The sequence below is a fragment of the Streptomyces sp. NPDC001137 genome (assembly GCF_040298885.1).
Taxonomy (GTDB): Bacteria; Actinomycetota; Actinomycetes; order Streptomycetales; family Streptomycetaceae; genus Streptomyces.
Window position 1 is genome coordinate 56778 of record NZ_JBEPBA010000007.1, and the last position, 226174, is coordinate 282951.

The window sequence follows — 226174 nt, forward strand, 5'->3', positions numbered from 1 at the left end:
TCGTCATCGGCCTGATCGCCGTCCTGGCCCTCATCGGGCTCGTCGAACTGCTCACCGCGATCGGCGGCACCGTCCGCGAGGGTGAACGCGATCTGCTCGCCCTCAAGGCCATCGGCCTGTCCCCGCGCCAGATCACCGCCATCACCGTCACGGCCACCGGCTGCACCGCCCTGGCCGCCGTCCTCGCCGGTACGGCCCTGGGCACCCCGCTCGCGCACTGGCTGATCAACTCCCAGGGCAGATCCAGCGGCATCGGCGCGGGCATCGCCCAGAGCCCGTCGCCGGTCCTGCTCCTGCTCCTCGGCGCCGCCGCGGTGCTCGGAGCGGCCGCACTCGCCGCCCTCCCGGCGGCCCGCGCGGCAAGACGACGGCTCGCGGACACCCTCAGCGCGGTGGCCTGACGGGGAAGGCTGCCGGGCGCGTCAACTGCCATAGAGGTGCCGCCAGTTGTACGGCGACGGGAAGCGGACGGTCACGCACCGCTCGCTTCCCCAGCCGCACCAGCGGTGTTACGCCCGGCCCCGCAGCTCCCGGTACTTGGCGACCAGCGCCTTGCTGGACTCGTCCAGGCCCGCCACCTCGGCCCCCTCGGTCAGTGCGGGCTCGACCCGCTTGGCCAGCACCTTGCCGAGCTCGACGCCCCACTGGTCGAAGGAGTCGATGTTCCACACCGCCCCCTGCACGAACACCTTGTGCTCGTACAGCGCGACCAACTGGCCCAGCACGGACGGCGTCAGCTCGCGCGCCAGGATCGTCGTCGTCGGGTGGTTGCCCTTGAACGTCTTGTGGGCCACCAGCTCCTCCGGCACCCCCTCGGCCCGCACCTCGTCCGGTGTCTTGCCGAAGGCGAGGGCCTGCGTCTGGGCGAAGAAGTTCGCCATCAGGAGGTCGTGCTGCGCCTTGAGCCCGTCACTCAGCTCGGCCACCGGCTCGGCGAACCCGATGAAGTCCGCCGGGATCAGCTTCGTGCCCTGATGGATCAGCTGGTAGTAGGCGTGCTGTCCGTTGGTGCCCGGCGTGCCCCACACCACCGGCCCGGTCTGCCAGTCCACCTCCTGCCCGTCCCGGCCCACGTACTTGCCGTTGGACTCCATGTCCAGCTGCTGCAGATAGGCGGTGAACTTGGAGAGGTAGTGGCTGTACGGCAGCACCGCATGCGACTGGGCGTCATGGAAGTTGCCGTACCAGATGCCCAACAGGCCCAGCAGCAACGGCACGTTGGACTCGGCGGGCGCCGACCTGAAGTGCTCGTCCACCAGCCGGAACCCGTCGAGCATCTCCCGGAAACGATCCGGTCCGATGGCGATCATCAGCGCCAGCCCGATCGCCGAGTCGTACGAGTACCGGCCGCCGACCCAGTCCCAGAACTCGAACATGTTGGCCGTGTCGATGCCGAACTCCGACACCTTCTGGGCGTTCGTCGACAGCGCCACGAAGTGCCGGGCGACGGCCTCCTGACCCGCCTTCAGCTCGCCGAGCAGCCACTCGCGCGCCGAGGTCGCGTTCGTGATCGTCTCGATGGTGGTGAAGGTCTTGGAGGCGATGACGAACAGCGTCTCCGCCGCGTCCAGGTCACGGGTCGCCTCGTGCAGGTCGGCGCCGTCGACGTTCGACACGAAGCGGACCGTGAGGTCGCGGTCGGTGTAGCTGCGCAGCACCTCGTACGCCATCGCCGGGCCCAGGTCGGAGCCGCCGATACCGATGTTGACGACGTTCTTGATGCGCTTGCCGGTGTGGCCCGTCCAGGCACCGGAGCGGACCCGTTCGGCGAACTCGGCCATCCTGTCGAGCACCGCGTGCACACCCGGGACGACGTTCTCCCCGTCGACCTCGATCACCGCCTCGCGCGGGGCGCGCAGCGCGGTGTGCAGTACGGCGCGGTTCTCGGTGGTGTTGATCTTCTCGCCGCGGAACATGGCGTCCCGCAGGCCGAAGACGTCGGTGGCGGCGGCCAGCTCGCGCAGCAGCCGCAGGGTCTCGTCGGTGACGAGGTGCTTGGAGTAGTCGATGTACAGGTCGCCGACCTGGAGCGTGTACCCGGCGCCGCGTCCCGGGTCGGCGGCGAACAGGTCCCGCAGCCGCACTTCGCCGAGCTCCTCACGGTGCTTGGCCAGCGCGGTCCACTCGGGCGTCTGGTTGAGCCTGTTACGGACGTCTGCGTTCATTTCGGACTTCAGCCTTCTTTCCTGCCTTGCCCCGCTGCCGGTCCCAACCTAGTTGATCAGCGCGTGACATGAGCTCTCGTGGCGTCGCCGTGCGGCGCAACAACAGGTACGTCCCGCTTGCGGGCAGGTATCAGGGCGAGGACCGACAGGACGAAGAAGGCGGCGGTGAGCAGGGCCGGTGTGTTCAGGCCCCAGGCGGTGGCGACCGCGCCGCCGAGCAGGGCGCCCAGCGGAGCCCCGGCGACGGCCAGGGTGCGGAAGGCGGAGCTGATCCGGCCGAGCAGCTCCGCGGGGGTGCGCTGCTGCATCAGCGTGGTCGTGTTGACGTTCCACACCATTCCCATGAAGCCGAACACGGCGAGTGCCGCCGCCGTCGCGGTCAGGCTGCGCACGCTGCCCATGACGACGAGAGCGCCTGTCTGCACGAGGCCGGCGAGCAGTACGGCCCGCATGGGCCCGAGCCGAGCGGTGACCCGCCGGTTCGCGGCTCCCCCGGCGAGACCGCCGACGGCGTAGGTGGTGGTCGCCGCCGCGTATCCGGCCGTGCCTGCGTCCAGCCAGCCGGTCACCAGTACGACCAGGGTGGCGATGAGAGCGCCCATGCCGATGTTGCACAGCGCGGTCGCGGCACACAGTCCGCGCAGGGCCCGGTCGCGCCACAACGCGCGCAGTCCCTCCGCGATCTCCCGGCGCAGGGTGCTGCCCGCCGGCTTCGGCCCGCGCTCCGGTGCGACGGTGCGCAGCGAGGCGACAAGCGCGGCCGCCACCAGGAAGGTTCCCGCGTCGGCCACGAAGGGGACGGCGACCCCGGCGGCGAGCAGCAGCGGCACCGCCGGTGCCCCCAGCAGGCCGCCGGCGATCTGCTGTCCCGTCATCAGCCGGGCGTTGGCACTGCCGAGCGCCTCCTGGTCCACGAGAACGGGCAGCAGGGCCGTGGAAGCGTTGTCGAAGAGCGTCTGGAGGGTGGTCAGCACGAAGGCGAGCGCGATGAGCAGCGCGATCGAGGCGTGGTCGAAAGCGACGGCCACGGCGAAGGCGGCGACGAGGAGCCCTCGTAGCGCATCCACCGTCCACATGGCGCGCCGCTGGTCCACCCGGTCCGCGATCGCGCCGCCGAGCAGACCGAAGACGAGCCAGGGCAGATAGCCGCAGGCGGTCACGGACGCGATGAGCAGGGGGCGGTCGGTCAGGGAGACGGCGAGCAAGGGCAGCGCCGCGCCTCGCAGGGCGTCTCCGAAGCGGGACACCACCGCGGCCGTCCACAGCCGCCCGAAACCCCCACGCCACGCGGGCGCAGGACTGCCCGCCTCCTCGACCGTCGCCACAACTCCCCCTCACGATCTGCCGATGCACAAACCGTAGAGGGCGCCACTGACAATCGGCCCCGAGGCGGCCGGGGCCGGGTACGAAACAGCTCCGGCCAGACACCCCTCGGTGCCCGGCCGGCTCTCAACTCCTAGATCTCGCCCCGCAGTTTGGCGAGCGCCTCGGCGAGAATCGCCTCGCCGTCCGCGTCACTGCGCCGTTCCCGTACGTACGCGAGGTGCGTCTTGTAGGGCTCGGTGCGCGGCGGGTCCGGCGGGTTGTCCCGGTCCTGTCCGGCGGGGAAGCCGCAGCGCGGGCAGTCCCAGGTCTCGGGAACCTGCGCGTCGCTTGCGAAGCTGGGCTGCGTCTCGTGCCCGTTCGAGCACCAGAAGGAGATGCGCAGACGCGGCGCGGACTCGCCGCGCTCGGCCTCGCCCATCGGCCCCGCCCCGACCCGGCTTCCTCGGATCGCGTTGCCACTTGCCACGGTCGTAACTCCCTGCGTGATGGTGCCGCGAAGCGAGTCGGCGTTTCGCTTCGTTGCGAGCGCCTCAGTCTACGTAAGGCCCAACGCGCGTCCAGTGATTGGAGTTACACCCCCCACACCTAGACGCAAGCCCCATGATAGGCCGCGCTCAGCTGCGCGTACCGAACATGGGGCCTTACGTGCGGAATGTGCGTGCTGTGTGCGTCGCTGCTCAGCTGTTCGTCTTCATGATGATGCCGAGTACGACAATGCACGCGAACCAGAGCAGACCGACCACCACGGTGATGCGGTCGAGGTTGCGCTCGGCGACCGAGGAGCCGCCGACGGACGACTGCATGCCGCCACCGAACATGTCGGAGAGGCCGCCGCCCTTCCCCTTGTGCATCAGCACCAGCAGCATCAGCAGCAGGCTGAAGATGATCAGGGCGATCGAGAACCCCAAAACCACGGCTGGACCAACTTCCTCGGATTCGGATGAACGACGGGGGCACAGCAACCAGGCTGTGCCCCCGCAAGGGTACGACGTATCGCCGCTAGCGCATACTCCCAGCTCGTGTCACTGGTCGCGGAAGCGCACGATCTTGACGAATTCGTCCGCGTCCAGCGAGGCGCCGCCGACGAGGGCGCCGTCGATGTCGGCCTGCGCCATGATCTCGGCGACGTTGCCGGCCTTGACGGAGCCGCCGTACTGGATGCGGACCTGGTCGGCCAGCTCCTGGGTGTAGAGCTCGGCGATCTTGCCGCGGATGGCGGCGCAGACCTCCTGGGCGTCCTCGGCGCCGCAGACCTTGCCGGTACCGATGGCCCAGACGGGCTCGTAGGCGATCACGATCGACTCGGCCTGCTCGGCCGGGAGGCCCTTCAGACCGCCCTCGACCTGGGCGAGCGTGTGCGTGACGTGGTTGCCCGCCTCGCGGACCTCCAGCTCCTCGCCGACGCACAGGATCGGGGTCAGGCCGTGCTTGTAGGCGGCCTTGACCTTGGCGTTGACCAGCTCGTCGGTCTCGTTGTGGTACTGGCGGCGCTCGGAGTGGCCGATCGCCACGTAGGTGCACTTCAGCTTGGCCAGCATCGAGCCGGAGATCTCGCCGGTGTAGGCGCCGGAGTCGTGCGCCGAGAGGTCCTGGGCACCGTACTTGATCTTGAGCTTGTCGCCGTCGACCAGGGTCTGCACGGAGCGCAGGTCGGTGAAGGGCGGCAGGACGGCGACCTCCACGGCCTCGTAGTCCTTGTCCGCGAGGGCGAAGGCGAGCTTCTGGACGTGGGCGATGGCCTCGAGGTGGTTGAGGTTCATCTTCCAGTTGCCCGCCATCAGCGGCGTGCGCGCGGTCATGTGGGTCAGTCCTCCAGTGCGGCGAGGCCGGGGAGCGTCTTGCCCTCGAGGTATTCGAGGGAGGCGCCGCCGCCGGTCGAGATGTGGCCGAATGCGTTCTCGTCGAAGCCCAGGAGGCGCACGGCCGCGGCGGAGTCGCCGCCGCCGACGACCGTGAAGGCCGGGGAGTCGAGGAGGGCCTGGGCGACCGCCTTGGTGCCCTCGGCGAAATCGGGGTGCTCGAAGACGCCCATCGGGCCGTTCCAGAAGACGGTGGCGGCGTCGGCGATCTTCGAGGCGTACAGCTTGCGGGTCTCCGGACCGATGTCCAGACCCTCCTGGTCGGCCGGGATGGCGTCCGCGGCGACAATGGTGGGGTTGGCCGGGGCCTTGGTCTTCAGGTCCGGGAAGTCCGTGGAGACCAGGGTGTCGACGGGCAGCACCAGCTCGACACCGGTCTTCTCGGCGCGCTCGATGTACTCGAGGACCGCCGGGATCTGGTCCTCCTGGAGGAGCGACTTGCCGATCTCGTAGCCCTTGGCCTTGAGGAAGGTGTACGCCATGCCGCCGCCGATGAGCAGGCGGTCGGCCTTGCCGAGCAGCTGGTCGATGACGGCGAGCTTGTCGGAGACCTTGGCGCCGCCGAGGGCGACGACGTACGGCCGCTGCACGTCCTCGGTGAGCTTCTTCAGTACGGCGACCTCGTTCGCGATGAGGTAGCCGGCGGCGTGCGGCAGGCGCGCCGGGAGGTCGAGGACCGAGGCGTGCCCCCGGTGCACCGCGCCGAAGCCGTCGCCGACGTAGACGTCCGCGAGGGCGGCCAGCTGATCCGCGAACTCGCCGCGCTCGGCGTCGTCCTTGGAGGTCTCGCCGGCGTTGAAGCGCAGGTTCTCGATGACCGCGACCTGGCCCGGCTCGAGGCCGTCGACGGCCGCGTGGGCGGCGGGGCCGACGGTGTCCTGGGCGAAGGCCACGGGGGCGCCCAGGAGTTCACCGAGCCGCTCGGCGGCCGGGAGGAGGGAGAAGGCCGGGTCCGGCGCGCCCTTGGGGCGGCCGAGGTGCGAGGCCACGACCACCTTGGCGCCCGCGTCCGCGAGGGCCTTGACGGTGGGCAGGACGGCACGGATGCGGCCGTCGTCGGTGATGAGGCCGTCGGCGAGCGGCACGTTGAGGTCGGCGCGGACGAAGACCCGCTTGCCGTCCACGCCGTCGGCGAGAAGTTCGTCGATCGTCTTCATGTGAGGACTCCTGGTGAGGGCTGCTCTGATCCTACGAGGGCTGATCCGTACGTGAGTCAGGGCCCGGGCGGCGCGTCCCTGCGCTGCCCGAGCCCTGCGTTCACATCGAGTTGCCTGCTCTGTGGATCAGATCAGAGCTGGTTGCCGACGAAGACCGTGAGGTCGACGAGGCGGTTGGAGTAGCCCCACTCGTTGTCGTACCAGCCGAGGATCTTCACCGAGTTGCCCTCCTGGACCATGGTCAGGGAGGAGTCGAAGGTGCAGGAGGCCGGGTCGCTGACGATGTCCGAGGAGACGATCGGGTCCTCGGTGTACGACAGGTAGCCCTTGAGGTCGCCGTCCTCGGAGGCCTTCTTGAACGCGGCGTTGACCTCGTCCTTGGTGACCTCGCGCTGCAGCGTCACGACCAGGTCGGTGGCCGAGCCGGTGGGGACCGGGACGCGCATGGCGATGCCGTCCAGCTTGCCCTTGAGCTGCGGCAGGACCAGGGCGGTGGCCTTGGCGGCACCGGTGGTGGTCGGGATGATGTTCTCGGCGGCGGCGCGGGCGCGGCGCAGGTCCGAGTGCGGGAAGTCCAGGATGCGCTGGTCGTTGGTGTACGCGTGGACCGTCGTCATCAGGCCCTTGACGATGCCGAAGTTCTCGTCGAGGACCTTGGCCATCGGCGCCACACAGTTGGTGGTGCAGGAGGCGTTGGAGATGACGTGGTGGTTGGCCGCGTCGTACTTGTCCTGGTTGACGCCCATCACGATGGTGATGTCCTCGTCCTTGGCCGGAGCCGAGATGAGGACCTTCTTGGCGCCGCCGGCGAGGTGCTTCTCGGCGTCGGCCTTCTTCGTGAAGATGCCCGTCGACTCGATGACGATGTCGACGCCCAGCTCGCCCCACGGGATGTCGGCGGGGTTGCGCTCGGAAAGGACCTTGATGGTGTGCCCGTCGACGGTGATCGTGTCGGCGGTGTGCGACACCTCGGCCTTGAGGCGGCCCAGGATGGTGTCGTACTTCAGCAGGTGGGCGGTGGTCGCGGTGTCACCCAGGTCGTTGACAGCCACGATCTCGATGTCTGCACCCTGCTCCAGCAGCGCGCGGAAGTAGTTGCGACCGATACGACCGAAGCCGTTGATGCCTACGCGGATCGTCACGAACCGATCTCCTCGTTGGTACGCCGGCCATGCGGTGCCGGCGAGCTCTGTTTGGGATGTCCCCGACCACCCCCGACCCTACCTCCCTGAGGGCGCCGTAGTGACATCGAGACGCCCCATACATGGGCAGGCGGTCCGTACCCGCCAGTAGGGGTACGGACCGCCCGGGACGAAAGATCTGGTCACTCTTTTTGACTACGGGGAGCTAGTCATCGTTGACCAGGGTGTTCACCCTTCCAGGGACGCGAGGGCCTTCTTGATGAGGATGTTGCGGTCGGCCGCCGCGCTGACGTGTTCCAGGCCGAAGCCCAGCAGCACGGTCCGGTCGGTGGTGATCGCTCCGTACGTCCTGAACAGGGCTCCGGTGCGCGTCCAGTCCTTGAGGACGGCCGGGCTGCCCGCGGGCGGTCCGGACACGCTCCAGGCACCGAGCGATGTCTCGAAACCCTCGGTCTGGGTCGGCGTGCCGCCCACGACGAGCGAGGCGTCGTCGGCGAGGACCCCGTGGCCGCCGGTGCCCGGGTCGGTGACGTAGCTGATGGAGACCTCGACGGACTTGCCGGCGTATGCGCTCAGGTCGAAGTTGACCTGCTCCCAGCCGTTGGAGGCGCCGGTGAGGCTGTTCCAGGCACCGCTCGTGCCGGACGCGGTGCAGTCGTTGTTGGCGAGGGTCAGGTAGTGCTTGAGCCACGGGTGCTCGTTCACCAGGAAGCCCGCCCCGCACTCGCTCGGCACGGTCTGCCTGGTCGCGCCGCCCTTCTCCGGGAGGGTCGTCCAGTCCTCGGCGCCGGTGGTGTGGGCCTCGACGATCACATGGTCGTAGCCGGGCTCGGTGTCCCAGAGCAACTGGCTGCGCAGGGTGGGCTGCTGGGCCGCGGTGACACTGGTGAGGTCGATGGTGCGGGTGAGGCGCTTGTATGCGTCGTCGGTGTGGACGGCGGCCGCCATGAAGGAGCCGGAGTACGGCCCGTACGGGTTGACGGTCCCGGCGAACTGGCCCGCGCCCGCGCTCGCGAACTGCGGGTACTTGTCGGCAGGCAGCGAGTCGGAGGTGACGCCGTAGGTGCCCGCCTTGTCGAGCGGGTTGCCGGTGGCGGCACCGAGCGCCCCGCTGAAGCCGTCCAGCTTGCCGGAGCCGGTGAAGCCGGTGGCCCCGGGGGTCGACGTACGTGAGTAGGCACCCAGGTAGTACTGGCTGAAGTCGTTCGACAGGGTGCCGCCGCCGAGGTCGACGCTGCCGCCGGCCTGCTCGCCCGCCTCGATCAGCTTGCCGCCCTCGTTGAGGTAGGCGCGCAGTTGGAGCTGGGTGGCGTTGCCGGGGACGCTCGCCCCGGTGTAGTGGACGACGGTCCTGAAGTGCTTCAGCACGCCGAGCGCGTCAGGAGCACCCTGCGTGGCGACGTCCCACACGAGCGCCTTGCGGCCGTTCGCCTTCAGCGCGTCCACATAGGTCTGCGCCTGCGTGGCGGTCGCGCCCTCCTCGGCGACGACGAGGGTGTCGGCCTTGGGCCGCTGGGCGACGGTGTAGGTGAAGTGCCCGCTGGAGACCTTCTTGCCGCTCCTGGACTTTCCGGTGAACCACACCTCGACCTTGTCCCCCGGCTCGCCGTCCCTGACCTTGGCCCGGTACTCGTCGAAGTGCAGGTTGTCGTCCCCGCCGTAGGTCTCGCCGCCCTTCCAGGCCTTGAGCCCCTCGTCCTGCGTACGGCCGCCGTTGACGCGGTACTTGAGCTCCTTGTCGAGCACGGCCTTGCGTACGACGACGGAGACCTCCTGGTCCGCGCCGCGCGAGTAGGACGTGGCGAAGGTGGCCGGGGTGAAGTCGGCGGCGGTCAGGCCGAGCGAGGAGGACGGCGTGTCGGGGTGCGGGGCGGTCTCGGCGACCGAGAGCGCGAAGGGGATGTTCTTCTCGAACTCCTGCTGGATCAGCTTCTCGTCGTCCGGGAAGTTGAAGACGGACTGGCAGTCGGCCGCCTTCCACTGGTCGTCGGGGTCGATGTTCGACGCGGTCTGACACGTCGACATCTCGGGGGTGAACATCGAGATGCCGTTGACGTTCCCCGCGTGGCCGTCCGCCTCGCCGTTGGTGGTGTACAGCTCTGAGGAGACCTGCGGGCGGTAGCCGGGGATCGCGGAGTTGTCAGGCGACCCGGCGAGGGCCTTGTAGGCCACGTCGTCGGGCGTGGGGGTGGCCACCTGCCAGCCGACGCCGTAGAGGAGGAGTTCGGCGGCGGAGTGGTAGTTAATGGCGTAACTGAAGCCGATGCGCTTCTCGAAGGCGTCCAGCGCCCTGGTCTCGGGCTCGGAGGCGGGGCTCGCGCCGCGGTAGGTCTCGCTGGTGGGGTTGGGGGACGAACCCTCGTCGTCGTAGCCCCACTTGTAGGCGAAGTTGCGGTTGAGGTCGACGCCGTCACCGGTGGATATGACGCCGTCGCCGTTGACGTCCCGCAGGTTCTTGCGCCACAGGCGGGTCTCGGAGTTCTTGAAGGTGTAGTCGTAGCCGTCGGGGTTGGCCGAGATCACGAACCACAGCTCGGTGGAGTCCACGATCTTCTTGATGCGCTTGTCGGTCCTGTAGTGGTCCAGGTAGTAGTGCATCAGCCGGCGGGTCATCTCCGGCGTGATCCACTCGCGCGCGTGCTGGTTGGACATGTAGAGGACGGACGGCTTCGAGCCGTCCTTGGACTTCTTCGCGCCCTTGGTCAGTTTGAGGGCGAGGATGTCCTGTCCGTTGACGGTCTTGCCGATGGAGACGACCTTGGTGAGGCCGGGGTTCTCCTGCCCGGTCCGGACGATCTCCTCCTTGAGGCCGCCGCTTCCGCTGTACGGGCGGAACACGCCCTGGGCGGCGGCGTCCACGCGCTTGACGGCCCTGGCCGAAAGCGTGTGCTCGGTCAGGGCGACGCCCTGCTTGCCCAGCTTCTTGGCCTGCCGGCCGGTGAGGTAGACCTCGACCGAGGCGGTGCCCTTCTCCGGGACCTGCTCGCCGAGTTCCTGGCCGTCCTGTCCGGCCGCCAGCAGCAGGGGTACCTGCTTGGCGGTGACATCGGCGCGGTAGACCCTGACCTCGTTGGGGTCGGATCCCTGCGAACTTCCGTTCTGCGCCTGGGCGATGGGTGCGAGGCTCGCTCCGCCGAGCAGGAGCGCGCCGACAGCGAGGATCGATCTCGCTCTGTGTCTCATGAACCCCCCTAGCAATGGTCCGCCACAGCAGCGAACTGTTGCCAGGCTCATGACACTTCATGATCGAGTCAAGGGCGCCTCATGGACAGACAAATGCCGGTGCCGACGTCCAAGTGGGCGTCGGCACCGGCATGTTGAGCGATCTTCAGGTGCTCTCCCGCAGGGTCAGCCGACCAGGTTGTCGGCCATCTCCTCGGTGATGCTGGACTCCGTGCCCGGGATGCCGAGGTCGGAGGCGCGCTTGTCGGCCATCGCAAGAAGCCGGCGGATACGGCCGGCGACGGCGTCCTTGGTCAGCGGCGGATCGGCGAGCGCGCCCAGCTCCTCCAGCGAGGCCTGCTTGTGCTCCATGCGCAGGCGCCCGGCGGCCGCGAGGTGCTCGGGCACCTCCTCGCCGAGGATCTCCAGCGCGCGCTGCACACGGGCACCGGCGGCTACGGCCGCGCGTGCGGAGCGGCGCAGGTTGGCGTCGTCGAAGTTGGCGAGACGGTTCGCCGTGGCCCGCACCTCGCGGCGCATCCGGCGCTCCTCCCAGGCCAGCACCGACTCGTGCGCGCCGAGGCGGGTGAGCAGGGCGCCGATCGCGTCGCCGTCGCGGACGACCACGCGGTCCACGCCGCGCACCTCGCGCGCCTTCGCGGCGATCGACAGCCGGCGGGCGGCCCCGACCAGGGCGAGCGCGGCCTCCGGGCCGGGGCAGGTCACCTCGAGGGAGGAGGAGCGGCCGGGCTCGGTCAGCGAGCCGTGTGCCAGGAAGGCGCCGCGCCAGGCGGCCTCCGCGTCGCAGGTGGCCCCCGAGACCACCTGCGGGGGCAGACCGCGGATCGGGCGGCCGCGGCCGTCGACCAGGCCGGTCTGCCGGGCCAGCTGGTCACCACCGGCGACGACCCGTACGACATAGCGCGAACCGCGGCGCAGTCCGCCCGGCGCCATCACGATCAGCTCGGAGCTGTGACCGAAGATCTCCAGGATGTCCCGCTTCAGGCGCCGCGCCGCCATCGCGGTGTCCAGCTCCGCTTCGATCACGATGCGCCCGCTGACCAGGTGGAGGCCGCCGGCGAACCGCAGAATGGCGGAGACCTCCGCCTTTCTGCAGCAGGTCCGGGTGACGGGGAGCCGGGAGATCTCATCCTTCACCGCTGCCGTCATCGCCATGGGCCGATCCTTCCATGCATCCGAAAAATACGGTCGTACGCGGCGGCCAGCAGCTCCGGGTCGTGCCGCGGAGTTCCGTCCCTCCGGGCCACCGGCGCCAGCTCGACCGCGGCACCGAGCCGCTTGGCGGCCTCGGTGAGCACGTCACGGTCGGGCACGGCGGCCTCGTCGGCCAGCACCACGTCCAGGGCGAGTTTAGGGGCGTGTCGTCCCAAAACCTCCAAATGACGCTGCGGGGAGAAGCCTTCGGTTTCTCCGGGCTGCGGGGCGAGGTTCAGCGAGAGTACCCGGCGCGCCTTGGTCTCGGTGAGGGCGTCCAGGAGTTCGGGAACGAGCAGGTGCGGGATGACCGAGGAGAACCAGGAGCCGGGGCCGAGGACGACCCAGTCGGCGTCCAGGACCGCCTCGACGGCTTCCGGGACGGCCGGCGGGTCGTGCGGCACGAGGTGCACGGACTGCACCTCGCCCGGCGTGAGCGCCACGGTCGCCTGTCCCCGCACGGTGTCGACGTCCTCGGGCCGCTCCGGGTCGTGCCCCTTGACCAGCGCCTGCAGCTCCAGGGGTACGGCGGACATGGGCAGTACGCGCCCGTGCGCGCCGAGCAGCTTGCCGACCAGGTCGAGGGCCTGGACGTGGTCGCCCAACTGTTCCCACAGGGCGACGATCAGGAGATTGCCGACCGCGTGTTCGTGCAGGTCGCCCTTGGACTGGAAGCGGTGCTGGATGACGCGGGCCCAGGTCTGTCCCCAGTCGTCGTCACCGCACAGCGCGGCCAGCGCCTTGCGCAGGTCGCCGGGCGGCAGCACGCCCAGCTCGTCGCGCAGGCGCCCGCTGGAGCCTCCGTCGTCGGCCACGGTGACGACGGCGGTGAGGTCACCGGTGATCCGGCGCAGGGCAGCGAGCGAGGCGGACAGGCCCATGCCGCCGCCGAGGGCGACCACCTTGGGCTGGGCGCCCCGGCGGCGCGGCCGGGCGCCGCGGGCCTCGACGGGCCGGCCCGAGCGGGACTCGGGCACGACCCGGCGCAGCCTGCTCAGCCGCGGAGAACGTTCCGTCATTCGCGTCCCATGTCCCGGTGCACGACCACCGTCTCCACGCCCTCGGCCGCAAGACGCGCGGCGAGCTTCTCCGACATGGCCACCGAGCGGTGCTTGCCGCCCGTGCAGCCGATGGCGATGGTCACGTACCGCTTGCCCTCGCGGCGGTAGCCGGCCGCGATGAGCCGGAGCAGCTCGGCGTAGCGGTCGAGGAACTCCTTGGCGCCGGGCTGGTTGAAGACGTAGGCGGCCACCTCTTCGTTCAGGCCGGTGAAGGGGCGCAGCTCGGGGACCCAGTGCGGGTTGGGCAGAAAGCGCATGTCCGCGACCAGGTCGGCGTCGACCGGGAGGCCGTACTTGAAGCCGAAGGACATGACGGTGGCCCGCAGCTCGGGCTCCTCCTCGCCGGCGAACTGGGCGTCCATCTTGGCGCGCAGCTCGTGCACGTTCAGGCTGGAGGTGTCGATCACCAGGTCGGCGTCGCCGCGCAGCTCGCGCAGCAGCTCGCGCTCTGCGGCGATGCCGTCGACGATCCGGCCGTCGCCCTGGAGGGGGTGCGGGCGGCGCACCGACTCGAAGCGGCGCACCAGGGCGTCGTCGGAGGACTCCAGGAACACGATCCGCCGGGTGACGTGCTTGGCCTCCAGGTCGGCGAGGGACTCGCGGAGGTTGTCGAAGAAGCGGCGGCCGCGGACGTCGACGACGACCGCGATCCTGGCGACGTTGCCCTGCGAGCGGGCGCCGAGCTCCACCATGGTGGGGATCAGCGCGGGTGGCAGGTTGTCGACGACGAACCAGCCGAGGTCCTCCAGACACTTGGCGGCGGTCGACCTGCCCGCTCCGGACATGCCCGAGATGATCACCAGCTCCGGGATGGCCGCCTCGGGGACCGCTCCGGGGGTGTCGCTGCCCGTACTCACCTGTGCTCCGTCTCCGGTCTGGCTTTCTTGCCCGTCGTGCTCGTTCACATTCATGTCTCCTGCCCCCGTCGTTCGTCCGGGGCGCCCGTGGCCACGGGCGGCCCGCTGGAACCCATGGTGGAGGGTTCCTCTTCCATGATCTCTCCAGTGGCCGTGTTCACGGCGGGCGCGGCCGGGGCCGCCTGGGCGAGGGCCACGGCGATCGTCTCGGCCGTCTTGCGGCCTATGCCGGGGACCTCGCAGATCTGGTCGATGGTGGCGGATCGTAGTTTCTTCAGCGAACCGAAATGTTTCAGGAGTGCCTGCTTGCGTGTGTCCCCGAGTCCCGGCACGTCGTCCAGGGGGCTCGACCTGAAGCGCTTGGCCCGCTTGGTGCGCTGGTAGGTGATCGCGAAGCGGTGGGCCTCGTCGCGGACGCGCTGCAGCAGGTAGAGGCCTTCACTGGTGCGGGGCAGGACGACCGGGTCGTCCTCGTCCGGCAGCCAGACCTCCTCCAGGCGCTTGGCGAGGCCGCACACGGCGACGTCGTCGACACCGAGCTCGTCGAGGGCCTTCTTGGCCGCGGCGACCTGGGGCTGTCCGCCGTCCACGACGACGAGCTGGGGCGGGTAGGCGAACTTCTTGGGGCGGCCGTCCTCCTCGGTGAGCGTGTTCTCGCCGTCGGCCCACTCCCCCGTCTTCTCCTTCTCCGCGAGGTAGCGCCGGAAGCGGCGGTTGATCACCTCGTGCATGGAGCGGACGTCGTCCTGACCCTCGAAGCCCTTGATCTGGAAGCGGCGGTACTCGCTCTTGCGCTGCAGGCCGTCCTCGAAGACGACCATGGAGGCCACGACGTCGTCGCCCTGGAGGTGCGAGATGTCGTAGCACTCGATGCGGAGGGGGGCGCTGTCCAGGTCGAGGGCCTCGGCGATCTCCTCCAGGGCACGCGAGCGCGTGGTCAGGTCGGAGGCGCGCTTGGTCTTGTGCAGCACGAGCGCCTGCTGGGCGTTGCGCTCCACCGTGTCCATCAGGGCCTTCTTGTCGCCGCGCTGCGGGATGCGCAGCGAGACCGCGGAGCCGCGGCGCTCGGTGAGCCACTCCTGCACGGGCTCCACCGGGTCGGGCAGGGCGGGGACGAGGACCTCCTTGGGGACGGAGTCGCCGGTCTCCTCGCCGTACAGCTGCTGAAGGGCGTGTTCGACGAGGGCGCCGGTGGTGATCTCCTCGACCTTGTCGGTGACCCAGCCGCGCTGGCCACGCACGCGTCCGCCGCGTACGTGGAAGATCTGGACGGCTGCCTCCAGCTCGTCCTCGGCGACCGCGATCAGGTCGGCGTCGGTCGCGTCGGCGAGCACGACCGCGTTCTTCTCCATGGCCTTCTTCAGGGCCTCGATGTCGTCGCGCAGCCGGGCCGCCCGCTCGTACTCCATCTCCTCGGCCGCCTGGGTCATCTGCTTCTCTAGGCGGCGCAGGTACGTCCCCGTGCGGCCGGCCATGAAGTCGCAGAACTCCTCGGCCAGTTCGCGGTGTTCCTCGGCGGAGACCCGCTCGACGCAGGGGGCGGAGCACTTGCCGATGTAGCCGAGCAGACAGGGGCGGCCGGTGCGGGCGGCGTTCTTGAAGACACCCGCCGAGCAGGTGCGCACCGGGAAGACGCGCAGCAGGAGGTCCACGGTGTCGCGGATCGCCCACGCGTGCCCGTACGGCCCGAAGTAGCGCACGCCCTTGCGTTTGTGGCCGCGCATCACCTGGACGCGGGGGAACTCCTCGTTCATCGTCACCGCGAGGTACGGGTAGCTCTTGTCGTCGCGGTACTTGACGTTGAACCTAGGGTCGAACTCCTTGATCCAGGAGTACTCCAGCTGCAGGGCCTCGACCTCCGTGGACACCACGGTCCACTCCACGGACGCGGCCGTGGTGACCATGGTGCGGGTGCGGGGGTGCAGTCCGGCCAGGTCCTGGAAGTAGTTCGCCAGGCGCTGGCGCAGGCTCTTCGCCTTTCCGACGTAGATCACCCGGCGGTGCTCGTCACGGAACCTGTACACCCCTGGCGAGTCCGGGATCTGTCCCGGCTTGGGGCGGTAGCTGGAGGGATCGGCCATGTCTCACACCCTACTGGCGAGCGCTGACAGCGCGGCGGGCCTGTGGATCGGGTCTCGGCCAGGAGTGCACCGCTGTTGGGTCTCAGGTGTTGTCGGGACTAGGTCAACACGCTTCAATGCGGGGGAACTCGGGACCGGGAACGACGGCGTACGGATGTGAAGACTCCACGGCGCCGACGGGGTGGCCCCGAAACACGCACGAACCCGGCCCGACCAGCCGTAGCGAGCATTCACAGAAAGGCCCCTGCATGCCGCACGCCACACAGCACGCGGACGTCGCCGCCGTCGCGACCGCGGAACTGGACTCGGCCCTGCGGGGCGGCCCCTTCCACGTCGCACTGCGTGCCGCGATCGCCGCGCGCGGACTGCCGCTGCAGCGCGTGCAGCACCATCTGTCGCGCTACGGGGTCAAGGTCGGTGTGACGAGCCTGAGTTACTGGCAGCAGGGTGCCCGGCGCCCGCAGCGCCCCGAGTCCCTGCGGGCCGTACGCGCGCTGGAGGAGATACTCCAGCTGCCGGAGGAGTCCCTGATCCGGCTGCTCGCCGAGACCGACGAACCCTCGTGCGCGGAGCGCTCCGCGGGCCGCTCCTACCGTTCCCTGGTGGAGGCGTCCGGCGTCCTGGAGCGGCTGCTGGCCGAGCTGGGCTCGCCCCTGGACGGCGGTCTGCACACCCTGGGCCACCACGAGCGGGTCCGCATCGGCGCCCACCGCGAGCTGGCGGGGCGCGAGTCCCAGCACATAGTGCGCGCCCACAAGGACGGGGTCGACCGCTTCGTGGCCGTCCATCACGGCGACCCGGGATGCGCCCCGGAACGCATGCGGGTGCAGGCACTGGAGAACTGCCGCACGGGACGCGTGCGCGTGCACCACGACACCGGCGTGCTCGTGGCCGAGTTCCTCTTCGACACCCGCCTGCGGGCCGGGGACACCTTCCTCTTCCGCTACGGCATCGAGGACGGCACCGCCGGCGTGTCCCGCGAGTACATCCGCGGCTTCGGGCCGGCCGGCGGGCAGTACGCGCTCCAGGTGCGCTTCCACGAGCAGGCCCTGCCCTCCCGCTGCCACCGCTTCGCCCAGCACTCGCCCGCCGCCCCGCGCAGCGGCCGCCAGGAACTGCCCCTCAGCGGTCGCCACCGCTCGGTCCACCTCGTCGAGCCCCGGGTGCGCACGGGTGTCGTGGGCATCGGGTGGGAGTGGGAGTGAGCCCCGCCTGACGGGGCGACCGGATCGGCGCACTTTTCCCTCCTCAGAGGACGTAAACGTTTGCGCAAGCGTTTACGTCGGCCGCCGGATGGGATACCGTCCCCGCCGGAAGGCACACCGTGCCGTCGAAGGAACGGGCCCGGAAGGGGGACGCGATGGCGACCATGGCAGACGTCGCTCGAAGCGCCGGGGTCTCCGTGGCGACCGTCTCGCACGTCCTGAACGACACCCGGCCCGTCCTCCCCCACACCCGCCAGGCCGTCCTGGACGCCGTCGACCGGCTCGGCTACACCCCCAACACCCTCGCCCGCTCCCTGGTGACCTCGCGCACCCGCTCCATCGGGCTCGCGGTGTCGGCGATCAGCAACCCGTACTTCACGGAGATCCTCCAGGGCGTCGAGGCGGGCGCCCTGGAGCACGGCTACAGCCTGCTCATCGCCGATCCGCACGACGACCCGGAGCACGAGCGCAAGGTCGTCCAGCTGCTGCACGAACGCCGGGTCGACGGCATGATCGTCGCCCCTTCGGCGAACCCGGGCGGCCTCCTCGCCTACCTCGGCCGCCACGGTGTGCCGGCCGTCTTCCTCGACCGGATCGTCGCCGGCCCGGCCGACGGCGCACCCGTCCACGACCAGGTCTGCGCCGAGAGCGTCGAACCGACCACCCGGCTGGTCACCCATCTCGCCGAGCTCGGCCACCGCCGGATCGCCCTGGTCGCCGGCCGGCCCGGGCTCAGCACCACCCGCGAACGCGTCGCCGGGTACCGCCACGGCCTCGCCGCCTCCGGGCTCCCCCACGACGAACGTCTCCTGGTGCACGGCAACTCCGAGTCCGCCGACGCGGAGCGCGCCACCACGGCTCTTCTCTCCCTTGCCGCGCCCCCCACCGCACTGGTCACCGCCAACAACGCGATGACCATCGGTGCTCTGCGCGCCCTGCGCGACCGCGGTCTGTCCGTGCCCGAGGACATGGCCCTGTGCTGCTTCGACGACTTCGCCTGGGCGGACCTGTTCTCGCCGCGGCTGACCGCCGTCGCCCAGCCCAGCCGGGAGATCGGCGCCCAGGCGGTCCAGGTGCTCCTGGAACGCCTCGCCTCCCCGGACCGCCCCGCCCGCACGCTGCGTCTGCCCTGCACCTTCGTCCACCGGACCTCGTGCGGCTGCCCGGAGGGGACACCGCGGTCCGAACAACCCGAACAGCCCGAGAGATCCGAGAAGCCCGAGCAGTCCCGCAAGCCCGAGAAAGGAAACGCCTCGTGATCGTCGTAGCCGGTGAGGCTCTGATCGACCTGGTACCGCAGGGCGCGGGTGCTCTCGCGGGCCTGAAGCCGGCGCTCGGCGGCGGTCCCTACAACACCGCCGTGGCCCTCGGCCGTCTCGGCTCCCCCACGGCGTTCTGCTCCCGCACCTCGCGCGACGCCTTCGGCGAGGCGCTGCTCGACGGACTGCGTGCGGCGGGCGTGGACGTCTCGGGCGTGCAGCGTGGTGCGGAGCCGACCACCCTCGCGGTCGCCACGATCGACGGGGACGGATCCGCCGCCTACTCGTTCTACGTCGAGGGCACCGCCGACCGGCTGTTCGTGGCGCCCGAGGCGCTCCCCGCCGGGACGCGGGCCGTGTCCTTCGGCACCTGCTCGCTGGTCCTGGAGCCCGGGGCGACGGCCTACGAGACCCTGCTGCGGACCGCGGCCGCGCAGGGCGTGTTCACCGCGCTCGACCCCAATGTCCGGGCGGGCCTGATTCCCGACGCCGACGCCTACCGGGCGCGTTTTCGGAGCTGGCTGCCCTCGGTGTCGCTGCTCAAGCTCTCCGAGGAGGACGCCCTGTGGCTGGGCGGCTCCCCGAAGGAGTGGCTGGCCGCCGGGCCCGCGGCCGTCGTGATCACTCATGGCGGTGACGGGCTCAGCGCCTTCACCCGGGACGGCGCCGTGTACCCCGTGCCCGGCGAGAAGGTCGACGTCGTCGACACCATCGGCGCCGGCGACACGGTGAACGCGGCTCTGCTGCACGGTCTGGCCGCCCAGGACGCCCTGTCTACCGAGGCGCTCCTGGGACTGGGTTCCGACGGCTGGACCAGGCTGCTGCGCTTCGCGGCGCGGGCCGCCGCGATCACCTGCTCCCGGGCCGGCGCGGAACCGCCGTACGCGTCCGAGGTGGAGGAGGTCTAGCGGCGCGTTCCTCCTCCGGCGGGCCCTGCAGCCCGGCTTCAACGGGCGGCGCCCCGCGGGGAGTTCTCCCGCGGGGCGCCGCACTGTTCCGGATCTGTTCAGGCCTTGCGTGCCCGCGTCGTCTTCTTCGCGGGCGTCGCCTTCTTGGTGGCGCCGGCCGCCTTCTTCGTGGCCGTGTTGTTGGCGGTCCTGGCCGTCGTGGTCTTCTTCGCCGTCGATCCGGCCGCGACCGTCTTCCTGGCCGCGGTCTTGCGCGGGGCCGGTACCGAGCTGGCGTCGCTGATCCGGTCGGCGCCGAGGATCTCCCGCAGGAACTTGCCCGTGTGGCTGGCCGGGATCCCGGCGACCTCCTCGGGCGTACCTTCGGCGACGACGAGCCCGCCGCCGGCGCCGCCCTCGGGGCCCATGTCGACGATCCAGTCGGCGGTCTTGATCACGTCGAGGTTGTGCTCGATGACGATGACCGTGTTGCCCTTGTCGACCAGGCCGGCCAACACCGTCAGCAGCTTGCTGATGTCCTCGAAGTGCAGACCGGTGGTCGGCTCGTCCAGGACGTAGACCGTGCGCCCGGTGGAGCGCTTCTGCAGCTCGCTGGCGAGCTTCACACGCTGCGCCTCACCGCCGGACAGGGTGGTGGCGGACTGGCCGAGCCGGACATAGCCGAGACCGACGTCGTTCAGCGTCTTGAGGTGGCGGTTGATCGCCGGAACCGCCTCGAAGAAGTTCATGGCTTCCTCGATGGGCATGTTCAGGACCTCGGCGATGGACTTGCCCTTGTAGTGGACCTCCAGGGTCTCCCGGTTGTACCGGGCGCCGTGGCAGACCTCGCACGGGACGTACACGTCCGGGAGGAAGTTCATCTCGATCTTGATGGTGCCGTCGCCCGCGCAGTTCTCGCAGCGGCCGCCCTTAACGTTGAAGGAGAAGCGGCCCGGCATGTAGCCGCGGACCTTCGCCTCGGTGGTCTCGGCGAACAGCTTGCGGATGTGGTCGAAGACACCGGTGTACGTCGCCGGGTTGGAGCGCGGGGTGCGGCCGATGGGCGACTGGTCGACGTGCACGACCTTGTCGACGAGGTCGTCGCCGTCCACGCGCGTGTGCCGACCGGGAACGCTCCTCGCGCCGTTCAGCTCACGGGCCAGGTGCGTGTACAGGATGTCGTTGACCAGCGTCGACTTGCCGGATCCGGACACTCCCGTGACGGCCGTGAACACGCCCAGCGGGAAGGAGACGTCGATGTCCTGGAGGTTGTTCTCGCGGGCGCCGTGCACCGTGAGCCTGCGGGAGGGGTCCTGCGGGCGGCGGATGTCGGGCAGCGGGATCGCCTTCTTGCCGGCCAGGTACTGGCCGGTCATGGACTCGGCGTTGGTGAGCAGCTCCTTCAGGGAGCCGCTGTGCACGACCTTGCCGCCGTGCTCGCCCGCGCCGGGGCCGATGTCGACGACCCAGTCGGCGACCTTGATGGTGTCCTCGTCGTGCTCGACGACGATGAGCGTGTTGCCCATGTCGCGCAGTCTGACCAGGGTCTCGATCAGCCGGTGGTTGTCGCGCTGGTGGAGGCCGATGGACGGCTCGTCCAGGACGTACAGGACGCCGACGAGGCCGGAGCCGATCTGGGTGGCCAGGCGGATGCGCTGGGCCTCGCCGCCGGAGAGGGTGCCGGCCGCGCGGTTCAGCGAGAGGTAGTCCAGGCCGACGTCGACCAGGAACCGCAGCCGCTCGTTGACCTCCTTCAGGACCCGCTCGGCGATCTTCTTGTCGCGGGCGTTGAGCTTCAGCTCGCCCAGGAAGTCGGCGCAGTCGCTGATGGACATGCCGGAGACCTCGGCGATCGACTTCCCCATGATCGTGACCGCGAGGACGATCGGCTTCAGGCGGGTGCCCTCACAGGTGGGGCAGGGCACCTCGCGCATATAGCCCTCGAAGCGCTCGCGGCTGGCGTCGCTCTCGGACTCGCTGTGCCGGCGCTTGACGAAGGGGACGGCGCCTTCGAAGGGCGTGGTGTAGACGCGCTCGCGCCCGTACCGGTTGCGGTAGCGGACCTCGATCTGCGTCTTGTGGCCGTACAGCAGGGCCTTCTTGGCGCGCTGCGGCAGGCCCGCGAAGGGGATGTCGGTCCTGAATCCCAGGGCGTCCGCCAGGGCGCCGATCAGGCGGCCGAAGTAGTCCTTGGTGTGGCCGTGCGACCAGGGGTGGATGGCGCCCTCGTCGAGGGACTTGTCCTCGTCCGGGACGATCAGCTCGGGGTCGACCTCCATGCGCGTACCGATGCCGGTGCACTCGGGGCAGGCGCCGAAGGGCGAGTTGAAGGAGAAGGAGCGGGGCTCCAGCTCTTCGAAGGACAAGTCGTCGTACGCGCAGTACAGGTGCTCCGAGTACATGCGCTCGCGCTCGGGGTCGTCCTCAGGGAGGTCGACGAAGTCGAGCACGACCATGCCACCGGACAGGCCGAGGGCGGTCTCCACGGAGTCGGTGAGGCGGCGCTTGGCGGAGTCCTTGACCGTGAGGCGGTCGACGACCACCTCGATGGTGTGCTTCTCCTGCTTCTTCAGCGTGGGAGGGCTGGAGAGCTGGATGGTCTCGCCGTCCACACGCGCGCGGGAGTAGCCCTTCGTCTGGAGATCGGCGAAGAGATCGACGAACTCTCCCTTGCGCTCGCGCACCAGCGGCGACAGCACCTGGAAGCGGCTCCCCTCCGGCAGCTCCAGGACCTTGTCGACGATGGCCTGCGGCGACTGGCGCGAGATCGGGCGGCCGCACTCGGGACAGTGCGGCTTGCCGATGCGCGCGAAGAGCAGACGCAGGTAGTCGTAGACCTCGGTGATGGTGCCGACCGTCGAGCGCGGGTTGCGCGAGGTCGACTTCTGGTCGATGGAGACGGCCGGGGACAGCCCCTCGATGAAGTCGACGTCCGGCTTGTCCATCTGCCCGAGGAACTGACGGGCGTACGAGGAGAGCGACTCCACGTAGCGCCGCTGCCCCTCGGCGAAGATGGTGTCGAAGGCCAGCGAGGACTTGCCCGACCCCGACAGGCCCGTGAAGACGATGAGCGAGTCGCGCGGCAGGTCGAGCGAGACATTCTTGAGGTTGTGCTCGCGCGCGCCACGGACGATGAGACGGTCGGCCACGCCGGTCCGCACCTTTCTTGGCTTGAGAGGAGTGACAGGGGCGAGGCCCCCGTGCTTTCTCAGACTAGGGGGAGCCACTGACAACGCCGGTCGGATTCCCGGGTTGCATAACAATCCCCGGCTCTCCAGCATGCCCGACGCCACGCTCGACCATATAGCACGCGCATTCGATTTACGGCACGGCTTCACCACCTTCACCCAAAGGTGTGGCGAGGCTAGGGTCAGCACCATGATTGATCACGGTCATGACCTGGCGTCTGTACGTGACGCAACGGACCGGCTGCTCACCGCAGCCGCCAAGCTGGACAACGCATCGGTGGCCGAGCCGTCACGGCTCCCCGGCTGGAGCCGCGGCCACGTCCTCGCCCACCTCGCCCGCAACGCGGACGCCCTCGTGAACGTCCTCGAGGGCCGTCCCATGTATCCGTCCGGGGAGGCCCGCGACGCCGACATCGAGCGCGACGCCCCACGCCCTCTCGACGTCCAGCTCACCGACCTGCGCGACAGCGCGGCCCGCTTCCAGGAGACGGGAGCGGTGCCGGCGGACTGGTCGCGCACGGTGGAGCTGCGCAACGGGGTCACCGACTCGGCGTCCAGGGTGCCGTTCCGCCGGTGGGCCGAGGTGGAGCTGCACCATGTGGACCTCGGCATCGGGTACGAGCTGGAGGATCTGCCGGCCGAGTTCTCGGAGCGGGAGATCGATTTCCTGACCGCACGCTTCTCTGGGCACCCCGAGGTGCCCCCCACCCGGCTGACGGACGGCACGCACGCGTGGCGGACGGGCCGGGAGGCGACGGAGCCGGAGGTCACCGTCTCGGGCCCGGCGCCGGATCTGCTCGGCTGGCTGGCCGGGCGCCGCGACGGCTCCGGACTCACCGTGCAGGGCGGCCCGCTGCCGGCGCTCCCCCCGTTGTGACCGCGCGGCCCATGGCGGGGGCTCCCGCAGCGCTCCCCGCTATAGGCTGCCGCCATGACGTACAGCGGACAGGTGACGGTCGGCGGCCCGGCGGATGTGCACGAGCTGAAGGACCTGATGATCACCAAGATCGCGGTCGGCCCGATGGACAACAACGCCTATCTGCTGCGCTGCCGGGCCACCGATGAGCAGTTGCTGATCGACGCGGCCAACGACGCGGACACCCTGCTCGGCATGATCGGTGACGACGGCATCGCCTCCGTCGTCACCACCCATCAGCACGGCGACCACTGGCAGGCGCTCGCCCAGGTCGTCGCGGCCACGGGCGCCCGTACGTACGCGGGCCGGGAGGACGCCGGCGGCATCGCGGTGCCGACCGACGTCCTCGTCGACGACGGCGACACGATCCGGGTGGGGCGCGTGGAGCTCACCGCGCGTCATCTGGTCGGGCACACGCCGGGCTCGATCGCCCTCGTCTACGACGACCCGCACGGACATCCCCATGTCTTCACCGGGGACTGCCTCTTCCCCGGGGGTGTCGGCAACACCCGTAAGGATCCCAAGGCCTTCGCCAGTCTCATCCACGACGTCGAGACGAAGATCTTCGAGGTGCTGCCGGACGAGACCTGGGTCTACCCCGGGCACGGCAACGACACGACGCTGGGCGCGGAGCGGCCGCATCTGCCGGAGTGGCACGCGCGCGGGTGGTGAGAACGCCGAACGGCACAGGGGCGGTCAGGTGCCAGACCTGGCCGCCCCTGTACGCTCGGCCCGCTTGCCGCCTCGAGAGGACGGGCCCTGACCCATGGGAGTCATGCCCTACAGCGCGCCGAGCGCCAGTTGTGTCACATCCCGGCGGCGCACACGGCGTGAAGTGCAGGGTCCGCGCCCCGCGCCCTCGGCCTTCGCTCCGGTGTGAACTCCCCCTACGCCCGCGCCGACTTGGCTCACGTGCCCCGTGTGAAGCATTCACACGAGCCGAAGTCCTGCGCGCGCTCCCCGCGCACCTTGTTGCGCAGTCAACTGGAAGCAGCCCCGCACAGGATGACGGCTCCTGCGCGGTATGGGCCGCCGGTCTTTCGATCCCCGCCCTCGACCGGCGGCCCCGGCGTTTCCTCGGGAAGTGTTCACAAGACCGCAACACACGTTCCCACTATGCGGACAATTCCCGTCGTGACCTCGACAAACGGGACGTCGGGCTGCCAATCTCCCGCCATGCACCTCGCCCCTCGCGCACTGCGCCGCGCCGTCGCCGCGGCAACCATAGGCCTGCTCGCCACCGCTGTCGGCTGCGCTCCGCAGCCGGAGGACAAGGCGGCTGCCACACCGTCCGGTTCGGCCTCGAAGACCTGCGCCAAGGGCAAACTGGCCACCAAGACCTCCGGCAAGCTGACCATCGCCACGGACGAGCCGGCCTACGAGCCGTGGTTCAAGGACGACAAGCCCGCGAGCGGCAAGGGCTTCGAGTCGGCCGTCGCCTATGCGGTGGCGCAGCAGCTCGGCTACGGCAAGAGTGCCGTCGTCTGGCAGCGGGTTCCCTTCAACAAGGCCTTCGCGCCCGGCGTGAAGACCTTCGACTTCGACATCAACCAGGTGTCCATCAGCGACGAGCGCAAGAAGGCCGTGGACTTCTCCTCCGGCTACTACGACGTGCGCCAGGCCGTCATCGCGCTGAAGGGCTCGAAGGCCGCGAAGGCGACCAGCGTCGCTGATCTCAAGGGCCTCAAGTTGGGCGCCCAGGTGGGCACGACCAGCCTGAACTACATCAGCGACGTGGTGAAGCCCTCGCAGGAGGCGGCCGCGTACTCCAAGAACGACCAGGCCATCTCCGCGCTCAAGAACGGCCAGGTGGACGCGATCGTCACCGACCTGCCGACTGCCTTCTACGTCACCGCCGCCCAGGTGCCCGACGCCAAGATCGTCGGGCAGTTCGAGAACCAGGGCGGTACGCCCGAGCAGTTCGGGCTCGTCCTCGACAAGGGCAGTGCCCTCACCTCGTGCGTGTCGTCGGCCGTGGACGCCCTCCGCAAGGACGGCACGCTGGCGAAGCTGGAGAAGCAGTGGCTGTCCGACGCCGTCGACGCCCCGGTGCTCAAGTGACGGTCACGAAGGAGGAGTCCGGGGAGGACGCGGGCAAAGGAGACATGCCCGGCGGGTACACCCCGTCCGAGCGGCGACTGGAACGCGAGCGCTACAAGCGCGCGCGTGCCCGTCGCGCGACGGCCATCGCCGCCGTCTCGACCCTCGTCACCGCCGTCGTCCTCTACCTGGTCGTCGTCAGCGCTCCCGGCTGGGAGCGCACCAAGGAGACCTTCTTCGACGCGGGCTACGCGCGCGAGGCGTTCCCCAAGGTCCTCGAAGGGCTCTGGCTCAACATCCGGCTGCTGCTGATCTGCGGTGTGCTGGTGCTCGCCCTGGGCATGCTGATCGCCGTCGCACGGACCCTGCCGGGGCCGGTGTTCTTCCCCCTGCGGGCGCTCGCCGCCGCGTACACGGACTTCTTCCGCGGTCTGCCGCTGATCATCAACCTGATGATCGTCGTCTTCGGCGTGCCCGCACTGCGTCTCCAGGGCGTGACCGTTGATCCCGTATGGCTGGGCGGTACGGCGCTGACCCTGACGTACTCGGCGTACGTCGCCGAGGTGTTCCGCGCCGGCATCGAGTCGGTGCATCCGTCGCAGCGCGCCGCAGCCCGCTCGCTGGGCCTGACCAACCGGCAGGCGCTGCGGCACGTGGTGCTGCCCCAGGCGGTACGCCGTCAGGTGCCGCCCCTTCTCAACGACCTGGTGTCGCTCCAGAAGGACACCGGACTGGTCTCGATCGGCGGTGCGATCGACGCCGTCCGGGCATCCGACATCATCGCCCAGCGCAGCCTGAACTACACGCCGTACATCGTGGCGGGCCTGGTGTTCGTGGCGCTGACCATCCCGATGACCCGCTTCACGGACTGGGTGACGGCGCGGATGGACCGCCGGCGGGCCCAGGGAGGATCGATATGAGCGACGCGCCCGTGCTGCGCATGGAGTCCGTGCGCAAGACCTTCGGCGACACGGTCGTCCTCAGGGATGTCGACCTGGAGGTCGCGCCGCACACGGTGACCGCGCTGATCGGCGCCTCCGGCTCGGGCAAGTCGACGCTGCTGCGGTGTGCGAACCTCCTGGAGGAGATCGACGACGGGGCGATCTGGCTGGACGGCGAGGAGATCACCGATCCGCGCGCCGACCAGGACGCGGTGCGCCGCCGTATCGGTGTGGTCTTCCAGGCCTACAACCTGTTCCCGCACATGACGGTCCTGGACAACATCACCCTCGCCCCGCGGCGGGTGCACGGCGCCTCCCGTGCGGAGGCCGAGGAGCGCGCCCGGGAGCTGCTGGAGCGGCTCGGGCTCGGCGGCAAGGCGGGCGAGTACCCGGACCGGCTGAGCGGCGGTCAGCAGCAGCGTGTGGCGATCGTGCGCGCCCTGGCCGTACGGCCGCGCCTGCTGCTGCTCGACGAGATCACCGCCGCGCTCGACCCCGAGCTCGTCGGCGAGGTCCTCACCGTCGTGCGGGACCTGAAGGACGACGGCATGACCATGGTGCTGGCCACGCACGAGATGGGCTTCGCCCGGGACGTCGCCGACCAGGTCTGTTTTCTGGACTCGGGGGTGGTTCTGGAGCGCGGAACCGCCGAGCAGGTCTTCGGCGACCCGCAGCAGGAACGCACGCGGCGGTTCCTGCGGCGGATCGTGGAGGCGGGCCGGCTGTAAGAGCCGCGCGCCTGGTGACCGGGGCTTACGCGTCGGCCTGAGCCGCCCCCGCCAGCGCCGCGACGCGCTCCACCGCGAACACGTACCCCTGCACTCCGCACCCGGCGATGACGCCGTCGGCGCGCAGGGAGACGTACGAGTGGTGCCGGAACGACTCGCGCCGGTGGATGTTGGAGATGTGCACCTCCAACACGGGCAGTCCGTCGCAGGTGTTGAGTGCGTCCAGAATCGCGACCGACGTGTGGGAGTAGGCCCCGGGGTTGATGACGATCCCGCAGTGGTTCAGCCGCGCCTCGTGGATCCAGTCGACCAGTTCGCCCTCGTGGTTGGACTGCCGGAAGTCCACCGTGCCGCCGTGCGCGGCGGCCGCCTTGGCGCACAGGGTCTCGACGTCGGCGAGGGTGTCCTTGCCGTAGATCTCCGGCTGGCGCTGGCCGAGCAGGTTCAGGTTGGGCCCGTTGAGGATCATGATCGGGGCGTTGGCCAGGGTGCGGGGCACGGTTCCTCCGGTCCGGTGGTGTGCGGCGATCCGTCCAGGACCGCTGTTCGCACCCGGTTTATCACGGTGCCTTCACGCCCGTGCGCCCCCGTAACCCGCTGTCACGGTGGGTAGTTGACGCTGCATGCACGACGTACGCACCGTAATGAGACCCTCCATGCTGCGGCTCGCGGCCGCCTCGCTCGCCGGGACGGCCATCGAGTTCTACGACTTCTTCGTCTACGGGACCGCCGCGGCACTGGTCCTGGGGCCGCTGTTCTTCCCGGCGTTCTCACCGGTGGCGGGGACACTGGCCGCCTTCGTCACGTTCGGTGTGGGGTTCGTGGCGCGCCCGCTGGGCTCGGTGCTGTTCGGGCACATCGGGGACCGGCGCGGACGTCGGCCGGTCCTGGTCGGCTCGTTGCTGATGACCGGCGCCGCCACGGTCGCGGTCGGGTGTGTGCCGACGTACGACTCGATCGGTGTGGCCGCCCCCGTGCTGCTCCTGGTGCTGCGTTTTCTGCAGGGGCTGGGGCTCGGCGGGGAGTGGGGCGGGGCCGTGCTGCTCACCGCCGAGCACGCGCCCGCCGAACGGCGTGCCCTGTGGTCCAGCTTCCCGCAGGTCGGGCCCGCCCTGGGCTTTCTGCTCGCCAATGGTGTGGTGCTGGCGCTGTCGGCGACGCTGTCCGACGCGCAGTTCGCCCAGTGGGGATGGCGGGTGCCGTTCTGGGCGGCGGGTGTGCTGGCCGCGGTGGGGCTGTGGCTGCGGTCGTCGCTCGCCGAGAGCCCCAGCTTCCTCGAGATCGACGACCACGCGCGCGTGCCGCTCGCGGAGGTCGTGCGCGGCCACTGGCGGCTCGTCCTGCTGACGGCCGGGGCGCTCTCGGTCGGGTATGCGATCTTCTACACGGTGACGACCTGGTCCCTCGCGTACGCGACGGAGCGGCTCGGGGTCAGCCGTATCGTCATGTTGACCTGCATCATGGCCGCGGTGGTGGTGAAGGGCGCGCTCACCCCGCTGGCCGCGCTGCTCGGGGACCGCTACGGACGGCGGCCGATGTGCCTGGCCGGGTGCGCGGCCGCCGCCGCGTGGATGTTTCCGACGGTCTACCTCCTGGCGACCGGGGAACCGCTGCTGATGTTCGCCGGCTTCCTGGGGGCGCTGCTCGCGTTCGTCACGATGTTCGGGGTGATCGCCGCGTATCTGCCCGAGCTGTACGAACCGCGCGTGCGCTGCACGGGAGCGGCCGTGGGCTACAACCTCGGCGGGGTGCTCGGGGGCGCGCTCACGCCGATCGCGGCGACGGCGCTGGCCGAGCACGGGGGCCGGGTCCCGTGGGGCGTGGGCGCCTATCTGACGGGGATCGCGCTGCTGAGCCTGGGGTGCTTCGCGCTGCTGCCGGAGACCCGGCCGGGAGCGGTGGTCGTCGCGGAGCCGGTCATGGATTGACCGCGAGCTCCAAGTACGCCGCGAACAGCACCAGATGGACCCCGCCCTGCAGCGGTGTGGCCCGGCCCGGCACCACCGTCAGCGAGCTCACCACCACGGTCAGGGCGAGCAGCACCATGTGGGTGGAGCCGAGGCCGAGAACGAGCGGGCCGGAGAGCCAGACGGACGCCAGGGCGACCGCGGGGATGGTCAGGCCGATGCTGGCCATGGCGGAGCCGAGGGCGAGGTTCAGACTGGTCTGCACCCGGTCGCGGCGGGCGGAACGCAGGGCCGCGATGGTCTCCGGAAGCAGTACCAGCAGAGCGATGATCACGCCGACGACCGCGTGGTGCAGTCCGGCGGCCTCCACCGCGGACTCGATCGTGGGCGACACCCCCTTGGCCAGTCCGACCACGCCGATCAGCGCGACACCGAGCAGGCCCAGGCTGATCCACGCGGTGCGGACGGCCGGGGTGTCCGCGTGGTCGTCCGCGGCGATCACCCCGCCCTGGCGGCTGATGGGCAGGAAGTAGTCGCGGTGCCGTACGGTCTGGGTCGCGACGAACAGGCCGTAGAGGATCAGCGAGGAGATCGCGGCGAAGGTGAGCTGTACGCCGGAGAACTCCGGGCCCGGCTTGCTGGTGGTGAACGTCGGCAGTACCAGGCTGAGCGTGGCCAGGGTGGCGACGGTGGCGAGCGCGGCACCGGTTCCTTCGGCGTTGAAGACCGCGGTGCCGTGGCGCACGGAGGCGACGAGCAGACAGAGACCGACGATGCCGTTGCAGGTGATCATCACCGCCGCGAAGACCGTGTCCCTGGCCAGGGTCGAGCTCTTGCCGCCGCCGTCTGCCATCAGGGTGACGATCAGGGCGACCTCGATGACCGTGACGGCGACGGCGAGGACGAGCGAGCCGAACGGTTCGCCGACCCGGTGCGCCACGACCTCGGCATGGTGCACGGCGGCGAGGACGGCGCCCGCGAGGACGAGGCTGACCACGGCGACGACCCCGGCGGGCAGATCACGCCCCCAGGTGAAGGCGAGCAGGACGATCGCGAGCACCGGCACGACGGACGTCCACCGCGTCGTGAACGACCTGAGCCGAGCGATCATGCAGCGATCGTTGCAGAGGCGTACGGGCCCCGCACTCCGGCGGTGCGGGGCCCCTTCGGGGGGTGCACGGCTATTTGAGCTCGGTCGTCTCCAGCAGGTCGCAGTTGGTGAACGTACGCTCCCCGATGCTCAGTGCGCCCATCTGCTCCGCCATCTTGGTCGTCTCGGGGTCGTTGCTGTTCCGCATCGCGTCCTCGTACGACTCGAACTCGATCAGTGCCAGATAGCGGCGGGGGTTGTCCCGGTCCTTGAGGAGCATGCTGTGCGTGGGGCCGCCCGCCCGGCCGGCGCTGCGCTCCCTCGCCTCCTGGACCAGCTGCTGCATCTCCTCCAGACGCTCGGTCTCAAAGGTGATGATCTGCACGAACTTCATGGGTACCTCCACCCGGCCAGGGCGCTCCCAGCCGGGGAACGCGCTCAGGAAACAAGCAAGCACCAGGAGGGGTGGTCGGCAATTCGCCGCGCACCCCTCCCGGGGGTGGTTGTTTCTACGTCCGTCTCAGTCAGGCCTGGATGCTGTCCTTCGCAGCGCCTTCGCTCTCGCCGTGCGCCGCCTCGGCCGCCGCCTGCTTCTTCGACGCTCGCAGGCTGGTGATGGTGGTGACGACGAGGACCGAGCAGATCACGCCGAGGGAGACCGGTATGGAGATCTCCGGGACGTGGACACCGGACTCGTGCAGTGCGTGCAGCACCAGCTTGACGCCGATGAAGCCGAGGATGATCGACAGGCCGTAGCTGAGGTGGACCAGCTTCTTCAGCAGTCCGCCGATGAGGAAGTACAGCTGCCTGAGGCCCATCAGCGCGAAGGCGTTGGCGGTGAAGACGATGTACGGATCCTGGGTCAGGCCGAAGATCGCGGGGATCGAGTCGAGCGCGAACAGGACGTCGGTGGTGCCGATCGCCAGCATCACGACCAGCATCGGCGTCATCACCCGCTTGCCGTTCTGCTGGATCCACAGCTTGGTGCCGTGGTAGCGGTCGGCGACACCGAAGCGGCGCTCGGCAGCCTTGAGCAGCTTGTTCTCCTCGAACTCCTCGTCCTCCTCATCGGCGCGGGCCTCCTGGATGAGCTTCCAGGCGGTCCAGATGAGGAAGGCGCCGAAGAGGTAGAAGACCCACGCGAAGCTGGCGAGGATCGCCGCACCGGCCGCGATGAAGATCGCCCGCAGCACCAGGGCTATGAGGACGCCGACGAGCAGCACCCGCTGCTGGTACTGGGAGGGCACCGCGAACTTCGCCATGATCAGCACGAAGACGAAGAGGTTGTCGACGCTCAGGGACTTCTCGGTGATGAAGCCCGCGAAGAACTCGCCGCCGGCCCGGCCGCCGCCGAAGAGGAGCAGACCGAGCCCGAAGAGCCCGGCCAGGGCGATCCAGACGACCGTCCAGATCCCGGCTTCCTTGATCGAGACGTCGTGCGGCTTGCGGCCGATGAAGAAGTCGACCGCGATGAGGGCGGCAAGGCCCACGATGGTCAGGACCCACAGGGTCGGGGAAACATCCACTGTGCCTCCGGCAATACGTAACGGCAGATACAGCGTCGTCGCGCTGCCGGAGGTCTCTTCCACCCAGGGTGGGCCGACGCCCCGGGATCAGCTCTGATCCGTATTGACGGGTACGCCGCAGTCGACAGGGAGTACTCCCCTCCGTGCGGACTACAGTACCCCAATCGCCAAGGGAAGGTAAAGCAATTAGTAAAGGAAAGGCCAAAGTGCCAGTTCAGGGTGCCTTTACCGATACTTGGTGCGTGCTGATGCCACCTGGGTGAGCACTTGCTGGAGCACCTGGCTGCCCGGCGGAACGAGGGCCGGCTCGTAGGTCCAGGCATGGCCGACCCACGGGTCGGCGAGATGGTCGTCGGGCAGCGGGGTCAGGCGCAGCAGCGAACGCCACAGGGGGTCGAGCAGAGGCCCGTAGCCGGCGGCCTCCTCGCGGTCCGCGACCATCATCAGATGGACGCCCACGGCCGGTCCCTCGTCCGCGAGGTAGCGCAGCTGGGTCACTGCCCGGTCGTCGAAGCCGTGCGGGAAGTCGTTGACGATCAGGAGCTGATGGGCCGTGTCCAGGCCGGGCGGGAGCGAGTCGGCCGCACCGCCGCGCACCGCCATCTGCACCAGGTCGACACGCTGGGTGAGCCGGGTCAGGGCGTCCGCCACGCCCGCCGCGCCCAGGGCGGGCGGGGCCGCGAGCACGCCGGCGTGCACCAGGGGTGCGAGCGCCTGCGCCGCGGAGCCGGCCGGGTCGATGACGTGTACGGCGAACTCGCCCGCCGGATAGACCGCGAGCAGCCGTGCCGCGAGCGCCACCGCGGTGTCCATCGCGAGGCGCCCCACCTCATGGGCGTTCGCGGACGGGTCGTCGACCGATGCGGGGCGTCCGCTGTCGATCCACAGGCCGCGTTCGAGCGGCAGGCGGACCAGCATCGGGATGCGCAGCAGCTCGCTCTCGGGCAGCGAGAGGTCGCCCAGGCGCACGGCCATCGGGATCTCCATCGGCACCCGGTAGCCGTGCCAGACGGGGTTGTCCCAGCGCGCGTACGCGGGCGGCAGCGCGGGCTCCACGACCTCGGCCTCGGCGGTGAGCTGGGCGAGGTCCCGGTCGAGCGCCGCCCTGGCCTGGTCGACGAGCTGTGCGTGCTTGGCGCGGGCCGCCTCGCGCGCGGCGTCGCCCTGTCCGCCGATTCTGCTGCGCGGGTCGGACAGCGCCTGGTCGAGCTCCTTCTCCATGCGTGAATCCGCGAAGTCCACGGCGCTGCGGTAGGCGGCCGTGGTGCGGGCCAGGTCCTCGAACATGCCCCAGACCTGGTTGTACAGCCGCTCGTCCATGGACCAGCCGGTCGCGTCGCCCGCGATGGGCGGCGCCGGCTGTCCGGGCGGGGCCGGGGGCGCGGTCGGCGGGGGCGGTGGCGGAGCGGCGGCCTGTCGGCCCGGGTGGCTGTAGTCGACCGGGCCGCCCGCGGCGGGCGAGGACGGCTGTGTGACCGCGGAAGGATCCACCGGGTGTCCGGGCTGGGCGCCCGGATCATACGGAGACGTGGGCTGCGGCGGTACGGGACCGGGCGCGCCCTGGGGTGCCGCGGGACCACCCTGATCGGGTCCGTGCGCCGACGCGGCGGCCTGGCGGGTGCGATCCCCCTCCGCGGTGCGCTGCGGGGGCGCCGGAACCGAGCGGGCCAGGCCCTGGGCCACGGCCTCGTTGATGGTGCCCGCCAGGCGATGCGCCTCGGGCAGGCCTTGATCGGCGAAGAGCTCGGCCAGGCCGCCCGCATATCCCTGGCCGACGGCGCGCACCTTCCAGGCACCCTGCCGGCGGTAGAGCTCAAGGGCGACGACGGCGCACTCGGCGTCCAGGCCGGTGATCGTGTAGCTGGCGACCTCGGTGCCGTCCAGGCCCGTGACCGCGACGAAGGGGGCGGCGACCGTACCGAAGCGGACCGGGCCCTGCCCTCCCGCCGGGGGCAGGGCGAGCAGCACATTGACCCGGTGCACGGCCTCCGGCATGGCGTCCAGGTCCACCGCGAGACGGTGGTCGGCGGCCGCCTGCTTGGAGACCTCGAGCCCGGGCAGGGTGGGGGCGCCCGGGTGGGCCACCCACTCGACACCGCGTGCCCTGCCGTTCTCGTCGCTGAGCGTGGCCGAGGCCACGATCGGCGTGCCGGCCGCGACCCGGATCTCCAGACGGGACTGGGAGAGCGGGTGGTTCTGCCCCCGCACCAGCTCGGCCGTCATCGCCCTCGTCCCCCTGTGTCGCTGGTGTGTCGTGTCGTGTGCCGTCAGGGCCTGTCTTCTCGGCAGGCCCTGACGGGGTGGGTTCTACAGGTGCGGCAGGATCGCCGGCATCAGGTCCTGGAAGGTGCGGCCGTTGGCAGGGGTGCCGAGGGCCGTCATCGTCCAGCCCGGGCCCGAGCGGTGCACCTTCGCCATGATCTGGGCCGTGTAGGCGCCGCCGCCCGCCAGCGTGTAGCGGGCGAGCTCCTGGCCGTTGGTCTCGTCGACCAGGCGGCAGAACGCGTTCTGCACCTCCTGGAACGTCTGGCCGGTGAACGAGTTCACGGTGAAGACGATCTGGTCGATGTGGACCGGGATGCGCGCCAGGTCCACCAGGATCGCCTCGTCGTCGCCGCCCTGGCCCACGCCGCCGACCAGGTTGTCACCGGTGTGGCGCACGGAGCCGTCGTCGCTCACCAGGTGGCGGAAGAAGACGACGTCGACCGGCTGCTTGTCGGCGAACAGGACGGCGGAGGCGTCCAGGTCGATCTCCCGGGTGCGCGAGCCGAACAGGCCGCGCCGGGGAGCCGCCTGCCAGCCGAGACCCATGCGGACCGCGGTCAGGCTGCCCCCGTCGTTCTTCTGCAGACTGATGGCCTGACCCTTGGTCATGTTGACGGTCACGCGCTGATTCCCCTCTCGAACTGTCCCCTGTTGCCGCAAAGTCCGCGGTTGCCCAAAACCCTACGCAGGGCCGCCGGGACTGCCTCACCCCGACCCGTACTTTGTGTCGGTCTTGCAACACAGGGCACACGGGCCGAGATCCGGCAGCGGCAGCGGGCGGTCAGGCCAGGCCCGCCTCCCGCATCTGCCGCAGTTCCTTCTTCATCTCGGAGACCTCGTCACGCAGCCGGGCCGCGATCTCGAACTGGAGGTCGGCGGCGGCAGCGCGCATGCGCGCCGTCATCTCCTCGATCTGCTCGGCGAGTTCGGCGGCGGGACGGTCGGTCGGGACCGTCGCCTTCGCCTTGCCCTTGGCGGCCTTGGCCCCTCCGGCCGCTTTGGAGCCGAGGGCGGGCACGGGTGCCTTGGCGCCCTTGCCGTCCTTCAGCTTGCGGTAGCCCGAGCCGAGCAGCTGCTCCGTGTCGACGTCCTCGCGGGCGATCTGGGCGACGATGTCGTTGATCTTCTTGCGGAGCGGCTGGGGGTCGATTCCGTTGGCCGTGTTGTAAGCGACCTGCTTCTCCCGGCGGCGGTTGGTCTCCTCGATGGCCTTCTCCATCGCCGGGGTGATCTTGTCGGCGTACATGTGGACCTGGCCGGAGACGTTGCGGGCGGCGCGGCCGATGGTCTGGATCAGCGACGTACCGGAGCGCAGGAAGCCTTCCTTGTCGGCGTCGAGGATGGCCACCAGGGACACCTCGGGCAGGTCGAGGCCCTCGCGCAGCAGGTTGATGCCGACCAGGACGTCGAACTCGCCGGAGCGCAGTTCGCGCAGCAGCTCGACGCGGCGCAGGGTGTCGACGTCGCTGTGCAGATAGCGGACCTGGATGCCCAGTTCCAGGAAGTAGTCCGTGAGGTCCTCGGCCATCTTCTTGGTGAGCGTGGTGACCAGGACGCGCTCGTCCTTCTCGGTGCGGGTGCGGATCTCGTGCACCAGGTCGTCGATCTGGCCCTCGGTGGGCTTGACCACGACCTCCGGGTCGATCAGACCGGTGGGGCGGATGATCTGCTCGACGGCGCCGTCCGCGCGCGAGAGCTCGTACTTGCCCGGGGTCGCCGACAGATAGACCGTCTGCCCGATGCGCTCCTGGAACTCCTCCCACTTCAGCGGGCGGTTGTCGAGGGCGGAGGGCAGGCGGAAGCCGTGGTCGACGAGGGTGCGCTTGCGGGAGGCGTCGCCCTCGTACATCGCGCCGATCTGCGGGACGGTGTTGTGGGACTCGTCGATGACCAGCAGGAAGTCGTCCGGGAAGTAGTCCAGCAGGGTGTTGGGCGGGGAGCCGGGCTGCCGGCCGTCGAAGTGCATCGAGTAGTTCTCCACGCCGGAGCAGGAGCCGATCTGGCGGAGCATCTCGAGGTCGTACGTCGTCCGCATCCGCAGGCGCTGGGCCTCCAGGAGCTTGCCCTGCTTCTCCAGTTCGGCCAGCCGCTCGCCGAGCTCCTTCTCGATGTCGTTGATGGCCCGCTCCATGCGTTCGGGCCCTGCGACGTAGTGGGACGCCGGGAAGACGTACAGCTGCTGGTCGTCGCTGATGATCTCGCCGGTGATCGGGTGGAGCGTGGACAGCGCCTCGATCTCGTCGCCGAACATCTCGATGCGGACGGCGAGTTCCTCGTAGACCGGGAAGATCTCGATGGTGTCGCCGCGGACGCGGAAGGTGCCCCGGGTGAAGGCCAGGTCGTTGCGCGTGTACTGGATGTCGACGAAGCGGCGCAGCAGCTGGTCGCGGTCGATCTCGTCGCCGACCCTGAGGGGGACCATGCGGTCCACGTACTCCTGCGGCGTGCCGAGGCCGTAGATGCAGGACACCGAGGCGACCACGACGACGTCTCGGCGGGTGAGCAGCGAGTTCGTCGCCGAGTGACGCAGGCGCTCGACCTCCTCGTTGATCGAGGAGTCCTTCTCGATGTAGGTGTCCGACTGCGGGACGTATGCCTCGGGCTGGTAGTAGTCGTAGTACGAGACGAAGTACTCGACCGCGTTGTTCGGCAGCAGCTCGCGGAACTCGTTCGCCAGCTGGGCGGCCAGGGTCTTGTTCGGCGCCATCACCAGGGTGGGGCGCTGGAGCTTCTCGATCATCCACGCCGTGGTGGCGGACTTGCCGGTGCCGGTCGCGCCGAGCAGAACGACGTCCTTCTCGCCTGCCTCGATGCGCCGGGCGAGCTCGGCGATGGCCTGCGGCTGGTCGCCGCTGGGCTGGTAGGGGCTGACGACCTCGAAGGGCGCCACCGTGCGTTCGATGTTGGAAACGGGCCGCATGGAATCAACCGTACGACCCGGCACTGACAACGCGGGCCGATCAGCGGTTCTGCGGGGTACGGGAGGTGCTTCGGCCGGGCTGCCGGGCCGGGCGGGGCGGGAGGTGGTGGGCCGGGTGGTGGACGGCCGGGTGGGCCGGGACGCCCGGCTTGCTCTCGACGGGGGTGACGGCGGGCTTGCCCATGACCATCAGCGGGTCGAACATCACGACCACGGCGGCCAGCAGGAGAAAGGCGAGCGGGCCGACCAGCATGGGCCACAGCAGTGCGGCGGGCGAGTCCCCGGAGGCCGGAGCGGCCGTGTTGTGGAGATGGACGCTGAGTGCCGCCATGCCCGTGTAGTGCATGCCGCTGACGGCGAGTCCCATGACGAGGCTCGCGCCCACGCTCCACAGGAAGCCCCTGACCTGTCCGGCCGCCCACAGGGCGGCGGTCGCGGCCACCATCGCGATGACGACGGAGGCGGAGACGGTCACCGTGTCGTATCCCAGCTTTCCGTTCAGGCGCATTCCCGCCATGCCCAGATAGTGCATCGAGGCGATTCCCAGGCCGGTGATCGTGCCCCCGGTGAACAGGGCCGTTCCCTTCGCGCCCTTGTAACCGACGATGAAGATCCCGACACCGACCATGACAATGGCGACGCCGAGGCTGGCGAACGTGGTCGGCTGGTCGTAGTGGATCGGCGCCTGTTTGACCGTGAACCCCATCATCGCGACGAAGTGCATGGTCCATATGCCGGAGCCGATGGCCGCCGCCCCGAGGGCCAGCCAGCCGGGCCGCCAGGAGTGGGCGACGAGCATGGATCTGGTCGTGCAGCGCAGCCCCAGGGCACCACCGAGGGAGGCCATGAGATAGGCCACCACCGGTGTGACGAGTCCGTAGCTGAATCCGTCGACCGTGCCTTGCATGCGCGGCTGCCCTTCCCGCCCTCTTACGTCCCGGAATTCTCTGAAATGCGCCCCCTCCCAGGACCGCCCGAGCGGTCAGGGTTGAGGCAGAGAGTATGACTCCCACCAGAATGGTCGAACGATTTTCCGGCAAAGAAACACGTCGTTGCCCCAGTTGTGCGGCCGGAGTGAGCGGACTTGGGCGACTGCGTTCAATGTGTGGTCGTTCTGTACTCCCCCGTCGTTGACGCTCTGCTGTCACAGTTGAGCTGTCCGTGTTCATACGACACGAGGAGTACGCATGTACGCGCGCGCAGTCGCCGCCTTCGCCACCGCGCTCCTGGGGACCGCCGGCCTCCTGCTGCCCGGCTCCGCCGCGCGGGCCGGCGACGTCGACGAACGACCGCTGGTCATCGGGCACCGGGGGGCGTCCGCCTACGCGCCCGAGAACACCCTGGCCTCCATCGACAAGGCGGCCCGGCTGGGCATCCCCTGGGTGGAGAACGACGTCCAGCGCACCAAGGACGGCGAGCTCGTCGTCATCCACGACGACAGCCTGCAGCGCACGACCGACGTCGAGGAGGTCTTCCCCTGCCGGACGTCCTGGGAGGTGAAGGACTTCACCGCGGCCGAGATCGCACGCCTCGATGCGGGGAGCTGGTTCGGCCGCCGGTATGCGGGGGCGCGCGTGCCGACGCTGGACGAGTACATGCGCCGGGTCGAGCACAACCACCAGAAGCTGCTGCTGGAGATCAAGAATCCCGAGCTGTATCCGGGCATCGAACAGCAGACCCTCAAGGTGCTCGGCAACGACGGCTGGCTCGACCGGCAGCACCTGGCCGACCGGCTCGTCGTGCAGAGCTTCAGCGCGGACAGCCTGCGGATCGTCCACGACCTGAGACCGGCCGTCAGGACGAGCTTCCTCGGCACCCCGCACGTCTCGGACCTGCCCGCCTACGCGCGCTTCACCGACGGGATCAATCCCTCGTTCGGCTCCATCTCCATGGCTTACGTCGCCGCCGTGCACGCCTTCACGGGGCCGCACGGCAAGCCGCTCGACGTCTTCACATGGACCGTGAACGACGCGGACACCGCCCGGCAGGTCACCCGGTACGGCGTGGACGGCATCATCACCAACGAGCCCGACGTGGTCCGGGCCGCGCTGCAGGCGCCCTGAGGCCCGTTCCCCGGGCGTTGTCAGTGGCGGGTCGTACGGTGGGCGCATGGACAGCGATGGGCAGTACGAACAGCAGGTCGTGTGGGCGGTGGTCGGTACCGGGATCGGTCCGCTGCTGCTGGCCGCGACCCGCGAGGGCCTGGTCAACGTCGTGTTCCACGCCACGGACGCGGTGCGCGACAGGGCGCTCGAGCGGCTGGCGTCCCGGCTGGGCAGCGAGCCCGTCGAGGCACCCGACTCGCCCCTGCTGGCCGAGGCGATACGCCAGGTCGAGGCGTACTTCGCGGGCGAGCGGCGCGACTTCGAGCTGCCGCTGGACTGGTCGCTGATCTCGGGCTTCAACCGGCAGGTCCTGCGCGAGCTGGCCTCGGGGGTGCCGTACGGCGCGGTCGTGGGCTACGGCGACCTGGCCGGGCGGGTGGGGCAGCCGGGCGCGGCCCAGGCGGTGGGGGTGGCGATGGGGTCCAATCCGCTGCCGGTCGTCGTGCCCTGTCACCGGGTGGTGGAGAGCGACGGGGGCATCGGCGGGTTCGGGGGCGGCCTTGAGACGAAGCGCAAGCTGCTCGCACTGGAGGGGGTACTGCCCGAGCCCCTGTTCTGAGCCCCGGGCTCCATGCCCACAGCCGCAGCTGGTCCGCCGGGGCGCACGGCTAGTCGTAGTGCCGGGCCTCGAAGACGTTTCCGTCCGGGTCACGGAAGTAGAAGCTGCGCCTGGCCTTCCCGCGGGCGCCGTAGGAGTCGTAGGAGAACTCCGAGACGGGGACGGCGCGTTCCTCGAGGCGGCTGTGCAGGGCGTCGAAGTCGTCGCCCGGCAGGGCCAGGCAGACGTGGTTGACGGGATGGCCCGCGCTGTCGGCGGCGCCGGGGAGCATCTTCATGCGCTCCGCCATGGACTGGGGCATGAGGTCGAGGATGGTCTCGTCGTTGAGCCGTACCGAGGGGAACGACGCCTTCCCCGCGGAGAACTCGGTGATCCTCAGGGGGCGCAGTCCGACCGCCTTCTCATAGAAGTCGGCCGCGGCGACGGGGTCGTGCACCCACAGGACGACATGGTCGAGACGTGTCGTGTTGTCCGTCATGTTCTTCAGGCTGGTACCGCCTCCCCCGGGGCCGCAAGGGTGTGACCGGAGCTCAGCGCCGCGGGACTATGCCTTGCTCCCCCACGCCGAGATCATCGGGGCCGTGGCCAGGTCCATGCCGCCGGCCTCGATGTTCGCCAGGTGGCGGTCGATGTCCTCGTTCGTGGCGAGGTCCGCGGCGACGAGGCTGTCGCGGATCTGGCGGATCGTGGCCGATTCGAGGGCGGCGCAGGCCGGGGAGGCGAGGGGGAAGTACGCCTCGGCCTCGACGCCGTGCAGGCCGGCCTCGCGGAGCAGGCGCGGCAGGCGGCGGCCGTAGGAGAGGTCGGCGCCACGCTCGGCGAGCAGCCGGCGGAATCCGTGCCGCAGACGGTTGGCGAGTTGCTGCTCAGCGCCGTGCTCGTCGGGACAGACCAGGGGTTGCAGGGCGGGGTCGGCATCCTCGATCAGGAGCCGGCCGCCGGGCCGCAGGGCCTTGATCATCGAACGCAACGCCCGTTCGCGGTCCGGCACATGGACGAGGACCAGCCGGGCGTGCACCAGGTCGAAGCCCTCGCCCGGCGGTTCCTCGGCGCCCACGTCGTGGACGCGCACGTCCACCGGCGGGCGGGCCACCGAGGCGAGCAGCGAGGTGTCGATGTCGGTGGCGACGACCTGGCCGGCAGGGCCGACCTTCTCGGCCAGCCAGGACACCACGGAGGTGCCGCCCGCTCCGACCTCCCAGCAGCGCCATCCGGAGCCGATGCCGAGCGTTTCGAGGTGCCGGAAGGTGGTGGGATCGAAGAGGCCTGCGAAGGCGTCGAAGCGCTCTGCTGCCTCGGTCTGCCGGTTGTCGAGGAGATAGCCGTCGGATCGCTTCATGAGGCGATCATCCCAGTTGCCCTGCTTGCCGGATGCGGTCGACGAGTCACCAGCGGCGAGCTGGGCAGACGTTCTGTCGGCAAGCCCTTCGTCCACAGGCGGGAACCAACCGGAATGCCCTGCTCCCACAGGCTCACCCGCCCCTTACGCAGACCTGGCACACTGGCGCGCCAAGGCACTGACAGGCGGCTCACCACGGGGGCGGACCGCGAACCGCGCATCGAGCCCGGAGATCCACGCAAGGAGATCCAGATGTCCATGGCAGGGAATCTGCGCAAGGTCACCCACCTCAGTGGGGTCGGCGGCCTGCGCAAGGTGGCACGGCTGGCCAGGCGGCGGCCACGCGTCGACCTGAGTCACCCGGCCCGGTCCCCGCTGGGTTCCTCGGTGGTGAACTGCGTGACGTATCGCGAGGGTGCGCGGGTGCCCGGGGGCAGTGATCTGGTCGACGCCGTGGAGCGGGTGCGCAAACACGGCGACGGGTTCGTGTGGCTGGGTCTGCACGAGCCGACGGACCAGGAGTTCGCGGGCATCGCCGAGCTCTTCGATCTGCATCCGCTGGCGGTCGAGGACGCCGTCGAGGCCCATCAGCGCCCGAAGCTGGAGCGGTACGGCGAGACGCTGTTCGCCGTGTTCAAGACGGTCTGCTACGTCGAGCACGAGGAGTTGACGGCGACCAGCGAGGTGGTGAACACCGGCGAGATCATGGTGTTCGTCGGCGGGGACTTCGTGATCACGGTCCGGCACGGGATGCATGGTTCGCTGGGCCCGCTGCGCGAGGAGCTGGAGGCCGACCCGCAGCAGCTGGCGAAGGGGCCGGCCGCGGTGCTGCATGCGATCGCGGACCATGTGGTCGACGACTATCTGCTCGTCACCGACTCGGTGCAGGCGGACATCGACCAGGTGGAGATGGACGTCTTCGCGGAGAACGGCGCGCGGGCCGACCCGGGCAGGATCTACCAGCTCAAGCGTGAACTCCTCGAGCTGAAGCGGGCGGTGGTCCCTCTCGGCCGCCCCGTCGAGGACCTGGCCACCCGGCCGATCCGGGTGGTCGACCCGGAGATACAGGCCTACTTCAGGGACGTCCTCGACCATCTCATGCGGGCGAAGGAGCAGATCGCCTCCTTCGACGAACTGCTCAACTCGATCCTGCAGGCCCATCTCGCGCAGGTCACGGTCGCACAGAACGAGGACATGCGGAAGATCACGGCCTGGGCCGCGGTGATCGCCGTACCGACGATGGTCTGCGGTGTGTACGGCATGAACTTCGATCACATGCCGGAGCTGCACTGGAGGTTGGGATACCCCCTGGTCATAGGTGTGATGGCGGTCGCGTGCCTGGCGCTGTACCGCGGCTTCAGGCGCAGCGGCTGGCTGTGAGGCGCTCCGTCGGGCGGGTCAGCGCGTGGTGCTCCGCGCGTACACGCTGTGGGCGAAGTCGGCGATCTGCTCCTCCGTCAGGTGCCGGGCCACGTCGGCCTCGCTGATCATGCCGACCAGCCGCTTGTTCTCGATGACGGGGAGCCGGCGGATCTGGTGGTCCTGCATCTCGCGGAGCACGTCGCTCACGTCGGCGTTCGCGTCGATCCAGCGGGGGGTGCCGTGGGCCATCTCGCCGGCGGTGACCTTGGCCGGGTCGTGGCCCATGGCCACGCAGCCGACGACGATGTCGCGGTCGGTGAGGATGCCGCAGAGCCGCTCGTTCTGGTCGCTGATGGGCAAGGCGCCGACGTTCAGTTCGCGCATCAGCTGGGCCGCGCGGTCCAGTGTCTCGTGGGCGGGGATCCACTGGGCGCCGCGGTGCATGATGTCTCCGGCGGTGGTCATTGGAGTACCTCCCGGTGCCGGACGGCCGGCGCGGTGCGGGGACGCACCGCTAGTCCCGGCGCCCTACATTCTCGCCGCGCGGCCCGGCACCTGCACCCGGAACTCCGCGGTGGCGGACGGCCGTGCAGCGCCGTCCCGGGGACCTCAGGCCGAGAAACCCACGATCTTCCGCGGGACGATACGGATGATCACGCGGACCTCGTCGTCCTTCTCACCGGGCGGGTCGATGCCGAGGTACTTGTGCGAGAGCTCGTACGGGAGCCGCTTGCCCTCGTCGGGGAGGATCTCGGCGGTGCCGCGGATCTCGACCGAGGTGTAGGGGTCGGCGAGGTCGAAGACCGAGAGGCTGATGCGGGGGTCGCGGCGGAGGTTGCGCACCTTCTGGCGTCCGTCGGTGGAGGAGAAGAGCACGGTGTCGCCCTCGCGCTTGATCCAGACCACCGAGTTCTGCGGGGCGCCGTCGGGGCCGAGGGTGGCGACGCTGGCGAAGTTCTTGCCGTCGAGGAGGGCGCGGACGGAGTCGGCGAAGGGGACGGGATCGTTCGAGAAGGTCGTCATGGGACCACAGTAACTATATGCGCGTGCATATAAAAGGGGTTTGTCGATCAGCCCCGCCACGCGGGATGGCGCGGGTCGTCGGCCCGCACCAGGACGTCGGCCGTGCCGGCCGGGTCGGTCTCGTGCGCATAGCGCTCGAAGGCGGGGAGGGTCCAGTGGTCGGCCTCGGGGGTGCGGCGACGGAGGGCGCCGGGCGAGAGGAGGACATGGACGGTGAGGTCGAAGGGGAACCAGTGGCGCAGCAGGAGGGGGCCGTGCAGCAACAGGAAGCCGCCGGGCGGGAGTTGGGTGTAGGGAGTGCGGGTGGCGCGGTCGGTGACCGGGTCCCACAGGTCGGGCAGGACGCGGCCGTCGCTGCCGGGTTCGAGGGGGCCGAACACCTCGCGCCACAGGGCGCCGGTGTCCAGCCAGCCGTCGTAATAGGCGTCGACGTCGTGGTGGCCGTACTCGAGGCGGACGGAGGCGGGCCGCAGAAAGCCCTCCGCGCCGACGGTCAGCGAGGGGCGGCCGCGTACCCGCAGGGCCTCGGCGACGCGTTCGGCGAGGTCTCCCGGGCGGGCCGCCGGGGCTCCGTCGAAGGCGATGCGGGGCCAGGGGCTGCCGTCCGCGGGCTTGAGGTCGAGCAGGCGCTCGGCCAGGAGGTCGCCGAGCCGGTCCCAGGTGATCGCTTCGAGTCGCACACGGCCCATGATGCGTCAGTCGTCGACCCGGATGCGTCTCGGGCCGACGAGAGGGGTCGGTGGGCGCGATTTCGCGGTAGTCCGCGGTGCCCCGGAGGGGAAGGAAACACGTATGGCACGTCTTGCAACTCCTGCGCCCCACACCGGGATTGTCGTCTTCCAGCCGATCAAGAGACGGCACTGCGGGGAGTGCCATGCGGGGCCGTTGCCGCTGCTCGTGCTGGAGGAGGGGGCCCCGCGCTGTCTCGACTGTGCCGACCTCGGGCATCTGGTGTTCCTGCCGCGCGGCGACACCGCGCTGACCCGGCGGTCTCGGGAGGAGAGTGCGCTGTCGGCGGTCGTGGTGCGCTTCAACCGGCGCAAGTCGCGGTACGAGCGGCAGGGCGTCCTGGTCGAGGAGGCGGGGCTCGCCCGTGCCGAGGAGCGGTGCCTGGCGGACGCGGAGGCGCGGCGGCGGCGCCGGGTGCGGGACGCCCGGCGGCGGATCGCGGAGGACCAGCGCTTCACGGAGGCGTTCGCGGCGGAGATACGACGGCTGTTTCCCGGGTGCCCCGCGGAGCGGGCCCGGGCGATCGCGGCGCATGCGTCGGTGCGGGGCAGCGGGCGGGTGGGCCGCAGCGCGGCGGGACGGGCGCTGTCCGAGGGGGCGGTGGTCTCGGCGGTCGCGGCGTCCGTACGGCACACGGACACGCCGTACGACCAGCTGCTGATGAGCGGAGTACCGCGGCACGAGGCTCGGCGGCGGATCAGGGCGGCGGTGGAGACGGTGCTGCGGGGGTGGCGCACGGAAGAGGCGGTGGCCGGTTGACGCCCGGCCGGGTGCCGCCGGCGAAGGGCGGGATCGGTCGGCGAGAGCGCGGGGCGCTGGACGCATGCGTATGTGACCGCGTTCTTCGGCCATGGTCACTGTGCTCGTACGGGAATTCACTTGTGGTGACGGGGGGTGCCGGGGAAGATCTCGGCTCTACGCGGGAGTTGACGACATGATCGATGGACCGTATTTCTGGCTGACGGTGCTGGGGGTGCTCGGGACCGGTCTGGTGGCCGGGGTTTTCTGCGGCTTCTCGACGTTCGTGATGAGGGGGCTCGCCGCGCTGCCGCCCGCGCAGGGTGTGGCCGCGATGAACGCGATCAACGTGACCGCGGTGATGCCGGCGTTCATGCTGGTGTTCGTGGGGTCGGCGGTGCTGTGCGCCGTGCTCGCCGTGGTGACGTTCGTGCTGTGGCCGGACGACGGGAGGGTGGAGCTGCTGCTGGGCAGCGCGCTGTATCTGTTCGGCTCGTTCGGGGTGACCATGGTCGCGAACGTGCCCCGCAACGACGCGCTGGCCAGGCTGGACCCGGGCACCCCCGAAGCCGCCGCGTACTGGCCGTCGTACATACGCGAGTGGACGTTCTGGAATCACGTGAGGATGGTCGCCTCGGCAGGTTCGGCGGTGGCGTATGTGCTGGCGCTGACCTGAGAGTGCGGAGGGTGCTCAGGAATTCCGGGCGGATCTCGGGGGAGCTCTGGGAAAGACGGGCGGAAAGCGCTGTCCGTCCCCTCTGCGCACGGGGCCGGGGAGTCGTATCGTGGCCGAAAGAGTGCCGCCCGATGACGCACGGCTCGTCGCATGCGTAGGCAAGGAAGACGGCCATGGCCGATCCCAAGGGATTCATGACCACGCCTCGCCAGGACTGGCCCCGCCGCCCGGTCGCGGAACGGGTCCAGGACTGGGACGAGGTCTACGTCCCCGGGGCGCTGCTGCCCATCATCAACAAACAGGCCGACCGGTGCATGGACTGCGGCATACCGTTCTGCCACGACGCCTGCCCGCTCGGCAATCTGATACCGGAGTGGAACGACCTGGTCAGCCGGGACGACTGGCGGCAGGCGGCCGACCGGCTGCATGCCACCAACAACTTCCCCGAGTTCACCGGGCGGTTGTGTCCCGCGCCGTGCGAGGCGGGGTGTGTACTGGCCATCAACCAGCCCGCGGTCACGATCAAGAACGTCGAAGTCGCCATCGCGGACCGGGCCTGGGAGCTGGGGTTCGCGCCCCCGCGGCCGCCGGACCGGCTCTCCGGGCGGACCGTCGCGGTGATCGGGTCCGGGCCGACCGGGCTGGCCGCGGCCCAGCAGCTGACACGGGCCGGGCACACGGTCGCCGTGTACGAGAAGGACGACCGGCTCGGCGGGCTGATGCGGTACGGCATTCCCGAGTTCAAGATGGAGAAGCACCATCTGGACCGTCGGCTGGAGCAGATGCGCGCCGAGGGGACCAAGTTCCGTACGTCGACGGCGGTCGGGCGGGACGTCGGAGCGGCGGAGTTGCGGGCCCGGTACGACGCCGTGGTGATCGCGACAGGGGCGACCGCCTGGCGTGAACTGCCCATTCCCGGACGGGAGTTGGCCGGGATACAGCAGGCGATGGAGTATCTGCCGCTGGCCAACCGGGTGTGCGCAGGGGACCTGGAGAGCTCCCCGATGTCCGCCGCCGGGAAGCACGTCGTCATCGTCGGCGGCGGTGACACCGGCGCGGACTGTCTGGGGACCGCGGTGCGTGAAGGGGCCGCGTCCGTCACGCAGTTGGACATCTACGCCCAGCCCGGCGCCGCGCGCGACGAGGACACCGAGCCCTGGCCGACGTACCCGAAGCTCTACCGGCTGTCGGCCGCCCACGAGGAGGCCCGGGATCTGGAGACGGCGCCGGCGGCGGACGCGGACGCGCGGCTGTTCGCGGCGTCCACGCTCCGCTTCACCGGCGACGAGAGCGGGCATGTGCGGTCGCTGCACCTGGTCGAGGTGGATGCGGCCCGGCGTCCACGGCCCGGCACCGGGCGGACGCTCCCCGCCGACCTCGTGCTGCTCGCGCTCGGCTTCTCGGGACCCGACCGGGGGGACGGGCTCGTCGACCAGCTCGGGCTGGCGATGGAGCCCCGCGGGACGATCACCCGCGACGCGGGGTTCGCGACGAACGTGTCCGGCGTGTTCGCGGCCGGGGACGCCGCACGGGGGCAGTCGCTGATCGTGTGGGCGATCGCGGAGGGGCGGGCGGTGGCGGCGGCCGTCGACCGTTATCTGACGGGGAGTTCGCGGCTGCCGGCGCCCATCGGGCCGTACGACCGTCCGATGACGGTGTAGCAACCGTCGATCCCTCTAGCGGCGCCGCTCGTCCGTCCCCGCCACCTTGGCCGTCGAAAGCGCCACCCGGTTCCAGGTGTTGATCGTGAGGATCAGGGCGAGGACGTGGGCCAGTTCGTCCTCGTCGAACTGGGCCGCGGCCTGCGCGTAGACCTCGTCCGGGACGCCGCCGTCGGCCACCAGCGTCACCGCCTCGGTCAGGGCGAGAGCGGCCTGTTCCCGCTCGGTGAAGAAGTGGCGGGCCTCGCGCCAGACGGCGACCATGTGCAGCCGGTCCTCGCTCTCGCCGGCCTTGCGGGCGTCGCCCGTGTGCATGTGCAGACAGTACGCGCAGCGGTTGAGGTGCGAGGCGCGGATCTGGATCAGTTCGACGAGGGCCGGGTCGAGTCCCTCGCGGGCGGCGGCGTCGAAGCCGATGAGCGCGCGGAAGACCTTCGGGGCGGACTTCGCGAAGTCGAGGCGACCCGTGGTGATGTGTGTCGTGTTCGTCGTCATGTGCTTCAACCTACGCGGTGGAAAGACCCACGCTATGGTGCATTTTTATGGCGAAAGCATGGGTCAATTCCGCGGAGCGGATCGGGGCCGACCTGCATCTGGAGCTGGCGGGGGCGGGTGGGCGGCGGGCCGCGCTGATCGGGGCGCTGCGCGAGGCCGTGCGGCAGGGGCGGCTCGCTCCCGGAACCCGGCTGCCGCCCTACCGCTCGCTCGCCGCCGACCTCGGCGTCGCCCGCAACACGGTGGCCGACGCGTACGCGGAGCTGGTGGCGGAGGGCTGGCTGAGCGCCCGGCAGGGCTCCGGCACCCGGGTCGCACACCGTGCCGCACCTCTGCGGCCTGCCGGGCGGTCGCCGGGAAAGACGCCGCCACGCGCGCGTGCCCCTCGCCACGATCTGCGCCAGGGCACCCCGGACGCGTCCACGTTCCCGCGCGCGGCCTGGCTGGCGTCCTACCGGCGGGCCCTGCAGCAGGCGCCCAACGAGGTGTTCGGCCCCGGTGATCCCGCCGGGCGGATCGAGCTCAGGGAGGCGCTCACGGAGTATCTGGCACGCGCGCGTGGAGTGCGCACCGAGCCGGACAGGATCGTGATCTGCTCCGGTTTCGCGCACGGGCTGCGGCTGCTCTTCGGCGGCCGGGACCGGGTCCTCGCCGGACCGCTGGCCGTGGAGGCGTACGGGCTGCCGTTCCACCGTGAGCTGCTGGCGGCCGAGGGCGTGCGGACCGTACCGCTCCCCCTGGACGAACAGGGCGCACGCGTGGACCGGCTGGCGCGGGAGCGGGCCGTTCTGCTCACGCCCGCGCACCAGTTCCCCACCGGAGGGCCGTTGCACGCGGAGCGCAGAGCCGCGGTGGTGGACTGGGCACGCGCGCGTGGCGGTGTGGTGGTGGAGGACGACTACGACGGGGACTTCCGTTACGACCGCAGGCCCGTCGGGGCGGTCCAGGGGCTCGACCCCGAGCGGGTGATCCTCCTCGGCTCGGTCAGCAAGAGTCTGTCGCCGGCCGTGCGGCTGGGCTGGATGGTGCTGCCCGGGCGGTACGTGGACGGGGTGCTCGCGGCCAAGGGCGAGCGCGAGGCCTGGGCGAGCGTCCTCGACCAGCTGAGCCTCGCCGACTTCATCGCCTGCGGCTCGTACGACCGTCATGTACGGCGCATGCGGCAGCGGTACCGCAGCCGCCGTGACCGCCTCGTCGCGGCACTCGCCACGCACGCACCGCACATCGAGGTCACCGGGGTCGCGGCGGGCCTGCACGCGGTTCTGCGACTGCCGCCCGGCACCGAACGGTCCGTCCTCAAGGCCGCCGCCTGGCAGGGCGTCGCCCTGGACGGACTGGCCGAATTTCGCCACCCGGCCGCGGACATGACGACCCAGGACGGTCTGGTCGTGGGCTATGCGACGCCCTCCGAGCATGCCTACGGGGCGGCGTTGGAGGCACTGTGCGGGGTGCTGCCGCCGGAGGCGGACAAGCCGCGTCCCGCGTCCGGATGAGCCGCCGACCCCGCGGGGATCAGGGCTCGCGTCCCACCGCCCCGTACCCCGGGATCACCCCGTCGTCCTGACCCGGAACCGGCTCCCCCAGCTCGGGGTGCCGCAGCTGCGGCACCTCGACACCGGGTCCGATGAGGTCCAGGCGGGTGCCGCCTGCGGCCTTGAGCTGCTCCGCTCGCGGCCTTCGACTCCTCGGGGGGTCGTTGTCGCAGTGGAGGACCCGGGCCTCGGGTGCGATCTCCTGGGCGACCTGGTGCAGATTGGGCTCGGTGGGAATGCCGGTACCGATGTCGAGGATCTGCCGTACGCCGTTTCGGGTCGGCGATACATCCGGGCGGGATGCGGCTTGCTGGTGTCGATCTCAACCATTAATTGATGATCCATCAGTTCACAATCGGAGCTTTGTCCCTCTTCAAGGCCGGAAGTTGATCAAGTGTCCGAGCGGGTGCCGGACCAACGCGTCACGACAGCAGGAAGTCCGCCTCCCCCGCCTTGGCGCCCTCGATGAACGCCGTCATCTCGTCGGTGGTGTAGATCAGCGCCGGCCCGTCCGGGTCGGTGGACTGGCGGACGGCGATCCGGCCGTCCGCCAGCTTCATCGCCTCCAGGCAGTTGCCGCCGTTGCCGCCGCTCCACGGCTTGAGCCAGCCCTCGCTGCCCAACTCCCGCGCGGGCATGCCGTTGTAGACGCGCCCCCGCGCCTTGATGCGATCCATTCACAGCTCCTTGCGGAGATCCTCGAGGATCTCCTTCGTGCGATGTGCCGTAGCGGCCTGCGCCGCCATGCGGTCCATGACCTCGAGGTGGGTCGCCACCTCGGCGCGCGCGTCGAGATAGACGGCGCCGGTCAGGTACTCGCTGTAGACCATGTCCGGCAGTTCTGACATGGCAAATCGGAACAGCACGAAGGGCCCGTACGTACCGGGGTGCGGGCCGCCCGCGAAGGGCGCGACCTGCACGGTCACGTTGGGCAGCTTCGTGGCCTCGAGCAGTCTGTCGATCTGGGCACGCATCACCTCCGGGCCACCCACCGGGCGGCGCAGCGCGGTCTCGTCCAGGACGGCCCAGAAGCGGGGCGCGTCCTGACGGGTGAGCAGTTCCTGGCGTTGTACGCGCAGGGCGACATGGCGCTCGATGTCCTCGGGGCTGGTCTGGCCGATCGCACCCGAGCGCAGGACTCCGCGGGCGTAGTCCTCGGTCTGCAGCAGACCGGGGACGAAGTGGGGGTCGTAGGAGCGGATGAGGCTCGCGGCACCCTCGAGGCTGACGTACATGGAGAACCAGCCGGGCAGGATGTCGTGGAACCGCTGCCACCAGCCGGGCCGGTTGGCCTCCTCGGCCAGCCGTACGAACTCCTCGGCCTCCTCGTCCGAGACGCCGTAGGACTTCAGGAGCAGCTGGAGGTAGGGGATTTTGAGGGCGACCTCGGCCATCTCCATGCGGCGGACGGTGGCGGGGGCGACCCGGAGGATGCGGGCGGCCTCCTCGCGCTTGAGGCCGGCGTACTCCCGCAGCTCCAACAGGCGGCGACCGAGGACGACTTGACCGACCGTCGGCGCGGACCGCGGTTCGCTCACCCTCCACCTCCCGTGGCCGCTGAGAGTCCAAAAAAAGCGTGCTGACAGCCATACGGCGCCATTCGAAGACCTATTCGAAGATCTGTACGGTTTCGTACGGATCTCCGTCGATCCCAACTGGCGCCGTCCGACGTGCTGTTGCGAGCAGTGTGCCATGGCCTTCCACACCGTCACAGTCACTCTGCAATTTTCAGAGTGACACTTGCCAAGTGTTCACGCCGGGGCGATAGTGGCAAGCGTGATTCCGTCCGCGCCCTTAGGAACAGACGCCGCCGAAGGCCGCCCCCACAGCCTCGGTGCACGCCAAGAGGGGGCCCCTGCCGAACGCCGGTTCCGCTTCGAGCTGGCCGCGCATCCGGCTTCTCCCGCGCAGGCCAGACGCCTGACGAGGGCCCGGCTGAACGTCTGGACGGTGTGCGAGGACATCTGCGACACCGCGGCTCTGGTCGTCTCCGAGCTGGTCACCAACGCCCTCGTGCACACGGCGAGCAGCCGCATCGTCTGCGAGCTGCACGACGGCGACGAGCTGGTGCGCATAGCCGTGCGGGACGAGGGCTGCTCCCCGGACGCGCCCCGTGCGTCGCGGGCGCGGCCCGAGGAGGAGCACGGGAGGGGGTTGCTCCTCATCGACGCGCTGTGCGACGCATGGGGCGCCCATGAGCACGGTCCGGGGCTGCTCGTGTGGGCGGAGCTGCCGCGCCGGGCCGCCACCGCACGCCATGACTGCGGGCCCTGCACCCAGGTGAAGGGGCCGTACAACGACCTGGGCTGGGGAGCCCGCCCCAAGCCGGGGCCGGCCGGTGGTTCGGGTGACGAGGACGAGGTGGCCGCACCGCGTGGTGGGGACGCACACCACGGCCGGCACGGGACGGGGGCCGGGCGGTGAGCGCTGCGTCCGGCGGCCGGGTGCTGAGCCTGGACACGCTGGTCCGCCTCGGGCGCGGAGTACGCACGCCGGGCAGGCCCCGGCGACTGCCCGTGCCGGACGGCATGACGGCCCCGATGGGCTGCGACGCGGTGGAGGTGCCCGCCCGCTTCGGCCCCCTGGTGCTGTCCCGGCTGCCACGCGTGGGGTGCGTGTACGCCGACGCGGCGCACTGGTGGTGGCTCGTCCCCTCCGACTCCGACTACGCACTTCAGTGGCCGACGCCCGCGCAGTACGCCGCCGGGGCGCTAGTTCCGGACGCCCCGGCGGTCCCCGACCTCATCCACCGGCCGGTCGGCACACTCCCCTACACCCCGCCGATCCCTCTGTATCTGGCGCTGTGCCGGGTGACGGGGACGACTCCGACGTGGTCACGGCCGGCCGTCGCATGACCCTCGTGGTTGCGTAAACATCGCCACCATGCAGGGCGTACGCCCGCGCGCTCGGCCCGCTGTGCCACACGCTCTCCCCCGGCGGGTCCGGTCCCGCGATAGTGGCCGTTCGTCGACATGGATCGGGGGAGGCCGGCGGTGGCGGAATCACAGGGGTCGGGCAGGCGGGCGAAGAAGCGCGACGAGGGCCCGCCCGAGGTCTCCGAGTCGGAACAGCTGCTCTTCGGCGGGCCGTTGCGCTACGACCTGGGCTGGAACCAGCACCGGGACGCGTTCCTGGAGCTGAACTTCCGGGCGATGGTGACACGGCTGCCGGCCCTGCTGGGCTCCAGCTTCCGGCTCGCCTGGCAGGCCGACCGGCAGGCGGCGCGGATCGTGCTGGCGGCCGAGGCGGGCCGGGGCGTGGCCCAGGCGGTGGGCCTGCTCGCCATGAACAGCGTCCTGGGGCGGCTGATCACCGGCGGGGCGATCGGGGACCGGCTGCGCGACGCCGTGCCGGTGCTGGCCGCGATGGCCTCCGTGGCCCTGCTCGGGGCGCTGCTGCGGGGAGCGTCGACGTATGCGACCGGACGCCTGGAGCCCAAGGTGGAGCGGGTGGCGACCGAGTTGTACCTGGAGCGGGCGGCGGCCGTGGAGCTGGCCGCGATCGAGGACCACGCCTTCCACAAGCTGCTGGACACCGCGCAGTACGGCGCCGGTTCGGCGCGGCGGATGATCTCGTACTCCACGCGCGTGGTGAGCGCGCTGATCTCGCTGATCGCGGCGGCCGGCGTGCTGACCGTGCTGCACCCCGTCCTGCTCCCGCTGCTGGCGACGATGACGTTGCCGACGGCGTGGAGCGCGCTGACGAACGCCCGGCGGCGCTACGAGTCCTGGCACACCTGGGTGCAGCATGCCCGGGCCGGCTATCTGCTCAGCGGCCTGCTCACCGAACCGGCCGCGGCGCCCGAGATCCGGGTGCACGGGGTGGGCCCCTTCCTGCTGCGGCACTACCGCGCCATGGCGGAGACGGCGGAGGCCGAGCAGGCGCGGCTGGCCCGGCTTGCGGCGCGCACCGGGGTGATCGCGTCGGCCTGGACGGGCCTCGCGAGCGTGGCGACGTACGCGACGCTCGCCGGGCTTCTGCTCGCCGGTGCGATGGCGCTGTCCGTGGCGGGTACGGCGGTGATCGCGATCCGCACGGGCTCGTCGAGCCTGGACAACCTGGTGGTGGCGGTCAACTCGCTCCACGAGGACGCCCTGTTCGTGGGCGATCTGCAGAAGCTGTACGTCGAGGCGGCCGAGCGGGCGATCCCGGTCGGCGGCGACCCGCTGCCCGAGGACCCGCGGGAGATCCGCTTCGAGAACGTCACGTTCAGCTACCCGGGCGAGTCCGCCCGCCCCGCCCTCGACGACGTCACGCTCAGCCTCCCGCTGGGCCGGATCGTGGCGCTGGTCGGGGAGAACGGCTCCGGCAAGACGACGCTGGTCAAGCTGCTCGCGGGCCTGTACAAGCCGGACGGCGGACGGATCCTGTGGGACGGCGTCGACGCGGCGACCGCCGACCGGCACCAGCTCGCCGAGCGGGTCGCGATGGTGGCCCAGGACTTCAAGCGCTGGCCGTTCACGGCCCGCGTGAACGTGGCCATCGGCCGCTCCTCCGTGCCCCTGACCGAGGAACGCATGACCACGTCCCTCGCGCAGGCCGGCGCGGAGGACGTGGTGGCCGATCTGCCGCGCGGCCTGGACACACTGCTGGCCCGCCAGTTCAACGGGGGCCACGAGCTGTCCGGCGGCCAGTGGCAGCGGCTCGGCGTGGCACGGGCCGCCTATCGACGCGGCCGGATCCTGGTCGTGGACGAACCGACGGCCGCCCTGGACGCGCGGGCCGAGCTGGAGGTCTTCGAGAAGATCCGCGCCCTGGCCTCGGCCGGGCAGACCGTCGTGCTGATCACCCACCGGCTGGCGTCGGTGCGCCATGCGGACCTGGTGCACGTCCTCGACCAGGGCCGGGTGGCGGAGTCCGGAACCCCGGACGAGCTGCTGGCGAGCGGCGGTATCTACGCGGAGCTGTACTCGCTTCAGGCCGAGCAGTACTCGGCGCCGGTACCGAAGGCCGGTTGAGCCGGCGCCGCTGCGGAGCGGTCAGGCGACCGCGTCGGCGGTCGCCTCGCCGCGGACGACTACGAGAAACGTGTCCGTAGCCAGGTCCATGACGACCTCGGCGGCCAGCCCCTCCAGGCGCCGCGCATGCGCGAACTCCTCGGCCGGCCACGATCCCCGCGGCCCGCCCGCGGGAAAGCGTTCGAGCACTGTTCGCCCGTTCACCATCCTGCACCTCCAGAAAGCGTTGTACTTGTAGGAGTTAACGCCTTCCAGGGGCTGAACGCCTCGCTCAGTTGCCGGACTGAGACGTAGTTGACACTCGTTCACCGCGGAGTGTGAGGATCCGGTCACTTAGTGAAGATCCTCGCCATGCATCGACTACTTTCTGTTTCATTCCTCGTACTTGTCGTAACGCCTGATTGCATACGACACGGGGAGCTCGACCAGGCCGCGGGCGCGCAGGGAGCGGCGCCACCGCGGGTTCTCGTCCGCGAGGGTGAGGTCCGGGAAACGCTCCAGGAGAGCGGCGACGGCGATCTCCGTCTCGGCGCGGGCGAGCGGTGCGCCCAGGCAGTAGTGGATGCCGTGGCCGAGGGCGAGGTGACCGGAGGTGTCGCGGGCCAGGTCGAGTCGGTCGGGGTCGGGGAAGCGGGCGGGGTCGCGGTCGGCGGCGGACGGGGACACCCAGACCGTCTCGCCGGCGGGGATCGTGACCCCGCCGATGGTCATGTCCGCCACGGGGAAGCGCCGGATGGCGAGCAGTGCGGGGCCCTCGTAGCGCAGGAACTCCTGCACTGCGGCGGGGAGGCGGGTCAGGCCCTCGCGCAGGGCGGTCAGTTGGTCGGGGTGCCGCAGCAGGGCGAGGACGGCGTTGCCGATGAGCTGCACCGTGTTCTCGTAGCCGGCGAAGAGGATGAGGAAGGCGAGGGACATCAGCTCGTCCTCGCTGAGCCGGTCGCCCTCGTCGCGCACGGCGATCAGATCGGAGAGCAGGTCGTCGGCGGGCTCGTCGCGCTTGTCCGCCAGGAGCCGGGTGAAGTAGCCGAGCATCGCCACCACCGCCTCCTTCGCGGCCTCGGGCCCTGCGTCCGGAGCCGGGGCGACGAGGGTGTCGGTCCAGACCCGGAAGTCGAGGCGGTGCTGCTCCGGGATGCCGAGCAGATCGCAGATGACGGTGATCGGCAGCGGCGCGGCATAGGCGGCGATCAGGTCTGCGGTGCCCTGCGGGCCGAGCGCGTCGAGGAGCCGGTCGGCGGTGCGGCGGATCGGCGTACGGAGCTGCTCGACGCGCCGCGCGGTGAAGGCGCGGCCGACCAGGCGACGGACGCGGGTGTGGTCGGGCGGGTCCATGTTGAGCAGGTTGGCGTCGAGCGCCGGCGGCAGCGAGAACCCCTTGTAGGTCCCGGCGGTGGCGTGCCGTTTGTCCAGCGAGAGCCGCGGGTCGGCGAGGGCGGCGCGCACGTCGTCGTAGCGGGTGACGAGCCAGGCGGGGGTGCCGTCCGGCCCGGCGATGCGGTGCACGGGCGCGGTCTCGCGCAGCCGCCGGTAGACGTCGTAGGGATGGTCGAGGAGGCCGTCGGCGGGGTCCATGGGAGCAGCGTAGGGCGCGGCCGGCTCACGGATTGGGGGCCGACTGCGTTATCCCCTGGGCGAGCTGACCGACGACGTGGAAGACGCCCTGGCCGAAGGTGGTCGGGGCGATCAGCACGCCGAAGGTCAGGGCGAGAAACACGGTCAGCCATGCGTCGGAACGGGTGCGGGCCAGCGGCTTGCGCCGTGCCCGCAGGAAGATGACGACAGCGAGCAGCACCGCCACATCGATCGTGAGCTCCACCGGCCGGCCTCCCGTGAGATGAGTGTCCCGTACGTCCCGGCCTTCCTGTGTAGCGTGAAACCACTTGGCGTGACTGTTCGATCACCCCTGGTTGGCGGCAAAGCGCTTCTCCTGGGCCGATTTTCAGGTCTTGTAATCCTGGATCCGGCGGCCATGGCCGCGGTCGAGCAGTGCGGGCAGCCGCTCCCCCAACTCCCGTACGACCGCCGGGACATCGAGGGTGAGCAGCTCCCGGTCACGCATCAGTACCCGCCCGTCGACGATGGTCGTCCGCACGTCGGAGGAGCGGGCGCTGTGCACGAGGGTGGCGGCGAGGTCGTGGACCGGCTGGGTGTGCGGGCCGGTGAGGTCGACGAGGACGATGTCCGCGCGCCGGCCGGGGGCGAGGGTGCCGAGGGTGTGACCGAGGCCGACCGCCCGGGCGCTCTGCAGGGTTGCGTGATGGAGGGCCTGACGGGCTGTCAGCCAGCGTGGGTCGCCGGTGGTCTGCTTCTGGATGAGGGCGGTGAGCGCCATCGACTCCCACACGTCGAGGGAGTTGTTGGAGGCGGCGCCGTCCGTGGCCAGGCCGACGGGGACCCCGAGGTCGTACAGGGCGCGGATCGGGGTGGTGGTGGGCCAGGCGAACTTGAGGTAGCCGCGGGGCGCGGTGGCGACGGCCACGCGGCCGGTGGCGCCTTGGAGCACGGGCAGGTCGCGCTCGGTGATGCCGGTTCCGTGGGCGATGAGGACGTCGGTGTCGAGGATGCCGGTGCGCTCGAGGACCTCGATGGGGGTGACGCCGTGGCGTTCGAGGCTGACGTCGGTCTGGTCGCGGTTCTCGGCGGCGTGGATGTGGACCGGCAGGCCGTGTGCGCGGGCGAGTTCGGCGGTGGCGGTGAGATCCGCGTCGTCCACGGTGTACGGCGCGTGCGGGGCGAGCGCGGTGGTGATGCGGCCGCCGGCGCCACCCCGGTGCCGTAGCGCGAACTCCAGGGATTTCTCCCGGCCTTGGGGACCCTGGGAGGAGAAGTACGCCTCCCCCAGATGGGCCCGGATCCCGCACTCCTCGACCACGGCGGCGACCGCGTCCATGGCGAAGTAGTGGTCCGCGAAGCAGGTGCCGCCGCCGCGGATCATCTCGGCGCAGGCGAGCCGCGCCCCCAGCTCCACGTCCTTCTCGGTGAGGTTGGACTCGACGGGCCAGACGACGTCGTTGAACCACTCCTCGGTGGGCAGGTCCTCGGCGACACCGCGCAGCGCGACCATCGGCGCGTGGGTGTGGCAGTTGATCAGGCCGGGCATGGCCACCTGGCCGCGCCCGTCGATGCGCTCGGCCGCGGCGAGGTGCTCGACCGCGGAGGCGGCCGTCACCGCCTCGACGACCCCGTCCCGTACGACGACGGCGGCGTCCTCCTCGAACCCGACCCGCTCCTGGTCGTCGTGCACGAGGACGGTGCAGCCGGTGATGACGAGGTCGGCGGGAGAATCGGTCATCCCGCCAACGTACGACGCCGTCGTCGGCCGGCGTGAGCCGATCCGCGCATCCGGTCCCGCCCGGTCGCGGAATCGGCCGGTCTCGGGGACCCTGTCCTCACCACAGCTCGCCGCACGGCTTCTGGAAGGGGCCCGGCATGCTCCTCGGCACCTGGAACCTGGAGAACCTCTACCGGCCCGGCGGCCCCTTCGGGCCCAAGGACAAGGCCGCCTACGAGACGAAGCTCGCCTCGCTCGCCGCCGTGATCACGGAGCTCGACCCCGCGCTGCTCGGCGTGCAGGAGGTCGGCGAGCCGGAGGCCCTTGACGACCTGGTCGGCATGCTGGACGGCGACTGGCATGTCGCGCTGTCCGGGCATCCCGACGGCCGGGGCATCCGGGTCGGCTTCCTCAGCCGTACGGCGGTGGAGGTGGTCGCCGACACGAACGCCTTCCCGGCCAAGCTGCGGCCCGTGCAGGAGGACGACTCCGGTGCGCAGGTGTCGGCGGCGGGGCGCGGCTTCCTGGCCGTCGAGGTCGCGACGGACTTCGGCCCGCTGCGGGTGGCCGTGGCCCACCTCAAGTCGAAGCTGCTCACCTATCCGGGGAACCGTTTCTTCCCCCATGACGAGGGCGAGCGGGCCCGCTACGGCGCCTATGCCCTCTACCGGCGCGCCGCCGAGGCGGCGACGCTGCGGGCGCTGGCCGACACCCTCCTGGCCGGGGACGGACGCGAGCGGGACGTCGCCGTGCTGGGCGACCTGAACGACGAGGTGCAGGCCGCGACCACGCAGATCCTGCTCGGCCCGCCCGGCTCCGAGATCGGCACACCGGGCTACGACCATCCCGACCAGGGCGATGCGCAACGGCTGTGGGACGTGGCCCCGCTGATCCCCGCCGAGCAGCGCTACTCCCGCATCAACTCCGGGCGCCGCGAACTGATCGACCACATCCTGGTCAGCCACCGCCTGGTCCTGCGGGTGACGGCGGCGGGAACGGGCCTGCCGGGCGACGGGACGCTGCGGCTGCCGTCGGTCGGGCCGGATCCTGCGGACCGAAGGGGAAGGCCCGGGTCGGACCATGCGCCGGTGTGGGTGCGGGTGGGGCAGTGATCCGTGAGGGAGATGCGCGGCAGCGTGTTCACCCCGCACTCACCCGGATCTTCGACTGCCCGTGCGGAAGTTCCTCCCAGTCGTCCATGAACCGCGCCCGCAGCCCGTGCTTCTCGGCCAGGGCGAGGAGCGTTTCGGTGCGGTAGTAGAAGTCCTCCCGCAGCACCTGGTGCTCCTCCCCCTCCGTGCGGTCGAAGGTGAAGTCGAACCAACCGCCCGGTGCGAGCACCCGCCCGACGTGGGCCAGGCACTCCTCGATGACGGGAAGCGGGGAGTGCGAGAAGACGCTGTGCGCGTGTACGACGTCGAAGTGGGCGTCGGGCAGGAAACGCAGCGTCAGATCACGTACCGGGGTGAGGGTGGGCAGCCGCTTCTCCAGTCCCATCTCCACGACCGTGTCCTGCGCGGCGACGAGGATGTCCGGCGAGATGTCGATGCCGTAGTAGTGCCCTGGCTCCAGATGGCGGATGAACCGCCAGCCGCCGCGCAGATTGCCGCAGCCGATCTCCAGCATGCGGTGCTCGGGCCGCAGTCCGTGGCCGAGGAGATAGTCGAACTGCATCGCGCCGAGCGCCAGCCAGCGCTCGCGGCTGCGGCTGCCGACGGCCGCGTCCGGGGCGGCCCGGGTGTCGGAGCGCATCACGGCGCGGTAGTAGGAGATGTGGTCGGGGTGGCGGTGGCTGAGCCACAGGTCCCGGGCGGCGCGGGCGAGATGGCGGGGCACGCGGCCCGGGTGGCGCAGGGCGTAGGTGATGCGGTGGGTGAGGGCGGCGCGGTTGGCGGTGAGGTTCCTGGCGGGCATGGGCCGTTGCCTTTCCGAGGTGATGGTGCGGGGCTGATGCAAGCCTCGGGGCGGTGGCGCGGCGTCCGGCTCGGTCGAGAGGCGCTGCTCGGCGGGCGGTTCGGGCGATCGCGATGTCAGCCGATCGGTTGATGCGATCCACGGTCGGCCGCGTTAGACACGGAGCATGGAGAACACCACCGAAGCGGACGAGCGGCGGCTGAACGCGGTCGTGCATGCCGCGTTCTTTCTGCTGCTGTGCTCGTCGTTCGTCCGCCATCTCTCCCGCGACCAGGGCGGTGCGGGGGCCGGATGGGTGGTGACGGCGCTGTTCGCGGCCTTCGGGATGCTCTACGTGTTCGGCCGCTTGGTCGCCCCGCCCCCGCGCGCCGGAACCCCGCCCGCCACTCGCCACCTCACTTGGCTGGCTTCGGTGTCCGCGGTCTGGGTCGCGCTGCTGGCTCTCGCCCCGAGTGCCACGTGGTGTGCGATGCCGCTGCTGTTCGCCGGCCTGTACGCGCTGCCGCCACGGATCGCCGTGCCGCTGGCCGCCGTACTCACCACGCTGGTCGTGATCTCCGAAGTGCGTGTGGCGCAGGGCCCGTTGAACCCCAACATGGTGGTGGCGCCGGTCGCCGTGGCCGCGGTCGCGACCGCCCTCTTCGTCCATCTGCAGCGCCAGGCGAACCGGCAGCGCGTCCTGATCGACGACCTGGTCCGGACCCGCCGAGAGCTGGCGGCGACCGAACGCCGGGCGGGCGTGCTGGCGGAACGGCAACGCCTGTCGACGGAGATCCACGACACCCTGGCGCAGGGCCTGTCCAGCCAGCAGATGCTGTTGCAGGCCGCGGAGCGCGTGTGGGAAACGGACCCGGACGCGGCCGGCGCACACCTCCGCAAGGCGGCCGGAATCACCTCCCGCAGCCTCGCCGAGGCCCGCCGTTTCGTCCACGACCTCGCCCCGGCCGACCTCATGGAGCCGTCGCTGCCCGCGGCGCTGAGCGCGCTCGCCGAGCGGGAGAGCGGCCCCGGCCTGACGGTCGAGTTCCGGCTCGACGGCGCCCCGGGCCGGCTCCCCGAGCGGGTGGAGGCCGCCCTTCTGCGCATCGCCCAGGGCGCCCTGGCCAACGTGCGGGAACACGCGGCAGCGACCCGGGCCGCGCTGACGCTGACCTGCCTGGACGATCAGATCTCGCTGGATGTGGCGGACAACGGGCGCGGGTTCGACACGACCGCGTCCCCCGCGGCGCCGGACCGGACACGCGGCCACGGTCTGCCGGCCATGCGCATCCGGGCCCGCCAGTCGGGCGGCACCCTCACCGTGGAGTCGACGCCGGGCGAGGGCACGGTCGTGTCGGCCGCCGTCCCGTTGGCCGTGACGGAGGCGGTCTCTTGAGCGCCCCCGTCAGCGTCCTCCTCTGCGACGACCACGTGGTGGTACGGGCCGGTCTGCGCGCGCTGCTGTCGAGCGCCGACGGCATCGAGGTGGTCGGCGAGGCGGGCAGTGGGGAGGAGGCACTCGCCATGGCGGCACGCCTGCACCCCGATGTCGTCCTGATGGACCTCCAGCTCGGCGCGGGCATGGACGGAGTGACGGCCACCAGGCTGCTGACCGCTGAAGGGGCCACACGGGTGCTGGTGTTGACCATGTTCGACACCGACGTCGACATCACCCGCGCCATCGAGGCGGGCGCCACGGGGTACCTGCTGAAGGCGGAACGCCCGGAGGAGCTCTTCGCGGCGATCCGCAGCGCCGCCTTTGGCCGTACGACTCTGTCGGCGCCGGTGGCCGACCGTCTCCTGGCCCAGATGCGCAGCCCGCGCCCCACCCTCTCGGCCCGCGAACAGGACATCCTCGGCCAGCTGGCCCGCGGCCTGGGCAACCGGGAGATCGCCCGGGCCCTGTTCATCAGCGAGGCGACGGTGAAGACCCATCTGGGCCGGATCTACGGCAAGTTGGGGGTGGATACGCGGGCGGGGGCGGTGGCGGTGGCGCAGGAGCGGCGGCTGCTGCCGTGAAGGCCGGGGGCGGCGCGGGTGCTATACGGCGAGGGGCAGCTCGGGCAGGCGCAGGCCCGTCCGTTCGCGTCTTTTTTCGAACTGCCCGAGCAGCTCGGAGAGTTGCTCGCGGTGGCGGGCGGACAGACGTCCCGAGTCGTCGAGCTGCACGGCACAGGCGGTGGTCGTGTCGACGAGCCGTTCGAGGACGGCGACGACCTCGTCCGCGCCCTCCGAATGCCGGGCGAGTGCGGGGAGTTCGGCGGCGGCGAGGGCGATGGTGGTGTGGGCCTCGGAGAGTGTGCGGTAGGCCTCGCGGCGGAGGGTCCAGCGGGTGGCCCGGGAGTCGGGGCCGGCCATCGGGTCGCGGGCCTCACGCAGAACGTGGGCGAGGTAGGCGTGCGCGGCGCTGCCCGCCGCGACGAGCCGGGCCCGCACCGTCCCGCCCCGCTGCCCCGGCATCGGCAGATGCCCGACGATGAGGACGATCGCGCAGGCCAGCAGGGTCTCACCGATCCGGCCGGCGGAGGCCTGCGGCTCCCCGCCGACCATCACCAGGGCGAGCACGAGCACGGTGACGACGGCGGTCTGTGCGGCGAAGTGCCGGGTGGCGACCGGGATGAGGGCCCCGCTGACGGCCACGAGCGCGATGAGCCCTTCGGGCCGCGGCAGTACGGCGGCGAACCCGGCGAAGACCAGAGCCCCGAGCACCGTCCCGGCCGCCCGGCACAGCACCCGCGAGACGAGCGGCCCGAGGTCGGGCTTGACGAGGAAGACGGCGGTGGCGGGCAGCCAGTACCAGTGCGTGTGCTGCCCGTACCAGCGGGCGTGGTGCAGGGCCTGCGCCACGGCCGCGCCGGCCCCGAAGCACAGGGCGACCCGCAGCCCGTACTCCCGCCCACCGGCCCCGAAGGCGATACGGAAGAGGTCCTTGGCGGTACGCCGCCGGGTGTGCAGGTCGCCCCCTTCCCCCTGGTCGAAGGCGTCGGCGGCATGGAGCAGGGCGTCGTCGAGGGCGCGCAGGGCGGGAGCCGAGCGGTGGGGTGCGGGCAGCGGCCCGGTGTGCGTGTTCTCCCGTACGGCGGCCGCGAGCCGCCGTGGCCCTTCGGACGCCCGTCCGGGGACGGCCTCCCCGGCCCACGCGAGGGCGGTCGCGGCCTCGGCGAGCGGGAGGGCCGCGGCGTACTGCGCGTGCAGCCGCCGCTCCGCGGAGGAGGAGGCGTAACGCCGCAGCCGAGGGCCGGTGAGGGCGTCCTGCGCATGGTCGAGGGCCGCGGTCAGCGCGGCCCGGCGCGCGATGCCGTTCTCGGTCCCGGCCGCCTCGAGCAGATCGGCGACGGCGTCGTACACGGCCGCCACGGCATCCCGCTCCCCGTCGAACCGGAAGTCACCGGCGGTGGCACCGGGGGTGGGGAGCAGCAGTCGCAGGGCGAGCAGCCATCCGGCGCCCGCGAGAAAGGCCAGGGCGCGCAGCCACCCGGCCTCCGGGACCGGCATCCCGGCCCCGATGGCGGAGGCGACGAGCACCTGCGTCCCGGCACCGGAGGCGACGGGCCCGATGGCGCTGATGCCTCCGGCGAGCAGCCCGACGCCGGTGAGCAGGAGGGTGAGCGCGACCGCTCCGGCACGCTCGCCTGCGTACGTCCCGACGAGCATCCCACCGGCCCCCGCGAGCGCGGGCACCCCGAGCCGCTTGACGGAGACGCGCCGGCTGCCGGGCCGGTCGTTGATCCCGGCGAGCATGGCGGCGATGGCGGCGACGACACCGAGGGAGGTGCGGCCGAGGAGGACGGCGGCGAGGAGGAGCGGCCCGGCGGCGAGAGCACCGCGCACGACGGCGCTCCAGGGGATGGGCCCGCGCTGGGCGCGGAGGGCGTGGGCGAGCCACGGCGGCAGCGCGGGGTGACGGGTTTCAGAGCCGGTGCGGGACACGGGGGCTGGGCTCCTGTACGGACGAGGGCGGGGTGTGCCTTCGGGCGACGGTGGCCGAGTTGCGGGGTGTGGTGCCCACGGTAGATCGCGTTCCTGGAGCGAACGGGACCATTGTGTTTCCGGGGTGTGACGGTTGGTCGGGAGGGCGCGTTCTTTATGAACGCAATTCCCTGACGGACGCAGGCGGACCGGCGGGTGCCGACCGGTCTCACGCGAAGGCGGACGAGAAGAGGGTCTCCGCGTCATCGATCACCCGCACCAACGCCTCGGGATCCGAGGCCAGTTGCCCGAGTACCGCGTCGATTTCCCGCAGCCCGGCCCGCTCCAGCAACCGCTTCTCATTCGTCACCCACTCCCCTCGCGCCGCCAGCACCGCGTGTCCGGCCTGTACGGCGGCCGTGGCGACGGCTCCGGCGACCTCGGTGAGGCGGCCCTTGGGGGCGTGGTTGGCCTTCGCATAGGCGAGCGTGACGTGGGCGGAGCCGCGCCAGCGCTCGGCGGCGGAGACCCGCAGTTTCTCCGGATACCCGGCCGGCCGGGGCGCCTCGCCCCGGAGCACCCGATTGACCGCCAGTTCGGCGACGACCAGATAACTCGGAATCCCGGCGAGATGGAACATCAACGACTCCACCCGGAACCGCCCTTCCCCGGCCTCCGCCAACTCGTGCTCGACGACGTCGAGATCGCGGTAGTGGACGTCCACGCGCCGCCCGTCGATCGTCAGCCAGGCACCTCCGTTGAAGACACCGCCACCCCATCCCCCGACTTCGGAGATCTCACCCTCCCAGCCGACGGCGCGCAGGTCGGCGGGGTCGAAACGCCCCCGGTAGTAGACGGCCAGGTCCCAGTCGCTGTCGGGCCGGTGCGTGCCCTGAGCGCGGGAACCGCCGAGGGCGACGGCCCGGACAGCGGGGAGGACGGCGAGGCGGTCGGCGACGGTGTCGAGGAATTCCTGGTCGTCTCTGCTCATCTCCACCATGTCGGCCATCCTGCCAGGCGTGACCGACACCACCTCATCGACGAAGGCAGCGCTCGCAGCGCCTACGGCACGCTCACCCTGTACGACGACGACCGCCCTCGAGGGGAACAGCATGCACACCGAAGACGGACAGGCACTGGCGCAGTTGGAGCAGGCTCTGGAGCCCTCCGCGCCCATCCCGCCGGGTGACAACTGGGCCGCGGCCCCCGATCTGCTGCTGTACCTCGTGGAACAGATACGGGCGCGGCGCCCCGCACTCGTCGTCGAACTGGGCAGCGGCACCTCGACGTTGTGGCTTGCGACGGCCCTGCGCACCTTCGGCATACCGGGCCGTGTGGTGAGCCTCGAACACGATCCCGGCTATCACGAACAGACCACGCAGGGACTCGACCGCCTGGATCTCGGTGACTTCGCCGAGGTGCGGCTCGCTCCGCTGGAGCGGTTCACCATCCAGGGTGAGACCTGGTCCTGGTACGCCGAAGCGGCCTGGCGCGACCTGAAGGGCTGCGGCCTGCTGTTCGTGGACGGCCCACCCGGATGGTCCGCGCCGCTCGCCCGCTACCCGGCCGTCCCCCTGCTCGCCGGCGCCCTCACCCCCGGAGCCGCAGTCCTGCTCGACGACCACGATCGCGCCGACGAGCAGGCCATAGCCGCCCGCTGGCACCGGCAGCACCCCACCTGGTCCCTCGAACACCTCCCGCACCGGAAGGGCACGGCGGTACTGCACGTCCCGGACACGGAACCGAGTTGAGAGCTCGAAGAAATGGTTTGAGCGAGGCCGAGCCCCGCTGTTACTTTCCTGGCGGACCGTGAAGTCGTCGTATGGAGGTGAGACCCGTGAACACAGTTACCCATGGGTGCTCCCTCAACCCGTCACGGTCCGGCGGCTGACGTTCGGTGTCGCCAGGAGCGCCTGAGATCGAGGCACTCCTGGAGGGAGACTCCGATGAACACGAAGCCTTGCACATCCGGCCTGGACGGGAGCGCGGTGGTGATCACGCGCGTCGCGGACAGCCAATGGCATGCACTGGATGACGACCTGGTGGTCGGCCGCGGGCATGCGCAGCACCGTCCCGACGGACGTCTGTTCGTCAGCATCGACGCCTGGCACGAGGCCACCTTCGACCGGCTCGCCGAGGCGATGCTCGCGGAACTTCCGGCGCCGCTGTACACGGTGGTCGACGAGGCCGACGTGGAGCAGACGGCCGGCTGGCGGCGGGCCGGTTTCACGGTCCATCGTCGCGAGTGGGAGTACGTTGTACCGACCGACCCGCAGGTCACAGGGCTCGAAGCGGTCGTGCCGCCCTCGGGCGTGACGATCGTGCCCGCCGGTCGGGCGGACGAGGGCCTGCTGCGGGCGGTGGACCGCGCGATCCGTGCCGAGGTCGAGGCGACCGTCGGATGGCAGTCGATGCCCGCCGAGGTCGTGCCCCGCCCGGTTGACGACACCATCGTCGACCCGTCGAAGTACGCGGTGGCCGCGGCGCCGGACCGCTACCTGGGTCTGGTCCGGGTGGTGACGGTGATCCGGCCGCGCATCGGGCTGGTCGCGGTCCGGGCCGGCGAACAGCGCCGCGGCATCGCAAGGGCGTTGCTGGCCCACGCGCTGGGGGCGCTGCACCGCTCCGGGTTCGCCACGGCCTGGACCGAGGTCCAGGAGTCCAACCGAGCGGCCACGGCGCTGTTCGAGGGCATCGGCGCCCGGCCGGCGAGCAGCAACCTGGAGCTGGTGCGATGACGAGGAACAAGAACGTCATCGAAGTCGAGGGCAAGGTCGTCGAGTGTCTGCGCAGCGCCATGTTCACCGTGGAGCTCGAGAACGGCCACCAGGTGCTCGCGCACATCAGCGGGAAGATCCGCAAGAACTACATCAAGATCATGCTGGAGGACCGGGTGCTGGTGGAACTCCCCCCGTACGACCTGACGCGGGGCCGGATCGTGTTCCGGTACCGGAACTAGCGGCGGCCGGCGCCTTCCGCGCCGGCTGATCCCGGGCCCCGGTCACGGCGTTTCCCTGTGACGGGGGCCCGAGCTACGCCCGGAGGGAAATTCGGATGCGCTCCCGGCGGCCGGACCGGACCATCGGTGAGTTGTTTCTCGCCCACTCCGGGAGCCGCCCCATGGTCCGCCGTGTCACCGTGCCGTCCCTCTTCCCGCCGCCCCTCTACTCCCACGCCTCCGTCGTCGAGGCCGGCGCCAGGCTGGCCTTCCTCGCCGGCTCCGTTCCCCTCGACGCCGAGGGGAGGCTGGTCGGCGAGGGCGACCCGGTACGGCAGGCCGGACAGGTGCTGGCGAATCTGGAGGAGCAACTGCACGCCGTCGGCAGCGATTTCGCGCATGTCGTGGCCACGGACGTGTATGTCGTCAGCAGTGAGACCGCCGTGCTCTCGGCCGTCTGGGACGTCGTCGAAGCGTCCGGGCTCAGTGCCGGGCCGCACTCATCCACCCTGATCGGCGTGGCGTGTCTGGGGTACACGGGGCAGCTGGTGGAGATTACAGCCACCGCCGTGGTTCCCGAGGTTTCCCACGTTTCGTAAGGGGTCGCATGTTGATCGAGCATCGCGGGCGGCGTCCCGTCGTCCCCGATTCCGCGTACGTCGCCCCGACGGCCGTCCTGTGCGGTGCCGTGACCCTCGGGGAGCGGGCCAGGGTGCTGCACGGTGCCGTGCTCACCGCCGAGGACGGGGAGGTCCGCGTCGGCTCGGACGTCGTCGTCATGGAGAACGCGCTGGTGCGCGGCCGGGCCGGGCACCCCGCCTTCATCGGTGACGCCGTGCTCCTCGGACCGCACGCCCATGTCAACGGCGCGACCATCGAGGACGAGGTGTTCGTCGCCACCGGGGCCTCCGTCTTCCCGGGTGCCGTGGCGGGCACCGGCTCCGAGTTGCGGATCAACAGCGTGCTGCACGTCAACTCGGTGCTGCCGCCCGGCACCGTCGTGCCCATCGGCTGGATCGCGGCCGGGACGCCCACCGCTCGGCTCTTCGCGCCCGGCGAGCACGACGAGCTATGGGCCGTGCAGCAGGAGCTGGACTTCCCCGGCACGCTCTACGGCGTCCCGCGCGGCACCTCCCTGCGGGACATCATGGCGCGCCAGGTCGACTACTACGGCGCCCATCACCACGACCTCACCCTCGACGACTGACGGGATCCGCGCTTGTCTTTCGAACCCTCTGCCATCACCCTCCGCCGAGCCGCCCCGGGCCCCGATGCCGCCGCCGCGGCCGATGTCTGGCTGACCTCCTTCGCCGCGGCCCTGCCCACGGTCGTCAGCCCCCGCTCCGCCGACGACGTGCGCAACTACTTCCGGGACGTCGTCGTGCCCCTGCGCGAGACCTGGGTCGCGGACGCCGGGGCCGGGGGCGGCGTCGTCGGCGTGATGGTGCTGCACGACGACGAGGTCTCCCAGCTGTATCTGCGTCCCGACTGGCGCGGGTGCGGCATCGGTGACCGTTTCGTCGCGCTCGCCAAGGAGCGCAGTCCCGGCGGGCTCAGCCTGTGGACCTTCCAGGTCAACAAGCCGGCCCACCGGTTCTACGAGCGGCACGGCTTCGTCGCCGTCGAGTACACGGACGGCAGCGGGAACGAGGAGCAGGAGCCGGACGTGCGGTACGTGTGGCGCCCCTGAACGTCCCTGGAGGCCACGGCGACGGTTTCAGGGCTTGCCGGGCCCGTGGTCCCGGTAGGCCCAGGCCGCCGCCTGTGCGGCCAGCCCCACCACGTCCACTTCCCCGGTGTCACCGTCCAGGTGCCGGTACTCCACCGCCGTGAGGATCACGATCCGTTCCCGCAGGCCCAGGTGGTCGTGGAAGCCGGAGGCGAGGATGTCGGCGGCGGCCTCGCCCGCGGGGACGCCGGCCGCGTGCCGGGCGTGGACGAGGGCTTCCAGCTCCCGCAGGTAGGTGACGTGGCCGCGGACGTCCTCGACGCTCATCACCGGCCCGTGTCCGGGAATCACCACCTCCGGCCCCAGGGCCAGGATCGTCTCGCAGGCCGTGGCGACCCGGGCGAGCGGGCCGTCCCAGTGGACGGGGTGGTCGCCGGCGAACAGGACGTCCCCCGCACACACGACCCGCTGTCCGGGCAGGTGGACTATGAGGTCACCGGCCGAGTGCGCGGGGCCCACCTCGATGAGTTCGGCCTCGATCTCTCCCACGGTCAGGGCGTACCGGCCGGAGAAGGTGGTGGTGGGCGCGACGGCCTCCACGCCCTCGTACGCATAGCGGCCGAAGTGCTCGCGCGCGTACCAGCCCAGCGGCTGGTCGGCGGGGGTCTGACGGGTGAGGAAGTGCATCTGCTGCGGGGAGGGTTCGCGGCAGAGGTGCTCCGCGCTCGCCTTCGTGGCGATGATCTCGGCGCCCGGGAAGCAGCCGTTGCCGAAGGTGTGGTCGCCATTGACGTGCGTGTTGACGATCGTCGTCACGGCTGCCGCGCCCGCGGGCAGGACCGGGCGGGCGGCGGCGAGCAGGGCCTCGGTCATCGGCCGGTCGTAGGGGGTGTCGACCAGGGCCGCCTGCTCGCCGGAGGTGATGAGCAGGCAGTTCGCGAAGCCCCAGGTGCCCGCGTGGCCCGGGGACCACAGGTGGAGTCCGTCGGCCACCCGGGGGAGTTCGTCAGGAAGGTTCATGGCGCTCATTGTCGGGGACGGTGATCGCGAGCCGGGTCGGCGGGCGCGCCCCACGTCCGCCTCTTCGGCACCGGCTTCGCGTAACTCCCCGCCCGGCTGGTCGTCAGGTCCAACGCCACCAGCGACTCCGCCAGTTTGACGGCCGCCCCGACCCCGTCCACCACCGGCAGTCCGAGCTTCTCCCCCACCAGCCGCTGCAGTCCGGTCATCCCGGCGCACCCGAGCACCAGGACCTCGGCCCCGGCCTCCCGCGCCCGTTCGGCAGCCGTCAGGAAAGCGGCCTCCGTGCGGTCCGCGTCGCCCAGGTCGAGGACTCCGAGGCCGGTCCCGACGACGGCGGCGCAGTTGCGCCCGACCCCCGCCAACTCCAGGCTGTCCTCGATCTGGCCGCACGACCGCTCCAACGTCGTCACGACCCCGTACCGGCGCCCGAGCAGGCAGGCCAGATGGGCCGCGGCCTCCGTGATGTCGACGACCGGTACGTCCACCAACTCCCGTACACCTTCCCGCCCGTGCTCCCCGAAGCCGGCCATCACCACGGCGTCGTACGGGCCCTCGTACCTGCGCAGCAGATCGATGACGGCGGTGGCCGACAGGTAGCTGTCGAGCCAGCCCTCCGCCGACTCCGGGCCCCACGCGGGGGTCAGACCGAGCACGGTGGTGCCCGGGCCTGCGGCGGCCCGGGCACCTCGTACGATCTCCTCGGTCATCTCCTGCGTGGTGTTGCAGTTGGTGACGACGATCCGCACGCTCGTCAGACCTCCACGGCAGCCGGTTCGCCGGCACGCTCGGACCGGCAGATCACCAGGTACAGGCCGGCGCCCAGGGCCGTACCGATGAACCAGGAGTACGGGGCGACGTCGCTGAAGGTCTTCACCAGGGCGAGCACCGCCGCGACCGCCGCCGAGGGCAGGAACGCCCACAGGGCCTTGGGGTTGATGCCCTTGCGGTAGTAGTAGCGGGAGCCGGGGCGGGCGTCGAAGAGCTCGTCCACGTTCACGCGCCCGCGCTTGACCAGGTAGTAGTCGACCATGATCACGCCGAACAGCGGGCCGAGGAAGGCACCGAGGCCGCCGAGGAAGTAGTTGACGACCGTGGGGTTGGAGAAGAGGTTCCACGGGGTCACGACCAGGGCCGCCACCGTGCTGATCATGCCGCCGAGCTTGAAGGTGATCTTCTGCGGCCAGACATTGGCCAGGTCGTACGCCGGTGAGACGAAGTTGGCGACGATGTTGACGCCCATGGTGGCGACGGCGAAGGTGAACGCGGCGACGACCAGCACCCAGGTGTTGCCCACCTTCGCCACCAGCTCCGCGGGGTCCGTGATGGCCTGGCCGAACACCTTCAGCGAGCCGGCCGTGACGATCACCGAGACGACCACGAAGGCCGTCGAGTTGATGGGCAGGCCCCAGAAGTTGCCGCGGCGGACCGTCCTGTAGTCCGGTGCGAAGCGGGAGAAGTCGCAGAAGTTGAGCATCAGGGTGCCGTAGGTGGCGAGGATCAGGCCGATCGCGCCGAACCACTGCCGCCACTGCTCACCGGCCGAGACCGGGTGCGGGGTGGAGGTGAGCGAGATGCTCCAGTCCGCCTTCGACAGGACCCAGACCGCCAGCGCGATCATGACGAGCCAGATCGCCGGGCCGCAGAAGTCCTGGAACTTGCGCACGGACTCCATGCCCTGACTGATGATCAGCGCCTGGATCAGCCACAGCGACAGGAACGACACCCAGCCGAGCGCGTTGAGCCCCAGGAAGGAGTGGTGCGTCCAGGACTCCAGACCCGGCCAGGCGGCCAGCAGCATCACATTGACGGCGACGGAGGCGAGGTAGGTCTGGATGCCGTACCACATGATGGCGATCACGGCCCGGATGAGGGCCGGGATGTTGGCGCCCCAGACACCGAAGCTGATGCGGCTGACGACCGGGAAGGGCACGCCGTGGCGCTGGCCGATCCTCCCCATCCAGTTCATGCCGACGTAGATGAGGACGAAGCCGACGAGCAGGGACGTGAAGACCTGCCACACGTTCATTCCGAGGACCAGCAGTCCGGCGGCGAAGGTGTAGTTGCCGAGGTTGTGGACGTCGGACATCCACATGGCGAAGAGGTCGAAGACCTTCCAGTTCCGCTTCTCGGCGGGTGCGAGGTCTTCGTTGGTGAGCCGGGGATCGGGGACGAACGCTGGTGCGCCGGTGGCTTCGGCGCGGTCGGCGAGGGACACGGGGCCTCCATGGGACGGGAGCGGAGGGCGAAGACGGCAGCCGTTTGGTATACCAAACTGCCGACATCGTCCCGCCGTCAAGCATTCCGTCCGATGTCGCCATTGTTAACGCTCGGTAAAACAGCCCCGGTGTCGGAGAAGATGACTTCATGAGCTCCACGACGACGAAGATCGAACCCCTGGGCGCGGTCCGCGAGCGGGTCCTGGCGAGCCTGCGGCAGGAGATCATCGCGGGCAGCCTCCGCCCCGGTGACCGGCTGGTCGAGCGGGAGCTGGCCGACCGTTTCGGGGTCTCCCGGGTGCCGGTCCGCGAGGCGATCCGCGCGCTGGTCGCCGAGGGGTTCGTGCACTTCGAGACGCCGCGCCGCACGGTCGTACGCCGTCTCGCCCCGCACGACGTGCAGGAGCTGTTCGAACTGCGCGAGGCCCTGGAGGTCTACGCCGCCGGGCTCGCCGCGGCCCGCGCGACACCGCAGGACCTGGCCGAGGTCCAGGAGCTGCTCGAACTCGCGGCCACCGCGACCGAGGCGGAGGACGCGGAAGCGATCACGGACGTCAACAGCCGTCTGCACGACCGCATCGTGGCGATGGCCGGCAACAGCCTGCTGACCGAGGCCCTGGAGCCGGTCGCCGGGCGACTGCGGTGGATGACCCGGCGGAACGAGGAGTGGCCCCAACTCCTCGTGGAACACCGCGAGTTGTACGAGGCGATCGCCTCCGGCGACCCCGACCGCGCCCGCGCGCACGCCCTCGCCCACGTACGGACCAACTACCGCTCCACGGTGCGGCATCTGTTCGGCGAGGCCGAGGTGCCCGACTGACCTCGCCCTGAAAAACGGGCGGCACCTCCATGGCCGTACTCATGGCCTTCGGCCTGCCGGCCGCATGTGGATCCGGGCCGCGTACTTGTCCGTCGCCGCCACCAGCGCCTCGGCCACTCCCGGCGACCGTGTGTCGTGCCCGACCTCGTCGACGACGATCAGCTCGCTGCCGGGCCAGGCGTGGTGCAGGCGCCAGACGGTGCCGAGGAGGTTGCCGAAGTCGAGGCTGCCCTGGACGAGGGTGCCGGGAATGTCCTTGAGCAGGGGCGCGTCCCGCAGGACCACGCCTTCGTCGTTGCCCTCGCCGAAGAAGCAGTCGTTGCCCCAGTAGTGCGTGACCGTCCGGGCGAAGCCCATGCGGAACTCCGGGTCCTCGAAACGCGGGACCGAGCGCGGCGGCGCGGGAATGATCGCCGTCTCCCAGTCGGTCCAGGCGCGCGCCGCCCGCTCCCTCACGGAGGGGTCGGGGGATTCGAGGAGGCGGTTGTACGCGGCGGCGAGATTGCCGTCCCGCTCGTCGGCGGGCAGTTCGGCCAGGAACCGCTCGAAGGCTTCCGGGAAGATCTTTCCCAGTCCCCTGGTCAGCAGCGCGTGCTCCGCGTCGGCGCCGGTGGCGACGAGGGTCAGGACCAGCTCGGACACCGCCGCCGGATGTGTCTGCGCGTACCGCAGCCCGAGCACCGAGCCCCACGACGCGCCCCACACCAGCCAGCGCTCGATCCGCAGATGAGCACGGAGCAGCTCCAGGTCGGCGATGAGATGAGCCGTCGTGTTGACCCTCATGTCGGTGTCGTACGCGCTCGCCCGCGGCGTCGAGCGTCCGCAGCCGCGCTGGTCCAGCTGCACGATCCGGTAGGCGGCGGGGTCGAAATGGCGCCGTGAGTAGGGGCTGCTGCCGGAGCCCGGGCCGCCGTGCAGCACGACCGCGGGCTTGCCGTGCGGGTTCCCGCTGGTCTCCCAGTACACGCGGTTGCCGTCGCCGACGTCGAGCATGCCGTGGTCGTAGGGCTCGATGTCCGGGTGGAGGGGCATCCGGGCACCGTAACCCTCCTACGGCCGGCCTCGCCCCTCATTTCACGGGCAGTCCCGCCGCCTCCCCCGCCCTGCGCAGCACGTCCCGCAGCATCTCGGGGGTCAGCTTGCCGGTGAAGGTGTTGCGCTGGCTGACGTGGAAGCAGCCGAAGAGGTCGAGGCCGTCGAGCGGCACGCGGGCGCCATGGGCGAAGACGGGCCGCGGCCGGGGCACCGTCCAGCCCGCCCCGGCGAACGCGGGCAGCGCGGCCTGCCAGCCGAAGGCGCCGAGCACGACGACCGCGCGCAGCGTCGGCCGCAGCAGCGTGAGCTCCTGGACCAGCCAGGGGCGGCAGGTGTCGCGCTCCCCGGGGGTGGGTTTGTTCTCGGGCGGGGCGCAGTGCACGGGCGCGGTGACGCGGACGCCGTGCAGCTCCAGGCCGTCGTCCGCGGCCACCGAGGTGGGCTGCGAGGCGAGGCCGACGTCGTACATCGCCCGGTACAGCACGTCCCCGGAGCGGTCGCCGGTGAACATACGGCCGGTGCGGTTGCCGCCGTGGGCGGCCGGCGCGAGGCCGATGACCAGGAGCGAGGCGTCGGCGGGACCGAAGCCGGGCACCGGGCGCGCCCAGTACGTCCAGTCCTGGAAGGCCGCGCGCTTCGTCCGCCCGACCTCCTCCCGCCACTCCACGAGCCGGGGACACGCGGAGCAGCCCGCGATACGGGTGTCGAGCTCGGCCAGGCTGTCCATGCCCCCACGGTATGACCACCGGATGGGCGGGCGCCGAGCGGCGGGTCCGCCGATCCCGGCCCATGCTGGAGTCATGGACGTGCAACCCCCTGTCGTCCCTCCTGTCGTCGTGCTTGCGCCGCAGACGGACGGCGGACGGCGCGTGACGATCCGCGGCAAGCGCGTCGGCACCGCCTACACCCTCTTCGACGTGCTGGACTTCCTGCACAGCGCGGGCCTGCCCGCCGACGAGGACCGGGCCGTCGACGACCCCGAGCTGATCGAATGGCGTGGCGGCGGACCGTACGTGTGGAACGGCACGACATAGCCACCGGCCGGCCCCAAGGGCCGGCCCCGCGCCATGAGCCGAACCTGGAGGTGGGCCATGAGCACCCTCGAAGAACACGTCGACGTCGGAGTTCCGATCGACCAGGCCTGGGACAGCCTCCACCGGGTGGAGAACTACTCACGCTTCGTGGAGGGAGTGCGCGACGCCCATGCCGAGCCGCAGGGACGGGCGCATCTGGACGTCGAGGCCGGCGGCCGGGGCCGGGAACTCGACGCCGAGGTCTCCGACCGCTACGGGGAACGCGTGATGGAGTGGCACACCATGGGCACCCCCGAGCTGACGGGCTCCTTCTCCCTGCAGCCGATCGACCGCAACCGCACCCGGGTCCAGGCACGCCTCGAGTACGACCCCGACGCGCTCAGGGCGGCCTTCGGCGGCCCGAGGGGATTCGCCCAGGCGAGCACGATCGAACGGATCGTCCGTACGGATCTCCAGCACTTCAAGAAGTACGTGGAACGCGGGCGGTGATCCGCGGCTGCCGCCGAGCACCGTTAAGGTCGGGAGCATGGCTTCCGAAGCTGACGAGGAGAAGGGCGGGCCGGACCCCGCCGAGCAGGCGACACCCGAGGCCGTCGATCCCAAGATCGCCGCCGCCATCGCCGCCGCGGAGGCCGCGGGCCCCGCGGACGGTGCGACCGTGCGGATCGACAGCTGGATCTGGGCCGTACGTCTGGCCAAGACCCGCTCGGTCGGCGCGGCCGCCTGCAAGGGCGGGCATGTGCAGGTGAACGGGGTGCGTGTGAAGCCCGCGCACACCGTGCGGATCGGCGACGAGGTGCGCGTCCGGCAGGAGGGCTGGGAGCGGATCGTCGTCGTCAAGCGACTGATCCGCAAGCGGGTGGGTGCCCCTGTGGCCGCCCAGTGCTACATCGACAACTCCCCGCCCCCGCCGCCCCGCCGGCCCTTCGCCGCCCCGGCCGGCATCCGCGACCGCGGCACGGGCCGCCCGACCAAGCGGGACCGCCGCGACATGGAACGCCTGCGAGGGCTCATGGAGGGCGGCAAACCGAGGCCGAGCGGACGCTGACACACGCGGGTGGCGCCCGGCTCGCGCCGGACGCCGCCCGCGTCTTCGCGTCTCACACCCGTCGTCGTACCAGCTTCAGCAGTTCCCCGGTGGAACCGCGCCGGGCCCAGGCGATGAGAGCCAGCGGCACGATCAGGATCAGCGGGGTCGCCGCGTTCTGGCCGTCGAACACGGTGGTCTGGACGACGAACGCACCCACCATGAGCCCGCTCAGCGCGATCGCCGCGACCGACTGCAGCACCGGGATCAACAGGGCCACCGCACCGGCCAGTTCGAGGGCGCCGATGGTGTACATGCCGGTGCTGCCCCAGCCGATCTTGTCGAAGGCGTCGACGGCGTAGTGGTTCCCGATCAGCTTGGGCAGGGCGCTCGCGATGCCGTAGAAGAGGGCGAGCAGCACCTGCAGGGTGCGCAGGGCGATCCGGGCGCGGCGGCCGCGGGCGGTCGCGGACTCGGCGACGACGGGGGCGGGAGCGACGCGGGCGGTGGTCTCGGACATGGGGTTCTCCTGTGATGAGCGGTTCGTCGTGCTGTCACAGGGGTAGACCGGCCGCCGCCCGGGAACTCATCGCCGCCGGGCGGACTTTCGTGCGCCGGCCTACAACGGGAACCAGCCGTGCCCGATGTACCAGTGGCGGCCCGCCCTCAGGTGGTCGCCGACCGCGCGCTCCACCGCCGTACGCCGCGGCAGGCTCTCGACGGGCAACTCCGGGTCGCCGAACACGAACTGGACGGGTTCCTTGTCGGCCGGCTCCCGGTCCTCGCGGGCGACCCGGAAGCGGTCCTGGAACCGCACGATGTTGGAGTCCGCCGGCAGATACTCCTTCAACTGCGCGTCCAGCAGCCAGGAGTGGCACAGCGCGGCCCGGTACTTCTCCTCGGGGTAGTGCAGCGCGAAGAACTCCGACGCCAGCGCGAGCGAGCGCTCGCAGGCCGCCGGTGACAGCGGGCCGAGGTAGTCCGGGATGTGGACGTTCAGACAGGGCGTGCCCGGCGCCACGTCCAGGCCGGCCGCCGCCAGCACCCGCGCGGTGCGCTGCCCGTGCCGCGCCCGCTCGAACTGCAGCCGGCCCAGCTGGTAGAGCTCGCCCCGGAAGTGGTGGGTGAGCCACCACGGCGCCTGCACACCCGCCCGGTGGTGCCGCCTGCGGTGCACGGCCATGTTCCGTCCGAGGTCGGCGAGGGTACGCCGGGAGACGTCGTCCGGGACACCCCGGGCACGGTGGTACGCACGCGTGTACGGCAGCGCGGCCACGAACACGTACACGGGGAAGCAGCGCTGCAGCGGCCCCGACGCCCAGTCCAGCTGGGGCAGGTCGACGGCGGTGCCGACCTCCCCCATCCCCCGGACGAGTTCCTCCACCGACGCCTCCAGGGCGCGCAGCAGCTCCGGGTCGTCCGTCACCCGTCGGCCCATCCGTACGAGCTGGTTGATGTCCTCGTGCGGTACGGCGAGGTCCAGCAGCACCTCGGCGAGCTCATCGGCATCCGGCAGCACGCGGTGACCCCCTAGTCCCGTTCCCCTTGGTGAACGTCCGTCCCGAAGAGTACGTTGCCAGCAGGAGTGAAGTGGTCCCGATGCGTACGGGCAGTGAGCCGACGACCGCGCGCAGTGCACTGCGGGCGCGCTTGTGGCTGAGTGTGTGGGGGCTGGTCTGGGCGGTCTTCGGCACGGCCGCGTTCGCCCTGGTGGGGCGCCCCGGGTGGGCCGCCGCGTGCGGTGTGCTGTGGCTGGTGGTCACCGTCGACATGACCGTCATCCTCAAACACATGCGCGAGGGCCCGCACTACCAGCCGGGCCGGGACATACCCCCGTACCGGCCGCCGGAGAACCGGTCCCGCTAGCGGATGCTCATGAGTCGAACCGTGCCGCCTTCAGGTACTCCGGGTTGGGGTCGAGGGCGGCCGCCAGCCGGAAATGGCGCTTGGCCTGCTCGGTCTCGCCGCGGCGCTCATAGGTCCGGGCGAGGGCGAAGTGCGCGAACGCGTTGTCCGGCTCGCGCTCCAGGACGATCGTGAACTCCAGCTCGGCGGGCCGCAGTTGCGCGGCGGCGAAGAAGGCACGCGCGCGCAGCAGCCGGGCCGCGGTGTTCTCCGGGTGGGCGGCGATGACGGAGTCGAGCAGCTTCACCGCGCCCCGCGGGTCCCGTGCGTTGAGCAGCTGCTCGGCGGCACGGAAGTCGATGACATGCGTCTCCGGAGTACGTCCGGTGGAACCGCTGGTCTCGGGCACGGCAGAGTCCTTCCCTCACTCGAAGGGTTCAACGCCCCTGTCCGGGGGCCCTATTCCTGGGGCGTTCGAGGCGCACGGGACGCCCCGGACGCGGCCTGCGCCCTGCGCACCAGGTCCGCCCAGACGTCCTTCACCCGGGCCTGCAGCTCTTCCAGCGGTACGTCGTTGTCGATCACGACGTCCGCGATCTCCCGGCGCTTGTCGCGGGGCGCCTGGGCGGCCATGCGCGCGCGTGCGTCCTCCTCGGTCATGCCGCGCAGCCGTACGAGCCGGTCGAGCTGGGTCTCGGGGCTCGCGTCGACGACGATCACGAGGTCGTACAGCGGGGCGAGGCCGTTCTCCGTGAGCAGCGGCACGTCGTGGACGACGACCGCGTCCGCGGCGGCCGCGGCCTCGAGTTCCCGGGAGCGCGCGCCCACCAGGGGATGCACGATCGAGTTCAGGACGGCCAGCTTCTCCGGGTCGGCGAAGACGATGGAGCCCAGCTTGGGCCGGTCGAGACTGCCGTCGGCGGCGAGCACCTCCTCGCCGAAGGCCTCCACGACCGCCGCCAGCCCGGGTGTCCCCGGCGCGACGACCTCGCGCGCGATCCGGTCGGCGTCGATCAGCACGGCACCGCACTCGACGAGCAGCCGCGACACCTCGCTCTTGCCGGCACCGATCCCGCCGGTCAGCCCCACTGTCAGCATGAGCGGCAGCTTAGGGCCTGCCACTGACAGCGGGACCACCGGAGGTCAGTTGTCGCCCTCTCGTTCCGCCAGGAAGCGTTCGAACTCGAGGCCGATCTCGTCCGCCGAGGGGATGTCGACGGGCTCGGCGAGCATGTTGCCCCGGCTCTCGGCGCCCGCGACCGCGTCGTACTGGTTCTCCAGGCCGGAGACGAGGGTGGTGAGTTCCTCGTCGCCCTCCTGGATCTGCCGGTCGATCTCGGTCTGGGTGCGGTGCGCGTCCGTGCGCAGCGAGTGCGCGATACCCGGGAGCACCAGGCCGGTGGCCGCGGTGATGGCCTCCAGGACGGTCAGGGCGGCGTCCGGGTACGGGGACCTGGCGATGTAGTGCGGGACGTGCGCGGCGACACCGAGGACGTCGAAGCCGGCCTCCATGAGGCGGTACTCGACCAGGGACTCGGCGCTGCCGGGGACCTGCGCCTCGTCGAAGGGGCTGCGGTGGCCCGGGACGAGGTCGGTGCGGTTGCCGTGCGGGGTCAGGCCCACGGGGCGGGTGTGCGGAACGCCCATCGGAATGCCGTGGAAGTTCACGGACAGGCGCACGCCCAGCCGCTCCACGATCTGCTGGACGGCCGCGGCGAAGCGCTCCCACTCCACGTCCGGCTCCGGGCCGGACAGCAGCAGGAAGGGCGCTCCGGTGGTGTCCTGGACGAGCCGCACGTCGATGGTGGGCTCCTCGTACTCGGTCCACCGGTCGCGCTTGAAGGTCAGCAGCGGACGGCGGGCACGGTAGTCCACGAGCCGGTCGTGGTCGAAGCGGGCGACGACCTGGTGGGGCTGCGAGTCGAGGATCCGGTCGACGATCTGGTCGCCGGTCTCGCCCGCGTCGATGTATCCGTCGAAGTGGTAGAGCATGACAAGACCGGCCGACTCCTGGGCAAGCGCCATGTCTACGACAGCCAGCCCCTTCGGCTCCCATGCGTACAAACCCTGCGGATCAAGCACAGTGACCGCTCCTCCTCGTGTTCGTACGTTCCAACGCCCCCTGGAGCAAGGGCATTCCCGCCGGTACCCCTGATCAGCCATCTCTTACGGCGTTTTCATGGCAAGGGATGGGCAACGGCCATGGCAGGGGGGAGGGCAGCGGCTTTTTCAGGGGCGCGGGGCTGTATCGATTTGCGGCTCCGCCGCGTGGGCGCGGGAAACCCCCACCGGCCGGCAGCCGAACAACAAGCCCTGGGGGCAGCACTGAGGGGCCGCACCTCGAAAGGTACGGCCCCTCAGTCAGGAGCTACTGCTCAGAGAGCGTTCAGCTCTGGCCACCCGCGAGCTTCTCGCGAAGCGCGGCCAGCGCCTCGTCCGAGGCCAGCGCACCGGAGGTGTCCGCACCCTCGGAGGAGTACGAGCCACCGCCCGCGGCCGGAGCCGCACCCGCAGCCTCGCCGCCCTCGGCGGCAGCGGCGGCGTCGGCCTCGCGGCTCTTGATGACCTGCTGCTGGTGCTGCTCGAAGCGGGTCTGCGCCTCGGCGTACTGGCGCTCCCACTCCTCGCGCTGCTTCTCGTAGCCCTCGAGCCAGTCGTTGGTCTCGGGGTCGAAGCCCTCGGGGTAGATGTAGTTGCCCTGGTCGTCGTAGGACGCGGCCATGCCGTACAGGGTCGGGTCGAACTCGACCGAGGCCGGGTCGGCACCGAAGGACTCGTTGGCCTGCTTCAGCGAGAGGCTGATGCGACGACGCTCGAGGTCGATGTCGATGACCTTGACGAAGATCTCGTCGTTGACCTGGACGACCTGCTCCGGGATCTCCACGTGGCGCTCGGCCAGCTCGGAGATGTGGACCAGACCCTCGATGCCCTCGTCCACGCGGACGAACGCACCGAACGGAACCAGCTTCGTGACCTTGCCGGGCACGACCTGACCGATCTGGTGCGTGCGGGCGAACTGCTGCCACGGGTCTTCCTGGGTCGCCTTCAGCGACAGGGAGACACGCTCGCGGTCCATGTCGACGTCGAGGACCTCGACCGTGACCTCCTGGCCGACCTCGACAACCTCGGAGGGGTGGTCGATGTGCTTCCAGGACAGCTCGGAGACGTGGACCAGACCGTCGACGCCACCCAGGTCCACGAAGGCACCGAAGTTGACGATCGAGGAGACCACACCGGAGCGGACCTGACCCTTCTGGAGGGTCGTGAGGAACGTCTGGCGGACCTCGGACTGGGTCTGCTCCAGCCAGGCACGGCGGGACAGGACCACGTTGTTGCGGTTCTTGTCCAGCTCGATGATCTTCGCCTCGAGCTCCTTGCCCACGTAGGGCTGGAGGTCGCGGACACGGCGCATCTCGACGAGAGAAGCCGGCAGGAAGCCACGGAGGCCGATGTCGAGGATGAGACCACCCTTGACGACCTCGATGACGGTACCGGTGACGATGCCGTCCTCTTCCTTGATCTTCTCGATGGTGCCCCAGGCACGCTCGTACTGGGCGCGCTTCTTCGAGAGGATCAGGCGGCCTTCCTTGTCCTCCTTCTGGAGAACGAGGGCCTCGATCTCGTCACCGACGGCGACGACCTCGTTCGGGTCGACGTCGTGCTTGATCGAGAGCTCGCGGCTCGGGATGACACCTTCGGTCTTGTAACCGATGTCGAGCAGGACCTCGTCCCGGTCGACCTTCACGATGACGCCGTCGACGATGTCGCCGTCGTTGAAGTACTTGATCGTCTCGTCGATCGCGGCGAGGAAAGCTTCCTCGTTACCGATGTCGTTGACCGCAACCTGCGGGGTGGTGGCGGTGGTCTCGGTGCTGCTCGTCATGTGGGAAAGGGCTCCGGTACGGACATTGAAGTCGTAGGTACTGCTACGCCGGGAGCCCGTATCGCTCTGAAGAAGCCGGACAGCCAAGGAAGCGCCCCAACAGTCAACTGGAAACCCAGATACTGGTGATGGCGCCTCGACAACCGAGGGGACATACAACAGATGCGAGCGCAGCCTGCTACGTCTGAGGTGCGCAGGCCCGCAGCGCAACTTGTAGCATACGGGGGCAGCCGGACAGGGTCAATGCGCGAACGCGCACACCCGGGGCGGATCGCCGCATACCCGGCACAAGAACTGTCTCCGGAGGCCACGCAGGCCTGAGAGACCTCTTCCGTGACACCGTCGGCAGGCCGACTGCGCCATCTGGGTGACGGAAGAGTACGACGAGGGAGCCGATCATCCAAGAGCCCGTATCTTCCGATTCCGCGTTCGAGCCGGAGGCCACCCGCCGCGCGTCCGACGTCACGGAGAGCGCCCGCGCCAACAGGGGCTGGTGGGACCGGAACGCGGACGAGTACCAGGTCGAGCACGGCACGTTCCTCGGCGACGACCGTTTCGTCTGGGGTCCCGAGGGCCTCGACGAGGTGGAGGCGGAGCTGCTCGGCCCGCCGGAGGACCTCAAGGGCAGGGACGTCCTGGAGATCGGCGCCGGTGCCGCCCAGTGCGCGCGCTGGCTGGCCGCCCAGGGCGCCCGCCCGGTCGCCCTGGACATCTCCCACCGCCAGCTGCAGCACGCGCTGCGCATCGGTGGAACGTTCCCTCTGGTGTGCGCCGACGCGGGTGCGCTGCCGTTCGCGGACGGCTCCTTCGACCTGGCGTGCTCGGCGTACGGTGCGCTGCCGTTCGTCGCCGACCCGGTGCGGGTCCTCACGGAGGTGCGGCGGGTGCTGCGCCCGGGAGGGCGTTTCGTCTTCTCGGTGACCCACCCGATCCGCTGGGCGTTCCCGGACGAGCCGGGCCCCGAGGGGCTGTCGGTCTCCGCCTCCTACTTCGACCGCACGCCCTACGTCGAGCAGGACGAGGAGGGCCGCGCGGTCTACGTCGAGCACCACAGGACGCTCGGCGACCGCGTCCGGGACGTCGTCGCGTCGGGTTTCCGGCTGGTGGACCTGGTCGAGCCGGAGTGGCCTGCCTGGAACACCTCCGAGTGGGGCGGCTGGTCGCCGCTCCGCGGGAACCTGATCCCGGGGACCGCGATCTTCGTGTGCGTACGAGACTGAGTGCGTGATCCGTTACGACGCCCTGGACGCACTGCCGGTACGTGGTGCGCTGCCCGCCCTGAGCGATGCGCTGGAGGGGCACGGCACCGCCGTTCTGGTGGCGCCGCCCGGTACCGGCAAGACGACGCTGGTGCCGTTGGCGCTGGCGGGGCTGCTCGGGGACGGGCCCGCGCGGCGCGTGGTCGTGGCCGAGCCGCGCCGTATCGCGGCTCGTGCCGCTGCCCGGCGCATGGCGTGGCTGCTGGGCGAGAAGGCCGGCGGGAGCGTCGGGTACACCGTGAGGGGCGAGCGGGTAGTCGGGCCACGCGCGCGCGTGGAGGTCGTGACGACCGGGGTGCTGCTGCAGCGGCTGCAGCGCGACCAGGAGCTGGCCGGCGTGGACGTGGTGGTGCTCGACGAGTGCCACGAGCGGCATCTGGACGCGGACACCGCGGCGGCCTTCCTGTGGGACGTACGGGAGACGCTGCGGCCGGAGCTTCGGCTGGTGGCCGCGTCGGCGACGACCGACGCACAGGGGTGGGCGCGACTGCTGGGCGACGCGCCGGTGGTCGAGGCGGAGGGCGTCTCCCACCCCGTGGAGGTGATCTGGTCCCCGCCGGCCCGTCCCGTACGGCCACCGCACGGCATGCGCGTCGACCCGGCGCTGCTCGCGCACGTGGCGTCGACGGTCCGGCGGGCGCTGGCCGAGCGGTACGGGGACGTGCTGTGCTTCCTGCCGGGCGTGGGCGAGATCGCGCGCGTGGCGGGGCAGTTGGGGGACCTGGGCGGCGTCGAGGTGGTGCAGGTGCACGGTCGGGCGCCCGCCGCCGTGCAGGACGCGGTGCTGGCGCCGGGCGAACGGCGCCGGGTCGTGCTCGCCACCTCGGTGGCCGAGTCGTCGCTGACGGTGCCGGGGGTGCGGGTGGTCGTCGACTCGGGGCTGGCGCGCGAGCCGCGGGTCGACCATGCGCGCGGGCTGAGCGCGCTGACGACCGTGCGGGCCTCGCAGGCGGCCGGGCGGCAGCGGGCGGGGCGGGCCGGGCGTGAGGCCCCGGGGGTGGTGTACCGGTGCTGGACGGAGGCCGAGGACGCCCGCCTGCCGCGTTTCCCGGCGCCGGAGATCAAGCTGGCCGACCTGACGGCGTTCGCCCTGCAGACGGCGTGCTGGGGCGATCCGGAGGCGTCCGGGCTGGCGCTGCTGGACCCGCCGCCGGGCGGGGCGATGGCGGCGGCGCGGGCCGTGCTGACGGCGATCGGCGCGGTGGACGCCGCCGGGCGCGCCACGGAGCGGGGCGCCGCGCTGGCCCGGCTCGGGGTGCATCCGCGGCTGGGGCGTGCCTTGCTGGACACGGCCGGCGAGGGCGCCGAAGCAGTGGCCCTGCTCTCGGAGGAGCCGCCACGCGAGTACGGCGACGACCTGACCACCGCTCTGCGCACCGCCCGCCGCGGCGGCGACACCTACGCAACGCGCTGGCGCACGGAAGTACAGCGCCTGCGGGCGGTCGGAAAGGACTTCACACGACCGCCGACCGGAGACCCCGTTCCCCCAACAGACACCGACGCCTCACCCGGAACGACCGGAAGCGGCGCGGTCGGCGTGCCTGCTCGGCCCGGTCAGGCCGGTGCCGTCGGTGCTTCGTTCGTGCTCGGCCCGTCGAGGGCGGGGGGTGGCGATGACCGTCTCGTCGGCGTCGTGGCGGCCCTCGCCTTTCCCGAGCGGGTCGCCAAGGCCGACGGTGGATCGTTTCTCATGGCCTCCGGGACACGCGCCGAACTCCGTGACGGCAGTCCTCTGCGCGGCGCTCCCTGGATCGCGGTGGCCGTCGCGGACCGTCCCGTGGGCAAGGGGCACGCGCGCGTGCAGCTCGCCGCCGAGGTGGACGAGGACATGGCCCGGTCGGCGGCGGCCTCTCTGTACTCCGAGGGCCAGGAGGTCCACTGGGCCGACGGGGACGTCGTGGCGCGGCGGGTGGAGCGGCTGGGGGCGATCGAGCTGGCGGTGCGGCCCCTGGCGGACGCCGACCCCGTACTCGTACGCGAGGCGCTCCTCGAAGGGCTGCGGCAGGAAGGGTTCGGGCCGCTCAGGTGGTCGCCCGACGCGCTCGTGCTGCGGCAGCGGCTGGCATTTCTGCGTCTGCACCTCGGGGAGCCGTGGCCCGACGTGTCCGATGATGCGCTGCACGCGCGCGTGGACGAGTGGCTGGAGCCCGAGCTGGGCCGGGCCCGGCGGCGGGCCGACCTCGCGCGGATCGACGCGGGCCAGGCGCTCACCCGGCTGCTGCCGTGGGCCTCGGGGGAGGCGGGGCGGCTCGACGAGCTCGCCCCGGAGCGGATCACCGTCCCCAGTGGGTCCAGGATCCGGATCGACTACGGCGATCCCGAACAGCCGGTGCTCGCGGTGAAGTTGCAGGAGATGTTCGGGCTGCACGAGTCGCCCGCCGTCGCGGGGGTGCCGCTGCTGGTGCATCTGCTCTCCCCCGCCGGCCGCCCGGCCGCCGTCACGGCCGACCTCGCCTCTTTCTGGAGGGACGGCTACAAGGGGGTACGGGCGGAGCTGCGCGGCCGGTATCCGAAGCATCCGTGGCCCGAGGACCCCGCCGGCGCGGAACCGACCCGGCACACCAACGCGCGGCTCAGGCGGTGACCGGTTCCGCCGTGGCGGGTTCGGCAGGTTCCGGTTCGCCGGGGCGGCGGCTGCGGGCCTCAAGCCACAGCGACAGGGCGAGCAGCAGGACGCCGAGGGTGAGGAAGCCCCAGGGCAGGTAGGACGTCATCAGCAGGACCAGGGTGCGGTTGGACTTGACCAGGGCGACGGTGTGTTTGATGTAGTCCTCGCGCATCTTGACGTGGCCCGCGAAGGCCGTGACCTTCTCCCGGCCCCCCAGGAGCGTGCCGCCGCGGAGTTCCTCCTTGTGGATCTCCTCGCCGTACACGGGGGCGCCGGTGACGGGCTCGACCCAGAACTTGCGGACCGTCGTGTACCAGCGGGTGGTGCCGGTCTTGGCGACCGACTCGGGGGTGATGCCCTGGACGGGCATGGTCCTGGGGAACTTGACCTTGGTCCAGGGGATGGTCTGCTCGAAGTAGTAGACCTCCAGACCGCGGAAGTCCTGGGTGCCCTTGTAGTGGATGGGGTTGGTGGTGCGGGTCTGGGCGTCGAAGTACTCGTAGTCCCGTTTCTGGGTCAGGAACGGCCACTTGAACTCGATGCCCATCCGCTTCACCGGGTCGCCGTCGACCATCTCGCCGGTGGCGTGGACCGGCGCCTGGCTGTGGGCGTCGAAGATGTAGCGCTCGGGGATCCGGGAGACCATCTTGCCGTCGGGGCCCTGGACGTAGGAGAGGCCGTCCCAGACCACGACGTCCCGGCCGGCCGTCTTCTCGATCTTCTTGGCGGCCTCCACATTGCCCTTGAGGGTCTGCACGATGGTGACCTCGGGAACCGTGCGGGCCTTCATCGTGCCGTAGTCGAGGAGGGTCGCGTTCTTCGCCTCCAGGACCATGTCCTGGTACTGATTGGCCGGGATCTTGGCCAGGCGCGGGAAGGCGTACCAGCGCAGCAGCGGGGACAGCGCCGCGAAGAACACGGCGAAGGCGAGCAGGACCAGACTGGCCTTGCGGCGCATCTCGGCCTCCCTCCCGGGCGGTTACGGGTGTGCGGGCACCGTCGTCAGCAGCGGTTTCGGGGACGTCTTACCCGTGGGACTGCCCATGGCCGTGATGGTGAGGACCAGCGCGAGGGCAAGGGCGAGACCGGTCGCGGCGGCGATCAGGGCGCGCATGCCTGCCTCCCCGGGGACGGGAACACGGACGAGAACTGATACATCGTCAGGTCCGGCACCGTAGCAACGGGCGGACGAGATGAGAACACGTTGCACACACAACGACGGCGGCGGCGCCCTCTGGTCGAGGAGCGCCGCCGCCGTCGCAGGGACGATACGGAGGATTACGCGGAGGGGCTGGGTGACGGGCTGGGGCTCGCCGAGGAGCCGGCCGCCGCGACCGTCAGCTGGATGTTGAGGGTCGCACCGCCCGCGGTCGTGATGCGCAGGACGAAGTCGCCGGTGTTGTCGTCGGCGTACAGCTTCGGCAGCGTCAGAAGGCCCTTGGCGTCCGTCGTGAGGCCCGTCAGGGTGCGCACGGTCTTGCCGTCGGCGTCCTTGAAGTAGGGGCCCTTGTCGTTCTCGGTCGGGTCGAGCACCGACTTGATCAGCGTCGCGGTGACCGCGACCTTGTCGGCGGCGGCGCCCTTGTAGGTGGCCTTCACCTCGGCCTGGTCGGCGAACTCGCCGCCCGGGGTGCAGGTCAGCGCGGTGTCACTGGTGCGTACGACGCTGTCGGCGACGCGCTCGGTGACGGTGGCGGTGTAGTCGAGTCCGGTGACCGCCCGGCCCACGACGGTGGCGCGGACGGTGAAGTCGCCGGTCTTCTCACCCGCCTGAAGGGCGGGGGCGACGGCCACGCCGGAGCTGTTGGTGACGGCCGTGGCGACGGTTTCACCACCGGTGAAGGTGGCGTCGGTGTCGCCGACGACGGTGAAGCGGACCCTGACCTTGCCGACCGCCTTGCCGGTCTTGGTCACCGCCTTGGTGCTGATCTTCTTGGTGAACGCGTCACCGGCCATCGCGGTGAGCTTCGCGGTGCCCGCGTCCGCCAGGCGGTCCACGGTGTCGGTGGGGGTGGGCGACGGGCTGCTCGGCGTGCTCGGAGTGCCGGGCGTGTTCGACGGCGGTGCACTGGGGCTCGGCGAGCCGCTGCTCGGCGGCGTCGGCTTCGCGGGCGGCGTGGGCGACGGCTTGGGGTTGGCCTTCTGGCCGTCGTCGCTGCGGCCCGAGGGGACGCTGCCGCTGCCGTCCGGGATCTCGTGGGTGCCCTTGCGGTAGTACTCCAGCCACGACAGCACGGTGTGCAGGTAGTCCTGCGAGTTGTTGTAGCTGAGGATCGCCTGGTTGAGGTTGGCCGGGACGGACAGGTCCCAGCCGTTGCGGCACAGGTAGTGGCCGGCGGCCAGGGCGGCGTCGTAGACGTTGTTGGGGTCCTTGACCCCGTCGCCGTTGCCGTCGCGGCCCGCCCACGCCCAGGTCGACGGGATGAACTGCATGGGGCCGACGGCCTGGTCGTAGGAGCTGTTGCCGTCGTACTTGCCGCCGTCGGTGTCCTTGATCAGCGCGAAGCCGTTGCCGTCGAGCTGCGGGCCGAGGATCGGGGTGATGGTGGTGCCGTCCGCGTTGACCCGGCCGCCGCGGGCCTGGCCCGACTCCACCTTGCCGATCGCGGCGAGCAGTTGCCAGGGCAGGTTACAGCCGGGCTTGGACTCGCGCAGCTCGGCCTCGGCCTTCTTGTAGGCGTCGAGGACGGTGGCGGGGATACCCGCCTCGGCCGCGCCCTGCGCCACGGGGGTGCCGGTGGCACCCGGGGTCGGCGAGGGGTTCGGGCTGTTGAGCGGCGGAAGATCGGTGTAGTACGGCGAGTTGCCGGTCGCGGCGCCGTCGCCTGCGGTCGCATCGGGTGAGGGCTGGGCCTTGGAGGCGGTCTGTCTGCCGTGGTCGTCGACCGTGACCCCCGGAGCCTGGGACGCGGACAGGGCAGCGACCGCGGCCGCTGCCACGGCTGTGGTTGCCGCTCCTTTGCGCAGCCTCATGCCGAATTGCGCCGCCATAGAGTGAACCCCTCCCGTGGACGCGTCAGCGTCCGTCTTCGTCTGCCCGGCGCACAGTGCGCCCGCCCTGTTGTGACGATCGACCCGGCGTGCGGGTTGCCCTCGTATCGCTCTCTTGTTTTCTGTCGAGTTCCTGTCGACTTGCCGTGTTCACGTGTTCGACCGTGCCGCCCGGCACGGTGACCCAGGCGACCCTACGACAACTTCCTTTCCATGGGGACCCGTTCGTGCCCGATATTCACCAGTTGGTCATGTGCGAACGGCGCGGAATCGCGGCACGCATACTGGACCGGAGCGATCACCCGGGCCGTCCGCTCGGGCAATGTCCGGCCCGAGGAGCCCAGTTGCCGTTCACCCTGAGCCATGCGGCCGCCGTCCTGCCCGCCGTGCGCGGCGACGGATCGGGCCAAGGACGGCTGATTCCGGCCGCCCTCGTGGCCGGTTCCTTCGCGCCCGACATGACCTATTACGCGGCAAGCGCGGTGCCCGGTGCGATGGAGTTCGGCACGGTCACGCATTCCTTCCCAGGCGTCTTCACGGTCGACGTGGTGGTGGCCTGGGCGCTGGTCGGGCTGTGGCTGCTGGTCCGGGAGCCGCTGGTGGCGCTGCTGCCGGGGACCTGGCAGCCGCGGCCGGCCGCCCTGCTGCGCTGCGGGGCGCCACGCGCGCGCTTACGGCCGCCCCTGGCCGCGTGGTGGTATGCGTCCGCGGCGCTCGGCGCGCTGACCCATGTGGTGTGGGACGCCTTCACGCATCACGACCGGTGGGGAGTGCGGCTGTTTCCCGTGCTGGGCCGGGGGCTGTGGGGTTCTCCTCTGTACTGGTACCTGCAGTACGGGAGTTCGCTGGTGGCCGCGGTGGTGATCGCGCTGTGGGTGACGCGGGCGCTGCGGAGGGCGCCGGCGCACCCGGTTTCGCGCGCGGTCCCCGTGTTGTCACTGCGGGACCGGTGGTGGGCCTGTGCGGTGATCTGCGGGTGTGCGGGGATCTGGGCCGTGGAGCGGGCAGCCCGGTGGTGGGCGTACTGGGGGGCGGTGGCCAAGCCCTGGGAGCTGATTCCGGCCGTGTGCTTCGGCGCGGGCGCGGGGCTGCTGCTCGGGCTGCTGCTGTACGTGGTGGGGGTGCGGGTGTGGCGGCCGGTGCCGTCTGCCGGGGAGCCGGAGCGGGTCAGCGTGGAGCAGGGCCGTCCGGCCGGTCGGTGAGGGTGCCCGCGGTCACGATGAACACCCTGACGGTGCGGGCGTGGCGGCTGCGGCGGACGCGGACGAGCAGTCCGGTGACGTAACTGCGGCCCAGTCCCGCCCACAGCCGCCAGACCGGCGGCTCCGCGGGTCCCCTCCCGGGCCGGGGCAGCCGGCGCCGGAGGTCCGCCGCCGTGCGGCGCAGCACGACGACGAGGTCGGTGGGGATGCGGGCGGTGCTCGCACGAGCGGCGAAGGCCGGCACCGGTGCGGATGGCACGGCGGACGCCGCCTCGGCACTCGCCTGCGCTCTCGCCGGCCGGCGGTTGAGCATGCGTATACCCATGCCCGCATCCTTACGGTGCGAGGGCGGTGGGGGCCTTTCCGCGGGGGCCACCTGAGTGACGGTTCCCTGCGGGGCTTGACGGGTTGGGGAGCCGCGCACGCCGGGTTCGGCCGCGCCCCAAAGGGACGCGGGGCTGTGCCCATATGCGGCTCCGCCCCGCGGGCGCGACCAGCCACGACGCGCCCGTGGACGCCCGACGGCCCACCGCGCGGAGGTCCACCGCGCCCCAAAGGGGCGCGGGGAACTGCGCGACCAGCCACGACGCGCCCGCAGACACTCGATAACCCCTGCGCGAAGAACTCACCCCTGGCCGGAGGGCCGACGTGCCGCCCGGCAAGGCAGCACCGAACCCCCGCCCACCGCCGGAGGCTAGTGCGCAGCCGACTCCCAGTCGGGCCCCACCCCCACCGAGACGCCGAGCGGCACCCTCAGATGAACGGCGTCAGCCATCTCGCGGCGGACGATCTCCTCCGCGGCGGCGCGCTCGCCGGGAGCGATCTCCAGGACGACTTCGTCGTGGACCTGAAGGAGCATGCGGGACGTGAGGCCCGCCGCCCGCAGCGCGTCATCCACCTTCAGCATGGCGATCTTGACGATGTCCGCGGCGGTGCCCTGGATCGGCGCGTTCAGAGCCATCCGCTCGGCCGCCTCGCGGCGCTGGCGGTTGTCGCTGTTGAGGTCGGGCAGATAGCGGCGGCGGCCGAAGAGGGTCGCGGTGTAGCCCGTGGCCCGCGCCTCGTCGACGGCCCGGCGCAGATAGTCCCGGACGCCGCCGAACCGCTCGAAGTACGTGTCCATCAGGACCCGGGCCTCGCCCGCGTCGATGTTCAGCTGCTGGGACAGGCCGAAGGCCGACAGCCCGTACGCCAGGCCGTACGACATGGCCTTGATCTTGCGGCGCATCTCCGCGTCGACGTGCTCCCGGTCGACCGAGAAGACCTGCGCGGCGACCGTGTTGTGCAGGTCCTCGCCGGAGGTGAACGCCTCGATCAGGCCTTCGTCCTCGGAGAGGTGGGCCATCACGCGCAGTTCGATCTGGCTGTAGTCCGCCGTCATCAGGGACTCGAAGCCCTCGCCGACGACGAAGCCGCGGCGGATGGCGCGGCCCTCGTCGGTGCGGACGGGGATGTTCTGCAGGTTGGGGTCCGTGGACGACAGGCGGCCGGTCGCGGCGACCGTCTGGTTGAAGGTGGTGTGGATGCGGCCGTCGGTGGCGATCGTCTTGATCAGGCCCTCGACGGTGACGCGCAGCTTGGCCTGCTCGCGGTGGCGGAGCATGACCACCGGCAGTTCGTTGTCCGTCTGAGTGGCGAGCCAGGCCAGGGCGTCGGCGTCCGTGGTGTAGCCGGTCTTGGTCTTCTTCGTCTTGGGCAGGCCCAGCTCGCCGAAGAGGACCTCCTGGAGCTGCTTGGGCGAGCCCAGGTTGAACTCGTGGCCCGCTGCCGCGTGCGCCTCCTTCACCGCCTGCTGGACGGCGCCCGCGAACATCTGCTCCATGGCCTCCAGGTGGGCCCGGTCGGCGGCGATGCCGTGCCGCTCCATGCGGGCGAGCAGGATCGAGGTGGGCAGTTCCATGTCGCGCAGCAGGTCCGAGGCGCCGACCTCCTCCAGGCGGCCCCGGAAGGCCTCGCCGAGGTCGAGGATCGCGCGGGCCTGCACCATGAGCGCCTCGGCCTCCGCGCCGTCGTCGGCGCCGAAGGCGAGCTGCCCGTCGGCCGCGGCGGCGGGGGCCAGCTCACGGCCCAGGTACTCCAGGGACAGCGCGTCCAGGTCGAAGGAGCGGCGGCCCGGCTTGACCAGGTAGGCGGCAAGCGCGGTGTCCATCGAGACGCCGGCGACGGACCAGCCGTGCTCGGCGAGGACCCGCATGGCGCCCTTGGCGTTGTGCAGGACCTTGGGGCGGTCCTCGGCGGCCAGCCAGGTCGCCCACGCGTTCTCGTCGGCCTCGTCCAGCTGGGAGGGGTCGAACCAGGCGGCCGGCCCCTCGGCGGTGGCGAGCGCGACCTCGGCGACCGAGCCGGAGCCCAGCGCCCAGGTGTCGAGCGTGGCGATGCCGAGCGTCTCGCTGCCGTGCTCGGTGAGCCAGCCGGCCAGCTCGCCCGTGCCCAGCACCGTCCCGTCCAGCTCCACCCCGGGCGCCACCGGAGTCGCCTCGGCCTGCTCGCCGCCCGGGTCCACGGCGAGCAGCCGCTCGCGCAGCGAGGGGTTCCTGATCTCCAGGGTGTCCAGGACCATCGCGACGGCCGTGCGGTCGTAGGGAGCGCGCTCCAGGTCGGCGACCCGCTTGGGCAGCTCGACGGTGCGCACCATCTCGGTCAGGCGGCGGTTGAGCTTGACCGCCTCCAGGTGCTCGCGCAGGTTCTGCCCGGCCTTGCCCTTGACCTCCTCGACCCGCTCGACGAGTTCCGCGAACGAACCGAACTGGTTGATCCACTTCGCGGCCGTCTTCTCACCCACGCCGGGGATGCCCGGCAGGTTGTCGGACGGGTCGCCGCGCAGGGCCGCGAAGTCGGGGTACTGCGCGGGCGTCAGCCCGTACTTCTCGAAGACCTTCTCCGGGGTGAACCGGGTCAGCTCGGAGACGCCCTTCGTCGGGTACAGCACCGTCGTGTGCTCGCTGACCAGCTGGAAGGAGTCACGGTCGCCGGTGACGATCAGCACCTCGAAGCCCTCGGCCTCCGCCTGGGTGGCGAGGGTGGCGATGACGTCGTCCGCCTCGAAGCCGTCGACCGCGAACCGCGAGGCGTTCATCGCGTCCAGGAGCTCGCCGATCAGCTCGACCTGGCCCTTGAACTCGTCCGGGGTCTTGGAGCGGTTGGCCTTGTACTCCGTGAACTCCTCGGAGCGCCAGGTCTTGCGGGAGACGTCGAAGGCCACCGCGAAGTGCGTGGGCTCCTCGTCACGCAGGGTGTTGGCCAGCATCGACGCGAAGCCGTAGATCGCGTTCGTCGGCTGGCCCGTCGCGGTCGTGAAGTTCTCCGCGGGCAGCGCGAAGAACGCACGGTAGGCCAGCGAGTGCCCGTCCATGAGCATGAGGCGGGGCCGCGTGTTGCCGCCGGCGGTCTTGTCGGTCGTCTTCGATGCTGTTTCTGCCACGCCCCGATCCTGCCACGTGCCACTGACAGTCGTGGCTCCCCGCCGGATCGGCACCTCCCCCACCGCTTCGAGCGCCGGGGAGCCCCCGCCTTTGCCGCCGAAGCCGATCGCCGGCCCGGCGCAAAGAAAGGCGACGGGCGCCAACGCAACGCCACGGCGGGGAACAGCAGCGGCCGGCGCCGGCCCCACCGGAGATCACGCTCCCCGCGCAGAACCGGCTGTCCCCGCTGTCAGTCGCGCGTGCGAGGATCGAAGTGGTAGCTCGCAGGTGTCTGTGAAGGAGAGTGCGCGATGGCGACGAAGCCGCCCAAGGGTGATCCGGTCCAGGACGCACCGCAGGTCGCCGGGCCCAAGCACGCGGCGGCGGGACTGCCGGCCATCGGGCACACCCTGCGCATCGCCCAGCAGCAGATGGGTGTGAAGCGGACCGCGCTGACGCTGCTGCGCGTCAACCAGAAGGACGGCTTCGACTGCCCGGGCTGCGCCTGGCCGGAACCGGACCACCGGCACGCGGCGGAGTTCTGTGAGAACGGCGCGAAGGCGGTCGCCGAGGAGGCCACCCTGCGCCGGGTCACCCCGGAGTTCTTCGCCGCGCACTCCGTCGCCGACCTCGCCTCCCGCAGCGGCTACTGGCTGGGCCAGCAGGGCCGGCTCACCCACCCCATGCATCTGCCCGAAGGGGGCACGCACTACGAGCCGGTGAGCTGGGAGCGCGCCTTCGACATCGTCGCCGAGGAGCTCGCCGCCCTCGACTGCCCCGACGAGGCGCTCTTCTACACCTCCGGGCGCACCAGCAACGAGGCGGCCTTCCTCTACCAGCTCTTCGCCCGCCGGCTCGGCACGAACAACCTGCCCGACTGCTCCAACATGTGTCACGAGTCGTCCGGTTCGGCCCTGAGCGAGACGATCGGCATCGGCAAGGGCAGCGTCCTGCTGGAGGACCTCTTCAAGGCCGACCTGATCATCGTCGCCGGCCAGAACCCGGGGACCAACCACCCGCGCATGCTCTCCGCCCTGGAGAAGGCCAAGGCCAACGGCGCGAAGATCATCAGCGTGAACCCGCTGCCCGAGGCCGGCCTGGAGCGGTTCAAGAACCCGCAGACCGCGCAGGGCATGCTCAGGGGCGCCGCCCTCAACGACCTGTTCCTGCAGATCCGCATCGGCGGCGACCAGGCCCTCTTCCGCCTCCTCAACAAGCTCATCCTGGAGACGGAGGGCGCGGTCGACGAGGCGTTCGTGAGCGAACACACCCACGGCTACGAGGAGTTCGCCGCGGCCGCCAAGGCCGCCGACTGGGACGAGACGTTGACCGCGACCGGCCTCACGCGCGCGGAGATCGACACCGCCCTGAAGATGGTCCTCGCCTCGAAGCGCACCATCGTGTGCTGGGCGATGGGCCTGACCCAGCACAAGCACTCCGTGCCGACCATCCGCGAGGTCGTCAACTTCCTTCTGCTGCGCGGCAACATCGGCCGCCCGGGCGCGGGCGTGTGCCCGGTGCGCGGGCACTCGAACGTGCAGGGCGACCGGACCATGGGCATCTTCGAGCGCCCCGCCCCCGCCTTCCTGGACGCCCTGGAGAAGGAGTTCGGCTTCGCACCGCCGCGCGAGCACGGCTACGACGTCGTCCAGGCCATCCGCGCCCTGCGCGACGGCCGGGCGAAGGTGTTCTTCGCGATGGGCGGCAACTTCGTGTCCGCCTCCCCGGACACCGAGGTCACCGAGGCGGCCATGCGGCGCGCCCGCCTCACCGTGCACGTGTCGACCAAGCTCAACCGCTCGCACGTCGTCACGGGCGCGCGTGCCCTGATCCTGCCCACCCTGGGCCGCACCGAGCGCGATCTGCAGGTCGGCCCGCATGGGAAAAGCACAGAGCAGTTCGTGACCGTCGAGGACTCCATGGGCATGGTGCACGCCTCCCGCGGCCGCCTGGAGCCCGCGAGCACCCACCTGCTGTCGGAGCCGGCCATCGTCTGCCGCCTGGCCCGCCGTGTGCTCGGCGAGGACGACGCGGTGCCCTGGGAGGAGTTCGAGAAGGACTACGCCGCCATCCGCGACCGCATCGCGCGCGTGGTCCCCGGCTTCGAGGACTTCAACGCGCGCGTGGCCCGCCCCGGCGGCTTCACCCTCCCCCACGCCCCGCGCGACGAACGCCGCTTCCCCACGGCAACCGGCAAGGCGAACTTCACGGCGGCGCCCGTCGAGTACCCCAGGCTGCCCGAAGGCCGGCTGCTGCTGCAGACGCTGCGCTCGCACGACCAGTACAACACCACCATCTACGGCCTCGACGACCGCTACCGCGGCATCAGGAACGGCCGCCGCGTCGTCCTGGTCAACCCCGAGGACGCCCGCACGCTCGGCGTCGCCGACGGGTCGTACGTCGACCTGGTCGGCGAGTGGAAGGACGGCGTCGAGCGCAGGGCGCCCGGCTTCCGCGTCGTGCACTACCCGACGGCTCGTGGCTGCGCCGCCGCCTACTACCCCGAGACCAACGTCCTGGTGCCGCTGGACTCCACCGCCGACACCAGTAACACCCCGGCCAGCAAGTCCGTCGTCGTACGTCTGGAACAATCGGCAACCGACTGAGCGTTTGCTCAGACAGTCTGGACGAGTGATCAGGACGAACGGAGCCGGGCCCATGGGCGAGCAGCAGTACGTGAAGTTCCCGCAGGAGGTCATCGACGAGTACGCCGCACTCGGCATCGACCTCCTGGCCCTCTTCTCCGCCGGACACCTCGGCACCCGCATGGGCGTGGAGATCCTCGAGGCCTCCGCGGACCGCGTCGTCGGCACCATGCCCGTCGAGGGCAACACCCAGCCCTACGGCCTGCTGCACGGCGGCGCCTCCGCCGTCCTCGCCGAGACCCTCGGCTCCGTCGGCTCCATGCTCCACGGCGGCAGCTCCAAGATCGCGGTCGGCGTCGACCTCAACTGCACCCACCACCGCGGCGTACGCTCCGGCCTGGTCACCGGAGTCGCCACCCCCGTGCACCGCGGCCGCTCCACCGCCACGTACGAGATCGTGATCAGCGACGAGGAGGGACGGCGCGTGTGCAGCGCACGCCTGACCTGCCTGCTGCGCGACGTCCGGCCCGGCGACGGGGCACCTGTGGGCGCGGCCGGCTGACCGGCGTCCAACAGGCCGAGGCCGCAGGGCAGTTGATCCCGCCCAGTCGGCAGCATAGCGTCAGGGCATGGCTACGGGACGAGCCTTGAGGGCATGGGCGGCACTCGGACTGGTGCTCCTGGCGGGCGGCCCGGTCACCTCGTGCGGGGACTCCGGCACGGCGGGCGGAGCGGAAGGCGCGAGCAGCCCGGCGCGCGCCACCGGCACGCCCGCGCCCCGTACGACAACGCGCGAGGAACTGTGCACGCGGATCGTCGCCTACTGGTCGCGCCGGCAACTCAAGGGCGACACGGTGGGCGACTACCAGGAAATGGGCCTGTCCGACGGCCAGTACGACATCCTCAGGCACGTCGTGCACGCCGCCCGCGCCGAGCGCGAGCGCGGCGATGCCGAGGCCGCCGACCGGCTCATCGACCGTATGGCGCGCGAAGGTTGCGAGAAGCGGTACCGCACGGGCAACCCGAGCAATGGCCCCTGGGGCTGAGAGATGCGCCGGAAATACGCGAAAGTGCGGACCACCGCCGGAGGCCCTTTCCACCACGTAACTCTGCGTAATACACACGCAATAGAGGCCCGCTCCCCCACCCCAGGTGCGCCCCGGCCCACAACCCCCCGAGAAGCCATTCAAGTCGCCTCCGGCAACGACCGCACGTCATCAGCAAAACCGCTGAACACTACTGAAAACGCATCCTCGCGTCCTGCGCGTTCTCAGCATGCGGACAGGGCGAATCGGCTGGAATTCCGCGCATCCACCCGGCAAGTACCGCTCTGCATTACGTCGTGTCATAACAAGAGCGTCACAGCCTGGGTCAGACACTCCTACACGTTCCCTACACCCGCTTAGAGTCACGGCCAGTCACCGCGCCACAGGATTCGAAGCAAATTCGGCAAGGCGCCGGACTCGGTGCGTTCCACGGGGAGCCGCCGCGCCAGGGAAAGGACCTGACTCGTGCGTCAACGTTCGATCATCGCTATCACCGCCGCACTCGCGGCGGGATCGCTGACACTCACTGCCTGTGGGTCGCGTGACAAGAGCGACAGCAGCAACGGCAGCAAGACCACGGTCGTGATCGGTGTCGACGCCCCGCTCACCGGCGACCTCTCGGCCCTCGGCCTCGGCATCAAGAACTCCGCCGACCTGGCCGCCAAGACGGCCAACAAGCAGAACCTCGTCAAGGGCGTCGAGTTCAAGATCGAGGCCCTCGACGACCAGGCCCAGCCCTCCGTCGGCCAGCAGAACGCCCAGAAGTTCATCAGCGAGAAGGACGTCCTCGGCGTCGTCGGCCCGCTGAACTCCAGCGTCTCCCAGCAGATGCAGAAGCCGTTCAACGACGCAGGCCTCACCCAGATCTCCCCCGCCAACACCGGTACGGAACTCACCCAGGGCGACGGCTGGAAGACCAACAACCGGGTCCGCCAGTTCAAGACCTTCTTCCGCACCGCCACCACGGACGAGATCCAGGGCGCCTTCGCGGCCGACTACCTCTACAACAGGGCCAAGGTCAAGAAGACCTACCTGATCGACGACCAGAAGACCTACGGCGCCGGCCTCGCCGCCTCCTTCAAGACGAACTTCACCAAGCTGGGCGGCACCATCGTCGGCAGCGACCACATCAACCCCGACGACCGCGACTTCAACGCCGTCGTCGCCAAGATCAAGAAGACCGGCGCCCAGGCCCTCTACTACGGCGGCGAGTACCCGGCCGCCGCCCCCCTGAGCCAGCAGCTCAAGGACAGCGGCCTGAAGATCCCGCTCATGGGCGGCGACGGCATCTACTCCGGCGACTACCCCAAGCTCAACAAGAAGGCCGAAGGCGACCTCGCCACCTCCGTCGGCAAGCCCGTCGAACAGCTCGCCTCCGCCAAGACGTTCATCGCGAACTACAAGAACGCGGGCTACAAGGACGCCTACGAGGCCTACGGCGGCCTCACCTACGACGCCACCTGGGCCATCATCGAGGCCGTCAAGCTCGCAGTCGAGGGCAACGACGGCAAGGTGCCCTCCGACGGCCGCAAGGCCGTCCTGGACGCCATGAGCAAGGTCAAGTTCGACGGCGTCACCGGCACCATCTCCTTCGACCAGTACGGCGACACGACCAACCACACCATGACCGCCTACAAGATCAAGAACAACGCGTGGACGCCGGAGTACAGCGGAGTGCCCAAGATCGGCTGATCGGGCAAAGGGCGACAACCCCTCTGCACCTCACACATTGATCAGGCCGCGCGGGAGCGCCCACCAGCGCTCCCGCGCGGCGCCATATCCGAACCACTCCACGGAGGCCCTGCGGTGAACGAACTGCCGCAACAGCTGGCCAATGGACTCATCCTCGGCGCGATGTACGGACTCATCGCGATCGGCTACACGATGGTCTACGGCATCGTCCAGCTCATCAACTTCGCCCACGGCGAGATCTTCATGGTCGGGGGCTTCGGGGCCCTCACCATCTACCTCTGGCTGCCCAAGGACTTCGCCCTCGGCGCCGCCATCCCCCTCATGATCCTCGGCGGCGTCATCGTCTCCGTCGCCGTCGCCACCGCGGCGGAACGCTTCGCCTACCGCCCCCTGCGCAACGCACCACGCCTGGCGCCCCTCATCACCGCCATCGGCCTGTCCATCGTGCTCCAGCAGATCGTCTGGAAGTGGTACCCGGACGCCAAGAAGGACCGCCCCTTCCCCCAGTTCAGCGGCGGCCCCTTCGACGTCCTCGGCGCCAACATCCAGCGCGGCGACCTCTTCATCATCATCGCCGCCCCCGTCTGCATGTTCGCCCTCGGCCTCTTCGTCACCAAGACCCGCTCCGGACGCGGCATGCAGGCCACCGCACAGGACCCCGACACCGCCAAACTCATGGGCATCAACACCGACCGCATCATCGTCATGGCCTTCGCCATCGGCGCGGCGTTCGCGGCCATCGCAGCCGTCGGCTACGGACTCCACAACGGCCAGGTCGGCTTCCGCATGGGCTTCCTCATGGGCCTCAAAGCCTTCACCGCAGCCGTCCTCGGCGGCATCGGCAACATCTACGGCGCCATGCTCGGCGGCCTCGTCCTCGGCGTCGCCGAATCCCTCGCCATCGGCTACATCGGCGACATCCCCGGCATGGACCTCTTCGGCGGCGGCGCCTGGAAGGACGTGTGGGCCTTCGCCCTCCTCATCCTCGTCCTGCTCTTCCGACCGCAGGGCCTGCTCGGCGAACGCGTCGCGGATCGGGCGTGATACCCATGACCACCAAAATCCCCAACGGCACCACCGCGGACCTCACCAACACGCCCACCACGGCAACCCCGTTGATACCCCTGCCCCCGGCCCTCGCCCGCCTCACCACCATCGCCGGCTCCGCCGTCGCACTCGTGGGCACCTTCCTCGCCTGGACCTGGACCGCCGAATTCCCCGGCGACCTCACCGTCACCGGCTACCCGGGCGGACTACAGGTCCTCACCCTCACCGGGGCAATCCTCACCCTGCTCTTCGCCCTCTCCGGCTACGGCATCCGAGGACTCGGCTGGCTCACCCCCGGCGGCACCAACAGCCCCGTCGTCCTCCTCGCCCTCGGCACCCTCGGCACCACCGGCTACACCATGGGCGCCATCAGCCAGGAACTCGGCGGCCTCGTCAACCTCGAACCCGGCGCCTGGATCTCCGGCATCGGAACCCTCATCGCCGTCATCGGAGCCTTCGGCCTCCCCGTCGACCAGCCATACGACGAAGACACACCGACCCCGGGCCTCTGGGGCAGGATCCGCCACGCCCTCACAGCCCCCGAACCCCGCCGCGCAGCGGACCTCCCCGCCTGGGCCGAGATCCTCATCATCGCCGCCGGCTTCGGCATCGGCCTCTACGTCTTCGCCTACGGCATCGGCACCGAATACTCCGAACTGTTCATCGGCTTCCTCATCATCGCCGGATTCGGATTCACCGCACTCACCCGCTCCGGCCTCATCAAGCAGCTCTCGGCCCTCACCACCAAACACCGCAGCGTCACCCTCACAGCCGCCTTCGTCGCCGCGATCTGCTTCCCCTTCACACAGACCAACGACCAGTTCGCCCTCATCGGCGCCAACATCCTGATCTTCGCGACCGTGGCCCTCGGCCTCAACGTCGTCGTCGGTCTCGCCGGTCTGCTCGACCTGGGATACGTCGCATTCCTCGGCGTCGGCGCCTACGCCGCCGCCCTCGTCTCCGGCTCACCCCAATCCAGCATCGGCGTCCAGTTCCCGTTCTGGGCCGCCGTCCTCACCGGCGCCGCCGCCTCACTGATCTTCGGCGTGGTCATCGGCGCCCCGACCCTGCGGCTGCGCGGCGACTACCTCGCCATCGTCACCCTCGGCTTCGGTGAGATCTTCCGCATCACCATGAACAACCTCAACGGGAACAGCGGCCCCGACGTCACCAACGGATCCAACGGCATCCCGAACATCCCCGACCTGGAGATCCTCGGATTCAACCTCGGCATCCCCCACGACATCCTCGGCCACGAACTCACCCGCTCCGCCAACTACTACCTGCTGATGCTCCTGTTCACGGCCGTCGTCGTGACCGTCTTCCGCCGCTCCGCGGAATCCCGCATCGGCCGCGCCTGGGTCGCCATCCGCGAGGACGAGACCGCCGCCACCGCCATGGGCATCAACGGCTTCCGCCTCAAACTCCTCGCCTTCGCCCTCGGCGCCTCCCTCGCCGGCTTCGCCGGCACCGTCCAGGCCCACGTCTCCTACAGCGTCACCCCCGAGCAATACCAGTTCGCCGGCCCCGTCCCCCCCAACTCCGCCTTCCTCCTCGCCGCCGTCATCCTCGGCGGCATGGGAACCATCAGCGGACCCCTCATCGGCGCCGCCCTCCTCTACCTCATCCCGGCCAAACTCCAGTTCATGTCGGACTACCAGCTCCTCCTCTTCGGCATCGCCCTCATGCTCCTCATGCGCTTCCGCCCCGAAGGCCTCGTCGCCGACCGCAGGAAGCAACTCGAGTTCCACGAAACCGGACAACTCGACGTACCAGAGGACACCGAGCTGCCAGAAACCACCGGCGTCGCCAAGGCAGGGGCGTGAACGCCATGACCACCACAACCGCCACCACCACAACCGTCCTCGACGCCAGCGACGTCACCATGCGCTTCGGCGGCCTCACCGCCGTACGCTCCGTGGACCTCACCGTCAACAGCGGCGAAATCGTCGGCCTCATCGGACCCAACGGCGCGGGCAAAACCACCTTCTTCAACTGCCTGACGGGCCTCTACATCCCGACCAGCGGAACAGTGAAGTACAAGGACACCGTCCTACCGCCCAAACCCCACCTCGTCACCCAGGCAGGCATCGCCCGCACATTCCAGAACATCCGGCTCTTCGCCAACATGACCGTCCTGGAAAACGTGCTCGTCGGACGCCACACCAGAACCAACGAAGGCCTCTGGTCAGCACTCCTGCGCCTGCCCGGCTTCAAGAAAGCCGAACAGGAATCCCGCGAACGCGCCATGGAACTCCTCGAGTTCACCGGCCTCGCAGCCAAAGCAGACCACCTCGCCCGCAACCTCCCCTACGGCGAACAACGCAAGCTCGAAATCGCCCGCGCCCTCGCGAGCGAACCCGGCCTGCTACTCCTCGACGAACCCACCGCGGGCATGAACCCCCAGGAAACCCGGGCCACCGAGGAACTCGTCTTCGCCATCCGCGACAAGGGCATCGCCATCCTCGTCATCGAGCACGACATCCGGTTCATCATGAACCTCTGCGACCGCGTCGCCGTGCTCGTCCAAGGCGAAAAACTCGTCGAAGGCAGCGCCGAAGTCGTCCAGGCCGACGAACGCGTCATCGCCGCCTACCTCGGCACGCCCTTCGAAGGCGCACCCGGCACAGAGGAGACCACCGAGGTCGAAGCCGCCGAGGCGCAGAGCACCGCAGAAGGAGACGCCAAGTGACCGCACTGCTCGAGGTCGAAGACCTCAAGGTCGCCTACGGCAAGATCGAAGCCGTCAAAGGCATCTCGTTCAAGGTCGAAGCCGGCGAAGTCGTCACCCTCATCGGCACGAACGGCGCCGGGAAGACAACAACCCTGCGGACACTCTCGGGCCTCCTTCAGCCCCTCGCCGGACAGATCAAATTCGACGGCAAGACGCTGAACAAAATCCCCGCCCACAAGATCGTCTCCCAGGGACTGGCCCACTCCCCCGAAGGCCGACGCATCTTCCCCCGCATGACCATCGAGGACAACCTCCGCCTCGGCGCCTTCCTCCGCAACGACAAAGAAGGCATCGAAAAGGACATCCAGCGCGCCTACGACCTCTTCCCCATCCTCGGAGAACGACGCAAGCAGGCCGCCGGAACCCTCTCCGGCGGCGAACAGCAAATGCTCGCCATGGGCCGCGCCCTGATGTCCCGCCCCAAACTGCTCATGCTCGACGAACCCTCCATGGGTCTCTCCCCGATCATGATGCAGAAGATCATGGCCACCATCCAGGAACTCAAGGCCCAGGGCACCACCATCCTGCTCATCGAACAGAACGCCCAGGCCGCACTCTCCCTGGCCGACCACGGCCACGTCATGGAGGTCGGCAAGATCGTCCTCTCCGGCACCGGCCAGGACCTCCTGCACGACGAGTCCGTACGCAAGGCATACCTCGGCGAGGACTGAGACCGCCCTCTTCGGCGGTACGACGAGGCCCGCGCCCCTGGTTCCCCAGGGACGCGGGCCTCGATCTGTATGCGGGGGCCGGAGGTCAGCCCTTCGCGGCCTTCTTCTCGTCCGCGTCCTGAATGACCGCCTCCGCAACCTGCTGCATCGACATCCGACGATCCATCGACGTCTTCTGAATCCACCGGAACGCCGCCGGCTCCGTCAGCCCGTACTCGGTCTGGAGAATGGACTTCGCCCGGTCGACCAGCTTGCGGGTCTCCAGACGGAGCGTGAGGTCGGCGACCTCCTTCTCCAGCTCCTTCAGCTCCGTGAACCGCGAGACAGCCATCTCAATGGCCGGAACGACATCACTCTTGCTGAACGGCTTCACGAGGTACGCCATCGCACCTGCATCGCGGGCCCGCTCGACGAGGTCACGCTGCGAGAAGGCCGTAAGCATCAGCACGGGGGCGATGCGCTCCTCGGCGATCTTCTCGGCCGCCGAGATGCCGTCCAGCTTGGGCATCTTCACATCGAGGATCACAAGGTCCGGCTGGTGCTCACGGGCAAGCTCGATGGCCTGCTCGCCGTCACCGGCCTCACCGACGACGCTGTAGCCCTCTTCCTCCAGCATCTCTTTGAGGTCGAGCCGGATCAGGGCCTCGTCCTCGGCGATGACGACACGGGTCGTCAGCGGAGGCACGTGCGACTTGTCGTCGTCGGGCGCGTCTACGGGCTGGGGCGACTCGGGGGCGGTCACGGGGGCTCCTTGTTACGGGCCGGGCAGGTGCTGCTGCGAGCAGCCTACCTAGCTGCAGCTGTGTGCGGTGACCCGGTACACTTCCCGACAGATCCACAACTTGCCCGGTTGGAGGAACTGGTCAGACTCGCGGTGCTCAAACCACCGTGCCTTAGGGCATGTGGGTTCGAATCCCACACCGGGCACATTTGAACCGAAAGCGGAGGATCACGTTCGCGTGATCCTCCGCCTTTTCGTACATGCAGTCACAGCCAGTGACCCAGAGTGGTCGCATGAACTTTCATGGCACTGCCGTGCGACACAAAGCCCTCACCCTGCTGCGCAACGGCACCAAGAACGCGGATGTGGCCCGGACCCTCAACGTTCCCCTGGGAACAGTCAGCTACTGGAAGCATCAGGACCGGGCGAAGCGCGGCGAATGCCCAGGACGGCACAGCGCTCCATGCGCCCGCTGCGATGGGCGAGATCTCGACGGAGCGGCGTACAGCTACCTGCTCGGCCTTTACCTCGGCGACGGCCATATCAGCCATTACTCCGAGCACCGCGTTCCCAACCTCATGATCACGTGCGCCGACTCGTGGCCTGGCCTCATCGACGACTGCGAGCAAGCCATTCGCGCCGTCTTCCCGGGCAACTCCGTCTGCCGCGTCCGCAAGACCGGCTGTCACAACGTGAAGGTCTACTCAAAGCACCTGCACTGCCTCTTCCCTCAACATGGCCCAGGCAAGAAGCACGATCGACTCATCGCACTCGAACCCTGGCAGCAGGAAATCATCGACGCCCACCCTTGGGAATTCATCCGCGGCCTCATCCACTCCGACGGCTGCCGCATCACCAACTGGACCACACGCCTGGTAGCCGGTGAGCGCAAGCGCTACGAATACCCGCGATACTTCTTCGCCAACAAGTCAGACGACATCCGGAAGCTCTTCACCGACACCCTCGACAAGGTCGGCGTCGAGTGGACGACCCTTGCGCGCGGCAGCGACCCGTTCAACATCTCCATTGCCCGCAAGGCCTCAGTAGCCCTCATGGACGCCCACGTAGGCCCCAAGTACTGACCCCAGACCCCTACTTGGGACTGTCATCCTCCCCAATGTGATGCACCCGCACCATGTTCGTCGACCCAGAAACCCCCGGAGGCGACCCCGCCGTAATCACCACGACGTCCCCCTTCTTGCAGCGGCCGTACTTCAACAACAGCTCATCGACCTGCTCGACCATCGCATCCGTCGAGTCCACATGCGGCCCGAGGAACGTCTCCGCCCCCCACGTCAGGCTCAGCTGCGACCGCGTCGCCGGCTCCGGCGTGAAAGCCAGCAGCGGGATAGGTGAGCGATAACGTGAAAGTCGACGAGCGGTGTCGCCCGACTGGGTGAAGGCCACCAGGAACCTGGCGCCCAGGAAGTCGCCCATTTCCGCCGCCGCGCGGGCGACCGCGCCGCCTTGGGTGCGGGGCTTGTTCCGTTCCGTCAGCGGTGGGAGGCCCTTCGCGAGGATGTCCTCCTCCGCCGCCTCGACGATCTTGGCCATCGTCTGGACCGTCTCGATGGGGTATTTGCCGACGCTCGTCTCGCCGGAAAGCATCACCGCGTCCGTGCCGTCGATGACGGCGTTCGCGACGTCGCTGGCCTCCGCGCGCGTCGGTCGGGAGTTGTCGATCATCGAGTCCAGCATCTGCGTTGCCACAATCACCGGCTTGGCGTTGCGCTTCGCCAGTTTGATGGCGCGCTTTTGGACGATCGGGACCTGTTCGAGGGGCATCTCCACGCCCAAGTCTCCTCGCGCGACCATGATGCCGTCGAATGCGGCGACGATGTCGTCGATCGCGTCCACTGCCTGCGGCTTCTCGACCTTGGCGATGACGGGGAGTCGGCGGGCTTCTTCGTCCATGATGCGGTGGACGTCTTCGATGTCGTGGCCGCTGCGGACGAAGGACAGCGCGATGACGTCGAAGCCGGTCCGCAGGGCCCACCGGAGGTCTGCTTCGTCCTTGTCCGAGAGGGCGGGGACGGAGACGGCGACTCCGGGGAGGTTGAGGCCTTTATGGTCGGAGACCATGCCGCCTTCGATGACGCGGGTGTGGACGCGTGGGCCGTCGACCTGGGTGACTTGGAGGCAGACTTTTCCGTCGTCGACGAGGATGCGCTCGCCAGGGGTGACGTCGGTGGCGAGGCCGGGGTATGTGGTGCCGCAGGTGTGGCCGTTGCCTTGGATGCCTTCCTCCACTGTGATGGTGAAGGTGTCGCCGCGTTCAAGGAGTACGGGGCCTTCGGTGAAGTGGCCGAGTCGGATCTTCGGGCCTTGAAGGTCGGCGAGGATTCCGACGCTGCGGCCGGTTTCGTCGGCGGCCTTTCGCACGCGCTGGTAGCGCTCCTCGTGTTCGGCGTGGGTGCCGTGGCTCAGGTTGAATCGGGCGACGTCCATTCCGGCTTCGACCAGGGCTTTGATCTGGTCGTACGAGTCGGTGGCGGGCCCTAGTGTGCAGACGATCTTTGCTCGGCGCATGGTTTGAGCGTAGGCCTTACCGGCGGGTAGAGAATTTGGCGTGCGTGACTACTCAACAACCTTTGGATGAAGGGTTGTTGACAAGTATTGAATTGTGCAGATGCATGCTCCGATGAGCATTCGAACGGCTTCGGAGCGGAGTTCTAGAGGCGTGGTGGGGTCATGGTGAATCGGGCGTTGACGGTTGCGTAGACGTGTTGACGTTGGGGTTCGAGGTCGAGGGGTGCGGCGGTGTCTTCGGCTGCTGCGCCGTAGGCCATGGAGCGCATGCGGGCTCCGGGGGTGGGTGGGTAGGGCTGGGGGTTTTCGGCTCCGATGTCGGCGAGTTCCACGAGGGCGGCGAGGGTGGTGCCGAGGGCCTCGGCGTACTCCCTGGCTCGTTGGACTGCTTCCTTGACTGCTTGTTGGCGGGCTTGGCGGTGGGCGGGTGAGTCGGGGCGGAGCGCCCACCAGGGGCCGTCGACGCGGGCGAGTTCGAGGTCGGCGAGGCGGGTGGTGAGTTCGCCGAGGGCGGTGAAGTCCGTGAGTTCGGCGGTGATGTGGACGCGGCCGTGGTAGGCGTGGATGCGTTCGCCGCGGCCGTGTTCCTTGAGTTCGGGGGTGATGGAGAAGGAGCCGGTTTCCAGTCGTTCCACCGCCTCTCCGTAGGTCTTGATGAGGTCGAGGGCGGTGGTGTTGCGGCGGGTGAGGTCGTCGAGGGCGGCGCGGCGGTCTTTGCCGCGGGAGGCGACGGTGATGCCGATGCGGGCGATTTCGGGGTCGACTTCGAGGTGGGCTTCGCCGCGTACGGCGATGCGGGGGGCGTCGGGGGTGCCGTAAGGGACGGCGGGGTGGGGGGCTTCCGGTGAGGGGGTGGTCATACGCCCCACTCTGTCACCTCTTGGTCGGCGGGAGCCGTGTGGTTGACCGCTTCGGTCATCCAATCGCAACCTGCCGGATCTGTTGCGGTCGGTCATGCGCAGGTCAGAATCTACGCGCGTTGTTGACTCTTCCCATAGGAGATCTGGACATGGCCTTGAACCGCCGGAAGTTTCTGCAGAAGTCCGCGGCGACCGGAGCGGGGGTGGCGGTGGCGAGCGCTGTCGCAGCTCCGGCGGCACAGGCGGCCGAGGCCACTGCGGCGCAGAGGCCGGCGAAGCGGTACTCGCTCACCGTGATGGGTACGACCGATCTGCACGGTCATGTCTTCAACTGGGACTACTTCAAGAACGCGGAGTACTCCGACAAGGCGGGCAACGCGCAGGGGCTGTCGCGTATCTCGACGCTGGTGAACCAGGTGCGTGCGGAGAAGGGCCGCTGCAACACGCTGCTGCTGGATGCGGGTGACACGATCCAGGGCACCCCGCTGACGTACTACTACGCGAAGGTGGATCCGATCACCGCGGAGGGTGGTCCGGTGCATCCGATGGCGCAGGCGATGAATGCGATCGGGTATGACGCGGCGGCGCTGGGCAATCACGAGTTCAACTACGGCATCGAGACGCTGCGGAAGTTCGAGGAGCAGCTGCATTTCCCGCTGCTGGGTGCGAATGCGCTGGACGCGAAGACGCAGAGGCCGGCTTTCCCGCCGTATGTCATCAAGAAGTTCCGGGTGCCGGGGCTGCCGTCGGTGAAGGTGGCGGTGCTGGGTCTGACGAATCCCGGTATTGCGATCTGGGACAAGGCTTATGTGCAGGGGAGGTTGGAGTTTCCGGGTCTGGAGGAGCAGGCGGCGAAGTGGGTGCCGAGGCTGAAGTCGATGGGTGCGGATGTGGTGGTCGTCTCGGCGCACTCCGGTTCCTCGGGTACGTCGTCTTACGGTGACCAGCTGCCGTATGTCGAGAATTCGGCCGCGTTGGTGGCTCAGCAGGTGCCGGACATCGATGCGATTCTGGTCGGTCATGCGCATGTGGAGATCCCGGAGTTGAGGGTCACCAATGCGAAGACCGGGAGGACGGTGGTGTTGTCGGAGCCGTTGGCGTATGCGGAGCGGCTGTCGCTGTTCGACATCGAGCTGGTCTTCGAGAAGGGCCGCTGGGGCGTGGAGTCCGTCTCCTCGAAGGTGCTCAACTCCAACACGGTCGCCGATGACCCGAAGATCACCAAGCTGCTGTCGGACGAGCACGCGAAGGTCGTCGAGTACGTCAACCAGGTGGTGGGTACGGCGACGGAGACGTTGACGACGGTCGAGGCGCGGTACAAGGACGTGCCGATCATCGATCTGATCACGAAGGTGCAGGAGGACGTCGTCAAGGCGGCGCTGGCGGGCACCGAGTTCGCCTCGCTGCCTGTGATCGCGCAGGCCTCGCCGTTCTCCCGTACGTCGGAGATCCCGGCCGGGAAGGTGACGATCCGGGATCTGTCGAGCCTGTATGTGTACGACAACACGCTGGTCGCGAAGGTGCTGACGGGTGCGCAGCTGAAGGCGTATCTGGAGTATTCGGCGGAGTATTTCGTGCAGACGGCGCCGGATGCGGTGGTGGACGTGGAGAAGCTGACGAACGCGAACGGCCGTCCGGACTACAACTACGACTATGTGTCGGGGCTGTCGTACGAGATCGACATCGCCCGGGCGGCGGGTTCGCGGGTCCGGAATGTGACCTACAAGGGTGCCGCGCTGGACGATGCGCAGAAGTTCGTGTTCGCGGTGAACAACTATCGGGCCAATGGCGGTGGTGCGTTCCCGCATGTGGCGTCCGCGCAGGAGGTGTGGTCGGAGTCGACGGAGATCCGGACGCGGATTGCGGAGTGGGTGACGGCGAAGGGTGTGCTGGATCCGAAGGACTTCGCGTCGGTGGACTGGCGGCTGACGCGGGGTGGTGTGCCGGTTTTCTAGGGGTTGGGCCTGGAGGCTGGGCCTAGAGGTTGAGCGGTGACAGGTCTACGGCGTCGGCGATGGTTTTTGCGCCGGCGCCGTTGACGTGGGGGCTTGCTCCAGGGTCACCGCCGCCGGAGTTCTTCCTGCCTGTTGGTGGCTCGTTGTCTGTCGTCGACGAGGGGGGTGAGGGTGGGTGCCTGGCGGGCGCGTGGGATGTGGGGGTGCTGCTGCTGGTCGAGTCCGAAGGTGGTGAAGGCGGTCCGGGCGGGGAGGGGGTAGATCTCCCTGCCGGTGAGGGAGTTGAGGATGGTGGCGGAGCGCCAGGCGGCGAGGCCGAGGTCGGGGGTGCCGACTCCGTGGGTGTGGCGTTCGGCGTTCTGTACGTAGATGTGGCAGTTGGCGGCGCTGACGGCGGGGTCGAGGGCGAGGCGGAAGCGTTCGTCGATGCGGGGGCGGCCGCGGCTGTCGCGGCGCAGGTAGGGGTCGAGGCCGGCGAGGAGGCGGTCGAGGGGGCGTTCGCGGTAGCCGGTGGCGAGGATGACGGCGTCGGTGGTGAGGCGGGAGCGGGAGTCCTGCTGGGTGTGTTCCAGGTGGAGTTCGACTTTGGTGGTGGCGAGGCGGCCTGCGGTGCGGACGCGGACGCCGGGGGTGAGGACGACGTCGGGCCAGCCGCCGTTCAGGGTCCGGTGGTAGAGCTCGTCGTGGATGGCGGCGATGGTGTCGGCGTCGATGCCTTTGTGGAGTTGCCACTGGCTGGTGACGAGGCGGTCGCGGACGGCTTCGGGGAGGGCGTGGAAGTAGCGGGTGTAGTCGGGGGTGAAGTGTTCGAGGCCGAGTTTGGAGTACTCCATGGGGGCGAAGGCCTCGGTGCGGCCGAGCCAGTGGATTCTTTCGCGGCCTGCGGGGCGGGCGCGGAGCAGGTCGAGGAAGATTTCGGCGCCCGATTGTCCTGATCCGATGACGGTGACGTGGCCGGCGGTGCGGAACGTGTCGCGGTGGGCGAGGTAGTCGGCGGAGTGGACGACGGGTACGCCGGGGGCTTCGACGAGGGTTTTGAGGGGTTCGGGGATGTGGGGTTCGGTGCCGATGCCCAGGGCGATGTTGCGGGTGTGGGTGCGGCCGAGGGCTTCGGCTTCTCCGTCGGGGCCGAGTTGGGTGTAGTCGACTTCGAAGGTGTCGCGTTCGGGGTTCCAGCGGACGGCGTCGATCTGGTGGCCGAAGTGGAGTCCGGGGAGGCCTGCGGCCACCCAGCGGCAGTAGGTGTCGTACTCGGCGCGCTGGATGTGGAAGCGCTCGGCGAAGTAGAAGGGGAAGAGGCGGTCGCGGGATTTGAGGTGGTTGAGGAAGGTCCAGGGGCTGGTGGGGTCGGCGAGGGTGACCAGGTCGGCGAGGAAGGGGACTTGGATGCGGGAGCCGTCGATGAGGAGGCCGGGGTGCCAGGCGAAGGAGGGGCGCTGGTCGTAGAAGGCGGTGTCGAGTTCGGTGAGGGGGTGGGCGAGGGCGGCGAGGGAGAGGTTGAAGGGGCCGATGCCGATGCCGACGAGGTCGCGGGGTGCGTCGGGCTCGTGGTGTGGGTGCGGGGGCGTGCTCATCGGGGTGGTTCCTTCCACGGATCTTCGGCGGAGTGCGGCGGAGTCTTCGGGGGTTCTTCGACTTCGCGGGCGGCTTCGTCTCGGCCGGCTTCGGGTCGGGCGGCTCGGTCTTGCGGGGCCTCGATCAGGCGGTTTCGCCGGCGGCTTTTTCGACGAGGGCGAGGAGGGTGGCGAGGTCGTCGGGGCGGGTGTCGGGGTTGAGCAGGGTGGCTTTGAGCCAGAGGCGGCCGTCGAGGCGGGCGCGGCCGAGGACGGCGCGGCCTTGGTGGAGGAGTTTTCGGCGTACGGCGGCGACGGCGTCGTCGGTGGTGTGTGCGGGCCGGAACAGGACCGTGCTGATGGTGGGGCGGTCGTGGAGCTCGAAGCCCGGATGGTCCTGGACGAGGGCGGCGAACTCCTGTGCCCGGTCGCAGACTTGGTCGACGAGTGCGCCGAGGCCGGTGCGGCCGAGGGTTTTGAGGGTGACGGCGATCTTGAGGATGTCGGGGCGGCGGGTGGTGCGCAGGGAGCGGCCGAGGAGGTCGGGGAGGCCGGCTTCGGTGTCGTCGTCGGCGTTGAGGTAGTCGGCGTGCTGGTGGAGGGCGGTGAGGTCGTGGGGGTCGCGTACGGCGAGGATGCCGGCTGCGACCGGCTGCCAGCCGAGTTTGTGCAGGTCGAGGGTGATGGTGTGGGCCTGGTCCAGGCCGGCGAGTTTGTCGCGGTGGCGGTCGCTGAGGAGGAGGCCTCCGCCGTAGGCGGCGTCGATGTGCAGGCGGGCGTGGTGGGCGGTGCACAGGGCGGCGATCTCGGGGAGGGGGTCGATGAGTCCGGCGTCGGTGGTGCCCGCGGTGGCGGCGACGAGGTGGGGGCCGGGGAGGGTGGTGAGGGCCTCGTCGAGGGCGGCGGGGTCGAGGATGCCGGTGGGGGCGGGGAGCGTGACGGGGTCGGGCAGGCCGAGGAGCCAGGCGGCGTGGGGCAGTGAGTGGTGGGCGTTGGCTCCGCAGATCAGGCGGAGGCCGGTGCCGTGTGTCTCGCGGGCGAGGAGCAGGGCGAGTTGGTTGGACTCGGTGCCGCCGGTGGTGATCAGGGCGTCGGGCCGGGGCTTGTGCGGGTGGGCGGGGGTGGCGGGTCCTGCGTAGATCTCGGCGGCGAGGGCGCGGGTGACGAGCGTCTCCAGCTCGGATGCCGCGGGGGCCTGGTCCCAGGAGTCGAGGGAGGGGTTGAGGACGCTCGCGGCGAGGTCGGCGGCGGTGGCGACGGCCAGGGGCGGGCAGTGCAGGTGTGCGGCGCACAGCGGGTCGGCGGGGTCGGCGGCGCCTTCGGCGAGGGCGTGCACGAGGGTGTGCAGGGCGTCGGGGTCGCCGTGCTGTGGCAGTACGTCGCCGAGGGCGGCCCGTAGGCGTGCGGCGACGGCGGCGGGTCCGCCGGCGGGCAGGGGGCCTCCGCGTGCGTGTGCGCCGTCGTGGAGTGCTTGGAGCACGGTGTCGAGCAGCGGCCGTAGGGCGTGGGGGCCTTCGGGTCCGGAGGCGAGGCTCGGTGTGCTCATGGGTTCCTCCCGGGCGCGCGGGCAGAGGGGGTTCCAGCTTGTCGGCGGTGGCGTGCGCGTGCCCGGGAGGTTCAACGATCGGAACCCGAAAGGGTGTCCTTACGGCTCTTCTGCGGGGAAAACGTGTTGCGGTTCAGGGGTTTTGTGGGGTGTTGGGGTATTGGGGTTGTTGGGGTGGGGCCGTTGCCCGGTGTCGGGCGGTGCCCTCCCCCATGCCTGCCGAGGAGAGTGCGGGCTGATCGTCCTTCGCCCGGTCGAGTCCGGGGAGGGCGATCAGCTGTCCGCATCGTCGTCAGGGACCAGCCGCACCCGCGGCGTCGTACGTCCCGGTCCTATGCCTGCCTCACTCGCAACGCCCGTGCCAGGTCGTCGAGTTCGTCGGCCAGGGTGCGGCGCAGGGCGGGGATCGGGTCGGCGGTGTTGAGGCATTCTTCGCCGAGGTGCAGGTTCTCGGGGTCGACGGCGTGGGCGGGGAAGGCCCAGCGGCCGACGGCGGTGGCGATGGCGGGGCCGCGGCGGGCGGCGACGGCGACGGCGTCCTCGTAGTAGCGGGGCACGTACGCGCGTACCAGGTCGGCCTGTTCGGGCTGCCAGAAGCCGCGGGCGGTGGCGGTGAAGAGGTAGTTGGACAGGTCGGTGCGCTCGTCCGTGCCGAACATGGCCTGCCAGGCCGTGGCCTTGGCCTCGGCGTCGGGCAGGGCGGCGCGGCAGCGGGCGGCGCCTTCCTGGCCGGTGGCGGAGGGATCGCGGTCGAGTTCGGCGGCGATGGCCTGCTCGTCGGTGGCGCCGAGGACGGCGAGGCGGGCGAGGACGCGCCAGCGCAGTTCGGGGTCGAGGTCGGGGCCGCCGGGCACGGTGCCGTCGGCGAGCCAGGCGGCGATGGTGTCGGGCTGGGAGGCGACGTCGATGAAGTGGCGTACGGCGATCAGGCGCAGGCCGGGGTTGTCGCCGTCCTCGGTGCGGCGGATGAGGTCGCGGCACAGGGAGGTGAGGGTGGTCAGGGCTGCCGGGCGCTGTTCGGGGGTGAGGTAGCGGTCGGTGACCTTGGCGGTGGCGAAGGCGAGGACGCCCTGGACGAGGGCGAGGTCGGTTTCGTGCGGGAGGTGGGTGCGGGCGGTCTCCAGGTAGGCGGTGGGCGGGAGGGCGCCGTCGCGGACGGCGTCGCGCAGGGCGTTCCAGACGACGGCGCGGGTCAGGGGGTCGGGCAGGCCGGAGAGGCTGGTGCGGACGGCTTCGAAGGATTCGGGGTCGAAGCGGATCTTGGCGTAGGTGAGGTCGCCGTCGTTGAGGAGGAGCAGGGCGGGGCGTTTGCCGAGGGGCTCGGGCGTGGTCTGCGGGATGTCGAGGTCGAGGCGGTCGCGCAGGATGAGGTGGCGGCCCTCGTCGGCGACGTCCGGGTCGTAGAGGCCGACGGCGATGCGGTGCGGGCGGCTGCCGGTGTGTTCGACGGTGAGGGTGCAGGTGCCGTCGTCGCCGGGGGTCACCACGGGGGTGAGGGTGTCGACGCCGGTGGTGCGCAGCCAGGCCTCGGCCCAGGCGTGGACGTCGCGTTCGGTGGCGGAGGCGAGGGAGTCGATGAAGTCCGCGAGGGAGGCGTTGGCGAACTTGTGGCGGGCGAAGTGGGTGTTGATGCCGGCGAGGAAGTCCTTCTCGCCGAGCCAGGCGACGAGTTGGCGTAGTGCGGAGGCGCCCTTGGCGTAGGAGATGCCGTCGAAGTTGAGGAGGGCGGAGGCCGTGTCGTTGACGTCCTCGGGGGCTACGGGGTGGGTGGACGGGCGCTGGTCGGCGTCGTAGCCCCAGGCTTTGCGGGCGACTCCGAAGTCGGTCCAGGTGTCGGTGAACCGGGTCGCTTCGGTGAGGGTCTGGTAGCCCATGTACTCGGCGAAGGACTCGTTCAGCCAGATGTCGTCCCACCAGCGGAGGGTCACGAGGTCGCCGAACCACATGTGGGCCATTTCGTGGGCGATGACCATGGCGCGGGTCTGGCGTTCGGTGTCGGTGACGGCGGAGCGGTAGACGAACTCGTCGCGGAAGGTGACCAGGCCGGGGTTCTCCATGGCGCCGGCGTTGAACTCGGGGACGAAGGCCTGGTCGTAGGAGTCGAAGGGGTAGGGCTCCTCGAATTTTTCGTGGTAGCGGTCGTAGCACTGCTTGGTGATCTCGAGGAGTTCCTCGGCGTCCGCGTCCAGGTGGGGGGCCAGCGAGCGGCGGCAGTGCAGGCCGAAGGGCAGGTCGCGGTGTTCGGTGCGCACGGAGTGCCAGGGGCCGGCGGCGACGGCGACGAGGTAGGTGGAGATCAGGGGGGTGGTGGCGGCCTGCCAGCGGCCCTCTCCGAGGTGTTCGGTGATGCCGTTGGCGAGGACGCTCCAGCCTTCGGGGGCCTTCACGGTCAGGTCGAAGACGGCCTTGAGGTCGGGCTGGTCGAAGGCGGCGAAGACGCGCTGGACGTCTTCCATGAACAGCTGGGTGTAGACGTAGGTCTCGCCGTCGGTGGGGTCGGTGAAGCGGTGCATGCCCTCGCCGGTGCGGGAGTAGCGCATGCTCGCGTCGAGGTGCAGTTCGTGCTCGCCGGCGGTGAGGTTCTTCAGGGGCAGGCGGTTGCCGTCGAGGGTTTCCGGGCCGAGGGGCTGTCCGTCGAGGGTGGCGGTGCGCAGTTGGGCGGGCTTGAGCTCGACGAAGGTGTCGGCGTCCGTGCGCGCGGTGAAGCGGATGACGGTGCGGGAGTCGAAGGTCTCGTCGCCGGTGGTCAGATCGAGGTCGATCGTGTAGCGGTGGACGTCGAGGAGCTTGGCACGGGTCTGCGCTTCGTCGCGCGTCAGAACGGACATGCAGGTAATGCTGCCCGATGGCACTGACAAGGCACAGGGGCGGACCGGTACGCGCCCTATGTCCGTTCTCCTTCGAGCTCCCCGCCCAGCGCCGGGCTCAGGCGCTGGGCGGGGAGGCGGGCGTCGGGGTGGGGCAGGGCGGCGGGGCGGTGGGCGGCGTCGTCGGCGTCGGTGTGGTCCTTGACGAGGGCGCGCAGCTCGCGGATCTCCTGCTCGAGGGCGAGGTGGCGGCGGTGGGCGTCGTAGAGGTAGCGGACCTTGGTGCGCAGCGACCAGGGGTCTATGGGTTTCATGACGAGGTCGGCGACGCCGAGGGCGAAGGCGGTGGAGGTCAGTAACTGGTCGGGGCCGAAGCCGGTGAGGAGGATGACCGGGATGTGCTGGGTCTGCTCCACGCGGCGCATGTAGCGGACCACGTCCAGGCCGCTGACGCCGGGCATGCGGACGTCGAGCAGCAGGAGGCCGACCTGTCCGCGGAGCACCTGCTTGAGCGCCTCGTCGCCGTTGGTGGCGCGGCCCAGCTGATAGCCCAGCGGGGCCAGGGCGCTCTCCAGGGCGTACAGGGTGTCCTCGTGGTCGTCGACGATGAGGATCTTGGCTTCCGGCATGGCCCGTCGTCCCTCCCGCGTGGACAACCAGCTTATGTCCGAGGTGCTGACGTGGCGTGGCCGTCAGCTGACAAGGAGTGCACAGCGCAGCATGCCCTGTGCGGGCCCTTCTGTCACGTCCTTGGCGGCATTCATCGAGGTCAATTCGCCGTTTTTGCGGAGCCGTTCACGGCGTCGTCCGCGATGCGTTCGTGGTGGCGGATCACTTCGGCGATGATGAAATTCAGGAACTTCTCAGCGAATGCCGGGTCCAGTTTGGCGCTTTCGGCGAGGGCGCGCAGCCGCTCGATCTGGCGGGCTTCGCGGGCCGGGTCGGCGGGCGGCAGTCTGTGTGCGGCCTTGAGGTGGCCGACCTGCTGGGTGGCCTTGAAGCGTTCGGCAAGCATGTGGATGACGGCTGCGTCGATGTTGTCGATGCTGTCGCGCAGCCGGGCGAGTTCCTCGCGGACGGCGGGGTCGACGTCGCGGGTGCCGGTGTTGCTGGTGGTCATGGGCGCCCAGCCTACGTGGCGGTCGTGGGTTCGATCATCGGTGGATCGTCGGGGTCGGGGGTGCGGTTGCTCCAGCCGCCCGGCGCGGTACTGCTGGGCGCGGAAGCGGACGGGTGGCATGCCGATGCGGTCGGCCGTATCCGCACGGGGTACGCGCGCGTGGGCTGCGTCTGGATGCGCTGGACGACATCGGGGGCCTCCCCTTCCAGCCGCTTGCCGGGGGCGGCGCCCCGGGGTTGTACCGGGGGACGGTCACCGTGCGGGGCGCCGGGGACGCGCGGCTCGAACTGCCGGGCTGGGCCCGCGGATTGGTCTGAGTCAACGGGTTCAATCTGGGCCGCTACTGGTCGGTGGGCTCCCAGCGCGCCCTGTACGTGCCCGGTCCGGTGCTGCGCGAGGCGAGAACGAGGTGTGGCTGCTGCAGTTCGAGGAGGCGGCAGCGGGGGCCGTGCTCCTGCAGACCCTGTAGCGATCTCGCAGGTCGACCGGGGCGGGCGAGCGGCCCGCAGTCCGAGGATCAGGAGGCGGACATGACACGGGCGTGGGGTCGTGTCCACGCCCTGGAATCCGACCAGGGAAAATCGGTCCGCCTGCCCGTACAGTGGAATCGGGTTCAGGGCGTCTTGGGGGTTCGGGCGTGGCGAACGGCGGACCGGTCGAGCACGGCTACCCACACCTGGAGACGGTGCGGGCCGCCATCACCGCGCTCTACAAACGGTTGTCGTACGACACCATCCAGACCTTCTCCAGCAGCGTCCTGCCCGCCGATGTGGCCTTCTGCGACACCGACGACCTCTATCTGGGCGCGCAGCGGGTGGCCCGCGAGCTGGTGCGCCACTACCGGCTGCCGGACGCCCGGCTGATTGTCGGCTTCCGCGAGATGCAGCACGCGGCGAACGTCGAACTCGCCGCGGGCCCCGAGTACTTCGTCGAGCTGAACGACCGCTTCCGCACCCACCGCCGTGACATCGGCGCCGCCCTGGCCCACGAGATCATGCATGTGTATCTGCACCGCCTGGACCTGTCCTTCCCCGGCACCCGCGACAACGAGATCCTCACGGACACGGCGACGACCTATCTGGGCGCGGGCTGGCTGCTGCTGGACGCCTACCGGGAGGACTCGACGTCCTCCCAGAAGCTCGGCTATCTGACCCCCGAGGAGTTCGGCTACGTCCTGGCGAAGCGCGCGCTGGTCTTCCACGAGGACCCGTCGATCTGGTTCACCAGCCCTCAGGCATACGAGGCCTACACGAGGGGCATGGCACAGGCCCGCCACGACGAGCAGCAGCCCCCGCTGACGGGCGCCGGCTGGGCGGGCCGCCGCCGTTACGCCCGCGACCGCCGCCACGCCCCGGGGCCGCAGCCCGGCGTGCCCTACACCTTCACCCCGGACGGTGGCGGCCGGCTGCGCGTCTCGTTCCCCTGCCCGACCTGCCATCAGAAGATCCGGGTGCCGGTAAGCGGGCGCGTGCGGGCGCGGTGTGCGCTGTGCCGGACGGTGCTGGAATGTGACACCTAGGGGGTGCTGCTCTGCTCCCGGCGCTGCAGCGTGGTCCGGGGGCTCTGCCCCCGGACACCGTTCGGCCTGAACGGCCTCGTCCTCAAAGGCCGGACGGGCTGAAATGCGTCACGCTCCGGACGGGCCGGAGGACTCCGCGCGGCGTGGCAGTGCCGCGCACAGCGCCGCGCACACCACGAACGCCCCGGTCACCCATGGCATCGCCGCCGTCAGTGCGTCCGTCAGGCCGTTCCCGGCGTGGTCGAAGAACACCGTTCCGACGATCGCCGCCCCGAGCGCGCCCCCGAACTGCTGTGCCGTGGAGAAGATCCCGGACGCTCCGCCCGCCAGCTCCCCCGGCACCGCGGACAGCACCACGTTCACCAGGGGCACCACCAGGAAGCCCAGTCCGGCCCCCGCGACCACCAGGCCGGGCACGAGCGGCCAGGCGCCGGTGTGTACGGCGGGCGCGTCGGTGACCGCTGCCCACACCCAGGCCAGACCGGCGGCCATCATCAGCGCTCCGGCCCCCAGCACGAGGCGCCCGAAGCGCACCGCGAGTGCGTCCGCGGCAGGCGCCGTGAGGAAGCTGCCGGCCGAGAAGGCCACGGTCACCACTCCGGCCTGCATCGGCGTGTACCGCTCGCTGCCCTGCAGCCAGAGCGCGAAGACCAGGAAGAACCCCTGCATGCCGACCGAGAACAGCAGTTGCACCAGCACGCCCACCGAGAACGCGGGCAGCCGGAAGGCCCACGCCGGCAGCAGCGGCACCGTCCCCGCACCACGCCGGCGCGCCTCGAACACCCCGAGCCCGGCGACGGCGCAGACACCGGCGGCGAGGCAGAACCAGCCCCACAGCGGCCATCCGTTCCCCCGGCCCTGCACCAGCGGCAGCACGATCGCCACCAGCCCGGCCGCCAGCACCGCGCTCCCCAGCAGATCCGGCCGCCCGGCCGACCGCTCCTTCGTGGCCGGCACCAGCACCAGGCCCGCGATCAGTGTGCCCACCGCCACGGGCACGTTCACCAGGAACACCGAGCGCCAGCCCCAGCCGAACAGGTCGGCGTCGGTCAGCAGGCCGCCGAGGAGCAGCCCCACCGCGGAGGCGAACCCGGCGACGGCGCCGTACATCCCGAAGGCGGCGCCACGCTCCTTGCCCGCGAACAGGGTGCGGAACGAGCCGAGCACCTGCGGGATCAGCACCGCGGCCAGCACACCCTGCACGGCCCGTGCGGCGATCAGCTGGCCGGGCGTCTGGGCGAGGCCGCACCCCAGGCTCGCCAGGCCGAAGCCCGCGGTGCCGGCGAGGAACAGTCCGCGGCGCCCGAAGCGGTCCCCGAGGTGCCCGGAGACGATCAGCGTGGCGGCGAAGCCCAGCAGATAGGCGGAGACCAGCCACTGCAGCTCGCTCTGCGAGGCGTGCAGGTCGCGGCCGATGGACGGGATCGCCACATTGACGATCGTCACGTCCAGCAGGTCCATCAGCGCCGCGATCATCATCACGACGGCGGCGGCCCAGCGGCGTGGGTATGGAGCCGCGCCGGCGGGCGGGGACATGGCAAGGGTGGTGGTCATGGCGTCTCCCGTTGGGGTCCGGACCTCGTCGAGCCCAGATTTATTTCGTTCGGACGAACGAAAGACTTGCACCGATGCTTCGGTGATCGCAAGTACTTAGTTCGACCGAACGAAATATTTGCTACGATGACACCATGAGCGGCAGCGAGACGGGATCCGAACGGCGCCTGGTGCCGAACCTCGAGTCGGCCGTCCCGACGGACGACAGACGGCGGGCCGAGACACTGCTGCGGCTGTTCGCAGTGGGCCGGGAGAACAGCGGGGCCACGGTGATGTTCCACTCCGCGGTCTCCGCCCGGCAGGGCCTGATCCCGAGCGAGGAGAAGGCCCTCGACCTTTTGGAGCGGCACGGCCCGCTCACCGCGAAGGACCTCGCCGAGCGCACCGGTCTGGCTCCCGCGTCCGTCACCGGCCTGGTCGACCGCCTCGAAGCCAAGGAATTCGTACGCCGGATCAAGCACCCCACGGACAAGCGGCGGGTGCTCGTCGAGCTGAACCGGGAGAAGATCGCCCATCTCTTCGCGTTCTTCGAGGAGTGGGCGCGCGACATCGCCGCGGCGTGCGAGGAGTTCAGCACGGACGAGCTGGAGACCGTGATCCGCTTCCTGCAGGTGATGACACAGGAGCAGCGCAAGGCCGCCGCCCGTCTCACCGGCTGAGTGCGCTCAGGCTCCGTACACCGCGCCCGGCTCCGCCGCCTCCGCCAGCAGCTTCAGCGCCGCCTCTCCCGCCTCGCCGGGGCTCCAGCGCGCCCCCTTGTCGGCGCTCGGGCCCGGCCGCCAGCCCTCCATGACCGTGATCCGGCCGCCCTCCGCCTCGAACACGCGCCCGCTCACACCGGCGCTCGCGGCGGAGCCGAGCCAGACGACGAGCGGGGAGACGTTCTCGGGAGCCATCGCATCGAAGCCGGCGGCGGGCGCCGTCATCGTCTCCGCGAAGGTGCGTTCCGTCATCCGGGTGCGGGCAGCGGGCGCGACGGCGTTGACCTGGACGCCGTAGCGGCGCAGTTCGGCCGCGGCGACCAGTGTCAGGCCGACGATGCCGGCCTTCGCGGCGCTGTAGTTGCCCTGCCCGACCGACCCCAGCAGCCCGGCGCCGCTGCTGGTGTTGACGATCCGGGCCACCGGCATGCGGCCCGCCTTGGCCTCCGCCCGCCAGTGCGCGGCGGCGTGCTTCAGCGTCAGGAAGTGGCCCTTGAGGTGGACGCGCAGGACGGCGTCCCAGTCGTCCTCGTCGAGGTTGACGAGCATCCGGTCGCGCAGGAAGCCCGCGTTGTTGACGAGGGTGTCGAGCCGGCCGTACGCCTCCAGGGCCGTCGCGATCAGGGAGGCCGCCCCTTCGGTGGTGGCGATGTCGCCGCCGTGGGCGATCGCCTGGCCGCCCGCCGCGCGGATCTCCTCCACCACCCGCCCGGCCGGACTGCCGGGGCCCGGCGCCCCGTCCAGGCCCACCCCCAGGTCGTTGACGACCAGCCGGGCACCCTCCGCCGCGTACGCGCGCGCGTGCGCTCGCCCGAGGCCGCGGCCGGCTCCGGTGACGACCACGACCCGCCCGTCGCAGATTCCGCTCATCTCACGTCTCCTTGTTGGCAGTTGCCGCATCCAGGAAGGCCGGCCGCTCCCCTCCCCCGTGCACCAGCAGGCTCGCCCCGCTGATGTAGGCGGCCGCGTCGGAGGCCAGGAACACGGCGGCCGCGCCCACGTCGGCGGGTGTGGCCAGACGGCCGAGCGGCACCGTGCGGGAGACCGCCTCGATGCCGTCCTCGCCGCCGTAGTGGAGGTGGGCCAGCTCGGTGCGGACCATCCCTACGACGAGGGTGTTGACACGCACCTCGGGCGCCCACTCCACGGCCATCGAACGGGCGAGGTTCTCCAGGCCCGCCTTGGCCGCCCCATAGGCCGCGGAGCCGGGTGAGGGGCGGCTCCCGCTGACGCTGCCGATCATCACCACGGAGCCCTGCGCCCGCCTGAGGCGTTCGTACGCGGCGAGGGAGGCCGTCAGCGGCGCGAGGAGGTTCAGCTCCAGCACGCGCGCGTGCCGCTCGGCTTCCGCGTCGGCCAGCAGCCGGTAGGGCCCGCCACCCGCGTTGTTGACCAGGACGTCCAGCCGTGGGAACGCGGCGAAGAAGGACCGTACGGCGGGCGGATCGCGCAGGTCGAGGGGGACGAACTCGACGCCCTCAACCGGGGTTTCGGGCGGTCTGCGCGCACAGGCCACGACCCGTGCACCGGCCTCGGCGAAGGCCTGCGCGATCCCAGCTCCGACCCCGCGGGTACCGCCGGTGACGACGACGGTCCTGCCGCTCAGCTGCGGCCGTCGCAACTTATCCACAGGCCTCCCGCTCCGATCCGAGGGCTGCTAGCTTCGAAGCCTCGCACCTAACAAATGTTTGGTGGAAAGGCATTGGTTGGAAAGGTAGCTGATGTGCGCATGGGTGTCTCCACCTCGTCCCCGGAAAAGGGGCCCGGAAAAAATGGCATCGCCGTCGTGATGGTCGACTTCCCGCCGGTCAACGCGCTGCCGGTGGACGGCTGGTTCGCGCTGGCCGACGCGGTGCGCGCGGCGGGCCGCGACCCGCGGGTGCGGTGCGTGGTGCTGGCGGCGGGCGGGCGGGGGTTCAACGCGGGTGTGGACATCAAGGAGATACAGGCGCGGGGGCCGAGCGCCCTGGCCGGCGCCAACCGCGGCTGTTTCGAGGCGTTCGCCGCGGTGTACGAGTGCGAGGTGCCCGTGGTGGCAGCGGTGCAGGGCTTCTGCCTGGGCGGCGGGATCGGGCTGGTGGGGAACGCGGACGTGATCGTGGCGAGCGAGGACGCCACCTTCGGGCTGCCCGAGCTGGACCGCGGCGCCCTGGGCGCGGCCACGCACCTGTCCCGGCTGGTCCCCCAGCACCTGATGCGCGCGCTGTACTACACCTCCCGCACCGCGACCGCCGCCGAACTGCACGCGCACGGCTCGGTGTGGCGGGTGGTGCCGCGGGAGGAACTGCGGGCCGCGGCCCTGGAGCTGGCGGGCGAGATAGCCGCCAAGGACGGTGAGCTGCTGCGGCTGGCCAAGGCCGCCATCAACGGCATCGACCCGGTCGACGTGCGCCGCAGCTACCGCTTCGAGCAGGGCTTCACCTACGAGGCGAACACGGTCGGGGTGGGCGACCGGGTCCGCGACACCTTCGGCAAGGAGAAGGACGAGAGGGACGAGAGGGAGGGTGCACAGGCGTGAGTGACAAGACGATGACCGCCGAGCAGGTCGTCTCCCGTCTGCACAGCGGCATGACCCTCGGCATCGGCGGCTGGGGTTCACGACGCAAACCCATGGCCCTGGTCAGGGCACTGCTGCGGTCCGGCATCGGAGAGCTGACCGTCGTCTCGTACGGCGGCCCGGACGTCGGCATGCTCGCGGCCGCGGGACGGATCCGGAAACTGGTGGCGCCCTTCGTCACCCTCGACTCCATCCCGCTCGAACCGCACTACCGCGCGGCCCGCGAGAGTGGTGCCTTGGAGCTGATGGAGATCGACGAGGCGATGTTCATGTGGGGGCTGCACGCGGCGGCGAACCGGCTGCCGTTCCTTCCGGTGCGGGCCGGGATCGGCTCGGACGTGATGCGGGTCAACCCCGCGTTGCGGACGGTGACTTCGCCCTACGAGGACGGGGAGACGTTCGTGGCGATGCCCGCCCTGCGGATGGATGCGGCCCTGGTGCACGTGGGCCGCGCCGACCGGCTGGGCAACGGGCAGTATCTGGGGCCCGACCCGTACTTCGACGACCTGTTCTGCGAGGCGGCGGACGCGGCATACATGTCGTGCGAACGGATCGTCGACACGGCCGAGTTGACGAAGGAGGCCGCGCCCCAGACCTTGCTGATCAAGCGGCACACGGTGTCGGGCGTCGTCGAGGCGCCGAACGGGGCGCACTTCACCTCCTGCGCGCCGGACTACGCGCGGGACGAGGCCTTCCAGAAGACGTACGCGACCACGCCGTGGCCGGAATTCGCGGCCCGTTTCCTGGCCGGGGACGAGCAGGCGTATCGGTCGGCGGTCGGGGAGGAGTCATGACGGGCGTCAGCCGCGCCGAGTACTGCGTGATCGCCTGCGCCGAGGCCTGGCGGGGCAACGGTGAGGTGCTCGCCAGCCCCATGGGGCTGATCCCGTCCATCGGTGCCCGGCTCGCCCGGCTCACCTTCTCCCCGGACCTGCTGCTGACCGACGGCGAGGCGATGCTGGTCCGCCCGGACGGGACGCCGGAGGGCTGGCTGCCCTACCGGCAGCATCTCGCCCTGGTCTCCGGCGGCCGCCGGCACGTGATGATGGGCGCGAGCCAGATCGACCGGTTCGGGAACCAGAACATCTCGTGCATCGGCGACTGGGAACGGCCCACGCGGCAGTTGCTCGGGGTTCGGGGCGCACCGGTCAACACCCTGAACAATCCGACGAGTTACTGGGTGCCAAGACATTCGCGGCGCGTGTTCGTCGAGAGGGTCGACATGGTCTGCGGGGTCGGATACGACCGTGCGGCCGGTGCCCGCTACCACCGCATCCCGTGTGTCGTCTCCGATCTAGGCGTCTTCGACTTCGCCACCCCCGACCACTCGATGCGGCTCGCTTCACTGCACCCGGGTGTCACGGTGGAACAGGTCAGGGAGGCGACGGGCTTCGATCTGACCGTCCCGGAGGAGGTGGCGACGACACGTGAGCCGACCACCGAGGAGCTGCGGCTGATCCGTGAGGTGATCGATCCGGCCGACAGCCGTGCCAGGGAGGTCGGTTCGTGAGGGAAACGGCTCTGACCCGGCTGGTCGGGGTCAGGCATCCGATCGTGCAGACGGGCATGGGGTGGGTGGCGGGCCCGCGTCTGGTCTCCGCCTCCGCGAACGCGGGCGCGCTGGGCATCCTGGCCTCCGCGACCATGACGCTCGACCGGCTGCGTGAGGCGATACGGGAGGTCAAGTCCCGTACGGACGCGCCGTTCGGGGTCAATCTGCGCGCCGACGCCTCGGATGCCGGCGACCGGGTGCGGATCCTGATCGAGGAAGGCGTGCGGGTCGCCTCCTTCGCCCTCGCGCCCTCCGCCGAACTGATCGCGGAGCTGAAGGAGGCGGGCGTGGTCGTCATCCCCTCCATAGGGGCCCGCCGGCACGCCGAGAAGGTCGCCGCGTGGGGCGCGGACGCCGTGATCGTGCAGGGCGGCGAGGGCGGCGGGCACACCGGCGAGGTCGCGACGACGGTGCTGCTGCCGCAGGTGGTGGACGCGGTGCGGATACCGGTGGTGGCGGCGGGCGGCTTCTTCGACGGACGGGGGCTGGTCGCGGCGCTGGCGTACGGGGCGGCGGGGATCGCGATGGGCACACGGTTCCTGCTGACGTCGGACTCGACCGTGCCGGACGCGGTGAAGGCGCGGTATCTGGCGGCGACCGTGCGGGACGTCACCGTGACCAGGGCGGTGGACGGCCTGCCCCACCGGATGCTCCGCACGGACCTGGTGGACTCCCTGGAGAACTCCGGCCGCACGAAGGCCCTCTTCCACGCGGTCCGCAGGGCGGCGGGCTTCCGCAGGCTGTCCGGGCTGACCTGGCGGCAGCTGGTGCGCGACGGGCTCGCCATGAAGCACGGCAAGGACCTCACCTGGAGTCAGGTCCTGCTCGCGGCGAACACCCCCATGCTGCTCAAGTCGGCCATGGTGGACGGCCGTACGGACCTCGGGGTGATGGCGTCCGGTCAGGTCGCCGGGGTGATCGGGGATCTGCCCTCGTGTGCGGAGCTGGTGGAGGAGGTGATGGCCCAAGCGGAGGAGGTCATCGGCAAGCTGGCGGTCGGCGGCGCTTGAGCGTCCGCCGCCGTCTCACAGCCTCTCGATGATCGTCACATTGGCCTGGCCGCCGCCCTCGCACATCGTCTGCAGGCCGAAACGGCCGCCTGTGCGCTCCAGTTCGTGCAGCAGGGTCGTCATCAGCTTCACGCCTGTCGCGCCCAGGGGATGGCCGAGGGCGATCGCGCCGCCGTTGACGTTCACCTTGTCCGGGTCGGCACCGGTCTCCTTCAGCCAGGCGAGGACGACCGGCGCGAAGGCCTCGTTGATCTCGACGAGGTCGATGGCGTCGATGGTCAGGCCGGTCTTCTTCAGGGCGTGGACGGTGGCCGGTATCGGGGCGGAGAGCATGCGGATCGGGTCCTCGCCGCGCACGGAGAGGTGGTGCACGCGTGCGCGTGGCGTCAGTCCGTGCTCGCGTACCGCCCGCTCGGAGGCGAGCAGCATCGCCGCCGCCCCGTCGGAGACCTGGGAGGAGCAGGCGGCGGTGATGGTGCCGCCGTCGAGGACGGGTTTGAGCCCGGCCATCTTCTCCAGGGAGGTGTCCCGACGAGGGCCCTCGTCGACGGCGACCGGGCCGTGGGCGACGGTCTCGCGGTCGAAGCGGCCCTCGTCGATGGCGCGCAGCGCCCGCTGATGGGACCTGAGCGCGAACTCCTCCTGGTCCTGGCGGCTGATGCCCCATTTCGCGGCGATCATCTCGGCGCCCACGAACTGGTTCACCGGCTGGGCCCCGTACCGCGCCCGCCAGCCCTCGCTGCCCGCGAAGGGGCCTTCGGTGAACCCCAGGGGCTCGGCGGCCTGGCGGGTCGCGAAGGCGATCGGGATCTGCGACATGTTCTGCACCCCGCCCGCGACCACCAGGTCCTGTGTGCCCGAGAGCACCGCCTGGGCCGCGAAGTGCACGGCCTGCTGCGAGGAGCCGCACTGCCGGTCGATGGTCACCCCCGGCACCTCCTCGGGCAGTCCGGCCGCCAGCCAGCAGGTCCGCGCGATGTCCCCGGCCTGCGGCCCCACCGTGTCCAGACAGCCGAACACGACGTCCTCGACGGCGGCCGGATCCACGCCCGAGCGGGCCATCAGCTCCTTCAGCACATGGGCGCCGAGGTCGGCGGGATGGACTCCGCTCAGTCCGCCCCCGCGCCGCCCCACGGGCGTACGGACCGCTTCGACGACATAGGCCTCGGCCATGGCAACTCCCCAGCCTTCCCCATGGGTTACGTGCGTACGGCGATCCCGTCCAGCACCATCGACAGGTACTGCCGGGCGATCTCCTCCGGGCTGTGCTGTCCGCCGGGCCGGTACCAGGACGCGGCCACCCACACGGTGTCGCGCACGAACCGGTAGGTGAGCCGGACGTCCAGGTCGGCCCGGAAGACCTCGGCGGCGACTCCGCGCTCCAGCGTGGACAGCCACGCCCTCTCGAACTTGCGCTGCGACTCGGCGAGGAACGCGAACCGTTCCTGCGCGAGCAGTTGCTTGCTCTCCTTCTGGTAGATCGCGACGGCGGCGCGGTGCCGGTCGATCTCCCGGAACGACTCGGTGACCAGGGCCTCCAGGGTCTCCCGCGGTCCCAGCCCGGCGTCCAGGACGGTGTCGTAGCCGCCCCAGAGCTCGTCGAGGAAGGTGCGCAGGATCTCCTCCAGCATCGATTCCTTGGAGTCGAAGTGGTAGTAGAGGCTGCCCGCGAGCATGCCCGCGTGGTCGGCGATCTTGCGTACGGTGGTGGCGTTGTAGCCCTGCTCGGCGAAGACCTCGGCGGCGGTCTCGAGGAGTTCGCGGCGCCGGGCGGGTGCGGCGGTCACCTGGGGCTTCTTCTTGGTCGGCACGGGTCCATTGTCGTCCGCTCCGGTCCTCAGGCGTGCTGGCTGCTGACGGAGACGACCTCTCCGGTCAGATACGAGGAGTAGCCGGAGGCCAGGAACACGATCACGTTGGCCACTTCCCAGGGCTCCGCGCAGCGGCCGAAGGCCTCGCGTGCGGTCAGTTCCTCCAGCAGTTCCGGCGTCGTCACCTTCACCAGGTGCGGATGCATGGCCAGGCTCGGCGAGACGGCGTTGACGCGCACCCCGTACTCGGCGGCCTCCATCGCCGCGCACCGGGTCAGCGCCATCACGCCCGCCTTCGCCGCCGCGTAGTGGGCCTGCCCGGCCTGGGCGCGCCAGCCGACCACGGAGGCGTTGTTCACGATCACGCCGCCGAGTCCGTCCGCCCGCATCAGCCGCAGCGCCGCCCGTGTGCACCGGAACGTGCCGGTCAACGTCACATCGAGGACGCGGGCCCACTGCTCGTCACTCATGTCGACGAGGTCCGACGTGCCGCCCAGACCCGCGTTGTTGACCACCACGTCCAGCCGCCCGTGCTCCCGCACGGCGGTCTCGAACAGCGCCTGCACCTGGCCCTCGTCGGTGACGTCGCACGGCAGGGCGGCGACCGAAGACGCCCCGAACTCCCGGGCGAGCTCGGCCTCGTACTCCTTGAGGCGCCGCACATGCGCGTCGCCGATCAGCACGCGTGCGCCCTCCTCCAGGAAGCGCCGCGCGGTCGCGCCGCCGATGCCCGCGCCGGCCGCCGCGGTGATGACGGCGGTGCGTCCCTTCAGCAGCCCGTGCCCCGGCTCGTACACGGGACTCTCGACGACTGTCATAGCCCCACGCTAACCTACCAAACACTTGTTAGGGAAGGATGGCAGCCGATGGATCTCGCCTTCACACAGGAAGAGGAGGCCTTCCGCGCCGAGGCCCGGGCCTGGCTCGCGGACCGGGTGCCGCGCGCTCCCTTGCCGTCCCTGGAGACCGCGGAGGGCTTCGCGGCCCACCGCGCGTGGGAGGCCGAACTGGCCGCGGACCGCTGGTCGGTCGTCAACTGGCCGAGTGCGTACGGCGGAAGGGACTCCGGCCTGGTCAGGTGGCTGATCTTCGAGGAGGAGTACTGGGCGGCGGGGGCCCCGGGCCGGGTGGGGCAGAACGGGATCAGCCTGCTCGCCCCGACCCTCTTCGACCACGGCACCGAGGAGCAGAGAGCGCGCGTGCTGCCACCCATGGCCACGGGTGCGGTGGTGTGGGCGCAGGCCTGGTCGGAGCCGGAGGCGGGCTCGGACCTGGCGTCCCTGCGGTCCAAGGCGGTGCGCACGGACGGGGGCTGGCTGCTGAGCGGGTACAAGACGTGGTCGTCGCGGGCCGCCTTCGCGGACCGTGCCTTCGGCCTGTTCCGCAGCGACCCGAGGGCCCCGAAGCCCCATCAGGGCCTGACCTACCTGATGTTCGACCTGCGCGCGCCCGGTGTCACGGTCAGCCCGATCGGCCGCCTCGACGGGAAACCGGCGTTCGCCGAGCTGTTCCTGGACGAGGTGTTCGTGCCGGACGAGGACGTGATCGGCGCGCCCGGCGAGGGCTGGCGGATCGCGATGTCGACGGCGGGCAACGAGCGGGGGCTGATGCTCCGCTCCCCCGGCCGCTTCCTGGCCGCGGCACAGCGGCTGCACCGTCTCTGGCAGCGACAGGGCTGCCCGTCTTCCGCGCAGGCGCAGGTCGCGGACGCCCTGATCGGCGCCCGGGCCTACCGGCTGTTCACCTTCGCCGCCGCCTCCCGCTTCCTGGAGGGCGCCTCCATCGGCCCGGAGTCCAGCCTGAACAAGGTCTTCTGGTCCGAGTACGACATCGCGCTGCACGAGACGGCCCTCGATCTGCTCGGCGAACAGGGCGAGGCGGCCGACTCGGAGTGGGCCGAGGGCTATGTCTTCTCCCTCGCCGGCCCGATCTACGCGGGCACGAACGAGATCCAGCGCGACATCATCGCCGAGCGTCTGCTCGGCCTGCCCAAGGGGCGCCGCTAGTGGCTCCGCCGGGTGGGCCGGGGTGGGTCGGCTTTTGTCTGCGGCGCCGTCGTGGCTGGTCGCGCCCACGCGGCGGTAGCCGCATGGTCAACACAGCCCCGCGCCCCCTCTGGTCGCTGCCGAACCGCACCGCAACTCCCCCGCCCGAAGGCAGGCCGAAGGTTTCGAAGGGACGTTACTGATGCGGTTCCTCCTTGACGCCGAACAGCGCGCGTTCGCGGCCTCGCTGGACGCCATGCTGACCGCCACCGACACGCCGTCAGTCGTACGGGACTGGAGCCGAGGCAAGCACGGGAGCGGACGCGTGCTGTGGTCCCGTCTCGCGGAGGCGGGCGTCTTCGCGCTGGCGTTCCCCGAGGAGTACGGCGGCCTGGGACCCCGGCCGGTCGAACTCGCCGTCGCGTTCGTCGAGTTGGGGAGGCACGCGATGCCGGGACCGGTGGTGGAGACGGTCGCGGCGGCCGCCCTGCTCGCCGCCCTGGACGACACGGGCCCGGCCAAACGCCTGCTGCCCGCACTGGCCTCGGGCGAGTCGGCGGCGACGCTCGCGACGGGGCCGTATGCACTGGACGCGGACATGGCGGACGTACGGCTGACCGTGGCGCCAGGAAGCACCGAGCTGCGCCTCACTCCCCCGCCCGGTCGGCCGCACCCGTCCCTCGACCCCGCTCGCCGCCTCTTCGCGCCGGCGCCCGGCGGGGAACTGCTCGCCGCCGGTGCGCAGGTTTCCGAAGCCGTCGCCCACGCCCTGACCTGGGGTCGCCTCGCCGCTGCCGCCCAGTGCCTCGGCGTCGGACTGGCCCTCCTGGACCGAACCGTCGCCCACGTTCGGCGGCGCACCCAGTTCGGCGTCCCCATAGGCTCCTTCCAGGCCGTCAAGCATCAACTGGCCGACGCGAAGATCGCATTGGAGTTCGCCCGCCCCCTGGTTTTCGGTGCCGCGCTCACCATGGACCCGGCCGACGTGGCCGCCGCCAAGGTCACGGCGTCCGAGGCGGCGTACGCCACCGCCCGTACGGCGCTGCAGCTGCACGGCGCGATCGGCTACACCGCCGAGTACGACCTGTCCCTGTGGCTGACGAAGGCCCGCGCCCTGCGCACCGCGTGGGGCGGGCCCGAGGAGTGCCGGGCCCTGGTCCTCAGTGGTGGTGATCGCCGCTGGTGAGTTCCCGGTACTCCTCCACCGTCGGCTTCGGGATGTGCGAGTCCGAGCCGAACATCACCCGGGCCAGCCGTGCGCGCACCCGCTGCCCCGGCCTGACCGGCCGCCGTACGCCGTTCGCGTCGACGAGCGGGCCGATCTCGTAGGGCGGGTTCTGCTCGTGCTGGGTGAGGGTGAACAGCTGGTCCTGCGCGAGGGGCTCGTGGACCTCGACGAACTCGCCGTGCGGCAGCCGTTTGATGGTGCCGCTCTCCCTGCCGTGCAGCACCTTGTCCCGGTCCTTGCGCTGCAGGCCCATGCAGACCCGTTTGGTGACGAGGAAGGTGACGACCGGCGCCACGAAGAAGGAGACCCGCACGAACCAGGTGATGGAGTTGATGGACAGATGCAGATGGGTGGCCACGATGTCGTTGCCGCCGCCGATCAGCAGTACGACGTACAGGGCCAGCCACGCCGCGCCCAGGCCGGTGCGGACCGGCATGTTGCGCGGCCGGTCCAGGATGTGGTGCTCGCGTTTGTCGCCGGTGATCCAGGCCTCCAGGAAGGGATACAGGCCGAGGGCGAGCAGCAGCAGCGGGAAGAGCGTGAAGGGGATGAAGACGCCGAGTTCCAGGGTGTGGCCCCAGAAGTTGAGCTCCCATCCCGGCATCACCCGGATCAGGCCCTCGGAGAAGCCGAGATACCAGTCGGGCTGGGCGCCGGTGGTCACCAGGTCCGGGCGGTAGGGGCCGAAGGCCCACACGGGGTTGATGCTGGCGATGCCGCCCATGACCGCCAGCACGCCGAAGACCAGGAAGAAGAAACCGCCCGCCTTGGCCATGTAGACCGGCAGGAAGGGCATGCCCACGACGGTCTTCTGGTCCCGGCCGGGCCCCGGGTACTGGGTGTGCTTGTGGTAGAAGACCAGGATCAGATGGGCGACGACCAGCCCCAGCATGATCCCCGGCAGCAGCAGCACATGGACCGGGAAGAGCCGCGAGATGATGTCGTGCCCCGGGAACTCCCCGCCGAACAGGAAGAAGGACAGGTACGTCCCGACGATCGGGACGGACAGGATCGCGCCGTCGGCGAAGCGGATGCCGGTGCCGGACAGCAGGTCGTCGGGGAGCGAGTAGCCGGTCAGACCGGTGATGATGCCGAGGAACAGCAGGGTCCAGCCGAACAGCCAGTTGAGCTCGCGCGGCTTGCGGAACGCGCCGGTGAAGAACACCCGCATCATGTGCACGAGCATGCCGGTGACGAAGACCAGCGCCGCCCAGTGGTGGATCTGCCGGATCAGCAGGCCGCCGCGCACATCGAAGCTGATGTCGAGCGTGGACTCGTAGGCCCGGGTCATCGAGACGCCGTTGAGCGGGACGTACGAGCCGTGGTAGATCACCTCGACGCCGCTCGGCTCGAAGAACAGGGTGAGATAGATGCCGGTGAGGATCAGGATGAGAAAGCTGTAGAGGCAGACCTCCCCCAGCATGAAGGACCAGTGGTCCGGGAAGACCTTGCGCATATTGGCCTTGGCCAGCCCGTACAGACCCAGCCGCCCGTCGGCCCAGTCCGCCAGCTTCTCACCCGTGCCCGTCGGCTCCCTGCGCCTGGAGCCGGCCGTTTCGTTCCCCGATCGTGCGCCGTCCATACGTTCGTCGCCTCCCCGTCGGATCATCCTCAGGGTGGCACGGCGTCCCGGGTAAGCCAACGGTGAGAGCACCGTACGAGTGATTGCACGCCGGTCCCGGGCTCTCAGGCGGGCCGCACGATCCCCTGGGCCCGGGCGGCGGCCAGCCACGTGGGGAACTCGCCGACCAGCCGGTCGTACAGCTCTGCGTCGGTCACCCGCGCCGGGTCGGACCCGGCGTGGAAGAACCCGGCGTTGTCGACGACCCGCTTGTGCGGCACCGCGAGATCGTCCAGCTTGCGCAGGAAGTCGAACTGCTTGCTGCCAGGGTCCCCGAAGCCCACGAACTGCCAGAACAGCGGGAGGCGGGCCGCCTTGCACAGATAGCGTTCCGCGGCCAGTTTGTTGATCGGGCCGCCGTCGGTCTGGAAGACGACCAGGGCGGGGGCGGTCGAACCGCTGTCGAGGTAGTGGTCGATGACCGCGTCCATCGCCAGGTGGTAGCTGGTCTTTCCCATGTGCCCGAGCCCGGCCACGATCTTCTCGATCCGGCCCTCGTGACCGGCGAGCGCGATGTCGGTCTCGGCGTCGACGTCCGTCGAGAAGAAGACCACCGGCACCCGCCCGTCGTCGTCGAGATGCGCGGACAGCCCCAGCACCCGGTCGGCGAGCGCCTGCACACTGCCGTCCTTGTAGTACGGCTTCATCGAACCGGAGTAGTCGACGACGAGGTACACCGCCGCCCGCAGTCCGTCGAGCCCGTGCTTGTGGAGCGACACCCCGGCGCTCTTGTACAGGCTGACCAGCGCGGGCGCGGTCTCCTCGATCTTGCGGAGGCTGATCGCGGCCATGCTCCCCCCTTCGTTTGTGCCGAGGCTACGTCACATCCACCCCACCGCTCCCACCACCCACAACTGTTCGCTATTTTGTTCGCCGCCGTCCCCACCGGCTCGCCGCCCGTCCCACCCCCTCCGAGGAGCCGGCCGTGGAATCCGAGTCCACCGTCACCACCTGCTACCGCCATCCCAAGGTGGAGTCCCACGTCCGCTGCACCCGCTGCGACCGGTACATCTGCCCGGACTGCATGCGTGAGGCGGCCGTCGGCCACCAGTGCGTGGAGTGTGTGAGGGAGGGCGCCCGGTCGGTACGGCAGGCGCGTACGGCGTTCGGCGGCCGCATCACCTCGGCGCCGGTGGTGACGTACGTCCTGATCGGGCTGAATGTGCTCGCGTATCTGGGCGAGTTGGTGCGTTCGTCGGTCGTGGACCGGTTCGAGATGCTGGGCCGCGGGCTGGTCGGACCGGACGGCGGCCACTACGGGTGGGTGGCCAACTATCCCGCCGACTACCACCTGGAAGGGGTGGTCGGCGGTGAGTGGTACCGCCTGCTCACCGGGGCCTTCCTGCATCTGCCGCCCACCGGGGGGACGTTCGGGATCGCGCACATCGTGATGAACATGGTGGCGCTGTGGAACATCGGCCGGGTGGTCGAGTCCCAGCTCGGCCGGATCCGCTACCTCGCCCTGTACGTCCTGTCGGCGCTGGGCGGCTCCGTCCTGGTCCTGCTGATCGCCCCCGACCAGGCCACGGTCGGCGCCTCGGGCGCGATCTTCGGGCTCGGTGCCGCGTACTACGTCATGGCCCGGCGGCTGGGCGCCGACATGAGGTCCGTCAACCAGTTCATGGGCGGCCTGCTGCTGTGGCTGGTGATCTCCGCGTTCGTCACGTCCTGGCAGGGTCACCTCGGCGGGCTGCTGGCCGGCGGCGTGGTGACACTGGCGTACGCGTATGCGCCGCGTGACGGCCGCCGCAACCTCGTCCAGGCGGGCGCCTGCGTCGCCCTGCTGGCGCTCCTGGTGATCCTTACGGTCGCGAAGGTCACCGAACTGGCGGCCTGACCGGGAATCACCCGGGAATCACCAGGCCGTACCCTCTCGCCATGAAACATGCCGGTTTCCTCCTCTTTGCGGCCCTCCCCGTGGTCGTCACGGGCGTGGTCTACGTCCTCTCGCCCGCCGACTCCTCCGGCGGGAGCGAGAGCAGGACGCCGACCAGCGCCGCGCAGAAGGCCCGCCAGAGCGCCAAGATCCGGGCCGAGCACGAGAGCGCGGAGGACGAGGAGGTGATCGCCGACCTGCCGGCCGGTCTCGCCGCCCCCGCCAAGAAGGAACTGGCCCTGGAGCTGGTGGCCAGCGCCGAGAACTCGACGCTGAACTGGCGCAGTGCCTACGGCTACATCGAGGACATCGACGACGGCCAGGGCTACACCGCCGGCACCGTCGGCTTCTGCACGGGTACCCACGACCTGCTCGCGCTCGTCGAGCGCTACACCGAGGACCATCCCGACAACGGCCTCGCCGACTATCTGCCCGCCCTGCGCGAGGTCGACGGCACGGACTCCCACGAGGGCCTGGACCCGGGCTTCACCGACGCCTGGAAGGCCGAGGCGGAGCTGCCCGCCTTCCGGAAGGCCCAGGACGAGGAGCGCGACCGCGTCTACTTCGACCCGGCCGTCCGCCTCGCCAAGCTGGACGGGCTCGGCACGCTCGGCCAGTTCGTCTACTACGACGCCATGGTCCAGCACGGCCCCGGCACCGGCCCGAACAGCTTCTACGGCCTGCGCGAACGCGCCATGGACGAGGCGGACCTCCCCTCACAGGGCGGCTCCGAGAAGGACTACCTGGACGTCTTCCTCGACATCCGCGTCGAGGCCATGCGGACCGTGCGTCCGGACCTCGACACCAGCCGCGTCGACACGGCCCAGCGGCAGTTCCTGTACGACGGGAACCTGGCCCTGAAGACGCCGCTGACGTGGAAGGTGTACGGGGAGACGTACAAGGTGCCGTAGCCCACCCCGCCCGGCGGCCGACCGCAGACATGCGACGGCGCCTGCCATCGTCCGGTCGGGGACAGGGCAAGCGCCGTTGCGGTGTTCCGTACGCCTTTGTACGGGACGTATATGAGGGACCGTCAGGCCATCAGGGCCCGGTCCGTCGGGCGGATCGGGGCCGGCAGGTCGCTGGCGCCCGTCAGGAAGCGGTCGGTGCCGCGGGCGGCCGAGCGGCCCTCCGCGATCGCCCACACGATGAGGGACTGGCCGCGGCCCGCGTCACCGGCGACGAACACGCCGGGGACGTTGGTCTGGAAGTCGGCGTCGCGGGCGATGTTGCCGCGCTCGTCGAGCTCCAGGCCGAACTGCTCGACCAGGCCGTTCTCCCGGTCGGTGCCCGTGAAGCCCATCGCCAGGGTGACCAGCTGGGCGGGGATCTTGCGCTCCGTGCCCGGCTTCGGGGTCAGCTTGCCGTCGATGAACTCCACCTCGGTCAGGTGCAGCCACTGGACGTTGCCGTCCTCGTCGCCCTCGAAGTGGGTGGTGGAGACGGAGTAGACCCGCTCGCCGCCCTCCTCGTGCGCGGACGTGACCTTGTAGAGCATCGGGAAGGTCGGCCACGGCTGGGAGACCGGGTTCCGCTCGTCGCCCGGGCGGGGCATGATCTCCAGCTGCGTGACGGAGGCCGCGCCCTGGCGGTGGGCGGTGCCCACGCAGTCCGCGCCGGTGTCGCCGCCGCCGATGACCACGACGTGCTTGCCCTCGGCCGAGATCGGGGAGGTGACGTAGTCGCCCTCCTGGACCTTGTTCGACAGGGGCAGGTACTCCATCGCCTGGTAGATGCCCTTGAGCTCGCGGCCGGGGACCGGGAGGTCACGGGCGGTCGTCGCACCGGCGGCGATGACGATGGCGTCGTAGCGCTTCTTCAGGTCGGTCGCCTTGAGGTCACGGCCGATCTCGATGCCCGTACGGAAGCGGGTGCCCTCCGCGCGCATCTGCTCGATGCGGCGGTTGATGTGCCGCTTCTCCATCTTGAACTCGGGGATGCCGTACCGGAGAAGGCCTCCGATGCGGTCCGCGCGCTCGTAGACGGCGACCGTGTGACCGGCCCGGGTCAGCTGCTGGGCGGCGGCCAGACCCGCCGGGCCCGAGCCGATGACCGCGACCGTCTTGCCCGAGAGGCGCTCGGGGATCTGCGGGGCGACGTCACCGGTCTCCCACGCCTTGTCGATGATCGAGACCTCGACGTTCTTGATGGTCACCGGCGGCTGGTTGATGCCCAGCACACACGCCGACTCGCACGGAGCGGGGCACAGCCGGCCCGTGAACTCCGGGAAGTTGTTCGTCGCGTGCAGACGCTCCGAGGCGGCCGACCAGTCCTCGCGGTAGGCGTAGTCGTTCCACTCGGGGATGAGGTTGCCCAGCGGACAGCCGTTGTGGCAGAAGGGGATGCCGCAGTCCATGCACCGGCTGGCCTGCTTGCTGATGATCGGCAGCAGGGAACCGGGGACGTAGACCTCGTTCCAGTCCTTCAGACGCTCGCCGACGGGACGGGACTTGGCGACCTCACGGCCGTGGTTCAGGAAGCCCTTCGGGTCAGCCATTGATCGCCGCCTCCATCATCTTCTCGGTGATCTCGGACTCGGAGAGTCCCGCCTGCTCGGCGGCGTCCTTGGCGGCGAGCACTGCCTTGTACGTGCTGGGGATGATCTTGCTGAAGCGGTCCACCGCGGTGTCCCACTCGGCGAGGATCTTCTCGGCGACCGTGGAGCCGGTCTCCTCCTGGTGGCGGCGCACCACGTCGTGCAGCCACTGCTTGTCGGTGTCGTCGAGGGCCTCGACGGCGCTGACGTTGCCGACGTTGACGTTGTCGACGTTCAGGTCGATCACATACGCGATACCGCCGGACATACCGGCCGCGAAGTTGCGGCCCGTCTCGCCGAGGACCACCGCGCGACCGCCGGTCATGTACTCGCAGCCGTGGTCGCCCACGCCCTCGGAGACGACCGTGGCACCGGAGTTGCGGACGCAGAACCGCTCGCCGGTACGGCCGCGCAGGAACAGCTCGCCGCCGGTCGCGCCGTAGGCGATGGTGTTGCCCGCGATCGTCGAGTACTCGGCGAGGTGGTCGGCGCCCCGGTCCGGGCGGACGATCACACGGCCGCCGGAGAGGCCCTTGCCGACGTAGTCGTTGGCGTCGCCCTCCAGGCGCAGCGTGACACCGCGCGGCAGGAAGGCGCCGAAGGACTGGCCCGCGGAGCCGGTGAAGGTGATGTCGATGGTGTCGTCGGGCAGGCCCGCGCCACCGAACTTCTTCGTCACCTCGTGGCCGAGCATGGTGCCGACCGTGCGGTTGATGTTGCGGATGGCGACCTGGGCGCGCACCGGCTGGGCGTCGGTCGCGGAGTCCGCGGCCAGGGCGTCGGCGGCGAGCTTGATCAGCTCGTTGTCGAGCGCCTTCTCCAGGCCGTGGTCCTGGGCGATGACCTGGTGGCGCACCGCGCCCTCGGGCAGCGAGGGAACGTGGAACAGCGGCTCCAGGTTCAGGCCCTGTGCCTTCCAGTGGTCGACGGCACGCGTGACGTCGAGCGCCTCGGCGTGGCCGACGGCCTCCTCGATGGAGCGGAAGCCCAGCTCGGCGAGGAGCTCGCGGACCTCTTCGGCGATGTACTGGAAGAAGTTGACGACGTACTCGGCCTTGCCGGAGAACCGGTCCCTGAGGGTCGGGTTCTGGGTGGCGATGCCGACCGGGCAGGTGTCCAGGTGGCAGACGCGCATCATGACGCAGCCGGAGACGACGAGCGGCGCGGTCGCGAAACCGAACTCCTCGGCACCGAGCAGCGCGGCGATGACGACGTCACGGCCGGTCTTCAGCTGACCGTCGGTCTGGACGACGATGCGGTCGCGCAGGCCGTTGAGCAGCAGCGTCTGCTGGGTCTCGGCGAGACCGAGCTCCCAAGGACCGCCCGCGTGCTTCAGGGAGGTCAGCGGGGAGGCACCCGTGCCACCGTCGTGACCCGAGATCAGGACCACGTCCGCGTGCGCCTTGGAGACACCCGCGGCGACCGTGCCGACACCGACCTCGGAGACCAGCTTCACGTGAATCCGCGCCTGCGGGTTCGCGTTCTTCAGGTCGTGGATCAGCTGGGCGAGGTCCTCGATCGAGTAGATGTCGTGGTGCGGCGGCGGGGAGATGAGGCCCACGCCCGGCGTCGAGTGACGCGTCTTGGCGACCCACGGGTAGACCTTGTGGCCGGGCAGCTGGCCGCCCTCGCCGGGCTTGGCGCCCTGGGCCATCTTGATCTGGATGTCGTCGGCGTTGACCAGGTACTCGGAGGTCACGCCGAAGCGGCCGGAGGCCACCTGCTTGATGGCGCTGCGCCGGGCCGGGTCGTAGAGACGGTCCGGGTCCTCGCCGCCCTCACCGGTGTTGGACTTGCCGCCCAGCTGGTTCATGGCGATGGCGAGCGTCTCGTGCGCCTCGCGCGAGATGGAGCCGTACGACATGGCACCGGTGGAGAAGCGCTTGACGATCTCGGAGACCGGCTCGACCTCGTCGATGGAGATCGAGGGACGGTCCGACTTGAAGCCGAAGAGCCCGCGGAGCGTCATCAGGCGCTCGGACTGCTCGTTGACGCGCTGGGTGTACTTCTTGAAGACGTCGTAGCGGCCGGTGCGGGTGGAGTGCTGGAGACGGAAGACCGTCTCCGGGTCGAACAGGTGCGGCTCACCCTCGCGGCGCCACTGGTACTCGCCGCCGATGTCGAGGGCACGGTGCGCGGGCGCGATGCCGCTCGCCGGGTACGCCTTCGCGTGACGGGCGGCGACCTCCTTGGCGATGACGTCGATGCCGACGCCGCCGATCTTGGTGGCCGTGCCGTTGAAGTACTTCTCGACGAAGGCCTCGTCGAGACCGACGGCCTCGAAGACCTGGGCGCCGCGGTAGGAGGCGACCGTCGAGATGCCCATCTTGGACATGACCTTCAGAACACCCTTGCCGAGGGCGTAGATCAGGTTGCGGATGGCCTGCTCGGGCTCTATGTCCGAGAGGAAGGTGCCCGCGCGGACCAGGTCCTCGACGGACTCCATCGCCAGGTACGGGTTGACGGCCGCGGCGCCGAAGCCGATGAGCAGCGCGACGTGGTGGACCTCGCGGACGTCGCCGGCCTCGACCAGCAGGCCCACGTGGGTGCGCTGCTTGGTGCGGATGAGGTGGTGGTGGACGGCCGCGGTGAGCAGCAGCGAGGGGATCGGCGCGTGCTCGGCGTCCGAGTGGCGGTCCGACAGGACGATCAGCCGGGCGCCGTTCTCGATGGCCGCGTCGGCCTCGGCGCAGATCTCCTCGATGCGTGCGGCGAGGGCGTCGCCACCGCCGGACACCCGGAACAGGCCGGAGAGCGTCGCGGCCTTGAAGCCGGGCATGTCGCCGTCGGCGTTGATGTGGATGAGCTTGGCCAGCTCGTCGTTGTCGATCACCGGGAAGGGCAGGACGACGCTGCGACACGAGGCGGCCGTCGGGTCGAGCAGGTTGCCCTGCGGACCGAGGGAGCTGCGCAGCGAGGTCACGAGCTCCTCGCGGATGGCGTCCAGCGGCGGGTTGGTGACCTGCGCGAACAGCTGGGTGAAGTAGTCGAACAGCAGCCGCGGGCGCTCGGAGAGCGCGGCGATCGGGCTGTCCGTGCCCATCGAACCGATCGGCTCGGCACCGGCCTTGGCCATCGGCGCGAGGATGACGCGCAGCTCCTCCTCGGTGTAACCGAAGGTCTGCTGGCGGCGGGTGACCGAGGCGTGGGTGTGGACGATGTGCTCGCGCTCGGGCAGGTCGCCCAGCTCGATCTCACCGGCCTCGATCCACTCGGCGTACGGCTGCTCGGCGGCGAGGGCCGCCTTGATCTCGTCGTCCTCGATGATGCGGTGCTCGACCGTGTCGACGAGGAACATCTTGCCGGGCTGCAGCCGGCCCTTGCGGACGACCTTGGAGGGGTCGATGTCGAGGACGCCGACCTCGGAGCCGAGGACGACCAGGCCGTCGTCGGTGACCCAGTAGCGGCCGGGGCGAAGGCCGTTGCGGTCGAGGACCGCGCCGACCTGCTTGCCGTCGGTGAAGGTGACACAGGCCGGGCCGTCCCAGGGCTCCATCATCGTGGAGTGGAAGTTGTAGAAGGCGCGGCGGGCCGGGTCCATGGAGTCGTGGTTCTCCCACGCCTCCGGGATCATCATCAGCACGGAGTGCGGCAGGGAACGGCCGCCCAGGTGCAGGAGTTCGAGCACCTCGTCGAAGGACGCGGAGTCGGAGGCGTCCGGCGTGCAGATCGGGAAGACGCGCTCCAGACCGTTCTCCCCGAACAGGTCGGAGACCAGCTGCGACTCGCGGGCGACCATCCAGTTGCGGTTGCCCTTGACGGTGTTGATCTCACCGTTGTGCGCGACGAAGCGGTAGGGGTGCGCGAGCGGCCACGACGGGAAGGTGTTCGTGGAGAAGCGCGAGTGGACCAGCGCGATGGCCGACGCGAAGCGGCGGTCGGAGAGGTCCGGGAAGAAGGGCTCCAGCTGGCCGGTGGTCAGCATGCCCTTGTAGACGATGGTGCGCGCGGAGAGCGACGGGAAGTAGACACCGACCTCACGCTCGGCGCGCTTGCGCAGCACAAAGGCCTTGCGGTCGAGGGCGATACCCGTAGCAGGCACAGCGCCGTTGTCCGTGACGAAGATCTGCCGGAAGGCGGGCATCGTCGAACGGGCGGTGGCGCCGAGCAGTTCGGGCGCGACCGGCACCTCGCGCCAGCCGAGGACGGTGAGGCCCTCGTCGGCGGCGATCGTCTCGATCTGCGAGACGGCCTCGGTCGTGCCGTCCTCCGGCAGGAAGGCGATGCCGACGGCGTAGGCACCGGCCGCGGGCAGCTCGAATCCGGCCACCTCGCGGAAGAAGGTGTCGGGGACCTGGGAGAGGATGCCGGCGCCGTCGCCCGAGTCGGGCTCGGAGCCGGTGGCGCCGCGGTGCTCGAGGTTGCGCAGCACTGTCAGGGCCTGCTCGACCAGGGTGTGGGACGCCTCGCCGGTGAGGGTCGCCACGAAGCCGACGCCGCACGCGTCGCGTTCGTTGCGGGGGTCGTACATACCCTGCGCAGCAGGGCGAGCATCCATGAAGGACCAGTTCTGGCCATCCGCGGAGTGCTGGGACGGCTGGCGCGGCGTACGCATCGGCTCTCCCGTCGTCGTCTCAAGTGGCTGGGGGCACCTCCCAGGCTCTTGAGGCTCTGGGGGCGCATATTGCCGAGGGACGACGTTGGCCCTCTGCTGGGTGCAAAATTTCGTGCAGGTTACATGATGGAGCGGTTCTCGGGAACCGGGATATTCCGTTCCAGCATGCGGACACCGCGCGGCTGCAGTGCGGGTACCGCGCCTGCGGTGGAAGCTATGGGGACCGAGCGGGACAGATCGATGTCCCTCGGCCCGAAAGTCGGGGAGGGCTGCGTCGCCCTTCCCGCGGATGCGCGGCAGGCCTCATTGCCCACAGCGCTTACGGCTCATGCCCAGTGGTTAAGCATTCGAAACCAGCGAGTAACGGCTACTTATGCGGCCCAACGCATAACTTGTAGCCGCCCTATCCTACGGCCGTTCCGAACGCGATGCCCAGGGCGTACGTCACACCGGCCGCCGCGGCACCCAGGGCGAGCTGCCTGAACCCGCTGAACCACCAGGTCCGCGCGGTCACCTTGGCCACCACGGCACCGCAGGCGAACAGCCCGAAGAACGCGAGCAGCAGGGCCGGCCACAGCGCGGTCGCACCGAGCAGGTACGGCAGTACGGGCAGCAGGGCGCCCAGCGCGAAGGAACCGAAGGAGGACACGGCGGCGACGAGCGGCGAGGGCAGATCCCCGGGGTCGATGCCGAGCTCCTCGCGGGCGTGTATCTCCAGGGCCTGCTCGGGGTCCTTCGACAGCTGGCGGGCCACTTCCCGCGCCAGCTCCGGCTCGACGCCACGGGCCTCGTAGAGCGCCGCGAGCTCGGCCTCCTCGTCCTGCGGGTGCTTCCTCAGCTCCCCGCGCTCCACATCCAGCTCGGCCTCGACGAGCTCACGCTGCGAGGCGACGGAGGTGTACTCACCGGCGGCCATCGAGAAGGCACCGGCGGCGAGCCCCGCAAGCCCGGTCAGGACAATGGTCTGCTGGCTCACGGCCCCGCCCGCGACGCCGGTCATCAGCGCGAGGTTGGAGACCAGCCCGTCCATCGCACCGAAAACGGCGGGCCGCAGCCAGCCGCCGTTCACATCCCGGTGCGTGTGGTTGTCGCGGTGCGCCACGTGCAGCGCGGCCTCGGTCTCGATGATCGCCATTGCGGGAGTCCCCCAGGGAAGCCAAGCCAAAGCTAACTTTGGACAAGTTCTACTCTTCGACAACAGCAAACCTACGCCCCGAATTCCCCGCCCGCCAGCAAGGAAAGGCTCGGCTAACCTGCGGCTTTACCTCTCCATGCTCACTCGTGCGCGGCTGCGCGCAGATGTCGACCGGGTGACTTGGCTCCGTCCCAGGCGCAGGTCAACCGCCGACGGTGGGACACATGGGCAAAGGGTTCGCGCCCTGTGCGAGCCCCCTCCCCGAAGAGGCCGCGTATGGCATCGATCGCCTGCACTCCCTCGGTCCCCTCGCCCGGGAACGCCACCGACCTCCGCGAGCGGGCACGCGGCGCGCTACTGGGCCTGGCGGTCGGCGACGCCCTCGGGGCCCCGGCGGAGAACCTGAAGCCGTCGGAGATCCGCGCCCGTTGGGGCCGCATCACCGGTTATGTGACGGACAAGCCGGCCGGCACGGACGACACCGAGTACGCGATCTTCTCCGGCCTGCTGCTGGCCAGGCACGGCTCCGCGCTCACTCCTTCACACGTGGAGGCGGCCTGGCACGAGTGGATCGCGGACCGCGAGGAAGGCCCGTTCCGCGGCGCGGGCTTCAGCGAACGCGGCACCCTGGAGAACCTCCGCCGGGGCCTTGCTGCCCCCATCTCGGCCCAGCATCGCCACGCCTGGAGCGACGGCCTGGCGATGCGCGCGGCGCCCTTCGGCGTCTTCGCCGCGGGCCGTCCCGCCGAGGCGGCCCGGCTGGCGGGGATCGACGGCTCGGTGAGCCATGACGGCGAGGGCATCTACGGCGGCCAGGCGGTCGCGGCGGGCGTCGCCGCGGCGATGGCGGGCGCACCGACGATCGCCGTCGTGGCCTCCGCCCTGGCCGTCGTCCCGGACGACTCCTGGACGGCCCGCTCGCTGCGCCGAGCGGTGGCGGTGGCCCATCGCGGCGAACGGGCGGTCCGCTCGGCGGTCGTCATCGGCGGCTACCCCTGGACCGACCTGGCCCCCGAGGCGGTCGCCCTGGCCTTCGGCGCCTACGCGGCGGCGGACGGCGACTTCCGCGACGCGGTCCTCACGGCGGTCAACATGGGCCGGGACGCGGACACCACGGCAGCGGTGGCGGGCGCACTGGCCGGAGCAACCCAGGGGGTCTCGGCAATCCCACCGGCCTGGGCAGCGGCCATCGGCCCGGCCCGGGGCAGCTGCCTGCCGGCCATGGCGGGCCACCACGTACTGGAGGTGGCGGACCGCCTGGTCCCGGACGAGGGCGCGGCCGCACGGAAACCCACACCGGACGTGCTGGGGCGCACGAACTTCCCGCTCCCGGATCCCACCGCCTTCACCCTGGCCGCGACCGACGAGACGGAGACGCCCTCATGAGCCCGCCCGCCCCCTGGAACGAGGGAACGACAGAGCCGACCGACCCCACCCCCCAGGGCCCACGTGCCTCCAAGACGGAAGCGCACCCAGCTGCCCCCACGGCGAACGAGGCCGAGGCCCGTCGGCAGGGGCCGCCCGCTCCCGCCAACGACGACAGCCCCACACAGGGGCCAGCCACATCCGACCACAAACCACGCACGGCCGACCCCGCAGCCGCCGACGGCGAGAACTCACCACAGGAGCCACCCGCACCCGACGACGAAAGTCGCACGGGTGGTGCGGGTGGGAGCCGATCCGCCGATGGCGAAGCCGAGGCGGCCGGGCCCCAGCACCCGCAGGGCACCGCAGGGGCGGCCAAGCCCCGGCACCCGCAAGGCCCCGCAGAGGCGACCGCGCCCCGGCACCCGCAGGGCACCGCCCAGGCCGGAAGAACCGTCGGGCTCCTGCTCGGCCTGGCCGCGGGCGACGCCGCCGGCTGGCCCGCCGCCCGCCACCGAGCCGCCCGTATGCCCGAGTGGACCCGCCGCCTCACCCGCGAACTCGACACCTTCGCGGAACAGAACGCCACCACCACCCTCCCCGTCCCCATCGCCCTGAACCAACCCCCCGAGCCCCTCCGCCTCGGCCCCTCCGACGACGCCGAGTGGGCGGCCTTCGCCGCGGAGGCACTCCTGCGCGCCGGCGACGACACCGCGCTCGGCGACCTCAGCCGACAACGCCGTACCAGAGCCGCCATCGACCTCACCTGGAACGCCCTCGCCAGCGAGGTGGCCGCCGCCGCGGACCGCGCCCCGGAGGTCGAGTCCGCCGTCCTCCCCCTTCGCGCCCGTATCTCCGTCCGCGCCGGTCTCGGCAACCTCGCCACCGGCCTGCGCCCGCCCGCCACCGGCCACGACAACCCCCACTACTTCGACGACGCGGCCTGCGTACGGGCCTGCGTGCTCGCCGTGGCCCACCCCGGCGAGCCCCGACTCGCCGCCGACCTCGCCGAGTTCGACGCCCGCTACACCCAGGACGGCGACGGAGTGCACGGCGCCCGGGCCATGGCGGCGGCACTCGCCCTGGCACTGTCCGGCGCGGACGTCGAGACCTGCGTCGATGCGGCCCTCGCCGAACTCCCCGAGACCACGGAGATCGGCCGCAACGCCCGCCACGCACTCGAGTTGGCCGCCGACGCCGAGACCGCCTTCACCCTGATCCCGCTCCTGGAACACCAGATCGTCGACCACGTCTACAGCTACGGCATCGCCGCGGCCGAAACGGTCCCGGTGGCCCTGGCCCTGACCGCCGCGTCGAACGGCCGTATCGCCGAAGCGGTACCGGCCGCGGCCTGCCTCTCCCGCGTCGCCGACTCGGCCCCGGCCCTGGCGGGCGCCCTGACCGGCGCGCTGGGCGGCAGCGCATCGATCCCGCGGTCCTGGCGGGAGGCCTGCCGCACCCTCTCCGGCTGCGCACTCCCCCGCCTCACCGGCACCGACCTGGTGGAACTCGCCGAACTCCTGGAAGCCACACAACCGGCCCCGCCAGGAGGATGATTCGGGCCATGAGGTTCAAAAACCCCAAAACCAGCCTCGAGGACCGGATCACCGGGGCCCTCGTGGGCGCGGCGGTGGGCGACGCCCTCGGCGGCCCCGTCGAGGGCTACTCCCCCGACCAGATCCTCGAACGCCACGGCGGCCGCGTCCACGGCATCGTCGGCCCCTGGAACGGCGAGTCCTGGCGCACGGCCCGCCCCCTCGCGCCGTACCACAAGGGCGACGGCCACGTCACCGACGACACCTTGATGACGCACGCCCTGATCCGGGTCTACGACCGGGTCCGCGACCACCTCGACGCGTACGCGATCGCGGACCACCTGGTCCCGGACCTGATGACGACCCCCCGCTGGATCCCGGAACTGGAGCAGGAAGCCCTCCCCCTGCACCGCATCTTCCTCGCCGAGAAATGGCTGGTGGCCCGCCTCCACTACGGCCATGTCGACCCCCGTGAGGCCGGCACGGGCAACATCGTCAACTGCGGTGCGGCGATGTACATGGCCCCGGTGGGCCTGGTGAACGCGGCCAACCCCCCGGCCGCCTACGCCGAGGCGATCGACATCGCCGGCGCCCACCAGTCCTCGTACGGCCGCGAGGCGGCAGGCGTCCTCGCGGCCGCGGTGGCCGCCGCGGCCACCCCCGGGGCAACCCCGGACTCGATCGTCACCACGGCCCTCTCCCTCGCGAAGGACGGCACCCGCACGGCGATCGAGAAGGTCTGCGAAGAGGCGTCCCGCCACACGGACTTCGAATCGGCCCTGATTCCGCTACGGGAAGCGGTCGCCCCCTACGACACGGTCGGCCCGGACTACCGCGCCCCGTCCCTCGGAGCCCGCCGCCCGTCCCGCCTCCATTCGATCGAGGAACTCCCGGTCGCCCTGGGCATGTTGCTGGTTTCCCGCGGCGACTACCGCCACGCGGTCCTGGGCGCGGTGAACTACGGCCGCGACTGCGACTCGATCGCGACGATGACCGGCGCGCTGGCCGGGGCCCTGGGTTCCCCGGTCCCGGAGGACTGGTCGAAGCAGGTCGCGGAGGCGAGCCGCCTGGACCTGTGGCAACCGGCGGCGACGCTCACCGCCGTGACCCGCGAGATCTTCGAACGGGACGTACATCGCCGCAGGGCCCACGAGTCGGCGTTCCTCGACCTCGGAGACCCAAGATGCTCCGACTGACCTGGGTCCAGCCGGAGGACCTGATCGGCCACGAACTGCGCCAGGCGACCCTGGACGGCCGCGAACCGTCGGCGATCGCAGCGAGATGGAAGGCCGCGGGCGGCACGGAGGCCCCGCTGCACGCGGGCGCATCAACGAAACCGGCATCGCGCTATCTACGACTGCTGGCAAAGGACTTGCTGGACGAACTGGCGGACCTGCCAAGCAGATTGGCGGACACCGAACCAACAGACCTGGCAAGGATCAAGTCCCTGTGCCCAGACTGGCCGACCGCTGGAGACCCGCGTAGCTGCGAGCAGTCGTGCTGCTTGGGCGGCTCCCGCCCCAAAGAAAGCGGCACCCGGCCGACGCCGGCGAGCGCCCCCACCCCCCACGGCGCCCCCACCCAGGCCCGCCTGGAAGCCGCCTGGCTGGGCCGAGCAGTCGGCTGCCTCCTGGGCAAACCCGTGGAAAAGCTCCCCCTGGAGGCCATCCGCCAACTGGCGCAAGCCACCGGCAACTGGCCACTGAACACCTACTTCACCGCCCACGGCGTCCCAGAAGACCTCCTCTCACAGCACCCCTGGAACCGCCGCTCGGCAACAACCTCCCTCGCCGAGAACATCGACGGCATGCCCGAGGACGACGACCTCAACTACCCCCTCCTCAACCTCCTCCTGCTGCAACGTCACGGCAGACACTTCACCACCACCGACGCAGCCGCCCTCTGGCTCTCCGAACTCCCCGCAGGCCGCACCTTCACCGCCGAACGCATCGCCTACCGCAACCTCCTCCTCGGCCTGGAGCCACCCCACACGGCCCGCCACCGCAACCCCTTCCGCGAATGGATCGGCGCCCTCATCCGAGCCGACGTCCACGGCTGGACCAACCCCGGCAACCCGGCCGCCGCAGCGGAACAGGCCCACCGCGACGCCACCCTCACCCACACCGCCAACGGCGTCTACGCGGCGATGTTCACGGCGGCCGCCATCGCGCAGGCGGCCACCGCCACCCACGACGTCCACGCCTGCCTCCGCACCGGCCTCACGGTGGTCCCACCCCACTCCCGCCTGGCCCGAGCCGTCCGCCACGCCGTCCGACTCGCCGAGAGGCACGCCGACTTCGACACCGTCGTGGACGAGCTCCACGCCACCCACGCCGGCACCCACCACTGGGTCCACGCCGTCCCCAACACGGCCCTGATCGCCGCCGCCCTCACCCACGCGGACGGCGACTTCACCGGCTCCATCTGCCGTGCCGTGTCCGGCGGTTGGGACACGGACTCCAACGGCGCCACGGCAGGCAGCATCGCCGCCCTCCTCACCGGCAGCCCCAACGCCCTCCCCGACCGTTGGACGACCCCCCTCAAGAACCGCCTCGCCACCTCCATCGGCGACTTCAACGGCATCGGCTTCGACGCCCTGGCCCACCTCACCCACCGGGAGGCATCCCGCCCATGACCCACATCGTCGTACTGGGCAGCAGGAACATGGACCTCGTCACCTACACCGGGAAGGCCCGGGCGATCGCCACGGCCCGTGCGGCCACCGTGCCCTCCGTCCAGCGGCCCGGTGCATCGGCGTCGATGCCCTGCCGCCCGGAGAGCGAAGCGCAGTTCGCGTCATGAACGAAGCCCCGCTGACCGGCCTGCGCGTCCTCGACCTCGCCACCCTCTTCGCCGGCCCGCTCGCCGCCACGATGCTCGGCGACTTCGGCGCGGAGGTCATCAAGGTGGAGCACCCTGCGAAGCCCGACCCCTCCCGTGGCCACGGCCCGTCGAAGGACGGCGTCGGCCTCTGGTGGAAGGTCCTCGGCCGCAACAAGCACACCATCACCCTCGACCTGTCGAAACCGGGCGGCCGCTCCACGCTGCTGCGGCTCGTCGCCACCGCCGACGTCGTCATCGAGAACTTCCGCCCCGGCACGCTGGAGAAGTGGGACCTGGGCTGGGCGGAGCTGTCCGCCGCCAACCCCCGCCTGATCCTCACCCGGGTCACCGCCTTCGGCCAGTTCGGCCCGTATGCGCACCGCCCCGGCTTCGGCACCCTCGCCGAGGCCATGAGCGGCTTCGCCGCGATCACCGGCGAACCGGACGCACCTCCGACGCTGCCGCCCTTCGGCCTCGCCGACTCCATCGCCGGTCTGGCCACCGCCTACGCCGTCATGACCGCACTGTCCGCCCGTGAGCGCACCGGCGAGGGGCAGGTCGTCGACATGGCGATCATCGAGCCGATCCTCACCGTCCTCGGCCCCCAGCCGACCTGGTACGACCAGCTGGGTTACGTGCAGCAGCGCACCGGCAACCGGTCCGCCAACAACGCGCCCCGCAACACCTACCGCACCGCCGACGGCACCTGGGTCGCCGTCTCGACCTCCGCGCAGTCGGTCGCGGAACGCGTCATGTGCCTGGTGGGCCGCCCCGAGCTGATCGACGAGCCGTGGTTCGCGACGGGCGCCGACCGCGCCCGGCACTCCGACGTCCTGGACGAGGCCGTCGGCAGCTGGATCGCCGAGCGCAGCCGTGACGAGGTCCTCGCGGCCTTCGAGAAGGCCGAGGCCGCGGTCGCGCCCATCCAGGACGTACGGGACGTGATGACCGACCCGCAGTACGCGGCCCTGGACACCCTCACCACCCTCGACGACCCGGACCTGGGCCCCCTGCGCATGCAGAACGTCCTCTTCCGCCTCTCCGCCACCCCCGGCACGATCCGCTGGGCGGGCCGCCCCCACGGCGCCGACACGGAAGCCGTCCTGACCGACCTCGGCCTGACCCCCACCGACCTGACCACCCTCCGCGAGGAGGGCGCCGTATGACGCAGAACGTCCTCTCCTCCCTCTCCGCCACGATCCGCCCGGCACCCCGCCCCCACGACACCGCCACCACAGCCACCCCGACCGACGCCGCCCCGTCCCCGACCGAACCCGCGCCCCCACGCGAGGAGGGCGCCGTATGACCACACCCCCGCTCACCTGGCTCTACGCCCCCGGAGACCGCCCGCACGTGGTCGCCAAGGCTCTGGTCGCCGGTGCCGATGTCGTCGTCATCGACCTGGAGGATGCGGTCGGCCCGGATCGCAAGGAGTACGCCCGCGCGGCCACCGCCGAACTCCTCTCCGATGCGCAGCCGGTCCCGGTCCATGTCCGCGTGAACGCCCTGGACGGCCCGCTGGCGCCCCGGGACCTGGAGGCGGTGGCCGGACGGCCCGGGCTCTCGGGGCTGCGCCTGCCGAAGGTCACCTCCCCGGAGCAGATCATCCGTACCGCGGAACGCTCCACGTCGGCCGGCGGTGCGCCCGCTCTGTACGCCCTCCTGGAATCCGCCCTGGCCGTCGAACACGCCCACGCCATCGCCTGCGCCCACCCGGCCCTGCACGGCATCGCCCTCGGAGAGGCGGACCTACGGGCCGACCTGGGCGTACGCGAGGACGCGGGCCTCGACTGGTGCCGCTCCCGGATCGTCGTCGCAGCCCGGGCGGCGGGCCTGCCCCCGGCACCGCAGTCGGTCCACCCGGACATCCGCGACCTGGAGGGCCTGGCGGCCTCCTGCGCCCACGGCCGCACCCTCGGCTTCCTGGGCCGCGCGGCCATCCACCCCCGCCAGCTCCCCATCATCGAACGGGCCTACCTCCCCACCGAGCGGGAGGTCGAGGAGGCCGAGACGATCGTCAAGGCGGCGATGGCCCAGCAGGGCGCCCAGGCCCTGCCGGACGGGAGGTTCATCGACGCGGCGGTGGTGGCGGCAGCGCACCGCACGCTGTCACTCGCCCGCCGCAACTGAAACGGGGGCGCCCGGACCTCGTGGCCCGGGCGCCCCCGTCGACGTACGACCGAACAGTCAGCTCTTCTTGGCCGACTCGGCGCTGTCCTTCGCCTTGTCCGCGCTGCCCTGCGCCTCGGCCTCGGCGTCTTCGGATTCCTCCGGTTTTGCGGCGGAGCCCTCCGCGTCCGACTCCTTCGACGCCGAGGAGTCCGCCTCGTCCTTGTCCAGGGCCACGGCGGTCTCGCCGTCGGCCTCGGCCGCCTCCTCCGCGGCACCCGGCTCGACCACTGCTTCCCTGCCGGGCCGCTTCCTCGCCGACACCACGATGTAGGCCACGGCGAGCAGGAACACGATCCCCGCGGTCCAGTCGTTGAGACGCAGGCCCAGGATGTGGTGGGCGTCGTCGACGCGCATGTACTCGATCCACGCCCGGCCGACGCAGTACGCGGCGACGTACAGCGCGAACGCCCGGCCGTGTCCCAGCTTGAAGCGGCGGTCGGCCCAGATCACGAGCAGCGCGACGCCGATGCACCACAGCGACTCGTAGAGGAAGGTCGGGTGGTAGTACCCGGGCACCCGGCCGTCCGCGGAGGACGTGATGTGCAGCGCCCAGGGAACGTTCGTCTCCTTGCCGTACAGCTCCTGGTTGAACCAGTTGCCCCAGCGGCCGATGGCCTGTGCGAAGGCGATGCCGGGGGCGACGGCGTCGGCGTACGCGGGCATCGGGATGCCCCGGCGGCGGCAGCCGATCCAGGCGCCGAGCGCACCGAGCGCGATCGCGCCCCAGATGCCGAGGCCGCCCTCCCACACCTTGAAGGCGTCCACCCAGTCACGGCCCTTGCTGAAGTACAGCTCGTAGTCCGTGATCACGTGGTAGAGGCGACCGCCGACCAGGCCGAAGGGCACCGCCCAGACAGCGATGTCGGCCACCGTGCCGGCCCGCCCGCCGCGGGCGATCCAGCGCCGGTTGCCGAGCCAGACCGCGACGAAGACGCCGATGATGATGCAGAACGCGTAGCCGCGCAGCGGGATGGGGCCGAGGTGGTAGACCCCGTGCGACGGGCTGGGAATGTAGGCAAGTTCCATGGCAAGGTCGACGCTACCGTGCCGGGCCGGGCCGACGGCAGGCAGCCCGGCTACGGGTCCATAACGGGCGGGCGTGAAACTCTTACCCCTTGTTCGCCGCCAGCACCATCTGCTTCAGCTTCGCGGGGGTGAGCGTCTGGTCCTGGTAGATGTTCTTTCCGTCGAGCAGCACGGTCGGTGTCCCGCTGAAACGGCCGGCCTTGAAGGCGGCGTTCGACTTGTCGACCCAGCTGTCGTGCCTGCCGTCGTTGACGCACTTGCGGAAGGCCGCCGTGTCGAGGCCGCCCACCTTGCGGGCCAGGTCGATCAGCTTGGCGTTGTTCGCGAAGGTGTCGACGGTCTCCTTGGGCTGGTTCTCGTAGAGCACGTCGTGGTAGTCGCGGAACTTTCCGGCGTTCTGCGCACACGCGGCGGCGTTGCCCGCGCGCAGCGAGCCGCTGCCTCCGAGGTTGCCGTCGATGAGCCGGACCAGGTGGTATTCGATTCTGAGCTTGCCGGAGTCGGTCAGCTCATGGAGCGTCGGGCGGTACACCGTCTCGAAGGCCTGGCAGGCCGGGCAGCGGAAGTCCTCCCAGATGGTGAGCGTCGGCTTGGCGGCGTCCTTGCCCACGGCGATCGCGAGGCCGTCCTTGCCCTGCGCCCCGGAAGGCGCCACGACCGGGCCCGAGCTCTTCTCCTTGTCCTTGCCCGCGTTGGCGGCGACCACCCCGATCACCGCCGCGAGGCCCAGGACGCAGACCACGCTCGCGCCCACGATCAGCGTCCGCCGTCGCTTCTCCGCGGCCTTCTGCTTCTCACGCTCGACCGCCAGCCGCTCCCGGGCGGTGCGCTTTCCGTCACGGTTCTTCTCGCTCACACCCCCAGAACGAAGCCGGGGAGGCGCAATGCGCCTCCCCGGCCCCAGATCCACTCGTTCGGAGGACCCGTATGAAATGAGCGGACCCGTATGAGATGAACTGCCCGGCTACGCCTGTCCGCGCACGCCCTTCGCGAGCTCACCGGCGAGTGCGCGGACGGCCTCGACACCGGCCGCGTCGTCCGGCGCGTCCAGCATCCGCTTGACGAAGGCCGAGCCGACGATCACGCCGTCGGCGAAGCCGGCCACCTCGGCGGCCTGCTCCGCGTTGGAGACCCCGAGCCCGACGCAGACGGGCAGGTCGGAGCCGGTGGCGCGGGTGCGCTCCACCAGGTCCTGGGCCTGCGCGCCCACCGACTCACGGGTGCCGGTGACGCCCATCAGCGAGGCGGCGTACACGAACCCGCTGCCCGCCGCGGTGATCTGCGCGAGCCGCGCGTCCTTGCTGCTGGGCGCGACCACGAAGACCGTGGCGAGCCCGTGCTTCTCGGCGTGCTCCCTCCACAGGGCCGACTCCTGCACCGGCAGGTCGGGCAGGATGCAGCCCGCGCCGCCGGCCTCGGCGAGCTCGGTGGTGAAGCGCTCGACGCCGTAGCGGTCGATCGGGTTCCAGTACGTCATCACGAGCACCGGCTTCCCGGTGGCCGTGTGCGCCTCGCGGACCGTGCGCATGACGTCGGCGATCTTGACTCCGCCGCGCAGGGCGATGTCGTCCGCGGTCTGGATGACGGGGCCGTCGAGGACGGGGTCGCTGTGCGGCAGCCCGACCTCGACGACGTCCGCACCACCGTCGAAGACGGCCTTGATCGCCTCGATGCCGCCGTCCACGGTCGGGAACCCGGCGGGGAGGTAGGCGATGAGTGCGGCGCGCCCCTCCGCCTTCGCGGCGGCGAGGGTGTCGGACAGCAGTTGGCCCTTGTCACGGTTCAATGCAGCGCCGCTCACTTGGCGTCCCCCTCGATCTCCGCGACGTCGGCTTCGTTGGCGGCGACCTCGGCGTCGGTGTCGTACAGGCCGAAGTACCGGGCGGCCGTGTCCATGTCCTTGTCGCCGCGGCCGGACAGGTTGACGACGAGCAGGCCGTCCTTGCCCAGCTCCCTGCCGACCTCCAGGGCACCGGCCAGCGCGTGCGCGCTCTCGATGGCCGGGATGATGCCCTCGGTGCGCGACAGCAGGCGCAGGGCCTGCATCGCCGCGTCGTCGGTGACCGCGCGGTACTCGCCGCGGCCGCTGTCCTTGAGGTAGGAGTGCTCGGGGCCGATGCCCGGGTAGTCCAGACCGGCCGAGATCGAGTACGGCTCGGTGATCTGGCCCTCCTCGTCCTGCAGGACGTAGGAACGGGAGCCGTGCAGGATGCCGGGCTCGCCCGCGGTCAGGGTCGCCGCGTGCTCGCCGGTCTCCACGCCGTGGCCGGCCGGCTCGCAGCCGATGAGGCGTACGGACGCGTCCGGGATGAAGGCGTGGAAGAGGCCGATGGCGTTGGAGCCGCCGCCGACGCAGGCGATGGCCGCGTCGGGCAGGCGTCCGGCCTGCTCGAGGAGCTGGCGGCGGGCCTCGACGCCGATCACGCGGTGGAAGTCGCGGACCATGGCCGGGAAGGGGTGCGGGCCGGCGACCGTACCGAACAGGTAGTGGGTGTGGTCGACGTTGGCGACCCAGTCACGGAAGGCCTCGTTGATGGCGTCCTTGAGCGTACGGCTGCCGGACTTCACGGCGACGACCTCGGCACCGAGCATGCGCATACGGGCCACGTTCAGGGCCTGGCGCTTGGTGTCGATCTCGCCCATGTAGATCGTGCACTCGAGACCGAACAGCGCGCAGGCGGTCGCCGTGGCGACGCCGTGCTGGCCGGCGCCGGTCTCGGCGATGACGCGGGTCTTGCCCATGCGCTTGGTGAGCAGGGCCTGACCCAGCACGTTGTTGATCTTGTGGGAGCCGGTGTGGTTGAGGTCCTCGCGCTTGAGGAACACCCGGGCGCCGCCGGCGTGTTCGGCGAAGCGGGGGACCTCGGTGAGGGAGCTGGGGCGGCCGGTGTAGTGGACCAGCAGGTCGTCGAGCTCGCGGGCGAACTCGGGGTCGTGCTTGGCCTTGTCGTACTCGACGGCCACCTCGTCCACGGCGGCGACGAGGGCCTCCGGGATGAACTTGCCGCCGAATGCGCCGAAGTAGCCTTCGGGGGTGGGGACCTGACCCTCCGGGTCGGGGATGAAGAAGTCGCTGGGCATGCGGAAACCTCACGGTGAATGGTGTTTGAGCAGAGCACTAATCGCCGTGGGGGCGGGGGTTGTTCGACGGCTGACGGCCGTCTGTGGCTTGTCGCGCCCACGCGGCGGAGCCGCATATTGGGCACAGTCCCGCGCCCCTATAGGGCGCGCTGCCATCGACGGCCGTTCACCTGCCCGGGTTCGTCTCCGATGACGTATCGCACCCTACGACCGTGCACACGCCGTGCCGGGGCGCGGCAACCACGAGGGCGGCAGCCGCGCGCGAGGCGGGCGTACCTGTCCGTGGTGGTCGTCGTGAGCGTCATCGGGGCAAGCCTATCGAAAGATCAGCTGCGTCCGTGTCGCAGTGCGGGGTGCTCCCCCGCCGCCACCAGGTCCGAGACCGCGGACTTCGGGTCCTTGCCGGTGACCAGGGACTCGCCGACCAGGACCGCGTCGGCGCCGGCGTTGGCGTAGGCGATGAGGTCGTGGGGGCCGCGGACGCCGGACTCGGCGATCTTGACGATGCCCTCGGGGATCTCGGGGGCGACGCGCTCGAAGGTGCCGCGGTCGACCTCGAGGGTCTTGAGGTTGCGGGCGTTGATGCCGATGACCTTGGCACCCGCGTCCACCGCGCGCTCGACCTCGTCCTCGTCGTGGACCTCGACCAGGGGGGTGAGGCCGATGGAGACCGCGCGCTCGATCAGCGACTCCAGCGCCGGCTGGTCGAGGGCGGCAACGATCAGCAGTGCGAGGTCGGCGCCGTACGCGCGGGCCTCCCACAGCTGGTACGAGGTGACGATGAAGTCCTTGCGCAGGACCGGGATGTCCACGCGGGCGCGGACCGCCTCCAGGTCGGCCAGCGAGCCGCCGAAGCGGCGCTGCTCGGTCAGCACGGAGATGACGGCGGCGCCGCCCGCCTCGTAGTCCGCGGCGAGGCCGGCCGGGTCGGCGATCGCGGCCAGGGCGCCCTTGGAGGGGCTGGAGCGCTTGACCTCGCAGATGACCTTCACACCGTCGCCGCGCAGGGCGGCCAGGCCGTCCTTGGCCGCGGGAGCCTTCGCCGCGCGCTCCTTGAGCTCGTCGAGGCTGACGCGCGCCTGCCGCTCCGCGAGGTCGGCACGGACTCCGTCGATGATCTCGTCGAGCACACTCACGCGAGCGGCCCCCTTCCAGACGGTTGACTGTTCAAGCTGTTGAGCCAAGCTGACCCCTGGGGAAAAACAGATGGTCACTGCGATGGTATCCGCAGGGAGGGGCAGGCCTCACATCCGGTTGACGCCGGTCCCAGTACCTGGACATTCGCCCTTTGATCAAGGATGTAGCCAGCCACCGAACGGCAGGTTCCGGACAACCGTGAAGACCAGCGACAACGTCCCCAGGACCCACAGCTGCCGGCCCCCGAGCTCGATACGCAGCGGCCGGCCGCGCACCGCGCGCACCACCCATACGGTCCACAGCACGGCGAAGCCCAGATAGCCGACGACCGCGAGGGCGTTGTCCTGGAGTGCCGCGAGGAAGTCCCCGTGGATGAAGGAGTGCGCGCTGCGCAGGCCCCCGCAGCCGGGGCAGTAGAGGCCGGTCAGCCGGTAGAGGGGGCAGACGGGGTAGTGCCCTGGCTGGTACGGGTCGACCGCTCCCACGTACGCGAAGGCGCCGGCGACGGCCGCCAGTACCCCGGCGGGGACGGCGAGCCGCGCCGCCACCGTGGATTCGGTGTCGGACGGCGTCACGGGCCGGCTCTCGGCGTTCACGTCTCGCATTGTCCCCCCGGGTGGGCGCCACGCACGCGTGAGGGGCGATCCGGTGCCGGATCGCCCCTCGGCGGCAGTCGTGGGTGAGTCAGCTCTTCGCGCCCGCGGCGGCCTGGCTCTGCTCGAGCGCGTCCTGGAAGGACTGGTGCGCGTCCTTGGGCTGGCCCATGCCCATCGCGCTCATGATCCAGCCGACGATGCCGCCGATGACCACGATCGCCATGCCGGCCCAGAAGCCCACGGGCTGAGCCATCACGATGAAGGCACCCGAGACGCAGAAACCGATGAAGGCGATCGTGACACCGGTCCAGGCGGCCGGGGTGTGACCGTGGCTGCTGCCCGCCATGACTTGCTCCTCGCTGATGTTTACGTGTCTGAGCCGGACGCTCACGGACATTGTCCCGTACGCGCGCGTGCGGGACGCTCGCGGGGTCGCCCCCAGCGCGTCGACGCCGGAGAGGGCAGCCACCCCCAAGGGGCGCGGGGCGGATATGCGGATCCGCCGCGGAGCGCTACGCGCCGGTCGGGTCCTCGCCGCGGTCGAGGGCCTTCCACAGGTCCTCGGGGCGGTCGGGATCCACCGCCGCTGCCGTACGGCGGGGCCTCGGGGCTCCGTCGCGTTCGTAGCGGCCGGACATCGCGGGCCAGTTCCGGCCGTAGCGCAGGGCGAGCAGGCCCGCGACGAGGAGCAGGGCGCCGCCCACGGCCGCGACGTACGGCCAGGCGGTGTGGGAGAGGCCGGCCACGGTGGCCGAGGTGTCGCCCGCGGCCTGCGCGGCCTTCTCGTCCAGCGCGGAGCTGTCGGAGGCGCCCAGCAGGGCCGCGGCGACGGTGCCGGCGCCGGAGAGCGCGAGCAGGGCCGAGACCAGCAGACGGCCCGCCCTGCGGACGGCGAAGACGGCGACGAGCGCGGCGAGGCCCACTATGGCGAGCGCCGCGGGTACGCCCGTGACGTCGCTGCCCTTGGCGGTCAGGGGGAAGGCGCCGCCGGCCACCGTCGCGGTCCCCTCCGACCAGCGCTGACGGGTGGCCAGCAGCGCCACGGCCGCGCCCAGCGCGCCGCACAGCAGGGCAAGGGCGAGACTCCGGCGACCGGACCGTGCGGGTCCGTCGGCTTCGGAACGGGGGTGAGGAGCAGCAGTCACGTACTCCACTATCGCCCGAACCCCGGGCGAACCGTCACCCGGGGTTCACGTGAGAAGCACCCCACTTGTCGCCGGAAGGGTCCTACTTGCCCAGCCGGTTGGCCGTGTGGACCGCCCGCAGTACGGCCGCGGCCTTGTTGCGGCACTCCTGGTCCTCGGCGACCGGGTCGGAGTCGGCGACGATGCCGGCGCCCGCCTGGACGTACGCCGTGCCGCCCCGCAGCAGGGCCGTGCGGATGGCGATGGCGGTGTCGGAGTCGCCCGCGAAGTCGAGGTAGCCGACGCAGCCGCCGTACAACCCGCGCCGGGACGGCTCGAGTTCGTCGATGATCTGCATCGCCCGGGGCTTGGGGGCGCCGGAGAGGGTGCCGGCCGGGAAGCAGGCGGTCAGGACGTCGAAGGCGGTGCGGCCCTCGGCGACCTTTCCGGTGACCGTCGAGACGATGTGCATCACGTGCGAGTACCGCTCGACGGACATGAAGTCGACGACCTCCACCGAGCCCGGTTCGCAGACCCGTCCGAGGTCGTTGCGCCCCAGGTCGACGAGCATGAGGTGCTCCGCGCGCTCCTTGGGGTCGGCGAGCAGTTCGTCGGCGAGGGCCTGGTCCTCCTGCGGGGTGGCCCCGCGGTGCCGCGTCCCGGCGATGGGGTGGACCATCGCATGCCCGTCCTCGACCTTGACCAGGGCTTCGGGGGACGAGCCGACGACGTCGAAGCCGTCGAAGCGGAACAGGTACATGTACGGCGAGGGGTTGGTGGCCCGCAGCACGCGGTAGACGTCCAGGGCGCTTGCCGTGCACGGCGTTTCGAAGCGCTGCGAGGGGACGACCTGGAAGGCCTCCCCGGCCCGGATGCGCTCCTTGATGTCCTCGACGGCCGCCTGGAAGTCGGGGCCGCCCCACAGGGCGGTGTACTCGGGGAGCTCGGAGGGCGGGAGCACGGCGGGCGGCTGGGCGACCGCGCGCGAGAGGTCGGCCTCCATGGCGTCGAGGCGGGCGACCGCGTCCGCGTAGGCCTCGTCGACGCCCGTGTCGAGGTCGTTGTGGTTGATCGCGTTGGCGATTAGCAGGACCGAGCCCTCCCAGTGGTCCATCACGGCGAGGTCGCTGGTGAGGAGCATGGTCAGCTCGGGCAGCTGGAGGTCGTCCCGCTCCCCCGGGCCGATCTTCTCCAGGCGGCGCACGATGTCGTAGCCGAGATAGCCGACCATGCCGCCGGTGAAGGGCGGCAGGCCCTCCTGGTGCGGGGTGTGCAGGGCCTCGATGGTGGCGCGCAGGGCGTCCAGGGGGTCGCCGTCCACGGGGACGCCGACGGGCGGGGCGCCGCGCCAGTGGGCCTGCCCGTCACGAGCCGTCAGGGTCGCTGCCGACCGCACGCCGACGAAGGAGTAACGGGACCAGGAGCGGCCGTTCTCCGCGGACTCCAGCAGGAAGGTGCCGGGGCGCTCGGCGGCCAGCTTGCGGTAGAGCGCGACCGGCGTGTCGCCGTCGGCGAGGAGCTTGCGCGTGACCGGGATGACGCGCCGGTCGGTGGCCAGCTTGCGGAAGGTCTCGAGGTCCATGCCGGCAGACCTTACTGATCCGTGGACGGTGCGCCGGAACCGGCGCCGTCCTTGAGGAGCACGTCGGCGTCGAAGCAGGTGCGGGCGCCGGTGTGGCACGCGGCGCCGACCTGGTCGACCTTGACCAGCACGGTGTCGGCGTCGCAGTCGAGGGCGACCGACCTGACCCACTGGAAGTGGCCGGAGGTGTCGCCCTTCACCCAGTACTCCTGGCGGCTGCGCGACCAGTACGTGCAGCGGCCGGTGGTCAGGGTGCGGTGCAGCGCCTCGTCGTCCATCCAGCCGAGCATGAGCACCTCACCGGTGTCGTACTGCTGGGCGATCGCGGGGACGAGCCCGTCGGCGCTGCGCTTGAGGCGCGCGGCGATCTCCGGGTCGAGGCTGCTGGGGGGCGGCGTGCTGGTCATGGGTGCCATTGTGCCGCGCGCCACTGACAGTGACGGGAGGGTGTCCACTGTGCGGACCCGAAGGGTGGTCGTAGGCTGACTGCATGTCGACTTTCGCCAAGCGTGAACGACTTCTCCTGGCCGACCTGTTGGAGGCCGAGGGCCCGGACGCCCCGACCCTCTGTGAGGGCTGGCGGACCCGTGACCTCGCCGCGCACGTGGTGGTGCGCGAACGCCGCCCCGATGCCGCAGGCGGCATGCTGATCAAGCAGCTCGCGCCGCGCCTGGAACGGGTGATGGCGGAGTTCACCGCCAAGCCCTACGAGGAGCTGATCCAGCTCATCCGCACCGGCCCGCCGCGCTTCTCGCCGTTCCAGCTCAAGCAGGTCGACGAGCTGTCGAACACCGTCGAGTTCTACGTCCACACGGAGGACGTCCGCCGTGCACAGCCGGACTGGACGCCGCGCGAGCTGGACCAGGTCTTCCAGGACACCCTGTGGTCCCGCCTGGAGCGCTCGGCCCGCCTGATGGGCCGCAGCGCCCCGACGGGCCTGGTACTGCGCCGTCCCGACGGCCAGACGGCGGTCGCCCACCGCGGCACCCCCGTGGTCACGGTGACCGGCGAGCCGTCGGAGCTGCTGCTCTTCTCCTACGGCCGCCAGAACGCCGCCGAGGTGGAACTGGACGGCGACAAGGACGCCATCGCGAAGCTGCACGAGGCGAAGCAGCTGGGGATCTGAAGCACCTTGGCAGCCGAGGTCAGCGGGGCAGTTCGGCGCGGCGCAGGGAGGCCGTGCCGAGGCTGACGACGCTGCCCAGGGCGCAGACCGCGGCACCCACCGCGAAGACGGGCCTGATGCCCCACACGTCGGCCGCCCAGCCGACCAGGGGGAAGGTGAGCGGTGCGACGCCGAAGCCGACCAGCGTGGAGGCGGCGGTGACCCGGCCGACGTAGGCCGGGCCCGCCGCGGCCTGCACCAGCGCCCCGCACAGGGCCCCGGCCAGCCCGGCGAGCAGCCCTATGCACAGGGCCACGCCGGTCCCCGCGGCGACGGACGTCACCTGGGCGAGCGTCCCGATGGCCACGGCGCCCAGGAGGTTCGCCACGCCGGCCACGGCCCCGGCCCTGGGCACCCTTCCGCGCCAGGTGAGCAGCAGCGAGGCTGCTCCCGCGCCGGTGCCGAACCCGGCGAGCACCCAGCCCATGCCCGCGGAGCCCCAGCCGCGCTCCTGGGCGAGCAGGGTCAGGCCGAGGTTCATCGGGCCGACGAAGCCGAGGTCGAACAGGGCCGCGGCGAGCACCAGCGGGCGCAGCACCGGGTTGCGGTGGATGTGGCGCAGGCCGTCCCGCAGTTCGGCCAGGGCGCCGCTGCGGGCCTGCGTGTCGTCGGGGGGCAGCGAACCGACCCGCACGGTCAGCAGCAGCGGCAGGGAGACGCTGACCAGCAGCGCGGCCAGTCCGAACGCACCCGCCGTACCGCCGACCGCGACACCGAGGCCGCCCAGCGGTCCGCCCAGGACGTTGGCGAGCCGGGTGACGAGGCCGCGCATGCCCTGCACGCGCGCGAGCTGGTCGCGCCGGGTGATCCGCGCGGGCAGCGCGCCTGCGGCGGGCAGGAAGACGGCGTCGACGACACCGAAGAGCAGCGCGACCCCGCCCAGCACCCACAGCCCGGGGCTGGTGGCGAGCAGCAGGGCGGCCGCGGTCACCACGAGGGCGGCGCGCGCCGCAGTGCTTGTCAGGACGGTCCGGCGCGGCCCGTAGCGGTCGGCGACCACGCCCCCGCCGAGCATCAGCAGGGCTCGCGGGAGGGCACTGGCCGCGGTGACCAGACCGGCCTGGGCCGGGGTGCCGGACTGGACGGCGGCCCAGGACAGGGCGATGTAGTAGACGTTGTCGCCGATCGCCGACGAGGCGTACGCGCCGAGCCAGCGCAGGACGTTGGGGTCCCGGTGGGCGGGTGCGTCGACCGGGCCGGCGGGGGCGGCGAGCTTCGTGGGTGTGGTGGTCACACGGACCGTCCTCTCAGAGGCGGAAGGGGAAGCCGTACGTGTGCACCGCGACGTTCTCGCGGTCCTCCGTGTCGCCCGCGGCGTCGGCGGCCCGGCCGCGCTCCTCGTAGCGGCGGACGAGGGCGTGCATCTCCTTGGCCAGCTCGGAGAGTTCGGCCGGGGTGAGCTTGAGCAGCCACTCGGACGACTCGGAGGCCGTGGTCCAGGCGTTGCTCCAGTGGGCACGCTCGTCGAGGTAGCGCCGGTACATGTCCGTGCGCTGTTCGAAGAAGAGACGGCTCGCGGCGGTGTGCGCGGCGGCCTTCTCGGGGCCGTCGCGGAAGTCCTCGTCACGGATGCTGACGCCGTCGGAGGCGGGCTGCCACCAGCGCTCCCGGCCGTCCGCGCTCTGTGGCTCGGCCTCCTCGATCAGACCGTGCTCGGCCAGCTTGCGCAGGTGGTAGCTGACCAGGGAGACGGCCTCGTCGACCTGTTCGGCGAGCTGGGACGCGGTCGCGGTGCGGGCGATGGTCAGGGCCCGGTACAGCTGCATCCGCAGCGGGTGGGCGATCGCCTTGAGCGTGCCCACGTCCTTGATGAGTCGGTCCCTCTCCCTGTCTGTCATGACTTCACGCTAGGTACGAAATAAAAATTGCACAACATATTTTGCGCAACTTTCCTTTCGTATCGATCCATGAGTAAGCCCCGATCACCTGGTGACCGGGGCTTACCTCGCCTCTACGGGGGCGTCACCTCACCGGGTGCCCCGCCTCCTTCAGCGTCTGCTTCACCTCACCGATCCGCAGATCCCCGAAGTGGAACACCGACGCCGCCAGCACGGCGTCCGCGCCCGCCTCGATCGCCGGGGGGAAGTCGGCCAGCCTGCCCGCGCCGCCCGAGGCGATCACCGGGACGGTGACGTGCTTGCGGACCGCCGTGATCATCTCCAGGTCGTAGCCGTCCTTCGTGCCGTCCGCGTCCATCGAGTTGAGCAGGATCTCGCCCGCGCCCAGCTCGGCGGCCCGGTGCGCCCACTCGACGGCGTCGATGCCGGTGCCGCGACGGCCGCCGTGGGTGGTGACCTCGAAGGTGCCCTCGGGAGTGCGGCGCGCGTCCACGGACAGGACCAGCACCTGGCGGCCGAAGCGCTCCGCGATCTCGCGGATCAGGTCCGGGCGGGCGATCGCGGCGGTGTTGACGCCCACCTTGTCGGCACCGGCCCGCAGCAGCTTGTCCACGTCCTCGGCCGTGCGGACGCCGCCGCCGACCGTGAGCGGTATGAACACCTGCTCGGCCGTACGGCGGACCACGTCGTACGTCGTCTCGCGGTTGCCCGAGGACGCGGTGATGTCCAGGAACGTCAGCTCGTCGGCGCCCTCGGCGTCGTACACCTTGGCCATCTCGACGGGGTCGCCCGCGTCGCGCAGGTTCTGGAAGTTGACGCCCTTGACGACCCGGCCGTTGTCCACGTCCAGGCAGGGGATGACTCGGACCGCCAGGGTCATGAATCCACGGCTCCTCTGTATGCCTTTAGCCTCGGAAGGCTTCCAGTTCCACTTCGACCAGGATGCGCGGGTCCACGAAACCCTCCACCACGAGGAGGGTCGAGACCGGGCGGACCGTGTCGAACAGTTCCTTGTGGGCCCGGCCCACGGCGTCCACGTCCCGCGCGTGGGTCAGGTACATCCGCGTACGGATCACGGACTCGACCCCCAGCCCGAGCTCACCGATCGCCTCGATCGCGCCGGTGAAGGCCACCTTGGCCTGCTCGTAGGGGTCGCCCTCCCCGTACAGCACGCTGCCCTTGAAGGACGTTGTGCCCGCCACCAGCACACGGTCGCCCGCCGCGACGGCGCGTGCAAAACCGAAGGACTCTTCCCAGGGACTTCCGCTCTGCACACGCCGTACGACTTCGGACGTCATGACGACACAGCCTCCAAGGCCTCTTCCAAGGTGAACGCCTTCGCGTACAGGGCCTTCCCGACGATGGAGCCCTCGACACCGAGGGGTACCAGTTCGGCGATGGCACGGAGGTCGTCCAGGGACGACACGCCGCCGGACGCCACGACCGGGCGGTCGGTGGCCGCGCAGACGTTCCTCAGCAGCTCCAGGTTGGGGCCCTGGAGGGTGCCGTCCTTGGCGATGTCCGTCACCACGTACCGCGCGCAGCCCTCCTTGTTGAGGCGCTCCAGCGTCTCGTAGAGGTCGCCGCCGTCGCGGGTCCAGCCGCGGCCGCGCAGCGTCGTGCCGCGTACGTCCAGACCCACCGCGATCTTGTCGCCGTGTTCGGCGATGACCTTGGCGACCCACTCCGGGGTCTCCAGCGCGGCCGTGCCGAGATTCACCCGGGTGCATCCGGTGGCCAGGGCGGCGGCCAGCGAGGCGTCGTCGCGGATGCCGCCGGACAGCTCCACCTTGATGTCCATCGCCTTCGCGACCTCTGCGATCAGCTCGCGGTTGTCGCCGGTGCCGAACGCGGCGTCCAGGTCGACCAGGTGCAGCCACTCGGCGCCCGACCGCTGCCAGGCGAGGGCGGCCTCCAGCGGGGAGCCGTACGAGGTCTCCGTGCCGGACTCGCCGTGCACGAGGCGTACGGCCTGGCCGTCGCGGACGTCGACGGCGGGGAGGAGTTCGAGCTTGCTCACAGTGTTCCGATCCAGTTGGTGAGGAGCTGGGCTCCGGCGTCGCCGGACTTCTCGGGGTGGAACTGGGTGGCCCACAGGGCGCCGTTCTCGACGGCCGCCACGAAGGGCTTGCCGTGCGTCGACCAGGTCACCTTGGGGGCGAGCATCGTCGGGTTGTGCGTCTCCAGCGCCCAGTCGTGGACGGCGTAGGAGTGCACGAAGTAGAAGCGCGCGTCGGCGTCCAGGCCGGCGAAGAGCTCGGAGTCGGCCGGTGCCTCGACGGTGTTCCAGCCCATGTGGGGCACGATCTCGGCCTGCAGGGGCTCGACCGAGCCGGGCCACTCGTCGAGGCCCTCGGTCTCCACGCCGTGCTCGATGCCCCGCGCGAACAGGATCTGCATGCCGACGCAGATGCCCATGACCGGACGGCCGCCGGACAGCCGCCGGTCGACGATCCAGTCGCCGCGCGCCTCCTTCAGGCCCTGCATACAGGCGGCGAAGGCGCCGACGCCCGGCACCAGCAGGCCGTCCGCGTTCATGGCCTTGTCGAAGTCACGCGTGATCTCGACGTCCGCTCCGGTGCGCGCGAGAGCGCGCTCGGCGGAGCGGACGTTCCCGAAGCCGTAGTCGAAGACCACGACTTTCTTGGAGCTGCTCAATTCCACACCTCCAGCCTCAGGACACCCGCGACCAGACACATCGCGGCGCTGACCGACAGCAGCACTATCAGGCTCTTCGGCATCTGCTGCTTGACGAAGGAGATGATGCCGCCGACCAGGAAGAGGCCGACGACGATCAGGACCGTGGAGAGGCCGTTCACAGCGCGCCCTTCGTGGACGGAAGGATGCCGGCCGCGCGCGGGTCGCGCTCCGAGGCGTAGCGCAGGGCCCGCGCGAGCGCCTTGAACTGGCACTCCACGATGTGGTGCGCGTTGCGCCCGTACGGCACGTGCACGTGCAGCGCGATCTGGGCCTGGGCGACGAAGGACTCCAGGATGTGCCGGGTCATCGTGGTGTCGTACTCGCCGATCATCGGCGCCATGTTCTCGGGCTCGGTGTGCACGAGGTACGGGCGGCCGGACAGGTCGACGGTCACCTGGGCAAGGGACTCGTCCAGGGGCACCGTGCAGTTGCCGAACCGGTAGATCCCCACCTTGTCGCCGAGCGCCTGCTTGAAGGCGGCGCCGAGCGCGAGGGCGGTGTCCTCGATGGTGTGGTGGGAGTCGATGTGCAGGTCGCCCTCGGTCTTCACGGTCAGGTCGAACAGACCGTGCCGGCCGAGCTGGTCGAGCATGTGGTCGTAGAAGCCGACCCCTGTCGACACATCGACCTTGCCGCTGCCGTCGAGGTCTATCTCGACGAGCACCGAGGTCTCCTTGGTGACCCTCTCTACTCTTCCCACGCGACCGTCGCGAGTCATGCGCTGCGCTCCTTCTTCAGTTCACGTACCGCGTCCAGGAACGCGTCGTTCTCCTTGGGGGTTCCGGCGGACACCCGCAGCCACCCCGGGATGCCGTTGTCCCGTACCAGCACACCCCGGTCGAGGATCTTCTGCCAGGCGGTGTGGGAGTCCTCGAACCGCCCGAACTGCACGAAGTTCGCATCGGACTCGACGACGTCGAAGCCGAGCGCGCGCAGCTCGCTCACCAGCCGGTCCCGCTCCGACTTCAGCTGCTCGACGTACTTCAGCAGCGTGTCGGTGTGCTCCAGGGCGGCCAGCGCGGTCGCCTGGGTGACCGCCGAGAGGTGGTACGGCAGCCGTACCAGCTGGACGGCGTCGACGACGGCCGGGTGTGCGGCGAGATAGCCGAGGCGCAGACCGGCCGCGCCGAAGGCCTTCGACATCGTCCGCGAGACGACGAGATTCGGCCGGCCTTCGATCAGCGGCAGCAGCGAGTCGCCGTGGCTGAACTCGATGTACGCCTCGTCCACGATCACCACGGACGGCTTCGCCGCCTGCGCGGCCTCGTACAGCGCGAGGACCGTCTCCCGCGGAACCGCGTTGCCCGTGGGGTTGTTGGGGGTGGTGATGAAGACGACGTCCGGCCGGTGCTCGGCGATCGCCTGCTCGGCGGCGGCGAGGTCGATCGTGAAGTCCTCGTTGCGCGGCCCGGAGATCCAGCCGGTGCCGGTGCCGCGCGAGATCAGCGCGTGCATCGAGTACGACGGCTCGAAGCCGATCGCGGTACGGCCCGGTCCGCCGAAGGTCTGCAGCAGCTGCTGGATGACCTCGTTGGAGCCGTTTGCGGCCCAGACGTTCGCGAGCCCGACCTGGTGGCCGGAGGTGTCCGTAAGGTACTTGGCGAGCTGGGTGCGCAGCTCGACGGCGTCGCGGTCCGGGTAGCGGTTGAGGTCACGGGCGGCCTCGCGGACGCGCTCCGCGATGCGCTCGACCAGCGGCTCGGGCAGCGGGTAGGGGTTCTCGTTGGTGTTCAGCCGTACGGGGACGTCCAACTGGGGCGCGCCGTAAGGGGACTTGCCGCGCAGCTCGTCCCGTACGGGGAGATCGTCGATTCCGAAGTTCACTTGCTCGCCGGTACCTTCCACCCGAACCTCGCCTTGATCGCCGCGCCGTGCGCGGGCAGGTCCTCCGCCTCCGCCAGCGTGACCACGTGGTGCGCGACCTCGGCCAGCGCGTCCTTCGTGTAGTCGACGATGTGAATGCCGCGCAGGAAGGACTGGACCGACAGGCCCGAGGAGTGGCAGGCGCAACCGCCGGTGGGGAGCACGTGGTTGGAGCCGGCCGCGTAGTCTCCGAGGGAGACCGGCGCCCAGGGGCCGATGAAGATCGCGCCGGCGTTCTTCACCCGGTCGGCCACGGCGGCCGCGTCCGCCGTCTGGATCTCCAGGTGCTCGGCGCCGTAGGCGTCGACGACCCTGAGGCCCTCGTCGATGCCGTCGACGAGGACGATCGCGGACTGCCGGCCCTGCAAGGCAGGCACGATCCGGTCCTCGATGTGCCTGGTGGCCGCGACCTGCGGCTCCAGCTCCTTCTCGACCGCGTCGGCGAGTGCCACGGAGTCGGTGACCAGGACGGCGGCGGCCAGCGGGTCGTGCTCGGCCTGGCTGATCAGGTCGGCGGCGACGTGCACCGGGTCGGCCGTCTCGTCCGCGAGGACCGCGATCTCGGTGGGGCCGGCCTCGGCGTCGATGCCGATCTTGCCGGTGAAGTAGCGCTTGGCGGCGGCGACCCAGATGTTGCCGGGCCCGGTGACCATGTTGGCGGGCGCGCAGGACTCGGTGCCGTGCGCGAACATCGCGACGGCGGTCGCGCCACCGGCCGCGTACACCTCGTCGACGCCGAGCAGCGCGCAGGCGGCGAGGATCGTCGGGTGCGGAAGGCCCCCGAACTCCGCCTGGGCGGGCGAGGCGAGGGCGATGGACTCGACGCCGGCCTCCTGCGCCGGGACGACGTTCATGACCACGGAGGACGGGTAGACGGAGCGGCCACCGGGCGCGTACAGCCCGACGCGCTCCACGGGCACCCACTTCTCGGTGACCGAGCCGCCCGGCACGACCTGGGTCGTGTGGGTCGTACGGCGCTGCTCGCGGTGGACGAGACGGGCGCGCCGGATGGACTCCTCCAGGGCCGCACGGACCGCCGGGTCGAGCTCCTCCAACGCGCGCGTGAGCGCCTCGGCGGGCACCCGGACCTGCTCCAGCCTGACCCCGTCGAACTTCTCGGCGAAGTCGATCAGCGCCGCGTCGCCCCGATGATGCACGGCTTCGCAGATCGGACGCACCTTCTCCAGGGCGGCCTGAACGTCGAAGTCGGCTCGGGGCAGCAGGTCGCGCAGGGCGGGGCCCTCGGGGAGGGCGTCGCCGCGCAGATCGATTCGGGAGATCACGGGCTCAATTCTCTCAGACCGAGGTCTGGCGCCGTTCGCGCGTTCCAATGGCTGATACAGGACCCCGGCGGAACCCGGAAGATCGCCTTCACGTCTAGCGTTCGGGGCGTCACACAGCGGGCATGAACGGTTGTGCGCCCGCTACGAGGGACCAGGGGGATGGAAGCGCAGTGACCGAAGGGGCCGGCTTTCGCGCCGGAGACCTGCCGGACGATCTGACCGCCGCCGAGGCCGGCATGTGGCAGGCCTTCCGCAACGGTAGTGTGTACGACCTGAGCAGCGGGGACACCGTGGCCGACGATCCGCACGGCGGGCACCCCTGGGGGCCCGAGCGGACCGTGCGGGCGCGGATCGTGTGCTGGCTGCTGCTCGACGGCCCGCCCGCGCTCGCGGGCCGGGTGTCCTCGCTGAAGCTGCGCGGGGTGCAGATCAGCGGCTCCCTGGACCTCGCGGGCGGCGTGGTGGTGCCGTACGTCGAGATGCGCGGCTGCCGCTTCGAGCGGGACGTGCTGCTGCCGGAGGCCCACTTCACGACCATGCGGATGGTGGACTGCTCGGTGCCCCGCCTGGAGGCCGCCCGGGTGCACACGGAGGGCGATCTGCACCTCCCGCGCTGCCGCTTCCTCAACGGCATCCGGCTGACCGACGCGCACATCGGTACGGATCTGATGCTCAACCAGGCGATCGTCCACCGCGACCGCAGCGGCCGTTCGATCGCCGGCGACGGCATGATGGTCGGCCAGGACCTGCAGGCCGAGCTGCTGGAGTCGCACGGCGAGCTGAGCCTGCGCAGCGCGAAGATCGGTGTGTCGCTGAGCCTGCGCGGCGCCCGGCTGGCCAACGCGTACGGCAGGCTCGCGCTGAACGCGCCCCAGCTGAGCGTCGGACGCACGCTGTATCTGACGCCCGCGGGTGTCGGCGCCTCCATGCTGAGCGGTGCGACGCCCGCGCGCGGGACGCGGATCCAGCGTTTCGAGTGCCAGGGCGGGGTGCGCCTGGACGACGGGCGTTTCGAGGACGCGGTCGACCTGGAGCGGGCCCGGTTCACCTTCACCGACGACCAGGAGCTGTCCCTGCGCCGGGTGCAGACCCCCGAGCTGCGCTTCCTCGGGGAGCGGCCGCAGCGCGGCAAGGTCGTGCTGTCGGGCGCGCGGGTGGTCAACCTGGTCGACCGGGCGACCGCCTGGCCCGGTCCCGGCAATCTGCACATGGGCGGATTCCAGTACGAGAACCTGGTGCCGCAGGGCCCTTTCCCGCTGACCGAGCGGCTGGACTGGGTGACGGCCGCGACCGCCGAGTACAACCCGGAGCCGTACGAGCGGCTCGCCTCCGTGCTGCGGGCGGGCGGCGAGGACGAGGACGCGCGCGAGGTGCTCCTCGCCAAGCAGCGCCGGCGCCGCGAGAGCCTGCCGATCGCCGCGAAGCTGTGGGGGTACGCGCAGGACTGGACGGTGGCCTACGGGTACCGGCCGGGCCGGGCCGCCGTATGGATGGCGGTGCTGTGGGCGGCGGGCTCGCTGGCCTTCGCGCATGCGAGCCATCCACCGCTGCAGCCGGGGGCCCACCCGCCGTGGAACCCGGCCCTGTTCGCGCTGGACCTGCTGCTCCCCGTCATCGACCTGGGCCAGGTCGGTGTCTGGCAGCTGAGCGGCGGCTGGCAGTGGCTGGCGGCGGCGATGATCCTGCTCGGCTGGATCCTGGCGACGACGGTGGCGGCGGGGGCGACGCGGCTGCTGAGACGGAACTGAAGTCCTGGGAACACCCGGGTTTCGCACACAACAACCCCACAATTGTCGAACAGCCACCCTTTACCTGCGCTTGACCGATCCGCGTACAACTTTCCACGACTTGTCCGTGCGCTCTGGCGCCGGGTTCACCAGCGGCCTTTCAATGGTCGACACCATGGCTCTGCTGCATCCGTTCAGCCGCGCGGCCCGGACCTCCCGGACCGCTGCGCGCCCCGCCGTCGGACTCCCCGCCGACGACCTCCCCGCCGCCGGACTCCCCGCCGACGACGAGGTGCTGCTCGACGTGCCCGACGACCGCCTCGGCTCCGCGCTGGTCGCGGCGGCGGGCGGCGAACACGGCCCCGCCTCCGCGCTGCTCGCCGACACACGCACGCGCGGCGACTGGGAGACCCGTGACCGGTACACGAGACGTCTCGCGGCCTTCGCGCACGCCCGCCCGGACTGGCTGGGGGCGTGGTCCGGCGCCACCCCGCACGACCCGGACGTGCTGTTGCTCAAGGCCCAGCTCGCGGTGGACGACGCCTGGCGCTCCCCGGCACGCGCGGAGCTGCTGCGTGAGGTCAGCCCCCTGATCACGGCTGCCGCGCGCGGCGACGACCACGACCCCGTGCCCTGGCGGCTCGCGCTGGACCATGCGCGCGGCACCGGCGCGGGCCCCAAGTACTTCGGCGAGCTGTGGGAGGCGGCACTGCGCCGGGCCCCGCACCACTACGGCTGCCATGTGGCGGCCCTGCGCTATCTGGCCGCGTCCTGGCAGGGCTCCCACCGCGAGTGCTTCGACTTCGCGGACCTGGCGGCGCAGGACGCCCCGGCCGATTCCCTGATCCAGGCGCTGCCGTCGCGGGCGGCCTTCGCCTGTCTGACGGACGGGGTGGGCGCCGAGGTGCCGCGTGCACGGCTGGACGCGGCGGCCGACCGGGCGATCGCGTTCTCCGCCCGCTTCCCGGCGGCCGACCCGTGGCCGGCCGAGATCCGCAACAAGCTGATGTTCGTCCTCGTACGCCTGGACCGCTGGCAGGAGGCGCTCACCGAACTCCACCGGATCGGCCCGTACGCCACGTCCTTCCCGTGGGGCCGGTTGTCGGACGACCCGCTGGCGCTCTTCCTGAAGGTGCGCGGCGAGATCCTCGCCCGCACGACGGGCCTCATGCCCCCGCCCCGGCATCCACGGAGTGGGCGCGCCGGACGCGCCCGCTCCGCCGACCACTAGGCTCTTGCGTCGTGACCACCGTCCGTCTCCCGCTCTTCCCTCTGAACTCGGTGCTGTTCCCGGGGCTGGTACTGCCCCTGAACGTCTTCGAGGAGCGCTATCGCGCCATGATGCGCGACCTGCTCAAGACACCCGAGGACGAACCGCGCCGGTTCGCCGTCGTGGCGATCCGCGACGGCCACGAGGTGGCGCCGAGCGCCCCCGGCATGCCGGACCCCACGGCCCTGCCCGACCTCGGGCCCGCGGCCGGCTTCGGCGCCGACCCGGCGAAGTCGTTCCACTCGACGGGCTGCGTCGCGGACGCGGCGACCATCCGTGAACGCGAGGACGGCACCTTCGAGGTCCTGGCGACGGGTACGACCCGGGTCCGCCTGGTATCCGTGGACGCGTCGGGCCCTTTTCTGACGGCGGACCTGGAAGAGCTCCCCGAGGAACCGGGCGAGGAGGCGGGGGCGCTGGCCGAAGGCGTGCTGCGGGCATTCCGCCAGTACCAGAAACGCCTGGCGGGCGCGCGCGAGCGGTCCCTGACGACCGGCGCCGACCTCCCGGACGAACCGTCCGTGGTCTCCTACCTGGTGGCGGCGGCGATGATGCTGGACACCCCGACCAAGCAGCGCCTGCTCCAGGCCCCGGACACCGCGTCCCGGCTGCGCGACGAGCTGAAACTCCTTCGCTCCGAGACCGCGATCATCCGTAGCCTGCCGTCATTGCCGGCGTCGGACCTGACGCGCGGCCGCACAAGCCTCAACTGAAGTCACCGCATCAGTCACCGCGAAGGCCGGGATGGCAAAGAAGCCGAAGAAGAACCAGCAGCAGGGTGGCACCCCCGCGACGGTCGCCCTGACGTCCGCCGGGGTGCCGTACACGGTCCACTCCTACGACCACGACCCGTCCCACCCCTCCTACGGCGAGGAGGCGGCGGAGGCGATGGGCGTGTCCCCGGAGCGCGTCTTCAAGACCCTGGTCGCGGACGTGGACGGCGCCCTGACGGTGGCCGTGGTGCCCGTTGCCGGCCAGCTGGACCTCAAGGCCCTGGCCTCGGCGGTCGGCGGAAAGCGGGCCGCCATGGCGGACCCCGCGCTCGCCGAACGCACCACGGGCTACGTCCGCGGCGGCATCTCCCCCCTGGGCCAGCGCAGGAAACTCCCCACCGTCCTGGACGCCTCGGCCGCGGCCCACGCCACGATCTGCATCTCGGCGGGCCGCCGCGGCCTGGAGGTGGAACTCTCCCCCGAGGACCTGACCAAGCTGACGGAAGCGGTGGTGGCCCCCATCGGCCGTGCATGACCCCTCGACGGCTGTCCCGCCTTCGGCTAAGTACGAGGGACATGTCGAAGAAAACCCGCAAACGCAAGTGGCGCCTGAAGAAAGGCCGCTCCAACCACGGCCACCGCCCCGCGTAGGACAGCTCTACGTCCTCAAGCGCCGGTCAGCACCCTAAGCCCGTCCGGCGTTCGAGGACGAGGCCGTTCAGGCCGAAAGCGGAGGGCTGGGGGCGCAGCGCCCCCAGCCCCTACGCCCCGTAAGGATCCTTGGGAACAGCCCCCGGCTCGAGATACGGCGGCTCCGGGTCCCGAGGCCCGAACAACGCCGTCAACCCGAGGTGCACCACCAGCGCGGCCAACGACCACGCAAGCAACGCCCCCTTCGCCCCCAGCTTCAGCGGCGCAGAGAACGTAACCCCCTTGCCCACAGCCTTCGCATGGGCGATCACATCCTTGGTCGGCCCCAGCCACACCCCCAGCTTCCAGGCCAGGAACGACGCAAGCAGCCCTCCGACCCCCAGCGCCACCGCCAGGGGCACACCCCCACGCCGCCGCCAGAAGAAGACCCCGAGCGCACTCACCGCACCGAAGGCCACCGCAAGCAGCGTGAACGTTCCGTCCACGCCGATCGCCTGCTCTCCCTCGCTGTCGGAGAGATAGACGACCCAGCTCTTGTCGACCACGTCACCGACGAGCGGCACATGCGGGGCCAGCCACCACCACAGCACCCCGAGCAGCACGCCCGCGACCGTCACCGCCACCGTGATCACGGCGGCTTCCCGCACTTCGGTCTTCATTCCGGGCCCGTCCTGTCCGTACGTGCCGTCCCATGTGGCATCAAGCGCCACAGGGGCCACGTACCCGGCAGCCGGGGGCTGCCACGCATTCTGCGAGGACTGTTCATGCGGCGGCGGAGGCGGAGTCAACGGTGCGGTCACCCTGCCATCGTGCCAGGCCCGTCTGTGCGGCGCGTCACCGGACGGCCGCCCGACGGTACGCCCAGGTGGCGACGGCCAGCGAGACCACGCCCACCCCGGCGCACACGGCGAGGTCCCCGGCCACGAAGGCCCAGTCGGGATGCGCCCCGAAGGTCCGCGCGAAGGCCTCGACGCCGTACGTCGACGGCAGCAGATCCCGCGCGAACCGCACGACCTCGGGCATCCGGTCCGCCGGCAGCACACCGAGCAGCAGCGCCGCGGACATGCCCAACTGGCCGAGCAGCGTGGCCAGTTCCGGCCGCGGCGCGAGCAGCCCCAGCGCCGCGCCCAGTCCGGCCAGGGCCGCCCCCGCCAGCGGGATCACCGCGGCGAGCACCCACAGATGCGTCAGCGGCAGCCCGAACAGCACGCACCCGAACACCGCCGTGACCACGGTCCCCGGCACGGTGAAGGAGGCGTACGCCCCGGCCGCCCCCAGTACCACGGCGGCCGGCGGCACCGGCAGCGTCGCGTAGTGGTCGAGCCCGCCGCTCGCCCGCAGCTGCCCGAAGTACTGCGCGAGCAGGTTCAGCGCGACGAACGCCACCACGAGCACCGAGGCCCCTGCGACCACCGACTCGGCCTCGCCACCGCCGTCCACGACGCCCCGCATCAGGATCATGATCCCGATCGACTGGAAGGTCGCGACGAACAGCAGCGGGATCCGGGCCACCCGCGCACGCGAGAGCTGCGCCCGGTACACGGCGACGAGGGCCGGCCACATCCGCGCCCGCGGCCCGAGTTCGGCCGCGTCGCGGCCGTCCTCCTCCACGGCCAGGGCACCGCCCGGCAGGACACCGGCGGGTACGACACTCACGACGCGCTGCTCCCCTTCTCACTCGGGCCCACTGGGCCCACCGAGCCGATCGCTCGTAGGGACCATACGGCCGCGGCGGCCCGTGCACTCACACCGACGACAAGGCTCATGCCTTCACCAGCCCCTGCTGCGCGGCGCCTCCCAGCGCCAGGTACACGTCCTCCAGGCTGGGCGTGGCCAGCGTGAAGTCGTCGAGCGCGGCGAAGGCACTGCCACCGGTGACGGTGGCGACGATCGCGCGGGCCTCCTCGGGGGCGAGCCTGAGCGTCCAGCGGCGCCCGGACTCGGCGGCCCGCTCACGCAGCGCGGCGACCTCGGGCACATGCAGCGGTGCGCTCTCGCGCCACACCAGCTCGACCCGGACCTCCCCGGCGACCTGCTCCTTGAGCCCGGCGGGGGTGTCGCAGGCGATCACCCGCCCCCGGTCGAGGACGGCGACGCGGTCGAGAACCGTTTCCGCCTCGATGACGTTGTGGGTGACCAGCAGAACCGTCGTCCCGCGCTCGGCCCGCCGCCGGTCCACGGCCGCCCACACGGCCCGCCGGGCCACCGGATCCATCCCGGTGGTGGGCTCGTCGAGCACCAGCAGCGGCCGCTCCCCGACCAGCGCGGCGGCAAGACACGCCAGCCGGCGCTGCCCGCCGGACAGCTTCTTCAGCGGCCGCCCGGCAAGGGGTGTGAGCCCCAGTTCCTCCAGTACGGCATCCCGCTCGGCGCGCGCCTGACGGGCCTCGAGGCCGCGCAGCCGCCCGGTCGTCTCGGCGGCCAGGGACACGGTCAGTTCGTCCAGGGCACTGGACTCCTGCCCCAGGTAGGCGAGGATCCGGGCGGCCCGCTCGGGGTGCCGCACGATGTCGTGGCCGAGGATCTCGACCCGCCCGGAGTCGGGCCGCATCAGCCCGGTGAGCTGCCGTACGAGGGTGGACTTGCCCGCACCGTTCGGTCCGAGGAGACCGAAGATCTCGCCGCGCCGGATGTCGAGGTGCACATCGTCGGTGGCCCGCACCGCGGGCGTCCCCGGCGCACCCCGCCGCCCCCGCACGGCCGGATAGGTCTTGGTCAGTCCGCGCACCGCGCACACGACGTCCCCACCGTGCCGAAGTGCCTGTGCCGCGCGCGTACTCACAAAGGACGAGGGTACGGGGTCCGCGGGCCCCGCCCGCTCTCGGGTTGGTCCAAAGCGGCACAACCGCCGGTAAAGAACCCTGTGAGGAACACGGTCAGAACACCGGTGAGGGACTACTCACCCGCGGGAGCGTGCTCGGCCGCCGTCCGTACGTCGATCTCCCGCCAGAACCCGGCCCGGATCGCATACCGGTCGTGCTCGTCGATCTGGTCGTCCTTGTGGGCGAGCAGTCCGAACCGGGCGGCGTAGCGCAGCAGCTCGCCGTCGATGCGGTGCGGGATGCGCGGGTACATCCCGGACAGTTTCTGCAGATGGCTCTGGTCGCCCAGGCGCTCCATCCACCGCCGTGCGAACACCTGCCCGACCTCGTACGGGTCGCCGCCGACCGTGGTGATGTCCTCCTCACGGTCGGCCCACCGCTGCTCCGCGGTGGTCAGCTGGGCCAGCGTCGGCATCGAGGCGGCCTCGGGGGCCTCCGCGGGGGGCCGGTCGACCCAGCCCTTGTCGGAGGACCAGCGCAGGGTCGCGTTCGCGGGATGCCGGTCGGGCTGCACCCCGGGGGCGCGCAGCGCGGCCAGGTCCTTCGGGGTGGGTACGCCCTTGGGCGCGGGCACCCGCTCCTGCGTGCCGTTCTCCGAGCGGGCCGCCGCGGGCGCGTGCTCGCCGTCCTCGGCGCTCCGCTCGGCCGCGGTGAGCGCGGACTCAGGCAGCGGCGCGGAGAGGATCGCGGCGATCTCGGGCCGCGGCACGGGCGGCGGTGCGCAGATCCCGCCGAGCTCCTTGGCCCGTACGGCCTTGGTGATCCACGTACGGTCGAGGACGCGCCGCTCGTCGGCCTCGGCGACCAGGTCCTCGGACTGGTTGTAGTCCCCGTCGGCGGCCTGCACGGCCCACAGGTGTACGGCGACGCCGTGCTCCTTGGCGGCCATCATGCCCGGCAGCAGATCGCCGTCGCCGGTGACGAGGACGATGTCGGAGCAGGCGCGGTTGCGGGCCAGCTCGGTGAGCTCGGCGTGCATGGCGGCGTCGACGCCCTTCTGCGCCCAGCGTCCGTCGCTGCGGGTCAGGGCGCCGAGCCGGACGGTGACCCGGGGCATCACGCGCAGCCTGCGGTGCTCGGGCTGCGGGACGCGGTCGGGGGCGCCGTCGAACCAGTAGATGCGCAGCAGGGGCCGTTCCGTGTCGGACTCGGCGCGTTCACGCAGGGCCTGGATGAGGGCGGCGTGATCGACGGTGATGCGGGAGCGGGAGGGCTCCCCGGCAAGGAGACTGGCGGCGGCCCCCAGCAGATACCCGGCGTCCACCAGGACGATGCAGCGGTCCACGCGATCCACCCTCTTTCCGGGAGGTTTGCTTCGGGCTTCCTTCGAGTCTGCCCGACTGCGCGGGGGTTAACGGCCCGAACTCGATCTTCGGCGTGGCGTTTCAGGTCCTCGCGCTCCGACAAGCCATGTCACCGACGGTAATTATCCGAAATGCGCTCCTTGTCAGCCTATGTGAATCTGGTCGCGGCCCTGGCCCCTAGATCCCCCACAGGAGGCAGATCACCATGGCCAAGAACAAGAAGCAGAACCGCAAACAGCCGCAGTCCGAGCGCAGTCCGCAGCAGACCCAGCGGTCCTCGATGGAAGCGCCGGCCGAGCAGCACTCCCCGCACCTCACGCCGGGCGACATGCCCCGCAAGGGCCGGCAGAAGAGCTTCGGTCACAACTGACATTTGCATAACGGGTTGTTGAGACCCAGGCACAGCCGAGGGGCGCACCTCGTTCAAGGTGCGCCCCTCGCGCTTGCTCAGGTGCTCAGCCGGCCAGGCAGGACGGGCCGAGCAGCACCTTCAGGTCGCCGAAGAGCGCCGGGTCCGGTTTGACGCGGTGCCGGTCCAGGCGCAGGACCGTGGTCTTGGTCGGGCCCTGGAGCTTGATGCGGACCTCGCTGTCGCCCTTGTGGTGGCTGAGGATCTCGCCGAGTCGGCTGACCATCGGCGGGGTGACCCTCGTCGCCGGGATGGTGAGGATCACGGGCGCGTTGGTGCCGGCGTTGGACAGGTCCGGGACCTGGAGTTCCATCGCCACCAGCCGCGGCACGTCCTCGCGCTTGTCGAGGCGGCCCTTGACGAACACGACGGCGTCCTCGACGAGTTGGGTGGAGACCAGCTGGTAGGTCGCCGGGAAGAACATGCACTCGATGGAGCCCGCGAGGTCCTCGACGGTGGCGATCGCCCAGGCGTTGCCCTGCTTGGTCATCTTGCGCTGCAGGCCCGAGATGATGCCGCCGATGGTGACGACCGCGCCGTCCGCGTGCTCACCGCCGGTGAGCTGGGAGATGCCCGCGTCGGCCTTGTCGGACAGCACGTGCTCGAGGCCGAAGAGCGGGTGGTCGGAGACGTACAGACCGAGCATCTCCCGCTCCTGGGCGAGCAGATAGGTCTTGTCCCACTCCTCGGTGGTGAACTCCACGTCGAGTCCGAAGCCGGGCTCGTTGCTCTCCTCCTCGCCCATGCCGCCGAAGAGGTCGAACTGGCCCTCGGCCTCCTTGCGCTTGACCGCGACCACGTTGTCGATCATCGGCTCGAAGTGCGCGGTGAGGCCCTTGCGGGTGTGCCCCAGGGTGTCGAAGGCGCCCGCCTTGATCAGCGACTCCGTGGTGCGCTTGTTGCAGGCGGTCGCGTCGACCTTGTCGAGGTAGTCGGGGAAGGAGGCGTACTTGCCCTTGGCGTTGCGGCTCTTGATGATCGACTCGACCACGTTGGTGCCGACGTTGCGGACCGCCTCGAGGCCGAAGAGGATCACGTCGTCGCCCTGGGCGGCGAAGTTGTGCACCGACTCGTTGACGTTCGGCGGGAGCACCTTGATGCCCATGCGGCGGCACTCGTTGAGGTAGACCGCCGACTTGTCCTTGTCGTCCTTGACGGAGGTCAGCAGCGCGGCCATGTACTCGGCCGGGTGGTTGGCCTTGAGGTAGGCCGTCCAGTAGGAGACCAGTCCGTACGCGGCCGAGTGCGCCTTGTTGAAGGCGTAGCCGGCGAAGGGGACCAGCACGTCCCACAGGGCCTGGATGGCCTCGTCGCTGTAGCCGTTCTTCTGGGCGCCGGCCTGGAAGATGGTGAAGTTCTTCGCCAGTTCGTCGGGCTTCTTCTTGCCCATCACGCGGCGCAGGATGTCGGCCTCGCCGAGCGAGTAGCCGGCGATGATCTGGGCGGCCTTCTGCACCTGCTCCTGGTAGACGATCAGGCCGTAGGTGACGTCCAGGACCTCCTTGAGGGGCTCCTCCAGCTCCGGGTGGATCGGGGTGATCTCCTGGAGCTTGTTCTTGCGCAGCGCGTAGTTGGTGTGCGAGTCCATGCCCATCGGGCCGGGACGGTAGAGCGCGGAGACGGCGGAGATGTCTTCGAAGTTGTCGGGCTTCATCAGCCGCAGCAGCGAGCGCATGGGGCCGCCGTCGAACTGGAAGACGCCGAGAGTCTCACCGCGCTGGAGCAGTTCGAAGGTCTTGGGGTCGTCCAGCGGGAGGCTCAGCAGCTCCAGGTCGATGCCCTTGTTGGACTTCACCATCTTGACGGCGTCGTCCATGATCGTCAGGTTGCGCAGGCCGAGGAAGTCCATCTTCAGCAGGCCGAGCGACTCGCAGCTCGGGTAGTCCCACTGCGTGATGGTCACGCCGTCGGTGTGCCGGACCCAGACGGGCACGTGCTCGGTGATGGTCTCGCTGGACATGATCACGCCGGCGGCGTGCACGCCCATCTGCCTCACCAGGCCCTCGACGCCCTTGGCGGTGTCGATGACCTTCTTCACGTCCGGTTCGTTCTCGTACATCGCCCGGACCTCGCCCGCCTCCGAGTAGCGGGGGTGCGAGGGGTCGGTGATGCCGTTGAGGTCGATGCCCTTGCCGAGGACGTCGGCGGGCATGGCCTTGGTGATGCGGTCGCCCATCGCGTACGGGTAGCCCAGCACGCGCGCGGAGTCCTTGATCGCGTTCTTGGCCTTGATCTTGCCGTAGGTGCCGATCATGGCGACCTTGTCGGCGCCGTACTTCTCGGTCACGTACCGGATCACCTCGACGCGCCGGCGCTCGTCGAAGTCGATGTCGACATCGGGCATGGAGACGCGCTCGGGGTTGAGGAACCGCTCGAAGATCAGGCCGTGCGGGATCGGGTCGAGGTCGGTGATGCCCATGGCGTAGGCGACGATCGAGCCGGCCGCGGAGCCTCGGCCGGGGCCGACCGCGATGCCGTTGTTCTTGGCCCACATGATGAAGTCGGCCACGACGAGGAAGTAGCCCGGGAACCCCATCTGGATGATGACGTCCATCTCGTACTCGACCTGCTTCTGGCGGTCCTCGGGGATGCCGTCGGGGAAGCGGCGCTCCATGCCGCGGCGGACCTCCTCCTTGAACCAGGTGACCTCGGTGTAGCCCTCGGGGATGTCGAACTTCGGCATGAGGTTCTTCGCCTCGAACATGCCGGTGGTGTCGATCTGTTCGGCCACCAGGAGGGTGTTGCGGCAGCCCTCCTGCCAGGCGTCCGAGGAGTCGATGGCGTACATCTCGTCCGTGGACTTCAGGTAGTAGCCGGTGCCGTCGAACTTGAAGCGGTCCGGGTCGGAGAGGTTCTTGCCGGTCTGAATGCACAGCAGGGCGTCGTGGGCGGTCGCCTCGTGCGCGTACGTGTAGTGCGAGTCGTTGGTGACCAGCGGCGGGATGCCGAGCTTCTTGCCGATGTCGAGCAGGCCGTCGCGGACCCGGCGCTCGATCTCGATGCCGTGGTCCATCAGCTCCAGGAAGTAGCGGTCCTTGCCGAAGATGTCCTGGTACTCGGCGGCCGACTTCAGCGCCTCGTCGTACTGACCGAGGCGCAGCCGGGTCTGGAGCTCGCCGGAGGGGCAGCCGGTGGAGGCGATGAGGCCCTCGGACCACTGGGAGATGGTCTCCTTGTCCATACGGGGCCACTTCTGCAGCCAGCCCTCGGCGTACGCGTCCGAGGAGAGGCGGAAGAGGTTGTGCAGACCCGTCGAGTTCGCCGCCCAGATCGTCTTGTGGGTGTAACCACCGGAACCGGAGACGTCGTCGCGCTTCTGGTGCGGCTGACCCCACTGGATCTTGCGCTTGTTGCGCCGCGACTCCGGGGCGACATAGGCCTCGATCCCGATGATCGGGGTGACCCCGGCCTTCTTCGCGGAATGGAAGAAGTCGTACGCCCCGTGCAGGTTGCCGTGGTCGGACATGGCGATATGGGTCATGCCCATCTCGTTGCACGCGTTGAACATGTCCTTGAGCCGCGCGGCACCGTCCAGCAGCGAGTACTGGGTGTGGACGTGCAGGTGCGTGAACGGCGGCTTTGACACGGTCGGGCCTCCAAGAATCAAGTGCTATGGCGCGAAGCGCCTCGTTGAGGGGTGGTGGTCGGGAGACGGGTGGGCGCTGGACGACGGGCTGGGGGACAGTCCTGGGGTCAGCGTCGAAGTCTATGCCTCGGGACTGACAATCCGGGGGCTGCCCCGCGTACCTTCACTGCGAGGATCGCGGGCACTTCCGCGCACCCTCGACCGTTGCAAAAAACAGAAACGCCGTCGTACACATCCAGGCACCAGGAGGCACCCCGCGATGTCGGTTCCCCAGCTCAACGACGAGCAGCGCGGCGAGGAGATCCTCGCCGTCTTCGACACCGCCTTCGGCCGGCTCCTGGCCGCCGACCCGGCCGCGTTCCGCGTGAAGTTCCGCAAGATGGCCGCCTCGGCCTTCGCGTTCTACCGGGGTACGGCGTGCCTCTTCTACCACGACCTGGACGCAGAGAAGCGGGGCGGCCCGTACCTGGACGAGCGCACCTCGCGCGTGTGGATCCACGGCGACCTGCACGCGGAGAACTTCGGCACGTACATGGACGCGAACGGCCGTCTGATCTTCAACGTCAACGACTTCGACGAGGCGTACGTCGGCCCCTTCACCTGGGACCTGAAGCGGTTCTCCGCCTCCATCGCCCTCATCGGCTACGCGAAGGCGCTCGCCGACGACCAGATCACCGAGCTGGTCGAGGTGTACGCGGGCGCGTACCGCGAGCGCATCCACGCCCTGGCGACCGGCGCGAAGAGCGACGAGGTGCCTCCGTTCACGCTCGACACCGCCCAGGGGCCGCTGCTGGACGCCCTGCGTGACGCGCGCTCCCTGACCCGCTTCGGGCTGCTGGACTCGATGACGGAGATCCGCGACTTCGAGCGCCGCTTCGCGCCCGGCGGTGGCTCCATCGAGCTGGACGCGGCGACCCGCTACAAGGTCCTCGCCGCCTTCGACGGCTATCTGGAGACGCTGCCGGACGCCTCCCTGGCCCGCCCGGACTCCTACCGCGTGAAGGACGTGGTCGGGCGCCGGGGCATCGGCATCGGATCGGCCGGCCTGCCGTCGTACAACATCCTGCTGGAGGGCCACAGCGACGCCCTGGAGAACGATGTGGTGATCTACATCAAGCAGGCCCAGACCCCGGCCGTCTCCCGGCACATCACCGACCCGGCGATCCGCGACTACTTCCAGCACGAGGGGCACCGCACGGTGATCTCGCAGCGCGCCCTGCAGGCGCACGCCGACCCGTGGCTGGGCTGGACCGAGCTGGACGGCGCGGGCCAGCTGGTCGCCGAGGTCTCGCCGTACGCCGTCGACCTGGACTGGGGCGACATCGACGACCCCGAGGAGATCGCGGCCGTCGTCGCCGACCTGGGCCGGGCCACGGCCACCATGCACGCGGCGGCGGACGACCAGTCGGGCGAGTCCCTGGTGCCGTTCTCCACCGAGCGCGCCATCGACGCGGCGATCGCCGCCGACGAGGACGGCTTCGCGGGCGTCCTGACCGACTTCGCGCACGGCTACGGCGCACGCGCGCGTGCCGACCACCAGATCTTCGTGGACCTGTTCCGCAACGGCCGGATCCCGGGTCTCTGACGGTCTGCTGTCGGTCCGCTGTCTCACAGCACCCTTTTAGGGGTCCCTTACAGGACCTCGTGACACACTCTCCACGCTATGGACATATCCGGGACCCGCATCAGAGCGCTGCGCGCGGCGCTGTTCACGGCACTCGTCGTGACGCTCAGCACCGCGTCGCACGTGCTGCTGTCGCGGGTCCCGCTGCCGCTCAACACGGTGGCCGCGGTCGCCGCCGCCGTGTTCACGGTCGCCTACGCCCTGGCCGGCCGCGAGCGCGGTTTCGCGCGGATCGCCGCTCTGCTGATCCCGCTGGAGCTGGCCGCCGACACGGTCTTCACCACCGGCCAGCACGTCTGCTACGGCCGCGCGGGCGGTCCCGTCGCCGGCCCCCTGCGCTCGGTCGGCTTCGACGTGCTGTGCGGCAACGGCACCGGTATCGGCTCCGGGGCAACCGCCCCGCTGGCCCGCGTGACCGGCACCGGCACCGACCGGCTCGCCGCGCTGCTCGCACACGCCGACCCGGCCACCGCCTGGCTGCTGCTGGCCGCTCATGTCGGCGTCGGTCTGCTGGCCGCGGCCTGGCTGCGCCGCGGCGAGCGGGCGCTGGCCCAGCTGGTCCGCGCGGTGGCCGCGACCACCTTCCGTCCGCTGCTGCTGGCGGTCGCCGCGGTGACCGTCCGGCCGGCCGCGCCGGTGCGGCGCGTACGGCACACCGGCCGCCCCGCGGCCGGGGCCCGCGAGCGGATCCTCGTGCACTCCCTGGGACGGCGTGGACCGCCGTGCTCGGTCGTCTTCGCCTGAACAGCACGTGTTGCTCCCGAAGAGCGCTGAGCACGACCAGTCCCCCACACGTATCCCGCCTACGACGTATGCGGGTCCCACATGGAGAACACCGACATGAGCAAGCGGAACAGCCAGGCCTCGAAGACGGCGGCCCGAGAGCGGCTGCGGCAGGAGCGCGAGCGCCAGGCCAAGAGGGCCAAGGCCAAGCGGCAGGCCATCGTGGCCGGTTCGGTCGTGGCCGTACTGGCTGCGGCCGGCGGCATAGGTTACGCCGTCGTCCAGGCCAACAAGCCCAGCTACTGGGAGGGCCTGAAGGACGCCAAGGTCACGGCCCCCGCCAACACCACGGGAGCCAAGGGCACCACGGTCGTCATCGGCAAGAGCACCGCCAAGAAGACCCTCAAGGTCTACGAGGACCCGCGCTGCCCCGTGTGCGCCCAGTTCGAGCAGGTCGTGGGCCCGACCTTCAAGAAGGACCTCGACGAGGGCAAGTTCAAGTTCCAGTACATCGGCGCCACGTTCATCGACCGGAAGGACAACGGCGAGGGCTCCAAGAACGCGCTGAGCGCTCTGGGCGCCGCGCTGAACGTCAGCGACCAGGCCTTCCTCGACTACAAGACCGCGATGTACTCGACGAAGTGGCACCCGGACGAGACGCAGGACAAGTTCAAGGACGACGCCTACCTCATCAAGATCGCCCAGACCGTGCCCGCGCTGAAGGACAACACGAAGTTCCAGGACGCGGTCAAGAAGGGCACCTACGACGCCTGGGCGCTGGCCATGTCGAAGACCTTCGACGACAACAAGGACGGGGTGACCGGCACTCCGGGCTTCGTCATGGACGGCAAGCAGCTCTTCGCCGACGGCAAGAGCACGCCGCTGCTGACGGTGGCCGACTTCGACCGGGTGGTGGGCGCGGCCCTCAAGGGCTGACGCCGCAAGGGGCCGACGCCGAGGGGAAGTCCGGCCTCCGCATGAAGAGCGGGCGAACATTCCGGGTTCGCCCGCTCTCACGCATACCGATCAGTAACCTGTTCGGTCGTGACCAGTCGATACAGATCATCCGAGGCATCGCGGGCCCTCAACTCGCTCTCCCCACGCCGCCGTACGGTCGTCAAGGCCGCGGCGGCGACCGCTGTCCTGGCAGGACCGCTCGCCGCCGCGCTTCCGGCCCGCGCGGCCGCGGACGTTCCCGCCTTCCTGCACGGCGTCGCCTCCGGCGACCCGCTGCCCGACGGCATCCTGCTGTGGACCCGTGTGACGCCCACCGCCGAGGCCATACCCGGCTCGGGACTCGGCCCTGACACCGAGGTCAGCTGGGTCGTCGCCAAGGACAAGGCGCTGACGAACATCGTCGCCAAGGGCTCGACCACCGCGAGCGCCGCCTCCGACCACACCGTCAAGGCGGACATCCGGGGCCTTGAGCCGGCCACCGACTACTGGTTCCGGTTCTCCGCCGGCCCGACCGACTCCCCGGTGGCCCGCACCCGCACGGCTCCCGCCGCCGACACCGCCGTGCCGGGCCTGCGCTTCGGCGTGGTCTCCTGCGCCAACTGGGAGGCCGGCTACTTCTCGGCGTACCGCCATCTCGCGGCCCGCAGCGACCTGGACGCCTGGCTGCACCTCGGGGACTACATCTACGAGTACAAGTCCGGCGAGTACGCGGCCCGCGGCACCGTCGTCCGCCCGCACGCGCCCGCCAACGAGATCCTCACGCTCGCCGACTACCGCACCCGGCACGGCAAGTACAAGACCGACCCGGATCTGCAGGCCCTGCACCACAAGGCGCCGGTCGTCGCGATCTGGGACGACCACGAGTTCGCCGACAACGCGTGGTCCGGCGGCGCGGTCAACCACACCGAGGGCGCCGAGGGCACCTGGACCGACCGCAAGGCGGCCGCCAAGCAGGCCTACTTCGAGTGGATGCCGGTCCGCCCGGCCGTCGCGGGCACCACCTACCGCCGGCTGCGCTTCGGCAAGCTGGCCGACCTCTCCCTCCTCGACCTGCGCTCCTTCCGCTCCCAGCAGGCCTCCACGGCCAGCGGTTCGGTCGACGACCCGGACCGTACGATCACCGGGCGCGCCCAACTCGACTGGCTGAAGGCCGGGTTGAAGGCCTCCGACACCACCTGGCGGCTGGTCGGCAACTCGGTGATGATCTCGCCGTTCTCCTTCGGCTCGCTCTCCGCCGACCTCCTCAAGCCGCTCGCCAAGCTGCTCGGGCTGCCACAGGAGGGGATCGCCGCCAACACCGACCAGTGGGACGGCTACACGGACGACCGCCGCGAACTGCTGGCCCATCTGCGCTCGAACGCGATCGGCAACACCGTCTTCCTGACCGGCGACATCCACATGGCGTGGGCCAACGACGTGCCGGTGGACGCCGGTACGTACCCGCTGTCGGCCTCGGCCGCCACGGAGTTCGTCGTCACCTCGGTGACCTCCGACAACCTCGACGACATCGTGAAGGTCCCCGAGGGCACCGTGTCCGCGATCGCCTCGCCGATCATCCGCGCCGCCAACCGGCACGTCCACTGGGTCGACACCGACCGCCACGGCTACGGCGTCCTGGACATCACCGCCGAGCACGCGCAGATGGACTACTACGTCCTGTCCGACCGCACGAAGGCCGACGCGACCTCGGCCTGGGTGCGTTCGTACCGCACGCGCACCGGCACCCAGAAGGTCGAGCGGACGTACGACCCCGTGTAGAGGGCTGGAGGTCCGGAGGGCCTCTAGAGGGTCTCGAGGAAGCCGAGCGCCACCCGCCAGGTGGCCTCGGCGGCCTCCTCGTCGTAGTCCGGCAGTCCGGGGTCGGTGTAGAGGTGGCCCGCCCCCGCGTACCGGTAGACCTCGACGTCCGCGCCCGCCCTGCCCATCTGCAGATACCAGGCGCTCAGCCAGTCGTCCGTCTCGAACGGGTCCGGCTCGGCGACATGCAGCTGGACCGGCAGGTCGTCCACCGACGCGCTGGGCGCGATGTCCGACGTGCCGTGCAGGAGCAGCAGCCCGCGGGCCTTCTCGTCGCCGAGCGCCAGGGTCTGGGCGATGGAGGCGCCGAGCGAGAACCCGGCATACACCAGGCCCCGCTCCGAGTAGGGCGCGGCGGCCAGGACGGCTCTCTTGAGCAGTTCGTCCTTGCCGATCTCGTCCTTGAAGGCCATGCCCTCCTCGACCGAATCGAACGTACGCCCGTCGAAGAGGTCCGGGGTCCACACCTCGTGACCGGCGCCGCGCAGCCGGTCCGCGGCCTCGCGCACCGCGGGCCGCAGACCGTAGGTCGAGTGAAAGAGCATGATGTTCATGAGCCCATCGTGCCAGCCGGGACTGACAGCGCCGTCTGGCGGCCGTACCCCGTACGAGCCCGAACTCACATGTTCATGACCCCCCGGAGCCGGTTAGGTTCGCAGGCATGGAGAACGTACTCCGCCCGCTGATCGTGATCGGTGGCTCGGTCGTGCTCACGCTGCTCATCGGCTGGGCCACCGACCTGCTGCTGCGCAAGGCCGACGAGCGGCACGGCGAGACCCCGTTGTGGGGGCTGCTGCGCCGCGGCCGCATCCCCTACCAGTTGGTGCTGTGCTCGGCCATGCTCAGAGGTTCCTACGACGAGGCACGGCTGCTGCAGGAGCACCAGGTCGGCGTCGGCCGGACGCTGACCCTGGTGCTGATCGGGTCGACGGCCTGGCTGGTGATCCGTATCGCGGCGGCCGTCGTCGAGACCTCCTACTCCCGTTACGCCCGCCTCCACCGCGATCCGGCCCGGGTGCGCCGCGTACGCACCCAGGTGTCGCTGATCATGCGGGTGGTCGCGGCGATCGTCGGCGTGGTGGCCGCGGCCGCGATGCTGCTGACGTTCCCGGCGATGCGGGCCGCGGGCGCCTCGCTGCTGGCCTCGGCCGGCATCCTCGGCATCGTCGCCGGTGTCGCCGCCCAGTCGACGCTCAGCAACCTGTTCGCGGGTCTGCAGATCGCCTTCGGCGACATGGTGCGGCTCGGCGACACGGTCGTGGTGGACGGCGAGTGGGGCACGGTCGAGGAGATCACGCTGACGTTCCTGACCGTGCGGACCTGGGACGAGCGCAGGATCACCATGCCGGTCTCCTACTTCACCTCGAAGCCCTTCGAGAACTGGTCCCGCGGCAGCAGCCAGATGACGGGCATCGTCTACTGGCACCTCGACCACGCGGCGCCGGTGGAGCTGATGCGCGAGAAGCTCCGCGACATCCTGCGCGAGTGCTCGGCCTGGGACGGCCGCGACTACGGCCTGGCCGTCACGGACACCACCCCGAACACCATGCAGGTGCGGGCCCTGGTGACGGCCAAGGACGCGGACGACATATGGACGGTACGGGTCACCGTCCGCGAGCGGATGATCCGCTGGCTGTGCGAGCAGCACCCGTACGCGCTGCCCCGCGTCAACACCGCGGACGCGGCCCTGCCGCCGAGCCGGCGCTCCTTCGACGGCTTCTCGGACGGCGCGGCCCACCGCACACCCGCGCCGAGGACCGGCCGCGGCTAGGGCCTGTCCGGCGGATCAGGTCGGCTGCGAGAAGCTGCGCCTCATAGCGCCGAGCTGATCCGCCGGACAGGCTGGCCTCAGTGGCCGCGCTCCGCACCCCCGTTGACCTGGATCACCTGCGAGGTGACGTGCCCGGCGCCCGGGGAGGCGAGCCAGTGCAGGGTCGCGGCCACGTCGCCGGGGGTGCCGGCGCGCTTGTCCAGGGTGTCCTCGACGAGCCGTGCCCGCCGCGCCGGGTCGATCTGCGGGCCGAAGAACTCGGTGTCCTCGATGTACCCGGGCGCGACCACGTTGGCGGTGATCCCGCGCGGCCCCAGCTCCCGGGCCAGGTCATGGGCGTACGGGTGCAAGGCGGCCTTGGCGCCGCCGTACGCCCCGCTGCCGGATCCCCGGTAGGCGGCGATGGAGCTGACGAACAGCACCCGCCCGCCCGGCGTGGCCAGCCGGTCCTTCAGGGCCTCCGTGAGCAGGGCCGCGGTGAGGGTGTTGAGCCGGAAGTTGAGGGTCCAGTTGTGCGCGACCCGGTCGAGCGGGTCGTCGCTCTCGGCGGCGGGCTCCAGCTGCCCGGTGCCCCCGGCGCTGTGGATCAGTACGTCCACGGTCCCGAACTCCCGCTCCACGAAGTCGGCGACGCCGCGCACGGAAGCCGGATCGCTCAGGTCCGCCGCGTAGGTCGAAGCGCCCGGCACCGCGGCCTTCTCCAGCACCTCCGCCCGTCGCCCGAGCAGCAGGACGCGATCCCCGTCCGCCGCGAAGACCTGCGCCGCGGCAAGTCCAATCCCCGTACCGCCACCACTGATTACGACATTACGAGCCATGATTCGACCCTACGCACGGTCAGTCGCCGAACGCGAACGACTTCCCTGACGTCACCGCAGACTCCGCACATCGAGGTGACGCAGCACCCGGTCGACGATCTCCGGATCCGCCCCCGGCTCGCTCCGCGCCGCGAGCACCTCGTGCCGTGCCGCGCTCAGCATCTCGCCGTGGATCCGCCGCACCCGCCTCAGCCGGCGCATCCGGTGTTCATGCGCCTCCCGCCGCTCCTCGTCCGCCATGTCCGGGCTGATCCGCACCCCGATGTCGAAGGCCCGCCGCAGCATCTGCTCGGACAGCTCCTCCGGCAGCTCCTCGACCTGCTCGATCTCCCTCAGCCGCCGCTTGGCCGCCTTGGCCGCCCGCACGGCGAGAGACTTCTCGAACTCCTTCTCCCGCTCCGTGTCGGCCTGCACCCCCAGCCGCTTCACCAGCCACGGCAGGGTCAGCCCCTGCAGCACCAGCGTCCCCATGATCACCCCGAAGGCGATGAAGACGATCTCGTCCCGGTCGGGGAAGGCCGAACCGTCGTCGGTCTTCAGCGGAATCGCCAGCGCCAACGCCACCGAGGCCACTCCCCGCATCCCCGACCACCACATGACGACGGTCTCCCGCACACTCATCGGGATGTCCTCGTCGTGGTCCCGTTTCGCGTGCAGCCGCTTGGTGAGCCAGGTCGCCGGCAGCAGGTACACCAGTCGTACGACGACCACGACGGCCACGATCACGCCCGCCCAGCCGAGCATCTCGCCCCACCGCCCGGAGGCCGTCCGGATCGCGTTGTGCAGTTCGAGACCGATCAGCCCGAAGGCGACGCCCGTGACGAGCGTGTCGACGATGTCCCAGAACGCATGCCCGGTCAGCCGGGCCAGCACCTCGTCGGCGTCGGTGGCGTACTCGGCGAGGAACAGCGCGGTCGTGAGCACGGCGAGCACACCGGAGCCGTGCAGCTCCTCCGCGAGGACGTACGAGGCATAGGGGACCAGCAGCGTCATCCCGATCTGCAGGGTCGCGTCGCCCAGCAGATCCATCAGCTTGTTGGCGCCCCAGCCGAGCGCGAGCCCCACCGCCACGGCCACCACTGCGGAGAGCACCAGGTCGAGCGCGGCCCGCCCCGGTGTGAAGCTGCCGCTGACGGCGGCGGCGATCGCCACGTGGTACAGCACGATCGCCGTGACGTCGTTGAACAGGCCCTCGCCCTCCAGGATGGACACGAGCCGGCGCGGCAGCCCGAGCTGTCCGGCGACCGCGGTCGCGGCGACCGGGTCGGGCGGTGCGACGAGCGCGCCGAGCGCCACGGCGGCGGCGACGGGCAGCCCCGGCACGATCGTGTGCGCCACGACGGCCACGCACACGGTGGTGACGAACACCAGCGCCACCGCGAGCAGGAAGATCGGCCGCCGGTTCGCCGCGAACTGCCGCCAGGACGTGCGCCGCGCCGCCGCGTACAGCAGCGGCGGGAGCAGCAGGGGCAGGATCAGATCCGGCGGGACGTCGACGTTCGGCACGAAGTCGGCCACCGCGAGCACGATCCCGAGGAGGGTCATCAGCACCGGCGCCGGCAGCCCGAACCGGTCCCCGACCGGGACGCTCACCAGGGCCCCGAGCAACAGCACGAACAGCAGGGCCAACTGATCCACGGTCAGCGCTCCGGGAAGGTCGACGTACGGGCAGCGGCTTTCAAGCCTGCCACGCCGTCGTCCCCGCGAGCGTTTTCGGGCTCCGCTACAGCGCGCGCCGCATCGCCCGGTGCGGGATGCCCGCCTCCGGGTACTCCGGCCCGTACGCCTCGTACCCGAGCCGCTCGTAGAACCCGAGGGCATGGGTCTGCGCGTGCAGATCCACCGCCGCGAGCCCACGCGCGCGTGCCGCGTCCTCGATGGCCCGTACGAGAGCGATGCCGACGCCGAGCCCGCGGGCCTCCTTGGCCACGGCGAGCCGCCCGAGCGACCCCACCGTGAGGTCACCGCCGACCTTGGCCGCGGCCGCCTCCCCGTACAGCAGACGCCCGGTGCCGAGCGGCGTCCCGTCCTCCCGCACGGCAAGCACATGCACGGCCACGGCGTCGTACGCGTCGTACTCGAGATCCTCCGGGACCCCCTGCTCGCGGACGAAGACCTCCTTGCGCACCGCGAAGCACGCCTCCCGGTCGGCGGGGTCCTCGGCGACGCGCACCACGTACGCGTGCGTGCTCATCCGTACGTCTCCTCGCGGACCTGGTCGAGGGCCTTCTGCAGATCGGCCGGGTAGTCGCTGGCGAACTCCACCCACTGGCCGTCCGCGGGGTGCTCGAAGCCGAGGCGCACGGCGTGCAGCCACTGGCGGGTCAGGTGCAGCCGCTTGGCGAGCGTCGGGTCGGCGCCGTACGTCAGGTCGCCTACGCAGGGGTGGCGGTGGGCGGCCATGTGGACGCGGATCTGGTGGGTGCGGCCGGTCTCGAGCTTGACGTCGAGCAGCGAGGCCGCGCGGAAGGCCTCGATGAGGTCGTAGTGCGTGACCGAGGGCTTTCCGTCGGCCGTGACCGCCCACTTGTAGTCGTGGTTGGGGTGGCGGCCGATGGGTGCGTCGATGGTGCCGCTGGTCGGGTCGGGGTGGCCCTGGACGAGCGTGTGGTAGCGCTTGTCGACCGTGCGCTCCTTGAACTGGCGCTTGAGCGAGGTGTACGCGCGCTCCGACTTGGCGACCGCCATCAGACCCGAGGTGCCGACGTCCAGTCGGTGCACGATGCCCTGGCGCTCGGCGGCGCCGGAGGTGGAGATGCGGTAGCCGGCCGCGGCGAGGCCGCCGATGACGGTCGGCCCGCTCCAGCCGGGGCTCGGGTGGGCGGCGACACCGACCGGCTTGACGATCACGACCACGTCGTCGTCGTCATGGACGATCTCCATGCCCTCGACCGGCTCCGCGACGATCTGCACGGGCGCGGGCGCCTGCGGCATCTCGACCTCGAGCCAGGCGCCCCCGCTCACCCGCTCGGACTTGCCGACCACCGACCCGTCGACCGTGACCTTCCCCGCGGCGGCGAGCTCCGCCGCCTTGGTCCGGGAGAAGCCGAACATCCGGGAGATGGCGGCGTCGACGCGCTCGCCCTCCAGGCCGTCCGGCACGGGCAGGGTACGGATCTCGGGAATCGTGCTCACCCGTCGAGTATGCCGGACACCACCGACAGCCCCGAACGAGCCTGTGGAAAGCCCGGGCTCAGTCCTTGTGGACGGTCCCGTCCGGGTCGAGCCCCTTGAACGACAGCAGCACGATCAGGATGCCGCCGCACACGATCGCCGAGTCCGCCAGGTTGAACACGGCGAAGCCCTTGGGCGAGATGAAGTCGACGACGCGGCCCTCGAAGACGCCCGGCGAGCGGAAGATCCGGTCGGTGAGGTTGCCGAGCGCACCACCGAGCAGCAGGCCGAGCGCGACCGCCCAGGGCAGGCTGTAGAGCTTGCGGGCGAGCCGGGCGATCACCACGATCACGGCCGCCGCGATCACCGTGAAGATCACGGTGAAGGCCTCACCGAAGCCGAAGGCCGCGCCCGCGTTGCGGATCGCCTCGAACTGCAGCCAGTCCCCGATGATCCGGATCGGCGCGTGGTGCTCCAGCTTGGCGACCACGATCATCTTGCTGACCAGGTCGAGGGCGTACGCGAAGGCGGCGACCGCGAACAGCACGGCGATGCGCTTGCCCCTGGGGCGTGCGGCCTCGCCCTGCTCCGGCTCGGTCCCCGCCGCCTCTGGGGTGTCCGGCGTACCGATGATGCGCTCCGCCTCTGCCACGTGAGTCCTTCAACCTAGGTACCTGACTGAGGACGAGGGTACGACACGCGCGTGTACCGCCTCAGTACCGGCGTTCCTGCTTCTGCTTGCACTCCACGCACAGGGTGGCCCGCGGGAACGCCTGCATCCGGGCCTTGCCGATGGGATTGCCGCAGTTCTCGCACAGGCCGTAGGTGCCGGCGTCCAGCCGCACCAGGGCGCGCTCGGTCTGCGTGAGCATCTCGCGCGCGTTGGCCGCGAGGGCCAGCTCGTGCTCGCGCGTGATGTTCTTGGTGCCGGTGTCCGCCTGGTCGTCGCCCGCGCCGTCCCCCGAGTCCCGCATCAGACCGGCGACGGCGCTCTCGGACGAGCTGATCTCTTCACGCAGCCGCTCCATCTCGGACAGCAGCTCGGCGCGCGCCTCCTCGACCTCCTCCGGGGTCCAGGGGTCCTCACCGGGGCGCACCGCAAGCTCGCCCGGCTCCGCCGCGGCGAGCCGTGCCTTCGGTACGGCGGCCTTGGCCGCCGCGGCCGTGCCAGGAGTCTTCTTCGCAACCACCGTCGTGGCTCCCGTCTGCTCCGCGGCCTTCGCCGCGCCCGCCTTCTTGGCCGTGCTCTTCCTGCCCTCGCGCTTCGCGCCAGCGGTGTCCCTACCCGCCTGCTGGGCGGCGGCACCCCCGACCGCGCTCCCACGTTTCGTGGCCGCGCTCGTCCCGGCCGCGGCCTTCTTGCTCGCGCTCTTCCTAGCCGCGGTTTTCTTGCCGGCGCCTTCCCGGCCGTCCCTGCCGGGTTCGGCGGTCGCGTCCTGGCCGACGGCTCTCCCGGCTGCGTCTTTCCTGCCTGCCGCTCTCTTCACAGCCGACTCCTTCACCGCCGCGCCCTTGCCCCCCGCCTTCTTCGCTGCCGACTGCCCAGTACCCCGTTCAACACCTTCCCGAGCAGCAGTCTCCTCGGCTACGGCCTTACCCCCGCCCGCCTTCTCCGCCGGCGCCGCACCGCGCTCCTCGGCAGCACCCTCAGTAACGCCCTCCTCGGCAGCACCCTTGGAAACGCCGGCCTTCTTGGCCGCCGCTTTCTTCGCCGCGGTCGTTTTCGCAACGGTCTTCTTCGCCGAAGCCCTCTCAGCCGCCTTCTTCGCCGTGCCCTTACCTGCCGTGCTCTTCTCCGCGGTGCCCTCCCCCGCCGCACCCTTCTCCGCCGCACGCCTCTCGGCAGCGCCCGTTCCGGCTGTCGCGCCCCTGCCGCCGGCCGTCTTCTTTCCGGTGGCCGACCTTGCGGTGCCCGCAGGCCTCTCGGGGGCTTCCTCCTCGACGGGCTTCTTCGAACGAGACGTTCCGGAGGCGGTCACCGCCTTGGCGGACTTCTTCCCAGGGGGCGGCTTGGCCGCAACCCCCCGCACCGTCTTCACCGGCTTCGCGGCCTTCTCCGCCACGGCCGCCGCACTCCCCGTGGCCGCCCCGGCCGTCTTCCCGGCACGCGCCGTGGCCCCTCCCCGCGCGCTCTTCTTGCCGCTCACATCCTTGGCCGCACCGCCGGAGGCCTGGGGGGACCCGTCGGACGCCGACTGCTGTACGGCGGTCTTCTTCGCCACCATGGCCGCGGCCCCTTCACATATTGTGATCTTGCACGCGAATCGTGCTGGGACGATAAATCGACTTCAGTCCCGCGGCAACGGGGCACACCCCCGATTCGCCCGGCTCACGCACGCCACTCCGCAAGCCTGCATGCGTTGTGCCCAGCTCCCCGCGGGGTAATCCGCCGGGCCGCCCGTCCCAGAATCCGAACACGCGTACCGCTCCATTCGGGTCAGCTCCATCCGTACGACGCTCCCCGCCCCCGGGTCGCGAAAACCGGGCGGCCGCTGTCCGCGCGGCGCCGTACACTGGGCGGAGCGAAAAGCGTGGATGGGGACGAGTAGCGGCGTACGCAGCCCAGAGCGACCCGGGGACGGTGTGAGCCCGGGGGCGAGCGCGACGTGAAGATCACCCCGGAGCCGCCGGAAGAAAGCCGCAGCCGAAGGGCTGGGGCCGGTAGAACCGGCATCGCGACCCCAATGAGGGGGCTCACAGGTGCGCAACCCGCACCGGGGAGCCAAGGAGGGTGGTACCGCGGGAGCACGCCGAGGTCGGCGTGGACGGCAGACAGAAGGCCGTGACTCTCGTCCCTCCGGACGGAAGGCAGCAAGTCCGCCGGAGGAAGCTCGCTGATGACATCGCCGACGTACCGCCAGGTGCCCGCCCAGGTCGACCTGCCCGCGCTCGAGCACGCCGTGCTCGACTTCTGGCGCGAGCAGAAGATCTTCGCCAAGACCCTGGAGCAGTCCGAGGGCCGCCCCGAGTGGGTCTTCTACGAGGGCCCGCCCACCGCCAACGGCATGCCGGGCGCCCACCACATCGAGGCGCGCGTCTTCAAGGACGTCTTCCCCCGCTTCCGCACCATGCGCGGCTACCACGTGGCCCGCAAGGCCGGCTGGGACTGCCACGGCCTCCCGGTGGAGCTGGCGGTCGAGAAGGAGCTCGGCTTCTCCGGCAAGAAGGACATCGAGGCGTACGGCATCGCCGAGTTCAACGCCAAGTGCCGCGAGTCGGTGACCCGCCACACCGACGCCTTCGAGGCCCTGACGACCCGCATGGGTTACTGGACCGACCTCAACGACCCCTACCGCACGATGGACCCGGAGTACATCGAGTCGGTCTGGTGGTCGCTCAAGGAGATCTTCAACAAGGGCCTGCTGGTCCAGGACCACCGCGTCGCCCCCTGGTGTCCGCGCTGCGGCACGGGCCTGTCGGACCACGAGCTGGCACAGGGCTACGAGACGGTCGTCGACCCGTCCGTGTACGTCCGTTTCCCCCTCACCTCCGGTCCGCTCGCCGGCGAAGCCGCGCTCCTGGTGTGGACGACGACTCCCTGGACGCTGGTCTCCAACACGGCCGTCGCCGCCCACCCCGAGGTCACCTACGTCGTCGCGAGCAACGGCGAGGAGAAGCTCGTCGTCGCCGAACCACTCGTCGGCAAGGCGCTCGGCGAGGGCTGGGAGACCACCGGCCGGACCTTCACCGGCGCCGAGATGGAGCGCTGGACCTATCAACGACCGTTCGAGCTCGTGGAGTTCCCGGCACCCGCCCACTACGTGGTGAACGCCGAGTACGTCACGACCGAGGACGGTACGGGCCTGGTCCACCAGTCCCCCGCCTTCGGTGAGGACGACCTCAAGGTCTGCCGCGCCTACGACCTGCCCGTGGTGAACCCGGTCCGCCCGGACGGCACCTTCGAGGAGGACGTCCCCCTCGTCGGCGGCGTCTTCTTCAAGAAAGCGGACGAACGGCTCACCGAGGACCTCCAGCAGCGCGGCCTCCTCTTCAAGCACATCCCGTACGAGCACAGCTACCCGCACTGCTGGCGCTGCCACACCGCGCTCCTCTACTACGCGCAGCCGTCCTGGTACATCCGCACCACGGCCGTCAAGGACCGCCTGCTGCAGGAGAACGAGAACACCAACTGGTTCCCCGACACGGTCAAGCACGGCCGGTACGGCGACTGGCTGAACAACAACATCGACTGGGCGCTCTCCCGCAACCGCTACTGGGGCACCCCGCTGCCGATCTGGCGCTGCGAGGACGACCACCTCACCGTCGTCGGCTCCCGCGCGGAGCTCACCGAGCTGACGGGCACCGACCAGTCCGAACTGGACCCGCACCGCCCGTACATCGACGACGTCACCTTCGACTGCCCCAAGTGCGCCAAGACGGCCACCCGCGTACCGGAGGTCATCGACGCCTGGTACGACTCGGGTTCGATGCCGTTCGCGCAGTGGGGCTACCCGCACAAGAACAAGGAGCTGTTCGAGTCCCGCTACCCGGCGCAGTTCATCTCCGAGGCCATCGACCAGACCCGCGGCTGGTTCTACACGCTGATGGCCGTCGGCACGCTGGTCTTCGACAAGTCCAGTTACGAGAACGTGGTCTGCCTCGGCCACATCCTCGCCGAGGACGGCCGCAAGATGTCCAAGCACCTCGGCAACACCCTGGAGCCGATCCCGCTGATGGACCGGCACGGCGCGGACGCGGTGCGCTGGTTCATGGCGGCCGGCGGTTCGCCGTGGGCGGCACGCCGCGTGGGCCACGGCACCATCCAGGAGGTCGTCCGCAAGACGCTGCTGACGTACTGGAACACGGTTGCCTTCCAGGCCCTGTACGCCCGTACCTCCAACTGGGCGCCCAGTGAGGCGGATCCGGCGCCGGCCGACCGCCCGGTCCTCGACCGCTGGCTGCTGTCCGAACTCCACGCACTCACCGACCAGGTGACCCAGGCCCTGGAGGCGTACGACACCCAGCGCGCCGGCAAGCTCCTGTCGGCGTTCGTCGACGATCTCTCGAACTGGTACGTCCGCCGCTCGCGCCGCCGCTTCTGGCAGGGCGACAAGGCGGCGCTGCGCACCCTGCACGAGGTCGTCCAGACGGTCACCCAGCTGATGGCCCCGCTGACCCCGTTCATCACCGAGCGGGTCTGGCAGGACCTGGTCGTGCCGGTCACCCCTGGCGCCCCGGAGTCGGTGCACCTGGCCTCCTGGCCGGAGACGGACCTGTCCGCGATCGACCCGGAGCTGTCGAGGCAGATGGTGCTGGTGCGCCGGCTCGTCGAGCTGGGCCGGGCCACGCGCGCGGAGTCGGGCGTCAAGACCCGCCAGCCGCTGTCCCGTGCGCTCATCGCCGCGGCGGGCTTCGACGCCCTCGACCGGGAGCTGCACACGCAGATCACTGAGGAGCTGAACGTCACATCCCTGGCCTCGCTCAGCGAGGTCGGCGGCAGCCTGGTCGACACGACCGCGAAGGCCAATTTCCGCGCCCTGGGCAAGCGCTTCGGCAAGCGCGTCCAGGAGGTGGCCAAGGCCGTCGCGAACGCGGACGCGGCCGCGCTGTCCCTGGCCCTGCGCGAGGGCACGGCGTCGGTCCAGCTCGACGGTGAGACGATCACCCTCGCCCCGGACGAGGTGATCATCACGGAGACCCCGCGCGAGGGCTGGTCGGTGGCCTCCGACTCGGGTGCCACGGTCGCCCTCGACCTGGAGATCACCGAGGAGCTGCGTCAGGCGGGTCTGGCCCGTGACGCGATCCGGCTGATCCAGGAGGCCCGCAAGAACAGCGGCCTCGACGTGGCCGACCGTATCGCCCTGCGCTGGACGTCCACGGACCCGGCGGTCGTCGCGGCCCTCACCGAGCACAGTGCTCTGATCGCCGACGAGGTGCTGTCGACCGACTTCGAGCAGGGTGAGGCGGACGACTCCTACGGCGAGCCGTTCACCGACGAGGGCCTGTCCCTCACGTTCCGTCTGCACAAGGCGTAGGCGAACGGACCAGGGCCCGGCTTTCCCACTCGGGGAAGCCGGGCCCTTCGGCATGTCCGGCAGCGGAGCTCGAACATTGATCAACGCGCATAAAAGGGCGGGGCCCCGGATCGAGATCCGGGGCCCCGCCCTTTGAACGCTGCCGACGCCTACGGCGTACTCATGGCCGTGGCGGCCGTCAGTTGTCGTCCTCGTCGATCAGGAACCCGCGCATCGGCGAGGGAGCCTGACCCATCGGCGAGGGGCCCTGCGGCCGCACCGGTGCCATCGGCTGGGTCATCGCCGGGGACATCTGCTGCTGGCCGCCGTAGGACGGAGCAGCGGGAGCCGGGGCGCCACCCATGGTCGGGTTGCCGCCGTACGACGGGGCGCTCGCGCCGGCCGGTGCCATGGAGGGCGCCGGGGACGGCGGAAGCGACGCGGTCGCCGGGGTACGCGGCGGAGCCAGCGAGTCGTCGGACTGGGTCTCCAGCTGACGCAGCTGGGACTCGAGGTACGACTTCAGGCGCGTACGGTACTCGCGCTCGAAGCCGCGCAGGTCCTCGACCTTGCGCTCCAGCGTGGCGCGGGCGGACTCCAGGGAGCCCATCGCGACGCGGTGCTTCTCCTGCGCGTCCCGCTCCAGGGCGTCGGCCTTGGCACGGGCGTCACGCTCGAGGCCCTCGGCGCGGCTGCGGGCCTCGCCGACGATCTTGTTGGCTTCGGAGCGGGCCTCGGCGATCGCCTGGTCGGCGGTCTGCTGGGCCAGCGAGAGGACACGGGCGGCGCTGTCGCCACCAGGGCCCTGACCGGGGCCGCCCATCGGACCGCCCATGGGGCCGCCCATCGGACCACCCATCTGCTGCTGCATGGGAGGCTGGCCGCCCATCGGACCCTGACCCATGGGGCCCTGGCCCATCGGACCCTGACCCATCGGGCCGGGACCCTGGGGACCACCCTGACCGCCGGGACCGGCGGGCAGCTGCGGGGCACCGCTCGGCAGCTGGGGCGGACCACCCATGGGGCCACCCATCTGCTGCTGCGGCGGGCCCGATATGCCGGCGGGTACGGGAGCACCCGGACCGCGCATCCCCTGCGGAGGCATGCCCTGCTGCTGATCCTGCGGACCGGGACCGCCGGGACCCTCCGGGGGCTTGCGCATGTTCTGCTGGTTCTGAGCAGCAGCACGCGTGGCCGCGGCCAGTTTGGCCCGCAGGTCCTCGTTCTCGCGGAGCAGGCGGGTCAGTTCGGCTTCGACCTCATCGAGGAAGGCATCGACCTCGTCCTCGTCATAGCCTTCTCGGAGGCGGACGGTCGTGAACTGCTTGTTCCGCACGTCCTCGGGGGTCAACGGCATCTCTTCACCTCAACGTAGTCGTCGGCATCGGCAAGACGGTAGGTCACATCGCTCATCACAGCCGGCTCACGATCGAGATCAGGATGTAGACGATGATCATCAGTACGAAGAAGGACAGGTCGAGCGCCACGCCCCCGAGACGCAGCGGCGGAATGAACCGCCGCAGAAGCTTGAGCGGTGGATCGGTGACAGTGTAGGTGGCCTCCAGAACGACCACCATCGCCTTGCCGGGTTGCCATGAGCGGGCGAACTGGAAGACGTAGTCCATGACCAACCGGAAGATGAGCACGATGAGGAAGCACATCAGCGCGATGTAGATGACATCCAGGACCACGCTCATTGCTGGTGCTTCCCTCTCCCCTGTTTCCGTGCTGCTGGGTACTACTTTGTACTGCTGTTTCCGGTCGTGCGTCTCAGCTCTGGTTGAAGAACCCGCCCTCTGCGATGCGGGCCTTGTCCTCCGCCGTGACATCGACGTTAGCAGGAGACAACAGGAACACCTTCTGGGTCACCCGCTCGATGCTGCCGTGAAGACCAAACACCAAACCGGCCGCAAAGTCGACAAGTCGCTTCGCGTCTGTGTCATCCATCTCAGTCAGATTCATGATCACCGGGGTGCCCTCACGGAAGTGTTCCCCGATAGTACGGGCCTCGTTGTAGGTCCGCGGGTGAAGAGTGGTGATCCGGTAAGGCTCTCGTTCCGACACGACCTTGGGCATGATCACCGGTGCGTTCTTCTCCAGACTTGCGCGTTCTTGTGTGATGGACGCCACGGGCGCGATGCGCGCCGGACGGCCGGATTCCGCAGGGAGCGAAGCGGAACGTGCGACCGGCTCGCGCGCGGCGGGCGGTTGTACGATTCGCACCTCTTCATCCCTTTGGGACTGATGTGCTACGTGGGACTGGTGGGACGGCTCGTGCCTCCGGTGGTCCCGTTCGGGTTCCGGGTCCAGTTCGGGCTCGAAGTCGTCATCGGGGTCGAATCCCCGGCCGTCGTACCCATCGTCCTCCACGAGGCCGAGGTAGACCGCCATCTTGCGCATCGCGCCGGCCATGCTCTGAGTCCTCCGCTCTGTGGTGGATCGGCTGACGACTGCCAAATGCCCGCGATCCACGAGGTCGTTGCGCCCGCCTTCGGTGGCACTGACCATATTTTCTGCTGTGGTCCGACTTCTTGGCGACGTTACCCGAGCCTGGGGCGGACTCCGAGTACCGCAGTGCCGACGCGTACATGTGTCGCTCCGGCGGCCACGGCCTGTTCGAGGTCCGCACTCATTCCTGCCGAGACCATGTTCGCAGCCGGATGGGCTCGGCGCAGGTCCGTCGACAAATCCATCAACCGCTCGAACGCCGCGAGTTCGCGTCCCGCGTAGGGGCCGGTGAGCGGCGCGACGGTCATCAGACCGTCCAGCCGCAGACCCGGCGCCCCGGCGATCAGCTCGCCCAACTCTTCGATTCCGCCGGGCCCGACACCCCCGCGCTCCCCGCGTCCGCCCCTTTCCGCCGCCGGCTCCTCCGCGTCGAGCGCGACCTGGATCAGACAGCCGAGTTCGCGCTCCTGACGCACCGCCTCCTTCGAGAGCGCGGTGACGAGCCGGGCGCGGTCGACGGACTGCACCAATCCGGCATAACCGACTACGGATCGCACCTTGTTGGTCTGCAATTGACCCACAAAATGCCAAGTCAAGGGCAGATCCGAGCAGGCCGCGGCCTTGGGTGCCGCATCCTGGTCGCGGTTCTCGGCCACGTGCCGCACACCGAGCTCCGACAGAATCCGCACATCGCTCGCCGGATACGTCTTGGTGACCACGATCAGGGTCACCTCCTCGCGCTTGCGCCCGGCGGCGGCGCAGGCGGCGGCGATGCGACGCTCCACCTTCGCCAGGTTTTCGGCGAGTTCGTCCTTACGGTCCCTCATGCCCCTCAGTCCAGCCAGACATATCCCGCGAGTCGCCCCGTGGTTCGATCGCGGCGGTACGAGAAGTGGTCGCCCGACTCGATCGTGCACACCGGCGACTGCTCCCGGTCGTGCACCCCGAGCCGCTCGAGCTGCGCGTGCACGCCGGCGGTCACATCCACCGCCGGGGTGCCCCAACTCGTCTCGGAGTACGCCGCCGGTTCGACGGCGGCCACCTCGGCGCGCATCGCGTCCGGCACCTCGTAGCAGCGGCCGCAGACGGCGGGTCCGGTGCGGGCGACGATCCGGCCCGGCTCGGCGCCGAGTTCCGTCATGGCCCGCACGGCGGCCGGGACGACCCCCGCGACCATCCCGGGCCGCCCCGCGTGCGCCGCGGCGACGATACCGGCGACCGGGTCGGCGAGCAGAACGGGCGTGCAGTCGGCGGTGAGGACGGCGAGGGCCAGACCACGCTGCTTCGTGACGACGGCGTCGACCTCGGGCACCGGACGATCACCCCACGGAGTGTCGACCACTGCCACCTCCGCGCCGTGCACCTGGTTCATCCAGACCACCCGGGCCGGTTCCAGACCGAGGGACTTGGCCGCCAGTTCGCGGTTGGTCCGTACGGCACCGGGGTCGTCGCCGACGGCTCCGCCGAGGTTGAGCTCCTCGTACGGAACGGCGCTCACCCCGCCCCACCGGTCGGTGAAGGCGAAGTGCGCGCCGTTCACTGTGCTCGTTTCGGAGCGCTGTCCTATCACTTCAGGAAGTCCGGCACGTCCAGTTCCTCGGCCGCGCTGTCCGCGTAGGTCCGCGACGGCGGGACCGGCGGGGCGGCCGGGATGTCGCTCGCCGGCTCCGGTGCGGGCTCCGGGTCCTCCTTCGGCGTGACGCTGCCGAGCGAGCCGAAGGACGGACGGCTCTCGGTCTGCCGTACCGGAGTGGGCTCGTCGCGACGGGCCGAGGACGAGGACGAGCCCATGACGGTCTCCCGGCGGGCGGGAGGCTGGCCCCCGTCGAAGCCGGCCGCGATCACGGTGACCCGCACCTCGTCGCCGAGGGCGTCGTCGATGACCGCGCCGAAGATGATGTTGGCCTCGGGGTGGGCGGCCTCGCTGACCAGCTGGGCCGCCTCGTTGATCTCGAACAGGCCGAGGTCGGAGCCGCCGGAGATGGAGAGCAGCACGCCCCGGGCGCCGTCGATGGAGGCCTCCAGGAGCGGCGAGGAGATCGCCATCTCGGCCGCGGCCACCGCGCGGTCGTCGCCGCGGGCCGAGCCGATGCCCATGAGCGCCGAACCGGCCTCGGACATCACGGACTTGACGTCGGCGAAGTCGAGGTTGATCAGACCCGGGGTGGTGATCAGGTCGGTGATGCCCTGCACACCGGAGAGCAGGACCTGGTCGGCCGACTTGAAGGCGTCGAGCACCGAGACCTGGCGGTCCGAGATGGACAGCAGCCGGTCGTTCGGGATGACGATGAGGGTGTCGACCTCTTCGCGGAGCTCGGCGATGCCGTCCTCGGCCTGGTTGGCGCGGCGCCGTCCCTCGAAGGTGAACGGGCGCGTGACCACGCCGATGGTGAGGGCGCCGAGGGAGCGCGCGATGTTGGCCACGACGGGCGCGCCGCCGGTGCCGGTGCCGCCGCCTTCACCGGCCGTCACGAAGACCATGTCGGCCCCCTTGAGGACCTCCTCGATCTCCTCGCGGTGATCCTCGGCGGCCTTGCGGCCGACGGCCGGGTTGGCTCCGGCGCCGAGTCCGCGGGTGAGTTCGCGGCCGACGTCGAGCTTGACGTCGGCGTCGCTCATCAACAGCGCCTGCGCGTCGGTGTTGATGGCGATGAACTCGACGCCCTTGAGACCGACCTCGATCATCCGGTTGATGGCATTGACACCACCGCCGCCGACACCGATGACTTTGATGACTGCGAGGTAGTTCTGCGGTGCTGCCACGTCGAAGGCCTCTCGCCTCGAGTTACGTGTCGCCGCTTCGCAGTGGATGCGATCCGGCGACTGATGCCGAATGGGACGGTCCGTTACGCCGACCCGAACCCTAACGTTGAAGTTTAGGGTTACCAGTGTGACTGTTCGCTGGAGTCTTCCGAACAGGACACTAAGTCGACAAGTGGCGCACGTTCAACGAACACGCCGAACCTCCCGTTTTTCTTTTCACCCTATGTGATCAGCCGTAGCGCTGCCCAACCAGGGTGCTGGCCTGCGCGGATGTGCGTCAACTCCCCGATGACGCAGGGGCGGTGGGAACCGAGACGTCGAAGTGCCGCGCGTCCGGCGCCGCTTTCATGAGTGCGGTGAGCGTACGGGCCTTCGCGGCCCCCTTCTCGCTGCTCCCCCACAGGACGTTCCGGCCGTCGCTCAACTCCAGTGAGATGTCGTCGTACGAACGCACCTTGACGGCCTCGGTGACGCGCGCGACGGCGGCCGGAATGGCACGGGCGATGACCGCCGCCTCCGCCACCAACCGGTCCTCGCCGAAGCGCCGCAGGCTCGCGGCGGAGGACTCCGAGGAGGAGGTGCTCAATTCCAGTGCGGGAATGCCTTTCGGGGCTTCGGAAACCGTGGCGAAACGGACACCCTTGCGGTCCACTTCGACGAACTTTCCACCCTTTTGCACAATGAGAACCGGAGTACGCTCGCTCACTTTCAGCCCGATTCCGTGGGGCCAGGAACGGACCACGTCAACCGTGTCAATTCGGGGCAGTTTCCGGCGCAGTCGCGCCTCAATCGCATCGGTGTCGACGGAAATCATCGGCGACCCGACCGGAACCTGGGCGGCCTCGCGCACCTGGGCGGGTGTCAACACCCGGGTTCCGGAGATCGATACGCGCTCCACGCGCACCCATTGCGAGCCGTACAACAGCCAGACCGTGCCCGCACCGAGAAGGACGAGCAGCACGGCAAGGATGATGATCGTACGAAGGCGGCGCAGCCTCAACCTCCGCGCCGGAGGCGGGCCGGACGACTCCTGCTGGCGTTCACCGCGCTCGGCGGTGGTCGGTCCGGCCACGCTTCCTGCCCTTCGTTCACACGGTCCTAGTGGTGTGCACGGTTGGCGGCGATCGCCTCGTACACCATGCCGACGAGCAGGTCGTCGGCGTCCCGGCGGCCGAACTCGGCGGCGGCGCGGGACATCTCGTACAGCCGGTGCGGGTCGGCGAGCACGGGCAGGACGTTGCCCCGTACCCAGTCGGGCGTCAGTTCCGCGTCGTCGACCAGCAGCCCGCCGCCGGCCTTGACCACCGGCTGGGCGTTCAGCCGCTGTTCGCCGTTGCCGATGGGCAGCGGGACATAGGCGGCCGGGAGTCCGACGGCGGAGAGTTCGGCGACGGTCATCGCGCCCGCACGGCAGAGCATCATGTCGGCCGCGGCGTACGCGAGGTCCATCCGGTCCAGGTAACTTACCGGGATATAGGGGGGCATTCCCGGCATCTGCTGCACCTGCGGCAGTTCGTTCTTCGGGCCGACCGCGTGCAGGATCTGGATACCGGCCTGCTGCAGCCAGGGCGCGACCTGCTGGACGACCTCGTTGAGGCGGCGGGCGCCCTGCGAGCCGCCGGAGACCAGCAGCGTGGGCAGGTTGGGGTCGAGGCCGAAGGCCGCGCGGGCCTCGGGGCGGGCGGCGGCCCGGTCGAGGGTCGCGATGGTGCGGCGCAGCGGGATGCCGATGTAGCGGGCGTCGCGCAGCTTGCTGTCCGGGGTGGAGACGGCGACCCTGGCGGCGTAACGCGAGCCGATCTTGTTGGCGAGGCCGGGGCGGGCATTGGCCTCGTGGATCACGATCGGCACGCCGAGGCGCTTGGCGGCGAGGTAGCCGGGCAGCGCGACATAGCCGCCGAAGCCGACGACGGCGTCCGCCTTGGTGCGCTCCAGGATCTGCTCGGTCGCCTTGATCGTGCCGCGCAGCCGGCCCGGGACGGTGATCAGCTCGGGGGTCGGCTTGCGTGGCAGCGGTACCGCCGGGATCAGCGCGAGCTCGTAGCCCCGCTGCGGGACGAGCGTGGTCTCGAGGCCCCGCTCCGTGCCCAGGGCCGTGATCCCCACGGTCGGGTCCTGCCTGCGCAGGGCGTCCGCGAGGGCGAGCGCGGGCTCGATGTGGCCGGCGGTCCCCCCACCGGCGAGTACGACATGCACCGAAATTCACCGCTCTCCGGACGAGCGCGCCGCCGAGGCACGCCGTCGCATCGTGTTCCATCTCCGAGGCCCCCGATCCCGCACGGCGCCTCCCGCCCGCTTTCTACCAAAGCGGGGTTGCCGCATGGAAAGCGCCGCCCGCGCAGCGGGCTCGTCACGCGCGAACGCGATCATCAGCCCGATGGCGAACATGGTCGGCAGCAGGGCGGATCCCCCGTAGGAGAACAGCGGGAGGGGGACTCCGGCGATCGGCAGCAGGCCGAGCACCGCACCGATGTTGATCACGGCCTGGGCCGTGATCCAGGTGGTCACGCCTCCCGCGGCATACCTGACGAAGGGGTCCTCCGTACGTCCAGCCACGCGGATACCCGCATAGCCTAGAGCCGCGAAGAGGGCGAGCACCGACAGCGTCCCCGCCAGGCCCAGTTCCTCACCGGTGACGGCGAAGATGAAGTCCGTGTGGGCTTCTGGGAGTTGCCCCCATTTTTCCACACTCGCACCGAGCCCGGATCCGAAGATTCCGCCTGATGCGAGGGCATAGATGCCGTGCACGGCCTGCCAGCAGTCGGCGACCCCGGACTTCGGCTCGGTGGCACCGATGCAGGCGAGCCGGGCCATGCGGTTGGGGCTGGTCTTGATGAGGATCACACCGATCGCGGCCGCAACCGACAGCACACCGACGAACAGCCGGGTGGGCGCCCCGGCCAGCCACAGCAGGCCGAAGAGGATCGCCGTCAGGATGATCGCCGTGCCCATGTCGCCGCCGAGCATGATCAGCCCGAGCAGCATGAAGGCGACCGGAACGAGCGGCACCAGCATGTGCTTCCACTGGTTGAGGAGCTTCTTGTCCTGCTTGCGGGCCAGCAGGTCCGCGCCCCACAGCACCAGCGCCAGCTTGCCGAACTCGCTGGGCTGGATCTGGAAGGAGCCGCCGAGCGAGATCCAGTTCTGGTTGCCGTTGACCGACATCCCTATCCCCGGCACCTGCACCAGCGCCATCAGGAACACCGCACCCGCGAGGATCGGATAGGCCAGCGCCCGGTGCAGCTTCACCGGCATCAGCGACGCGATCAGCAGCAGGACACCGCCGATGACGGCGGCGAGGAGCTGCTTGCGGAAGAAGTACGAGCCCGGCAGGGACATCTGCAGCGCCGTGATCTGGGAGGCCGAGTAGACCATCACCAGACCGAGCACGGTGATCAGGACGCTTCCGCCCATGATCAGGTAGTAGGCGGTCAGCGGCCGGTCCCAGGCGCGCCTGGCGTTGAGGTAGAAGCGGCGCAGCGGGTTCTCGCGGACCGGCCCGGACGCGGCGGGCCGTCTGACGGCCCCCTGCACGGGCGGACGTCCGGTCCGGCTACCGGGCATCGGGGCCTCCGCTGTCCGTAGGGCCTGTGCGGTGGATCGGCCCGGTGCCGAGCTCGGCCTGCGGCGATCCGCGCCGCCCGCCGCGGCCGCGGCTTATCGACACGGCTCCGCCGCCCGGGAGCCGCACGCTCCCCATGACCCGGCTGGGGGCGGCTGCACGGCGCAGTTCCCTGCGGCCGCCCTGGTCCAAACGAAAGGACCTGGCCCTCGACGATCCCACGCGTCCCTCCCAAGGTCGCCCGGCTGCAGGCGGCCGGGTCAGGCGCCGAGTTCGCGGACCGCTTCTGCGAACGCGTCACCGCGCTTGTTGTAGTTGGCGAACATGTCCATCGAGGCGCAGGCCGGGGCCAGCAGCACCGTGTCGCCTGCGGCCGCGAGCCGCTGGGCCTCCTGGACAGCCGCGAGCATCGCCCCAGTGTCGGTCCGGTCGAGGTCGACGACGGGTACTTCGGGCGCGTGTCGCGCCAGGGCTTCACGGATGAGGGCGCGGTCCTTGCCGATGAGGACCACTCCGCGAAGTCGCTTTGCCGACTTGGCGACCAGTTCGTCGAAGGTCGCGCCCTTGGCGAGCCCGCCCGCGATCCACACGATGGACTCGTACGCCGCCAACGAGGCCTCGGCCGCATGCGTGTTGGTGGCCTTGGAGTCGTCGACGTACGCGACACCGTCCACGTCGGCCACATGCGCGATGCGGTGCGCGTCCGGAGTGAAGTTCCTGAGGCCGTCGCGTACGGCCGCGGCGGGCACCCCGAAGGCGCGCGCGAGGGCAGCCGCCGCAAGGGCGTTGGCGATGTTGTGCGGGGCCGGCGGGTTGACGTCGGAGACCTCGGCGAGCTCCTGGGCGTTCTTCTGCCGGTTCTCCACGAAGGCGCGGTCGACCAGGATGCCGTCCACGACGCCGAGTTGGGAGGGGCCGGGGGTGCCGAGGGTGAAGCCGATGGCCCGGCAGCCCTCCTCGACGTCGGCCTCGCGCACCAGGTCCTCGGTGGCCTTGTCGGCGACGTTGTAGACGCAGGCGACGCGATTGCCCTCGTAGATACGGCCCTTGTCGCGCGCGTACGCCTCCATGGAGCCGTGCCAGTCGAGGTGGTCGGGGGCGAGGTTGAGCACCGCCGCCGAGTGTGCCCGCAGGGAGGGCGCCCAGTGGAGCTGGTAACTCGACAACTCCACGGCCAGGACGTCGTAGTCCTCCTCGCCGAGCACGACGTCCAGCAGCGAGACGCCGATGTTGCCGACGGCTGCCGTGCGCAGACCCGCGGCCTTCAGGATCGACGCCAGCATCTGGACGGTGGTGGTCTTGCCGTTGGTGCCGGTGACGGCCAGCCAGGGGGCCGCGTCGGGGCCCCGCAGCCGCCAGGCGAGTTCGACGTCGCCCCAGATGTCGACACCGGCCTCGCGGGCCGCGACGAACAGCGGCTTGTCCGGCTTCCAGCCCGGTGCGGTGACGATCAGCTCGGTGCCCTCCGGCAGGGTCGCCCCGTCACCCAGCCGCACGGTGATCCCGAGGGCCTCCAGCTCGGCGGCCTGCTCACGCGCGCGTGCGTCGTCGCCGTCGTTGACGACCGTGACGACCGCCCCGCGCGCGTGCAGCACCTTGGCCGCCGGGATACCGGAGACGCCGAGCCCGGCGACGGTGACGTGCTTGCCCTGCCAGTCGGTCACTTGTCCGCTGCCCATCCCGCGTAGAAGAGGCCCAGTCCGACGATCACACAGATGCCCTGGATGATCCAGAAGCGGACCACCACAAGGACTTCGGACCAGCCCTTGAGTTCGAAGTGGTGCTGGAGTGGCGCCATCCGGAAGACGCGCCTGCCGGTGAGGCGGAAGGAGCCGACCTGGATGACCACCGACATGGTGATGAGGACGAACAGGCCACCCATGATGGCCACCAGCAGCTCAGTGCGGGAGAGGATGGCCAGGCCCGTGAGAACGCCGCCGAGCGCGAGCGAACCGGTGTCGCCCATGAAGATCTTGGCCGGCGAGGTGTTCCACCACAGGAAGCCCAGGCAGGCGCCCATCAGCGCGGAGGCGATGACCGCGAGGTCGAGCGGGTCGCGCACCTCGTAGCAGGCGGCAGGGTTGGTGAGGGTCTGGTCGTTGGCGCAGGACTCCTGGAACTGCCAGACGCCGATGAAGGTGTAGGCGCCGAAGACGAGGACGGAGGCGCCGGTCGCCAGACCGTCCAGACCGTCCGTCAGGTTCACGCCGTTCGACATCGCGAGGATCATGAACAGCGCCCAGACCACGAACAGCACCGGCCCGATCGACCAGCCGAAGTCCGTGATGAACGACAGCTTCGTGGAGGCGGGGGTGTTGCCGCGGGCGTCCTGGAACTGGAGGGCGAGCACCGCGAAGCTGATGCCGACGATCAGCTGGCCGGCCATCTTCGCCTTGGCCCTGAGGCCCAGCGAGCGCCTCTTGACGATCTTGATGTAGTCGTCGAGGAAGCCGACCAGGCCCATGCCGCACATCAGGCCGAGCACCAGCAGACCCGAGTAGCTCGGGGCGTAGCCGGTGATGACCTTGGAGAGGAAGTACGCGGCCACCGTCGCGAGGATGAAGGCGATGCCGCCCATGGTCGGCGTACCGCGCTTGCTGGCGTGCTCGCGCGGGCCGTCGTCCCGGATGTACTGGCCGTAGCCCTTGCGGGCCAGGAGCTTGATCAGCAGCGGGGTGCCGACCAGCGTCAGAAAGAGGCCGATGACTCCCGAGAACAGGATCTGCTTCATCATCGGGCGGCAACCTCACCCTCGGCACCGGTCTCGAGCAGCGCCTGGGCGACGCTCTCGAGGCCGACCGAACGGGACGCCTTCACGAGTACGACGTCTCCCGGGCGCAACTCGCTGCGCAACAGGTCGACCGCCGCCTGTGCGTCGGACACGTGCACCGACTCCTCACCCCACGAACCCTCGTTATATGCGCCCAGTTGCAGCCAGGACGCTTCCCTGCCCCCGACCGCGACGAGCTTGCCGACATTGAGCCGGACGGCGAGCCGTCCGACCGCGTCGTGCTCGGCGAGCGCCTCGTCCCCGAGCTCGGCCATCTTGCCGAGCACCGCCCAGGTCCGCCGCCCGTGGCCCATGGCCGCGAGCGCGCGCAGGGCGGCTCGCATGGACTCGGGATTCGCGTTGTAGGCGTCGTTGACGATGGTCACGCCGTCCGGTCGCTCGGTGACCTCCATGCGCCAGCGGGAGAGGGAGCCCGCCTCGGAGAGCGCGGTGGCGATCTCAGCTGCGGACATGCCCAGCTCATGGGCGACGGCGGCCGCGGCGAGCGCGTTCGACACGTGGTGCTCACCGTACAGGCGCATGGTCACATCGCTTGCACCGGAGGGTGTGTGGAGGGTGAAGGCGGGCTGTCCGCTGTCCGTGAGTCGCACGTTCTCGGCGCGTACGTCCGCTTCGTCGGCCTCTCCGAAGAGGAGGACCTTCGCCTTCGTACGGGATGCCATGGCCCGTACGAGGGGGTCGTCCGCGTTGAGGATCGCGGCACCGTCCTCCGGAAGGGACTCCACCAGTTCGCCCTTGGCCTGCGCGATCTGCTCGCGGCCGCCGAACTCGCCGATGTGGGCGGTGCCGACGTTGAGGACGAGGCCGATCTTCGGGGGCGTCAGGTCGGTGAGGTAGCGGATGTGGCCGATGCCGCGGGCGCCCATCTCCAGGACGAGGAACCTGGTCTCCTCGGTGGCGGACAGGGCGGTGAGGGGCAGCCCGATCTCGTTGTTGAGCGAGCCGGGCGTGAACACCGTCGGTGCCTTGCGCTGCAGGACCTGGGCGATCAGGTCCTTGGTGCTGGTCTTGCCCGCGGAGCCGGTGAGGGCCACGAGGGTCGCGCCGAGGCGTCGTACGACATGGCGGGCGAGGGCTCCGAGGGCGCTCTGGACGTCCTCGACGACGATCGCGGGCACGCCGACGGGGCGCGACGCCAGTACGGCGACCGCGCCCGCTTCGACGACCTGAGCTGCGAAGTCATGGCCGTCGACCCGTTCGCCGACGAAGGCGACGAAGAGGCTGCCGGGCTGCACCTCGCGGGAGTCCCGGACGACCGGAGCCGTGACCTGGACGGACGGATCCGGTATGTCGTGCGTCTGCCCGCCGACGACTTCTGCGATCTCGGCGAGAGAGAGGGCGATCACAAGTTCATCCCTGGGTCTTCTGGATGGCTTCTCGAAGCACCTGGCGGTCGTCGAAGGGACGGACCACCCCGGCGATGTCCTGGCCCTGCTCGTGGCCCTTGCCCGCGACGAGCACGGTGTCCCCGGGCCGTGCTCGGGCGACGGCTGCGGCGATCGCGGCGGCCCGGTCCTCGAAGACCTGGACCTCGCCGCGTTCGTGTGCTGGTACGGACGCCGCGCCCTCGAGCATGGTTGCAAGGATCGCGAGCGGGTCCTCGGAGCGGGGGTTGTCGGAGGTCAGTACGGCGGTGTCGGCGAGGCGGGCCGCGGCGGCGCCCATCGGCGCCCGCTTGGTCCTGTCCCGGTCGCCACCGCAGCCGAGCACCACGTGCAGTCTGCCCTCGGTGACCTTGCGCAGGGCGCGCAGGACGGATTCGACGGCGTCGGTCTTGTGGGCGTAGTCGACGACCGCGAGATACGGCTGCCCGGCGTCCACGCGTTCCAGGCGGCCCGGCACGCCAGGGACGGCGGCGATGCCGTCGGCGGCGGTCTGCGGGTCGAGGCCCGCGGCGGCGAGGGCGACGACGGCGGCGAGGGTGTTGGCCACGTTGAAGCCGCCCGGCAGCGGCGCCTTCGCCTCGATCCGCCGGCCCTCGGGGCCGATCACGGTGAACGTCGAGTCCAGCGGGCCGACTCGGACGTCCTCGGCGCGCCAGTCGGCGTCGGGGTGGCCCTCGGCCGAGAAGGTCACGACCGGGACGCCGGCCTCGTCGACCAGCCTGCGGCCGTACTCGTCGTCGAGGTTGACGACGCCCAGTTTGCTGCGTTCCGGGGTGAACAGCTGCGCCTTGGCCCGGAAGTAGTCCTCCATGTCGGAGTGGAACTCCATGTGTTCCGGGCTGAGGTTGGTGAAGACGCCGATGTCGAAGACGCAGCCGTCGACCCGGCCGAGGACCAGGGCGTGGCTGGAGACCTCCATGGCGACCGCCTCGACGCCGCGCTCGCGCATGACCGCGAACAGGGCCTGGAGGTCGGTGGCTTCGGGGGTGGTGCGCTCGGACTTGATGCGCTCGTCGCCGATGCGCATCTCGACCGTGCCGATCAGACCCGTGTTGCTCTTGGTCTTCAGGCCGCCCTCGACGAGGTAGGCGGTGGTGGTCTTGCCGGAGGTGCCGGTGATGCCGATCTGGAGCAGATCGCGGCCCGGGTGGCCGTAGATCGTGGCCGCCAGCTCGCCCATCCGCCCGCGTGGGTCCTCCACCACCAGGACCGGCAGACCGGTCGCGGCGGCGCGCTCGGCGCCGGTCGGGTCGGTCAGCACGGCGACCGCGCCCAGGCCGGCGGCCTGGGTGACGAAGTCGGCGCCGTGCAGACGGGCGCCCGGCAGGGCGGCGTACAGGTCGCCGGGGCGGACCGCGCGCGAGTCATGGGTGATGCCCGTGACCTCGGCGGCGCTCTCCGGCGCGGCGGCACCCAGCTGATCGGCGAGTTCCGCGAGGGGTGTGGCGGAGACCTGCACCGGCCTGGGCGGCCCCGGATATGTCACGGATGCGCCCTTCTGGGTGGTTTGGGACTGATCAGCGTGTGGCACGGCGGTGAGCGTACCGGGCGCACCCGCTTGCGAGCGAAGTGAGGGGGCGGGGGCGCCCGGGTTGCCCGAGTCGGGAGTGATCATGGTCACGGAGCGTTCCTGGCTGGTTGCGCTGATCAGAAGGTGACGGGCAGGTTCGCGGCCCGCGCACCCGTGGGCGGGACCTGAAGGGTCTTCAGTGCGAACTCCATCACCTCCTTGTAGATGGGTCCGCAGATCTGGCCGCCGAAGTAACTCCCGCTGGTGGCGTTCTGGATGGCGCAGTACACGGTGATGCGGGGGTTGTCCGCAGGTGCGAATCCGGCGAAGGACGAGGTGTAGCCGCGGTACTGGCCGGTGGCCGGATCCACGCGGTTGGCCGTACCCGTCTTGCCCGCGACCCGGTAGCCGGGGATGCGCGCCTTGTTGCCGGTACCCTCCCGGTCGTCGACGACCGACTCCAGCATCTGGGCGAGGGTCTTCGCCGTCTTCGCGCTGACGACCCTTGTCTTCTCCGGCTTCGGGGTCGGGGTGAAGCGCCCGTCGGGTCCCTTGGTGCCGCGCACCAGCGTGGGCTGGATGCGGACGCCGCCGTTGGCGATGGTCGAGTAGACGGACGCCGCCTGGAGCGCGCTGACGGACACGCCCTGGCCGAAAGGAATCGTGTACTGCTGCGACGTCGACCACTTCTCGGGCGGCGCGAGGATGCCCTTGGTCTCGCCGGGCAGGCCCAGTCCGGTGTAGCTGCCGATGCCGAACTTGCGCAGGTACGAGTAGAGGACCTTGTTGGACTGCGCCTGTGTCCTGCCCAGCTGGCCGGTGGCCAGGATGGTGCCGATGTTGCTGGACTTGGCGAGCACGCCGTTGAGCGTGAGGTTCCAGGTGTCGTGGTCGACGTCGTCCTTGAAGAGCCGGTCACCGCGGTGCAGCCGGTTCGGCACGACGACATGCGTCAGCGGGGTGGCGACGTTCTCCTGGAGCACGGCGGCCATCGACATGATCTTGGCGGTGGAGCCGGGCTCGTAGGCGTCCTCGACGGCCCAGTTGTGCAGGGCGTTCGGGTTCGCCTTGGAGAGGTCGTTGGGGTCGAAGCCGGGCGCGTTGGCCATCGCCAGGATCTCGCCGGTGCGGGTGTCCTGCACTATCACGTACCCGCGGTCCGCGCCGGACTTCCTCACCTGCTGGCTGATCGCGTTCTGCGCGGCCCACTGGATGTCGCGGTCGAGGGTGAGCTCGACGTCGCTGCCGGGCACGGCGGGCGTCTCGGTGGAGCCCGCGGTGGGCACCAGGCGGCCGCCGGACTGGGCATAGCGGATCTTGCCGTCCTTGCCTGCCAGCTCCTTGTTGAGCTCCTGCTCGATGCCTCCGCCGCCCTTGCCCTGGTCGTTGACCCAGCCCAGTATCCCGGCGGCGAGGTCCCCGTTGGGATAGATCCGCTTGCTGCTGGGGTCGGCGAAGACACCGGCGAGGACGTTGACCGTGGACTTGTCCTTCTCCCCCTTCGCGGTGAGGGCGGTCTTCAGGTCCTTGATCTGCTTCCAGACCTGCGGGGTCTGGCGGCGGGCGAGCAGGACGTAGCGCAGCTTCTTGTTCTTGGGGCGGAGCTTGTGGACGAGCGTGTCCTGCTCCATGCCGAGGATCGGCGCGAGGAGCGCGGCCGCCTGCTCCGGGCCGTTGCCGACCTTCAGCTGTTCGCGGGTGAACATCGTGGGGTCGGCCGTGAGGTCGTAGGCGTCCACGCTGGTCGCGAGGGCCACACCGTTGCGGTCGAGGATGCCGCCGCGCTCGGCGGTCAGGACATGGCCCACGTAGCGGTTCTGGTCGGCCTTGGCGGCGTATGCGCTCGCGTCGACGGCCTGCACCTGCAGCAGCCGTACGACGAAGGCGGCCAGCACCAGGGTGAGCGCCAGGCTGACCATGCGCAGCCGGGGGCGGGGGCTGCCCAGCCGCAGGGCGCCCGGGGCCGCGGGACGGCCCGGTGCCGGGCGGCGGGCGGGGCGGGCGCCGGGGCCCGGGCGCCGGGCGCCGGCGGCGGGGCGGTCGGGCCGCGCGGGGCCGGGCACGCGGCGGCGCGGCGGTTGCCTTTCTCCAGAAGTGTCTGGCACTTCCGTCACCTGCCGGGGGTCGTGGTCGTCTGGGCGGGATCGGCCTGTGGAGTGGGGGGCGCGCCGGCGGCCGGCGGGGCCGCGGCGGGCTGAGGCGGGAGCAGGACGAGCGGCATCTGCACCGCGGACTGTTCGACGGTCCGGCTCGCGGCCTGCTGGCCGGCGACCGAGGGGACGCCCCTTACGGTGCCGTCGGGATTCAGGAACGCGGGATCTCCGCCGGGGATCATGCCGAGTTCGCGGGCCCGCTCCTGGAGGGCCTCCGGGGCGGAGTAGGAGTCGATGTCCCGCTGGAGCCCCTGTTCCTCGTCGGTGAGGCTCTTGGTGTCCTTCTGGAGGTCGTCGAGCTTGAACGAGCCTTCGCTGAGCGCGGAGTTCAGGACCAGCAGCGCGATCAGCCCGCCGCCCAGGAGGAGCACGACGAGAAGGACGAAGGGGGTGCGGGCCGCCTGTGCACGGCTTCCCGGTCCGGGGAAGAGGCGTGCGAGACGAGCGGCCCGCCCCCGCAGTTCGGGTTTCCTGCTCACACGGCCTCCAGTGAGTCCGGTTTCCAGGCCCACTCGCTCGCCAACTCCTTCACGCCCCTCATTCGATGGACTCCCTGATGCGCTGGGCTCCGCGCAGTCGCGCCGGTGCCGCCCGCCGGTTCTCGGCGACCTCTTCCTCGGTGGGAAGTTCGGCACCGCGGGTGAGCAGCTTGAGCCGGGGCTGGTACTGCTCGGGCACGACCGGCAGTCCGGGGGGCGCGGTGGTGGCCGCTCCGGCCGCGAACACCTGTTTGACCAGGCGGTCCTCGAGCGAGTGGTACGACAGGACGGCGATCCGTCCGCCCACGTCGAGTGCCTGCACGGCGGCCGGGATCGCGCGCTCCAGGACGGAGAGCTCGCCGTTGACCTCGATGCGCAGGGCCTGGAAGGTGCGCTTGGCCGGGTTGCCGCCGGTGCGCTTGGCGGCCTGGGGCAGCGCGTCCCGGATCAGCTCGACGAGCCGCGCGCTGTTGCTGAACGGCTCCTTCTCGCGCTCGCGCACGATGGCGGCCACGATCCGCTTGGCCTGCTTCTCCTCGCCGTACGCCCGCAGGATCCGGACGAGTTCGCCGGGGGGGTAGGTGTTGAGGACCTCGGCGGCGCTCATGCCGGTCGTCTGGTCCATGCGCATGTCGAGGGGGGCGTCCTGGGCGTAGGCGAAGCCTCGGTCGGCCTCGTCGAGCTGCATGGAGGAGACGCCGAGGTCGAACAGGACGCCCTGCACGCGCGCGATGCCGAGCCGCTGAAGCACGTCCGGGAGCTCGTCGTAGACCGCGTGCACCAGGGTGGCGCGCTCACCGAAGGGCGCGAGCCGTTCGCCGGACAGGCGCAGCGCCTCCTTGTCGCGGTCCAGGGCGATCAGCCGGGCCTCGGGGAACTGTGTCAGCAGGGCCTCGCTGTGGCCGCCGAGGCCGAGGGTGCAGTCGACGACCACCGCTCCCGGCCGCTGCAGGGCGGGGGCCAACAGGTCCAGGCACCGCTGGAGCATCACCGGGACATGTCGACTCTGGCTCAAGGGGCCCTCTCAGATCCGGCCGCGGGCCATACGCACCGCCGGGTCCCCGCCCGCTCGTGAAGGGGAGGTCCGCCGGCGCCAAGAGCGTCAGCCGACCGGGAGCGGGAGGAGGCCGAGCCGTACGTACGCGCCGCGTACGTGGGGAGACCGTCCGTGCGTGAGCCGGGGCCTCCGGGGATTTCAGTCCAGCAGGGAGAGCCTCGCCTCCCGCTTCGCGTCACTTTAGTCCACGGTGTCTCGCGGTCAATCAACTGGCCTGCGCGTCGCGCCCCGGTGTGAGCATGAAGTCGCAAATCCGGGAAAATCACCCGTACGGCTTCACCTCCGCCACCCGTGTGGGTTACCTCACAAGAGGACTGTGATGACGCTCTTCTCCCGCTCTCACACCGCGACCGAATCGTCTGTGACCAGTACCGTCATAGCTATGACGACTTCTGCATCTGTTCCCACCGAGTCCGAAGGCGCCATACGCGGCGGCACCGTCACCGACCGCCTGGTCGAGGCCAACGGACGATACGCCGAGGCATTCACCGACCCCGGAATGGACGCCCGCCCGGTTCTGCGCGTAGCGGTCGTGGCCTGCATGGACGCCCGTATCGACCTGCACGCCGCACTGGGCCTGGAACTCGGCGACTGCCACACCATCCGCAACGCGGGCGGTGTCGTCACCGACGACGTGATCCGCTCGCTCACCATCAGCCAGCGCAAGCTGGGCACCCGCAGCATCGTCCTCATCCACCACACGGGCTGCGGCCTGGAGGCCATCACGGAGGACTTCCGCACCGAGCTGGAGATGGAGGTCGGCCAGCGCCCGGCCTGGGCGGTGGAGTCCTTCCGGGACGTCGACCAGGACGTACGGCAGTCCATGCAGCGGGTGCGCACCTCGCCGTTCCTGCAGCACACCGACGACGTACGCGGCTTCGTCTTCGATGTGAAGACGGGTCTGCTGCGCGAGATCGACCCCGCGTAAGGCGCTCGGCCCTTCTCGTTTTTCGCAAATTCCGCGCATGCTGGAGCCCAAGCGTCGTAAAACCCGACATACCGCAGCCAGTTGTCCACAGTCGAGTGACACGAAACGGTAACGGCAGCAAGAATGCGGGGTGTGGCGTCACGCGGAACTATTCACGCGTGGTGTCCGTGTTTCGGGGTGGGCCGGTCCGCACAGCAAGCGTCGGCCCGGAGAAAGAACGGGCCGAGGAGGGCCGGGTGACGACCTATGACGATCGAGCGAGCCTTACAGATCTGACTGCCACTGTGGAGCGGGTCCGCAGTTCGGTGGAAGGAGTGATCGAGGGCAAGCCCGAGGTCGTACGGCTTTCGCTGACCGTACTGCTCGCCGAGGGACATCTTCTGATCGAGGATGTCCCCGGCGTGGGCAAGACCATGCTGGCCAAGGCGCTGGCCAAGTCCATCGACTGTTCGGTGCGGCGCATCCAGTTCACCCCCGACCTGCTGCCCTCGGACATCACGGGTGTGTCCATCTGGGACCAGCAGCGCCGGGACTTCGAGTTCAAGCCGGGCGCGATCTTCGCCCAGATCGTGATCGGCGACGAGATCAACCGCGCCTCGCCCAAGACGCAGTCCGCGCTCCTGGAGTCGATGGAGGAGCGCCAGGTCACCATCGACGGGCAGACCTACGAGCTGCCCAGCCCGTTCATGGTGGTGGCCACGCAGAACCCGGTCGAGATGGAGGGCACCTACCCGCTGCCCGAGGCCCAGCGCGACCGCTTCATGGCCCGGGTCTCCGTGGGCTACCCCAGCGTGGAGGCCGAGCTGCAGATGCTCGACGTGCACGGCGGGGTGTCCCCCCTGGAGGACCTGCAGCCGGTGGCGCACGCGCACGACATCGTGAAGCTGATCGAGGCCGTGCGCGGCGTGCACGTCGCCGAAACGGTCCGGCGCTACGCGGTGGATCTGGTCGCCGCCACCCGCAACCACCCCGACCTCAGACTCGGCGCCTCCCCGCGCGCGACGCTGCACCTGCTGCGCGCGGCGAAGGCCTCCGCCGCCCTGAGCGGCCGGGAGTACGCGCTGCCGGACGACGTGCAGGCACTCGCCGTCGCCGTCCTGGCCCACCGGCTGCTGCCCACCGCCCAGGCCCAGCTCAACCGCCGTACCTCCGAGCAGGTCGTGCAGGAGATCCTGCAGCGCACCGCGGTGCCTGCCGCGCCCCAGCAGCAGCCGGGCTTCGGCGGCCTCGGCCGCGGTACGCCCGCGTACCCCCAGCAGCCGCCGCGGAGGCTGTGATGACCACCGGGGGGACGGGCCACCCGGACAGCGGCCACAGCGAGAAGGGCGGCGTCCGAACCGCCCTGGCGGGCCTGACCACCCGCGGACGCTCCTTCCTGGCCGCCGGGATCGCGGCCGCCATCTGCGCCTACGTGCTGGGACAGAGCGATCTGCTGCGGGTCGGCCTGCTGCTCGCCGCCCTGCCCCTGATCTGCGCGCTGTTCCTCTACCGCACGCGCTACCGGGTCGCCGGCAGCCGCCGTCTGAACCCCGCGCGCGTGCCCGCCGGCAGCGAGGCCCGCGTCCATCTGCGGATGGACAACGTCTCGCGGCTGCCCACGGGCCTGCTGATGCTCCAGGACCGGGTGCCCTACGTGCTCGGCCCGCGCCCCCGCTTCGTTCTGGACCGGGTGGAGCCGGGCGGCCGCCGCGAGGTGTCCTACCGGGTCCGCTCCGACCTGCGCGGCCGCTATCCGCTGGGCCCGCTGCAGCTGCGCCTGACCGACCCGTTCGGCATGTGCGAGCTGACCCGGTCCTTCTCCTCGTACGACACCCTGACGGTGATCCCGCGTGTGGAGGCGCTGCCAGCGGTGCGCCTGAGCGGCGAGTCGAAGGGGTACGGCGACGGGCGGCAGCGCTCGCTCGCGCTGGCCGGCGAGGACGACGTGATCCCGCGCGGCTACCGCTACGGCGACGATCTGCGCCGCGTCCACTGGCGCTTGACCGCCCGCTACGGCGAGCTGATGGTGCGCCGCGAGGAGCAGCCCCAGCGCGCCCGCTGCACGGTGCTGCTCGACACCCGGGGCCTCGCCTTCCAGGGCGCGGGCCCCGACTCGGCCTTCGAGTGGGCGGTCTCGGGCGCGGCGTCCGTCCTGGTGCACATGCTCGAACGGGGCTTTTCCGTCCGGCTGCTGACCGACACCGGCAACTCGGTGCCCGGCGAGGGCGCCGACGGGTTCGCGGGCGCCAGCCAGGAGACGGCGGACGCGGCCGGGCTGATGATGGACACCCTCGCGGTGGTCGACCACTCCGACGGGGCGGGCCTGTCGCGGGCGTACGACGTGCTGCGCGGCGGGAACGAGGGGCTGCTGGTGGCCTTCTTCGGCGACCTCGACGAGGAGCAGGCCGCGGTCGTCGCCAAGATGCGCCAGCGCAGCGGGGGCGCGGTCGCCTTCCTGCTGGACAGTGACGCATGGGTGCGGGAACCGAGCGATGTGCCCGGCCCGTCGGACAGGAGCGGGGAACGGCTGCGGATGCTGCGGGAGGCGGGCTGGACGGCCCTGAAGGTGCCGCGGGCCGCTTCGCTCGCGGAGTTGTGGCGTCTGGCGGACCGCGAGCGCACGGGTCTCGCCGCGACGAGCGGGACGAGCAGCGGGGGGACGGGCTCATGAGCGGCCGGGCACGACTGGCGCTGTGCGCCTGGGCCGCCACGCTGATGGCGTCCTGCGCCCTGCTGCCGCTGGTCTCGCCGGCCACCTGGATCCTCCAGGTGGCGGTCATGCTCGCGGTGCAGACGGGGGTGGGCGCGGCGACCCGGCGGGTCCCGCTGGCGCGGCCGCTGACGGTGGCGGCGCAGGCGCTGGTCACGCTGATGATGCTGACCCTGGCCTTCGCCCGGCAGCAGGCCCTCATAGGCATCGTCCCCGGACCCGCGGCGTTCCGTCACTTCGCGGACCTGCTCCAGCAGGGCAGCGACGACATCGCGCGGTATGCGATCCCGGCGCCCCTGGAGTCCGACGGCATCAGGCTGATGGTCCTCGGCGGGGTGCTGGTGATCGGCCTCGCGGTGGACACCCTCGCGGTGACCTTCCGCAGCGCGGCCCCGGCCGGTCTGCCGCTGCTGGCGCTGTATTCCGTCGCCGGGGGGCTGTCCCACGGCGGCGCCGACTGGCTGTGGTTCCTGGTCGCGGCGGGCGGCTATCTGATGCTGCTGCTGGCCGAGGGGCGCGAGCGGCTCTCGCAGTGGGGCCGGGTCTTCGGCGGGGCGGCGCACAGCCCGGGCGGGGAGCTTGGCGCGATGGCGCCGGTGCGCACCGGGCGCCGTATCGGAGTGGTCGCGCTGGGTGTCGCCCTGATGGTGCCGATCGCCCTGCCCGCGATGAACGGCGGCCTGCTGGACGCGGCCGGGACGGGCGTGGGCGGCGGCAACGGCAGCGGCGGCACGATCTCCGCGGTGAACCCGCTGGTGTCCCTGCGCGACAGTCTGAACGTGGACCAGGACCGCGAGGTCATGTCCCTGAAGACGAACAGCAACGACATCTCGAACCTGTACCTGCGGATCGTGTCCCTGGACGACTTCGACGGCCGTACCTGGAAACCGTCCAAGCGGCACGTCACCGGCGTACCGAACAGCTTCCCGGTCCCGGCCGGCCTCGGTGGGGACGTGAAGCGGGCGGAGATACAGACCCGGATCTCGGCCGCCGACTGGTACGCCCAGGACTGGCTGCCGATGCCGTACCCGCCCAGCGGCGTGGACGTCAACGGCAAATGGCGTTACGAACCGGTGGGCATGACGCTGGTCGGCGACCACGGCGAGACCACCCGCGGGAAGACCTACCTGGTCAAGAGCCTCGATGTGCAGCCGACGGCGGAGCAGCTCGCCGACGCTCCGGAGCCGCCCGCGTCCCTGAAGCGCGACTACACCAGACTGCCGGACTCCCTGCCCGCGGTGGTGGCCAGGACCGCCCGCAAGGTCACCGACGGCGCGACCAGCCACTACGAGCAGGCGGTCAAGCTCCAGGACTACTTCTCGTTCAGCGGCGGCTTCCAGTACAGCACCCAGGTGCAGGTGGGCACCGGTCCCGACGCGATCGCCAAGTTCCTGAAGGACAAGCAGGGCTTCTGCGTCCACTTCTCCTTCGCGATGGCGGCGATGGCCCGCAGCCTGGGCATACCCGCCCGGGTCGCGGTGGGCTTCGCCCCGGGCACGCCCCAGGCGGACGGCTCGGTGTCGGTGGGGCTGAAGGACGCGCACGCCTGGCCCGAGCTGTACTTCGAGGGGGTGGGCTGGACCCGTTTCGAGCCGACCCCGAGCCGGGGCGTGACCCCCTCGTACACGCAGGCGGACACGCCGGAGAACAATCTCCCGCCGGTATCGCGGCCCTCTCAGTCGGCGGGTTCGTCCGCGTCGGCGGCGCCCTCCGCGAGCACGAGCTGCTCGGCGCGGCAGCAGAGGCTCGAGGACTGCTCCGCAGCCCTCCCGCTGGAGACGGCCAAGCCGGGCGAGGGCGGTCTGCCCTGGTACAAGCTCGCCGGATGGTCCCTGCTGGGTCTCCTGGCGGTCGCCGTGCCCCTGCTGCCCATGCTGTGGCGGCTGCGGCGGCGCTCGGTGCGGCTGGCCTCCGCCCAGCACTCCGTCTCCGCCCCGGCGTCGGCCCGGGAGAGCCGCAAGGCACGGGGCGCGGACGCGGGGGGCCGGGACGATGTCGATGTGACGGCCCTGCCGGTGGAGGCGGACGCGCGGTTCGCCGCGGAGGTGGCCGCGGGCCATGTCCTGGCCGTCTGGCGCGAACTCACCGACACCGCCTGGGACTACGGCATCCTGCCGGACGACGCGCTGACCCCGCGCAAGGCGGTCGCACGCATCGTGCGCCTCGGGCAGCTGGACGCGGCGACCGCCGAGTCGGTGCACCGGGTGGCGAGTGCGGTGGAGCAGGTGCTGTTCGCACCTCAGCCGCGGGACGTGCCGGGGCTGGCCGACCATGTCCGCACACTGCGGGCGGCGCTGCGGTCCCGGGCGAGCTGGACCACCCGGGTGCGGGCGGTCGTGGCGCCCCGGTCGGCCGTCCGCGCGCTGTGGGACCTCACAGACCGCTGGACGGCGTTCAAGGCCCGCTGTGCGGAGCGCTGGTCGGCGCTGGTGCGGCGGCCCTCCGGGCAGCAGAGCGGCTGACGGCGCAGGTGCGGTGCGGCCGGGCCGCACCGCGCCGGTCTTCCGGGCATACGTGAGGGGGTGACCACCCGCCGGGGTGGTCACCCCCTCACCTGTGTCTGCGAGAACCGTCCGGAGGGACGGCGGAAGAGGAGCTAGTGGCCCTGCTCGTCACGGCGGCGCTGCCAGCGCTGCTCGATACGGTCCATCACGGAGCGCTTCTGCCGTCCCTGACGGCGCGTGTGCGGGGCACCGGCCGCGGGCTGTTCGCCCGGCTTGGGGGCCTTGCGCCAGCCGGTCACGGCGAGCACGGCACATCCCAGCATGACCAGGAAGCCCACCACGCTGAGCCAGACCTGCTTGGCCACCATTCCAGCCATGAGGAGCGCGATACCCACGAGGAAGCCCGCGACCGCCTGGTAGACCCGCCGCCGGGTGTACGTACGCAGCCCGCTTCCCTCGAGCGCCGACGCGAACTTGGGATCTTCGGCGTACAGCGCTCGCTCCATCTGCTCGAGCATGCGCTGCTCGTGCTCCGAGAGCGGCACGGAGTCCTCCTCATCGTGCAGTCGCCGGGGCGACCCGGGGGGTCCCTTCAGGATAGGCAGGGAATCGCCCCCGTGAAACCCGCCCCTCTGCGCCAATTGGCCAACCGGAATCCGCCATGGACGTACCGGCTCGCTGAATCTTGCATTCCCCAGCGGCCGACCCGTCATGCCGGGCGGTCTCCCTCGATCATACGGCGCTGAACGCCCGATCGGGGGGCCTGTGGCGTACTCCATGTGCGGCCAAGTCCCTGATCAGCGGCGCACCGCAGGAGGCGCTCAGGCCTCGGTGGTTCCCTGCGTCTCGCCGAGCACATGGAGCTGGGTGGCCACGGAGTGGAAGGCGGGGAGCTCGGCCGCCGCCTCCTCCAGCTTGAGCAGCGCCTCCAGGGCGCCGGGCTCGGTGTCCACGAGAACGCCCGGGACGAGGTCGGCGAAGACCCGTACGCCGTGCACGGCACCGACCCGGAGGCCCGCGCCCTCGACCAGCTCGGTGAGCTGCTCGGCGGTGAAGCGGCGCGGCACGGGGTCGCCCGCGCCCCAGCGGCCGTTCGGATCGGCGAGGGCCTGCCTCGCCTCCTTGAAGTGGCCGGCGAGGGCGCGAGCGAGCACGGCGCCGCCGAGGCCGGCGGCGAGCAGGCTGAGTACGCCCTCGGAGCGCAGGGCGGCCACGGCGTTGCGCACGCCCTCGGCCGGGTCGTCGACGTACTCCAGGACGCCGTGGCACAGCACCACGTCGTAGCCGCCGCGCTCGACGACGTCGAAGAGGCCGTGGGCGTCGCCCTGGACGCCGTGCACACGGTCGGCGACGCCGGCCTCGGCGGTGCGGCGCTCCAGCGCGAACAGCGCGTTGGGGCTGGGGTCGACCACGGTGACCCGGTGGCCGAGGCGGGCGACGGGCACCGCGAACTTGCCGCTGCCGCCCCCGGTGTCGAGGACGTCGAGGGACTCCCGCCCGGTGGCCTTCACCCGGCGTTCGAGGGCGTCCTGGAGGACCTCCCAGACCACGGCGGTACGGAGGGAGGCGCGGGGGCGGCTCGGGTCCGACACGGCAGTTGACTCCTCGGCGCGGCACCGCCCATGGCACGGCGGAGCGAACGGGCTGCCTCCCCGGCCGGGCACGGAGGGAAGGCTTCAGGCGCCTTCCACCCTATTGCCTCCACCGCCCCACCTGGTCACCGTGCGGGCCCGTCCGCCGATCGTCTCGTACGGCGGACTCGCTCAGCCCGTGTCCGGGAAGTCCCGGTCGCCCTCCGCGTCGGCCTGCGGATGGTCGGCGTCCTGCCGGGGCTGCGGCAGGACCGGCTGGAGGACGAGCATCCGCTCGACGAGGCGCAGGAACATCGCCACGTCACGTATCAGGTCGTCGGCGTCCCGGCGGCCGGCCGCGCCCTGGATGCCCGCCTCGGCCAGGGCACGGCGGCGGGCCCCGGAGGCGAACAGCGCGCTCCACTCGGTCAGTTCGGGCGCGATCTCGGGGAGCACTTCCCAGGCGCTCCTGATGCGGGCGCGGCGTCGGGAGGTGGGCTCGGGGCGGCCCCGCGCGGCGAGCACGGCGGCGGCCGTGCGCAGGGCGGCGAGGTGTGCGGTGGCATAGCGCTCGTTGGGCGTTTCGAGGACGGCTGCCTCGTCCAGTCCGGCGCGGGCCTGGGCGAGCAGGTCGAGGGCGGCGGGCGGGGCCGTGGTCCGGCGGAGCACCGGGTGGACGTCGCTCGCCGGGCCGGTCAGTGAGGGGGCAGGGCCGGTGGCGCGGCGCCGGCGGGCGGCTGCTGCGTGATAGCTGGCCATGACGAACCTCCTGTCGTCTGCGTGACGGCATGCCCTGAAACGGGATGCCGTATGTGCCCATCGTGGGGTATGCCACTGACAATCCGTTCTGACCTGCGCTTTTGCTTCGATCGAAAGTTCGGAGTAGTTTTTGCACTGACCAGTCAGTTCAATTTCAGGGGATGGGGGGAACCGTGCCCGGAATCGGTGTCACGGCCCGCGGCCTCGGAGTCAGGGGCCCACGCGGCTGGGCGTTCCGCGACGTCACGTTCGACGCGGAGCCCGGCTCGCTGATCGCGATCGAGGGACCGTCCGGGTCCGGCCGCACCTGCCTGCTGCTCGCGCTCACGGGACGGATGAAGCCCACCGCGGGAGCGGCCGAGGTGGGCGAGTGGAAGCTGCCCAAGCAGATGGCGGCGGTGCGCCGGGTCAGCGGGCTCGCGCATGTCGCCGGGGTCACCGACCTCGAGCCGGCCCTGACCGTGGGTGAGCATCTGCTCGAACGGGCGCTGCTGCAGCGGCGTTTCGGCGACTCGCTGCGCGGGCTGCTGCGGCCGCGCAAGGAGCGCACGGCCGAGGCCAGGCAGCGGATCGACGTCGCGCTGGCCGCCGCCGGTCTGGACCGGGAGGCCCTGCCCAAGGGCTCCCGGACGGCCGTACGCGATCTGGAGCGGCTGGAGGCGCTGCGGCTGTCCATCGCGCTCGCGCTGCTCGGACGCCCGCGGCTGCTCGGCGTCGACGACACCGACCTGAAGCTCTCGCACGCCGAACGGGCCGAGGTCTGGGCGCTGTTGAGGTCGATCGCCGCGGCCGGGACGACCGTCGTGGCGGTGTGCAGCGAAGCCCCTCGGGACACCGTCGTCGTAGCGACCACTCAGAAGGCCACCACGGAGAAGGAGAAGGCCGATGCGCTCGCCGAAACTGGCCGCTCTTGAGCTCAGGCGCTTCCGCCGGGGCAGGCTGCCGCGTGCCGCCCTGGTGGCGCTGCTGGTGCTGCCGCTGCTCTACGGCGCCCTGTACCTGTGGTCGTTCTGGGACCCGTACGGCCGTCTGGACCGCATCCCCGTGGCGCTCGTCAACGACGACAAGGGGGCCACGGCCGACGGGAAGAAGATCGCCGCGGGTGACGCCATCACCGAGGGGCTGCGCGACAGCGACACCTTCGACTGGCACGAGGTGAGTGCCGCCGACGCACGCGCGGGCGTGGAGGACGGCACGTACTACCTGTCACTGACCATGCCGGCCGACTTCAGCAAGCGGATCGCGTCCAGCGCTGGTGCCTCCCCGGAGACGGGTGCGCTCCAGGTGCGTACGAACGACGCGAACAACTACATCGTCGGGCAGATCTCCCGGACGGTGTTCAGTGAGGTGCGCCAGGCCGCGTCCATGAAGGCCTCGCGGTCCTTCCTGGACAAGATCTTCATCTCGTTCTCCGACATCCACGGGGCGACGGTGAAGGCCGCGAACGGCGCCGACCAGCTCAACGGCGGCATCGGGAAGGCGGAGAAGGGCTCCAAGGATCTCGCCGACGGCCTGAAGGACGCCAAGGACGGCAGCGACCGGCTGTCCGGGGGCCTGACGAAGCTCGCCACGGGAGCGGGCGACCTCGCGGACGGCTCGAAGCAGGTCGCCGCGGGTACGCAGACCCTCGCCGACAAGGTCAACGGGATCGACAAGAAGGTGGGTCCCTTCCTGAAGGGCAACGAGAAGACCATCGGGGACACCGCCCGGCTCGTCGCCGACTCCTCGAAGGCGATCCGCGACAACCTCGACACCCTGGTGAGGACGGCCCCGGCCGCCGCCAAGGGCGCACACGCGGCCTCCGACGCCCTGAACGAGGTCTACCGGACGCGCTGCGAGAACCCCGTGCTGCCGGATCCGGCCTGCTCCGACCTGAAGAAGGCGAAGGACGCGGCCGCCGACGTGGCGAAGATCGCCGACGACCTGAACACGCTGATCGCCGACCAGCACGGCGACCTGAAGAAGCTCGACGGCAACCTGGCCACGCTCCAGACGCAGGCCCAGGCGCTCGCCGACCGGGCACCGCACCTGTCCGAGGACCTCTCCGACGCCGTCGCCAAGATCAACAAGCTGAACGAGGGGGCCGGGAAGGTTGCCGCCGGCGCGCAGAAGCTGCACCAGGGCCTCGGCACGGCGAAGAGCGGCGCGGGAGACCTCGACGAGGGTGTCGGGCAGCTGAAGACCGGCGCCGAGACCCTCAACGGCGGCATGTTCAAGCTGGTCGACGGCTCCGGGAAGCTGGCGGGCGGACTGCACGACGGCGCCGGGAAGATCCCCGACTACGACAAGAAGGATCGCGACCGGCGCACCGAGGTGATGTCCGACCCGGTCAAGCTGGTCTCCAAGGACCTGCACAACGCGCCCAACTACGGCACCGGTTTCGCCCCGTACTTCATCCCGCTGTCCCTGTGGGTGGGCGCGATGGTGGCGTACATGCTGATCCCGCCGATGAACCGGCGCGCACTCGCCACGGGCGCCCCCGCGTGGCGCATCGCCCTGGCCGGCTGGCTTCCGGTGGTGGCGATCGGGGTTCTGCAGACGGTGTCCCTGATGGCGGTCCTGCACTGGGCGATCGGCCTGCAGATGACCCGGGCGGCCGGCACGATCGGCTTCCTGTTCCTGGTGACGGCATGCTTCGGGGCGATCGTGCAGTGGCTGAACGCCCGCTTCGGAGCGGCGGGCCGGATCCTCGTCCTCGCCCTGCTGATGCTCCAGCTGACCTCCGCGGGCGGCACGTATCCGGTGCAGACCAGCCCCGGCTTCTTCAACGCGATCCACCCCTTCCTGCCGATGAGCTACATCGTGGAGGCCCTCAGGAGGCTCATCACGGGCGGCGGCCTGGGACCGGTGTGGCACGCGTGCGTGGTGCTCGTCGCCTTCACCGCCGGCGCCCTGGCGCTGACCGCGGTGTCGGCCCGCCGCCGGCAGGTGTGGACCCTGGACCGGCTGCACCCGGAGCTGAGCCTGTGAGCGCGGACGTGACAGCTCGGGGCACGGCTCCTGTGACAATCAGGCCCATGGAAAGCAGCAGCACCACGTCGGGTGGCAGCAGCCGCCGCGAGGCCACCCGGCAGAAGCTCTACGAGGCCGCCGTCACGCTCATCGCCGAGCAGGGTTTCTCCGCCACCACGGTGGACGAGATCGCCGAGCGGGCCGGGGTCGCGAAGGGCACGGTCTACTACAACTTCGCGAGCAAGTCGGTCCTCTTCGAGGAACTGCTGCGGCACGGGGTCGGCCTGCTCGCCGCGTCCCTCCGGGAGGCGGCCGACCGTACGGCCAGGGACGGCGGCACCAAGGTGGACGCCCTGGACGCGATGATCCGCGCCGGTCTCGTCTTCATCGAGCGCTATCCGGCCTTCACACAGCTGTACGTGGCCGAGCTGTGGCGCACCAACCGGGCCTGGCAGTCGACCCTGATGGTGGTCAGGCAGCAGGCGGTCGCGGTCGTCGAGGACGTCCTGCGCGCGGGCGTGGCGGGCGGCGAGTTCAGCGACGAGATCGATGTGCCGCTGACCGCGTCGGCGCTGGTCGGCATGGTTCTGGTGGCCGCGCTGGACTGGCAGTCCTTCCAGCCGGAGCGCTCCCTGGACGACGTTCACGCGGCGCTGTCCCGGCTGCTCCAGGGGCGCGTCAGCGGCCGCAGCATCAGCTGATCGCACACGAAAGCGCCGGTCCGGTGTGGCCGCGTCCCCCGCGGGCCACCTCGAACCGGCGCCTTCTCGTGCTCCCCCGTTGTGCTCCCCCCCGGTTTTCCCGGGTTGGGCCCCCGTTTCGGTCGTTCCCCCGGGTTCCCCCGTGCCTCGCTCCCGCCGACCTCGGCCGGCGGAAGGAGCGGATCCGGGGCGGCTCCGTTCCGGCGCCCCGTGTCGCCGGTGCCGGAGCCGTGCCCCTTTCCGTGTCTCCACTCTCTCGTTCGCGCAGGTCGGACCCCATCCGCGCGCGTACTCATCTCACTGACTAGGTACGGATACTCAGACCTGCGCACTCATGCGCACAGCGCCCCGTTGCCGACTGGTTACCTGCGCCCCCGCATCCGTACTCCCCTGCGGCCGCGGATCTGGGGCTTCGCCCGGCGGGCCGCCCGTGCCGTGACTGTCAGTGGCGGTCGATAAAGTCGCAGGCATGGGACGGATTGCGGTGATCGGCGCCGGGATGGGCGCGATGGCGGCTGCCGCCCGGCTGGCTGTCGCGGGCCACCGGGTGACGGTGTACGAGCGTGCGGAGACGTACGGCGGAGCGGTGCGCCGCTTCGAGCGGGACGGGTTCGGCTTCGACACCGGCCCCGGGCTGCTGACCCTGCCCGCGGTCTGGCGCGATCTGTTCATCAAGACCGGCAGGGAGCCGCTGGAGGAGTGCGTCGAACTGGTCCAGGTCGACCCGTCCTCGCGGCACGTCTTCGCGGACGGCACCGCGGTGACGCTGCCGAACGCCTCGCGCGCGGGGGTGGTCGCCGCTCTGGACGAGGCGCTCGGGGCGTGCGCGGGCGGCCGCTGGGGCGACT

General features: G+C 70.6%; 208 protein-coding genes, 1 tRNA gene and 2 pseudogenes (2 of these 211 only partly in view). 87 read left to right on the forward strand and 124 right to left on the reverse strand.

Going from position 1 to position 226174, the window contains the following annotated elements; translation table 11 throughout:
- Positions 1-401: the 3' portion of an ABC transporter permease gene (locus ABT254_RS15740; protein ID WP_351469301.1), read on the forward strand. It extends 2611 nt beyond the left edge of the window; 401 of the gene's 3012 nt are visible here — the last part of the coding sequence; its start codon lies beyond the left edge, outside the window; its stop codon occupies positions 399-401.
- Positions 402-509: 108 nt separating this feature from the next.
- Here the strand turns inward: ABT254_RS15740 and pgi are convergent, their stop codons facing one another.
- From pgi to uvrC, 12 genes are all read right to left on the reverse strand, one after another.
- Positions 510-2165 carry a glucose-6-phosphate isomerase gene (pgi, locus tag ABT254_RS15745; protein WP_351469304.1) on the reverse strand — a complete coding sequence of 552 codons (1656 nt, stop codon included), beginning with the start codon at positions 2163-2165 and terminating at the stop codon, positions 510-512.
- A gap of 56 nt (positions 2166-2221) precedes the next feature.
- Entirely contained in the window at positions 2222-3490 is a 1269-nt protein-coding gene (locus tag ABT254_RS15750; protein WP_351469307.1) for an MFS transporter, read from the reverse strand.
- A gap of 131 nt (positions 3491-3621) precedes the next feature.
- The gene (locus ABT254_RS15755; protein WP_003976875.1) at positions 3622-3957 is read right to left on the reverse strand and encodes an RNA polymerase-binding protein RbpA; all 336 of its coding nucleotides are present in this window, start codon (positions 3955-3957) and stop codon (positions 3622-3624) included.
- 211 nt (positions 3958-4168) lie between these two features.
- Positions 4169-4399, reverse strand: coding sequence for a preprotein translocase subunit SecG (secG, locus tag ABT254_RS15760; protein ID WP_450750579.1), 231 nt, complete (start codon positions 4397-4399; stop codon positions 4169-4171).
- Between the two features lie 114 nt (positions 4400-4513).
- On the reverse strand, positions 4514-5290 hold the full coding sequence (tpiA, locus tag ABT254_RS15765) for a triose-phosphate isomerase (protein WP_351469313.1): 777 nt from the start codon (positions 5288-5290) through the stop codon (positions 4514-4516).
- Positions 5291-5295: 5 nt separating this feature from the next.
- Positions 5296-6507 (reverse strand): phosphoglycerate kinase, encoded by a 1212-nt coding sequence (locus ABT254_RS15770; protein WP_351469316.1) that lies wholly within the window; start codon positions 6505-6507, stop codon positions 5296-5298.
- A 131-nt stretch (positions 6508-6638) separates the two neighbouring features.
- Positions 6639-7649, reverse strand: a complete 1011-nt coding sequence (gap, locus tag ABT254_RS15775) for a type I glyceraldehyde-3-phosphate dehydrogenase (protein WP_351469319.1) — start codon at positions 7647-7649, stop codon at positions 6639-6641.
- Between the two features lie 228 nt (positions 7650-7877).
- Positions 7878-10832 carry a M14 family metallopeptidase gene (locus ABT254_RS15780; RefSeq protein ID WP_351469322.1) on the reverse strand — a complete coding sequence of 985 codons (2955 nt, stop codon included), beginning with the start codon at positions 10830-10832 and terminating at the stop codon, positions 7878-7880.
- A gap of 165 nt (positions 10833-10997) precedes the next feature.
- Positions 10998-11987 carry a DNA-binding protein WhiA gene (whiA, locus tag ABT254_RS15785; RefSeq protein WP_351469325.1) on the reverse strand — a complete coding sequence of 330 codons (990 nt, stop codon included), beginning with the start codon at positions 11985-11987 and terminating at the stop codon, positions 10998-11000.
- Entirely contained in the window at positions 11978-13045 is a 1068-nt protein-coding gene (locus ABT254_RS15790; protein ID WP_351469328.1) for a gluconeogenesis factor YvcK family protein, read from the reverse strand. Before ABT254_RS15790 ends, whiA begins: the two co-directional genes overlap by 10 nt.
- Positions 13042-13998: an RNase adapter RapZ gene (gene rapZ, locus ABT254_RS15795; protein WP_351469330.1), complete on the reverse strand. Its 957-nt coding sequence runs from the start codon at positions 13996-13998 to the stop codon at positions 13042-13044. The genes ABT254_RS15790 and rapZ overlap by 4 nt, the downstream gene beginning before the upstream one ends.
- The gene (gene uvrC, locus ABT254_RS15800) at positions 13995-16025 is read right to left on the reverse strand and encodes an excinuclease ABC subunit UvrC (protein ID WP_351469332.1); all 2031 of its coding nucleotides are present in this window, start codon (positions 16023-16025) and stop codon (positions 13995-13997) included. Before uvrC ends, rapZ begins: the two co-directional genes overlap by 4 nt.
- Positions 16026-16273: 248 nt before the next feature.
- Here uvrC and ABT254_RS15805 point away from each other — a divergent pair, with 248 nt between their 5' ends.
- The 3 genes from ABT254_RS15805 to ABT254_RS15815 all read left to right on the forward strand — a co-directional run bounded on the left by ABT254_RS15805 (position 16274) and on the right by ABT254_RS15815 (position 19397).
- A complete protein-coding gene (locus tag ABT254_RS15805) occupies positions 16274-17230 on the forward strand; it encodes a hypothetical protein (RefSeq protein ID WP_351469334.1) in 957 nt (318 codons plus the stop codon).
- 155 nt (positions 17231-17385) lie between these two features.
- Entirely contained in the window at positions 17386-18489 is a 1104-nt protein-coding gene (locus tag ABT254_RS15810) for a LacI family DNA-binding transcriptional regulator (protein ID WP_351469336.1), read from the forward strand.
- The gene (locus tag ABT254_RS15815) at positions 18486-19397 is read left to right on the forward strand and encodes a carbohydrate kinase family protein (RefSeq protein WP_351469338.1); all 912 of its coding nucleotides are present in this window, start codon (positions 18486-18488) and stop codon (positions 19395-19397) included. The genes ABT254_RS15810 and ABT254_RS15815 overlap by 4 nt, the downstream gene beginning before the upstream one ends.
- A gap of 98 nt (positions 19398-19495) precedes the next feature.
- Here ABT254_RS15815 and uvrA read toward each other — a convergent pair whose 3' ends face one another.
- Positions 19496-22525, reverse strand: coding sequence for an excinuclease ABC subunit UvrA (uvrA, locus tag ABT254_RS15820; RefSeq protein WP_351469341.1), 3030 nt, complete (start codon positions 22523-22525; stop codon positions 19496-19498).
- Positions 22526-22754: 229 nt separating this feature from the next.
- On the opposite strand from uvrA, the gene ABT254_RS15825 reads away from it, so the two are divergent.
- From ABT254_RS15825 to ABT254_RS15845, 5 genes are all read left to right on the forward strand, one after another.
- Entirely contained in the window at positions 22755-23441 is a 687-nt protein-coding gene (locus ABT254_RS15825) for a maleylpyruvate isomerase family mycothiol-dependent enzyme (protein WP_351469344.1), read from the forward strand.
- Positions 23442-23495: 54 nt separating this feature from the next.
- The gene (locus tag ABT254_RS15830) at positions 23496-24152 is read left to right on the forward strand and encodes an MBL fold metallo-hydrolase (RefSeq protein WP_351469347.1); all 657 of its coding nucleotides are present in this window, start codon (positions 23496-23498) and stop codon (positions 24150-24152) included.
- A gap of 504 nt (positions 24153-24656) precedes the next feature.
- A complete protein-coding gene (locus ABT254_RS15835; protein ID WP_351469350.1) occupies positions 24657-25541 on the forward strand; it encodes an ABC transporter substrate-binding protein in 885 nt (294 codons plus the stop codon).
- Positions 25538-26440: an amino acid ABC transporter permease gene (locus tag ABT254_RS15840; RefSeq protein ID WP_351469353.1), complete on the forward strand. Its 903-nt coding sequence runs from the start codon at positions 25538-25540 to the stop codon at positions 26438-26440. Before ABT254_RS15835 ends, ABT254_RS15840 begins: the two co-directional genes overlap by 4 nt.
- Positions 26437-27189, forward strand: a complete 753-nt coding sequence (locus ABT254_RS15845; RefSeq protein WP_351469356.1) for an amino acid ABC transporter ATP-binding protein — start codon at positions 26437-26439, stop codon at positions 27187-27189. The genes ABT254_RS15840 and ABT254_RS15845 overlap by 4 nt, the downstream gene beginning before the upstream one ends.
- Positions 27190-27214: 25 nt before the next feature.
- Here ABT254_RS15845 and aroQ read toward each other — a convergent pair whose 3' ends face one another.
- A complete protein-coding gene (aroQ, locus tag ABT254_RS15850) occupies positions 27215-27688 on the reverse strand; it encodes a type II 3-dehydroquinate dehydratase (protein ID WP_351469359.1) in 474 nt (157 codons plus the stop codon).
- 157 nt (positions 27689-27845) lie between these two features.
- Between aroQ and ABT254_RS15855 the strand changes: the two genes are divergently transcribed.
- Positions 27846-29117, forward strand: a complete 1272-nt coding sequence (locus tag ABT254_RS15855) for an MFS transporter (protein ID WP_351469362.1) — start codon at positions 27846-27848, stop codon at positions 29115-29117.
- Here ABT254_RS15855 and ABT254_RS15860 read toward each other — a convergent pair.
- The 7 genes from ABT254_RS15860 to ABT254_RS15890 form a co-directional block, all read right to left on the reverse strand.
- Positions 29107-30207, reverse strand: coding sequence for a calcium:cation antiporter (locus tag ABT254_RS15860; RefSeq protein WP_351469365.1), 1101 nt, complete (start codon positions 30205-30207; stop codon positions 29107-29109). The two genes, ABT254_RS15855 and ABT254_RS15860, sit on opposite strands and share 11 nt — an antisense overlap.
- Positions 30208-30277: 70 nt before the next feature.
- Positions 30278-30580: a hypothetical protein gene (locus tag ABT254_RS15865; RefSeq protein ID WP_351469368.1), complete on the reverse strand. Its 303-nt coding sequence runs from the start codon at positions 30578-30580 to the stop codon at positions 30278-30280.
- Between the two features lie 130 nt (positions 30581-30710).
- Positions 30711-31712 (reverse strand): TerC/Alx family metal homeostasis membrane protein, encoded by a 1002-nt coding sequence (locus ABT254_RS15870; RefSeq protein ID WP_351469371.1) that lies wholly within the window; start codon positions 31710-31712, stop codon positions 30711-30713.
- A 225-nt stretch (positions 31713-31937) separates the two neighbouring features.
- Positions 31938-33935, reverse strand: a complete 1998-nt coding sequence (locus ABT254_RS15875) for a TerD family protein (RefSeq protein WP_351469374.1) — start codon at positions 33933-33935, stop codon at positions 31938-31940.
- Between the two features lie 84 nt (positions 33936-34019).
- Positions 34020-34598, reverse strand: coding sequence for a TerD family protein (locus tag ABT254_RS15880; RefSeq protein WP_030933261.1), 579 nt, complete (start codon positions 34596-34598; stop codon positions 34020-34022).
- 160 nt (positions 34599-34758) lie between these two features.
- Positions 34759-36897 carry an excinuclease ABC subunit UvrB gene (gene uvrB, locus ABT254_RS15885; protein WP_351469377.1) on the reverse strand — a complete coding sequence of 713 codons (2139 nt, stop codon included), beginning with the start codon at positions 36895-36897 and terminating at the stop codon, positions 34759-34761.
- Positions 36898-36937: 40 nt separating this feature from the next.
- Positions 36938-37804 (reverse strand): MHYT domain-containing protein, encoded by an 867-nt coding sequence (locus tag ABT254_RS15890; protein ID WP_351469380.1) that lies wholly within the window; start codon positions 37802-37804, stop codon positions 36938-36940.
- Positions 37805-38084: 280 nt separating this feature from the next.
- Here ABT254_RS15890 and ABT254_RS15895 point away from each other — a divergent pair, with 280 nt between their 5' ends.
- Both ABT254_RS15895 and ABT254_RS15900 read left to right on the forward strand, forming a co-directional pair.
- Positions 38085-38960, forward strand: coding sequence for a glycerophosphodiester phosphodiesterase (locus ABT254_RS15895; protein WP_351469383.1), 876 nt, complete (start codon positions 38085-38087; stop codon positions 38958-38960).
- A gap of 46 nt (positions 38961-39006) precedes the next feature.
- Positions 39007-39561 carry a methylated-DNA--[protein]-cysteine S-methyltransferase gene (locus ABT254_RS15900; protein WP_351469386.1) on the forward strand — a complete coding sequence of 185 codons (555 nt, stop codon included), beginning with the start codon at positions 39007-39009 and terminating at the stop codon, positions 39559-39561.
- Positions 39562-39610: 49 nt separating this feature from the next.
- On the opposite strand, the gene ABT254_RS15905 is transcribed toward ABT254_RS15900, so the two are convergent.
- Together ABT254_RS15905 and ABT254_RS15910 are read right to left on the reverse strand one after the other, a co-directional pair.
- Positions 39611-40039: a VOC family protein gene (locus tag ABT254_RS15905; protein WP_351469389.1), complete on the reverse strand. Its 429-nt coding sequence runs from the start codon at positions 40037-40039 to the stop codon at positions 39611-39613.
- A gap of 66 nt (positions 40040-40105) precedes the next feature.
- Positions 40106-40900: a class I SAM-dependent methyltransferase gene (locus tag ABT254_RS15910; RefSeq protein ID WP_351469391.1), complete on the reverse strand. Its 795-nt coding sequence runs from the start codon at positions 40898-40900 to the stop codon at positions 40106-40108.
- A gap of 252 nt (positions 40901-41152) precedes the next feature.
- Here ABT254_RS15910 and ABT254_RS15915 point away from each other — a divergent pair, with 252 nt between their 5' ends.
- Complete coding sequence (locus ABT254_RS15915) at positions 41153-42280, forward strand: magnesium and cobalt transport protein CorA (protein WP_351469394.1); 1128 nt, start codon at positions 41153-41155, stop codon at positions 42278-42280.
- A gap of 18 nt (positions 42281-42298) precedes the next feature.
- Here the strand turns inward: ABT254_RS15915 and ABT254_RS15920 are convergent, their stop codons facing one another.
- The 3 genes from ABT254_RS15920 to ABT254_RS15930 form a co-directional block, all read right to left on the reverse strand.
- On the reverse strand, positions 42299-42727 hold the full coding sequence (locus tag ABT254_RS15920; protein ID WP_351469397.1) for a CBS domain-containing protein: 429 nt from the start codon (positions 42725-42727) through the stop codon (positions 42299-42301).
- Between the two features lie 144 nt (positions 42728-42871).
- The gene (locus ABT254_RS15925; protein ID WP_351469400.1) at positions 42872-43285 is read right to left on the reverse strand and encodes a PPOX class F420-dependent oxidoreductase; all 414 of its coding nucleotides are present in this window, start codon (positions 43283-43285) and stop codon (positions 42872-42874) included.
- Positions 43286-43332: 47 nt separating this feature from the next.
- Positions 43333-43974 carry a nucleoside/nucleotide kinase family protein gene (locus ABT254_RS15930; protein WP_351469403.1) on the reverse strand — a complete coding sequence of 214 codons (642 nt, stop codon included), beginning with the start codon at positions 43972-43974 and terminating at the stop codon, positions 43333-43335.
- Positions 43975-44077: 103 nt separating this feature from the next.
- Here ABT254_RS15930 and ABT254_RS15935 point away from each other — a divergent pair, with 103 nt between their 5' ends.
- The 3 genes from ABT254_RS15935 to ABT254_RS15945 all read left to right on the forward strand — a co-directional run bounded on the left by ABT254_RS15935 (position 44078) and on the right by ABT254_RS15945 (position 47089).
- Positions 44078-44773, forward strand: a complete 696-nt coding sequence (locus tag ABT254_RS15935) for a DUF2293 domain-containing protein (RefSeq protein ID WP_351469406.1) — start codon at positions 44078-44080, stop codon at positions 44771-44773.
- A gap of 175 nt (positions 44774-44948) precedes the next feature.
- Positions 44949-45428, forward strand: coding sequence for an anthrone oxygenase family protein (locus ABT254_RS15940; RefSeq protein ID WP_351469409.1), 480 nt, complete (start codon positions 44949-44951; stop codon positions 45426-45428).
- A gap of 173 nt (positions 45429-45601) precedes the next feature.
- Positions 45602-47089: a glutamate synthase subunit beta gene (locus ABT254_RS15945; RefSeq protein WP_351469412.1), complete on the forward strand. Its 1488-nt coding sequence runs from the start codon at positions 45602-45604 to the stop codon at positions 47087-47089.
- Positions 47090-47104: 15 nt separating this feature from the next.
- Here the strand turns inward: ABT254_RS15945 and ABT254_RS15950 are convergent, their stop codons facing one another.
- Positions 47105-47584, reverse strand: coding sequence for a carboxymuconolactone decarboxylase family protein (locus ABT254_RS15950; protein WP_351469415.1), 480 nt, complete (start codon positions 47582-47584; stop codon positions 47105-47107).
- Between the two features lie 47 nt (positions 47585-47631).
- Here ABT254_RS15950 and pdxR point away from each other — a divergent pair, with 47 nt between their 5' ends.
- Positions 47632-49077, forward strand: a complete 1446-nt coding sequence (pdxR, locus tag ABT254_RS15955; protein ID WP_351469418.1) for a MocR-like pyridoxine biosynthesis transcription factor PdxR — start codon at positions 47632-47634, stop codon at positions 49075-49077.
- Positions 49078-49096: 19 nt separating this feature from the next.
- On the opposite strand, the pseudogene ABT254_RS15960 reads toward pdxR, so the two are convergent.
- The 3 genes and pseudogenes from ABT254_RS15960 to ABT254_RS15970 all read right to left on the reverse strand — a co-directional run bounded on the left by ABT254_RS15960 (position 49097) and on the right by ABT254_RS15970 (position 50654).
- A pseudogene (locus ABT254_RS15960) lies at positions 49097-49446 on the reverse strand (SAM-dependent methyltransferase).
- 92 nt (positions 49447-49538) lie between these two features.
- The gene (locus ABT254_RS15965) at positions 49539-49793 is read right to left on the reverse strand and encodes a DUF397 domain-containing protein (protein WP_351469421.1); all 255 of its coding nucleotides are present in this window, start codon (positions 49791-49793) and stop codon (positions 49539-49541) included.
- Positions 49794-50654 carry a Sco1979 family transcriptional regulator gene (locus tag ABT254_RS15970; protein WP_351469424.1) on the reverse strand — a complete coding sequence of 287 codons (861 nt, stop codon included), beginning with the start codon at positions 50652-50654 and terminating at the stop codon, positions 49794-49796.
- A 238-nt stretch (positions 50655-50892) separates the two neighbouring features.
- On the opposite strand from ABT254_RS15970, the gene ABT254_RS15975 reads away from it, so the two are divergent.
- The 3 genes from ABT254_RS15975 to ABT254_RS15985 all read left to right on the forward strand — a co-directional run bounded on the left by ABT254_RS15975 (position 50893) and on the right by ABT254_RS15985 (position 54074).
- Positions 50893-51540 carry an ATP-binding protein gene (locus tag ABT254_RS15975; protein WP_450750467.1) on the forward strand — a complete coding sequence of 216 codons (648 nt, stop codon included), beginning with the start codon at positions 50893-50895 and terminating at the stop codon, positions 51538-51540.
- Entirely contained in the window at positions 51537-51971 is a 435-nt protein-coding gene (locus ABT254_RS15980; RefSeq protein ID WP_351469430.1) for a hypothetical protein, read from the forward strand. The genes ABT254_RS15975 and ABT254_RS15980 overlap by 4 nt, the downstream gene beginning before the upstream one ends.
- Before the next feature lie 246 nt (positions 51972-52217).
- Positions 52218-54074, forward strand: coding sequence for an ABC transporter ATP-binding protein (locus tag ABT254_RS15985; RefSeq protein ID WP_450750581.1), 1857 nt, complete (start codon positions 52218-52220; stop codon positions 54072-54074).
- A gap of 21 nt (positions 54075-54095) precedes the next feature.
- Here ABT254_RS15985 and ABT254_RS15990 read toward each other — a convergent pair whose 3' ends face one another.
- The 4 genes from ABT254_RS15990 to ABT254_RS16005 all read right to left on the reverse strand — a co-directional run bounded on the left by ABT254_RS15990 (position 54096) and on the right by ABT254_RS16005 (position 57366).
- Positions 54096-54281, reverse strand: a complete 186-nt coding sequence (locus tag ABT254_RS15990) for a DUF8839 family protein (protein ID WP_351469433.1) — start codon at positions 54279-54281, stop codon at positions 54096-54098.
- Between the two features lie 165 nt (positions 54282-54446).
- Positions 54447-55646, reverse strand: coding sequence for a cytochrome P450 family protein (locus tag ABT254_RS15995; protein ID WP_351469436.1), 1200 nt, complete (start codon positions 55644-55646; stop codon positions 54447-54449).
- A 25-nt stretch (positions 55647-55671) separates the two neighbouring features.
- Complete coding sequence (locus ABT254_RS16000) at positions 55672-55890, reverse strand: hypothetical protein (RefSeq protein WP_351469439.1); 219 nt, start codon at positions 55888-55890, stop codon at positions 55672-55674.
- 123 nt (positions 55891-56013) lie between these two features.
- Positions 56014-57366, reverse strand: a complete 1353-nt coding sequence (locus ABT254_RS16005; RefSeq protein WP_351469442.1) for an amidohydrolase — start codon at positions 57364-57366, stop codon at positions 56014-56016.
- Between the two features lie 137 nt (positions 57367-57503).
- Between ABT254_RS16005 and ABT254_RS16010 the strand changes: the two genes are divergently transcribed.
- Entirely contained in the window at positions 57504-58457 is a 954-nt protein-coding gene (locus tag ABT254_RS16010) for an endonuclease/exonuclease/phosphatase family protein (protein WP_351469445.1), read from the forward strand.
- 28 nt (positions 58458-58485) lie between these two features.
- Here the strand turns inward: ABT254_RS16010 and ABT254_RS16015 are convergent, their stop codons facing one another.
- On the reverse strand, positions 58486-59259 hold the full coding sequence (locus tag ABT254_RS16015; RefSeq protein WP_351469448.1) for a class I SAM-dependent methyltransferase: 774 nt from the start codon (positions 59257-59259) through the stop codon (positions 58486-58488).
- 166 nt (positions 59260-59425) lie between these two features.
- Between ABT254_RS16015 and ABT254_RS16020 the strand changes: the two genes are divergently transcribed.
- Both ABT254_RS16020 and ABT254_RS16025 read left to right on the forward strand, forming a co-directional pair.
- Entirely contained in the window at positions 59426-60634 is a 1209-nt protein-coding gene (locus ABT254_RS16020; protein WP_351469451.1) for a sensor histidine kinase, read from the forward strand.
- On the forward strand, positions 60631-61257 hold the full coding sequence (locus ABT254_RS16025; protein WP_351469454.1) for a response regulator: 627 nt from the start codon (positions 60631-60633) through the stop codon (positions 61255-61257). The genes ABT254_RS16020 and ABT254_RS16025 overlap by 4 nt, the downstream gene beginning before the upstream one ends.
- 21 nt (positions 61258-61278) lie before the next feature.
- Here ABT254_RS16025 and ABT254_RS16030 read toward each other — a convergent pair whose 3' ends face one another.
- Complete coding sequence (locus tag ABT254_RS16030) at positions 61279-63168, reverse strand: FUSC family protein (RefSeq protein ID WP_351469457.1); 1890 nt, start codon at positions 63166-63168, stop codon at positions 61279-61281.
- 208 nt (positions 63169-63376) lie between these two features.
- The gene (locus ABT254_RS16035; RefSeq protein WP_450750471.1) at positions 63377-64138 is read right to left on the reverse strand and encodes a nucleotidyltransferase domain-containing protein; all 762 of its coding nucleotides are present in this window, start codon (positions 64136-64138) and stop codon (positions 63377-63379) included.
- A 121-nt stretch (positions 64139-64259) separates the two neighbouring features.
- On the opposite strand from ABT254_RS16035, the gene ABT254_RS16040 reads away from it, so the two are divergent.
- The 6 genes from ABT254_RS16040 (at position 64260) to ABT254_RS16065 (ending at position 67775) form a co-directional block, all read left to right on the forward strand.
- Complete coding sequence (locus ABT254_RS16040) at positions 64260-64898, forward strand: class I SAM-dependent methyltransferase (RefSeq protein ID WP_351469466.1); 639 nt, start codon at positions 64260-64262, stop codon at positions 64896-64898.
- A 195-nt stretch (positions 64899-65093) separates the two neighbouring features.
- Positions 65094-65885, forward strand: a complete 792-nt coding sequence (locus ABT254_RS16045) for a GNAT family N-acetyltransferase (RefSeq protein ID WP_351469469.1) — start codon at positions 65094-65096, stop codon at positions 65883-65885.
- A complete protein-coding gene (infA, locus tag ABT254_RS16050; RefSeq protein ID WP_007386266.1) occupies positions 65882-66106 on the forward strand; it encodes a translation initiation factor IF-1 in 225 nt (74 codons plus the stop codon). Before ABT254_RS16045 ends, infA begins: the two co-directional genes overlap by 4 nt.
- Before the next feature lie 161 nt (positions 66107-66267).
- Positions 66268-66684, forward strand: coding sequence for a RidA family protein (locus tag ABT254_RS16055; RefSeq protein WP_351470157.1), 417 nt, complete (start codon positions 66268-66270; stop codon positions 66682-66684).
- 8 nt (positions 66685-66692) lie between these two features.
- Positions 66693-67292, forward strand: a complete 600-nt coding sequence (locus ABT254_RS16060) for a gamma carbonic anhydrase family protein (protein ID WP_351469473.1) — start codon at positions 66693-66695, stop codon at positions 67290-67292.
- 12 nt (positions 67293-67304) lie between these two features.
- Positions 67305-67775 carry a GNAT family N-acetyltransferase gene (locus tag ABT254_RS16065; RefSeq protein WP_351469476.1) on the forward strand — a complete coding sequence of 157 codons (471 nt, stop codon included), beginning with the start codon at positions 67305-67307 and terminating at the stop codon, positions 67773-67775.
- A gap of 27 nt (positions 67776-67802) precedes the next feature.
- Here the strand turns inward: ABT254_RS16065 and ABT254_RS16070 are convergent, their stop codons facing one another.
- Genes ABT254_RS16070 through ABT254_RS16080 form a run of 3 tightly spaced genes read right to left on the reverse strand, consistent with a single transcriptional unit; the run spans position 67803 to position 70992 of the window.
- The gene (locus ABT254_RS16070) at positions 67803-68774 is read right to left on the reverse strand and encodes an MBL fold metallo-hydrolase (protein ID WP_351469479.1); all 972 of its coding nucleotides are present in this window, start codon (positions 68772-68774) and stop codon (positions 67803-67805) included.
- 5 nt (positions 68775-68779) lie between these two features.
- Positions 68780-69523 carry an aspartate/glutamate racemase family protein gene (locus ABT254_RS16075; RefSeq protein ID WP_351469482.1) on the reverse strand — a complete coding sequence of 248 codons (744 nt, stop codon included), beginning with the start codon at positions 69521-69523 and terminating at the stop codon, positions 68780-68782.
- A 5-nt stretch (positions 69524-69528) separates the two neighbouring features.
- Positions 69529-70992, reverse strand: a complete 1464-nt coding sequence (locus ABT254_RS16080; RefSeq protein ID WP_351469485.1) for an NCS1 family nucleobase:cation symporter-1 — start codon at positions 70990-70992, stop codon at positions 69529-69531.
- Positions 70993-71141: 149 nt separating this feature from the next.
- Here ABT254_RS16080 and ABT254_RS16085 point away from each other — a divergent pair, with 149 nt between their 5' ends.
- A complete protein-coding gene (locus tag ABT254_RS16085) occupies positions 71142-71813 on the forward strand; it encodes a GntR family transcriptional regulator (protein WP_351469488.1) in 672 nt (223 codons plus the stop codon).
- A 39-nt stretch (positions 71814-71852) separates the two neighbouring features.
- Here the strand turns inward: ABT254_RS16085 and pip are convergent, their stop codons facing one another.
- Positions 71853-72845 carry a prolyl aminopeptidase gene (gene pip / locus ABT254_RS16090; protein ID WP_351469491.1) on the reverse strand — a complete coding sequence of 331 codons (993 nt, stop codon included), beginning with the start codon at positions 72843-72845 and terminating at the stop codon, positions 71853-71855.
- A 37-nt stretch (positions 72846-72882) separates the two neighbouring features.
- Complete coding sequence (locus ABT254_RS16095; RefSeq protein ID WP_351469494.1) at positions 72883-73575, reverse strand: uracil-DNA glycosylase; 693 nt, start codon at positions 73573-73575, stop codon at positions 72883-72885.
- A 73-nt stretch (positions 73576-73648) separates the two neighbouring features.
- Here ABT254_RS16095 and ABT254_RS16100 point away from each other — a divergent pair, with 73 nt between their 5' ends.
- Genes ABT254_RS16100 through ABT254_RS16110 form a run of 3 tightly spaced genes read left to right on the forward strand, consistent with a single transcriptional unit; the run spans position 73649 to position 74930 of the window.
- Positions 73649-73882 carry a hypothetical protein gene (locus tag ABT254_RS16100; RefSeq protein ID WP_351469497.1) on the forward strand — a complete coding sequence of 78 codons (234 nt, stop codon included), beginning with the start codon at positions 73649-73651 and terminating at the stop codon, positions 73880-73882.
- A gap of 57 nt (positions 73883-73939) precedes the next feature.
- On the forward strand, positions 73940-74371 hold the full coding sequence (locus ABT254_RS16105; RefSeq protein WP_351469500.1) for an SRPBCC family protein: 432 nt from the start codon (positions 73940-73942) through the stop codon (positions 74369-74371).
- A gap of 37 nt (positions 74372-74408) precedes the next feature.
- A complete protein-coding gene (locus tag ABT254_RS16110) occupies positions 74409-74930 on the forward strand; it encodes an RNA-binding S4 domain-containing protein (RefSeq protein WP_351469503.1) in 522 nt (173 codons plus the stop codon).
- A 52-nt stretch (positions 74931-74982) separates the two neighbouring features.
- Here ABT254_RS16110 and ABT254_RS16115 read toward each other — a convergent pair whose 3' ends face one another.
- Complete coding sequence (locus tag ABT254_RS16115; protein ID WP_351469506.1) at positions 74983-75429, reverse strand: DoxX family protein; 447 nt, start codon at positions 75427-75429, stop codon at positions 74983-74985.
- Between the two features lie 99 nt (positions 75430-75528).
- Complete coding sequence (locus tag ABT254_RS16120) at positions 75529-76428, reverse strand: acyltransferase domain-containing protein (protein WP_351469509.1); 900 nt, start codon at positions 76426-76428, stop codon at positions 75529-75531.
- An 80-nt stretch (positions 76429-76508) separates the two neighbouring features.
- Here ABT254_RS16120 and ABT254_RS16125 point away from each other — a divergent pair, with 80 nt between their 5' ends.
- Positions 76509-76775, forward strand: coding sequence for a DUF6343 family protein (locus tag ABT254_RS16125; protein ID WP_351469512.1), 267 nt, complete (start codon positions 76509-76511; stop codon positions 76773-76775).
- 7 nt (positions 76776-76782) lie between these two features.
- Here ABT254_RS16125 and ABT254_RS16130 read toward each other — a convergent pair whose 3' ends face one another.
- The 4 genes from ABT254_RS16130 to rpsA all read right to left on the reverse strand — a co-directional run bounded on the left by ABT254_RS16130 (position 76783) and on the right by rpsA (position 80637).
- On the reverse strand, positions 76783-77163 hold the full coding sequence (locus tag ABT254_RS16130) for a tetratricopeptide repeat protein (protein WP_351469515.1): 381 nt from the start codon (positions 77161-77163) through the stop codon (positions 76783-76785).
- A 50-nt stretch (positions 77164-77213) separates the two neighbouring features.
- Positions 77214-77852, reverse strand: coding sequence for a dephospho-CoA kinase (gene coaE / locus ABT254_RS16135; RefSeq protein WP_351469518.1), 639 nt, complete (start codon positions 77850-77852; stop codon positions 77214-77216).
- Positions 77853-77897: 45 nt separating this feature from the next.
- Positions 77898-78836, reverse strand: a complete 939-nt coding sequence (locus ABT254_RS16140; protein ID WP_099928070.1) for a PAC2 family protein — start codon at positions 78834-78836, stop codon at positions 77898-77900.
- 304 nt (positions 78837-79140) lie between these two features.
- Positions 79141-80637 carry a 30S ribosomal protein S1 gene (gene rpsA, locus ABT254_RS16145; protein WP_099928071.1) on the reverse strand — a complete coding sequence of 499 codons (1497 nt, stop codon included), beginning with the start codon at positions 80635-80637 and terminating at the stop codon, positions 79141-79143.
- 398 nt (positions 80638-81035) lie between these two features.
- On the opposite strand from rpsA, the gene ABT254_RS16150 reads away from it, so the two are divergent.
- Together ABT254_RS16150 and ABT254_RS16155 are read left to right on the forward strand one after the other, a co-directional pair.
- On the forward strand, positions 81036-81857 hold the full coding sequence (locus ABT254_RS16150) for a class I SAM-dependent methyltransferase (protein ID WP_450750583.1): 822 nt from the start codon (positions 81036-81038) through the stop codon (positions 81855-81857).
- A 4-nt stretch (positions 81858-81861) separates the two neighbouring features.
- The gene (locus tag ABT254_RS16155; protein WP_351469524.1) at positions 81862-84480 is read left to right on the forward strand and encodes an ATP-dependent RNA helicase; all 2619 of its coding nucleotides are present in this window, start codon (positions 81862-81864) and stop codon (positions 84478-84480) included.
- Here ABT254_RS16155 and pgfA read toward each other — a convergent pair.
- From pgfA to ABT254_RS16170, 3 genes are all read right to left on the reverse strand, one after another.
- Positions 84470-85462 (reverse strand): cell envelope lipid trafficking protein PgfA, encoded by a 993-nt coding sequence (gene pgfA, locus ABT254_RS16160; protein ID WP_351469527.1) that lies wholly within the window; start codon positions 85460-85462, stop codon positions 84470-84472. The two genes, ABT254_RS16155 and pgfA, sit on opposite strands and share 11 nt — an antisense overlap.
- Positions 85463-85483: 21 nt before the next feature.
- Positions 85484-85618 (reverse strand): SPW_0924 family protein, encoded by a 135-nt coding sequence (locus ABT254_RS16165; protein WP_123964474.1) that lies wholly within the window; start codon positions 85616-85618, stop codon positions 85484-85486.
- 164 nt (positions 85619-85782) lie between these two features.
- The gene (locus tag ABT254_RS16170; RefSeq protein WP_351469531.1) at positions 85783-87495 is read right to left on the reverse strand and encodes a lytic transglycosylase domain-containing protein; all 1713 of its coding nucleotides are present in this window, start codon (positions 87493-87495) and stop codon (positions 85783-85785) included.
- A gap of 344 nt (positions 87496-87839) precedes the next feature.
- Between ABT254_RS16170 and ABT254_RS16175 the strand changes: the two genes are divergently transcribed.
- Positions 87840-88697 (forward strand): DUF4184 family protein, encoded by an 858-nt coding sequence (locus ABT254_RS16175; protein WP_351469534.1) that lies wholly within the window; start codon positions 87840-87842, stop codon positions 88695-88697.
- On the opposite strand, the gene ABT254_RS16180 is transcribed toward ABT254_RS16175, so the two are convergent.
- Positions 88663-89022, reverse strand: coding sequence for a hypothetical protein (locus tag ABT254_RS16180; protein ID WP_351469537.1), 360 nt, complete (start codon positions 89020-89022; stop codon positions 88663-88665). The two genes, ABT254_RS16175 and ABT254_RS16180, sit on opposite strands and share 35 nt — an antisense overlap.
- 369 nt (positions 89023-89391) lie before the next feature.
- A complete protein-coding gene (gene polA / locus ABT254_RS16185) occupies positions 89392-92118 on the reverse strand; it encodes a DNA polymerase I (protein ID WP_351469540.1) in 2727 nt (908 codons plus the stop codon).
- Positions 92119-92409: 291 nt separating this feature from the next.
- Here polA and ABT254_RS16190 point away from each other — a divergent pair, with 291 nt between their 5' ends.
- From ABT254_RS16190 to ABT254_RS16225, 8 genes are all read left to right on the forward strand, one after another.
- Positions 92410-94704 (forward strand): FdhF/YdeP family oxidoreductase, encoded by a 2295-nt coding sequence (locus tag ABT254_RS16190; protein ID WP_351469543.1) that lies wholly within the window; start codon positions 92410-92412, stop codon positions 94702-94704.
- 52 nt (positions 94705-94756) lie between these two features.
- Positions 94757-95245: a hotdog fold thioesterase gene (locus ABT254_RS16195; RefSeq protein WP_351469546.1), complete on the forward strand. Its 489-nt coding sequence runs from the start codon at positions 94757-94759 to the stop codon at positions 95243-95245.
- 67 nt (positions 95246-95312) lie between these two features.
- The gene (locus tag ABT254_RS16200; protein WP_351469549.1) at positions 95313-95729 is read left to right on the forward strand and encodes a hypothetical protein; all 417 of its coding nucleotides are present in this window, start codon (positions 95313-95315) and stop codon (positions 95727-95729) included.
- Between the two features lie 465 nt (positions 95730-96194).
- A complete protein-coding gene (locus tag ABT254_RS16205; RefSeq protein WP_450750490.1) occupies positions 96195-97421 on the forward strand; it encodes a branched-chain amino acid ABC transporter substrate-binding protein in 1227 nt (408 codons plus the stop codon).
- A 114-nt stretch (positions 97422-97535) separates the two neighbouring features.
- Positions 97536-98465, forward strand: coding sequence for a branched-chain amino acid ABC transporter permease (locus ABT254_RS16210; RefSeq protein WP_351469552.1), 930 nt, complete (start codon positions 97536-97538; stop codon positions 98463-98465).
- A gap of 5 nt (positions 98466-98470) precedes the next feature.
- The gene (locus tag ABT254_RS16215; RefSeq protein WP_351469555.1) at positions 98471-100294 is read left to right on the forward strand and encodes a branched-chain amino acid ABC transporter permease; all 1824 of its coding nucleotides are present in this window, start codon (positions 98471-98473) and stop codon (positions 100292-100294) included.
- Positions 100295-100299: 5 nt separating this feature from the next.
- Entirely contained in the window at positions 100300-101160 is an 861-nt protein-coding gene (locus tag ABT254_RS16220; RefSeq protein ID WP_351469558.1) for an ABC transporter ATP-binding protein, read from the forward strand.
- Positions 101157-101873: an ABC transporter ATP-binding protein gene (locus ABT254_RS16225; RefSeq protein ID WP_351469561.1), complete on the forward strand. Its 717-nt coding sequence runs from the start codon at positions 101157-101159 to the stop codon at positions 101871-101873. Before ABT254_RS16220 ends, ABT254_RS16225 begins: the two co-directional genes overlap by 4 nt.
- 85 nt (positions 101874-101958) lie before the next feature.
- Here ABT254_RS16225 and ABT254_RS16230 read toward each other — a convergent pair whose 3' ends face one another.
- Positions 101959-102615: an ANTAR domain-containing response regulator gene (locus ABT254_RS16230; RefSeq protein ID WP_344403975.1), complete on the reverse strand. Its 657-nt coding sequence runs from the start codon at positions 102613-102615 to the stop codon at positions 101959-101961.
- Between the two features lie 102 nt (positions 102616-102717).
- Here ABT254_RS16230 and ABT254_RS16235 point away from each other — a divergent pair.
- Positions 102718-102800, forward strand: a tRNA-Leu gene (locus tag ABT254_RS16235).
- A gap of 87 nt (positions 102801-102887) precedes the next feature.
- Entirely contained in the window at positions 102888-103676 is a 789-nt protein-coding gene (locus tag ABT254_RS16240) for a helix-turn-helix domain-containing protein (RefSeq protein WP_351469564.1), read from the forward strand.
- A gap of 10 nt (positions 103677-103686) precedes the next feature.
- Here the strand turns inward: ABT254_RS16240 and pyk are convergent, their stop codons facing one another.
- Both pyk and ABT254_RS16250 read right to left on the reverse strand, forming a co-directional pair.
- A complete protein-coding gene (gene pyk / locus ABT254_RS16245) occupies positions 103687-105123 on the reverse strand; it encodes a pyruvate kinase (RefSeq protein WP_351469567.1) in 1437 nt (478 codons plus the stop codon).
- Positions 105124-105266: 143 nt separating this feature from the next.
- Positions 105267-105983 (reverse strand): SIMPL domain-containing protein, encoded by a 717-nt coding sequence (locus tag ABT254_RS16250; protein ID WP_351469569.1) that lies wholly within the window; start codon positions 105981-105983, stop codon positions 105267-105269.
- A 149-nt stretch (positions 105984-106132) separates the two neighbouring features.
- On the opposite strand from ABT254_RS16250, the gene ABT254_RS16255 reads away from it, so the two are divergent.
- Positions 106133-107938: a bifunctional metallophosphatase/5'-nucleotidase gene (locus tag ABT254_RS16255; RefSeq protein ID WP_351469572.1), complete on the forward strand. Its 1806-nt coding sequence runs from the start codon at positions 106133-106135 to the stop codon at positions 107936-107938.
- A gap of 104 nt (positions 107939-108042) precedes the next feature.
- On the opposite strand, the gene ABT254_RS16260 is transcribed toward ABT254_RS16255, so the two are convergent.
- From ABT254_RS16260 to ABT254_RS16280, 5 genes are all read right to left on the reverse strand, one after another.
- Complete coding sequence (locus tag ABT254_RS16260) at positions 108043-109512, reverse strand: lysine N(6)-hydroxylase/L-ornithine N(5)-oxygenase family protein (protein WP_351469575.1); 1470 nt, start codon at positions 109510-109512, stop codon at positions 108043-108045.
- 124 nt (positions 109513-109636) lie between these two features.
- Positions 109637-111037, reverse strand: coding sequence for a pyridoxal phosphate-dependent decarboxylase family protein (locus tag ABT254_RS16265; RefSeq protein WP_351469578.1), 1401 nt, complete (start codon positions 111035-111037; stop codon positions 109637-109639).
- Between the two features lie 332 nt (positions 111038-111369).
- Positions 111370-113865, reverse strand: coding sequence for an aminopeptidase N (gene pepN / locus ABT254_RS16270; protein ID WP_351469581.1), 2496 nt, complete (start codon positions 113863-113865; stop codon positions 111370-111372).
- A 56-nt stretch (positions 113866-113921) separates the two neighbouring features.
- The gene (locus ABT254_RS16275; RefSeq protein WP_351469584.1) at positions 113922-114473 is read right to left on the reverse strand and encodes a response regulator; all 552 of its coding nucleotides are present in this window, start codon (positions 114471-114473) and stop codon (positions 113922-113924) included.
- Positions 114474-114613: 140 nt separating this feature from the next.
- Positions 114614-114964 carry a chorismate mutase gene (locus ABT254_RS16280; RefSeq protein WP_099928096.1) on the reverse strand — a complete coding sequence of 117 codons (351 nt, stop codon included), beginning with the start codon at positions 114962-114964 and terminating at the stop codon, positions 114614-114616.
- 131 nt (positions 114965-115095) lie between these two features.
- On the opposite strand from ABT254_RS16280, the pseudogene ABT254_RS16285 reads away from it, so the two are divergent.
- A pseudogene (locus ABT254_RS16285) lies at positions 115096-115433 on the forward strand (beta-galactosidase); the annotation flags it as partial.
- A gap of 168 nt (positions 115434-115601) precedes the next feature.
- Positions 115602-116483, forward strand: coding sequence for a hypothetical protein (locus ABT254_RS16290; protein ID WP_351469587.1), 882 nt, complete (start codon positions 115602-115604; stop codon positions 116481-116483).
- Positions 116484-116591: 108 nt separating this feature from the next.
- Here ABT254_RS16290 and ABT254_RS16295 read toward each other — a convergent pair whose 3' ends face one another.
- Complete coding sequence (locus tag ABT254_RS16295) at positions 116592-118037, reverse strand: MFS transporter (protein ID WP_351469590.1); 1446 nt, start codon at positions 118035-118037, stop codon at positions 116592-116594.
- A 134-nt stretch (positions 118038-118171) separates the two neighbouring features.
- On the opposite strand from ABT254_RS16295, the gene ABT254_RS16300 reads away from it, so the two are divergent.
- Positions 118172-118696 carry a MarR family winged helix-turn-helix transcriptional regulator gene (locus ABT254_RS16300; protein WP_351469593.1) on the forward strand — a complete coding sequence of 175 codons (525 nt, stop codon included), beginning with the start codon at positions 118172-118174 and terminating at the stop codon, positions 118694-118696.
- A 6-nt stretch (positions 118697-118702) separates the two neighbouring features.
- Here the strand turns inward: ABT254_RS16300 and ABT254_RS16305 are convergent, their stop codons facing one another.
- On the reverse strand, positions 118703-119608 hold the full coding sequence (locus ABT254_RS16305; RefSeq protein WP_351469596.1) for an SDR family oxidoreductase: 906 nt from the start codon (positions 119606-119608) through the stop codon (positions 118703-118705).
- A 1-nt stretch (position 119609) separates the two neighbouring features.
- On the reverse strand, positions 119610-120368 hold the full coding sequence (locus ABT254_RS16310) for an SDR family oxidoreductase (protein ID WP_351469599.1): 759 nt from the start codon (positions 120366-120368) through the stop codon (positions 119610-119612).
- Positions 120369-120467: 99 nt separating this feature from the next.
- Here ABT254_RS16310 and ABT254_RS16315 point away from each other — a divergent pair, with 99 nt between their 5' ends.
- The 4 genes from ABT254_RS16315 to ABT254_RS16330 are packed head-to-tail and all read left to right on the forward strand — an operon-like array spanning position 120468 to position 123857.
- Entirely contained in the window at positions 120468-121256 is a 789-nt protein-coding gene (locus tag ABT254_RS16315; RefSeq protein ID WP_351469602.1) for an enoyl-CoA hydratase family protein, read from the forward strand.
- Positions 121253-122089, forward strand: coding sequence for a CoA transferase subunit A (locus tag ABT254_RS16320; RefSeq protein ID WP_351469604.1), 837 nt, complete (start codon positions 121253-121255; stop codon positions 122087-122089). Before ABT254_RS16315 ends, ABT254_RS16320 begins: the two co-directional genes overlap by 4 nt.
- Entirely contained in the window at positions 122086-122805 is a 720-nt protein-coding gene (locus ABT254_RS16325; protein WP_351469607.1) for a CoA-transferase subunit beta, read from the forward strand. Before ABT254_RS16320 ends, ABT254_RS16325 begins: the two co-directional genes overlap by 4 nt.
- Entirely contained in the window at positions 122802-123857 is a 1056-nt protein-coding gene (locus ABT254_RS16330; protein ID WP_351469610.1) for an NAD(P)H-dependent flavin oxidoreductase, read from the forward strand. The genes ABT254_RS16325 and ABT254_RS16330 overlap by 4 nt, the downstream gene beginning before the upstream one ends.
- Positions 123858-123872: 15 nt before the next feature.
- On the opposite strand, the gene ABT254_RS16335 is transcribed toward ABT254_RS16330, so the two are convergent.
- From ABT254_RS16335 to ABT254_RS16345, 3 genes are read right to left on the reverse strand one after another with little or no spacing between them, the layout of a single operon-like run.
- A complete protein-coding gene (locus tag ABT254_RS16335) occupies positions 123873-125030 on the reverse strand; it encodes an acetyl-CoA C-acetyltransferase (protein ID WP_351469613.1) in 1158 nt (385 codons plus the stop codon).
- A 26-nt stretch (positions 125031-125056) separates the two neighbouring features.
- Complete coding sequence (locus tag ABT254_RS16340; RefSeq protein WP_351469616.1) at positions 125057-125668, reverse strand: TetR/AcrR family transcriptional regulator; 612 nt, start codon at positions 125666-125668, stop codon at positions 125057-125059.
- A 26-nt stretch (positions 125669-125694) separates the two neighbouring features.
- On the reverse strand, positions 125695-126486 hold the full coding sequence (locus ABT254_RS16345) for an SDR family oxidoreductase (protein ID WP_351469619.1): 792 nt from the start codon (positions 126484-126486) through the stop codon (positions 125695-125697).
- 48 nt (positions 126487-126534) lie between these two features.
- Between ABT254_RS16345 and ABT254_RS16350 the strand changes: the two genes are divergently transcribed.
- Complete coding sequence (locus tag ABT254_RS16350) at positions 126535-127674, forward strand: acyl-CoA dehydrogenase family protein (RefSeq protein ID WP_351469622.1); 1140 nt, start codon at positions 126535-126537, stop codon at positions 127672-127674.
- Positions 127675-127855: 181 nt separating this feature from the next.
- A complete protein-coding gene (locus tag ABT254_RS16355; protein WP_351469625.1) occupies positions 127856-128839 on the forward strand; it encodes an acyl-CoA dehydrogenase family protein in 984 nt (327 codons plus the stop codon).
- Here the strand turns inward: ABT254_RS16355 and qcrB are convergent.
- Entirely contained in the window at positions 128814-130463 is a 1650-nt protein-coding gene (gene qcrB, locus ABT254_RS16360) for a cytochrome bc1 complex cytochrome b subunit (RefSeq protein WP_351469628.1), read from the reverse strand. The genes ABT254_RS16355 and qcrB overlap by 26 nt on opposite strands.
- Before the next feature lie 104 nt (positions 130464-130567).
- On the reverse strand, positions 130568-131293 hold the full coding sequence (locus tag ABT254_RS16365; protein WP_351469631.1) for a vWA domain-containing protein: 726 nt from the start codon (positions 131291-131293) through the stop codon (positions 130568-130570).
- A 134-nt stretch (positions 131294-131427) separates the two neighbouring features.
- On the opposite strand from ABT254_RS16365, the gene ABT254_RS16370 reads away from it, so the two are divergent.
- Both ABT254_RS16370 and ABT254_RS16375 read left to right on the forward strand, forming a co-directional pair.
- Complete coding sequence (locus ABT254_RS16370) at positions 131428-132339, forward strand: rhomboid family intramembrane serine protease (protein ID WP_351469634.1); 912 nt, start codon at positions 131428-131430, stop codon at positions 132337-132339.
- 41 nt (positions 132340-132380) lie between these two features.
- Positions 132381-133289, forward strand: coding sequence for a chitosanase (locus ABT254_RS16375; RefSeq protein WP_351469636.1), 909 nt, complete (start codon positions 132381-132383; stop codon positions 133287-133289).
- Between the two features lie 122 nt (positions 133290-133411).
- Here the strand turns inward: ABT254_RS16375 and ABT254_RS16380 are convergent, their stop codons facing one another.
- The 3 genes from ABT254_RS16380 to ABT254_RS16390 form a co-directional block, all read right to left on the reverse strand.
- Positions 133412-134875 carry a glutamate synthase subunit beta gene (locus ABT254_RS16380; protein WP_351469639.1) on the reverse strand — a complete coding sequence of 488 codons (1464 nt, stop codon included), beginning with the start codon at positions 134873-134875 and terminating at the stop codon, positions 133412-133414.
- Positions 134868-139469 carry a glutamate synthase large subunit gene (gltB, locus tag ABT254_RS16385; RefSeq protein WP_351469642.1) on the reverse strand — a complete coding sequence of 1534 codons (4602 nt, stop codon included), beginning with the start codon at positions 139467-139469 and terminating at the stop codon, positions 134868-134870. Before gltB ends, ABT254_RS16380 begins: the two co-directional genes overlap by 8 nt.
- 403 nt (positions 139470-139872) lie before the next feature.
- Complete coding sequence (locus tag ABT254_RS16390) at positions 139873-140604, reverse strand: VIT1/CCC1 transporter family protein (RefSeq protein WP_351469645.1); 732 nt, start codon at positions 140602-140604, stop codon at positions 139873-139875.
- Positions 140605-140880: 276 nt separating this feature from the next.
- Between ABT254_RS16390 and ABT254_RS16395 the strand changes: the two genes are divergently transcribed.
- Genes ABT254_RS16395 through ABT254_RS16430 form a run of 8 tightly spaced genes read left to right on the forward strand, consistent with a single transcriptional unit; the run spans position 140881 to position 148457 of the window.
- Positions 140881-141990 (forward strand): ADP-ribosylglycohydrolase family protein, encoded by a 1110-nt coding sequence (locus tag ABT254_RS16395; protein ID WP_351469648.1) that lies wholly within the window; start codon positions 140881-140883, stop codon positions 141988-141990.
- Positions 141987-143525, forward strand: coding sequence for an ADP-ribosylglycohydrolase family protein (locus ABT254_RS16400; RefSeq protein WP_351469651.1), 1539 nt, complete (start codon positions 141987-141989; stop codon positions 143523-143525). Before ABT254_RS16395 ends, ABT254_RS16400 begins: the two co-directional genes overlap by 4 nt.
- Positions 143526-143533: 8 nt before the next feature.
- Positions 143534-144700 carry an ADP-ribosylglycohydrolase family protein gene (locus tag ABT254_RS16405; protein WP_351469654.1) on the forward strand — a complete coding sequence of 389 codons (1167 nt, stop codon included), beginning with the start codon at positions 143534-143536 and terminating at the stop codon, positions 144698-144700.
- Positions 144688-146139: an ADP-ribosylglycohydrolase family protein gene (locus tag ABT254_RS16410; protein ID WP_351469657.1), complete on the forward strand. Its 1452-nt coding sequence runs from the start codon at positions 144688-144690 to the stop codon at positions 146137-146139. The genes ABT254_RS16405 and ABT254_RS16410 overlap by 13 nt, the downstream gene beginning before the upstream one ends.
- Positions 146136-146306 (forward strand): hypothetical protein, encoded by a 171-nt coding sequence (locus ABT254_RS16415; RefSeq protein ID WP_351469659.1) that lies wholly within the window; start codon positions 146136-146138, stop codon positions 146304-146306. Before ABT254_RS16410 ends, ABT254_RS16415 begins: the two co-directional genes overlap by 4 nt.
- On the forward strand, positions 146303-147493 hold the full coding sequence (locus ABT254_RS16420) for a CaiB/BaiF CoA transferase family protein (protein WP_351469662.1): 1191 nt from the start codon (positions 146303-146305) through the stop codon (positions 147491-147493). Before ABT254_RS16415 ends, ABT254_RS16420 begins: the two co-directional genes overlap by 4 nt.
- Positions 147490-147633, forward strand: coding sequence for a hypothetical protein (locus ABT254_RS16425; RefSeq protein ID WP_351469664.1), 144 nt, complete (start codon positions 147490-147492; stop codon positions 147631-147633). The genes ABT254_RS16420 and ABT254_RS16425 overlap by 4 nt, the downstream gene beginning before the upstream one ends.
- A complete protein-coding gene (locus ABT254_RS16430; protein ID WP_351469667.1) occupies positions 147630-148457 on the forward strand; it encodes an HpcH/HpaI aldolase/citrate lyase family protein in 828 nt (275 codons plus the stop codon). The genes ABT254_RS16425 and ABT254_RS16430 overlap by 4 nt, the downstream gene beginning before the upstream one ends.
- A 57-nt stretch (positions 148458-148514) precedes the next feature.
- Here the strand turns inward: ABT254_RS16430 and lgt are convergent, their stop codons facing one another.
- From lgt to hisI, 11 genes are all read right to left on the reverse strand, one after another.
- On the reverse strand, positions 148515-149525 hold the full coding sequence (gene lgt, locus ABT254_RS16435) for a prolipoprotein diacylglyceryl transferase (RefSeq protein ID WP_351469670.1): 1011 nt from the start codon (positions 149523-149525) through the stop codon (positions 148515-148517).
- Between the two features lie 82 nt (positions 149526-149607).
- Complete coding sequence (locus ABT254_RS16440) at positions 149608-150381, reverse strand: DsbA family protein (RefSeq protein WP_351469673.1); 774 nt, start codon at positions 150379-150381, stop codon at positions 149608-149610.
- Positions 150382-150489: 108 nt separating this feature from the next.
- Positions 150490-151326, reverse strand: a complete 837-nt coding sequence (trpA, locus tag ABT254_RS16445; protein WP_351469676.1) for a tryptophan synthase subunit alpha — start codon at positions 151324-151326, stop codon at positions 150490-150492.
- Positions 151323-152606, reverse strand: a complete 1284-nt coding sequence (gene trpB, locus ABT254_RS16450) for a tryptophan synthase subunit beta (RefSeq protein ID WP_351469679.1) — start codon at positions 152604-152606, stop codon at positions 151323-151325. The genes trpA and trpB overlap by 4 nt, the downstream gene beginning before the upstream one ends.
- Positions 152607-152743: 137 nt before the next feature.
- On the reverse strand, positions 152744-152911 hold the full coding sequence (gene trpM, locus ABT254_RS46535) for a tryptophan biosynthesis modulator TrpM (RefSeq protein ID WP_164932276.1): 168 nt from the start codon (positions 152909-152911) through the stop codon (positions 152744-152746).
- A gap of 21 nt (positions 152912-152932) precedes the next feature.
- Positions 152933-153742, reverse strand: a complete 810-nt coding sequence (trpC, locus tag ABT254_RS16455) for an indole-3-glycerol phosphate synthase TrpC (protein ID WP_351469682.1) — start codon at positions 153740-153742, stop codon at positions 152933-152935.
- Positions 153743-153898: 156 nt separating this feature from the next.
- Positions 153899-154348, reverse strand: a complete 450-nt coding sequence (locus tag ABT254_RS16460; protein ID WP_351469685.1) for a DUF2752 domain-containing protein — start codon at positions 154346-154348, stop codon at positions 153899-153901.
- Between the two features lie 79 nt (positions 154349-154427).
- Positions 154428-154685 carry an HGxxPAAW family protein gene (locus ABT254_RS16465; RefSeq protein WP_351469688.1) on the reverse strand — a complete coding sequence of 86 codons (258 nt, stop codon included), beginning with the start codon at positions 154683-154685 and terminating at the stop codon, positions 154428-154430.
- 166 nt (positions 154686-154851) lie between these two features.
- Positions 154852-155493, reverse strand: coding sequence for a TIGR02234 family membrane protein (locus ABT254_RS16470; RefSeq protein WP_351469690.1), 642 nt, complete (start codon positions 155491-155493; stop codon positions 154852-154854).
- Between the two features lie 73 nt (positions 155494-155566).
- Positions 155567-157045, reverse strand: a complete 1479-nt coding sequence (locus tag ABT254_RS16475) for an anthranilate synthase component I (RefSeq protein WP_351469693.1) — start codon at positions 157043-157045, stop codon at positions 155567-155569.
- 11 nt (positions 157046-157056) lie between these two features.
- Entirely contained in the window at positions 157057-157452 is a 396-nt protein-coding gene (gene hisI, locus ABT254_RS16480; RefSeq protein WP_351469696.1) for a phosphoribosyl-AMP cyclohydrolase, read from the reverse strand.
- A gap of 83 nt (positions 157453-157535) precedes the next feature.
- Between hisI and ABT254_RS16485 the strand changes: the two genes are divergently transcribed.
- On the forward strand, positions 157536-158171 hold the full coding sequence (locus tag ABT254_RS16485; RefSeq protein WP_351469699.1) for a TIGR03085 family metal-binding protein: 636 nt from the start codon (positions 157536-157538) through the stop codon (positions 158169-158171).
- 19 nt (positions 158172-158190) lie between these two features.
- Here ABT254_RS16485 and ABT254_RS16490 read toward each other — a convergent pair whose 3' ends face one another.
- From ABT254_RS16490 to hisD, 10 genes are all read right to left on the reverse strand, one after another.
- Complete coding sequence (locus ABT254_RS16490) at positions 158191-159444, reverse strand: MFS transporter (protein WP_351469701.1); 1254 nt, start codon at positions 159442-159444, stop codon at positions 158191-158193.
- A gap of 13 nt (positions 159445-159457) precedes the next feature.
- Positions 159458-160048: an ArsR/SmtB family transcription factor gene (locus tag ABT254_RS16495; RefSeq protein ID WP_351469704.1), complete on the reverse strand. Its 591-nt coding sequence runs from the start codon at positions 160046-160048 to the stop codon at positions 159458-159460.
- Positions 160049-160172: 124 nt separating this feature from the next.
- Positions 160173-160928 (reverse strand): imidazole glycerol phosphate synthase subunit HisF, encoded by a 756-nt coding sequence (hisF, locus tag ABT254_RS16500; protein ID WP_351469707.1) that lies wholly within the window; start codon positions 160926-160928, stop codon positions 160173-160175.
- Positions 160929-160953: 25 nt separating this feature from the next.
- The gene (locus ABT254_RS16505) at positions 160954-161346 is read right to left on the reverse strand and encodes a RidA family protein (protein ID WP_351469710.1); all 393 of its coding nucleotides are present in this window, start codon (positions 161344-161346) and stop codon (positions 160954-160956) included.
- Positions 161343-162068 (reverse strand): bifunctional 1-(5-phosphoribosyl)-5-((5-phosphoribosylamino)methylideneamino)imidazole-4-carboxamide isomerase/phosphoribosylanthranilate isomerase PriA, encoded by a 726-nt coding sequence (gene priA, locus ABT254_RS16510; protein ID WP_351469713.1) that lies wholly within the window; start codon positions 162066-162068, stop codon positions 161343-161345. Before priA ends, ABT254_RS16505 begins: the two co-directional genes overlap by 4 nt.
- A complete protein-coding gene (hisH, locus tag ABT254_RS16515) occupies positions 162065-162706 on the reverse strand; it encodes an imidazole glycerol phosphate synthase subunit HisH (RefSeq protein ID WP_351469716.1) in 642 nt (213 codons plus the stop codon). The genes priA and hisH overlap by 4 nt, the downstream gene beginning before the upstream one ends.
- Positions 162703-162867, reverse strand: coding sequence for a CG2302 family histidine operon protein (locus ABT254_RS16520; RefSeq protein ID WP_030932891.1), 165 nt, complete (start codon positions 162865-162867; stop codon positions 162703-162705). Before ABT254_RS16520 ends, hisH begins: the two co-directional genes overlap by 4 nt.
- Complete coding sequence (hisB, locus tag ABT254_RS16525) at positions 162864-163466, reverse strand: imidazoleglycerol-phosphate dehydratase HisB (protein ID WP_351469719.1); 603 nt, start codon at positions 163464-163466, stop codon at positions 162864-162866. The genes ABT254_RS16520 and hisB overlap by 4 nt, the downstream gene beginning before the upstream one ends.
- Positions 163463-164572: a histidinol-phosphate transaminase gene (locus ABT254_RS16530; protein WP_351469722.1), complete on the reverse strand. Its 1110-nt coding sequence runs from the start codon at positions 164570-164572 to the stop codon at positions 163463-163465. Before ABT254_RS16530 ends, hisB begins: the two co-directional genes overlap by 4 nt.
- On the reverse strand, positions 164569-165894 hold the full coding sequence (hisD, locus tag ABT254_RS16535) for a histidinol dehydrogenase (protein WP_351469725.1): 1326 nt from the start codon (positions 165892-165894) through the stop codon (positions 164569-164571). Before hisD ends, ABT254_RS16530 begins: the two co-directional genes overlap by 4 nt.
- Positions 165895-166064: 170 nt before the next feature.
- Here hisD and ABT254_RS16540 point away from each other — a divergent pair, with 170 nt between their 5' ends.
- The 4 genes from ABT254_RS16540 (at position 166065) to ybaK (ending at position 170139) form a co-directional block, all read left to right on the forward strand.
- A complete protein-coding gene (locus ABT254_RS16540; protein ID WP_351469728.1) occupies positions 166065-167642 on the forward strand; it encodes an oxidoreductase in 1578 nt (525 codons plus the stop codon).
- Positions 167643-167784: 142 nt separating this feature from the next.
- Positions 167785-168852, forward strand: coding sequence for a hypothetical protein (locus tag ABT254_RS16545; RefSeq protein ID WP_351470166.1), 1068 nt, complete (start codon positions 167785-167787; stop codon positions 168850-168852).
- 11 nt (positions 168853-168863) lie between these two features.
- A complete protein-coding gene (locus ABT254_RS16550; protein ID WP_351469731.1) occupies positions 168864-169604 on the forward strand; it encodes an LON peptidase substrate-binding domain-containing protein in 741 nt (246 codons plus the stop codon).
- A gap of 31 nt (positions 169605-169635) precedes the next feature.
- Positions 169636-170139 carry a Cys-tRNA(Pro) deacylase gene (gene ybaK, locus ABT254_RS16555; RefSeq protein WP_351469734.1) on the forward strand — a complete coding sequence of 168 codons (504 nt, stop codon included), beginning with the start codon at positions 169636-169638 and terminating at the stop codon, positions 170137-170139.
- Between the two features lie 226 nt (positions 170140-170365).
- Here ybaK and ABT254_RS16560 read toward each other — a convergent pair whose 3' ends face one another.
- From ABT254_RS16560 to ABT254_RS16575, 4 genes are all read right to left on the reverse strand, one after another.
- Positions 170366-171055: an AAA family ATPase gene (locus ABT254_RS16560; RefSeq protein WP_351469737.1), complete on the reverse strand. Its 690-nt coding sequence runs from the start codon at positions 171053-171055 to the stop codon at positions 170366-170368.
- Positions 171056-171089: 34 nt separating this feature from the next.
- Positions 171090-171911 carry an ABC transporter permease gene (locus ABT254_RS16565; RefSeq protein ID WP_351469740.1) on the reverse strand — a complete coding sequence of 274 codons (822 nt, stop codon included), beginning with the start codon at positions 171909-171911 and terminating at the stop codon, positions 171090-171092.
- Between the two features lie 106 nt (positions 171912-172017).
- Positions 172018-172992: an ABC transporter ATP-binding protein gene (locus ABT254_RS16570; protein WP_351470169.1), complete on the reverse strand. Its 975-nt coding sequence runs from the start codon at positions 172990-172992 to the stop codon at positions 172018-172020.
- A gap of 158 nt (positions 172993-173150) precedes the next feature.
- Complete coding sequence (locus ABT254_RS16575; RefSeq protein ID WP_351469743.1) at positions 173151-174362, reverse strand: NYN domain-containing protein; 1212 nt, start codon at positions 174360-174362, stop codon at positions 173151-173153.
- 224 nt (positions 174363-174586) lie between these two features.
- On the opposite strand from ABT254_RS16575, the gene ABT254_RS16580 reads away from it, so the two are divergent.
- A complete protein-coding gene (locus tag ABT254_RS16580) occupies positions 174587-174751 on the forward strand; it encodes a hypothetical protein (protein WP_351469746.1) in 165 nt (54 codons plus the stop codon).
- An 85-nt stretch (positions 174752-174836) separates the two neighbouring features.
- On the opposite strand, the gene dnaE is transcribed toward ABT254_RS16580, so the two are convergent.
- Complete coding sequence (gene dnaE, locus ABT254_RS16585) at positions 174837-178376, reverse strand: DNA polymerase III subunit alpha (protein WP_351469749.1); 3540 nt, start codon at positions 178374-178376, stop codon at positions 174837-174839.
- Positions 178377-178635: 259 nt separating this feature from the next.
- Between dnaE and ABT254_RS16590 the strand changes: the two genes are divergently transcribed.
- The 4 genes from ABT254_RS16590 (at position 178636) to ABT254_RS16605 (ending at position 183438) form a co-directional block, all read left to right on the forward strand.
- Entirely contained in the window at positions 178636-179961 is a 1326-nt protein-coding gene (locus ABT254_RS16590; protein ID WP_099928151.1) for a DUF2252 domain-containing protein, read from the forward strand.
- Between the two features lie 78 nt (positions 179962-180039).
- The gene (locus ABT254_RS16595; RefSeq protein WP_351469752.1) at positions 180040-180744 is read left to right on the forward strand and encodes a hypothetical protein; all 705 of its coding nucleotides are present in this window, start codon (positions 180040-180042) and stop codon (positions 180742-180744) included.
- Positions 180745-180840: 96 nt separating this feature from the next.
- The gene (locus ABT254_RS16600; RefSeq protein WP_351469755.1) at positions 180841-181659 is read left to right on the forward strand and encodes a thioredoxin domain-containing protein; all 819 of its coding nucleotides are present in this window, start codon (positions 180841-180843) and stop codon (positions 181657-181659) included.
- A gap of 108 nt (positions 181660-181767) precedes the next feature.
- Positions 181768-183438 (forward strand): alkaline phosphatase D family protein, encoded by a 1671-nt coding sequence (locus ABT254_RS16605; protein ID WP_351469758.1) that lies wholly within the window; start codon positions 181768-181770, stop codon positions 183436-183438.
- Positions 183439-183461: 23 nt separating this feature from the next.
- On the opposite strand, the gene ABT254_RS16610 is transcribed toward ABT254_RS16605, so the two are convergent.
- Positions 183462-184031 (reverse strand): dienelactone hydrolase family protein, encoded by a 570-nt coding sequence (locus ABT254_RS16610; protein ID WP_351469761.1) that lies wholly within the window; start codon positions 184029-184031, stop codon positions 183462-183464.
- A 107-nt stretch (positions 184032-184138) separates the two neighbouring features.
- On the opposite strand from ABT254_RS16610, the gene ABT254_RS16615 reads away from it, so the two are divergent.
- A complete protein-coding gene (locus ABT254_RS16615) occupies positions 184139-185248 on the forward strand; it encodes a mechanosensitive ion channel family protein (RefSeq protein ID WP_351469764.1) in 1110 nt (369 codons plus the stop codon).
- 77 nt (positions 185249-185325) lie between these two features.
- Here ABT254_RS16615 and ABT254_RS16620 read toward each other — a convergent pair whose 3' ends face one another.
- From ABT254_RS16620 to ABT254_RS16645, 6 genes are all read right to left on the reverse strand, one after another.
- Complete coding sequence (locus tag ABT254_RS16620) at positions 185326-186066, reverse strand: SDR family NAD(P)-dependent oxidoreductase (protein WP_351469766.1); 741 nt, start codon at positions 186064-186066, stop codon at positions 185326-185328.
- Positions 186067-186117: 51 nt separating this feature from the next.
- Positions 186118-187704: a Na+/H+ antiporter gene (locus ABT254_RS16625; protein WP_351469768.1), complete on the reverse strand. Its 1587-nt coding sequence runs from the start codon at positions 187702-187704 to the stop codon at positions 186118-186120.
- A gap of 85 nt (positions 187705-187789) precedes the next feature.
- Positions 187790-188260 carry a GNAT family N-acetyltransferase gene (locus ABT254_RS16630; RefSeq protein ID WP_351469771.1) on the reverse strand — a complete coding sequence of 157 codons (471 nt, stop codon included), beginning with the start codon at positions 188258-188260 and terminating at the stop codon, positions 187790-187792.
- Entirely contained in the window at positions 188257-189201 is a 945-nt protein-coding gene (locus ABT254_RS16635) for an RluA family pseudouridine synthase (protein WP_351469774.1), read from the reverse strand. Before ABT254_RS16635 ends, ABT254_RS16630 begins: the two co-directional genes overlap by 4 nt.
- Positions 189202-189259: 58 nt before the next feature.
- Positions 189260-189832: a signal peptidase II gene (lspA, locus tag ABT254_RS16640; RefSeq protein ID WP_351469777.1), complete on the reverse strand. Its 573-nt coding sequence runs from the start codon at positions 189830-189832 to the stop codon at positions 189260-189262.
- 61 nt (positions 189833-189893) lie between these two features.
- Positions 189894-191405: a TraR/DksA family transcriptional regulator gene (locus tag ABT254_RS16645; protein WP_351469780.1), complete on the reverse strand. Its 1512-nt coding sequence runs from the start codon at positions 191403-191405 to the stop codon at positions 189894-189896.
- 612 nt (positions 191406-192017) lie between these two features.
- On the opposite strand from ABT254_RS16645, the gene ileS reads away from it, so the two are divergent.
- On the forward strand, positions 192018-195155 hold the full coding sequence (ileS, locus tag ABT254_RS16650) for an isoleucine--tRNA ligase (RefSeq protein WP_351469783.1): 3138 nt from the start codon (positions 192018-192020) through the stop codon (positions 195153-195155).
- 178 nt (positions 195156-195333) lie between these two features.
- On the opposite strand, the gene ABT254_RS16655 is transcribed toward ileS, so the two are convergent.
- The 16 genes from ABT254_RS16655 to rsmH all read right to left on the reverse strand — a co-directional run bounded on the left by ABT254_RS16655 (position 195334) and on the right by rsmH (position 213240).
- A complete protein-coding gene (locus ABT254_RS16655) occupies positions 195334-196491 on the reverse strand; it encodes a DivIVA domain-containing protein (RefSeq protein ID WP_351469786.1) in 1158 nt (385 codons plus the stop codon).
- A gap of 55 nt (positions 196492-196546) precedes the next feature.
- A complete protein-coding gene (locus ABT254_RS16660) occupies positions 196547-196831 on the reverse strand; it encodes a YggT family protein (protein ID WP_016435858.1) in 285 nt (94 codons plus the stop codon).
- 73 nt (positions 196832-196904) lie between these two features.
- A complete protein-coding gene (locus tag ABT254_RS16665) occupies positions 196905-197546 on the reverse strand; it encodes a cell division protein SepF (RefSeq protein WP_115908675.1) in 642 nt (213 codons plus the stop codon).
- A 128-nt stretch (positions 197547-197674) separates the two neighbouring features.
- On the reverse strand, positions 197675-198409 hold the full coding sequence (locus ABT254_RS16670) for a YggS family pyridoxal phosphate-dependent enzyme (protein ID WP_351469791.1): 735 nt from the start codon (positions 198407-198409) through the stop codon (positions 197675-197677).
- Between the two features lie 5 nt (positions 198410-198414).
- The gene (gene pgeF / locus ABT254_RS16675; protein ID WP_351469794.1) at positions 198415-199152 is read right to left on the reverse strand and encodes a peptidoglycan editing factor PgeF; all 738 of its coding nucleotides are present in this window, start codon (positions 199150-199152) and stop codon (positions 198415-198417) included.
- Positions 199149-200345, reverse strand: a complete 1197-nt coding sequence (gene ftsZ / locus ABT254_RS16680) for a cell division protein FtsZ (RefSeq protein WP_351469797.1) — start codon at positions 200343-200345, stop codon at positions 199149-199151. The genes pgeF and ftsZ overlap by 4 nt, the downstream gene beginning before the upstream one ends.
- 277 nt (positions 200346-200622) lie before the next feature.
- Positions 200623-201417, reverse strand: a complete 795-nt coding sequence (locus ABT254_RS16685; RefSeq protein ID WP_351469800.1) for a cell division protein FtsQ/DivIB — start codon at positions 201415-201417, stop codon at positions 200623-200625.
- 26 nt (positions 201418-201443) lie between these two features.
- Positions 201444-202541 (reverse strand): undecaprenyldiphospho-muramoylpentapeptide beta-N-acetylglucosaminyltransferase, encoded by a 1098-nt coding sequence (gene murG / locus ABT254_RS16690; RefSeq protein WP_351469803.1) that lies wholly within the window; start codon positions 202539-202541, stop codon positions 201444-201446.
- Between the two features lie 6 nt (positions 202542-202547).
- Positions 202548-203909 (reverse strand): putative lipid II flippase FtsW, encoded by a 1362-nt coding sequence (gene ftsW, locus ABT254_RS16695; RefSeq protein WP_351469806.1) that lies wholly within the window; start codon positions 203907-203909, stop codon positions 202548-202550.
- 258 nt (positions 203910-204167) lie between these two features.
- Positions 204168-205586 carry a UDP-N-acetylmuramoyl-L-alanine--D-glutamate ligase gene (gene murD / locus ABT254_RS16700; RefSeq protein ID WP_351469809.1) on the reverse strand — a complete coding sequence of 473 codons (1419 nt, stop codon included), beginning with the start codon at positions 205584-205586 and terminating at the stop codon, positions 204168-204170.
- A complete protein-coding gene (gene mraY / locus ABT254_RS16705; protein WP_351469812.1) occupies positions 205568-206641 on the reverse strand; it encodes a phospho-N-acetylmuramoyl-pentapeptide-transferase in 1074 nt (357 codons plus the stop codon). The genes murD and mraY overlap by 19 nt, the downstream gene beginning before the upstream one ends.
- Positions 206638-208044, reverse strand: a complete 1407-nt coding sequence (locus ABT254_RS16710) for a UDP-N-acetylmuramoyl-tripeptide--D-alanyl-D-alanine ligase (protein ID WP_351469815.1) — start codon at positions 208042-208044, stop codon at positions 206638-206640. Before ABT254_RS16710 ends, mraY begins: the two co-directional genes overlap by 4 nt.
- 4 nt (positions 208045-208048) lie before the next feature.
- Complete coding sequence (locus tag ABT254_RS16715) at positions 208049-209704, reverse strand: UDP-N-acetylmuramoyl-L-alanyl-D-glutamate--2,6-diaminopimelate ligase (protein WP_351469818.1); 1656 nt, start codon at positions 209702-209704, stop codon at positions 208049-208051.
- A 26-nt stretch (positions 209705-209730) separates the two neighbouring features.
- On the reverse strand, positions 209731-211707 hold the full coding sequence (locus tag ABT254_RS16720) for a penicillin-binding transpeptidase domain-containing protein (RefSeq protein ID WP_450750545.1): 1977 nt from the start codon (positions 211705-211707) through the stop codon (positions 209731-209733).
- Positions 211704-212225 carry a cell division protein FtsL gene (gene ftsL / locus ABT254_RS16725; protein WP_351469824.1) on the reverse strand — a complete coding sequence of 174 codons (522 nt, stop codon included), beginning with the start codon at positions 212223-212225 and terminating at the stop codon, positions 211704-211706. The genes ABT254_RS16720 and ftsL overlap by 4 nt, the downstream gene beginning before the upstream one ends.
- A 58-nt stretch (positions 212226-212283) precedes the next feature.
- Positions 212284-213240: a 16S rRNA (cytosine(1402)-N(4))-methyltransferase RsmH gene (gene rsmH, locus ABT254_RS16730; protein WP_351469827.1), complete on the reverse strand. Its 957-nt coding sequence runs from the start codon at positions 213238-213240 to the stop codon at positions 212284-212286.
- Positions 213241-213601: 361 nt separating this feature from the next.
- Between rsmH and ABT254_RS16735 the strand changes: the two genes are divergently transcribed.
- The 4 genes from ABT254_RS16735 (at position 213602) to ABT254_RS16750 (ending at position 219361) form a co-directional block, all read left to right on the forward strand.
- Entirely contained in the window at positions 213602-214210 is a 609-nt protein-coding gene (locus ABT254_RS16735) for a beta-class carbonic anhydrase (protein WP_450750547.1), read from the forward strand.
- A 236-nt stretch (positions 214211-214446) separates the two neighbouring features.
- On the forward strand, positions 214447-215487 hold the full coding sequence (locus ABT254_RS16740; RefSeq protein ID WP_351469833.1) for an AAA family ATPase: 1041 nt from the start codon (positions 214447-214449) through the stop codon (positions 215485-215487).
- Positions 215487-216860: a DUF58 domain-containing protein gene (locus tag ABT254_RS16745; RefSeq protein WP_351469836.1), complete on the forward strand. Its 1374-nt coding sequence runs from the start codon at positions 215487-215489 to the stop codon at positions 216858-216860. Before ABT254_RS16740 ends, ABT254_RS16745 begins: the two co-directional genes overlap by 1 nt.
- The gene (locus ABT254_RS16750; protein WP_351469839.1) at positions 216857-219361 is read left to right on the forward strand and encodes a transglutaminase TgpA family protein; all 2505 of its coding nucleotides are present in this window, start codon (positions 216857-216859) and stop codon (positions 219359-219361) included. The genes ABT254_RS16745 and ABT254_RS16750 overlap by 4 nt, the downstream gene beginning before the upstream one ends.
- A gap of 134 nt (positions 219362-219495) precedes the next feature.
- Here ABT254_RS16750 and ABT254_RS16755 read toward each other — a convergent pair whose 3' ends face one another.
- The 3 genes from ABT254_RS16755 to ABT254_RS16765 all read right to left on the reverse strand — a co-directional run bounded on the left by ABT254_RS16755 (position 219496) and on the right by ABT254_RS16765 (position 221673).
- On the reverse strand, positions 219496-219888 hold the full coding sequence (locus tag ABT254_RS16755; protein WP_351469842.1) for an SCO2097 family morphological protein: 393 nt from the start codon (positions 219886-219888) through the stop codon (positions 219496-219498).
- 276 nt (positions 219889-220164) lie between these two features.
- On the reverse strand, positions 220165-220935 hold the full coding sequence (locus ABT254_RS16760) for a methyltransferase (RefSeq protein ID WP_351469845.1): 771 nt from the start codon (positions 220933-220935) through the stop codon (positions 220165-220167).
- 171 nt (positions 220936-221106) lie between these two features.
- Positions 221107-221673 carry an SAV_6107 family HEPN domain-containing protein gene (locus ABT254_RS16765; RefSeq protein WP_351469848.1) on the reverse strand — a complete coding sequence of 189 codons (567 nt, stop codon included), beginning with the start codon at positions 221671-221673 and terminating at the stop codon, positions 221107-221109.
- 161 nt (positions 221674-221834) lie between these two features.
- Between ABT254_RS16765 and ABT254_RS16770 the strand changes: the two genes are divergently transcribed.
- From ABT254_RS16770 to ABT254_RS16785, 4 genes are all read left to right on the forward strand, one after another.
- Positions 221835-222587: an ATP-binding cassette domain-containing protein gene (locus tag ABT254_RS16770; protein ID WP_351469851.1), complete on the forward strand. Its 753-nt coding sequence runs from the start codon at positions 221835-221837 to the stop codon at positions 222585-222587.
- Positions 222559-224643 (forward strand): YhgE/Pip family protein, encoded by a 2085-nt coding sequence (locus tag ABT254_RS16775; protein WP_351469854.1) that lies wholly within the window; start codon positions 222559-222561, stop codon positions 224641-224643. Before ABT254_RS16770 ends, ABT254_RS16775 begins: the two co-directional genes overlap by 29 nt.
- A 47-nt stretch (positions 224644-224690) precedes the next feature.
- On the forward strand, positions 224691-225326 hold the full coding sequence (locus ABT254_RS16780) for a TetR/AcrR family transcriptional regulator (RefSeq protein ID WP_351469857.1): 636 nt from the start codon (positions 224691-224693) through the stop codon (positions 225324-225326).
- Between the two features lie 469 nt (positions 225327-225795).
- On the forward strand, positions 225796-226174 hold the 5' portion of the coding sequence (locus tag ABT254_RS16785) for a phytoene desaturase family protein (protein WP_351469860.1). 1130 nt of this gene lie beyond the right edge of the window; 379 of the gene's 1509 nt are visible here — the first part of the coding sequence; it begins with the start codon at positions 225796-225798; the stop codon falls past the right edge of the window.

What these genes read in the sequence shown, in the direction of transcription:
- pgi (WP_351469304.1), bottom strand. Translation starts at nt 2,165, where the DNA reads ATGAACGCAGACGTCCGTAACAGGCTCAACCAGACGCCCGAGTGGACC.
- tpiA (WP_351469313.1), bottom strand. Translation starts at nt 5,290, where the DNA reads ATGACCGCGCGCACGCCGCTGATGGCGGGCAACTGGAAGATGAACCTC.
- ABT254_RS15770 (WP_351469316.1), bottom strand. Translation starts at nt 6,507, where the DNA reads ATGAAGACGATCGACGAACTTCTCGCCGACGGCGTGGACGGCAAGCGG.
- ABT254_RS15780 (WP_351469322.1), bottom strand. Translation starts at nt 10,832, where the DNA reads ATGAGACACAGAGCGAGATCGATCCTCGCTGTCGGCGCGCTCCTGCTC.
- whiA (WP_351469325.1), bottom strand. Translation starts at nt 11,987, where the DNA reads ATGGCGATGACGGCAGCGGTGAAGGATGAGATCTCCCGGCTCCCCGTC.
- ABT254_RS15790 (WP_351469328.1), bottom strand. Translation starts at nt 13,045, where the DNA reads ATGACGGAACGTTCTCCGCGGCTGAGCAGGCTGCGCCGGGTCGTGCCC.
- rapZ (WP_351469330.1), bottom strand. Translation starts at nt 13,998, where the DNA reads ATGAATGTGAACGAGCACGACGGGCAAGAAAGCCAGACCGGAGACGGA.
- uvrC (WP_351469332.1), bottom strand. Translation starts at nt 16,025, where the DNA reads ATGGCCGATCCCTCCAGCTACCGCCCCAAGCCGGGACAGATCCCGGAC.
- ABT254_RS15805 (WP_351469334.1), top strand. Translation starts at nt 16,274, where the DNA reads ATGCCGCACGCCACACAGCACGCGGACGTCGCCGCCGTCGCGACCGCG.
- ABT254_RS15810 (WP_351469336.1), top strand. Translation starts at nt 17,386, where the DNA reads ATGGCGACCATGGCAGACGTCGCTCGAAGCGCCGGGGTCTCCGTGGCG.
- ABT254_RS15825 (WP_351469344.1), top strand. Translation starts at nt 22,755, where the DNA reads ATGATTGATCACGGTCATGACCTGGCGTCTGTACGTGACGCAACGGAC.
- ABT254_RS15830 (WP_351469347.1), top strand. Translation starts at nt 23,496, where the DNA reads ATGACGTACAGCGGACAGGTGACGGTCGGCGGCCCGGCGGATGTGCAC.
- ABT254_RS15835 (WP_351469350.1), top strand. Translation starts at nt 24,657, where the DNA reads ATGCACCTCGCCCCTCGCGCACTGCGCCGCGCCGTCGCCGCGGCAACC.
- ABT254_RS15845 (WP_351469356.1), top strand. Translation starts at nt 26,437, where the DNA reads ATGAGCGACGCGCCCGTGCTGCGCATGGAGTCCGTGCGCAAGACCTTC.
- ABT254_RS15855 (WP_351469362.1), top strand. Translation starts at nt 27,846, where the DNA reads ATGCTGCGGCTCGCGGCCGCCTCGCTCGCCGGGACGGCCATCGAGTTC.
- ABT254_RS15860 (WP_351469365.1), bottom strand. Translation starts at nt 30,207, where the DNA reads ATGATCGCTCGGCTCAGGTCGTTCACGACGCGGTGGACGTCCGTCGTG.
- ABT254_RS15865 (WP_351469368.1), bottom strand. Translation starts at nt 30,580, where the DNA reads ATGAAGTTCGTGCAGATCATCACCTTTGAGACCGAGCGTCTGGAGGAG.
- ABT254_RS15875 (WP_351469374.1), bottom strand. Translation starts at nt 33,935, where the DNA reads ATGACGGCCGAGCTGGTGCGGGGGCAGAACCACCCGCTCTCCCAGTCC.
- uvrB (WP_351469377.1), bottom strand. Translation starts at nt 36,897, where the DNA reads ATGCGGCCCGTTTCCAACATCGAACGCACGGTGGCGCCCTTCGAGGTC.
- ABT254_RS15890 (WP_351469380.1), bottom strand. Translation starts at nt 37,804, where the DNA reads ATGCAAGGCACGGTCGACGGATTCAGCTACGGACTCGTCACACCGGTG.
- ABT254_RS15895 (WP_351469383.1), top strand. Translation starts at nt 38,085, where the DNA reads ATGTACGCGCGCGCAGTCGCCGCCTTCGCCACCGCGCTCCTGGGGACC.
- ABT254_RS15900 (WP_351469386.1), top strand. Translation starts at nt 39,007, where the DNA reads ATGGACAGCGATGGGCAGTACGAACAGCAGGTCGTGTGGGCGGTGGTC.
- ABT254_RS15905 (WP_351469389.1), bottom strand. Translation starts at nt 40,039, where the DNA reads ATGACGGACAACACGACACGTCTCGACCATGTCGTCCTGTGGGTGCAC.
- ABT254_RS15910 (WP_351469391.1), bottom strand. Translation starts at nt 40,900, where the DNA reads ATGAAGCGATCCGACGGCTATCTCCTCGACAACCGGCAGACCGAGGCA.
- ABT254_RS15915 (WP_351469394.1), top strand. Translation starts at nt 41,153, where the DNA reads ATGTCCATGGCAGGGAATCTGCGCAAGGTCACCCACCTCAGTGGGGTC.
- ABT254_RS15920 (WP_351469397.1), bottom strand. Translation starts at nt 42,727, where the DNA reads ATGACCACCGCCGGAGACATCATGCACCGCGGCGCCCAGTGGATCCCC.
- ABT254_RS15925 (WP_351469400.1), bottom strand. Translation starts at nt 43,285, where the DNA reads ATGACGACCTTCTCGAACGATCCCGTCCCCTTCGCCGACTCCGTCCGC.
- ABT254_RS15930 (WP_351469403.1), bottom strand. Translation starts at nt 43,974, where the DNA reads ATGGGCCGTGTGCGACTCGAAGCGATCACCTGGGACCGGCTCGGCGAC.
- ABT254_RS15935 (WP_351469406.1), top strand. Translation starts at nt 44,078, where the DNA reads ATGGCACGTCTTGCAACTCCTGCGCCCCACACCGGGATTGTCGTCTTC.
- ABT254_RS15940 (WP_351469409.1), top strand. Translation starts at nt 44,949, where the DNA reads ATGATCGATGGACCGTATTTCTGGCTGACGGTGCTGGGGGTGCTCGGG.
- ABT254_RS15945 (WP_351469412.1), top strand. Translation starts at nt 45,602, where the DNA reads ATGGCCGATCCCAAGGGATTCATGACCACGCCTCGCCAGGACTGGCCC.
- ABT254_RS15950 (WP_351469415.1), bottom strand. Translation starts at nt 47,584, where the DNA reads ATGACGACGAACACGACACACATCACCACGGGTCGCCTCGACTTCGCG.
- pdxR (WP_351469418.1), top strand. Translation starts at nt 47,632, where the DNA reads ATGGCGAAAGCATGGGTCAATTCCGCGGAGCGGATCGGGGCCGACCTG.
- ABT254_RS15965 (WP_351469421.1), bottom strand. Translation starts at nt 49,793, where the DNA reads ATGGATCGCATCAAGGCGCGGGGGCGCGTCTACAACGGCATGCCCGCG.
- ABT254_RS15990 (WP_351469433.1), bottom strand. Translation starts at nt 54,281, where the DNA reads ATGGTGAACGGGCGAACAGTGCTCGAACGCTTTCCCGCGGGCGGGCCG.
- ABT254_RS15995 (WP_351469436.1), bottom strand. Translation starts at nt 55,646, where the DNA reads ATGGACCCCGCCGACGGCCTCCTCGACCATCCCTACGACGTCTACCGG.
- ABT254_RS16005 (WP_351469442.1), bottom strand. Translation starts at nt 57,366, where the DNA reads ATGACCGATTCTCCCGCCGACCTCGTCATCACCGGCTGCACCGTCCTC.
- ABT254_RS16010 (WP_351469445.1), top strand. Translation starts at nt 57,504, where the DNA reads ATGCTCCTCGGCACCTGGAACCTGGAGAACCTCTACCGGCCCGGCGGC.
- ABT254_RS16015 (WP_351469448.1), bottom strand. Translation starts at nt 59,259, where the DNA reads ATGCCCGCCAGGAACCTCACCGCCAACCGCGCCGCCCTCACCCACCGC.
- ABT254_RS16020 (WP_351469451.1), top strand. Translation starts at nt 59,426, where the DNA reads ATGGAGAACACCACCGAAGCGGACGAGCGGCGGCTGAACGCGGTCGTG.
- ABT254_RS16035 (WP_450750471.1), bottom strand. Translation starts at nt 64,138, where the DNA reads ATGAGCAGAGACGACCAGGAATTCCTCGACACCGTCGCCGACCGCCTC.
- ABT254_RS16040 (WP_351469466.1), top strand. Translation starts at nt 64,260, where the DNA reads ATGCACACCGAAGACGGACAGGCACTGGCGCAGTTGGAGCAGGCTCTG.
- ABT254_RS16045 (WP_351469469.1), top strand. Translation starts at nt 65,094, where the DNA reads ATGAACACGAAGCCTTGCACATCCGGCCTGGACGGGAGCGCGGTGGTG.
- infA (WP_007386266.1), top strand. Translation starts at nt 65,882, where the DNA reads ATGACGAGGAACAAGAACGTCATCGAAGTCGAGGGCAAGGTCGTCGAG.
- ABT254_RS16055 (WP_351470157.1), top strand. Translation starts at nt 66,268, where the DNA reads ATGGTCCGCCGTGTCACCGTGCCGTCCCTCTTCCCGCCGCCCCTCTAC.
- ABT254_RS16060 (WP_351469473.1), top strand. Translation starts at nt 66,693, where the DNA reads ATGTTGATCGAGCATCGCGGGCGGCGTCCCGTCGTCCCCGATTCCGCG.
- ABT254_RS16070 (WP_351469479.1), bottom strand. Translation starts at nt 68,774, where the DNA reads ATGAACCTTCCTGACGAACTCCCCCGGGTGGCCGACGGACTCCACCTG.
- ABT254_RS16085 (WP_351469488.1), top strand. Translation starts at nt 71,142, where the DNA reads ATGAGCTCCACGACGACGAAGATCGAACCCCTGGGCGCGGTCCGCGAG.
- pip (WP_351469491.1), bottom strand. Translation starts at nt 72,845, where the DNA reads ATGCCCCTCCACCCGGACATCGAGCCCTACGACCACGGCATGCTCGAC.
- ABT254_RS16095 (WP_351469494.1), bottom strand. Translation starts at nt 73,575, where the DNA reads ATGGACAGCCTGGCCGAGCTCGACACCCGTATCGCGGGCTGCTCCGCG.
- ABT254_RS16100 (WP_351469497.1), top strand. Translation starts at nt 73,649, where the DNA reads ATGGACGTGCAACCCCCTGTCGTCCCTCCTGTCGTCGTGCTTGCGCCG.
- ABT254_RS16105 (WP_351469500.1), top strand. Translation starts at nt 73,940, where the DNA reads ATGAGCACCCTCGAAGAACACGTCGACGTCGGAGTTCCGATCGACCAG.
- ABT254_RS16110 (WP_351469503.1), top strand. Translation starts at nt 74,409, where the DNA reads ATGGCTTCCGAAGCTGACGAGGAGAAGGGCGGGCCGGACCCCGCCGAG.
- ABT254_RS16115 (WP_351469506.1), bottom strand. Translation starts at nt 75,429, where the DNA reads ATGTCCGAGACCACCGCCCGCGTCGCTCCCGCCCCCGTCGTCGCCGAG.
- ABT254_RS16125 (WP_351469512.1), top strand. Translation starts at nt 76,509, where the DNA reads ATGCGTACGGGCAGTGAGCCGACGACCGCGCGCAGTGCACTGCGGGCG.
- coaE (WP_351469518.1), bottom strand. Translation starts at nt 77,852, where the DNA reads ATGCTGACAGTGGGGCTGACCGGCGGGATCGGTGCCGGCAAGAGCGAG.
- rpsA (WP_099928071.1), bottom strand. Translation starts at nt 80,637, where the DNA reads ATGACGAGCAGCACCGAGACCACCGCCACCACCCCGCAGGTTGCGGTC.
- pgfA (WP_351469527.1), bottom strand. Translation starts at nt 85,462, where the DNA reads ATGCGCCGCAAGGCCAGTCTGGTCCTGCTCGCCTTCGCCGTGTTCTTC.
- ABT254_RS16165 (WP_123964474.1), bottom strand. Translation starts at nt 85,618, where the DNA reads ATGCGCGCCCTGATCGCCGCCGCGACCGGTCTCGCCCTTGCCCTCGCG.
- ABT254_RS16170 (WP_351469531.1), bottom strand. Translation starts at nt 87,495, where the DNA reads ATGGCGGCGCAATTCGGCATGAGGCTGCGCAAAGGAGCGGCAACCACA.
- ABT254_RS16180 (WP_351469537.1), bottom strand. Translation starts at nt 89,022, where the DNA reads ATGGGTATACGCATGCTCAACCGCCGGCCGGCGAGAGCGCAGGCGAGT.
- ABT254_RS16190 (WP_351469543.1), top strand. Translation starts at nt 92,410, where the DNA reads ATGGCGACGAAGCCGCCCAAGGGTGATCCGGTCCAGGACGCACCGCAG.
- ABT254_RS16195 (WP_351469546.1), top strand. Translation starts at nt 94,757, where the DNA reads ATGGGCGAGCAGCAGTACGTGAAGTTCCCGCAGGAGGTCATCGACGAG.
- ABT254_RS16200 (WP_351469549.1), top strand. Translation starts at nt 95,313, where the DNA reads ATGGCTACGGGACGAGCCTTGAGGGCATGGGCGGCACTCGGACTGGTG.
- ABT254_RS16215 (WP_351469555.1), top strand. Translation starts at nt 98,471, where the DNA reads ATGACCACCAAAATCCCCAACGGCACCACCGCGGACCTCACCAACACG.
- ABT254_RS16220 (WP_351469558.1), top strand. Translation starts at nt 100,300, where the DNA reads ATGACCACCACAACCGCCACCACCACAACCGTCCTCGACGCCAGCGAC.
- ABT254_RS16240 (WP_351469564.1), top strand. Translation starts at nt 102,888, where the DNA reads ATGAACTTTCATGGCACTGCCGTGCGACACAAAGCCCTCACCCTGCTG.
- pyk (WP_351469567.1), bottom strand. Translation starts at nt 105,123, where the DNA reads ATGCGCCGAGCAAAGATCGTCTGCACACTAGGGCCCGCCACCGACTCG.
- ABT254_RS16250 (WP_351469569.1), bottom strand. Translation starts at nt 105,983, where the DNA reads ATGACCACCCCCTCACCGGAAGCCCCCCACCCCGCCGTCCCTTACGGC.
- ABT254_RS16255 (WP_351469572.1), top strand. Translation starts at nt 106,133, where the DNA reads ATGGCCTTGAACCGCCGGAAGTTTCTGCAGAAGTCCGCGGCGACCGGA.
- ABT254_RS16260 (WP_351469575.1), bottom strand. Translation starts at nt 109,512, where the DNA reads ATGAGCACGCCCCCGCACCCACACCACGAGCCCGACGCACCCCGCGAC.
- ABT254_RS16265 (WP_351469578.1), bottom strand. Translation starts at nt 111,037, where the DNA reads ATGAGCACACCGAGCCTCGCCTCCGGACCCGAAGGCCCCCACGCCCTA.
- pepN (WP_351469581.1), bottom strand. Translation starts at nt 113,865, where the DNA reads ATGTCCGTTCTGACGCGCGACGAAGCGCAGACCCGTGCCAAGCTCCTC.
- ABT254_RS16275 (WP_351469584.1), bottom strand. Translation starts at nt 114,473, where the DNA reads ATGCCGGAAGCCAAGATCCTCATCGTCGACGACCACGAGGACACCCTG.
- ABT254_RS16280 (WP_099928096.1), bottom strand. Translation starts at nt 114,964, where the DNA reads ATGACCACCAGCAACACCGGCACCCGCGACGTCGACCCCGCCGTCCGC.
- ABT254_RS16295 (WP_351469590.1), bottom strand. Translation starts at nt 118,037, where the DNA reads ATGACCACCACCCTTGCCATGTCCCCGCCCGCCGGCGCGGCTCCATAC.
- ABT254_RS16300 (WP_351469593.1), top strand. Translation starts at nt 118,172, where the DNA reads ATGAGCGGCAGCGAGACGGGATCCGAACGGCGCCTGGTGCCGAACCTC.
- ABT254_RS16305 (WP_351469596.1), bottom strand. Translation starts at nt 119,608, where the DNA reads ATGAGCGGAATCTGCGACGGGCGGGTCGTGGTCGTCACCGGAGCCGGC.
- ABT254_RS16315 (WP_351469602.1), top strand. Translation starts at nt 120,468, where the DNA reads ATGGGTGTCTCCACCTCGTCCCCGGAAAAGGGGCCCGGAAAAAATGGC.
- ABT254_RS16325 (WP_351469607.1), top strand. Translation starts at nt 122,086, where the DNA reads ATGACGGGCGTCAGCCGCGCCGAGTACTGCGTGATCGCCTGCGCCGAG.
- ABT254_RS16335 (WP_351469613.1), bottom strand. Translation starts at nt 125,030, where the DNA reads ATGGCCGAGGCCTATGTCGTCGAAGCGGTCCGTACGCCCGTGGGGCGG.
- ABT254_RS16345 (WP_351469619.1), bottom strand. Translation starts at nt 126,486, where the DNA reads ATGACAGTCGTCGAGAGTCCCGTGTACGAGCCGGGGCACGGGCTGCTG.
- ABT254_RS16350 (WP_351469622.1), top strand. Translation starts at nt 126,535, where the DNA reads ATGGATCTCGCCTTCACACAGGAAGAGGAGGCCTTCCGCGCCGAGGCC.
- ABT254_RS16355 (WP_351469625.1), top strand. Translation starts at nt 127,856, where the DNA reads ATGCGGTTCCTCCTTGACGCCGAACAGCGCGCGTTCGCGGCCTCGCTG.
- qcrB (WP_351469628.1), bottom strand. Translation starts at nt 130,463, where the DNA reads ATGGACGGCGCACGATCGGGGAACGAAACGGCCGGCTCCAGGCGCAGG.
- ABT254_RS16365 (WP_351469631.1), bottom strand. Translation starts at nt 131,293, where the DNA reads ATGGCCGCGATCAGCCTCCGCAAGATCGAGGAGACCGCGCCCGCGCTG.
- ABT254_RS16375 (WP_351469636.1), top strand. Translation starts at nt 132,381, where the DNA reads ATGAAACATGCCGGTTTCCTCCTCTTTGCGGCCCTCCCCGTGGTCGTC.
- ABT254_RS16380 (WP_351469639.1), bottom strand. Translation starts at nt 134,875, where the DNA reads ATGGCTGACCCGAAGGGCTTCCTGAACCACGGCCGTGAGGTCGCCAAG.
- gltB (WP_351469642.1), bottom strand. Translation starts at nt 139,469, where the DNA reads ATGCGTACGCCGCGCCAGCCGTCCCAGCACTCCGCGGATGGCCAGAAC.
- ABT254_RS16390 (WP_351469645.1), bottom strand. Translation starts at nt 140,604, where the DNA reads ATGGCGATCATCGAGACCGAGGCCGCGCTGCACGTGGCGCACCGCGAC.
- ABT254_RS16395 (WP_351469648.1), top strand. Translation starts at nt 140,881, where the DNA reads ATGGCATCGATCGCCTGCACTCCCTCGGTCCCCTCGCCCGGGAACGCC.
- ABT254_RS16400 (WP_351469651.1), top strand. Translation starts at nt 141,987, where the DNA reads ATGAGCCCGCCCGCCCCCTGGAACGAGGGAACGACAGAGCCGACCGAC.
- ABT254_RS16405 (WP_351469654.1), top strand. Translation starts at nt 143,534, where the DNA reads ATGAGGTTCAAAAACCCCAAAACCAGCCTCGAGGACCGGATCACCGGG.
- ABT254_RS16410 (WP_351469657.1), top strand. Translation starts at nt 144,688, where the DNA reads ATGCTCCGACTGACCTGGGTCCAGCCGGAGGACCTGATCGGCCACGAA.
- ABT254_RS16415 (WP_351469659.1), top strand. Translation starts at nt 146,136, where the DNA reads ATGACCCACATCGTCGTACTGGGCAGCAGGAACATGGACCTCGTCACC.
- ABT254_RS16420 (WP_351469662.1), top strand. Translation starts at nt 146,303, where the DNA reads ATGAACGAAGCCCCGCTGACCGGCCTGCGCGTCCTCGACCTCGCCACC.
- ABT254_RS16425 (WP_351469664.1), top strand. Translation starts at nt 147,490, where the DNA reads ATGACGCAGAACGTCCTCTCCTCCCTCTCCGCCACGATCCGCCCGGCA.
- ABT254_RS16430 (WP_351469667.1), top strand. Translation starts at nt 147,630, where the DNA reads ATGACCACACCCCCGCTCACCTGGCTCTACGCCCCCGGAGACCGCCCG.
- lgt (WP_351469670.1), bottom strand. Translation starts at nt 149,525, where the DNA reads ATGGAACTTGCCTACATTCCCAGCCCGTCGCACGGGGTCTACCACCTC.
- trpB (WP_351469679.1), bottom strand. Translation starts at nt 152,606, where the DNA reads ATGCCCAGCGACTTCTTCATCCCCGACCCGGAGGGTCAGGTCCCCACC.
- trpM (WP_164932276.1), bottom strand. Translation starts at nt 152,911, where the DNA reads ATGACGCTCACGACGACCACCACGGACAGGTACGCCCGCCTCGCGCGC.
- ABT254_RS16460 (WP_351469685.1), bottom strand. Translation starts at nt 154,348, where the DNA reads ATGCGAGACGTGAACGCCGAGAGCCGGCCCGTGACGCCGTCCGACACC.
- ABT254_RS16465 (WP_351469688.1), bottom strand. Translation starts at nt 154,685, where the DNA reads ATGGCGGGCAGCAGCCACGGTCACACCCCGGCCGCCTGGACCGGTGTC.
- ABT254_RS16475 (WP_351469693.1), bottom strand. Translation starts at nt 157,045, where the DNA reads ATGGACCTCGAGACCTTCCGCAAGCTGGCCACCGACCGGCGCGTCATC.
- hisI (WP_351469696.1), bottom strand. Translation starts at nt 157,452, where the DNA reads ATGACCAGCACGCCGCCCCCCAGCAGCCTCGACCCGGAGATCGCCGCG.
- ABT254_RS16485 (WP_351469699.1), top strand. Translation starts at nt 157,536, where the DNA reads ATGTCGACTTTCGCCAAGCGTGAACGACTTCTCCTGGCCGACCTGTTG.
- ABT254_RS16495 (WP_351469704.1), bottom strand. Translation starts at nt 160,048, where the DNA reads ATGACAGACAGGGAGAGGGACCGACTCATCAAGGACGTGGGCACGCTC.
- hisF (WP_351469707.1), bottom strand. Translation starts at nt 160,928, where the DNA reads ATGACCCTGGCGGTCCGAGTCATCCCCTGCCTGGACGTGGACAACGGC.
- ABT254_RS16505 (WP_351469710.1), bottom strand. Translation starts at nt 161,346, where the DNA reads ATGACGTCCGAAGTCGTACGGCGTGTGCAGAGCGGAAGTCCCTGGGAA.
- hisB (WP_351469719.1), bottom strand. Translation starts at nt 163,466, where the DNA reads ATGACTCGCGACGGTCGCGTGGGAAGAGTAGAGAGGGTCACCAAGGAG.
- ABT254_RS16545 (WP_351470166.1), top strand. Translation starts at nt 167,785, where the DNA reads ATGGTCGACACCATGGCTCTGCTGCATCCGTTCAGCCGCGCGGCCCGG.
- ybaK (WP_351469734.1), top strand. Translation starts at nt 169,636, where the DNA reads ATGGCAAAGAAGCCGAAGAAGAACCAGCAGCAGGGTGGCACCCCCGCG.
- ABT254_RS16580 (WP_351469746.1), top strand. Translation starts at nt 174,587, where the DNA reads ATGGCCAAGAACAAGAAGCAGAACCGCAAACAGCCGCAGTCCGAGCGC.
- ABT254_RS16590 (WP_099928151.1), top strand. Translation starts at nt 178,636, where the DNA reads ATGTCGGTTCCCCAGCTCAACGACGAGCAGCGCGGCGAGGAGATCCTC.
- ABT254_RS16595 (WP_351469752.1), top strand. Translation starts at nt 180,040, where the DNA reads ATGGACATATCCGGGACCCGCATCAGAGCGCTGCGCGCGGCGCTGTTC.
- ABT254_RS16600 (WP_351469755.1), top strand. Translation starts at nt 180,841, where the DNA reads ATGAGCAAGCGGAACAGCCAGGCCTCGAAGACGGCGGCCCGAGAGCGG.
- ABT254_RS16610 (WP_351469761.1), bottom strand. Translation starts at nt 184,031, where the DNA reads ATGAACATCATGCTCTTTCACTCGACCTACGGTCTGCGGCCCGCGGTG.
- ABT254_RS16615 (WP_351469764.1), top strand. Translation starts at nt 184,139, where the DNA reads ATGGAGAACGTACTCCGCCCGCTGATCGTGATCGGTGGCTCGGTCGTG.
- ABT254_RS16620 (WP_351469766.1), bottom strand. Translation starts at nt 186,066, where the DNA reads ATGGCTCGTAATGTCGTAATCAGTGGTGGCGGTACGGGGATTGGACTT.
- ABT254_RS16630 (WP_351469771.1), bottom strand. Translation starts at nt 188,260, where the DNA reads ATGAGCACGCACGCGTACGTGGTGCGCGTCGCCGAGGACCCCGCCGAC.
- ABT254_RS16645 (WP_351469780.1), bottom strand. Translation starts at nt 191,405, where the DNA reads ATGGTGGCGAAGAAGACCGCCGTACAGCAGTCGGCGTCCGACGGGTCC.
- ileS (WP_351469783.1), top strand. Translation starts at nt 192,018, where the DNA reads ATGACATCGCCGACGTACCGCCAGGTGCCCGCCCAGGTCGACCTGCCC.
- ABT254_RS16655 (WP_351469786.1), bottom strand. Translation starts at nt 196,491, where the DNA reads ATGCCGTTGACCCCCGAGGACGTGCGGAACAAGCAGTTCACGACCGTC.
- ABT254_RS16660 (WP_016435858.1), bottom strand. Translation starts at nt 196,831, where the DNA reads ATGAGCGTGGTCCTGGATGTCATCTACATCGCGCTGATGTGCTTCCTC.
- ABT254_RS16665 (WP_115908675.1), bottom strand. Translation starts at nt 197,546, where the DNA reads ATGGCCGGCGCGATGCGCAAGATGGCGGTCTACCTCGGCCTCGTGGAG.
- ABT254_RS16670 (WP_351469791.1), bottom strand. Translation starts at nt 198,409, where the DNA reads ATGAGGGACCGTAAGGACGAACTCGCCGAAAACCTGGCGAAGGTGGAG.
- ftsW (WP_351469806.1), bottom strand. Translation starts at nt 203,909, where the DNA reads ATGCCCGGTAGCCGGACCGGACGTCCGCCCGTGCAGGGGGCCGTCAGA.
- murD (WP_351469809.1), bottom strand. Translation starts at nt 205,586, where the DNA reads ATGGGCAGCGGACAAGTGACCGACTGGCAGGGCAAGCACGTCACCGTC.
- mraY (WP_351469812.1), bottom strand. Translation starts at nt 206,641, where the DNA reads ATGATGAAGCAGATCCTGTTCTCGGGAGTCATCGGCCTCTTTCTGACG.
- ABT254_RS16735 (WP_450750547.1), top strand. Translation starts at nt 213,602, where the DNA reads ATGACGCTCTTCTCCCGCTCTCACACCGCGACCGAATCGTCTGTGACC.
- ABT254_RS16745 (WP_351469836.1), top strand. Translation starts at nt 215,487, where the DNA reads ATGACCACCGGGGGGACGGGCCACCCGGACAGCGGCCACAGCGAGAAG.
- ABT254_RS16750 (WP_351469839.1), top strand. Translation starts at nt 216,857, where the DNA reads ATGAGCGGCCGGGCACGACTGGCGCTGTGCGCCTGGGCCGCCACGCTG.
- ABT254_RS16765 (WP_351469848.1), bottom strand. Translation starts at nt 221,673, where the DNA reads ATGGCCAGCTATCACGCAGCAGCCGCCCGCCGGCGCCGCGCCACCGGC.
- ABT254_RS16770 (WP_351469851.1), top strand. Translation starts at nt 221,835, where the DNA reads ATGGGGGGAACCGTGCCCGGAATCGGTGTCACGGCCCGCGGCCTCGGA.
- ABT254_RS16775 (WP_351469854.1), top strand. Translation starts at nt 222,559, where the DNA reads ATGCGCTCGCCGAAACTGGCCGCTCTTGAGCTCAGGCGCTTCCGCCGG.
- ABT254_RS16780 (WP_351469857.1), top strand. Translation starts at nt 224,691, where the DNA reads ATGGAAAGCAGCAGCACCACGTCGGGTGGCAGCAGCCGCCGCGAGGCC.